Here is a 230,686-nt window from a genome sequence, read left to right on the forward strand (position 1 = left end):
AGCATATCAAGGCGCATTTGCCAAAGAGCTTTGTCATCGCTGGTAACGTTGGTACTCCAGAAGCAGTAAGAGAATTAGAAAATGCGGGTGCGGACGCAACGAAGGTTGGAATTGGACCAGGTAAGGTTTGTATCACAAAAATCAAAACTGGTTTCGGAACTGGCGGCTGGCAACTAGCAGCACTTCGTTGGTGTGCAAAAGCTGCAACAAAGCCTGTCATTGCAGATGGGGGTATTCGTACTCACGGTGATATAGCAAAATCAGTCCGCTTCGGTGCGAAAATGGTTATGATCGGTTCCCTCTTCGCTGGACATGAAGAATCACCAGGTGAAACAAAAGAAATGGACGGGAAGTTAGTGAAAGAATACTTCGGTTCAGCTTCCGAATTCCAAAAAGGCGAAAAGAAGAATGTTGAAGGTAAGAAAATCTACGTGGAGCACAAAGGCTCACTAAAAGATACACTGAAAGAAATGGAACAAGACCTGCAGTCTGCTATTTCTTACTCAGGCGGAAACAAACTAGATTCCATCCGCCACGTCGACTACGTAGTCGTCAAAAACTCAATCTTCAACGGCGATCGCATTTATTAAGAGCAAGGGGACGGTTCTCCTGGTCCCTATTTTAGGCTATTGAACTAGGTATATATTTGTAAAAGGGAACCTCCAGTCTTGTTCTGGGGGTTCCCTTTTAGTTCCATAAATACCTAATGAGAGCCAATAGAACCGTCCCTCTGGTTCCCTACTTCATCGATAAAATCATATTCAAGCGGTATGTCTGTTGTCGTATAGAAAAATCCTTTATATCTAATGGTGTCGTTAGAGTTAATGATTAATTCCTTGATTGGCTCTCCTTTTTTGTTGTAAATGGTTGTGTTAAAACGATAACCCATATAGCCTACTGAGGGCTTCCCTTTTTTAAACGTAACCTCGTTTAAATTCTTAATAATTCGGTGGATTTCCTCTTCTGAAGTAATATCAAACCTAAATCCTGAATTCCCGTCGACTATATGTATTTTTGAAACATCGGAAGGATGAATATCAAATAGCTTGTGCGGCACATATGTAAAACTGTATAGTAGGACAAGAAGTAACGGTATTAATATTAAAATTGTTTTTAATTTCATTAGGTTTCCACCTTTTAGAATAGGAGTGTTTTTATTGTTTATTAAGCTTACAAAAGAACAACAGCAATTCATGATTTCCGATATACAGGAATTTTTCTCACTTGAAAGAGATGAAGAAATCAGTGAGTTTGCAGCAGAGCAGGTATTGCATTTTGTAAAAGAAAAACTGGCACCACATATCTACAATGCTGCCGTCCATGATGTAAAAGCGGTTGTGGATCAACAATTCGCTTCTCTTGACGATGAAATTTTAACGCTCGAAAGACCTATTAAAAGATAGAGTAGATTTTCATACGGTTGCTCACACTACTATACGAGGAGTGATAGCATATGAAAAAAGACAACGATAATCTCTTTGATCCAGATGATACATATGGTGTTTTCAAATCAGAGATGGAAGTTGATTCTGATGTCAACGAAGACATGAATCGTGAAAGATTGCTTGATGAGTCGGTTGAAGCGTTTATAAAATTGAAAAAAAATCTACCTAAATAGTTCGAGAGAAAGAGGAAGAATCCTTCTTAATCTAGGAATATTTTTGTTTATTAAAGGGACATGGTTGATACTCAAGGACATTTCGCACAGCATTTGTTCTAGGTTTGTATTCGAGATGACTTCTCACGGACAATTCATGTAGTTATTTAATCAGATTTTTCCACGATAGCATGTCTCAGAGACATTTCGCTAGGGATTTTAACTTGATTTGTCTTTGAGACCTAGCCTCAGAGACAATTCGCTTTCATTTGAGCTTGATTTGTCCTTGAAACGGCTTATCAGAGACCTTTTACTTAGCATTTGAACTAGATTTGTCTTCGAGACTTTGTCTCATAGACATTTCGATTTGCAACTGAGCTTGATTTGTCCTTGAAACGGCTTATCAGAGACCTTTTACTTAGCATTTGAACTAGATTTGTCTTCGAGACCTTGCCTTAGAGACATTTCGAACTGCATTTGCGCTAGTTTTGTCTTCGAGAAGACTTCTCACGGACAATTCATGTAGTTATAAAATTCAATCTGTCCACGATAGCATGTCTCAGAGACATTTCGCTCGGAATTTCAACTCGATTTGTCTTTGAGACCTAGCCTCAGAGACAATTCGTTTCGCATTTGAGCTTGATTTGTCCTTGAAACGGCTTATCAGAGACCTTTTACTTAGCATTTGAACTAAATTTGTCTCCCAGACCTTGTCTCAGAGACATTTCGCATCATCAAATCAATAAAAAAAAACAAGCCATAATGCCCCTTGATGCATTATGGCTTTTTGCTTTACCATTGTTCCGTCTTCATTTTTTGATTCGTAACATAAAACATACCCGGAATAATGACCAATGAAACAGCCAACAAGACGATCGCCATCGAATTTTTACTCATATCATTTAGCCCAATGGCAAAAACGACACCATATATGCTGGATGCTAGGATGTTTCCGATAAATCTTGAAGTCATCAACAAACCAGATGCAATTCCCGTTTGAGCGACACGAATAAATGTGTATAACAGGTTTTGCAAGCTGATATTCATCAGACCGTTACTAATTCCAAACAGCGCCAAAACCAAGGCAATCCACAGCAACGAGGAATTTTTTGTCGTCATATAAAGGAATACGACTCCTACAATTCCAATCCCCGCCCCAGCAAGTAGCGGAACTCGGTACCCCACTCTTTCTGCCCATCTTGTGGCAATTGGTGTTGTGATCATCGCAAATACGGATAACGCCAACATCATCAATCCTGTGTATTCTGAACCCAGCTCGATAACCTCCTGTAAATAGATGGGCGCAAACAAAAGGATTGAGAAGAATATCAGCGTTGCTAAGATGTACTGTGCATAAATAATAGAAATCGTAGGATTCTTTTGCAAAAAGACGACATTGATCAAAGGTTCTGCTTTCTTTTTTTCATACCTATAAAAAAGAATCGACAAACCAATAGAAAGAATCAAGAACCAACCATTAAAACCGCCTTCCAATGATAGCAAAAAGACCATCCAACTTGTGATAAAAGCACTAAATAGAATCATTCCGAGAATATCCCATTTATATGTTTTCCCTTCACTGGGCTCATCTTTCGGGATATAGAGCCATGTTAAAAGTGCAGACAGTAAAATGACCGGAAGATTGACATAGAAAATAACTGGCCAGCCTCCATATTCAATCAGTAAACCACTAATCGTTGGTCCAAACGCAGCGGAAGTAGTTGCAAATACCGCCAACGTACCAATCACCCGATTTTGATTTTGTTTAATATACAGGCGGACCATCCCTATCCCTGCTGGATAAAGTGCTGATGTGCCAAGCGCTTGAATCAGTCTCATGCTTAGAAGCATCATCATGCTTTTCGACATTGGCGCAAGGATAGATGATATCAACACGAGCAATAATCCAATGAGAAATATTCGCTTCCTTCCATAATAATCACTAAGCCTTCCAATGATTGGTAAAAAAAATTGCACTTACAATGAAGTAAGAGGCGATTAACCATGAAGTATCAGTTGATGAAAGCTCGAAATCCCGTTGTATCGATGGTAAAGCGACCGTAATCATCGTGGTGTTAAGTGGGTTTAAAATGGCTCCCAATGCAATCGCAATGATGAATAATGTTGGTTTTTTTATAGTATCAGACATGATGTACTCCCCTTTTACCTAGTTTAAATAGTGTATCATACAAACTTTTTCTCCGGTGGAAAAATACATTCCGTTAAAAATGCATGGATAATCTCCTCATCGTGGCAAAAACTACAAATAGATTAAAGAATTGGGGGATTCAGATGTTTAGTAGAGCAACGAAAATCACCACATTGTTTTGGATTGCGATTCTTGGGGTTATTTTAACAACGATGTATACAATTGTAATTATGATTCAGGGTAGTCGAACGATGAAAATGATCCGGTATATTTATAATCAAGTTAAAAAGAGTAATGAACAAGAAAATCGCGGGGAATAACCCTCGCGATTTTCGTTTATTCTTCGATTTTAAAAGCTAATCCCTTTTCTTCGAGAGCTTTTCGGAGCTCCCTTATGGCAGTTGGACCGACTCCATGTAAGGCCAACACTTCTTTTTCAGTTAGCTTCGTGTACTGCTCTATCATGACGTATCCCGCTCCATGCAAGGCACGTAATGCTGGTTTGCTTAATTTTAACTCATCTATTTCAGCCATCATATTTTCCCCTTTTGTCATTTTCTTTTTTCATGCATATACTTCATCCACTTTTTCTGTTTATGACTCATCATAAAATACCCTATCCCCGATATAGCTGTAACCCCTGCAGAAAGGTATAGGAACAATGATTGCGAAGCAAAAATGCCTGCTGCAATTCCAGAAAAACCAAATAAAGATAGCAGGAATAAATGCTTTTTATTATTTTCGTAAATCGTAAATTGAAATTCTCTACGCTGTTCAACTTCCTTAAAATTTTCTAAAGTATGAGGTAACTGTAAGAAATCCTGAATTGAATGAAACATCTTAAACACCGGGAGTGCTTGGATCCAATTTAAAACGAATGACCATTTCTGATTGCCACTTTTATGTAACCAATTCATAAATACTGGCTTAACGATATCTAAAACCTCTTCCTCAGGGATTAAATGGAGTAAAATCCCTTCAATTGCGACGAAGGAGCGACCTAAAAAGACAAATCGTGTTGGGACCTGAATGGGAAGTGCCTGAACAATGTCATTCATTTCACGTTTAAAAGCAATTAGGTCAATTTCCTTTAATTGAGATAAATCAAAAGACATCCATTCCTCTAATAGTTTCTCCATTGTTCTAAGGTCAGATTCAGGTAATAAGAATCCCAACTGCGATAAACACTCGACTGCCTTTGTATAATTCTTTGTAAGAAAACTTTCAACCAACCTTTGAAAGTTCGTAGCATCTTTTTTCGAGATTTCTCCAACCATACCGAAATCTAGTAAAATAATTTTACCTTCCTTTGATAAAAGTACATTCCCCGGATGCGGGTCTGCGTGAAACAAACCAGGTTCGAGCCATTGAGGAAGGAAGAGTTCAATTAAAATCTGGGCAAGACGTTTTCGATCCATCGATTGCACATCCTCGATTTCTGAAATCTTGATTCCGTCTACCCATTCCATCACAAGAACCTTTGATGTACTATACTCGGGATAGACCTTAGGGATGGTAACACCGTCATGATCCTTGAACCTTTCTTTAAAAATTTCAAGCGTATGTAGCTCCATTGAATAATCCAATTCGCGCTCAATCACTTGTTTTATTTCTTTAAACAGAACTTTAAAGTTGATAAAACCCTTTGGAACAGGTACAAAATGATCGGCAAACCAAATGATAATAGCCAATGTTCGAAAATCTGTCTTAAGTATTGATTGGATATGGGGTCTTTGGACTTTAACGGCTATTTTTTCTCCATTTGTTAAGATTCCCTTATATACTTCTCCAATCGACGCAGAAGCAATTGCCTCTTTTTCAATTGATTGTAAAATCCCATGAGTAGAGCTCCGCCACTCCTCTTTAAGAATTTCCTCAATATCCTCCCAATCTGACGAAGGCACTTTATCAGTAAGGTCTTGGATTTGCTTAATAAAAGGTTCAGGTAGCAAATCGGCTCTTGTGCTTAAGATTTGTCCAACCTTAATGAGTAGACCTTCCAATTCAAAAAGTGTCTTACGAAACCTTGCACCAATATCCATCCAAAGTTTATCCCATTCCTTCTGTGGCTTTTTGCGAAGCTTAAACCAAAAGATCTTAATAAATATCACAAAAGCCATTGAAAGCACTTTGGACATTCGAACAATCTTATTTCTCGTCTTCATTTAGCATTCACTCATTTCCCCAAACGTTCCTATTAGAAATACTTCAATATAAAAAGCATTTCTCCTTTAAAAAAGAAATGCTTTTAGGTGTTTTTATATTTGTAGTTTTTCGACATTGGACGGTATTTCTAACGGTAATCCTACATAGTTTTCGGCTAGACTTGTCATGGCAGCCCTTGATGAAGTTAAATATTCTAATTCTGCTAGCTGGATGCCATGTTCAAAGCTACTATGTTCAAAATCTCGATGGAGCATCGTCGTCATCCAATTTGAGAATCGTTGGGCTTTCCAAACCCGTCGCAGACAAATCTCTGAATACTGATCAAGAGTTTCGTCTTTACCCGCTTGATAGAATTCACTAATCCCCTTGGCCAAGACTTGGATATCAGCAAGTGCTAGATTTAATCCTTTCGCGCCAGTTGGCGGAACAATATGGGCAGAATCACCAGCTAAGAAAAGGCGACCATATCTCATTGTTTCACAAACAAAGCTTCTCATTGAAACAATATTTTTTTGAATAATCGGCCCATCTTTTAAACTCCATCCATCCATGTCCACTCTTGCATGAAGTTCTGCCCAAATTCGGTCATCGGACCAGTTTTTAATATCGTCTTTAGGATTTACCTGGAGATAATAGCGTTGAATCTCAGGAGACCTCGTACTAATTAAAGCAAAGCCTCGTTCATGATTGGAATAGATTAATTCTGGGTTTGCCGGCGGTGCCTCCGCTAAAATTCCTAGCCATCCAAATGGATAGACCTTTTGCTTTTCGACCTTTACACGGTCTGGTATAGCTTTTCGACTTGGACCATGAAAGCCGTCACATCCCGCAATAAAATCACATTCCATTTCCTCAAGTTCTTTTCCTGCCTCTCTACGGAACTTGATTTTCGGTGTGTCGGTTTCTAACTGATGTAAGCTCACATCACTGACGTTGAAATAAATTTGTCCACCCGCTTCTAGGCGTGCAGCTACTAAGTCTTTTATAACTTCGTGCTGGGCATACACCATAATTTTCTTTCCACCAGTAAGCTCTTTGAAATCAATGCGATGCCTTTTATCTTTAAATTGCAATTCAATTCCTTCGTGGACATGTCCTTCTCTCATCATCCGCTCTCCCACACCTGTCGTATTCAAGAGGTCAATAGTACCTTGCTCCAACACTCCAGCACGAACGGTTCCTTCAATAGCCTCACGGGAACGTGACTCAAGGATGATTGATTCGATTCCTTGCAGGTGTAGTAAATGGGAAAGCATGAGTCCTGCTGGACCTGCCCCTATGATCCCCACTTTCGTTTTCATGATCTCCCCCCTTTATTTTTGGTTCAATTGATTACTTTGCATATTCGCTTTCTTCTAAAGTAGCCATGTCAGATAATTTTCTTAAACCAAATGTAATGAGAGCATTCCAACTTCCAGATGATTGACCATCTGCTAGATAAGTGGGGTCTGCATTTTCATCAATAATGCTTAATAACATAGCAAGATGACGCCCACCAGATTCTACCCTCGCAAACCGCGCATACTTCGGAAGCATATCATAAGCTGACTGAAAATCTTTATTCATGATAAATTCAATGAATTGTTTATCCATCGCATGTTCTGTAACGGTTGGCTTATTATGTCTACCCCTTACCAAGTTATGAGAGAGGGCACCACTTGAAATAAAGACTACCTTTTTATCACTTTCCCGCAGAACCTTACCAATAACTTGCCCCCACCTATAGGTCTCTTCTATAGATGCAGCCAACGTAACTGATAAATTGATGACTGGAATATCTTCGTCTGGAACTAAGTAGCGCAATGGAACTACACTGCCATAATCCCATACATAGTAGGGATCATTTACTCCTTGAACTTGTAGACCTGCCTCTTCACCCGCTTTCACCAATTCCTTCGCCAAATCTTCATCTCCAGGATAGTGATATGGAACATCCTTAATTAAATCAGGGGCTTCAATCGCAGTTAAGATCCCTTTATGAACTGGCGTACAATCAACATAATGAAAAAAGGTTGACGGCCAGTGACAAGAAACTAATACGATGACATCTGGTTTGATCTCCTTTAGTCTCTTCCCTATTTCATTCATGGCAGAAGCCATATCCTGTTGGAACTCAGGTACTTGATCTGCATGACACATAGATGGAACATGTGGTACAAGCATGCTACATTCAATTGTCATCCCATTCCCTCCTAAAATAAGATTATTTGAATCTACCAAACTCTTTAGAAAACGCTCTCATTTAAAATGTGAATATGGGAAGCAAGAGCTACTCATCTTGCTTCCCCTTTGTGATATTTGTGATAACTCTATTTTCCAACGGGTTCTCCCGCTTTACCCCAATGTGTTTTTGGAATTTCAGTAACGAGTACTCGAATGGTTTCCTTATCCGAACCTAAAGTTTCAGAGACCGTGTTTGTTACATTACGAATTAATTCAGCGACTTTCTCCTTCGGTCTGCCTTCCATCATTTGCACGTATATAATTGGCATGAAAACCCTTCCTCTCTTAATCTGTTACAGTGAAACTAACTTCACCAAATCCATCGAATTTACCACTTACGACATCACCATGCTGCAACATTACGGCACTCGTAATCCCGCCTGATAAAATAATGTCCCCTTTGTGAATCTTTCCACCTTTAGCTGCAAGCATATTCGCAAGCATCGCGATTGAATTTGCCGGGTGACCAAGAACTGCAGCTCCTGCACCCAGTTCTTTTATTTCACCATTAATGGACAAAGTGGCGCCTACAAGGTCAAGCTCAAATTGTTCAGGCTTCTTCAACGTTGTCCCTAACACAACCCGTGAAGTAGAAGCATTATCGGCAATTACATCCGGTAAGGTAAACTGGAAGTTTTCATAACGGCTATCAATCAACTCGAGAGCCGGTAATACATATTCCGTTTTTGCTAAAACCTGTGCCCCGGTTATGCCAGGACCTTCTATATCCTCGCCAATAACAAACGCAATTTCCGCCTCAACTTTAGGATGAATTTGGTCGCTTAGGCGAGCCTTTCCTCCATTTTCAATCAACATATAATCAAACACATAGCCGTAAATCGGATCTGTAATTCCCATCTGCTTCATTTTCGCCGGGCTTGTTAAACCCATCTTAGGACCCACAATACGTTTTCCTTCATTCAGTTTCATGTTGACAATTTCTTCCTGAACAAGATATGCCTCTTCAACTGTTAAATCCGGTTTTAAATTTGCTGTAACTCTTGTTACCTCGCGTTTTTCAACTTCTGCCGAAACGAGGTATTGGGCAATTTCTTTATATTGACTCATTCGATTTCCTCCTTAAACGACAGCATGCTTTCTTGCTGCCAATTCTGCCGCTACATCCATGATCATATCTTCTTGACCACCCACAACTTGTCTTCTTCCAAGTTCGATTAAGATCTCGCGCGAGTCAATGTTGAATTTTTTCGCAGCACGCTGAGCAAAAAGCAGGAAGCTTGAATAGACACCTGCATAGCCAAGGACAAGGCTATCTCTTGTAATTTCCTGTGGTTTCTCTAAAATTGGTGCTACCAATTCTTCTGCAATATCCATCATTTTAAAAAGATCGACTCCCGTTTTTATCCCCATTTTATCGAGGACGGAAACAAGTACTTCCGTTTGTGTATTCCCAGCCCCTGCACCTAAGCAGCGAATACTACCATCAATTCTAGTAGCCCCTTCCTGAATGGCCGCAAGTGTATTGGCCATGGCTAAGGAAAGGTTATTATGGGCATGGAAACCAACATTAACCGTCAACGTATCTTTGAGAGCACGGATTCTTTCTGATACTTGATGTGGCAACAGGGCTCCAGCCGAATCAACAACATAGACGGTATCGGCACCATAGCTTTCCATTAATTTGGCTTGCTCGACTAATTTTGCAGTTGGTGCCATGTGGGACATCATAAGAAATCCAACTGTTTCAAGTCCGAGATCCTTTGCTGTGGCGATATGCTGCGGTGATACATCAGCCTCCGTGACGTGTGTTGCAATTCGAGCCATTTTCGCTCCTAACTGGGCCGCTTGCTTTAACTCTGGCATTGTTCCAATCCCTGGCAAGAGAAGGACAGCAATTTTCGCATTGTTTACAACAGATGCTGCCGCTTCTATTAACTCCAATTCGTTTGTTAGGGATAGGCCGTATTGCAAGGACGAGCCTCCCAGCCCATCACCATGGGAAACTTCGATATAAGGAACATTTGCTTCATCTAAAGCCTTTGTGATATTTGTTACTTGTTCAACGGTAAATTGATGCCTAATCGCATGACTACCATCTCGCAATGCAACTTCCGTAATTAATACATCTCTATCATTGGTCATCTCTTTTTCCCCCTCCCTTAAACAGTGACTTTCGAAATTTTATGCTGTGCCCATTCTTCGGCGACTTTCACGGCGGCTGCAGTCATAATATCTAAGTTTCCGGAATACTTCGGTAGATAATCGCCAGCTCCTTCTACTTCAATAAAGACGGTAATTCGGTTGTCATCGAAGATTGGCTCTTGCCTTAATCGATATCCCGGTACATAGGCTTGAACCTGCTTTTCCATTTCCTTGATTGAAGCTGTAATTTCTTCATGCTGAACTGATTCACCCTCGACAATAACATGAATGGTGTCTCGCATGATAATAGGAGGTTCTGCTGGATTTAAAATGATGATTGCTTTCCCTCTTCTTGCGCCGCCAATCCTTTCAATTCCGCGGGCAGTTGTTTGGGTAAATTCATCAATATTGGCTCTCGTTCCCGGTCCAGCACTCTTACTCGAAATCGTTGCGACAATTTCCGCATACTCAACCTGTTGGACGCGGTTAATCGCATGAACCATCGGAATCGTTGCTTGACCTCCACACGTTATGAGGTTAATATTCTCTGCTTCCACATGCTCCCCTAGATTTACAGAGGGTACAACAAATGGCCCTACTGCAGCTGGCGTTAAATCGAGCACCTGCTTTCCAGCGTCTTTTAATAGTTTGGCATGACGGATATGAGCTTTCGCACTGGTTGCATCAAACACAATATCAGCCAGTTCGGGTCTTTCTAAAAATCCGTTTATTCCAGTATCAATCGTTTCAAACCCGTACTCTCGAGCTTTTCTTAATCCATCTGACTCTGGTTCAATTCCAATAACGGTCGTTAATTCAAGTATGTTAGACCTACGAAGTTTTAGCATAAGATCTGTGCCAATATTTCCTGATCCAAGAATGGCAACTTTTACTTTTGACATCTATTTCTCCCCTCCCTATTTTTAAAAACGAACACTCACTTGGCCAATATGGGCAAATCGTGCAGTGAATGAATCACCTTCATGTGCTTCTATAGCCGCTGATAAGGCACCTGATAGAATAACCTCTCCTGCTCGAAGCGGTATATCAAATTCAGAAAGCTTATTCGCTAGCCATGCGACACAGTTTGCAGGATTTCCCAATGCTGCTGCACCGACACCTGTATTAACCAACTCGCCGTTCTTTGATAGAGTCATCCCGATTAACTCGAGATCAATATCTTCTACCTTGGTTGGTTTTCCGCCAAGCACATAAAACCCAGAAGATGCATTATCGGCAACCGTGTCTGCAAGCTTAATCTTCCAATCTTTCACTCTACTATCGACGATTTCTAATGCTGGAACGATATACTCTGTTGCTTGAAGTACATCAAGCGCAGTTACATTCGGTCCACGTAAATCCTTCTTTAAAATAAATGCAATTTCACCTTCCACCTTAGGCTGCAATACTTTATCAATCAAAATCTTTCCACCATTTTCGACCACCATGCTGTCCAATAAGTGACCGTAGTCCGGTTCATCTACTCCTAATAGATTCTGCATCGCTAAAGAGGTTAAACCGATTTTTTTCCCGACGATCTTCTGCCCTTCAGCTACCCTTTTTTTAATATTTTCAAGCTGAATATAATAAGCGTCCTTGACTGTTAGCTCTGAATCTACTGAAGTTGGCGCTTCAATTCCAATGCGAGTAGATTCTGCTTCAGCCAATTGCAAGGCAAATTGTTCGATTTTATTTGTCACGGTTACACATCCTTCCTTATAACTTGATTGTGATATTGGATAATTCTGAGTAAAAATCAAGACTATGCATTCCACCCGTTCTGCCGATACCACTATGCTTCATGCCACCAAATGGTGTACGAAGGTCACGCAAAAACCATGTGTTGACCCAAATAATTCCGGCTTCAATCTGGTGGGCTACACGGTGGGCACGTCGAAGATCATTTGTCCAAATGGTTGCACTTAAACCGTAATGCGTATCATTTGCCTGCATGATGACTTCTTCTTCCATATCAAATGGAGTAATCGTCACAACTGGTCCAAAGATCTCTTCACGCACACAACGAGAATTTCGATCCAACCCTGTAATAATCGTAGGCTCTAAAAAATAACCTTTGTCTAATCCCTCAGGACGTTTTCCACCTGTCACAAAATTCCCACCATCATTGCGAGCAATTTCAAGATAGCTATTCACACGATCATAATGTTCTTTACTGATTAATGCCCCGACATTGGTATCTGCATTTTCCGGTTGACCTACTTTTAATGCCTTCACTTTTTCAGAGAACTTGTTTAAGAACTCTTCGTATACTGGACGTTCTACATAAATTCTTGAACCGCAAAGACACACTTCACCTTGATTAATAAAGCTTGATTTAATCGTCGTTTCAATAACCTCATCAAGGTCGGAATCCGCGAAAATAATATTTGGATTTTTTCCACCAAGCTCGAACGATAATTTTTTCAATGAGTTAGAAGCCGCTCTCATAATCGCTGAGCCTGTTCCCGGTTCACCGATAAAGGAAATCGCATCAACATCTGGATGCTCAGAGATTGCACTTCCAGCAGAGTTGGTACCAAATCCATGAACTAAATTGACAACCCCGTCCGGAACTCCGGCTTCCTTACAAATCTCCATCAAGACTGTTGCAGTCATGGGTGTCCACTCAGCTGGTTTGATGACCGCAGTATTCCCCATTGCTAGACATGGTGCTAATTTCCAAGTTAGAAGCAGTAACGGTAGGTTCCATGGCTTAATAATCCCAACCACCCCTACCGGACGACGATGGGTATAATGTAAGGCTTTATCGTCTTGTAGATTCGCATCCGTATTTACTGAGACCATATAATCAGCAAAAAAGTGGAAGTTATATGCTGCACGTGGAATATCAACACTATTTGCTAACCAGAATGGCTTTCCAGTATCTAAAGATTCAAGGCGTGCGAGCTCCTCTTGTCTTTCAAGGATTAAATCTCCAATCCGACGAAGTATTTTCGAACGCTCCTCAACTGTTGTGTTTTTCCACTTTCCATTTAAAGCTCTTCTGGCTGCAGCTACAGCAAAGTTGACCTCTTCTTTCCCACCCTCTGCAACAGTTCCCAGTACCTCTTCGGTAGCAGGATTGATATTGGTAAATGTTTTTTGATTCTGTGATTCAACAAATTGTCCGTTAATAAAATGTAAACAATTTATTGCTTGTACTCTTGTTTCTACTTGCATGGAACAATTCCTCCCTCTATTAACAAAATTTTACGATAATTTATGACTGTATCGTACCCTCTATCGATGTCATAAACAACACTCCTGTTTCTCTATGTGGAACAACTACAAAATAAATTTCATTTTCCGAAAAAAATAGTTGTCTAACAAATCAAAATATTTTTGATTCTACCTTTTCAAGTACATACTTCTTTGCTATATTACGTACTATGAACAACGTTACAAACTAGGAGGTATAGGCAATGCATGATTTTCACACACATTTTATCCCACCTGATGTCATTACATGGCTAAAGGATCATCAACAAACAGTAAACGCAAAATGTGTAAAAAAAGATGCAAACAAGGATGAATTTTTAGTGGTGAATGAAAAATGGGGCTTTGAACTTAAACAAGCTTTCATTGACAGTCATCTTTATGTAAAAGAACAAGAGAAAGCAGGCGTCACCCATTCCATTGTTTCACCCATTCCACAGCTTTTCTTGTATGATTTTCCTGATGACATTTCATCTGATATTTCTCATGTATACAATCATTCGTTAGCACAATGGACAAAAACAGCACCCCAGAAAATTTCAGCACTCGGAACTGTCCCCCTTACGAATCCAGACAAAGCAGCACAAATTTTACACGAAGGAATGAATCTTGGGCTAAAAGGAGTCATCATTGGCCCAGGCCTACCAGGTCGAATGTTATCTGATGACTTTTTCACCCCATTTTTTGAAGAAGCAAACCGGCTCAATGCCATCGTTTTTATCCATCCACTTTTAGCGGAAGACCCACGACTCCAAAGAAGAATGATGCCAAACCTTATCGGTGTTCCGTGGGAAACGACCATTTGTGCAACTGATTTCTTATTAAGTGGACTGATTGATCGATATCCTCATGTTAAAGTTTTATTTGCCCATGGAGGTGGATTCCTTCCATATCAAATTGGGAGATTGGATAAGGGGTATGAGCAGTGGAAGCTAGTATCCACAAATCTTCAAGCCCCACCATCTGAGTACATAAAACGCTTTTGGTATGACACCGTTTTGTGGAACCAAGAAAGTCTCGAATTCCTCTGTAAAACAGTTGGACAAGACAGAATCGTGCCTGGTTCAGATTATCCCTTTGACCTTGCTGTGTGGCCACCTGTGGAAAAGTATCAACAGGGTGTAGTTTCGTTACTTGGATAAATCATAGGTAGAACTCCTTATCAAAAATAAGGAGTTTTCCTTTATTTAGACAGAAACGGTACGGTGAAAAAAATACACCACTTATATGTAAGTGATGTAGTCAGATTTTCGCTATGTTTTTTAAATTAGTAAATTCATTATGAAGCTTTCTCTTTTTTCTGCAATAAAACAGCCGCAATTACGATTACCCCTTTAAATGCTTCCCTTAAAAACGGTGGCACTCCGAAAAGATTAAGTAAGTTATTCATAACAGCAATAATTAGCATACCGTAAACAGTCCCCAGGATGAAACCTCTTCCACCCATCATATTTGTTCCCCCAACAACCGCTGCAGCGATAGCATCCATTTCCATTCCTCTACCTGCATTAGAAAAGTCCATTGATCCAATTCGTGAAACCTGGATAATTGCGGCTATCGACACCAGCAACCCCATTAGAGCGTATACACGGAGCTTCACTTTCTCTACATTAATACCAGAAAGCTTAGCAGCCCTTTCATTTGATCCGACCGCAATAATATGCCTTCCAAAGGTTGTTCTTTTTGATACATAGTAGAGAATATACGCAATGACCGCCCAATAAACAATTGGCATAATCATGTAATTTCCGATTTTAAAGCTAGCAATCTGTAAAAATTCTACTGGTACAGTAGGATTATACCCTTGCATAAAATGCTGTGTAACACTTCTAAAAATCATCATTGCTCCTAATGTAGCAATAAATGGGGGTACATTCCCCTTTGTTATACTAACTCCAATAAGTGAACCTAAAAGGTATCCTGCTAGTAATACGAATACTATCGTGATCATAATTGCAGGTACACCTGTTATTCCCATTATTCCTAGTAATCCTTTTGTACCCGTATCTAAGAGCATCATTGAAAAGGCACCTGTAACAACCAAGGTTGAACCAACTGCTAAATCAATACCGCCTGTCATAATAACAAACGTCATTCCTAAAGCAACAATAGCTGTACCTGCATTATTTCGTAAAATATTTATCCAGTTGTTAATCCATGATTGAAACCATTCCCCAAAAGAATTATAATCAAAACCTAAAACCAAGGTTTGCAAAATAATCATAATAATTAATGCAATTGCGATACTGAATAGTGGATCATTTGACCATTTATATTTAAACCAATAAAAGAAGTTTTTTTTATTTTTTATCCTTGTTTGCTCTATACTTGGCTTCATATTAGCTTACCTCTCCCTCACTTAAGTCCCCACCCGTAGCAAGACTCATGATGGAATGCTCATTCATAGCTTCTCCAGCGACTTCTCCTTGAATGGTTCCATGGTACATGACGATTGCTCGGTCACAGACACGAATGATTTCCTGTGCTTCACTGGAAAGAACAACAACAGCTATGTTTTCTTCAGCAAGTTTCAAGATAATGTCATAGATATCTTCTTTTGCACCTACGTCAACACCTTGGGTAGGATTGTCCAAGATAAGAAGTTTTGGGTTAGCCGCCAACCATTTTGCTAGGACGACCTTTTGTTGGTTGCCTCCAGATAGACTCGTGATGCCATCTGTAAGTTCCCCCATTTTTAATCGTAATGCTTTCCTCTGCTCTTCAAAAATCGCCTGATGCATTTTCGTATTGATTGTACCCCGTTTTGAAAATGTAGGCCACGTAACAATTGATGCATTTTCTAAAATGTTCATATCCTTGATAATCGCATTTTCTTTACGATTTCTTGGCAGGTACGCAATTCCTTCCTTTATTGCTTTAGTCGTACTCGGGATTTTAACCTCTTTCCCATTTAAGATAATTTTTCCAAATGAGATCGGATAAGCTCCAAATATAGATTGAAAAAGTTCACTTCGACCATCTCCAAGTAGCCCTGTAAAACCTACTATTTCACCTGCTCGGATTGTAAAACTAATATCTCTAAAAATATGACCTGAAGTTAACCCTTCTACATGCAGAATCTCATCTCCAAGATTCTTCTCCCTAGATAAAGGTTCTGTTCTCACTTCATGTCCTACCATATATCGCGCTAAATCATTTGTCGTTACTTCAGTTACATTTCCTTCGGACACCAATTTCCCATCACGCAGCACGAGGTAACGATTACAAATTTCCATCACTTCATTTAATTTATGGGAGATAAAAATAATACCGACATTATGCTCCTTAAGTGTTCTCATCATCGCAAATACTCGCTCAATTTCCTGGTCAGATAAGGAAGTGGTCGGTTCGTCCATAATAATAATAGATGCCTTTGTCATCATAGCCCGACATATTTCAATGATTTGTTTATAGGAAGCATCAAGGTCACGCACCAATTTATTCGGATCTAGTTTAACGTTCATTTTATTAAACATTTCTTTCGTTTCTTGATACATTTTTTCTAAATCCAGGCTACCTCTTTTTGTTTTCAGCTCACGACCAAGGAACATATTTTCATAGATTGGTAAGTCATTGATTAAGTTCAGTTCCTGATGAATGAAGGCAATTCCTGCTTCCTGAGATTCTGCTGGTTTAGCAAATTCCACTTGGTTCCCATCAATATGGATTGAACCAGAATCCATTTGCAAGACTCCACCCAATATGTTCATTAGTGTGGACTTACCAGCCCCATTTTCTCCAAGCAATGCGCAGATTTCACCGCCTTTTAAGGCTAAGGATACATCCTTAAGTACATCATTGCTTCCAAAGGATTTTCGAATATGTTTCATCTCAATTATCATGTCATCACTTCCAAACCTTTAAAATCATTACAACACTCAAAAAGCGAGTAAAAGAGATAGGCTATAGCAGCATTGCCATAGCCCTCATGTTTAGCGAGCTCTATTTTTTAATAAGGTGAACCCTCGTCAAGGAATTCTTCATAATTCTCTCTATCAACAACGGTTGTAGGAATAATGGTTTCCATTTCAACATTTTCACCCTTTAAAACCTTAAGTGCCACATCAACAGCATCCTTAACCATAGCTGGACTGTATAGTGCAGATTGAATCCAGATATCTTCATTCTCTGGCATCATTTTAAAATATTCCTGCATTCCACCGCCACCAGTTACGACTTTTATATCCGTTCTTCCCGCTTCATTGATTGCTTGTAATACACCAATAGAGGTTTCATCATCCAAAGAGTAGACAGCATCAATTTTATCAAGGCTTGTTAAAATATCCGCAAAATCTTTCAAACCATCTTCCCTTGTAAACTGAGTTGCATAAGTATGAAGCTTAATATCTGGAGCGATTTCTTCAATTGTTTCAACAAATCCCTTCTTACGTAGCTCTGAAACTGAGCCTGAGGATGGAACCTCTAGAATAACAACATTCCCTTCTTTCCCGATTTTTTCAACAATGTAATTTGCACCCTGAACGCCCATATCCTCGTTGTCTCCTGCTACACGATAAACACCTTCAGCATCAATGACAATATCAAAGTTAACAATTTTGATTCCTTCATCTAAGGCACGTTGAATAGGTACTTCCATCCCCTCCCATTGTGGGAAAGCTACAATCGCTTCTGCACCCCAGGTCATTAAATCATCTAATTGAGAAGTCATTTCAGCTGCATTGCTACTTGTTTGAATTTGGTACTCAATTTCACCGGAAAGTTCTTTAGCACGAGCTTCCGCATGATAAGCAACCGCAGCAACCCATCCATGTGTTACCGCTGGAGCTAAAATACCAACCTTGTACTTTTTACCTGAACCTTCCCCAGAATCCCCAGTTGTCGTGTCACCTGTTTTTTCTGAATCGCTACACGCACTCAGTACAGGAATTAGAAGTAAAACCAGCAACGATAATAAACGTAATGCTTTTTTCATAAAAAATAACCCCCTCGTTTTTTAACTAGCAATCTATTAAAAAATAGAAATTGAAACCAAATAATTATTAATTTTCTACTAGTAAATATAAGCGTTTTCATATAGGAGTTAACAACATGTTGTAGTTTTTTTGAGGATTCTTGTTGTATGTAGGGTATTAGTACGCAATTGAAACTTGTTTACCTGTTTCTAAGGACTCTTCAATAGCATTTAGAAGTTTTAACGTATAAAGCACATCATGTAAAGGAACCATAAGATTTTCTTGGTCCTTTTCGACACAATTCACAAAATACGATAGTTCATTTTGAAAGGCATCCCTTTTTTCAATGGGAAGAGCTGCTCTTTCCTCGTGGTTATAATAAATTAATTGATTTGTATCTTCCTCTATATTTTCAATATTTTCACCAGCAATCAAATTAAATTCTAGTGTCCCTTGGATCGCTTGTGCTCGTAATGACATTGTGAAAGGATATCCTTTTGGCATTCGCTGGGATGCCTCAACATAAGCTTTACTTTTATTGGTAAAGGCAAGGGTGGTCATGACATGATCCCACGCACCATACTTATTCTTATTTCCTACTGCATACACTGACTCAACCTCGCCCGATAGATAATAGACGAAATCAATATCATGTATATGAAGGTCGAAAAGGGCTCCGCCACTTTTTTCAGGATACAAAAACCAATCACTCCATTTAGGTACCTGACCTAATCTCTTCGCATGAATAATTTGAATATCTTTTAATTTGTCAGTTTCAGATAAAGATTTAATTGCCTTATATGCTGGCCAAAATCGAAGTACATGACAGACAAATAGCTTGACACCATTCTTATTTACTTCATTCATAATTCGATTGGCTGATTCTATTGTCAGGGTTAATGGTTTTTCACAAATGATGTGTTTTCCTGCTCTAGCAGCCTTTATAATATATTCTTCATGCAAAAATGTAGGAACGCACAGATCAATAATATCAATTTCTTTATTACGTAATAATTCATCGTAATCAGAAACAAATGACACGTTATAGTTTTGAATAATATCCTTGTCCTTACCTTCATTTCGTGAACAAATGACAGTTACTCTACAATTTTTAAGTTGTTGGTATGCCTCTAAATGCGTTTTTCCTATGAACCCCAAACCAACAAGCCCAATATTACTCATCTTCTACCCTCTTATCCTATTAATCTTGAAAGATATTCATTGGATTTTCTCACAGAATCGTCTACTTCCTTAAGATTTGCTGGATCTGAAGATGTAAATTCGATTTCTTCACTTAAAGGACCTCTATAGCTTGCATTAGAAAGCGCTTTAAATACTTTTAAAAAATCAACATCTCCAATTGCTGGAAAGTTCTATTCATTATATGCACCCAACCTATCCTTTAAATGGATGATTTCCACTGTTAATTGCAAGCTGTTGCAACATGTCAACCCTCCTGACAAACTTGTAATTGATTACAATTAACCTGTACAAGCCTAATATTGCCACCAATCGGAAAGTAATAACTATAAATGTAATCCGTTACATTTATAGTATAAGATAAACAATATTCAGTCAATTGTTTTTAGGTATAAATTATCATTTTTACCAAAATTGGCATGCTCCTTAATTCTCACACATTTTAAGTGTATGAAACTTGAGAGCCTAATATTTTTTCAACTACTCTAAGTGAAGCAATTGCTTGTTCACCTGTAACAGCAGGTTTGACGTCTTGAATGATTGAATCGATGAATGCATCAATCACTCCTGTATTTGTTTGGTTATCATTCGTCTGTATTGCCCCTAATTCATACTTCTTAATTGAGCCATCCTTCTTTTCAACCAGTAGCGGGACTTCAGGATCATGATAGATTTTCAAGATTCCTTTTTGACAGTAGATGATCGTCGAATTATCTTCTGAACCGTAATACGTCCACGAAAACGAGGCCGTTCCTAGACGCCCTTTCCTCGTCTTTAATGCACATACAACATTATCGCAAACCTCAATTGGCAATCGATCATCATCAACTTTATCCAATGTACCAAAGAAAGAATGAACTTCTTCAATTTCGTCGTCTAAGAGGTAATGGATTAAATCTATTTTATGAATTCCTAAATCACCTGCAACACCTGAGTGTGAACGTTCTTTTTTAAAAAACCAAGTGGAGTTTGATTTATTCACACCCCAACTTTCTGGTCCTTGATGACCAAAGGCTGTTTTGAAGGTTAAAACCTCACCTAATTCTTTATTGGCTAAAATTTCTTTTGCTTTTTGGTGAGCTTTAGTAAATCGTTGGTTATGATCAACCATTAATTTCTTTCCAGATTTACGTTCTGCTTCAAGAATTTCCTCCGCATGCTTTACACTAATGGCTAATGGTTTTTCACATAAAACATGCTTTCCACTTAACAATGCTTTAGATGTGTTAATATGGTGGGCATCATTGGATGAACAATCACTTATCGCTATGATTGAGGGGTCATTTAATAATTCTTCTACTGTTTCTACAGCCCGCCCACCAAATTCCTTTGCTAAACTCTCAGCTCTTTCTAGATTTCGGTCATAAAAGATGATTTCTTCAACATGTGGATTTGCCTTATACTCAGGAGCGTGCCTATGTCGTGTTATCGAACCACAACCGATAATGCCTACTTTTATACCCACGTATAAAAACCTCCCTAGTCATTTAATTTTAAGGTGAGGCAGGATATCCTAGCCCATCGTTGATTCACGAATAATGAGTTCATGGTCTAAAACAACACTCTCAACTTTCTCCCCCTGAATGCTATTAATCAGCATTTCTGCTGCAATGCAGCCCATTTTATACATTGGCTGTGAAATCGTTGTTAATGTTGGATTTGTCATGTTTGCAAAGCTAATATTATCAAAACCAATGATTGCAACATCATTTGGCACGTGTAAGCCAAATCCATTAATTCCTTTTAGAGCGCCTATAGCCAAAGTGTCAGATACTGCAAAGACAGCAGTTGGCTTTTCCTCCGATTGAAACAAAATCCTCATTGCTTGAACGCCATTTTGAAATTCTAGTTCTTTTGAGTGGTAAATCCATTCATCTCGGATTGGAATGTTAAACTCCCTTAATGCTTTTTCATACCCATTCCGACGTTGTCGAGCATACAAGAACTTTTCGTCAGAATTAATGAGCGAAATTTTTTCATGACCTAATTTGATCAGATGCTTTACAGCATGATAGGCTGCCAATTCATTATCAATGGTAACGTAAGGGACACTTCCTCCTTCATCGTACTCACTACAAAGAATTACGGAGTAATTTTCTGCTAATTCATTAAGCTTATGCATATTAACTGTTGGATCCATTGAAATAACTCCATCAGCCAATTTGTTCCTAACCATATTAAAATAAATATTTTCGCGTTGTGGATTTGAGTCTGTTTCACAAAGAAGTATATTATAGCTATTGGCAATTGCGGTATTTTGAATCCCATTTATGATTTCGGTGTAAAATGGATTTGATATACTCGGAAGTAACACTAATAACTGGCGACTTTCAGAGTTTCGAAGATTTCTTCCCAACATACTAGGTTCATAATTAAGATCTTTAATTGCATTTTCAACTTTAAGTCTTGTTTTTGGACTAACAGACGTAGCATTATTAAGGACCCTTGAAACCGTTGCAACGGATACACCTGCTTTTTGAGCTACCTGTTGAATATTCGCCATTGTTGGTCCCCTCTTTCAATTCTATGATAAAGATTTGTAATCGATTACAATTACAATTGTAAGTTTTCTGAATATTTATGTCAAGGTGTAACTACGAACCTATAATTCAACAATTTTGAATATTGTTTTTATATATTTTTTGCTATAATATAATGTAACGGATTACAAAAAAACCATTTTGGGGAGGACACTTTATGAAGTTAGGGGTTTTTACAGTTTTATTCTCTGAAAAAAGTCTTGACGATATGCTGGATCATTTGGCTGCAAAAGGAATTGAAGCAATAGAATTAGGTACTGGTGGTTATCCGGGTGATGCCCACTGTAAGGTTGATCAATTATTAGATAATGAACAAAAACAAAAGGATTTTATGGAGAAAATCTCTAAAAGAGGATTATCAATCAGCGCCTTAAGTTGTCACAGCAACCCTCTTCCCCCTCAAAAACACATCGCTTCAGAAGCAGATTCTGTATTTTTAAAAACGGTTAAATTAGCAAATCAGCTTGGTGTCCCTGTTGTAAATACATTTTCTGGCTGTCCGGGTGACCATGAAAACGCAAAATATCCGAACTGGCCTGTTTCTCCATGGCCTAATGAATACCAAGAAATAGTAAAATGGCAATGGGAAGAAAAAATCATCCCTTATTGGAAGGAAAAAGCAGCCTTCGCTCAAAAGCATAATGTAAAGATTGGTCTCGAATTACATGGCGGATTTTCCGTACATACACCTGCTACCCTATTACGTTTACGAGAAGCTTGTGGTCAAGCAATTGGGCAAATCTTGACCCAAGCCATATGTGGTGGCAAGGAATTGACCCTGTTGAATCTATTAAAATACTTGGACGTGAAAATGCAATCCACCATTTCCATGCAAAGGATACAATCATTGATCAACCGAACACGAATCGAAATGGACTCACAGATATGACTCCTTATAACGATATGCGAAATCGATCATGGTATTTCCGTACAGTTGGATTTGGTCATGATTCTAAAGTTTGGGCTGATATCATTAGTCCCCTTCGTCTTTATGGCTATGATTATGTCGTGAGCATTGAACATGAAGACGGATTAATGTCCATTGATGAAGGATTTACAAAAGCTATTCAAACGCTTAAACCCATAATGGTGAAGGAATCTATTGGTGAGATGTGGTGGACGTAAGTATTGTAAAGGGAGAAGCTAATGGATGCTTCTCCCTTGTTGTTATTCTTGAACCGGCACTGGTAACCCTGCTTTCACAAGCGCTTTACTTCCCATAAGGAAGAAGGACAGTGCAACCATGAAGATTCCCGTGCCGATGAGGAGCCATTCGATTTCTACGATATCCGCAATAGGTCCGAAAATTAACATTCCGAGAGGCATCATCGAGGTGGAAATCATACTGAATACCCCAAAAACCCTTCCTAGAAAGTTTTCCTCAATTTTTTCCTGCAATAATACGGTTGCTGGTGTATTAAAGAGTGGCATCGCTATACCGCAAATCAGCATAACACCTAAATACAACCAGAAAACCGGTACTATTCCTAGGCCAATTGTTGTTAGACCAAATATGACACTCGCCAATGTCATCGTATGAATTCTATTTTTGAAGCCGCCCCAAGTGGCAATCACTCCTCCACCGACCATCATCCCGATTGAAAAGGCAATTTCAATGGCCGTTAACCGCCACACATCGTCCCCGAAACTTCGCGTAACCTGAAGTGGTGTAAGGAATGCTGCGGGTGCCATAGCCACAAAAAAGATCGCAAAGAAAAGGAAAAATGGCTTCAAAAATTCACTTTGTTTAATATAGTTTAATCCAAGCTTAAAATCTTCAAGATAGCCGACATGTTGCTGTTCGTTCGCTTTCGCATGGGAAGGGATTTTGAGAAAGACAAGCAATGTCGTAATCGCAATCGCCGCCGTAATGACATCAATAAAAAATATAATTTCTAAAGAAGCTACTGTTAGCAAAGCTGCACTGACCATAGGTGCAATGAGCATAATCACAGCTTGAATACTTCCATTTGCTCCATTTGTTTTCGTTAATTTATCCTGTGGAACAATTTGAGGTAAAATCGCGCCAACCGCTGGTGTTTGGATTCCTGTACCTAGTCCCCGAATCGCTGATATAACAAAAAGGAGCCAAATGGAGTCATATCCCATTAAGAACAAGATGGCTAATATCAATGTAGAAACTGCAATCATTCCGTCTGCCAGAATGATTAACACTTTACGATTAAATCGGTCAGCCCAAACGCCTGCAAAAGGCGATAGGAAAAACGTCGGTAAAAATCCACAGATAATCGAGATGGTCATCATAATCCCTGACTGTGTGGTGAGGGTGATATACCACATGATCGCATATTGAACTAATGCCGATCCAAACAGTGAAATCGTTTGGCTTCCTAGAAAAAGAATAATATTCTTTTTCCAATGGACAAAATCTCGTTCATTTGTTTTATTCATACATTCTCTCCCATCACAAATTAAGGAACTCCAAACATGAGTTCCCTTTATCAAGAATAACTATATCCTATTTTAATGCCATTTTCCATATAAATTTTACTTTATGTATTTCATTGGAATTGGAAACATATTTAATAATAATATAATCCAAATAATAGATAAGCCCCACGCAATCAGGGGTTGTTTCTGATGAAGTCTAAGCATTGGAAACATAACGAGATTAAAAAGAAGTGACCATTGGATCGTCCAACCATGGTGGTGTTTGATGAGGTGCAAATATTTCACATTGATGTATTCCACTATTACGTATATAGACACCCACAAGCCAATCCAGAGTACTTTATTCCATCTTTTTTCAGGAAAGTGTCCGAGATAGATAAGAACTGTTGCAGGATAGCTAATAAACATAATTAATAAAGTAATAATTGTATGATTGCTGAGGATGTCTTTTGCAAACATCGTTTCCTGATACGTCCAAATCGAGTAATCATGGTATAATAAGTTTTTTAAAAGATCCCCTACAAAAAAGAACAAAATAGTTGGATAATATTCTCGCCACTTTCTCCAATCGCCCCATTTAATCGCGGCCAAAAGGAATAAGGCATTATAGATTAGGTGCATTGGATACACTCCTGAACAAGTAGTACTTTTATAATACCCAGATATTTACAATAAAATAAGACGAATCTTATATTTGATTCGTCTTTTTGTGTGGAAATGTAGCATTTGTTACAAGCAATGTGCTCCATTTTAGTCTTTATTCTATTTTAATAACGGGATATCTTGTAATCTTTGGACACCTTTTTTGAGGGTCTCTTCATTTTGAACAAGACCAATTCGTACATAGCCCTCTCCATTCGGACCAAAGGCATTTCCTGGAGTAACCACAATTCCCGCTTCATCAATTAAACGGTACGTAAATTCAGTGGATGTAAAGCCCTTTGGAATCTTTGCCCAGATAAACATCGATGCTTTTGGAGATTCCACTTGCCAGCCCACATCAGCTAGCCCATTCACTAATAAATCACGTCGTTTTTTATACGTTTCACGCAAGTTTTCACTGAAGTTCGAGGTGTCCCTTAATGCTGCAATTGCAGCTTTTTGTATGGGCAAAAACACACCATAGTCGAGATTTGATTTGAGTCGGTTTATGGCAGCAATGATATCAGGATTACCCACCATATATCCAATCCGACACCCTGCCATATTAAAGCTTTTTGAAAGAGAGTTGAATTCAACCCCAACTTCCTTTGCACCTTCTACTGATAAAAAGCTAATCGGTTTCTCCTCAAAGTACAACTCTGAATAGGCAAAATCATGAAGGACCAGAATCTGATGTTTTTTTGCAAACTGGATGACTTTTTCGAAAAAGCTTTGAGTTGCAAGTGCTGGCACAGGGTTACCAGGGAAGTTTAGTATCATTATTTTTGCCTTTTGACAAATATCCTCGGGAATGGCATCCAAATCGGGTAAAAACTGATTTTCCTCTTTTAATGGCATGCCATATGGTTTAGCGCCGGCTAATGCAATACCAGCTGCATATGCCGTATAGCCTGGGTCTGGAACAAGAACCAAGTCCCCTGGGTTGGCAAATGCCATTGGAAAGTGAACAAGTCCATCCTGAGAGCCCATAACCATTAATACTTCACTTTCCTTATTAACAGGAACATCATATCTTCTTATGTAATAATTAGAAATGGCATCATGCAATTCATCTATTCCAGTTAATGAATACCCATATAATGAAGGGTTTTGAACATGAGTAGCCAATGCTTCAATGACATAAGGAGGTGGCGGCAAATCCGGACTGCCCACGCTTAAGTCAATAATATCTTGGCCCTCACGCATTTTATTCTTTTTATAGTTTGCTAGTTCGGTAAAAACAGATTCCCCAAACTCGTTCATTTTCTGTGATAGTGTGATTTTCAATGCTGTCACCTCATTTGTTAGAATTACTACTATTATAACAAGATTATGAAAGTTTAGGTGAAACCTTCACCGATGAAAGCATCATCTCGTAAACTTCTTCCATTTGCAGATTCTGATAATCTTTTAATCTATCTTCTTTCAACCATTCACTTGCTAACGCCACTGCCGTTGGGTAGTCGTCCTTCATTTTTTCAATCACAGCTACTCCCTTTTCATAACCCATTTTTAGATCAAAATAGACATTTAATAAAATCGATAGATCCTCTAAAAATGGAATCGGTCCCTCTACTTGAATTTGTTTCCGACTCAAATATGGGGTTGTCCCCAGTAAATTTGTACTTCCTCCGTATTTATCCTTGGCAGCATAAGCGAGATTTTTAATCCCACTCATGTATAAAGCACCAAAGCAAAGTGGGCATGGTTCCATTGTTGTATAGAGCGTATAATGATTAACCTTGGTATGGACACGATTATCAAGTTTTAGCAATGCATTGATTTCAGCATGGGCAAGCTCATTATGAAAAACCACGGAATCTGACAACTCACTAAATACAGCACTTTTCCCTCTTGCAACAATTTCACCATCGGCATTTACAACAACCGCACCGATTGGGCGTGCTCCCTCCTGAAACGACCTCCAAGCCTCTTGGAAGCATTGGCGCCAGATATCATGTTTCGAACTTGCAAATTCCATATTTTAAACCTCTTTTCTAAAACTCTTATGATTATACTAATTGTAAAGTAATGGGAATAATTTTAGCAATAAAAATTCAAATAGAGACTGCCATATTGATAATTGATATAATCATTACAACATCACTCATGAAAAGAGGACTTCATTTGCAAGGAACGAATAAGAATACAGAAAAATTATGGACGAAATATTATTTTCTAACGTTTGTTTATGCTATGTCTACACAAATTGCCAATAATATGTTAATGACGGGTCTCCCCTTATATGCAATCCATCTAGGTGGCGATAATTCGATTTCAGGTATGCTGTTTGGCTTCTTCATGTTTGTAGCAATCATTTTCAGACCTCTTTTCGGCAAAATAATAGATGAAAAGAGTCGTAGAATGGTGCTAATTATTGGGGCTGTGGTAACTGCATTTATCACTCTTTCATACGTTGTTGCATTTTCAATTAGTCTTCTGTTGGTTATGAGAAGTCTACATGGAATAGGATTCAGTGCAACCACTAATGCATCCGGGACCGTTATTTCGGATATTGTGCCAAAACGTAGGTTGGCAGAAGGTGTTGGTTACTTTGGGTTATCCAATACACTCGCAACGGCAGTGGGACCAGCTTTAACGATCTATCTTATTCAACAGTTTAATTATCAAGTTCTTTTCATCGTTGCCGGTTTGATTGGCTTGATTTCGATCCTTTGTAGTCTATTTATTACATATGAAAAAGGAAAAACAAACGTTGAACGCAAATCATCAACTCGAAAAAGAAAAATATCAGAACTACTTTATGAAAAAACAGCTCTCCCAACAGCTTTAGTAACTGCTTTTGTATATGTTGGAATGGGTGTAGCGTTAACTTTTATTCCAACCTTCGCTCTATCTTTAGGTATCGAAGACATCGGTTTTTATTATACGGTGTATTCAATTGCCCTATTATTGACGAGAATTATTGGAGGAAAATTGGCTGATAAATATGGAAGTTCATTGGTCATTATCCCTGGATTAGTTATTATGACAATCTCATTTGTGGTTTTAGCCTATGCCCATTCCCTAAGTGAATTCATCATTTCAGGCATCCTTTACGGATTAGGATTAGGTTTTGTAGAGCCAGCGTTAAATGCTGTGATGATTAAGCTTTGCCCACCTAATCGAAGAGGCGCAGGGAACTCAACTTTTTTCACTGCCAAAGATTCGGGTAGTGGAATCGGAGCGATATGCTTAGGATTTATTTCCCTTCATGCTGGCTTCAAAGCGGTCTTTTTATATAGCGCATTAAGTATCATCTTCGCATTTTTTGCATATGTATTCATTCTGCGAAGGCAAATCATATATGTGAAAACAGCAGAAAGCTCTAATATACAGGAAGCATCAGTATAGAATCAAAGATGTATAGAAGTGCCAGGCACCCCATAGGTTCCTGGCACTTTGCATGTTTTTTGAAATAGAAGGAAAAAATGAAGAGGTAATTGGCAATATGTAAATCAACTAACTTGAGATAGATGGAGTAGGTTATGCAACATAAAAAATTCCTTATTTTATTCATTTCCTTTTCTATATTTATTATAGCTGGGTGTCAAAACCAACAAGAAACACGAATTAAAAATGGAGAAATCATGATTCAACCAAAAGATGAGATAATAAATTTAGCCGGATACTGGAATTTTTATCCTCATCGTTTGTTAAGTCCTAGTGATTTAGAATCTCAAAAATATACTCCCAAACAATCTATGAAAGTTCCAGGATATTGGGGTACTCATAAAGGGTACGGAACCTATCAATTGGATATTCACTTTCCTATAAATTCGCTTGGGCAAACAAAGGCCATCTATGTACCTCAAGTTTTCAGCGCTTATACACTATGGATTAATAATCATCTAGTTATAGAAAACGGAAAGGTTGCAAGTACAAAAGACCAAATGGTACCAAAAGGAGTTCCAAAAGTAATCTTTTTCAATGTTGCTCAGGAAAATACTCATGTTCTATTACAAGTATCCAATTTTCATTTTCGTGATACTGGAATTATGGGACCCGTTTATTTAGGAAATCCTTCTGTAATTGAACATAAATCGAAACGTGATACATTTATTGAATGGTTTAGTATTGGTGCTTTTTTTATTATCAGTTTTAATCATCTAAATATATTTTTTAACCGAAGAAAAGACCGTGTACCTCTCTATTTTGGACTATTTTGTCTCGTTTATGGTTTTAGAATCTTATTAGTTGGACAAACATCCATTTTGTACTTTTTTCCTGATTTAAGCTGGAATGTTGTGCTTAAATTAAATTTCCTTACTATTTTTTGTAGTGTACTCCTCTTTATAAAGTATTTTTCGTTAAAATTTCCTGCTGGGCAAAAGAAAACCCCAGTTCAAATTGTGATGATTCTTTCCTTATTTTCTACTGTAATCGTTCTTGTTACTGAATCAGATATTTTTACAAACTTAGTTTATATTCTCTATGTTTTATTACTTATCACGTTCTCTTACATACTGTACCTAATCATGAAAGGCATCAAATTAAAGCAGGTTGGCGCATATGTGATTGGTCTATCACTTTTAATATTGATTGGTACAGTGGTCAATGATCTTATGTATGACGCCCAAATGATTAATACCACTATTTTGTCACCGCTTGGAATTGTTGCCTTTATTGGGGCCCAATCCATTATCATAACTAAAAGATATGCTGAGTCGTTTTCTGAGAATGAAATGCTATCAAGTGAACTTGAAGCCACCCAAAAGGAAATTTTATTTACACTTGGGGAAATAACAGAAAATCGTTCTAAAGAAACCGGTAACCATGTTAGACGGGTAGCCGAATTTTCTAAATTATTGGCATTAAAATATGGCTTGTCCAAAGAAGAGGCAGAACTACTAAAAAGTGCTTCTCCCCTACACGATGTTGGGAAAATTGGTATTCCAGATTCAATCCTTAACAAACCTGAAAAATTAACGAAAGAAGAATACGAAATAATGAAAACTCATACCACCATTGGGTATCAAATGTTAAAACATTCGAACCGAAGGATCTTGGAGGCTGCAGCGATAATCGCTTTGACCCATCACGAAAAATATGATGGTAGCGGTTATCCAGAAGGCTTGAAAGGTGAAGGAATCCCTTTATACGGAAGAATCACCGCTATTTCAGATGTATTTGATGCCTTAAGCACCGATCGTGTTTATAAAAAGGCATGGGAGATGGATAAGATAATGGAATACTTCAAGGACCAAAAAGGGAAACATTTTGATCCTCAACTAGTCGACCTCTTTTTGGAGAATATAAATGAATTTGTTTTGATTAAGGAGTCTTTTAATGATAATTAAACAGTTGTTTTACGTAACTGGCTTTGCCCAGATAAGATGAACAGTATGTAACATGTAATGCTCTGATTTAACGATGGATAGTGGAGATTCTTCCACAAGCTTCAGAATGTCGCGATTCATATGGCACCCTACCCTTTTCATATAAAAAGAGTTTGTTTTATGTTGAAGCCAGGCAACGAATGAGTTTGTGCTGATCCCGTGTTCATAGAGAAGAATCTTCCCATCCTCCTTACACCAGGAAGCCATTTGCGTAAGTACCTTATCAGGATGAGGGTATGAGCAAAGAGACAATGATGAAATCACCGTGTCATAGTTTTTTTCAGGCAGAGCGATTTCTTCCACATTTCCAAGTCGAAAATCAACCTGACGCCCTTGTTCCGCTGCCACGATTCTTGCTTGGTCAAGCATTTTAGGACTAAAGTCGACCGCAGTGATTCTCGATAATGTTGGATAAAACTGAAAATTCATTCCCGCTCCAACCGATAATTCCAAGATATTTCCTGTGGCGGACTGTAGAAGCTTACTTCTTAGTCGAAAATCCATATTTTTTTGTTTGGCTCGTTTATAATACTTACCCGCTTGCTTATTAAAAATCTCAACTTGACGTTCGATGTTCATTTTAAACACCTCCATTTGTAGATATTAATGAATCACACTCTTTATGATTACAATAATTGTAAAGGTTGTTAAATATGTAAATCAATGGGCAAAAGAAAAAGAGCCCTGTTTAGGAGCTCTTCTACTCTATTTTTCTACTACACCAAGATATTCCTCTAATGTAAGTCCATGTTCTGTCATATATTTCGCATGTTCCACACCTACATAGCGAAGATGCCATGGCTCGTACATATAGCCTGTGATATCTTCTTTACCTTGTTGAAAGCGAATGATAAATCCAAATTCAGCCGCGTGCTCGGCAACCCATTTACCTTCCACGGTTTCTCCAAACTCTTGTACAAGCTGGTTATCAACACTATCACTTGTCACATCCATCGCAAGACCGGTTTGGTGTTCACTTTGCCCTGGTTTTGCACTAAATGTACTTGCTTCTTCTTCTCCATTTGCACGTACATAAGATTCATAGAGCATGCTCTGTGTACCATAAGAGCGGTAGCCAGATTGTGCATGTAGTGTAATTCCATCATTACTTGCCCTGGCAAATAATTGCTCAAGAGCATCAGCAGCCTCTTTTACCATATGTTTACGTTCCGATACGGACGTGGAAAATGCTACATTAGGAACCGCAAGATTTTGTGGTACATATGTTTCATCCAAAACCCCAACCTCTTTATTTACTAACAATAAAAATGGATCATTTGGATCAATGACTGGCTTCGCATCTTCAGGAGCCACTTCTGTCTGTTCACCTGCCGTTTGGGTTTCAGGTGCGTCTACTTTTTCCGGCAATGCTTCCCCCTTGCTCTCTTTGCTTAAAGCCACTTTTCCAATCACGACTTCCTTAATCGAAGTATAGCTTTCTTGTAAAATATCAGAAAAAGCTTCCCTCGTAAAAAATAGAGAGGACGCCACCAATACAAGTACCAACCCGATGATTACTTTCTTCAATGTTATTCCTCTTCCCTAATCGATATCTTTTATCTCTACCTATCATTCTACTATATTTTACAAGAATCGACACAGGGAATTAGTTGTAAGTTTTTAGCATGAAGAAAGTACTAAGTGACCAATTAGCCATGGTCCACGGGGGTGCCACAGGGACGGTCCTTGTGGTTCCATGTTACCTTATCATCTAAAAACCGATCTGTTTTTGACACTACCTATCTCGGTTTTTATCAAATATCCACTTTCATATACTCATTTTAACTGTTATTCTTAATCTATCAGTTACCTTATTTGTTTTTTCTCAACTTAAAAAGGGTGGGATGTGTATGAGGAAAATGATACTTCTACTCCTATTGATTTCCCTAGTTCTTGTGGTAGGAGCTACGATTATCGGTGTTAAGAATAAGGATAGAGATATCCTCCTATATCACGGAAATGTGTACTCAAATGCAACCGACCTGGAATGGTTTCAAAAGAAAAAGAACGGTTTCCAAAAAGGAGAGAAAATGGGTGAATCAAATAAAGCGTTACTCTTCATGTGGAATTTTTCAGCAACAAAATTACCAAAAGGAATAGCTGTGTTTTCTACAAATGATACGGGAGTATTTATAGCGGAAACGAAAGATGGAGATCTCCTCTATTATATACGGCAGCTTAAGGAATGAATCATTTACTCATCATACCGAATTCATCATCTCTGAAAAATCTCTAACTAGGTTACCTAATATGCAAAACAAGCCACTCACTATTGCGAGTGGCTTGTTTATATGATTTATCCTTATAAAAACACCCATCCCCCATTAAATTTCTCCATCACCCACTCGTTATGCATAATTTGGTAACACAATCAAATCCTAACAGGAGTGGAACTTATTTGGTGGTGGTGGAATGCATTTCTCGCGTACTCAGTTAATTTTTGTTCTCATCCTTTTTATTGGGATCTCTAATCATGTGCTCATCATGCCCCATTTGCTTACAGCAGGAAAACGTGATGCATGGGTATCTGTATTGTTTGCCTATGCAATCCTCCTGTTATGGGGATTCATCCTTTATTTAATCATGAAAAAAAATCAACAGCGACTCTGTCTTTATGACTGGATCACAACACGAGCAGGAGTCTTGGTTTCTCGCGTAGTCATCGCCATCCTTGTGATCTATGTTTTCTTGATTAGTGCGATTTCATTTTATGATTTGATTCAATCCGTCAATATTTATTTTTTACCGCATACACCAACCTTTGTTGTGATGCTTCCTTTTCTTTTGATTTGTATTTGGTCAGCTTATAGTGGCTTAAAATCGATCGTCTATGTGTCCACGATATTATTGCCGATTGTTTGGGTGCTTGGAATTTTTGTAGCTACGTTTACTTTTAACGAAAAAGATTATTCCTATTTATTTCCTGTTCTTATCGAAGGTTATCAACCCGTTGTAAAAGGGGCCATTATCGTTCTTGGAGGAAGCGCAGATTTCCTTGTCTTGTTACTTCTTCAGCATCACGTAAAAAAATCGTTTACGTTTTTTAACCTTTTCATAATGATTACGATTTTAGCTGGTCTAATCCTAGGTCCAACAACGGGTTCCTTGGCATCATTTGGTCCAGCGGTTTCCTCTGATATGAGGTTTCCAGCTTTTGAACAATGGAGACTTATTACGTTGGGAAATTATATTTCCCATGTTGACTTTTTGGCGGTGTTTCAATTATTAAGTGGCGAACTTATCAGGGTTTCATTAGGTCTTTACTTATTGGCAGATATGGTTAAATGCCATACCACGCCTTCTAAAAAAAAGAAGATGTACATGGTCACCTCCATTCTCTTTGCTTTATTGACGTTCCTTCCATTAAGTGACATGTGGGTACAAACACTGATTGGAAGATACTTTTATCCAGCTGCATTTATAAGTGCTGTGATAATTTCGTTGGCTTTATTGATTATTTGCTACTTGCCAATGAAGAAAGGAACCCGAAGCCTATGAACATGAAAGAATTCGATCATTTATTAGCAAATGAAAACTTGACTTGCGGTGAAGTCAAACATTTTTTTCGTCATTATGCCGATATTAAATTTATACCGATTGAAAACGATGAGTTTCTTCAAGCTTTTTATTGCAAAGGAATGCTTGATTCATCACAGTTAAACGAGTATTTTAACCGAATCGTCCTAAGCATTGGGCAAGAGGAACCACGCAAGTATTCCCAAGAGCTCCCACCTGTCCAGCATATAAAAAGCATGCAAGAAATGGTGAATCTTGTGTTTTCTGGTTCACTGATTATTTTTAGAGAAGGAACCACTTTCTTTCATGTGTTCGATATTAGCAAAGTGCCAAAACGAAACCCTCAAGAATCAACGACTGAGGTTTCGATTAAGGGACCGAAGGATAGTTTTACCGAAGAAATAAATGTAAACATCTCTTTAATTCGAAAAAGAATGAAGTCAGATCAGCTTTATTCTGAGAATTTCAGCTTAGGAACGCTTAGTAAAACAGAGGTTTCACTGCTTTATTTACATGATAAAGCCAATATGGACATTATTGCGGAAGTTAGGAAGCGGCTCACTACCTTTCAAGGCGAAAGTGTAGTAAGCAGTGGTCAATTAGAACAATGGCTTTCAGATCGTACATTTTCCTTGTTTCCCTTATTTGATTATGTGACACGCCCTGATTATGTTATAGAATGCATGTTGCGCGGAAGATTTATAGTAATCGTCAATGGATCACCCTCTGTGTTAATTGGACCTATTAATGTTTTTGAACTCATTAAATCGCCGGAGGATGTTCATTTCCCTTACTATTTCGTTCTGTTTGGACGGTTTATTCGAATTGTCGGTTTGTTGATAGCCATTTTTCTACCGGGATTTTGGGTTTCACTAGCTTCTGTCAATATTGACCAGTTGCCCTTCGCATTATTAGCCACTGTTGCTGTCTCACGTGAAGGTTTGCCATTACCTGTTGGACTAGAAGCTATCTTCATACTCGGTTTGTTTGAATTGTTAAGAGAAGCTGGAATTCGAATGCCAACGATTCTTGGGCAAACGGTATCCATTGTCGGAGGTATCATTATAGGTGATGCAGCGATTCGGGCAGGTCTTGCATCACCAACGATGATTGTTGTCATTGCCTTAACAGCTGTCGCAAGCTACACACTTGTGAATCAATCATTGGTTGGGACAGTTAGTATACTTAGAGTTTATACGTTATTAATATCGATTTTTTTAGGAGTATATGGGCTTTTTGTTGGGTTCTTTAGTGTTCTAATTTATCTATCTAAATTGGAGTCCTTTGAAGTGGCTTATCTTGAACCAGTTTCTTCATTAACATTTAAAGAATATCTAGCAGCCTTGTTTGTGAATCCCTTTAAACGAAAAAAATTTGGAATATCATTTATTCAGAAGCGGAGAAAGTAGGATGAAGCGAAAAATAACCTGTTCAATTACTTTTTTTCTATGTCTTGTCCTTGTTACTGCTTGCAACAATGACATCGCTGAAATCGAAAATCAAAACTTTGCAACTGCCATCGGCGTCGATTATCAAGATGGGAACTATTTGCTTTCGATTCAAATGATTGGATTAACGTCTGTTGCCAAAAGTGAAGGTGGTGAAAAAGGTCCACCTGAAGTGTATGTTTCCCAAACGAGTGGAAAAACCTTTATCGATGCGTTTTTTAAAGCCTATCATACCTCGCAGGAACGGATTCTATGGGCACATGTCACCGCAATTGTCTTGAGCGAAAGTGCATTAGAAAAAGGATTGGATAGTATATTTGATGGCTTGACACGATACTATGAATTCCGTCCAACTCCATGGATATTCGGGACAAAGAGCTCCATACTTGATGTTTTATCTACAACTGGATTTTTTAATCAACATTCATTAAATACGATTCTTCATAGTCCAAAAAGTTCATACGAACAAAGCTCGACTATCAAGCCTGTCAAATTAAATCAATTTGTACGTGAATTTTTTGACCCAGGTCGAACTACGTATATCCCTTCGCTTTCAATTGATGATACTCAGTGGAAGAAAAATAAAAAAAATGAGGGGAAACTAGCAATTGATGGTGCATTTTTTCTAGGTAATCAAAAATACAAAGGCTATTTTCCATATGAGAAAATAAAAGGCTTGCGCTGGCTGACACCAGAAACAGTACGCGCATCCCTACTAGTACCGAACGAAACAAAACCTGAATTTATAACGGTCCTTGATCATGAAATGGTAAAAATTCATCCCGAAAAACAAGACGGAAGGTTCCGTTTTACCATCCTCTTCATGGCAGATGGACAAGTAAGTAATCGCATAACGAACAATACGCTCAATGTCAATGCGATGGAGACGTTTGTTAAAAAGGGGGTCATTTCAGAGATACGACAATTATATCAATTGGGCCGAGAGCATGATGTTGATTTCTTGAACTTAGAGCATCAGCTATACAGAAAGCACCCTGCTGAATGGAAAAAGCTAAAAAGCAAGGATGCCTTACTTCAAGATGACAGCATAAAGTCGATAGAAGCGCATATCACATTCGAACATTCAGGGTCATTCAAAAATCGGAAAATCGAGATTAAAGAATGATTATCAAGAAAAAACACCTGACGCAACTCGTCAGGTGTTTTTGAAATTACGATATAGAAGCATCTTTGAATATGTTTTCATTTACATTTAACCCAGAGAAAGGTATTGTATGATCTTTGTATTGAAATACTAATAAAAAAAATCCCTTAAATCGGGAGTGAAACCATTGAAAAAAGATAAAAAGAGTACAAGTATACATATTTTCCTTCTTTTCATCGTCATTTCTGTATTGGTTTGGTCGGGAATAAAACCTGACACATATAGAGATTGGGCTTTAGAAGTATTTCCGGCAGTTCTTGGTCTAGTTATTCTACTATCTACATACAAAAAATTTGGTTTTACAACTTTAGCCTATGTGATTATTGCCATTCTTTGCATTCTTACCTTTGTTGGCGGTCATTATACATATGCGAAAGTGCCTCTTTTTAATTGGATCAAAGAGGAATTCCATTTAAACAGGAATCACTATGATCGGTTTGGACATTTCCTAAAAGGGCTGTTAGCAATTGTCATTAGAGAAATCATTATAAGAAAAACCGAGTTGAAGAAAGGATTTTGGGTAAATACTTTTGTTTTAAGTGCGGTCTTAGCGATTGCAGCCCTATATGAAATTATTGAGTGGCTGGTTTCTAAAATAGCACATGGAGGAAAGGCGGCAAAAGACTTTTTAGGTACTCAAGGTGATATATGGGATACCCAATGGGACATGTCTTTAAGCTTTATAGGAGCAATTCTTGCATTACTTATTTTCAGCAAATATCATAGTCGTTTAATTACTAAATTATCAAGATATCCAAAAGACACCTGACTCAGCTTGTCAGGTGTCTTTGTAATTACGATATACTTTTCTCTTCTCATCTTATTTGTATGGATTTTGAATCGAAGAATAGCTTGTTTAGGAAAGGCTTATGGCTAGCCATTAGAGATCGAAATCCAGCAAGTACCGTTCACCAAAATCAAGCTTTATAGTTAAAACAAAAGATTAAAATCAATTGCTATTCTCTACATGTTCGCCTGTTTATTACTCACAACAAATCTACACTTTGGATAATTACCGCAACCCATAAAAGCACCGTACTTACCTTTTCGCACAACAAGGTCCGCACCACATTTAGGGCACATATCAGCATTAATTTTATATTGATAAAAACGTTGTGAATCTTTGATATTCTTTACATGCTGCTTTTTCTGTTCGCCATCGGCTTTTAAAGTCTTTTCTAGCCTTGCCGCAATCTGTCGGACTTGTCCAGTAGTTAATAAAACTTTTTTATGAGCATGAATCGTACTTACAAGACGAGATGAATACACAACGCTTGTATTCGGCCCGCTGATTTCTATTTTTTTTAAAATAGCACGATTACTAAAAGAAACGATAGATTGATAGAGTTCTTCATTCTCGGTCCCTAAGTACTCCTGTAGGGCTTTTATGTGCGCGTAGTTTTGCCATATTGGATTATAAAGCTTTTCTTTGCGCTTATAGATTACTTGTGTCCAATATTTACTCTTGGAATCACCGTAAATCCACCCCTTATAATTCTTTGTTTCAATTACAAAAATTCCATAAGGAGACACGACAACATGGTCAATTTGAGATGCTTTTCTATTTTTTAGTGGTACTAAAACATCGTTAAAAACCTGATATTTTTCTTTATCAAGCTTGTTTAAATAAAGACGAACGGATACTTCTCCTAGGAATCCTTTAATTTTAGGTAATCCAAAACTAACCAGAATGGCAAATAAAATTAAACTTATTAGTAGTTCCATCTCTTATCCCCCTTTGTACCATTTAACACTAAGCTAACTTCAATATTTTTCTAGATTATACCACAAAAAATTACATTTTTTGTTAATGAATATTACTAAAAAAAAGAGCCGTATGACTCTTCTTTCTTTTGAGCTAACTATTACCCAGCTTCTATTATTCCAATTATTTGTTTAAACACACTCGAAGGTTTTTTAATTAATTCTTCATACTCAATTACATTATTAGCATGATTATGAATGATGTTCATTTGTTACTTTCTCTATAAGATTTGCCAATTTAAATTAATATTTTGTTCTCAATAGCCACTTGTCCTAACTCCTTTAATTTATAAACATTCTAATTTCAGTTAAAATTTTGCCCGAATTTAAATTTCACAACACATTCTTATTCGCCCTACCCACCATATACGAAGGCATTTCCTCCCTCAGCCTCCACACAAAGCTCATTGGTTTGTTTCCTTCATGATTTACATAGTCGGCTGTTCCGAGAAATACAAATGGTGCTGTGTGGCCATGTTCTTGTTTGTATTCCCTGACAAAGAGCGCGATTTGATAATTGTTTTCTCTATGATGAATATAGCGTTGTGCCGTTGGGCTGTGTTTGGCTACTTTACTTTGTGTTTGCCAGTGAAATAACTTTTCGTTAATCGCATAGTCTTCATACAATGTGGACGGCGAGAAATCCTTTTCTGACTTATTTAATGTGATGAAGAAAATGTCTAAATTTTTATCTTGGAAGTACTTTACCCCTTCCCGGAATGCTGGTGTTTTATCTTCATTATAATATTCGAGTGCAGCCATTACTTGTGCTGTCGAATAGCTGCAATGTACACGTAATGGCGTAATAAATGAGAAGTCATTCTCAATCTCCAATGTTTCGATTGAGTTGAATTGATACTGTAAGATCTCACGTATTTCTTCACGGAAATCGTGATTCGATAATATTTTTGCAACCCCATCCTCAATTGACAATAATCCTTCTTTTTCTGGATATGCTTTGTAGAAGGAATAATAAAACATGTTAAGCATGATGCGTTCTTCTTCATTTCGAACAATACCCTCTTCAATATAATGAAGTAGGAATTTTAACAATGTACTTGAATTCAAGAAAAATAAATTCTGTAAACGGCTTGTTACGAAGTTCTCATGCTCCCAATGGAAATCATCCTTCAGTCCCGCTTCTACCATCATTCTTGTAAAACTGCGATTTCGGTTTCTTCCATAAAAATCATAAATCGACATTTGATGATGCTTTAAAAAATTACTTAAGGTTAGACGTTCATTTGTGTCTTGCTCAAAAAACTTCATCTTAGCAACTAGATTCCCACGTGTATGGCTGCTTGATTTAATATTTCTTAGAATGTATTCCTTAGCTTGTTTTTCAAGCTGAATGAAACTTCCTTTTGGAACATTCAAAAAGCCGTTTTCAACATAATAAGATACGGAATGCTTTGTTTTTCCGATTAATGATCGGAACTTTTCTTCAAAGTTATAATTTTTATGGGCTTGTCCTACAAAATCAAGGACAGTTAGGCATTCCTTTCCATCAGCAAGTCTCAACCCACGCCCCAATTGCTGAAGGAAAACCGTTAAGGATTCTGTTGGACGTAAGAACAAAATCGTGTTGACCTCAGGAATATCGATTCCTTCATTATATAAATCCACAACAAAGATAAATTTAATTTCTCCATCTACTAGCTGATCCTGAGCATCTCTTCTTACCTTCGAATCAACATTTCCATATAATGCGACTGATGGTATGCTAGCTTTGTTGAAAAACTCAGCCATGTATTTTGCATGTTCAATCGACACACAGAAACCAAGCCCTTTTACCTCATCGACGTCGGTAACATATTTATAAAGGCTTTTGACAATTTGATTGCTGCGAATCTTATTTGAAGTGTAAACATTCTCTAGTTCCTTTATTTCGTATCCTTTACGACTCCACTTTAGCTTTGAAAGATCAACAGTATCTGTCACACAAAAATATTGAAACGGACTTAGAAGCTTTCGATTAATCGCCTCGGTTAATCTCATTTCTGCTGAAATTGTATCCTCAAAATACGGTAGAATATCTTTTCCGTCCATTCTTTCCGGGGTTGCCGTTAATCCCAGTAAGATTTTCGGTTGATAATGATTTAATAGCTTTTGATAGGACTCCGCAGCCGCATGGTGAAATTCGTCAACAATAATAAAGTCATAATAATCATAAGTGGTATGCTTATAAAGCTCCCTACTGTTAAAGCTTTGGATACTGACAAATAGATGGTCCAATGAGCTTGGTTGGTTATTTCCAACTAAAAGGTCCCCGAAATTCGGATCCTTTAAAATTACTCGAAATGTATCTAAGCTTTGTTTTAAAATCTCTTCACGATGAGCAACAAATAATAGCTTCGCGGAGTGTTTATTTTTAGCTTTGAAACGCTTATAGTCAAATGCTGAAATGACTGTCTTTCCTACACCCGTTGCTGCAACAAGTAGGTTTCGATATCGACCGAAAACTTCCCTCTCAACCTGTAATTTTTCAAGAATTTCCTTCTGATACAAGTAGGGTTGGATATCAAAAAGAATGGGTTGATTACTTTGGTTTTGCATTTTCGATTTTGATAATGCTACTTTAAGTCGGTCTTGGTCCTCCTGTTTATCTTTATTGAACAGCACGAACTCATGATCGTTCCAATAGCTTTCAAATGTCGCCTCAAACTTTTTTACAATATCAAAAGAATCCTTTTCCGTTACCTTGATATTCCATTCCAAGCCTGAGGTAAGCGCAGGGTTCGAAATATTTGAGGATCCAATATAAGCTGTGCTAAAACCAGTCTCCCTTTTAAACAAATATGCTTTGGCATGCAGCCTAGTTCGATCAACATCATAGGAAATTTTCACTTCTGTATTTGGTAGTTGACTTAGCTCATAGATGGCCTTATAATCGCTCGCTTCCATGTATGAAGTCGTTATAACACGAAGCTTCTTACCTTCCTGCTCTGTGAATTCCTTTAATTCATTGATTAAGATTCGTAAGCCACTCCATTTTATAAAAGAAACAAGCATTTCAATTGAATCTGCAGTCAGGATCTCCTTTTTCAATTCACCAAGCATATTTGGCTCATAGTTTGACCCAGTAAATAGTGAACTTTGAGAAATAGGGGTTACTGGCCGAATGACCTCCCCTTTACGAATACTGCGAATTGAATTCATTTTGGTATAAATGGAAGTTAGGACTTCCCCTTCTTCTTCGATTTTAAGACTTTTAAATTCTTCTTCGTCTAGACTTTCACTTAAAACAGTGATGATTTCATTACAAGTCCGTATTTGATCGAGTAGAGCCTGTCTATCATCATTTTGGTTATCCCTTACAAATTTGAGAGCTCTTCTAGTAACGGTTGATATGTATGATGAAAGTAACTTTCTTGCCTCTTCTGTATCTATGGGCTCCTTGCCAATGTCGTATTTTTCAATATCAAGACTAGCAAGATCCTTTTTTAATTTTTGCGAAATAATTTCTTCGTAAATCCCCTGCTTAAGCATGGTGTCACCTCTACATAATTTTATCCTTTAGTAAATAGTTTCCATTACCCTGTCGAAAAATCCTTCTTTTCACCTAAGAAAGTAATATTGTGGTAGTGATATGAAATAAAAAAACTAGTTCAGTAAGCGAACTAGTTTTTTAATATTACTTTATTGATTCATTTATACCTTCACTCATATCATAATCAAAACAAAGTTGGTATAATTCAATAATTTCTTCTTCAGAAGGGATTCTTGGATTGTTCGAAGGGCTCCCACTTGCAAGAGCATCTTTCGCCATTTTTCCTACTACTTTGTCTAATTCATGTTTTTTGATTCCCCACTCCTTCATATTAGGGATATTCAAATTTAGACAAAGTTTCTTTATTTCTTGTACTACATAATTAGCTATTTCCTCATCTGTATAATTGCTTAGCTCTGGTTTAATAAACCGTCCGATAGCAGCTAACCTATTAATGCAAGCTGATTTACTATATTCCAAAATGGCCGGTAGCAGCATGGCATTTGAAACTCCATGCGGGACATGAAATATGGCTCCTATCGGTCTAGACATCCCATGAACCAAACAAACAGATGCATTAGAAAATGCAATACCTGCCTTTAAGGCGCCTAATGACATTTTTTCTCTTGCGCCTATATTATTCCCATTCTTATATACTTCTTCAATATTTTCGTATATTAATTTTATTGCGGATAAAGCAAGGGTGTCTGTAAATGGATGTGAACGTCTTGAAATGTATGCTTCAATGGCGTGCGTTAGGGCATCCACCCCAGTTGCTGAAGTGATATGTGTAGGAGAAGAAAGTGTGAGTGTAGGATCAACAATTGCGACTTCTGGTAAAAACATCGCTTGTTTAATCATCATTTTTACATCATTACGTGTATTTGTTATGACTGTAACATCCGTTGCTTCTGAGCCAGTACCTGCAGTGGTGGGAATGGCAATTAGAGGAATCGCCTTTTTATCAGCCATTTTTTTGTTGCCCATAAAGTCACTGATTTCTCCACCATTCGTAGCCAATACCGCAACCGCTTTTCCAGTGTCAATACAACTCCCTCCACCTATTGCAATAATGATGTTACATTTATTTTGTTTACATATCTCAAGGGCTTCATCTACAAATAGATCAGTCGGTTCGGAATCAATTCCTAAATAGGTTGAACAAAGAATCCCTTCTTCATTTAACATCATTTTGCAGTGATCAACATAACCCAGATCCTCCATAACCTTGTCACTGATGATAAGAGCTCTAGTACCTAGCTTCCTTGATTCAACTCCTAATTGTTTAAAAGAATCATACCCATAAAAAATAGCTTTAGGCATATAGACACTTGATATTGAATTCATGCTTTCCCTCCCTGGTTTGTTTACTTAAAATGGGTAGCGTCCATTTTTCCTTTCACGTTTCACCTATTAATCATTTTATTCAACAACAATTATTAAAAGACTCCTAGTTTTGGTTTTGAGACATCTCTGTGATTACGTATTTTACACCGTCATGGTCATTCCCACTTTCTTTACATGCAACATATGGCATATGTTTCACTTCGACAATTTTTATGTTTGGTAGTTAATTTCCATATTCGCATAAAAAATCCTTCTTATACAATCATTTCGCTGGAAGCTTGTCATATTCCTACTGAACTAAAAATAAACTGTACCAAACGAATAGTTTTATGGAAGGGGGAGTACAATGTCAGATAATAGTTTTTCAGCACCTTGGCATCAGGAAGGAACTAGTATATCAAGGGCTGATGGAGATTCACTGGACCGATTACTTGATTTTAACGAAAAGCATAATCGAAAAAAATCCATGCATCGATTTTTCTTATATACGTTAATTGGATATGCCTTCTACACCATTATTAAGTATTTCGTATACACCCCATTTGCGTTTGGAAATACTGCATTTTTCGATATGCTGTTTTCTAATAAAAATATAGCTAGGGACGTATTTTTTGGGGCAGTGTTATACTTCACTTCAAAATTCACCTTTGATTTAAAAGAAAAAGCGAAAGATGAATATCACTCCCTACGAAATGAAATTGTTGATTTATCTAATAAAGAATGGGTAAAAAAATATGATGATCAAACAAATAAAGAAATCTATGAATATGTGAAAAAACATGATATAAAAATAAATCATAAAACAAAATAGATGATAAGAAAGGCTGCCTTCCCCACGCTTTAGCACATTGGGGAGGCAGCCTTTTGTGGTTTATACACACACCTCATTTTATCCTCTTTGATTTGGGAAGCATTTTCCTACCAGGAGAAACGTCCCGGTTGTATCGTTATTCATTGGAAATATGAGTTTCGACCTAAGTTTATCTAAGGACAAGTTCTCTTATCAGAATTTTCTAAATGATATAAACTTTATCGTGTACTATGAATCTAGTAAGAGGAGGCATTTTATGAAAAAACTAGTTATATCATTTGGACTTACCACAACTCTCGCATTTGGGGCCATTGCAACACCTGCAGTATTCGCAAAACCAATCGAAGTGACACAATCTCAGAAGGAGAAGTTCTTTGATCACAAGGTGATTAATCAACTTAATGTGAACAATATTTATAACAATATTGCTCACCTTTCAGAAACACCACGTGTCGCAGGGACGGAAGCAGAACACAACGCTGTTCAATACATAAAAGAACAATTCGAATCCTACGGATATGAAACTGAAATTCAACCGTTTACTTTCTATGGCTATACACCTCCAAGTTCAATCGAACTTTCGGTAAATGGCTATGATGGTTCCCTCCACCCAAGTTCCTTCACATACACAGTCAACGGGGATGTATCAGGAGAACTTGTCTATGCAGGATTAGGAACAGTTGCAGAACTTCAAAACACTGACCTTACTGGAAAAATTGCTCTTATTAAGCGTGGCGAGATCTCGTTTGCAGAGAAAGTGTTGAATGCTGCTGAAAAAGGAGCTTTAGGCGTCATTATTTTCAACAATACTTCAGGGGCTTTAAATGGGACTCTTGGAGAAGCGAATGATAAGTATGTGCCAGCTGTTGCTTTAACAAAAGCAGAAGGTGATGCCCTTTATGAGGCAATGGTAAGTGGAGAGGTTCTTCATACCTCCCTTCAGGTTGAAGGTGCAAGAGCAGGTGAAAGCATTTCTCACAATGTAATAGCAACAAAGAAGCCAACAAATAAGAAAAAAGATACAAATGATGTAATTGTTGTTGGGGCGCACCATGATTCCGTGGCGGGTGCACCTGGAGCAAATGACGATGCATCGGGCACAGCTATGACACTTGAGTTAGCCCGTGTATTTAAAGATATTCCTACAGATACAGAAATTCGTTTCATCACGTTTGGTGCCGAGGAACTTGGGCTAATTGGTTCTGCACATTATGTAGCAAGCTTACCAGAAGACGACCTCAACCGTATTATTGCAAATTTTAATTTAGATATGGTAGGAAGTCGTGATGCAGGTAATTTAACAATGGCAACACTTGATGGTCAACCAAATCTAGTTACTGAGCTTGCCCAAGCATCAAGTACAAGACTGAATGGGGAGCCTACTCCATTTTATGCGGGTGGTAGAAGTGACCATGTTCCATTTGCAGAAGCTGGAATCCCAGCTGCCTTATTCATTCATAGTCCATCTGAGCCTTGGTATCATACACCAGAAGACTCACTAGACAAAATTAGTAAAGAAAAACTCCAAGATGTTGCTGAAATCGTAGGTTCTGCCATCTATGATCAAGCTCGTTTTGACAATATGGGACCAAAACCTAAAAAAGGACCTAAAGTAAAAGCAGACCCTGAGTTATATCATGAGCAACCTTTAAAATAAGATAACTCCATAAACAACGAGCAGGGTCATTTGCCCTGCTTGTTAGGAAACAATTAACCATCCTCCTCATACCTTTAGTAGTAAAAAGGAAGGTAAAACATGTTAAACAGAGTGTCAGAACGCTTTTCGAGTTTGATTCAGCGGTATTTGCCTGATGCATTCGCTATTTCTGTGTTGATGACTTTCTTTGCGTTCCCTTGGCCTTTTTTACGACTCCTGCTAATTAGTGAATGATATTTCAGCATCTCTGTTGTTACGCCATTTTTTTAAATTGAATGAAGTCTCTATCCCCTAATAATGAATGGCGGATAACGTTTCATAACCCCAGGACGTGTAAACGCGCACTTTCATAAGTAGGATATTCTCCCTCTCCCCCTCAACTTGCATGTAGGGAGTCCATAGTTCAATTAATTCGTGCACCTTATATTTTATGGTCGTAATAAGGTCTCTTATCTCAAAAAGGTGCCTGCCCCACACTTGATTCATACAAGGGGACTGTTCTTGTGGTTCCAAGGACCGGAAGAACCATCCCTTTGGTTATTTTTCTGCATCTTTAGCTTGTTGTAAGTACTTTTTATCTTTCATAAATATGGTCCAGAAATAGATGAATCCAGGAAATAGAATGGCGAATCCAATAATATATGTTGTAAAAACAGCTCGGAAAGAATTTGGATCGGTAAAAGCTGATTCAATCGTAATATCCGGATAGATGATATATGGCAAGTGTGCTTTACCATAAACGTAACTAGCAACCAAATATTGAATGGTTATCGCTATTACAGATATTCTTGGCATCCCTCGTACTCCTTTTTCGAAAAAAGATGGAAGAAATAACCCTAATCCTCCTATTAAAAATAATCCTACTGATAAAAATAGTAAAGGTAGGTCCTCAATCATCCGAGTATATAACCAGGGTGCCTCATCTTTTAACGTGAACATAATAAAGAAGGCCATGACTAAGGATAAAGGTCCTAATATTTGTCCATCTCTTAGGTACACTTTATATGCATCCATTTCCTTTGATACCTTCGAATAATCAGCTAATAATAAGGAGGATAAGAACAATGTACTGGTAATCGCAAATCCTATAAAAGCATATTCATTGGGGCTTGTAAAAAGGGTTTGCAAGTTTAAATTAGCCGTACCATTCTCATAATCAATGTAATGTCCATGAGTAATAGGTAGGACGCTAATTAATATACCGGGTATTATAATACCAGTAATCCCTGAGATATAAGTTAAGGGTTTTCGGTACTCCGTAGCAATATTCGAAAATACCAAAAAAGCACTCCTAAGTGCCAATAAGAGTAAAATCATACTTCCTGGTAGTAGAAGAATTGTTCCTAACGTATAGGTTGCATTTGGGAAAAGGCTATATATAGCTACTACTAAAGCAACGATAAATGTGTTTGTTACTTCCCAAGTAGGGGATAAATAACGATTTGCAATATTAGTAGCACTTACATTGTCTCGATTTAAATAAATCATCGACCAAAACCCTGCTCCAAAATCCATTGTTGCCATGACAGCATAGATAAACACAAATCCCCACAGAACAGTAATAGCAATAAGAGCATCAGCCATGTTGACTTCCTCCTAAGAATTTGAACCGAATAAAGGAATACCTTTTTTTTCAGCTCTATTGAAATCATCAAACACTGTATTCTTTTTAAAATAATACAAAAGAACGGTAACAACCGATATCCCTAAAATTAGGTAGACACTAAAGAATAAAATGGATAAAACACCTAAGTTCGTTGCAGTAGTTGCAGCATCAGCTGTTTTTAATACGTGATAAATAACCCATGGTTGACGGCCTGTACAAGCGAAAATCCAGCCGCTTTCTATTGCAACAATTGCTAGTGGACCTGAAAGAACCATGATCCAAAGATAGATTTTTGGAAATCGCTTTTTCTTTAATGGTTTTTTCCATAACAGTCCAAATAAAGAAATAAGAATGAGTAGAGAACCAATTCCAACCATGACATTAAAAAGAGTGTGTATAAATAATGGGGGCCATAGCTCTTCAGGAAAATCATTTAATCCGACAACGACTGTATCAAAGCTATTCCCAGCTAGAAAGCTTAAAGCCCAAGGTATTTCTACGGCCCACTTCACTTCTTCTGTTTCCCTATCAGTAAAACCACCAATTGCTAAAGGAGCATGTGATTGAGTTTCAAACAAACCTTCAGCAGCAGCAAGTTTTTCAGGTTGATATCTATGTAAATATTGAGCTGATTCATGCCCATTAATAGCCGTTAGAAAAGAAAAAATACCGCCAATGACAAGACTGATCATTAAAGCTTTTTGATGGAATAAATAAAGTCTTGATCCATATTTATTTCTTAACATTTTGTATGCAGAGACAGAACCAACTACAAATGCACCGACGACATAGGCTGATAATGCAACATGTAAAGCAGTGACAAAAAAGCTTGGATTAAAAAAGGCAGCCCATGGATCAATATCTACAAATTGTCCGTTTTCATAGCGAAAGCCTGCTGGGGTTCCTTGAAAAGCATGAACATTTGTAATTAATACTGCAGATGCAAGTGCACCTAAAGCCACTAAAGTTAAACTGACAATCCTCATCCATGGGGCTATTCTTTCCGCAGCATACACATAAATTGACATAAAAAGAGCTTCAACAAAGAATGCGTAAATTTCAATTTGAAAAGGAAGTGGCATAACACGTCCAACAACTTCCATGAAACCTGGCCATAATAAGGACAGCTGCACACCTGCTATGGTGCCTGTCGGAATACCAACTCCAAGTAGAACCGCAAAAGCTTTGGTCCAACGCTTTGCCATCACAACATATTCATAGTTCTTCGTTTTCTGATATATTAGCTCCGCAGTAAGAATCATAAAAGGTAACCCAACACCAATTGTTGCAAATATGATATGAAAAGCCATTGTTGTACCGAATAAGGATCGTGCTATTAATAACTCATCCATATACCTTTACATCCCTTCCCAATTTTTCCATCCAATGTATTTTCTTCTTGAACGAGGAAAAATATGTAAGGAACAATTTTAAATTCCATGCATTAATAACAATTTGAAACATTTAACGGATAGCGGGTTATCTCCATTTTAATCAGACATATAAAAATCCTTACCATCATACCTTTTGTAGTAAAAGGAGGGGAAAACATGTTAAACAGAGTGTCGGAACGCTTTTCGCGTGTGATTCAGCGGTATTTGCCAGATGCATTTGTTATTGCTGTGTTGATGACGTTGTTTGTATTTGTCTTGGCTTTTTTTACGGCGCCTGCTGATCCGATGAATTTGTTTCAGTCGTATGGGGATGGATTTTGGACTTATTTAGCTTTTACGATGCAGATGGTGCTCTTGCTTATGACAGGGATGGTTCTTGCTTCGGTTCCATTCGTCCGAAGAGGCTTAGAGGCAATTTCAGCTAAAGCCAATACGGCAACAAAGGCCTATTTATTTACGTTTTTGATTTCTGCTGCCGCGTATTACATTAACTGGGGACTTGCGGTGGTTGTTGGTGCTATCGTCGCTCGTGAGGTCGGAAAAAGAAATAAGAATGCCCACTTCCCACTGTTGGTCGCATGTGCATACGCACCTACAGTACTTTATACTGCAGGACTTTCCAGTTCCATCCTTCTAACAATCGCTACAGAAAATCACTTTCTAGCTGATGTAATGGGTGTTATCCCAACCTCTGAAACGATCTTCCACCCGGGTACGATTATCATTTTCTTTACACTACTTATTACCATTCCTATTTTTATTCTACTCATGGCGCCGAAAAAGAATATCATCCCATATACGGCAAAACCAGAACAGCCACAGGTAGAGATGGTATCCAATGATGAAAAGAATTCGCCTGCCATACGGTTAGAAAACACACCTGTTTTGGGAATTTTAATTGGTTTAGTTGGAATCATTTATGTATTGCTTCAGTTCTCAAAAAGTGTGGATTTAAACTTGAACCTTATTAATATTCTATTCTTATCACTGGGCTTGATTTTCCATCGTTCACTTGGACAATACGGAAAGGCTTTTAAAGAAGCAGCGGGCTCCATCTCCCCTATTATTCTACAATTTCCATTCTATGCGGGAATTATTGCACTACTAGGTAGCTCTGGGCTTGCAGATGCGATTATTACCGGTATGACATCGATTTCGAACGCCGATTCATTCGGTGTGTTCACATACTGGACCGCCGGACTTGTCAACATCCTAGCACCATCTGGCGGTGGCCAATGGGCACTTCAGGGACCACTTCAAGTTCCTGCCGGGATTGAGCTTGGTGCCGACCCAGCGGTTGTTGCCATGGCTGTCGGCTGGGGAGATGCATGGACGAATCTCATCCAACCGTTCTGGGCGTTACCGATCTTAAGTATTGTAGGACTTCATATCCGTCACATTATGGGGTATTGTATTCTACTAAGTGTGTGGATTGGAATTGTGACATCGATTTTGATTTATTTTGTGTATTAGAATAAAACAAGAAGCTACGGTGGATTATCGTAGCTTCTTTAAAGTTATTTCTTGAAAAATCCAAAATGTTCCACATAGAGCAACAACTAGCTTTTCTTATTTTATTCAGTTGATATACTTAATTCAAAGCAAGTTGTAAGCGTTATCATTATTTTCAGGAGAGGGGTTATAACATGCAGCAATTTAAAGAAGTGACAAATCGTTTGATCAATGCCGAAACAAGTAGAAGCTATATTAACGGCGAGTGGGTAGATGGAAATAGTGACGAAACCTATAATATCCTTAATCCTTTCGATCGTTCCGTTATTACAAGTGTCAAGTTGGCAACGAAAGACCAGGTAGAAGAGGCATTTGAAATAGCCAGCAACGCTCAAAAAGAATGGGCTAAGTCCACTGTTAACCAACGAAGAGAAGTGCTTCAAAAGGCTGCAGATTTTCTTAAGAATAATCGTGAAGAAATCGTAGAAATCCTTAATCTCGAAACAGGTGGAAGTATTCTAAAAAGCAATATTGAACATCACCTTGCGTTGGAAATACTAGAAGAATCGATTAAGTATGCGGATGAAATTTACAAGGTAAAAGAAATCCCAGGTTCAACAGAAAAGATGAACCATATCTATCGGTTACCGTTAGGGGTTATTTCTTCTATTTCCCCTTTTAATTTTCCTTTGAATCTTTCATTAAGGTCGATTGTACCTGCTATTGCACTTGGAAACAGTGTCGTACACAAACCGGATATTCAGGTTGGTCTTTCAGGTGGTTCCATCATTGCCAAAGCATTTGTATATGCTGGTCTTCCGAAGGGTGTATTAAATGTGTTGTTGACGGATATTAATGAAATCGGGGATGCCATGCTAACAAACAAGCACTCAAAGCTTATTAGTTTTACTGGATCTTCTGCAGTAGGTCGTCATATTGGAGGAATTGCTGGACAGCACTTAAAGCGAGTTGCCCTTGAATTGGGTGGAAACAGTCCGTTTGTGGTTCTTTCTGATGCAGATGTTGACCAAGCAGTTCATGCTGCCATCTTCGGAAAGTTTATACATCAAGGTCAAATTTGTATGATTATCAACCGAATGATTGTCCATAAGGATGTCTATGACGAATTTGTTGAAAAGTTTGTAGAAAGAGCCAAGGCTGTTCCTTATGGGGATCAACGTGATCCGAAGACGATTATTGGCCCACTCATTAATGAACGACAGCTTGAAAAGGCGGTTGCATTTATAGAAGATGCCAAAAAGGATGGAGCTACATTAGCTTTAGAGGGGCAGCGAATCGGCAATGTCTTAACACCATATGTGTTTGTAGATGTGGATCGTTCTAGCAAACTAGCACAAACTGAATTATTCGCCCCAATAGCCACCATTATTAAGGCCGAAAGCGATGAAGAGGCCATTGAAATCGCAAATGATACCGAATACGGACTTAGCTCAGCAATCTTCACCAGTGACCTTGTTCGTGGAGAAGAATTAGCCTTGAAAATTGACAGTGGCATGACGCATCTGAATGACCAAACAGTTAACGATGCACCAAACATCCCATTCGGCGGAAATAAAGCAAGTGGTTTAGGTAGATTCGGAAATCCTTGGATGGTCGATGAATTTACCGTCACAAAATGGGTTTCAGTTCAAACAACGGACCGGAAATACCCCTTTTAAGGTAAACATACAGGCGCACCCTTTATGAAGGATGCGCCTCGTTTTATTCACCTAAATTTTTAATTTGATCAATTGTATTGGTTAGGTTCTGTAACGTTTGAAATACTTCACTATTTTCAAAAAGAGTTGGATCAATTTGTCCATTCTCGATATTTTCTAAAAACAGAGCAACACCTTCTTCTGCTTGTTGGTTATAATCTACGATTTGTTGATGAAGGTCTGCAGCTATTCTAGTGGCTGGAATGCTACCATATCAGCTTGCATTTCAGTTAGCATTGTCTCTAGTTCGGTTCAATCCTGTTCATCAGTAACGGCCTGTTCAGCTAGGGCTGGAGCCTCATTAATAAAGATACTCACCACATTGACATAATCTGTCGCCTCATTCACATAGGTTACTGTATTATTAACATCCTCTAGGACGAAACAAGCCCCAAGAAAAAGTAACCCGAGTAGAGAAAACACTATAAAACCCTTCTTCAAATAATCCCATCCGTATTGTGGCATACCTTTTATACGATTAAAACGTGAATGGTTTCACATATCGGAAATATGGTACCCTTTTCCAAAATATTAAGATTTGTTTCATTGAGTACCTTCTTTCTTATTAAACGAAAATAGATTATACTGGACTAACCACCATTTTTATAAAAGGAGGTCATTCCTATGACCGAGAATAATCAACCAGAAGCACCGAAAAAGAAAATCAGCCTGCAAGAAGCAATGAAGCAGCAGCTTGCAAATAAAAAGAATCAGTCCTCTACTGGTAAAGGAAAAATGAATGCCGACCTTTCAACAAAAAAGATGAAAAGCCAGCAAACGAAAAAACCAAGCAATACTCGCAGAAAAATGGGTGTTTAATAAGCAATCTGATGCCCGTACTCATACTTTACAACATAAAAAGGAAAAAGAACCCATTTGTATGAATAGGTTCTTTTTTTGTATACAACTGGATTTGTCCGTTTTTTCACACTGATCACAACTCTTGAAGCTCATTAATGGTTACGAACGAATATCCCTCTTCAACTAACACTTGGATGACACCTTCAATTTCCGCTACCACTTTTTCAATATCATCGTACATTGGATGAAGCAAAATAATGGATCCCGGTGTAACGTTTTCCTTTACATACCTTGTTTTTTCCTCAGGAGTTGTGAAATAGCTATCAGGCTCAAGATTCCATGTGATAGTATCTATATTCTGTTTATGAAGGTAATAAGGTAAACCGACGAGCTTCTTGCAATTTGGTGGGCGAAAGTCGATCTCACCCTCATATCCTGCCTCACGGATAAGTTGATTGGTTTTTTTGATTTCTTCTTTTATATAGGAAGGTGATTTGAACACCATTCTGTTATGAGAATACGTGTGATTTCCAGCCTGGTGCCCTGCTTCCACAACTTTCTTTGCTTCTTCCGGAAATTTCTCAATATCTTGACCAATTAAAAAGAACGTCGCCTTCACATTATACTTCTCCAATACCGGTAGGATTTCATTCACATTTTCAGATGGACCATCATCGAATGTGAGGGCAACCACCTTTCGATCTGTTTCAACTTACTGTGTAAGCCCCCCAAATAACTGGAACGACCTTGAATTCATTAGCCTATATGTTCCAAATAACATCAGAAACAAAACCAAAATGACGAGACCACGAACCACAATTTTTCTTTTCATATATAACTTCCTTTTGGACCGCAGGGACGGTTCTTGTTGTTCCCAATGGAACCACACGAACCGTTCCTCTGGCCCCCCTTTTCATTTTTATTAACTTCCATTATATTAAAATTAGATACATATAGAAAACCAGTTTTTGGAATGGGGAGATTTTACTTGTTTAAGAGGTTCATTAAATCTTTTTTTGAAAAGGGCAATGTGATTCAACTTGAATTAGAGGATTGGTATAAATGGTATAAAGAACCTGTGAAGTTACATCATGCAGTTGTTGAATACCTAACAGAGGAAGGGAAAGAAGTAGAGACCCTATCCATTGTGAACCATGTAACGAGCAACAAGGTCTCAGAACTACTGATTGATGGGGTGAAATATGAACTGACCATTTCAATGGAATCTAGAATGGCACCTGCGCAAACAGTGAAATTATGGAAAATGGATTAAGCTAATAGGACCATGGGGTTTGGTTTCTAAAATCAAAAAAGAGGTATACCGAAATCGGTACACCTCTTGGTTGTTAATGGTTATTATTACGCTTTTCTAACGTTAGATGCTTGAGGACCACGTTGTCCTTGTTCTACATCAAATGTTACACTTTGACCTTCGTCTAAAGATTTGAAACCTTCGCCTTGGATTGCTGAGAAGTGTACGAATACGTCGTCTCCACCTTCACGCTCGATGAATCCAAAACCTTTTTCTGCATTAAACCATTTAACTTTACCTTGTTCCATATTAATTTGCCTCCTAGTGTGTCGATCCACACATGTGTTACTATCAGTGTTCAAATACCTTAGACGAAAAACAAAAATACATTCTTAATCTGAAAAAGAACAAAGATAATTCTTCTTAAGAATAACAGATATGATTGTAAATAGCAAATAATAATTTTGGATTTCTGTGACGGTTCTTTTGGCTCCAAATTTTAAGGAGCCACAGGAACGTCCCTCTGGCCCCTTTTATCCTTAGTAAATTCTAAACGTAGTTGATGCGGTGCTGCTTGAATATCCGCTTTTTGATGCGGTTGCATCCAGGCGATACGTTCCCGTTGCAGTTGAATAAGTTGTTCCAATTGACCACGTGGCAACACCTGATGAGTTTGTTGTTCCGGAAGATGTTACAGTTGTTCCATTTGGACGTGTGATTTTGAAGTTAACTGTTGCATTTGCAACTGCTGCCCCATTGGAATCTTTTACCGTGCTTGTGACATAGACTGTTTCTCCACGATAATAGTAGCTGTAATTCGTTGACACTGTTGTGACTGTTTCCGTTGAGGTTGGTGGTGGTGGAGTTGTTCCACCGCCTCCAGATGCGGCAACAACTGCTGCATGAGCGTCGACTATTCCATAGCCATATTGCGTAAAGCTTCCAGTTGCTTGGGCTGTATCACGTAAAATTTGTCTGGCTTGTGAGACTGAAATATTCGGATTGGCAGCTCGTATTAAGCCCGCTACGCCGGCAACATGTGGCGTCGCCATCGATGTTCCTGATAAAGTGGCATATCGACTATTTGGATAGGTGCTATAGATACTTGAGCCAGGTGCCATTAGCTCTAGACCAGATCCATAGTTTGAAAAGCTTGAGCGTGTTCCGCTTGAAGTTACAGATCCAACCGCAATTACACTACTATATGCTGCTGGATAAGAAATACTCGATGCACCATCATTACCAGAGGCTGCTACCACAATTGTTCCTTGGGCAGTGGCAGTTTGTACTGCCTCATCCATACTTTGGTTATACCCACCGCCACCTAAAGACATATTAATAACATCTGCATCAATATCAGCAGCATATAAAATTCCCTGTGTGATTCCGTATAAAGAACCAGAGCCATCATCACCCAAAACCTTCACAGGGATAAGAGTTGCATTTTGCATAACTCCTGAAACCGAGCCATAGCTCGCAATCGTTCCTGCCACATGGGTGCCATGACCTTGAACATCCATCGTCGTTCCACCTACAAAACTTCTGCCTAAGCTAGTATTAACAAAGTTTGCTAGACTAGGGTGATTATGGTCAATCCCTGTATCCAATACAGCAACTTTAATCGCACTAGATCCATTTGTGATTGTCCAAGCCTGTGGCGCCTTTATCATGTCGTAATGCCATTTTTGATTTTGGTGAACAGCTTGAATTGTCGCTGTTCCTTCAATGGCCATCATCTTATAGTTTTCTGAAATATATCTAACCTTGAAACCAAGATTCATTAGCTCTTTGCGCAATTCATTTTTCGCAAGAGTGCTAGATTTGAAATTGTCTGGAGAGTATTTTACTAAGTAGACCAAGCCCATTTTGTCGACGACTTTTTTGTTAAAATTTTTACTAAGAAGTGGTTTGACTGAAGTATCTTCTACGTGGAGAGTGTCAATGATTGAAAATCCTTTCGCCTTTAGCACGTCTTCCTGTCCTTTTAAACTATCTGCACTTTGAATCGTAAGATCAGCATTACCCTTTTGTTTCGGTTCAACCGAAACGATGAGTTCACCTTCAACAAAATCTAGGTTCCCTTTCCCAACATTGTCTGGTTGATTGGCAAAGGATACCCCTGCAAACATCGATAGCATGAGTAAAAGAACAATCGAAAAACTAACTAATTTCTTCATTCACATACCTCCATTTTTTAGTTTTGGTCAAACAATGAATAGGGTATTTGTAAATAGCACGCTCCCTTCTATGTATCATATCTACAGTTAAAAAGTAAAAAAGACATCTTTAGCTTTTTTACTTTGACTGCCGTGAATTATGTAATAATGGGAAAGTTTTGATTTTAGGAGATTAGTTGAATTTCGTGGATAGAAAAGTGTATTGGACTCTGCCCTCCATTACACTACAATTTTTCAATCGCAGACGTCAATATGTTTTGTAATATTCAGTTATTTGTTACCACAAAGTTATTCTCACTACAATTCTATACAAGCCGAAATATCTAAAAAAGGTAGTATAATAGTCTTTCATATGGATTCAACGCTGTTAAGCGTTAAAAGAGACCACGGGAGCGGTTCTCGTGGTCCCTATGGCTCTAATACCCAGAATCCTCTGATGTAAGGTTATCCAGCATGGTATAATCGTATTGCTGTAATGGCTTTTCTGCTGGACCTTCTAGGACTTCACCCGTATAGGAGAATCGAGAACCATGGCACGGGCAATCCCATGATTTTTCACCATTGTTCCAATGGACTTCACAGCCTACATGGGTACATGTTGTGTCAACAATGTAGAGTTTTCCGTTCTCGTCTTTATAGGCTCCCTTTCGATGGCCTTCGATTGAAATGACCGCACCTTCCCCATTCGGAATATCCTTCACATTTTTTTGCGGCATTTCCATCTTCCCTTGGATTAAATGCTTGACGACTTTCGCATTGGTAACAAAGAAATTTTTCAGAGAAGGATGTGCATAGAAACGAGCCGGTGAATACAAATCACGATACGGGTTATTTCTTTTAAGGATGATATCTCTAAATAATAGAGCAGCTGCTGTACTATTTGTCATGCCCCATTTGCGAAACCCTGTTGCAACCAAAATATTAGGTTCACCCGTTGTGATTTCTCCGATATACGGGATTTTGTCCAATGTTTGAAGATCTTGCGCCGACCAGCGGTATTGAATATCTTCTAAGTCAAATACCTGTTCACCAAACGAACCTAATGCATGGTAATCTTCCATTGTGTCATTTCTTTCGCCAGTCTGATGGTTACCCCCAGCAATTAAAATATAATCTTCCTCATTTTTTGAAGCAGAACGAAGAGAACGTGAAGGTTTATCAACACTAAGATACATGCCACCTGGATAATGTTCCTTTGCTTTCACAGCTACTATGTATGAACGTGTTGCTTTCATTCTTGCAGAATAGAGACCCGCACCCTCATAGAAAGGGAAATGAGAACAAGCCAGAACGAAACCAGCTTTAACCCGCTTGTTATTGCGAGTAAGTACTACTGGCTTTTCTCCTGTTTCGACATTCACGGCAACTGTATGTTCAAAAATGAGTCCACCTTTTTCTTTAATGATGTTAACAAGATGCGCTAAATATTTGACCGGATGAAACTGCGCTTGATTTTTCATGATTAGTGCGTTTTTCACTTCAATTTTAAAAGGTACACTCCCTACAAGTTCACCATCAATTCCGATCTTTTCATAGGCTTGTGCTTCTTTTTCAAGCTTTTGTGCATATTCGTCGGTTGTCGAGTAGATGATGGCATCTTGCTTGCTAAAATCACAATCAATTTGATTCTCGTTTACTGTTTTTTCGATGAATTGAATGGCGTCCGTGTTTGCTTCGTAATAAAGCCTTGCAGTACTTTTCCCGAAATTCGAGATGAATTCATCATAGATGAGATCATGCTGGGCAGTTACCTTTGCAGTCGTGTGTCCAGTGGTACCATTGAGTATTTGGTCTGCCTCCAATACGGCAACTTTCAATCCCTCATTTACTAAAACATAAGCAGAAGTTAGTCCGGCAATCCCCCCACCCACAATCACTACATCGACTTCAAGATCCTCCTCAAGCGAAGGAAAAGTTGGAATGTCAACATCGACCCTCCATAATGGCTCAGGTGTTTCAGGAAGCTTCTTTTCATTTGCCACAATAAACCCTCATTTCCTAAAAAAGTAATTTTGCCATTAGGTTTTCCAGTAATTTGGGTATCATACATGGGTGTGAAGGAATGAGGTACTTATAAAAAAGAGAACATTTAAAAATGGTCTGTGGAATGATGGATTATTCTAACTCATTCAGCTTTCGTTCAGGTCTCCATCAGGCTTATGAAAACACTTTCTGACTCATCTGTGCTCCGTTCGGGTCTTCATTCGGCTTATGAAAGCACTTCCTGACTCATCTATGCTCCGTTCGGGTCTTCATCTAGCTTATAAAAACACTTCCTGACCCATCTATGCTCCGTTCGGGTCTTCATTCGGCTTATGAAAGCACTTCCTGACTCATCTCTCCTCCGTTCGGGTCTTCATCCGACTTATCAAGAACTTTCCTAGTTCAACAAGCCACCGTTCGGAACCAATCACCCGTCCCTTATACAAAGAACGACAACCAGAATGCTATTCAAGAAGAATGGTAAAACTATCTTGAATCGAAAAGGAGGTTTCCATATGGCTTCGAGCTTTTATCCGAAAGAAAATGTAAAACACTTTACAAAAATTAAGGACCTTGCACCAGAACAATTAAAAGCGATGAATGCATTTGATGAGGCAGTTATGAAAGAAGGAGCCTTATCTAAGAAAGAAAAGGAAATTATTGCGGTTGCCATTGCACATGTTACGGAGTGTCCTTATTGTATTGATGCGCATACAAAAGGTGCGAAAAAAGCCGGTGCATCCTTAGAGGAGTTAACAGAGGCCGTCTTCGTTGTAGCTGCGATTGAAGCTGGTGGAGCTGTAACCCATAGTACACATGTACATAACGCAAAAAGTCAAGATGCTCCCGATACTCTCTACGCTCGATCAAATTTAAAACATCTTGGTCAATTAGGAAAGTTTGCCCCAGATGGCTTCAAAGCGTATGGTACATTTAGTGCTACAGCCACAAAAGAAGGAAGATTAAGTAGGAGGTTTAAAGAAATTATTGGCGTTGCCGTTGCACACGCAACTCAATGTCCATACTGCATTGATGTTCATTCAAAGAATGCAGAAAAGCTAGGGGCAACGAGTGAGGAGCTTGCGGAGGCAATTCTGGTCACTGCAGCACTTCGGGCAGGCGGTGCTTATGCACACCTAGCCAATCTAATCCAAAGCTATGAAGAATAAGTTAACCTACCCCAGCATACACTGGGGCTTTTTTTATAAAAAAATCACCCGCCCAAGGACAGGTAATCAGGTTCAAGACGTGACTTCTTTATGTTTCACAACTAGTGATGTTAGAAGAGGAACCACAATTATGACGACAATCATAGCGACGACCGCAACGATTGAGTAAAGAACGGGCAACCCAAACAGATTGATTGTTTTAAAATCATCAAAGAATGGCTCGACATTCATAAAGTAGAGGAAGGAAAATTGGAAAATATCCTCTACCCATCCAGGTAATTTAGCTAACTCGACTAGAAAGTATGGTATCGCAAAAATTGCCCCATTGATGATAAGAGAAATCAACGCATTTTTACATAAAGCCGATACAAGCACAATCATGATGGCAAAACTACATGCCCCAAGTAAATGGAAACTTAGTTGAAGAAGATGGAATTCTAGCATCGTAAAGCTATAAGGTGAGAAGTAGTATTTAAAGTAATACTGAAGTGACGTCTCCCAACCACCATTTCCATATTGAATAAGATTCCACGCGAGATTGAAGATCTCCCATCCAATGACAACCACAATTGTGTAGATTAAGGCGGCACCTAGTTTTGACCATAAAAGCGCCCTTCTCCCATTTCTTGAGCTAAGAATGTAGTTATCAACCCCAGAGCTATATTCCTGTGTGTAAATGGTAGAAAGCCCAACTAGCAGCATACCTCCTGTTATCATTAACGAAAAAATACTTGCATAGTCAATGATTTGTTTCGGTCCTTTGTTATAAGCAAAATAGGTTGTATCAATTTCTTTTAGCATGGCTACTTCAAGATTGGTATTATATTTACTTTCCTTAGAAAGCTCTTTTATTTTTTGCATCGCATTGCGTTCTACCTGTTTACCCCATGCGATGTTTTCGTATATTCCACTCTTGGTCCATTCCTCATCAGACAACATCGCGAATTCATCCATATCTTCCATTTTTTTATTGAAAGCATCATTTTCCTTTGCTGCAAGCTCTACCTTTTCCTCCGTAAGCGTCCCTTCCCAGGGTTTATACAATTCTTTCTCTTGATGAGCACCAGGATAATACGTAAAGCCCGTCGAGAATACGATCAATAGCAAGAACGCAATAGAAACCATTTTTTGCTTAAAAATTTTATATAACTCAAATTTCAACAACTCCATTTATGCCACCTCCTCATCAAAGTAGTAGAGATATAAATCCTCTAAATTGGGATGTTCATGTGTAGCACTTAGATGAGGTTTGACATCACTCAAAATCCGAAGCTGAAAGCTGTCCCCAATACGTGCAATATTGCCCACCTTGTAAACCGATTGGAATCTCGTGATTTCAGATTCATTTTTTACAGTAACCGACCATACCTTGTTTTCGATTCCTCTTAATAAATCTTGAGGTGTTTGCTTTTGAACCAGTTTCCCTGCTTTTAAAATAAGCACTTCCTTCGCAATGAACTCAATATCTGACACAATATGTGTGGACAACAAGACAATTCGATTTGTTGAGATTTGCGATAAAAGGTTTCGGAACCGGATTCTCTCTTTGGGGTCAAGACCTGCTGTCGGCTCATCCACGATTAAAATTTTCGGTTCATTCAGTAAAGCCTGTGCGATGCCAACACGGCGCTTCATCCCACCTGAAAACTTTCCTACTTTTTTCTTCGCTTGATTTGCTAGCCCAACCAACTCTAATGTCTCCGCAACCTTACTCTTTCCCTCTTCTTTCGTTAGCCCTTTCAGGGTCGCAATATAAAGTAGAAATTTTTCAGCCGTAAAATTTTTATACAGACCAACATGCTGTGGCAAGTACCCGATCACATCTCGATATCGGTAGTCCATTACAGCAATGTCCTCACCATCTAGTAAAACTCTTCCGGAGCTTGGTTTCATCACACTCGCGAGAATGCGCATCAATGTCGTCTTCCCTGAACCATTCGCACCTAAAATCCCGTACACACCGGTTGTAAATTCTAAATTTATAGAGTCCAACGCCTTTTTATCATCAAAGACTTTAGACACATTTTCAATCGTTAAATTCATATGAAATTCCCCTTTTATAAATAGACATCATTTTAACAACGATAAAAATCACTGCCACAACCGTTACCAAGAAATAAGCCAATGCCGAGATGGTTTCGATTCGTTCAATGACATCTTGATGCGTGAGCGCTAAGGCCGCTACAGTCCAAAGAACAAGTCCACCGCTAAACGTTTTTGCACTGCGGTACTTCGAGGAAACTACTAACATAATGGCTGCAATGATGGTTAATGGCGTTGTCCAATAAAGAATTAACTTTCCAAGCATAAGCTCGGGTAATAGGATTGCGAAGCTTATCGTTAAAAGAACATTTAATGTGACATTAAAAACGCCTACAATCAGCATCCTTGAAAAAATAATTTCCTGCAGGCTAAATTTGAATGACAACTCTAATTCCACCATTTCGGTATTACTACTTTTAAACACCTCTATAACCCCGACAATTGTTGGAAGTGGTGCAACATACAACATGATAAGATAGGGATCTATATTGTAAATAAAGACTGATAATACACCGAATACTAAAAATAAAAGATTTAAAGCCCAAAACAATGCTGAAAAATAAAAGACTTCCCTTGTTGAATGCATGATGACATTTGATACACTAGCCACAAGAGTTTCCCATTTACTTTCTTTCATAGGGACATAAGGTCTCATGGCATCAATGGTCACCATAAGTTCAGATTCACTTGGGAATTCCACATCAAATTCATCAAGTGACATCCCTAGCTCCTGTTCCAACTCAAAGATTTCATCATCGAATTTATCATTTTGTCTGTTGTTTTCCATATCCTTCACCTCTTTCTAACGCTGTTGCAATTTTTCCGAGACCTTGCTTCAGCCTTGATTTGACAGTCGACACATTTGCATTTGTGATATCTGCGATCTCCTGTATTTTCATGTCATGATAGTATTTCAGAATCACAGCCTCTCGCTGTATATCTGGTAGACTATTAATCGCTGCCTTCACCTGCTCCCTTGTTTCTTTTCGTTCAAATATGTAAGGAATATTACTGTGTTCACTCTTGATTGTTTCTTGAAGCTCTGTTTGCTTAGATGTTTGTTTGTAGTCGGCACTTCTCCAGTAATCCTGACAATGATTCACGGCGATTGTATAGAGCCAACTTTTAAAACTTCCTTTATTTGAATACGACTTGATCCGCTGCATCATTTTTATAAAAATTTCCTGTGTCAAATCATAGGCCATTTCCTTGTTTCCTACTTTTCGATAAACAAACGCATAGATGGGTTTGTAGTACTTCCTAGTTAGTACCTCCATCGCCGCTTGGCTACCTTGCAAGATTTCCTCAATCAGTTCCTGATCCTCGGGCATTTTTATCACCTCAATAACTAAGACGAAAAGATTTTTAAAAGGATTTAAATTTTTTAAAAGTTTTCTGCTTAAATTATCCTTTTAGAATGGGGAGGTTGCAATGGATACATGCAAAATAGCACCTCTCCAATTGGAAAGGTGCCAAAACTTATCAAGCTTTTATAGAAAATAGTCCGTTACAAAATACGCAACTAGACATAGAAGGGATCCTGTTAAAAAGGGACTGATTGTTAGTTTTGCTTTTTCATGTCTTGGTTTGTAGCTTCCTAGAAATGAATTAAAAACGGCAACCTCTGAGTTTTTTGTGAAAATATCGCCTGAGGAACCCATTAGGAATGCCACTAGGATAAAGAAACAAGAGCCGAAAAACATGGTAGTTAACATGTTTGCATCGAAGTAAAGGGATATCCCAAACAGGACTGCTACCTCTATGGCAGTAATCATAAGCGCATATGTCATGTATCGTACCATTTTTTCAACCTCCTTTCTCAAACTGCTGATACCAATACGTACGAATGAGCGTGAGAAAAGTTTCGGAATACTTAGTATTATCCTATTCCGCATTTTTATCATTTAGTCCTGAAGTGAAAAAGGCCTGACCTATGTCTACATTTTTTCACCTCTATGGCAATAGGTACATTTACCACGACGACGATAATAGTAGGAAATAGAAGCAAGTCCTAGAGCTACTCCCCAAGGTATCCATGTCAACATCGGTCCAATTGCCCCTCCTAGTTGACTTAACAGGATTCCTCCAGCTGGGACGAATTGTAACTTTAGCGCAAAAAAGCCCAAGGTAAAAATAAAACCAGCTGATGTCAAAGCAATCGCCATAATAGATGCCGGAATAACAGCCATTAGAACCGGTACACTCTTGCCCCCAATAAAAGGAACCCATCGTGGAAATACTTCTCCCCACTTTTGAATTAATCCTAATGTTAAAAATCCTCCTCCAAAACATAACCCTGCAAAGACCCATTCTGTTAAAGTAGCCATTGGGTTCATTTTTACCATTTCTTCTAAAAATTGATCAGCCACACCAAGAGGAATTCCTAATGCCCAGGCAATTCTTGATACTGCATATGGCAATGGAGCAAGTGCAGCTATGATTGTAATCCACTTCGCCCACCGAATTAAAACAAACGGCTGACTACTTTCTTTCCTTCCGCAGTGCATGCAAGCATTTCGTACCTTTCGTTGATATGAAACAGCTGCAAAAATCCACAATAATGCACCAATTATGCAAATAATTTGATTCAACACCTCCCAGTTAAATGGAAACATAAACAAAAATGTATAAGCAATAGACGCAATCAATCTGAAATCAGGTATAAAAAGGAGCAAGAAAACAGCAAATGCCCAAGAAAAAATAATGATAAACCATTTTGGGATTAATTTTCCCCATGGACGAATCATAGCTAAACTAACAATTAATCCGAGAATACAAAGAACAAAAAAAACCAAACTGCCTGCTTGAATTGGTAAATAAGTAAATAAGGCTGAAAAGACTCCAATTTCTGGTTCCTGATGAAAGGGATAGCCTTCCCCTCCTAGTAACCAGTAAAATTGCATCATTCCATAAAGAACTGACCAAAAACACGCTGCATAACCTATCCAGGAATACCATTTAATCATGAGTTTCCCCCGATTATTATCTACCTTTTGAGTACTAATCTCCATATGAACACTATCCTTTCTATTTGTTACTCATAAAAAGGATAAACTGCAAAGCTGTTCATTAAGGTGACTTCAAGTTTAAGAATTGTTTAAGATTTCATACTCAAATAATGGCTGATTCCCTCAGTAGAAGTGGAAATCTCCCACTCTAGGTTCATTTCCTTAACCATGAGTGAAACGATTGATAATCCAATTCCAGCCCCTTTATCTTCAGATTCATTTTCTAAACCGGCACCCTTGTCCTTAATAACAATAACAGTTGACCCATTCTGTTCCACGAGTTTAATTCCAATATAACGCCCTGTTCGTGCATGTCGAATGACATTTTGTAGTAAGTTATCCAAAATACTTTTAAACCAAATGGGGTCTACCTTCCATATCAGCGATTTTTCAGGTAAATCAATATCTATTTCAAAACTTAACTGTTCGAATATAGGATACCATTCCGCTATCACTTTCCTAACTTCATCTAATATATCCGTATCACGCATATCGATTGGATGTTTACCAGCTGAAAGCAGATTATAGGAAAGAAGATTGTTGATCATTTTGTCCATATCATCTAGTTTGTTTTCAACAATTTGGAGTGATTCTATTTCTACAGATGATCCTTGGAACTTCTTTACGGAATATACGTGCTGTCTCATGACTGTTAAAGGTGTTCGTAAGTCATGAGATATATTTGCAATCAGCTGTTTTCTAAGATTCTCTTCTTCTTTTTCCCTCTCTCGGCTACTCTTCAACTGATTAATCATCTTGTTAAAAGCGCCTTCCAACCTCCCAATCTCGTCAACCTTTCTAATCCTGACTTTATCAGGAATACCTTCATCGCCCGTTTTTGACATCGCCATTTGAAGCTTAACAAGCCGTTTGCGTATATTAAAAAAGAAAAACCAAGAAATTAATAGAAAAGCTCCACTAATGGAAATAAAAAAAATCATGAATGGGAAGTCTTCGTATAGAGAAATACTGCCAAGATTTGTATCAGTGATCGGAACTTGAAAAACCATAACCCCTTGCCTAGGATCATTTCCAATTAACGCCGTAATGGTATATATTTTTTGAGGGTCCTTGTTCTGTAAAAAAGTATCCACATGAAATTTACTTTCCTCCATAAATACAAGGGAATCGATAAATGTCCAATTTGCAGGAATTACGGAAGACTGATTTCCGATAAATCTAGAATCGCCTCTTCCATTTATCCAGAAAATCTCAGCCTTTGGATATTTCTTTTTTATAGACTGAAGACGGTGATGAATGACCTCCTCTTTATGTCCATCTAATTCAGCTGCCTCTTGTTTCCATATTTCTTCAATTTCTTCTGGATTGTACAATTCTTTATCGAACAGGATCGGAGAATAATAAATGGCTGGAATAAGTGGAATAAGAACTAAAGCAAATAAAATAAGAATCAAATACCTTGTCATTAAAGATTGAAGGATATTCATGATCTCATCCTATATCCAATCCCCCGGATTGTTTCGATAATTTGCGGATTGCTTGCATCCAACTCAATTTTTTCCCGCAAGTGGCGGATGTGGACCATTAATGTCTTATCCCCTTCAATATATGGATCACCCCACACCGCTTCGTAGATTTGTTTTTTCGTCAATATATGATTCATGTGGTCTAGTAAATACATAAATATATGAAATTGTTTCCCCGTCAAAACGATGTCTGCATTCGTATTTATATTCAAAATACGGTTTGCCTTCTGATCTATTTGCAAGTGCATGACCTGAATAATTTCGGGTGAAACGACTCCTAATCTCCTTACTAATACTTGAATACGTGCAGCTAGCTCATCAGGATGGTACGGCTTTGTCATATAATCATCCGCGAAAGTGAGTCCATGTAACTTATCTTCCATTGAAGTTCTTGCCGACAACATCATGACTGGCGTATTCGGATACTTTTGCTTCAGACGCTGACCGATTGTATACCCATCTAAACCAGGCAGCATAATATCCAAAATTACGAGATCTACCCGCTCCATATGCTTCATTGCCTCTTGACCAGATGTTATCCAAATAACTTCATATCCACATTCTGTTAAAAATTTGCTTACCCATGAGCCAATATCTTGATCATCTTCTATATGCAAAATCGTTAACTTCATAAACTAGGTTCCTCCCCTCATTGATTAAAAAGGAAAATTCCACCTAATTTTACCATGCAACCCTCGTGAGTTATCAAACTATTTTCAATCAATCGACATTTAAAAACTAATTTTATCAACGAAGTCAAAAACGATAGATGATACAAAGAATACGGTTAAAAGAAGAACCATGATTAAAAAAAGGATAGTTCCTCGTCTAAAAGAGGATTGTCGAACCCCAGAAGCTTGTGCATAATGAGCAGCAGTTAAGCCAGCCATCATACCCAAAAAGCAAAAGAATGGTTCGTAGAGTAATAGGTCCCATAAAGCGAGGTCACGAACGTCTACTTCAACAAACCCGGAAAATTCCACTGTAATGAAACCTGCTAACAAAAGCGCTTTTGTCATTATTCCACTTACTCCATGCGCAATTAAAAAGGCAGAGCCTAATAGAGTTGGAGTCAACAAAAGAAGTGGTTGAATTTTTCTGTCTCCGATCAACGGTACCTTTGTCGGAACAATCCTGCTCCAAGGCTTTATCAGTGCAATCAAAGCAAATCCACAAAACATGATGGTGATACCCGCCATGTAACTTCCCATGTAAAATACTGCTGGATCATTTATTTTCCCAGGCATACCAATTGTCCCGCCTGCAGCATGATAAAACCGAACAAAAACCGCATATAGTAAAGCACTTAAACAGCCAATGTATGCTGGCCATACAGAAGATTTTGTAAAGTCTTCAAAACGTTCAAAGAAACCCATTCTAGTAGGTATTGATAATTTACTGGTGTTTGATTCTTGCATAATTGGTTATCCCACCGTTTCCGATATATTTTATTAGGCTTTCACTTTTTTATTAAGGCTGTTTTCGTAAACTTTGTTGCTTTCGAATGCTCTTCAAAAGGCTATATTAAAGCTAATTGTTTTTGTTTTCACAGGGTGATTGAAGCGTATGGCACGAGATCCTTGAAAATGCACGCATTTTCTTCGTGCGGTGTAGTTACAAGGAAGCCTATTCAATGTCCTGCGGGAAAAGCGTGGCCAGGTGAGACCCCGCAGGAGGCATTAATGTTCGAAGCCTAAGGGCGCCACGTCCTGTGGCAACGGCTTCGTGACCTACATCGTGTAGGCCTGAGGAGGCTCACGGACCGCCCGCGGAAAGCGAGTGCCAGAAGCGAAAATCACCAACCAATGTACAACACTCCTAACTATAATAAGCAAATAGCAACAATCTTTTAGAAGTGAACCCTTTATTAAAGCCAAATAACCTCACATTCATTTTAGCGTTCAAAAGTTAAATGAATGTGAGGTCATGTTTAAGTTCTGTTTAAATTTTTCAAGATATACGATAATTAAACTAAGCCCATAAAAGGTTCTTTCTCCACTTGTCCCCTTCTAACATATATTTTACTCTTGTATGCTTCCGCTCTTCATCTGCTTGCCAAAACTCGATTTCTATTGGATTTACTCTATACAAAGTCCAATAAGGATATATGATATTTGGATGTTGTTGTATCTTTCTCATTTCATTATTGATTGCTTTTTCTACCTCATTTTGAGCATTCAGTATTGAACTTTGTTTTCCAAGTAAAGCAATTGCTCGTGCTCGAGTACCTCGCTTTAAAAAATCTTTGGCACTTAGTTCTTGATTCATTTCAACGACTTTGCCACGTATTCTAACTTGTCTTCCTATCAACGACCAATAAAAAGTTAAAGCCACATTGGGATTAATCCTTATTTGTTTACCCTTTTGACTTTGAGAGCTCGATGCAAAATACCAGCCATGCTGATCCACATCTTTCACAATAAGAACGCGTGCATCTGGAGAACCATTATTGTCTGTTGTAGATAGTATCATGGCATGAGGTTCGTGTTCCCCATTCTCTACAGCTTCTTTAAACCATTCAAAGAATAGTTCATGTGGATAGTCAGGTGTATCATTTACCTTAAATGAAGGAAAAGGTCCGGTCAGGGTTCTACTCTGTTTAATCACTTTTCGAATGTCTTCCAAATAAAATCCTCCAATCATCAAAGATATTCCCCAAAAGATACATTATTTACATAAAAGAGACTCAGAATAATCTTATTCATCTTTTCGTCTCTTAGTCCGGACAAAAACAAAGCATGACTTCCTTCCAAATAATAGAATTTCAATATAATGAAAGCGTTTTAGTGAAAAAGAGAAAATAAATGATATAATGGGATGGATGATTTGTATCCATCTTTTTAAAAATTATAGATGACATGCATATGGACAAGGGAGAGAACGTCATGGGTCAATATCGTATTGAAAAAGATTTTCTTGGAGAAAAAGAGGTTCCGGTTGATGCCTATTATGGTGTTCAAACCATTCGGGCTGTTGAGAATTTCCCGCTAACTGGATACCGGATTCATGAGGAATTAATTATCGCATTAGCTATGGTTAAGAAAGCTGCAGCATTGGCAAACATGGATGTGCAGCATTTATATGAAGGTCTAGGCAATCCAATCGTACAAGCCGCTGATGAAATTATAAATGGAAAACTGCATGACCAATTTATCGTAGATCCAATCCAAGGTGGTGCAGGTACATCGATTAATATGAATGCAAATGAAGTCATTGCTAATCGTGCACTTGAGATACTTGGACATGAAAAAGGAAAATATTACGAATTAAGCCCGAACAGCCATGTAAATATGTCCCAATCTACAAATGATGCTTTTCCAACAGCACTTCATATTGCCACACTCAATTTAGTTGAGAAATTGGTTAAAACCATGGAACAGATGAAAGATGTTTTTCAGGAAAAAGCAACGGAATTTGACCATATTATTAAAATGGGCAGAACCCATCTCCAGGATGCCGTGCCAATTCGTCTTGGACAAGAGTTCGCTGCATATGCTCGCGTTGTCGAACGTGATATAAAACGTATTCAGCAATCTCGCCAGCATTTGTATGAGGTGAACATGGGGGCAACTGCTGTTGGAACGGGGCTAAATGCTTCACCTCGTTATATTGAAAATGTCGTCAAACATTTAGCTGAAATTAGTGGGCTTCCTTTAGTTGGTGCTGAACATCTAGTCGATGCCACTCAAAATATTGATGCATATGCGGAAGTTTCAGCAGCATTAAAAATAAGTATGATGAATATGTCTAAAATTGCCAATGATTTGCGGTTAATGGCATCAGGCCCTCGTGCTGGACTTGGGGAAATCATCCTACCAGCAAGACAACCGGGTTCTTCCATCATGCCAGGAAAAGTAAACCCTGTTATGCCTGAAATGATTAACCAAGTCGCATTCCAAGTAATTGGAAATGATCATACCATCTGCTTAGCTTCAGAGGCTGGTCAATTAGAGTTAAACGTGATGGAGCCAGTATTAGCATTTAATTTAATTCAATCACTAAGCATTATGAAAAATGCCTTCCATGTATTTACTGAATACTGTCTAACAGGTATCAAAGCAAATGAGGACCGTATGAAGGAATACGTAGAAAAAAGCGTTGGTATTATTACCGCTGTAAATCCACACATTGGCTATGAAGTCGCAGCTCGTATCGCAAGAGAAGCGATAATAAATGGTAAACAAGTACGTGAACTTTGCTTGCAGTACGATGTGTTAACCGAAGAGGAATTAGATCTTATTTTGAACCCTTATGAAATGACAGAACCCGGAATTTCGGGAGCGTCATTGCTTGAGAGAAACTAAATAAGACAGTCGCAGTTGAAAACTCATAAATAGTATAAATAAAGAAGGTATCATCTCTCACTTAAGTTGAGAAAATGATACCTTCTTTATTGTTTTATCTAGATGAAGAGGAAAGCTGAGGGCATTCACGCACGGAATCCTCTTCATAGCATTGATGAAGGGGATAACTGCGAAGATGCTCGCTCGGAATCTTCTTCATAACCATGCTGAAGAAGATAACTGACGGGATGGTCGATCGAAATCCTCTTCATAGTCCAAATGAAGAGGATAAAAAACAAGAACCAACTTGAAAATCCCCTTGATCTTTTTAGCTATTTGGGTCTCTTACTAGTTTTTCGCGTCAATTCCGACCAAGTTTGCGTCCTCGCCCACGGGGTAGAATACTTCTCCTACTTATATATATAACAGAAAAAAACCGCTTCCCCTTTAATTCTCAGGAAACGGGTTCCACTATCTAAATCGCCTTCACCATACCGCCGTCAACCAAATAGGCTTGACCAGTCAAATAGGTATTAGCATCAGATACTAAATATGTAACAAAGTTAGCGAATTCTTCAGGCGTGCCATAGCGTTTTAACGGAATGGTTTCTTTGAACATTTGCTCAATTTCTTCAATCGGCTTTCCGAGTTTCTCGGCATTTACTTGGTCCAAATGTGCCACTCGATCTGTCGCAATCCGTCCAGGCGCGACCGTATTAATTAAGATATTATATGGAGCTAATTCGTCGGCTAATGTCTTTGCTAAACCGACAATACCTAGACGAAACGTATTAGAAAGTATCAATCCAGGAAGAGGCATCTTGATGGATGAAGATGCAATATTGATGATTTTCCCACCATTGTTTTGCATATAGGGTAGTGCTCCACGAATCATTCGAATATAGCTTAACAGATTTAATTCAAATGCGTCCTGCCATGCTTCATCATCTAATTGTTCAAACGTTCCTGCAGGAGGTCCTCCTGCATTGTTAATAAGAATATCGATTGTACCGAACGTATCTACAGTATGTTTTATTAATGCTTCGATATCTTCTTTATTAACGATATCTGTTTGAAGATAAGAGACTCTCCCCTTGTTGAATGCTGAAAGCTCTGAATGGACAGTTTTTAATTTATCATCGCTGCGGCTTGCAAGCATGACATTCGTGCCTTCTTTTACAAGCTGTGTTGCGATTGCTTTTCCAAGTCCTTGACTTGATGCCACTACAATGGCTGTTTTTCCATCTAAATTCAAATCCATATGTATGTCACTCCTTTAGCTTGGTCTATTCTTCCATTTTAGCTCACTTTTTTCGTTTTGTGTTGATCACTGGAAAATTCTGCTCTATTATTGATAAATTGGTACCTAACTTGTGATAATTGTTCCTTATCTTTAGCCAATTCTTCCCTAACTCAAAACCATTGCTCCAAAGCTAAAAAAAAGGCCAGCCCCATCTAATAAGAGCTGACCCTACTTAACTATTTTGACACGGAAACCCCGACTTGCCTTTCAACCCGCGGTTTTCGTTCAAATAATTCCGTCCCTAATAAAACACCGATGACAATTAAAATAAATCCAACTAGCTGGATCCATTTGAAGGCTTCATTTAAAAACAGTACCGAACCAACTAATGAAAAGAATGGTGAGAGGTTTAAGAAAATAGCCGTCTCACCCGCACCGAGCTGCGAAATGGCAAAGTTGTAGCATAGGTTTCCGATTCCAGTTGAGATAATCGCTGATGCAATGAAAACCCACCACACATAAGTTGGAGCTGCTCCAATCTGTTGGATGGATTGACCCTCTAACGCGAAACTTAACATCACCAAAAACCCTGCCCCCATTAATAGCGCATAACAAGTAATCGTTTTAGGGTTTAATGTATAGGATGCTTTCCGGATGAAAATGAAGCTTAGCGCCTGCGCAATGACAGAGAGAAACACAAATAAATCGCCGCTTGAAAGCTCCGTAAAAGAGCCCCCACCAAGGACCAGTATAAAGTAAATGCCAATCATACCAAAGAGTACACCGCATATCTTTAAAAATGTCATCTTCGCCTTTAAGAAAAGTACCGCTAAAATATTGGTGACAAGCGGTATTAAGGCTAGAATGGATGCGCCGTTTGTAGCACTTGTATTGACCAACCCAACGGAGAGTAAGGCTTGGTGACCTAGAATTCCCGTTACTGCACTTAGAGCGACATAGCCGAACTCATGTAGATTCATTTTCTGGAGATCCTTTTTTACATATAAAAAGACAAAAATGACGAGACCAGCTGCAAGAATTCGTAATCCAGTAATGGTGAACGGAGGAAAGTTTTGGACCAATATTTTAATCGCAACAATATTTAGCCCCCATGCCATCATCACAAACAACAAAATGCCATATAAATAATGTTTCTGCACACACACCCATCCAATCTGAAGTCCATACTTAATGCAATCTATTATACGTCATTTCTATTGAAAAAAGGCTCGAAAAAAATAAAATGTCCGAAAGGAGCATAAGTTGGGCTCCTACCGGACAAGTCCTTTTTTCAATAAATTCATTTCTGTCATAAAATTTTTCATAGCCACATTTCGTGGTAAGTCATGGGCAAATGTATGGATTAAATTGCGTAACAAGACGGATGTAATGATTTGCATCGCATGGAATAACTCTACCTCGTCTGAAACATTCATTTTACTGATATCAATTCGTGAGCATAGCATTTTAAAATTTTCGTTTACTTCATGTTCACTAATCATTCGATCAAACGTACGCTCAATTTTATGGGTCATATTGAGCATTGCATTTTTTAAAAATGTCAGGTTTTCATCTTCATGTAAGAACAACTCAAAAAAGTCGATAAAGGTTTGAAACAAGTCACCCTCATGCTTTTCGAGCATGGCAAGAAACGCTGCCTTCTTCTCTTTCGCAAACTCACCCAATAAAAAGAAAAAAGCATCCTCCTTGTCTTCAAAATATTGATAAAAACTGCCACGTGAGATTCCAGCTGATTTGATAATATTTGAGATCGAAGCGTCAAACAAAGGGGCACTGGAGAATTCCTTTTTAGCCGCGTCAATTAACGTTTGTTTTTTATCCTTAGGTAAATTAAAAAATGTAAGTTTTGGCACTTCCACCTCTCCCTTTTTGATGTTATTTGACTAACGATAGAAAGTCATATGGAAGAAGGATTCGTTCATCATTTTTATAAAGCTCTTCCGCTTTTGCTGATTCTTTTAGCTTGTTCATTTCTTGCTGAAGCTGTTCCATTTTTTTATCTAATTGAGATGCAGTGATAGCTGCTTCTTTTAATTCATCCTTCATATGCTGAGGAATTTCTTTATTGTATTTGTAATAAATTTTATGTTCTAAGCTTGCCCAAAAATCCATTGCAATCGTTCGAATTTGAATTTCTACGAAAACATGATCCTCACGGTCGGACATAAAGATTGGGATTTGAACAATTAAATGCAAGCTTTGATACCCGTTTGGTTTTGGATGTTTAATATAATCCTTACATTCAATTAACGTTACATCCTTTTGTTGTTTCAGCATTTCACTGATTTTATAAATATCTGAGATGTACGAGCATGTGATGCGAATTCCTGCAATATCACGGATGTTTTCTTTAATCGACTCGATTGTATAGTCATACCCTTTGCGGTCGATTTTACTTAAAATACTTTCCGGCGACTTTAGTCGCGATGAAACGTGTTCAATTGGGTTGTAATCATGGATGTATTTAAATTCCTGTTTCAAAATATTGATTTTCGTCATTATTTCTTCAATGGCAAACTTATACGACATCATAAAGCGTAGTAGTTCGACCTTCATATCTTTTAGCTGTTCCATTCTAATACCTACAGACATCATTCGTCTCCTTAATGAGAGGTTATTGGTTTCTTTATGATTGACGCTTTGACACCTAGTTTTTGCAGCCTTTTAACAAGCTTTCGTAATTTCAGTTTGTTTAGTTCATTTTTCGATTCATTTTTTAACATGGCATCGTCACCTCACTATTTAAATTTTAAATGACACGGTGTCATAAATCAATCAAAAATGACACATTGTCACATTATGTTCACATAAAAAAGCCTTCCCCATTTCTTGAGAAAGGCCATAGGACTACAGTGCTGTCCTTGTTTTTTCAACGACAGTATTTTTCTCCTTTAATTCAGGGTGTGCATCTCGAACTACACTTGGTCTTGCGAGGACTAACACTACTCCAATTAATACGACCGCTGAAGTAATGAGAATATATTGACCTGGCATTACGTCATACAAATAACCGAAAATAATCATCCCTAGCGGCATCAACGCAACAGCCATTGATTCGAGAATAGAGAACACTCGACCTTTGAAATCATCATCAATCATTTTTTGCATCATCACTTGGATTGGTGTATTGACAACAATAATCGTAGCTCCGAATGTAAACATGGCGATAAAATAGTACGTAAAAATGGACCAATAGGATAGCGAAATCATTAACGGAATTGCCATTGCGCCCATAATGACCCCTAATCCAATAATTCCGCGCTTAGATACAAGGAACGGGAACTTCACTTCTTTTCGAATTGAGAAGTAAATCGAAAAGAGTAGCATTCCAACTGCAAATGCCCCTTGCGTGAAGCCGAAATGCTGAGAAGCTAACTTCAATTTTTCAATTAAAATGAAGGAGTAACCGACCTCAAATGCACCAAATAAGAAGTTAATAATTAATGAGATCCAAATCATCGTCATCAGAACCTGTTTTGTCTTTAAATAGCCGATTCCTGCTTTCATACTTTGCCACATAGTTTCTTTTTGATCTTGCTCTTCCTTCGCCTTTCGTTTTGAGAATAGGTTGAAGTTCATTGTTGATTCAAGAAGAACAGCAAGAACAGAAGCGGCAATATACATTTCTAAAAATACTTCCATTGAGACAGTCCCATATAATAGACCGCCAACTGCAGGACTGCCGATGGCTGCAAATGACATTGAAATCTGATTAAGCGACATCGCTCTTTGGATGCGGTCTTCATCAACCAATCCTGTAACTGATGATGTAAAGGTTACACCTGTAAATGAAGTGGCGATGGATAACACAACCGTTGTCGTATAAATCGCTATCAGTGATAAACCATAGGTCAAACTCACAATAAGTAGCCCAACTATCGCTAACGTCGTCACGAGTTGTGAGATGATCACGATTTTTTTCCGAGAATATTTGTCTGCCGCATAACCAGCAAGCGGTGCCACAAGTGCCCTCGGCAATAAATTACAAATGAGATTCGTTGCAAAGCTTGTTGCAGAACCTGTCAATTGAAGTATATAAAAACTTATTGCGAATGCGTAAACTTGTGCGCCGAATGAGGAAATAATTTTACTAATCGTGAATGTAAATAAATGATACGTTGCCCTTTTAAGCTTTTGTTGTTCATTCATGCAAATTCCTCCATTAATGGAAAAGTTTAATTTAATTAAACAAATCATATCACCATTATACTTTCTTTTCAACAAAAAGTTTAATATAATTAAACAAAATATAAAAATAGGGAGAGTGCCTATTTCACATGCTTGGTGAACGCATCCGTAAATTACGCAAACAAAAGAAATTAACACTAGAAGAGCTTGCTGGAACAAAACTGACAAAGGGCATGCTGAGCCTTATTGAAAATAACAAAGCTAATCCTTCAATGGAGAGCTTAAACTATATTGCAGAGCGACTTGAAATTGACTTATCGCAGCTTTTAAATGAGGATAATTTAGATGAATTAAGAAAAGTGATAGATGAGGCCGAAAAACTATATATGCTTGATTACGAAGAACACCCTGAAAAATATAAGAAATTGTTAACTCTAATTGAGCCTTATGTTTCCCAATTGAACCAGGGGTACGAAGCTGCTAGATTGCTGGAACTATATGGATACAGTTGCTATTTCGAAAAGAAAGGTGACGAGAAACAACCACTCGAACAAGCAGCGAATCTATATGATCAAATGAATATCACAACAAAAAGAGTGAGTATTGCATCGTTTCGCTGCCTCGCTTATTTTATTAACCATGATTATGAACAAGCACTAGAAACGATCTTGCAGGAACGACAAGAAATAGAAAGAAATCATGCATATATCGATCCCATGTCAAGATTAGACCTTGATTATAATGAAGCCAGTTTCTATTTTGCTGTTGGCAATACCGAAGCCGCCAAGCAAGTTATGGAAGATGCCATTTCCTTCTCACAAAAAAATAAAATATTTTATCGTATTGATGATTTATATCGGCTTGCAGCTGCAGATTCGCTGATGTCGGAGAAATGGGAGCAATATGATTATTACCTAACCAAATTGAATCAATATGCCGATTTTTCAGATGACCAAATGGCAAAAGTCACTGCAAAGCTTTTTCAAATTGAATCTCTAAATGCGGTGAAGCACGATTATCAAGGAGCGCTAACAATGGTTGATCAGTTTTTAGATGACCCAGAATTTAACCAACAGCGATTAAGGGAATGGTTTTATCTCGAAAAAGGAAAAGCATTACATGGACTAAAGCGTTATGAAGAATCCATTCACTTTTTTGATATAGTGGTCGTCCCATCCTATCATCACCATCCTTTTGACTTGTCCCAATTCTATTTAAAAGAAACCTATACGGCACAATGTCTAGTTGAACTTGGAAAAATAGATGAGGCATTATTAGCAGCAAAAAAAGCAGTTGAATTATTCGATCATCTGCCTGATTCTCCTTTTAAAGAATTTAGTAAGGAAACCTTTCATAAGATTTGCTCACTGAAAGGTGAAACTCATGATTGATGCTCATATTCATCTAGAACAATATGATGTAAAAGTTCTTCCAGTACAACTAGAAAAATGGCAGGAAGCTGGAGTTAAAGGGGTCATTGCTGTTTCCAATGATCTCCCCTCCTCTTATCGGACGCTTGAATTACGAGATACATTTCCGAACTTTGTCCATGCTGCTGTTGGATTTCATCCTGAACAGCCCCTACCAGTTGAACATGATTTTTTAGAGTGGACAAGATTAGTACAAGCTGAAAGGAAAAAAATTGTGGCAATCGGTGAAATTGGGCTACCTCATTACAATCTTGAAATGCTTCCCTCTTCACTTGAGCACTATTGTGATTTTTTATCTCAATGCCTTGAAATTGCTGTACAACATCAACTACCTGTTGCTCTGCATGCCGTCCATGATAAAGCAGAAATGGTATTTGACCTGTTGCAGAAAAAACAAGTTCCAACTGCACATTTCCATTGGCTAAAGGCCTCTGAGAATGTGGTGAAAAAAATTGTTGATGCTGGCTATTATATTTCAGTTACACCTGAAGTTTGCTACCGGACCCGGGATCAAAAGCTTGCAAAACAGGTTCCACTTTCACAGCTTTTAATTGAAACCGATGGTCCGTGGCCATATGAAGGTGAGTTTAAAAATCAAGCCACTACCCCATTATTTTTAGGAAAAATAAGTAGTCAACTTGCCACTTTGTATGAAATGTATGATCATAAATTACAGGAACAACTCGTGTTAAATACACATCGTTGTTACCAGGAAACAAAAAGTACTTTAACATGAACCTAAATTTTTGATATCATACTTAAAGTAAAAGCAAAAAGCATTAAATGAAACAGGTGAAAAAATTGGAATATCAAGTGTTACTTTATTACAAATACATTGAAATCGATGACCCGCAAGCTTTTAGGGATGCACATTTTGAATTTTGTACTGAACTTGGATTAAAAGGTAGAATCCTTGTTGCAACTGAAGGCATCAATGGTACGGTTTCGGGTACTGTGGAGCAAACAGAAACATACATGGAGTTCATGCGAAGCGATTCCCGTTTTTCAGACATGATCTTCAAAATCGAGAAAAGTGAAGGAAATGCTTTTAAAAAGTTAAAAGTAAAGGTGAAGCCAGAGATCGTCAATTTGAGTCTTGAAGACGACTTAAATCCAAATCAAATCACTGGCAAGCATCTACCTCCAAAGGAATTTCTTGAAACGATGCAACAAGAGGATGTTATTATTCTTGATGCGCGTAATACGTATGAATACGATCTTGGCCATTTTAGAGGCGCGATTCGCCCCGACATCGAAACCTTCCGCGAACTGCCAAAATGGGTCGAGGAAAACTTAAGTGAGTACAAGGATAAGAAAATCTTAACCTATTGTACTGGCGGCATTCGTTGTGAAAAATTTTCAGGCTTTCTTGTAAAGGAAGGTTTCAAAGATGTTTCGCAACTTGAAGGTGGCATCATCACCTACGGATATGACCCAGAGGCTAAAGGTGCTATGTGGGACGGGAAATGCTACGTTTTTGACGAGCGAATTTCAGTACCAGTCAACCGAACTGGTGAGGAAACGATCGTTGGCAAATGCTATCACTGTGGAAAACCGGAAGAACGTTACGTAAAATGCGGAAACCCTGAGTGCAACAAGCATCTTCTTCTTTGCGAGGACTGTGAGCATGAGCATTACAGAGCCTGCAGCCAAGAATGCAAAGACCACCCACACAACCGTTATGTAAAAGAACATCAATTGGTGTAAATGCAGACTGTTGACAAACGCTCGCATACTGGCTTGCCTCTCTCGTCCGCTCATGAAGGCAACTCCTATTCGCGTCTTCGATCAGCTGCGCGCCTTGTCTGACAAGCGTTTTCAAGACAGTCTGGGGAAAGAAATTTATTTAAATATCTGTACAAAGTCAATACTGGCTTTGTCTACACACTGAAAACTGCTCAAATTAAAACTGAGCAGTTTTTTTCGAGCTTGTTTTTCTAAGAAAATCTCCGCCTTTTCTCACTTTCCGATCGTTTGTATCTCCTCGGAAGTAAAAAGTATTTTCCCTTGTTCTTTTTCTAGGGCCACTTTGTACATCGCATTTGCCACTGTTTTTCCTTCAACAGCTCGATATTTCCGAAGGGGACCCACAAATAGAAACTTTAATCCCTTCATCAATACCGCAGCCAATTCTTCTCCAAGGCGAAAATCGTCCCTATCTCCAAGTAGAAGCGATGGACGAAAGATAGATAGCTTTTCGAAGCCTAGTTTTTGAACTTTTTCCTCAAGTTCTCCTTTCATCCTTGGGTAAAATATTTTAGAATGAATGTCCGCGTTCATGGCACTGACCACTAAATAATGCTTCGCACCACTCTCCTTCGCAATTCGCCCTATCTCAACAGGGTAATTGACATCTATTCTATACATAGCTTCTTGTGTCTTTGCCTTTCTAATGGTTGTTCCTAAACAGACAAACACATCTTCACCCGCAAAATACTGCTTATATTCGTCAAGTCGATCAAACTCAACAACAACCTCTATTAATTTCGAATGATGTATCTCAAGGGGTCTTCGAACTAAGGCATACACCTCTTTATATTCAGATGCCTGCAGCAAAAGCCGAAGTAGTTCATTTCCGATTAACCCTGTCGCCCCTGCGATTAATGCCGTTTTCCCTTCCACTTTGCCAACTCCCTTTCACGAAAACGATTCTCTCACAAGTATAACCACTATTAGAAAATATGCATGTTTGATTATCTATTGAATTGCATTTTGTAAAAAAAGATTGTTTACTAGCGTATGAAAAATGGGCAATAAGCACTATTTCCATTGATCATTTTTCTGTTTTTCGCCAAAAATTTTGCTTATATTAACCAAAAAAGTTAAATCTATATTATAATCATCTTATAATGTCGAACTATTTTATATTTTATAAAACTTTAATACTATTTTGGAAGGTGAGTTATGGAAATTACAAAGCACATTTTGGTTAACCTTTCATTATTAATTATTCTTTCATTTATAGGTTTAATATGGTTTGAACGAAAAAGAAACCTTACCCTTTCAAAATGGGAAGCTTACATCGGATTAGTTGTGCTTATCTTGGTTTGCTTTATATTTTCTTATCGACCAACCCCTACACACTATTTTGACCTTCGACTGATTCCTGTTTTAATAGGAGGTCTTTATCTTGGGATTGGTCCGGTCTTATGCTTAACAGTCATTGTTTTAAGAGGAATCTACGGCATAAACTTTGGGTTTTATGCGACGATTACCCTTTACCTACCATCCGCTATTATTTTGTGGAAATTATATCCTTGGTTTTGGAAACAGCATTCAATGAAACGTGTATGGGTATCGGTACTTGTGACATTTATTTTATCTTTCTTAACGGCTTCTTCACTACTAATTTCAAAACCAAATATCAATTTTTACGATGCTTGGTTTGCTTATTTAGTTATACCAGCGATTGGATTAGGCATTATGTCTTATTTAACTGAATATTTCCGAAACAATATCCTTATGCGGCAGACGATCCTAAAATCTGAAAAACTGCATGCCGTCGAACAATTGGGTGCTGCGATTTCCCATGAAATTAGAAATCCTTTAACGGCTGCAATGGGATTTGTACAGCTATTAATGTCAAATAGCCTCCCCCGCCACAAACAAAAGGAGTACCTATTAATTATTAAAGATGAATTAAGATCCGCTGAAAGGGTTATTCAAGATTATTTGACATTCTCAAAGCCTGCATTAGATACGGTGGAAACTCTTCAAATTAAACGGGAATTGCAACAGGTCATTTCGATTTTAAGGCCCACTGCAAATCAGCACTCCGTGGAAGTGATTACGAATTTCGCCTTGGTAGGCACGATTCAAGGAGATCGTCAAAAGTTCCACCAATGCTTTATCAATGTGATGAAAAACGCCATCGAGGCAATGCCCGGTGGAGGACAACTATACATAGAAACCCGTTATGATCGGCAAAATGTAAGCATTATCATCCGAGATACCGGAATCGGGATGACAAAGGAACAAATTGACCGGCTTGGTGAGCCCTATTATTCTACTAAAGGATCAAAAGGAACAGGTCTAGGCATGATGGTTGTCTACGGAATAGTAAAAGCCATGAAAGGGACACTTCGTGTTACTAGCACTGTTGGAGAAGGAACTGAATTTACCTTCCAATTCCCTTCTGCCCTTACCTTAACTGAGCCCCATGAGTAAGATTGGGGCTATTTCAATCCTCCTTTCCATAACATTTTCTTATCTCATTATATAATCTTTTAATAATATCCTTATGTAAAATTTTCCTATAAAATGAAGGTATCAAGCGAATGGAGGAAACAGAATGGACATAAAAAGCGACGTAAAAAAACAATTTGGTAGAAGCGCTGCATCTTATGTAACAAGTGAAGGACATCGTAAAGGTGGAGATTTACAAACATTAGTATCAATGGCAGATGCCAAAGGCACGGAACTGGCTCTGGATATTGCTACTGGTGGTGGACATACTGCAAATGCTCTCGCCCCTCTCGTAGGGAAGGTTACAGCGTTTGATTTAACACCCGAAATGTTAGCGGCTGCGGAAAAATTCATTAACGGAAATGGTCATCTAAATGTTGAATTTGTTGAAGGGGATGCTGAAAATCTACCATTCTCCGATGAAACATTTGATATCGTATCTTGCCGAATTGCACCTCACCATTTTCCTAACATTACTAGTTTCGTAAGTGAAGTATCACGAGTATTAAAAACAGGTGGTCAGTTCTTGTTAGATGATAATGTTGCTCCTGAAAACGATGAATTTGATAAGTTTTATAATACGGTAGAAAAAAAGCGTGACTACAGCCATTTCCGTGCTTGGAAAAAGAGTGAATGGCTCCAAATGTTAGAAAATGAAGGCTTTGAAATCCAAGAACTCTATCGTTTTGAAAAGACTTTTGAATTTGAGAGTTGGTGTAACCGTATGCATTTGTCAGATCTAGAGAAAGCAGAATTAACCGATTACATGCAAAACGCCTCTAGTAAAATTAAACAAAAGTTTCGGATACAAATTGAGAATCATAAAATCATTTCCTTCCAAGGAGAAGCCGTTGTTTTAAAAGGAACAAAACTATAGGATTAACGTGGAGGAATTCCTCCACTTTATTCTTCATGAGGAGGCGTTCGTTTTGTTGATGAATCAAGTGACCAATCTGTTAAAAATTGAACACCCCATTATTCAAGCTCCAATGGCAGGTGGCATTACAACTTCGGAATTAGTGGCTGCTGTTTCAAATGCCGGAGGCTTAGGTATGATTGGAGCAGGATATATGACGCCAGCTCAAATCCGCGAACAAATTCGTGAAATCAAACAATTAACTTCCAAGCCTTTCGGAATTAATTTATTTGTTCCGAACGAATTTAACGCTAAAGAAGAAGAGGTCAAATCAACTAATCAATTACTCAACCCGATTCGAGAAAAATTAAATTTACCTCCAAAAGATCATGTTGAACTTCCTTCTTTTCACGATGCACATGAAAAATATGTTGAACAAATCAAAATTGTCATTGAGGAAAAGGTACCTATTTGTTCCTTTACGTTTGGGCTTCCTTCCAAAAGTGTGGTCGCGGAATTAAAACAACATAATATTGTGTTAATCGGGACAGCAACAACTGTTAAAGAAGCAATTGAAGTTGAAAAATCAGGAATGGACATTGTGGTTGCTCAAGGTAGTGAAGCTGGCGGACATCGTGGGAGCTTTATGAATGAGGAGCAGGAAAACCTAGTCGGCCTAATGTCCCTTATCCCACAGGTTGCTGACAATGTGCATATTCCCGTTATTGCCGCTGGGGGAATAATGGATGGAAGAGGTTTAATGGCTTCCATTTGCTTAGGTGCAAAGGCTGTTCAAATGGGAACTGCATTTTTGACTTGTATTGAAAGTGGAGCACATCAAGTACATAAAGAGGCGATCCTTCACTCTTTCGAAGACGAAACAGTAGTGACCCGTTCATTCTCGGGGAAGCCGGCACGTGGACTCATGAACCCCTTTATTTTAAACATGCGAGACTACGAAAAAGATCTGCCTGAGTTCCCGGTTCAAAATTCACTTACACAGGATATTCGAAAAGCTTCAAGTTCACAAAATAACAAGGATTACATGTCCCTTTGGTCTGGACAAAGTCCACGGTTATCCAAAAATCAAAATGTTAAAACGTTAATAGAATCCATCATTTCCGATGTAAAAAGTAAAATAGTGAAGCAGTGAATTTTACTTAAAATCCACTGCTTCTATTTTTTATTTCTTTAAGGCATAGCAATGATTAAGCGGACCACTTCCCTTTCCAAGGTCAAGTCCCGCTTCTAAAGCTCCCGTAATATACAGTTTTGCTTCTTGAATACTTGATTTTATATCCAAGCCATCTGCTAAATTACAAGCAATTGCTGAGGATAGCGTACACCCTGTACCATGGGAATTTGGGTTATCGATACGACCTCCTGGGAACCATGTGAGTTCCCCATCGCTATATAAGAGATCATCTGCTGTATCCTCAAGATGACCCCCTTTGATCAAAATCGCACCCTTATACATGTTAGATAATTTTTGAGCCGCCACTTGCATGTCTTCCTTCGAGTGAATCTCCATGCCACAAAACGCTTCAGCCTCATGTATATTAGGGGTAATGATCGTAGCAAGTGGAATCAATCTCGTAATGAGGGCATCCATCGCAGACTCACTCAATAGTCTACTACCACTTGTAGAAATCATGACAGGGTCCACGACAATATTCGAAGGTTGATATTCTTCTAGCTTTTCCACGATTTTATCGATAATTTCAGGTGAGGATACCATCCCTATTTTTACACTATCCGGAAAAATATCAGTCATAATGCAATCTAACTGCTGCCCCACAAATTCTGGAGTCGAATCAAGCACCCCGTATACCCCCGTTGTATTTTGAGCAGTTAGAGCCGTGATTGCACTCATTGCATACATTTTATGAGCGGTGATTGTTTTAATATCGGCTTGAATCCCTGCTCCCCCACTACAGTCAGAGCCAGCAATCGTCAATACCTTTTTCATGTCAATCTCTCCCTATCATCTCAGTTGAAAGTTTTCGTAATTCTTTTGTTGCTGCGGTGATATCAGACTGTGCAAAGAGTGCGGATACAACAGCAACGCCATCTACCCCACTTCCACTCAATTCCAAGATATTGGTTTTAGTAATACCGCCGATTGCAACGATCGGAATCGAAACACTTTGGCAAATTTCTTGGACAGTTTCAAAAGTCATCGGTTTTGCATCCGACTTTGTACCCGTTGGAAATACAGAGCCAATACCTAGGTAATCCGCACCCGCTTTTTCAGCGGCAATGGCTTGTTCTACATTTTGAGCAGAAACTCCAAGAATTTTATCTGGTCCAATCAAGTCCCGAACTTTTTCAACCGGCATATCCTCTTGTCCAACATGCACCCCATCGGCATCACACGCTAGCGCAACCTCAACATTATCGTTAATAACAAATGGAACTTGATAGAAAGCCGTTAGCTTTTTAAGTTCATTTGCTTCCTGTAAAAATTCATCATACCCGAGATTTTTTTCTCTAAGCTGAAGAAAGGTAATTCCACCCACTAGTGCAGCTTCTACCTGCTCGACTAATGTCTGATTGCATGTCCAAGCACGGTCTGTTACTGCATATAAAAGCATTGCATCTTTATCGATTTTCAATGTTCATCCCACCTTGGAGTAATGTAAAGTCTAGCTTGCTCATCCAATCAATCAAGTACGTTCTAAATGATGAGGTTCCACCGTTTAATTCTTCTACTTTTTGGTAAGCTAGTTCTCCGCAAAACCCAAAAGCACTTACCGCAGCGGCCGTGCTTTTTAAAATTTCCTGAGGATTCGCCCCACAATAAGCAGCTACAACTGATGTAAGCATACAACCTGTTCCTGTGATTTTTGACATCATTGGATGTCCATTTCTAATTACATAGGCTTCATCCTTATTCGCCACGATATCAATCGCACCCGTAATTGCGATAACAGCACGTGTTTGCTCACTTACCATTTTTGCAAACTGGACCATTTCATCAAGATTTCCTTCATTGATGACATCTTCAGCGGCGGCATCCACACCTTTAGTATTGCCACTGCCAGCATGAACGGTTTTTATTTCAGAAAGATTCCCTCTGATTACGGAGAACTGAACCTCATCCAATAGGCGATAAACTGTACTAGTTCGTAGACTTGATGCCCCCGCCCCAACAGGGTCTAAAATAACCGGGTTCCCAATTTTATTTGCAGCTTTTCCTGCTAAAATCATGGATTCAATCGTACGCTCGTTCAATGTTCCAATATTGATGACAAGTGCGTTACATATGCTTGTAATATCTGCCACTTCCTTTGGATCATCCGCCATAATTGGTGAACCCCCACAAGCAAGGACAATATTTGCAACGTCATTTACCGTCACATAGTTTGTAATATTATGTACAAGTGGCGTTTTTTCCCTAACATTAGCTAAAATCTGTTCAAACATCCTTCATCCTCCTATCCAAAATAAAAATGCGGTATACCTAAAATAGATATACCGCATGAACGCACTTTCTTTCATTAATTCCCTACGTTGGCATTATCCAAATCAGGTTAAAGCGGATGTTCAAAAAGTCACCAAATGATAAGCAGCGAATCTCTGCGTCACTCGGCCTCTCCAGTCCTCACGTATTAACTACATACGCTCCGGTCCTCGAGTCGCGAGTTCCTTGATCTTCTCGCTTCTGATTTGTTACCTTTTTGAACACTCACTTAAAGGGTCTAAGCTACATTTCGCTTACTCTCAGCCCACATGTGTGAGCTCCCCTACTCATATTTAATTGTCTTTATTATACCATACGAAAAAAATCTGTCATTATTTTAAAATGGGTCATTGCTTTCGGAACAACAATAGTGTACGATACATAGTATAAATTAAATACTGTATGACATATAGTATTAAAAAATGAGGTGGGTGAATGAGTAACTTATTAAACTCATTAATGACAGAGCTCAGAAGAGGCACATTGACTCTAGCGGTATTAAGTCAATTACAAACCCCTCAATATGGATATTCACTTGTTCAATTATTAGAGGGATCCGGAATTGCCATTGACCAAAGTACCTTATATCCCTTGCTACGCCGCCTCGAAAAACAAGAATTGGTGACGAGCAGCTGGGATACAACTGAAAGCAGACCCCGTAAGTACTATGTATTAAGTGAATACGGGCTCGAGATCTTTTTACAGCTAAAAAAGGAATGGATTCAAAATTCAAAAGAGCTATACAGCCTTTTAGAGGGAGAGGAAGATTATGAATCTGATTGATATCTACATTCAGGAGGTTACGAGACGACTTCCTGAAAAAATGCGGGACGATATCGCACTTGAACTACGGTCGACCATTGAGGATATGTTGCCTGATGATTACAACGAAGAAGATGTCAAAACCGTGCTCGAGAAATTAGGAAGCCCCGCAAAATTGGCTAATAATTATCGCGACCGGCCCATGCACCTTATTGGTCCACGTTATTTTGACGTGTACGTCAACTTACTAAAAATGATTGTACCGATTGCAGCTGTAGTTGCTCTCATCACCGTGATTGCCGAATTTTTTATCGGGTATCAAGGAGAAGATGCCATAATCAATGTGGTTTTGGACTTAATTGGTTTGGGAATTTGGAAAATGATTGACGTTTCGATGCAAACATTCTTTTGGTTTACACTGGTGTTCGCCATTATTGAAAGAGTGGATAAAGGTAAAGATGATCAGCCACTAACCAATAGCCTACAAAAATGGACTCCAGATGATTTGAAAAATATTACCTATATTCCTAAGAAAAAGGCAATCTCTAAATTTGAAGTTTTTGGTACTTTATTGTGGACAGCTATTTGGGCAACCGTATATTTTTATGCTAATCAACTTTTAGGTATCTATGAAAGCGGGAATGATGGTCTCGAATTTGTGACCCCTGCATTAAATCAAGAAGTGTTGCTTGGATTTTGGCCGATTGTTCTAGCTATGATTGGTTTGGAAATCGGATTGACCCTATATAAATTTATTAATGGACAATGGACGAAAAGATTGGCCATATACCATACGGTCCTTCAAGTATTTTCAACCATTGTATTCATCGTAATCTTCTTAAATCCCAATATCTTAAACCAAGACTTTATCTCGTACATGACGAACCTATTTGACACCCAAGAGCACCAATTCACAACATGGTTCATCGCAACCGTACTCATCTCATTCATCGTATCAGCAGCCATCAACATCTTTGACGGAATTCGCAAAGCCAACATCCGCTAGGAGTCACGGGAGCCACAGGGGCGGTTCTCCTGGCTCCTCGTTTTATTTACAAACTACCCTTGGCTCTTGTGGGATTAGTTGTCCTAATCTTTTTTCTGGATGCATATAGATGAGTAGTAGACTTTGAAAAAGGAGTTTGGTAGCATTGAATAAATTTTTGGCTGCAATTGGTATTGTTTTTATCATATTTGTGACCGGTGTAATTGAAGCAGATGATGTTTTCGAATACAAAAATGCCATTTCTGTTTCTGGTCTGTCTTCTGATGAAGAAGTAACCGTAAATTCGAATGAGGACGTAGTCGATGGATTAATTCCTGAATTAGAAATGCAGTTCTTTGATACGGAAACAATGAACGGGAATAAAGTTGAAATCTACCGGGAGTATGAGGTTTATCGTAATGAAGCAAACGAAGTCATTAAAAAGGTGCCAACTGATAATTATGAGTATTTGGAGTACTGGAGATAGGAGTTTAGCCGAGCTAAACTCCTTTTTCTGCACAACTTTCTACAAATCTGCTAAAAATACGCTGTGAAATCTGATCCCCTCTGACCGCCAAGCCTTCCGGATGCCACTGAACACCTAAAACAAATGAATGACCAGTGCTTTCAATTGCCTCGATTATTCCATCCGATGCGACTCCGGAGACATCAAGAGGATATGGAACATGGCGGACTGATTGATGGTGATCCGTGTTTACCTTAAACTCGGTAGTCCCGGCAATCGATGCTAGTAAACTACCTTCCTTCGCTTTTACAAAATGGGCAAGATGATACCTCGGTGCTTTTTGAGAATGCTGAATCAATTGGGTCTCAAGCTGCGAATAAATATCCTGATACATATCTCCACCAAGGGCGATATTCAAGATTTGAATCCCTCGACAAATCGCAAGGATTGGCTTATCCGCGGCAAGCATTTCTTTAATAATGACCGGTTCCAACTCATCCCGTCCAGGCGAAATCGTCCCAAGCTTTGGATGCGGTTCCTCCCCGAAAAGAAACGGATCAATATCTCCCCCACCTGTTAAAAGCAATCCATCTAATTTAGTAACAAGCTGTGAAACATCCTCGTCAATCCCGATTGGCAAAATAACCGGAATGCCACCTGCTTGAATGACGGCTTGAATATAATCATTTGACAGAGTATGTTTAGAATCCAACTCAACATGAGATGTCACACCAATAATTGGTTTATTCATCTGGACTCCTCCTCATTTTCCACGTTTTTTGCGGTCTCGAATTTGCGGATTTGCTTCGACTCTTTATAGTATCTCATCCATATATTCAGCTAATGAATAAAGTGTGTTTTCATTACGACCTATAGTCGTTTTTGCCGTAACTAAAGATTGTAAAATAGCTTCCTCTGTCGCATCAGCCGTTGCTAAAAACGCTTGATCCAAGTCATCTTCATGCACTGCTTCAATTTTCTGTAATCTGCCATTGTTCTCATGATTGACTTTATTTGCAGTTGAAAAACCAATGAAAACATCCCCACTTCCGTTTCCAATAAATGAACCAGTTCTGCTTAGTCCCACCGAAGCTCGCTTGATGATACGTTTTAATTGGCGTGATGTCACAGGTAAATCGGTTGCGATTATTATCATGATCGAGCCTTTGTCGCCTTCTGGACTTTTTACGGGAAGCTTGGATTTGATTAAGGGGCCGACATGGATTCCATTTAATCGAAATTGATCAATTTCCCCAAAGTTTGAGAGCACCAGTATACCTAAAGTATAGGTCCCGTGCGGGTATGTAAGAATCCGTGATGACGACCCAATGCCCCCTTTTAATCCAAAACATTTCATACCCATACCTGCGCCAATGCTGCCTTCTTCAAAATGGGTATCGGCGGTTTCGATAGCTTCTCTAACATGTTCTACAGTGATGGACTGTTTACGAATATTATTTAAAAACATATCATTACATTCACCGATCACAGGATTAACAGTTCCGGTGGTGTCACCAATTTCTTTATTTTTCGCTAAGCTATAGCCGATGAGATGATTAGCAGCCACCCCCACACTCAATGTATTTGTCAGCAAAATCGGTGTTTCAATTGTCCCTAGCTCATCGATTTGAAGAGTGCCCATCGTCTTACCGAACCCATTCATAGCATATGAAGCAGCAACCACTTTATTGTTAAAAATATTTTGTTCATGAGGAATGATGGCAGTAACTCCGGTTTGGATGTCCCCGTTTGAAATCGTAGAGTGACCGACTTTGACACCTTGTACATCTGTGATTTTATTAAATGGTCCCGTTGGTAAGGTGCCGATTTGAATCCCATAATCTCGTAATCTTTTTTGCATGTTTGATAAGCCCTTTCTGATTTGGTGTTTGTTATAAGTATAGGCTAGATAAATGGGGTTGAGTATAAGGTGGGAGAATATTTGTTAATTTAAAGAAAAGATTTTTGTATTGGGGTGTTGCAAAACTTTGTTTAAAACACTTTCTGAATCAGCACCTCCTAGTTTTATCCAACCACAGCTGTGTTTCCTATCTTTTCTGGTTCACAATTTCCTAATTTCATCCAAATTCTTACATCTTTTCTTGCTTTACCGGTTTGCCATCTCCTAGTTTTATCCAATCGATGGTGTATTTCCCGCCTTTGTTGGTCTACAATCTCCTAACTTTATCCAACCACGGCCATGTTTCCTACCTTTGTGAGTTCACAATCTCCTAATTTCATCCAAATTCTTACATCTTTTCCTGCTTTACCGGTTTAACATCTCCTAGTTTTATCCAATCGATGGTGTATTTCCCGCCTTTGCTGGTCTACAATCTCCTAAATTTATCCAACCATAACCATGTTTCCTACCTTTGTGAGTTCACAATCTCCTGATTTCATCCAAATACAAATTCTTTAATTGCATATCCTGGTTCGACATCACTATTAATATCAAAACACAAACAAACACCCCTCCCCAATCCAATAAGTTGAAATCTTCTGTAAAGGTCAATTAAAATAAAACTATCATACTTACAAATGAGGAGGGACAACTAATTATGAAAGCGTTTGTACATTATAAAGTTCCTGGAATGGATGGAACATCCTATTCAGATATTGAGGAAGTAGAACCAAAAGCCGGAGAAGTGAAGGTCAAACTAAAAAGTGCAGGCCTCAATCACCGGGATTTATTTGTTTTACATAGACATAAAGAAACTGAGCCACCTTTAGTAATTGGATCAGATGGAGCTGGGGTTGTTGAGAAAGTCGGTCCTGGTGTCGGGGGCGTTAAGGTTGGGGATGAAGTCATTATCAATCCTTCATTAGGCTGGAAAGAAAAAAGTGACGCACCTCCTTATGGTCATGAGATCCTTGGATTACCTGACCACGGAACATTCGCTGAAAAAATTACAATTTCTGCAGAAAATGTCAGTCCAAAGCCTGCACATTTATCGTGGGATGAAGCTGGCGTACTTGCACTTGCAGCCATGACTGCTTATCGTGCATTATTCACTCGAGCACAAATAACAGAAACCGATACCGTGCTTTTACCAGGAATCGGCAGTGGCGCGGTTACGTTCCTCTTACTTTTTGCAAAGGCTGTAGGGGCACGGGTCATTGTTACCTCACGCTCAGAAGTCAAGCTTAAGCGAGCACTCGAATTAGGCGCGGATGTTGCGATTGACAGTAATAGTGACTGGAATGAAGCACTCAATGGTGAAAAAGTGGATATTGTAGTTGAAACAGTTGGAGCAGCGACCTTCCATAAATCCCTTGGACAACTCCGAAAAGGTGGAAAAATGGTCACATTTGGGGCTTCTGCTGGTGATACGGTGGACTTCAATCTTCGTGAATTTTTCTATGGCCAGTATACGTTACTTGGCTCCACGATGGCGAGTACAGAAGAGTTCCATGAAATGCTTCAATTTGTGAATGAACATAAAATTAAACCAGTCCTCGATAAAGTGTTCCCTCTCGAAGATGCGGCCAAAGCATTGCAACGGATTGAAGAGGCAGAACAGTTCGGAAAAATTGCGATTAAAATTGAAGAGTAACGAAAACTGCACCCCATTTTTAGAGGGTGCAGTTTTTTCATGAAAAATAGGTCGCCAGTTTTTGTTTCATTTGTTCTTTATTCTCGGCAAATTGGCGATGACGGTGCCCGTTCCCTCCTGATGTATGTGGGAAACCATATAGCACGGAATCGGGTGATACATAGCCACTTTCCACAAGATAGTTCAACACGGCGGTCACATTCACCCCTAAGGGAATGATAAGTGGATTTTGAAGACTCTTTATTTCTTCTACAAAACATTCCACCACATACTTCTTTAATACATCTGTTCTTAACATTTTCGGCGTTGAACCACTGTAATTTTTCCCTTTATAAAAAACAGGATATGTAATCACAGAACTTGTTTGCACGAGATGACTTGCCGCCCGAAACAGCTCACTTGTTGATGCAATTTCTAAATAGGAATGTAAGCCAAGCTCGTCCAACATTTGAATTAAATTCTTCCTCATTGGTCCTTCAAAGCTTGAGTTTTTCTTGACCTGATGAAGTAGCTGTTCATCTGATAGACCTTTATTGTTCGGATCGAGAATTGTTGAATACGAGCGTTTCATCTGATGCATGCCTGGAGTGATACCGACAATTATAACCTTCGCGGCTTCATTCACGTATTCAAACGGAGCATAATAGATTTCTAGGTTTTTCTTCTCGTCCTTGTCCAATAAAAATGTCTCAATTTTTAAGTCCTCTTCTTTATAGTCCGCTGGCAATGACAAGATTTTGTTTTTGTATGTTTCAAATTTTGAATAAGGTGCGATTGTCACAGAATTCCCTCCTTTAAGATGTAAAAGGTATACCGAAATTGGTATACCTTAAGCTACTACATCCCGCTCATTTTTAAATTTTTCGTATCGCTTTTCATCCATTATAGTTTTTAACATGTGAACGACATTCCAAACATCCTCAAAAGAATTATAGAGAGGAACAGGGGCAAGTCGAATCATATTTGGAGCACGAAAATCAGGAATGATCCCATTTTCTTTTAAAGCCTTGCAAATTCGTGCTGCTTCTGTATGCTCTAGACCGACATGACCTCCCCTAACAGATTCCTCACGAGGAGAGCCGATCGCAAATCCCATACCAACAAGTTCTGTATCAATTAACTCCATTAAAAAATTCGTCAATAAAAGAGACTTCGTTCGGATATGTTTAATCCCTGCTTCAGCAAACATGTCAAGTGAACCAAGAAGAGGAGCCAAACTTAGCACATGTGGTGTCCCGATTTGAAACGCACCGGCACTGTCCGCAGGGGTAAACGTATGCTCCATATCAAATTGCTTTTCTTTCTTTGACCCAAACCAACCCGCTAGGCCCGGTCGTACTCCAAAATGCTTGCGATTCACATACAACCCAGCAACAGCCCCAGGTCCTCCGTTAAGATGCTTGTAATTGCACCAAAACGCAAAGTCCACATCCCATTCGGAAAAAGAATGAGGGATTGCACCGACTGAATGGCAGCCATCAAACCCGATTAAAATTCCGCGTTGATGTGCTTCAGTCGTTAAGCGCTCCATATCTAAGATTTGACCACTGCGATACAAGATCGATGGTAAAACTACTAAGGCAACTTCGTCCGTCATTGCATCAATGATATCCTCTTCGGACAAATAACGACCGTCACGGCTTTTTACACGAACTAATTGTTCTTCTGGATTAAATCCGTGAATCCGAACCTGGCTTTGCAAGGCATAAATATCGGAAGGAAAATTCAATTCATCCGCTACAATCTTTGTTCGTTTCCCTTTTGGCTGATAAAAAGTAGAAACTAATTGATGTAGATTAACGGTCGTTGAGCCGGTGACAATTACTTCCTCAGGTGAAGCACCAACAAGTGGAGCCAGTAGTTCACTTGCTTTTTCTGACATATAAAACCACGGCTGGCTACCTTGTGTCCAGCCATCGATCCCATTTTGCTTCCAGTCTTCCAATGAATCTAGCAATGATTGTTCCGCCCGCTTCGATAATAGACCGAGCGAGTTCCCGTCCATATAGATGGTATTTGCTTGTAGGTAAAATTCTTCTCGAAACTTGGCGAGCGGATCTTCCCTATCTAGTTTCCTAGCTTGCTCTAAAAACATGGATTTCCTCCTTAAAAGAAATCGTAAATGTAGGCATCGCGGTTCGGAATCATTTTTTCAAAAGCTTCTATATCCTGTTCAGCTCCCTCAATCATTCCAGCCGCAAATAATTCAGTTGGACGCTTGTGACCAAAAAACGCCGCTGATAATGCATTGATAGACAACTTTAGTGAACCTTCTGTTTCATTCACAACACGAACCTCACCCTCTATTACAAGGAATGTTTTTTCATTCCAAGTTGCAAATGGGTCAGAAATCTGAAGCCTCAATGTCTCGTTTCCAGCAAATTTATATTCTTTTAAAAATGACTCAACATCGACAATGCGAACCATAAAATATGGTAAAACCTCTCGTTTCACTGTTTTTTGTTTCTTCAACGAAAAAAACAATGGTTCTTTTTCGTTCGTAATCATTTCTAGTTCAGAAATCATGGAGTCATGTTGACATATAAAATTCCACAAGCCACGACGTGCTTCATAATTGATAGTAACAAACTCCTCAACAGTCATCTTGTTGTCCTTGGATTCATAAAGGATATACCCAATTGGCTGTTCAGAAGCATCATAGTAAATCGCAATATGCAAGTCGTCAACCACACTCTTCCACCATTCATCCTCACGAACTAGCATTCCAGAAAACTGTGACGCATATTGATCATATATCCTCTTAAGTTCATCTAAATTCACATTTTCAAAGAGATACCGCTTCACCGAACCCTCTACAGGCTCAAGCATAACTAAATCAGATCGCTGGAAAACCGTTTTTAAGCGATTACTGAAAAGCTCCCACCCATATTTTCGATAAAAAGAAACATCAAATGGATGCAGCATCGACACGGTAAACCCCTGTTTGTTCATTGTCTCAAGCGCATATGTAAGCAATTCCTTCACATAGCCTTTTCTGCGGTATTCCGGATATGTCGCTACACCTGCTATTCCGCCCATTTTAAAAGATTGTTCACCTACATATGTTGCAAGTGGAATGAGATGAAACTTTGCAGCTAACATACTATTTTCATAGATTCCATATATTTGATGCTTTTTCAGATTCTTGAAGATGGTCTTTTGCTGCTCTTCAGAGACTTTATACTGAAAGGCGTACTCCGATAAACGAACGGAATCCATAAATCGATCTTCTGTCATTCTCTCGATTGCCATAATTCTACAACTCCAATAAATGTAATTATTCAAACGAATACTTATATTTACTCACAACTAACATCTGTTAGGCTAAAAATATGTTTTGTTTCAGAAACGACTGTTCCACCGTTATCCATACATGCTTCTGCTATTTTCATGTTTATTTTGTGGTTATCCCTGATTTCTAGTATCCTCAAAACCCCAAAAGTTACTATTAGAAGACTGCTAATAATGGCAATGAGGAGATTTCTCCTACTTTTACTCATTCCATCACCCCTTCTTAAGGGTAACACAATTACCACATTTTTCAATTTCCAATAAAAAGTTTTACGCAGTTTTTGTAAAAAGTTTTTTATGGATTTTTCATTTCATCCGATGTATGATAGTAACATTAACAATGGGGAGATGGTAAAAATGAGGAAGCAATTAATCTTTGCCATCATTATGTTTGTAGCCATTATGTCTTTTTCAGCTACAATTGCACACTCCCATGCGTTTAAATCATCAGACATTCAAGAGAATACGGTAACGATTAGTGGAGTTTCGTATGATAATCTTACTTTTAATGATGATGGTAAACTAAAGATTTCTTGGGTGCTTTTTTCGATCACATCCATATTACTCGTCCTCCAAGGGATGTTAAAGAATATCGATGTGAACCAATCCATTCGAAAACTCACATGGATGACGCCCATTTTTTATCAATCGAATTATGTGGTGAAGCCTCTTTGATTTTTTAAATTTTAAAAATCAAGGAGGAAAAAAATATGTGGTTTCGATTTATTATGATTGGATTATGTTCGTTAACGGTGACAAGCCTATTCATTTTCCAAGGAATTGAAATAACCCAGGCATTTAAAGACTTTTTCACAAATAAATAATGAAGAAAAACGAATGTAGAGCTAGGTTCTACATTCGTTTTTTATTTTTATTCCTGTGCCATTTTTACGGTAGTGCGATACAAAAGTTCAGTTCCAAGTGCAATATCCTCAAAAGATGAAAATTCCTTTGGATTATGGCTGATTCCATCCTTACATCGAACAAAAATCATCCCGTAATCACACTCATAGGACATCGCTAGTGAATCGTGAAAAGGACCACTCATGAGCTCCATTGGTTCCAATCCGATATTCTGCATCTCATTACGCATGATTTCTTTAATCCACTCCGCGCAATAACGAGGTTCGCTATTCGTATCCTCGGTAATCTTACAAAGTAGTTGATGTTCCTCTGTAATTTCTTTAATCTTTTCACGTAATTGGGCTTCAAGGCGATGACGTCTATTAATGTCAATATCTCTCAAATCCACCGTAAAGCTCACTTTTTCCGGAATGATGTTTCGTGAATCTGGGAAAACTCGCAAGCTTCCAACAGTACCAACAGTTGGGGCACCAGGTTCTTGACTTGCGATTTCATTTAGAGCAACGATGATTTTAGCTGCACCAACGAGTGCATCCTTCCTCATTGGCATTGGAACAGATCCAGCATGCCCTGCAAAACCCTCTAACTCAACGGTTAACCACAGTGGACCTGAAATTCCACTTACAATTCCAATCGGTTTATCCATACTTTCTAAAACGGGTCCTTGCTCAATATGCATTTCAAGGAATGACCCAATGCTTCCTTTTGGATATTCTGATTCTTTAAATTTTGATGGATCACATCCAAACTCGATAAGAGCCTCTCTTCTGGTTACACCATCTTTATCCTTCCGTTCTAACTCCCCTTCTTCAAGGTTTCCTAGGATACCCCTGACTCCAAATAACCCTTTATTAAAACGGCATCCTTCCTCATCAGAAAAGGCAATGACCTCCATGGGTTGGTTTGGAACAATCTGGTTCTCTTTCATCGTTTGAATAACCTCAATGGCACCTAAAACACCTATCGCTCCGTCAAACCTTCCACCATAGGGTTGGGAATCAATATGAGACCCTAGCATTAAAATGGGTTCGTCTGGATTTTTTCCTTCCAATCTACCAATTAAATTTCCAAAATGATCGATTCTAGCACTTAACCCCGCTTCCTCCATCCAACCTTTCACCGTTTCGACGGCTTGACGGTCTTCCTTAGAAAGTGTGAGGCGGCACACTCCAGTTTCACCAATTTTCCCTATTTTCGATAACGCTGTGATTCTTTCTTCAAGCCGTTCCTTATTAATGGTTAGTGTTTGGACATTCATAGCATCAGCCTCCTATTTTTAAATAGTTACATACGGTAGATTATGTGCTTTGGCCACTCCTTCGTAAACGATCTTTCCTGCAATCACATTTAGACCCTTTTGTAAGGATCTATTTTCTGCGAAAGCACGCTCATAGCCTTTATTCGCAATCTGTAGGATATAAGGAACTGTTACATTCGTGAGTGCCATTGTGGACGTTCTTGGGACAGCACCAGGCATATTTCCAACTGCGTAATGAACGACTCCATGTTTCGTATATGTAGGATTTGCATGTGTTGTCACATGTGTCGCTGTTTCGAATATTCCGCCCTGATCAATGGCAACATCCACAATGACTGAGCCTTCCTCCATTAACCGAACCATTTCAGTAGTCACTAGCTTTGGTGCTTTAGCACCTGGAATCAATACTGCGCCAATCACAAGGTCTGATTCAGCCACCGCTTGGCCAATCGTATAAGGATTAGACATGAGAGTCGTAATCGAATTTCCAAAAATATCATCTAATTCTCGTAATCTTGTTGGACTTACATCCAAAATCGAAACTTGTGCACCAAGTCCTACTGCTATTTTTGCAGCGTTCATTCCAACTACCCCACCACCGATGATGGTTACTTTTCCTCGACTTACTCCAGGAACGCCACCAAGAAGAACTCCTTTACCGTCTTTTGTTTTTTCAAGAAAGGAAGCACCGATTTGTGTAGCCATTCGACCCGCTACCTCACTCATAGGGGTAAGTAAAGGAAGACTTCGATCCTCTAATTGAACGGTTTCATAGGCAATGGCCACAACATTTTTTTGCATCAAGGCTTGTGTCAGTTCTCGATCAGCAGCCAGATGCAAATACGTAAATAAGATGAGTCCGTCATAAAAGTATGGATATTCCTCTTGAATCGGTTCTTTTACCTTTATCACCATATCGCAAGCCCATGCGTCAGCAGCCGATTGGACAATGGTTGCTCCAGCTTCCATATAGAGCTCATCGAAGAATCCAGAGTTCTTGCCCGCACCTGTTTCAATAAAAACCGCGTGATTATGTTGAACCAGTTGTGAGACACCCGCAGGAGTCAGGGCTACACGATTTTCATTATTCTTAATTTCCTTAGGTACTCCAATCCTCATCCCCATCCGCCTTTCTCATTCCATTTTCTTCGAACAAACACACCCGTAATCTATGAGAATGTCAAATAGATTACGAGTGTTGGTTACATTTCTTTTTACAAGTCCATTATTTCTTCTACCAAAGTTCGTTGGACAAATTCTAAGTCTTCCTCAGAAATCGCAAGTGGAGGAGCGAGGGTTAGCACATTGTTATACCCTGCCACTGTGGCCCCATTTTTCCCGATAATAAGACCCTTTTGCAGACAGCCCGCGATTACTTTATTCACTTGATTAGCATCAAGAGGTTCTTTCGTTTGTTTGTCCTTGACTAATTCAAGCCCAATCAATAACCCCTTCCCTCTTACGTCACCCACATATGGATGGTCCGCTAAAGCTGCCGAAAGACCATCTTTTAATCGAATCCCAAGATCTTGTGATCGCTCAAAGAGTTTTTCATTTTCCATAATTTCTAGATTTTTAAGGGCTAAGGCACAAGCCGCTGGGTTTCCACCGAATGTATTCACATGGCGGAAATAATCATATTCTTCTGAGCCTTTAAATGCTTCATAAATTTCCTTTTTGACGGCCGTTGCAGATAATGGCAGATACGCACTTGTAATGCCCTTTGCCATTGTAATAATATCTGGTTTCACCCCGTAATTCATATAACCAAATGCTTTACCGGTACGACCGAACCCACATATGACCTCATCCACAATTAAAAGTGCACCATGTTTTTCGCATACTTCCTTTACCCCCGCCATGTACTGGTCAGGTGGAACAATGACACCTCCACCTGTAATGATTGGTTCCATAATCACCCCTGCGATCGTTTCACTTAGTTCCCACGTCATCATACGATCAATATCTTTTACTGACTGTAAGTCCGATGCTTTTGCATCTGCTTTTTCTTCTGAACGATATAAATCAGGTGGTGCTACATGGAGAAAACCTGGTGCGAGTGGTTCATATTTATATTTACGCTGCGCTTGACCAGTTGCCGCAAGCGACCCCATTGAATTACCATGGTAGGCTCGATAACGTGAGATAAATTTGTAACGGGAGTGCTCCCCTTTTTGTTGATGATATTGCCTTACTAATTTAAAAGCCGTTTCATTTGCTTCCGAACCACTATTGGAAAAGAAGATGACATACTCGTCTCCAAGCATTTCATTTAACTTTTCAGCAAGTTTTATCGCAGGTTCATGGCTATGTGTTAGTGGATAATAGGCCATTTCTTTTAGCTGTTCATGAGCAGCATCCGCAAGCTCTTTTCTTCCATACCCCACATTCACACACCAAAGCCCTGACATTCCATCGAGATACCGCTTCCCGTTATGATCTGTTAACCATGACCCTTCTGCTTTCTGTATCACAAGAGTTGAATTCGGATTATATGGCCTCATCGAATGCCATACATAATCCTTATCCTTTGTTAACAGGTCTTCCCCGTGTGTAACCTTTGTCATACCGCCTTCCCTCCTTAATTTTTAATAGTCAAAACGGGACGTTATCATCTTTTTACGCGTATAGAAATTCACTCCATCCTTTCCATTTACATGGAGGTCACCGTAGAAGGAATCCTTCCAACCCGAGAATGGGAAAAACGCCATTGTTGCTGGTACACCAACATTGATACCAAGCATTCCTGCTTCTGCCTCTTCTCTAAACTGTCTGACTGCCCTTGCATCCTTTGTATAGATGGTGGCGCCATTTCCAAAACGTGACTTTCGAATATAGTCAAGACCTTCATCTAAATCCTTAGCACGTAACAGACTTAGAACAGGTGCAAAGATTTCCTCCTTAGCAATCGTCATATCTGGAGTCACATGGTCAAAAATAGTAGGTCCCAAAAAGTTTCCTTCTGGCATCTCATCCATTTCTTTTCTTCCATCCCTTATGAGTTCCGCACCTTCCTCAAGCCCTTTTTCCACGTAGCCCAGAACTTTATTCAAGTGTGACTCGCGAATAACGGGAGTTAGTAACACCTCATCATCCATTCCATTCCCTATTGTTAGCTGATCTGCAGCATCCTTTAACGCTGAAACAAATTTTTCACCGTCTCCCACAACTACAACTGCACTGCAAGCCATACAACGTTGTCCTGCACTACCAAATGTGGAACTGATAATATTGGCTACCGCTTTTTCCATATCTGCATCTGGCATGACAATATGGTGGTTTTTCGCACCTGATAAGGCTTGAACTCGTTTGCCTTGCGCAGCTGCACGCTCATACACATATTTGGCAACAGGCTGTGAGCCAACAAATGATACGGCACTTACATTCGGATGATCTAGCAAACCATTTACAACATCATGTGCCCCATGAACAACGTTTAACACTCCATTTGGTGCCCCCGCTTCCGTAAATAAGCGTGCAAGCTCATTCGCAAGCATAGGTGTCCGTTCAGATGGCTTTAATACAAACGTATTTCCACATGCAATGGCTAATGGGAACATCCACATTGGAACCATCATTGGGAAATTAAACGGGGTAATTCCGCCAACTACTCCCAATGGGTAACGGAACATTTCAGAGTCAATATCCTCTGCAATGTTGGATAATGTCTCACCCATCATTAACGTAGGAGTACCTGCTGCAAATTCCACACACTCAATTCCTCGTAACACTTCACCATGTGCTTCCTTATAGGCTTTACCGTTTTCTTGAACAACCAGTCTTGCCAGCCTTTCATGGTTCTCAGTAAGTAAATAGTGATATTTGTATAAGATCCTTGCCCGCTTGGGAACCGGGGTATTTTTCCAGGTTTTGAATGCTTCTCTAGCAGCTTTTACAGCAAGATCTACATCTTCCTTTGAAGAAAGCGGCACACGTACTAATGTTTCTTTTGTTGCAGGATTCGGCACCTCAAGAGTCTCTGTTCCAAGAGCATCTACCCATTCCCCATTTATATAGTTTTTTAGTACATCTGTTTCACGTTTAACTACAGTCATATTTTGCATTTCCTCCTTTTGTAATCGTACGATTCCTAACCCTTACCCTATAGGTTCATTATCCTTTAATTTGAAAGTGCTTTCATTAGACATTCTGTAAAATAACTGCTTGTAATTTTTCCACATTATGAATGATACCTTTGCACTAAAAAACCCACTCACACAGTGGGCTAAAGAACTTCCTTCTTCTCTTTTAACTGCTTGGATGAGACTAAAAACTCGTACGATAAAATCATAAACTCAATAGCAAGTCGTTTTTCATGACTCATAAAGTCTGAGCCTAGTAGTTTTTCTAGCTTTTGAATACGGTGATATAGTGTCTGCCTCACAATAAATAAGCGCTTTGCTGTTTCTTGTTTAGAGCCGTTACATGATAAATAGGTTTTAAGTGTTTCCATTAGCTTTCCATTATATTTTTTATCATATGCGATGACTGGTTCTAAATATTCCAGAACCACCTCCTGTAAATCAATATGTCTGTGAAGCAATGAAATAAGTCGAAAAATATGTAAATCATCATAAAAATAGCTCTGCGCTGGAACAGACATCCGGTTTTGAATTCGAATTGTTTCAAAAGCCGTTTGATAGCTTTTATGCACATCTGTTAACTCTTCTACAAATTTTCCAATACCAAGTACCGGGTGAAGCTTTGCTTTTACACGATGTATGTCAGAGCTTAAAAGCCTTTGGATACCCTCTTGAACTCTTGCTTTCCATGTCGTAGTTGTTCGCTCATTGAGCATAATTAAAACGATGTTGTTTCTTTTTTCAGCCACAAAAAGTGTAAAGCCCCGCTGTTCAAAAATAGCCCGGCTAAACATTTTGAAATAGGTTAAATCACTTGTTGTATACTCGCCAATTGCATCCAATTTACAAATACAAACAACGGCTCCTTTTGGTTTACTTGTTGAATTCAATGCTAAATATTCATTGATTGACTCTTGGCTTTGTTCACCTTCTAACCAATCGTTAATCCATTCAGTTGCTTCTACTCTTTGCTTTTCCTCGACATAGAGGTTACGAAGAAAAAGCTGAGCAAGGGCTGTTGCTGTTCGATCTAAAATGAGGTGATCAAATTCGGTTAATTCTCTGTCCTCAGTGATGATCACCAATTCGGCATAGCGTTCCCCTAATAAATGGATGGTGCTTTTCGCCACACAGGTAGAATCTTCAGACTGAGATCTTATACATTCTAATAGGTTCATACGTTTTTGTTCGGTAGCTTCTGGAATAAATAGAGATTCATTGTTATTAAAGAGGATGATTACTTGAACATGGAGGTAGCTTCTAATAAATTTTAGAATGTCAACATAATGATCGATTGTTAATAATCTTTTATTTAATGCTTGTGAGTAACTTTCAAGGTTGGAAATCACTTGGTATTGGCGGTTAATAAGGAGTCCATGGATGTCTTGGGTAATTTCAACAAATGGGACTTCTTGTAAAAAAAGGATAATTGGAAAATGGGACTTATTTGCAATATCAATAATTTCTGGTGGGATCGATGAGGTATATGTTCCTATTTCAATACAGATTCCTGCTGCCTGTGAATCAATTAACTGTTCAATGACTGAGATGAATTTTTCCTTATTATCCCTCCAAGCAACTCCTGTTGATAGAATTAATTCATTTCCATTTAAAAGATTCCTGATATTTGTTACTTCAACAACGTGGACCCATTTTACTTGTCGCCCGAGTCCTTCTTTACCAGCAATCACTTTACTGTTTTCAAAATGCCTTCGACTTAAAATATCTTCAACGGTAATAGATGATTTCAATCTACAGCTCCCCTATACTGAATTTTCAGACTACCTATAGTATATACGATATTGGGGATGAAAAGGGGGTTTTTCCAATATTTTTTACCCGCTAAAAAAGCCAGTCTCTGTTAATTACAGGCACCGGCTTTGACATGTTAATCTCGATACAGTCTCTTAAGCACTTTCCTGTTGTTGCTTGATAAGCATCACCGCAAAATATTTACGCCCTTCTGGAGTAATAATGTGTAAAGTCTCTTTTTGACCGTTATTCTCAAAATCTACGAATGCCCCACTAAGGTTTTCGATAACACTCGTCATTTTATATCCTTTTTGAAGTAAAAAATCTATTTTATCTCTCTCTTGTAAAAAGATTTGGTATTCTGACATGTATGGACACTCCTTTGTATCATACCTGTTTTTTTATTGTGCAGTTGTTTTCTGATCTAACTCAACCTCATACATATTGACTTCTTCACCGGTTACGCCTCCAGGCAGAGCCCAATTTAATAGAACCCCTAAAATAGCTGCCAAAGCCATCCCATGAATTTCAAAGTTTGCTGTAAACTTCATGATAGCTCCACCAATCCCAACCACTAAAATGACGGATGAAATGATTAGGTTACGTTTATCGTCTAAATCTACTTTACTATCAACAAGCATCCGTAATCCAGAAGCAGCAATGATCCCAAATAATAATAGGGAAATTCCACCCATTACTGCCGTTGGAATCGAACTAATGAGTGCCGTAATTTTTCCGATAAACCCAAACAATATCGCAAACACAGCTGCACCGCCGATAACAAAAACGCTGAATACTCTTGTAATCGCTAATACACCAATATTTTCTCCGTACGTTGTATTCGGAGGACCACCCATCAAGGCTGCAAGCATGGTAGCAAGACCGTCTCCCATAATTGAGCGATGTAAACCAGGTCTCTGGATCAAATCTTTACTAACAACTTTACTTAATACCATTTGATGACCGATATGTTCAGATAATGTAACAATCGAAACGGGTACCATTAACGCAATAATACTTAATGTCACTGTGGGGGAATAATGGACAAAAGGAAAAAGAAAATCTGGCATTTCAAAAATTTTAGCAGCCTTAACACCTGATAGATCTACCAATCCAACGATGGCAGCAAAAATATAACCGCCAACAATCCCAATCAAAACGGGAATTAAATTTAAAAAACCTCTTAGGAAGATGGAGCTTAAAATTACAATAAGCAGTGTAACTAATGCAACCGAAAAGTGAAGTAGACTATATTCACCATTAACGTCATTCATTGCCATACCAACTGCAGTTGGTGCAAGACTAAGACCGATTACAATGATAACGGGTCCTACCACAACTGGTGGAAGTAATCTAACTAGCCATTTATGGCCTGTTGCTTTAATAATGAGAGCAACAATCCCGTATACAAGACCTGCTAAAAAACTACCAATCATTGCGGCACCTGGACCATCCGCTGCGGTTGCAGCTATGATTGGCGCGATAAATGCAAATGAGGAACCAACATAGGCAGGAACTTGCCCCTTTGTAATAATGAGAAAAGTCAACGTTCCGATTCCACTTGAAATAAGGGCTACACCTGGGGATAACCCAACAAGATACGGAACTAAGATTGTTGCTCCGAACATCGCAAACAAGTGCTGAATGCTTAATACTAAAAACTTCCCTGGAGGCGGTGTCTCATTTATCCCTAAAACAACTTTTTTTGAATCTACACTGCTCATTCCTATTCCCCCTTTACTTTCGTTATCTTTCTATAATTACTTAACCAAATTCTGTGTTTACGTCTCTTTTGAGAAAACTAAATCTTTGAATCTACCGTCGTTTCTGATACAATTACAACTTTCTCATTTTCTGAGATATCCCAGTCACGCCCAACTGTGATCCCTAAATATTTTTCATCATCAGGATCAACAATTTCTGCCTGGGTAAACTTTTTGAAATACCAATATTTTGCGAGTACATAATAAATAACCGCTCCCACACCAAATCCGACAAAGAACGAATATGCGGAGAAGAAATAAGATGCAGTACCTCCAATGATCCAAGCAATCATACCTGCCCAATTGACTCCATTTGAATATCTAAACTGTCCCTCACTCTCATATAGCTCTGGAACGTTAACCCGTCTCTTTCTAAGGATGTAATAATCAGTAAATAAAATTCCTACAATAGCTGATAGAATTCCCCCAATAATAAGCAGTGCTGGAATGATGACTCCAAATAATTTCCAAGGTTGTATGATAACCCCTATGATTCCCGCCGTAATAACCCCTGCCCAAAATGGATATTTTGGTCCTCCCACATTTGAAAAGATAGTTGCAGCAGGTATTACATTAGCTGCTGTATTTGTTGACCATTGAGCAAGAACAATCATTAATAAAAGGATAACTAATACAATTCCACTAGCTGCTTCTTGTAGGGCAACAACAGGATCATAATTTAAGACTGCAACGTACGCGACCGCACCAATGATAATCATTAATAAATTGACAAGTGGCATAACGACAACATTGCCCGCAATTTGGGCTTTGTTTCGTTTAAACCAGTTTCTTTCATACCGTGGAGCTTTAAAGAATCTGGATAACGATGGCATATCAGCAGCAAGTGTTGCCCAAAATCCCATGTTTGCCATAACAACCACCATAAATGCAGTTATTGCAGCAGTTCCATTAACTGGGCTTTCAACCCACGTCCAAATATCTCGACCTTGGTCAGCCGCTTTTCCAGATAGGGAAATAAACATCCAAAACGAGATAAGTAAAATGATAGGGGCAGCTAAATCTGCAAATCTCTCAATTGCTTTCATTCCAAGAGCTGTGTTAACTAACTGAAAGGCTGCAAACAATAAAAAACAGATAAACCAGTTATCAAATCCCACGAGAGTTTTTAAAATTGCATTCATGGCGGTTGCACCAAAATAGGTATTAATTCCAAACCAACAAGAGGCTGTTACACCACGCACTACTGATGGTATATGAGTTCCGATTGTACCGAAAGGAGCTCTCATATAGACAGGAAATGATAGCCCATGCTCTACCCCGATATCACCGATAAACGTCATAAAAATACCTATTAACACTGAGCCTATGATGGTAGCAACAATCACCCATCCAAGAGGTAAATGTCTAACCCCGTCTCCCCCGATCGCAAAAGCCGCTAGTAAAATTGCCATACCAACCCAAATCAAGGAGAAACCAAAGGCACTTATCTTTCTAGCCCCATGGCCTATAGGAAACAAGTCTGGAGATTTCAGATAACTACTGCTTTTTTTCATTACAACACCCTTTCTAAGTTTTATTTTGAATATTCTGAATTACAGAACCAGAACTCACCTCATTTCCTTTTCTTAAATGAAGGAAGGAGCATCAACTCCCCCCTTTCACTAACATTACACTGTGGCTGTTTTATCCTTTGCCATTTCTAAATTTTCACCGTATTTTGCACGTTTTATGAATTGACCTGCACCTAGTTTTCCAACAAATTGTTTATCACGAACAACAAATTCCCCTCTAGACATAACAGATACGGGTTCTCCGGTAAATTTCATTCCTTCAAAGGCACTGTAATCGACTGCCATATGGTGTGTTTCAGCAGATATGGTACGCTCGATATTTGGATCAAAAATCACAATATCGGCATCCGCTCCAACCGCGATCGTACCCTTTTTTGGATACAGTCCAAATAATTTCGCAACTCTAGTAGATGTTAAGTCTACAAACTGATTTAAGGTAATTCTTCCTTTTTTGGCACCTTCTGAGAATAGAACCGTTAAGCGCTCTTCAATCATTGGTCCCCCATTAGGAATTTTCGAGAAATCACCTAAACCAAGCTCCTTTTGACCTTTAAAATCAAACGAACATTGATCTGAACCAAATGTCTGAAGCTGACCTGTTCTTAGCGCATTCCATAGTACATCTTGATTCCATTTTTCACGTAATGGTGGTGACCAGACATATTTAGCCCCTTCAAAATTTGGTTTTTCCAGATACGATTGATCAAGAACTAAATATTGTGGACATGTTTCCCCCCACACATCAAAGCCTTTCTCTCTTGCTTCAGAAATGGCTTTTACAGCGTCTGCACATGATACATGGACAACATAAAGCTGAGAATTCGCTAGTCCTGCGAAGGTTGCAGCTCTTTCTGTTGCCTCTCCTTCGATCTCTTGAGGTCTTGTTAATGCATGATAAATTGGATCTGTCTTTCCTTCACTGAGAGCCTTTTTCACAAGGTAGTCGATGACATCACCATTTTCAGCGTGAACCATGACGAGAGCACCTAATTCTTTAGCTGCCACTAATGTTTTAAATAAGGTTTCATCATCCGCCTGTAGGACATTTTTATAGGCCATAAATACTTTAAAAGATGTGATCCCTTCATTTTCAATCACGGATGGAAGTTCATTTAAAACCGCATCATTTACTTCTCCAATTGAAAGGTGAAAGCCATAGTCAATAACTGCTTTTCCCTTTGACTTCCCGTGCCATGTATTAATTGCGTCTTTTAAAGGCTCTCCTTTATTGGATAAGCAAAAATCTATAACCGTCGTTGTTCCTCCAAAGGCAGCGGCAATTGTTCCGGTTTCAAAATCATCTTTTGTTACAGTACCTCCGAAAGGCATTTCTAGATGGGTATGAGGATCGATTCCACCTGGAAATACATAGCACCCATTTGCATCAATTACTTCTGCACCTTCAGTCGAAAGATTCAACCCGATTTGGCTGATTACGCCATTCTCCACAAGAATTTCTGCTTGATACGTATCTGTTGCTGTTACAATGGTTCCATTTTTAATAATCTTCTTCATCATAACCCTCCCCTAGAAATTACTTTACAGAGTCTACTTTACAACTTACCGCACCAATAGCAGCCTGGCGCTCATTCCATGTCATTGGAGGTAACCCACTTGGGACTTCAACCATTTCAATCGCTCCATCAACCGGACATACGATTGAACATAGGTTACAGCCAACACAGTCTTCCTCTCTAACTTTTAGGATGTTGTATCCATTTCCATCCTTAAGCATATCGATACATTGATGCGACGTATCTTCACAAGCAATATGACATTTATTACAATTTATACAAATATCGTTATTGATACGGGCAACTATTTTATAGTTAAGATCAAGGTCACCCCAATCGGAATACTTTGGAACTGTCTTTCCAACAATATCCATAACCGAAGCAATTCCTTTTTGATCGAGATAATTATCCAACCCATCAATCATGTCTTCCACAATTCTAAAGCCATGATGCATTGCTGCCGTACACACCTGAACTCCAGAGGCACCCATTAGCATATATTCGACCGCATCCTGCCAGGTTGAAATTCCACCAATTCCAGAAATCGGGATATTGATATGTGGACTTCTAGCACATTCAGCGACCATATTAAGGGCAATCGGCTTTACAGCAGGACCACAATATCCCCCATGTGCACCCTTACCTCCAACATGTGGAATTGTGTTCCACGTTTCTAAATCAACTCCTGCTAAACTATTAATCGTGTTAATCATACTAATCGCATCAGCACCACCACGAGTAGCAGCCTCTGCAGTAGCCGTGATATCTGTAATATTTGGCGTTAGCTTAACAATGACGGGTGTTTGCGCTACCTCTTTTACCCAATAGGTTTGTTGCTCTACAAGTGAAGGTACCTGCCCAGATGCCGACCCCATTCCTCTTTCAGCCATGCCATGCGGACAGCCAAAGTTGAGTTCTAAACCATCTACACCCACTTCTTCCACTCTTTTTACAATTTCGTGCCACTTTTCTTGTTTTGGTTCAACCATCAATGAAGCAATGATCGTATGATTCGGAAATAGCTTCTTTGTTTCTTTGATCTCTTTTAAGTTAACCTCAATAGGACGATCTGAAATTAACTCAATATTGTTAAAGCCCGCCACTCGTTGCCCATTGAAGCTTACTGCTCCAAATCGTGAGGTAACATTCAAAATCGGGTCACCTAATGTCTTCCACACCGCTCCGCCCCATCCAGCATCAAATGCACGTTGGACTTGATAACCGGAATTTGTTGGAGGAGCAGATGCTAACCAAAACGGATTAGGGGATTCGATCCCTGCTAGATTAATTCGTAAATCTGCCATCGATAAACCTCCTTTTGCCTTATCAATTATTACGCTATTTCAGAAACTGCACCAAACATTACATTATGAATTGCATATGCCGCATCCTTTCCTTGCTGTGCAGCAGAAACAACCATTGCTTCTCCTTGGCCCTTACCAAAAATCGCATCCCCACATGCAAATACCTTATTATTAGATGTTTGGAGGGTCTCTTGATTGATTTTCACAACTCCTCCATCATGTTTAAGATCAAATTGTTCAATAAGTTCTGTATATCTTGTTTGCCCAATTGCCTTAATAACCACATCAACCTCTAGAATGAACTCAGACCCCTCAACTGGTATAGGACGTCTTCTGCCATCTTCTCCTGGCTCACCGAGCTCCATTTTGATGCACTCAATTGCTTTAACGCGTCCTTGTTCATCCCCGATGATTCTTTTAGGCGCTGTTAACCATCGAAATTCAACACCGTCTTGTTTGGCAAATTCATATTCAAAATCATAGGCCGTCATTTCTTCAATCGTTCTTCTATAAAGTATTTTTACGTTTTCTGCCCCTAACCTGACTGAGCATGTCGCACCATCAATCGCTGTATTCCCAGCACCTACAACGACAACCCTACTGCCTAGAAATCGATCTGTAATTGGCTTTGTTTTAGTTTCTTTTACAAACTCAATCGCATCATATACCCCTTCTAATTCTTCACCATCAATGCCAAGGGAAGGGACCTTTGACATTCCAATTGCTAGAATGACAGCATCGAAGTTTTCAAGGATCTCATCTACAGAAATATCCTCACCAACTCTAGTATTTGTGCGTATTTTCACATCTAAGCTTTCTACTTGCTTAACCTCCCAGTATGAAATTTCCTGTGGAAGCCTAAAGGAAACGATACCATATGTGTTCAAACCGCCAGCCTTCTCTTCAGCTTCAAAAATGGTAACATCATAACCAAGCAATCCAAGTTCTCTGGCAGCTGAAAGTCCTGCAGGACCACCCCCGACAATGGCAACTGTTTTCCCATTTTTCTTACCTGGTTCAAATAGTACCTGTTCATTTCGGATTGCCCAATCTGTTGCATATCTTTGTAAATCGCCAATCATGATTGGTTTGGTGGAATGATTTAAGACACAAGCCCCCTCACAAAGTTCCTCTGTAGGGCAAACACGGGCACAGCTTGCACCGATAGGGTTAGATGTCATAATTGTTTTTGCTGATCCTTTTAGGTTTCCAGAAGCGATTTTTTTAATAAAGGTAGGAATGTCTATTCCAGTAGGACATGCAGTTATACAGGGGGCATCATAGCAATAAAGGCAGCGATTGGATTCTTCAATAGCTTCACGGTTCGTTAGTGCAGGGTTCACTTCATTAAAATTCATTTTTAAATCCTGATACGAAATTCTTGCGTTTGAATGACTCATAGATTTACCTCCTTTTTATAGTGAAAATTGCAAATGACAGAGGCACTTTTTTGCAATTTTAAAAAGCTTACCAGCAGTAAGCGTTTTCATAATTTTCTGCCATTCATGATGAAAAATGAAATATTGTCCTAAAAATATGAACTTTGTGTCTATTTTACTTTCTTCTAGGTATGATTGCATTATACAGAGTGTTAAAAGATATAAGCTGTTTTCCACTCATAATGTAAAAAAAGAGCGATAGTTTTGAATCACACTGATAGTGATTTTCAAAACTACGCTCTTTTTTTAGTTTCCAATTTCTATTTCGAGGAACTACTTTACAATCGCTTCCTTATAGATCAACTTATTTACTGTTAAACTATACGTATCAAAAAATTCACTCTTAAACGATTCCCACTCACCAAGGGAATCATAATATTTTGCCATTGTATTTTTCGTTCCAACCTTTTTTCCTCTAACTGTAAATTCTTTTGATGGGTAGTAATGAACCTCTCCATTTTTTTTCAGTTTTAATGGAATGATTACAGAAAAATCAATGCCCATCTTTTTGTCGCGTACCACCATCTTCTTGGTAACATTATTCTCCGTTCTTTTGATTACCTGTGTTAAACATAGAGCTCGCTCATTTTCAAAAGCAAATCGGTTAGAACCCTTACTTTTTACATTAATCATTTATCCGACCTCCTCAGGTAGTAACTACTCTAATCATAACACAATAAAAATATAAAGCGAATTCATGAGGGAAAAGCCCAGCTTGACAAAATGAAAAAAGGATGAAATCCAGTTGATTTCATCCTTTGAATAAATAGTCCGTTACTTTAGATTTTAGTTTTTACCATTACCATTACCATTACCGTTACCGTTACCGTTGCCGTTGCCATTGTTTCCATGGCCGTTGCTGTTTCCTTTGTTCCCTTGGCCATTGCCATTGTTTTTACCTGCATTTTGATTTTGGTGATTTTGCTTTTGTTCTTTAGCCTTTTGTTGTTTCTCAGCTTTTTTCTCTTGTGCTTGTTGTTGCTTCTCTTGTGCTTGTTGTTGCTTCTCTTGTGCTTTTTGCTGAGCTTGTTCACGCTTTTCATTTATTTTTTCTTGTTTCTTTTCAACTACAGGAGCAGAAGCGGCTACTACAGGTTGAACCTCTGTTTCAACTGTTTCTGTTTCTTCTACTTCTGGTTCTGTTGCTACTTCTTCAACTACGACTTCTTGCTCAACAACTGGTTCTTCAGTTGTTTCTTCAATCGCTTTTTCTTCTTGTTTAGCTGCAAATTTTGCTGCTTTTTTCTCTAGTTTTGCAAGTTTCTTATCTAATTTTGCAAATGATTTTTGAATATTTTTCATTAATGCTTGTTGAGCAGTTGGATTTTTAACCTTTGCTAAAGCCGCAGTTAATGCATCAATGTTATTTGCAAGCTTTACTTCTACTTCTGTTTCCTCAGAATCCTCAACTACAGTTTCTTCTTCTACATCAGCTTCTGCCACTACTTCTTCAGCAGCAGATGTTTCTTCTTCAACTGCATCTTCTTCTGTTACTTCTGTTTCTTCAGTTGCAGGCTCTTTAGACTCTGTTAAACTTTCAGTTGCTGCTTCCTGAGTTTCGATTGCTTTTTGAAGAAGTTCTTCAGCCTCTTCTGTTTTACCTTCAGCAAATAAAGCATTTGCTTCAGCGATACGTTCAGCCGCGAATTCAGCTAATAGTTTTGCTTCCTTATAATCATCAACAGTTACTGCAAGTCGTACCTTTTCGATCATAAGTTTTACAAAATAAAAGAAATCTCCAGGTACTAAAGAAGGTGCTTTTTCAGCTTGAACTTCCTCTTCAGTTACCTCTTTTTCATCATCTTCTGTTGCCACATCTTCAGAAGTTTCTTCCTCAATTACTTCTTCGCCTTCAACTACTTCTTCGGTTGCTTCTTCACCGTCGGCTACTTCTTCAGTTGCCTCTTCGCTTACGTTTTCTTCGACTACTTCATCCTCAGCTACGACATCTTCAGCCGTACCGTAATTAACCGGAATTTCTTCGACAACTGTTTCTTGTGTTCCGTCTTCGTTAGCAAATGCAGCAGGTGTTGCTAATGAAAGAATAAGTGCTGATGCTACTGTACCGCTAATGATAGACTTCTTGAACTTGCGCTTTGTCATATATTAGTTCCCCCTAATTTGAATTACGATAAAAGCATTCGACGAAAGCTGACAAGTATATGTCCGTCTTTTACTAGAAAAATAATTTATGATTCGTAAGTCTAATGAAATGCAAAAAAACTGCCAAAAAACCTAGTGCTAATGGCACTAGGTCGTAGTTGTTTTATCATTAATTCGTTGGGGCTTTTGTTATTTTTTCAGCGATAAGTTCTTCGATTAATCTTGTAGCTTCTTCCACATTCTTCACATGTAAGACTGTGCTTCGTTCTTCAGGTATTTGTTCAGCCGTATAGTGGTATCTCGGATCATAGTAGTATTCCAATAATAACTTCACAGCTGAATTATAATCTCCGGTTTCAAGATCTTTTTCAATCTGTGCTGCAATTGGAGTATGAATTCTTCGTTTAATCCGTTGGAAGGCGGACATACATTCATTTGGAAATTCCCATGGCCGATAATCTTCTAAAATGTTTAAAACCCGCTCCTCCATCGGTAGGTCAACAAAAATATGGTACCCTTGTTCTTTAATGTTCAGTAAAAAGTCAGGTAAGGTTGCTCTACCGACTCGCTTGCTTTCAGCCTCCAATAGGACATATGGAGAATTTTTTAGTTCAAGTGCACGCTCCACAAACATTAGGTCAAACACTTTTTGATTATGTGGCTTTTTTCCAATCATCCCAAACACGGATCCGCGGTGATTAGCCATCCCTTCTAAATCCATGACCGGATAGCCCTTTTCCTGAAGCTCTGTTAAAATTTTTGTTTTTCCCGAACCTGTATTTCCATTTATCACTAAAGCCTTAGGCTTAAAATCGTTCTCAAGCTCTTCTAGGTTTTCAACAACCCACGTGCGAAACCCACGAATTCCACCAATCAGTCGTTTTGCTTTGATTCCCATTAAATCAATGAGTGTTGCGGATGTCTTACTTCGCATTCCTCCGCGCCAGCAATAAACAACCTTCTCTTCCTCAGGGAGTTTTGCAAACTCTTTGATAAAGGTCGGAAGCTTGGCAGATACGATTTCAAGTCCTTTTTCCTTTGCTGCATCAGGACTTACTTGTTTATAGATCGTTCCAATTTCAGCCCGTTCTTCATCTGTAAATATCGGAATATTTACACTGCCAGGGATATTGGATTCAGCAAATTCAGAAGGTGAGCGCACATCAACAATGGCAAGTGGCTTTTCCTTCTGCAACTTCCGTAATTCATCAACTGATATATCTTGAAACATCGATTTTCTTCCCTTCAAACAAATCTATCTACACTATGTCCACATTTTACACTCTCTATTATAAAACAGAAAAACTTCATCCGCTTTAAAAATGCAATTACAACAATTTTTAGAAATGATAGAATTGGTATAATACGTTGGAACGGAGGATTGTCGTGCTTATACCATCACTTGCAAAAAAGATTATTAACGAAGTACGTAGATTAATTGATGAAGATATTATTGTTGTAGATGTTTCTGGAACCATTATCGCAAGTACGGACACGAGCCGAATTGGCAACTTTCATGAAGGTGCACTTCTGGCTAGTCGAGACGAAAAGAAAATGATCATAACAAAAGAGATGGAAAATCACCTGAAAGGTGTAAAGGCTGGTATCAATTTACCTATTTTGTTTAAACAAAAAGTTGTTGGAGTCATTGGTATTACTGGAAATCCTGATCAAGTTTCTGCATATGGAGAGCTTTTGAAAAAAATGACTGAGTTGCTCATTCAAGAGAGCTACTATGCTGAACAATTCGAAATGGAATCCCGTGCACTTGAAACCTTTGTCTTTGATTGGGTTCAAGGTAAAGAAGAATCAGGAGAATTTATCAAACGTGCGGAGCATCTAAATATTGATATCGAAAGGAAACGTCAGGTTGTTTTTGCGTCTATTAAAAGTGACACTGAAGTTCCAATCAGACCTATATCAAATCGACTCCAGCAAAGCAGCTTTTTAAACGAAAATGAGATCTTTGTCAGATGGGGAAATGAACAGTTTCTTCTCCTGTTAACGGACCGGTCAAAAGAACAAATCCAAAAAACTCTTCAAAAGCTAAAAAAGGAAATAGAAAGCTCCTTCTCTGTTAAGCTATCGTTTGGAATTGGTAGTGAGGACTACCTATTAAGACAATCTTTCGATGAAGCTGATCGAGCGCTTCAGATTGCGAAACGGACGAACTCAATCCAATTCGACGATGATTTAAAATTGGAGATGCTCATACATGAAACGAGTGGGTTGGTACAAATCGAATATGTGAAGCGTACAATCGCTAAACTTCTGGGTGATTATGATTTGCTCCTAACCCTTCTTGAATATACTAGGCAAAACCAATCTATCAAAGATACTGCTGAGGCCCTTCATATTCACGTGAATACTCTTTCATACCGTTTTAATAAAATCGAAGAGAAAACCGGTTTGCACCCAAGAAATTTTGTGGATTTAACGACCCTTTATCTTGGTATTCTTTTATTGGATAGATCCATAAAAGTAGTCGAATAATCACAGTAATGTTTGTAGGTTTCTACATAGCGGATTCTTCCGCTTTTTTTTATGCTTATTATAAGTAGATGATTTGGAGGCGATACCATGATTGATGCACAAGCAAAACAACACTTTTTAAAAATTGTCGGTGCGGAAAACTATGATGATTCCAGTACAGGGCGACTCGTGTACTCCTATGATGCAACCCCACAGTTTCAGTCAATGCCAGATGCGGTGATTTCTCCACGAAATAAAGATGAAATTGCGAGTGTCGTCAAGGTTTGCAATGAATTTAAAATTCCAATTGTCCCCCGTGGTTCCGGGACAAACCTTTGTGCAGGTACCTGTCCAACCGAAGGTGGAGTTGTCCTCCTTTTTAAACATTTAAATAAAATTTTGGAAATTGATGAGGAAAATTTAACCATTACGGTCCAACCTGGCGTGATCACTCAAGAGGTCACAAATGCTGTAGAAGCAAAGGGTTTGTTTTATCCACCTGACCCTGGTTCGATGAAAATATCCACAATCGGTGGCAATATCAACGAAAATTCGGGTGGATTGCGTGGGCTTAAATATGGGGTAACACGTGATTATGTGATGGGGCTTGAAGTTGTTTTAGCGAATGGTGAAATCATCAAAACCGGTGGAAAACTCGCAAAGGATGTAGCTGGATATGACCTAACGCGTCTTTTTGTCGGTTCGGAAGGTACACTTGGCATTATTACCGAAGCTACGCTTAAGCTCATCCCCATGCCTGAAACGAAAGAAACGATTCTAGCCCTTTATCAGGATTTGGAGGCAGCCGCCAAAACCGTTTCAAAGATTATTGCGAGTAAAATTATTCCGATTACACTTGAGTTCTTAGACCAGCCTACCCTTGAAGCAGTCGAGGCATTCGCACAAATCGGTCTTCCAACTGATGCCAAAGCCATTCTGCTGATTGAGCAGGATGGTCCTGCAGAAATTGTAAAACGGGATATTGAGAGAATCATAGAGATTTGCAAGGAAGAAAACGCCGTTTCCGTGAAATCTGCACAATCTGAAGAAGAAGCAGATGCACTAAGGACAGCAAGACGCGCAGCTCTTTCCGCGCTTGCACGGTTAAAACCAACCACGATTCTAGAAGATGCAACTGTTCCTCGTTCTGAAATTGCCAAGATGGTAAAGGCGATTGAAGAAATTGCTAAAAAATATCAACTCCGAATTTGTACCTTTGGTCACGCAGGTGATGGTAACCTCCATCCCACTTGCTTAACAGATGTTAGGGATCGTGAAGAAATTGAACGAGTCGAAAAAGCATTTGAAGAAATTTTTGAAGCAGCAATTAAACTCGGTGGCACCATCACAGGTGAACATGGAGTTGGCGTGATGAAAGCTCCATATCTAGAGATGAAATTAGGGGCTGCGGGGATCGCTGCGATGCAAGCCATTAAAACAGGACTTGATCCTAATAACATAATGAATCCTGGTAAAATGTTTGCAAAAGATTCAAGAAAACGTGTGGTGGTTTCAAGATGACGACAATACACGAACAACAAAAAATAAAAGAAGAATTCCAATCTCGGATGGATCAGAACGAATTATTGAATTGCATGCGCTGTGGGTTCTGTCTGCCAACCTGCCCAACCTATATCGAATCGGGCTATCAGGAATCTCACTCCCCTCGCGGAAGAATTGCATTAATGAAGGCTGTTGTCGATGGTCTCATTGAGCCCGATGAGGACTTCGAAAAATCATTAAATATGTGTTTAGGCTGTCGCGCCTGTGAACCGGTTTGTCCGTCTGGCGTCAATTATGGACATCTTTTAGAGGAAGCAAGGGATATCGTTCATCAACATAAAAAGCATTCGTTACCGGTTAAGACTGTGAGAAAAACCGTTTTTCAAGGTCTGTTTCCTCATCAAAATCGCATGCGAACCTTAACTGGATTACTGGGTGTCTATCAGCGTTCTGGCATGCAAAAAGTCGTACAAAAAAGTGGGCTAATGAAGTTTTTACCTGATAGCTTAGCGACGATGGAACGCGTTCTACCAGAGGTGCCTACTTTGAAAGAACTCAAGAACCGACCATACCACCTTGAGCCAATTGGTGTTCAAAAGAAAAAGGTCTCCTTTTTCACAGGTTGCTTGATGGATACGATGTTTATGAAAACGAATGATGCCACAATGAAGTTGCTTCAATTGGCTGGCTGTGAGATTGTCATTCCAAAATCTCAAGCATGCTGTGGGGCGTTACATGGACATAGCGGAGAAAAGAATAAAGCTAAAGAGCTAGCAAAACAAAATATTATCGCGTTTGAGGAAATCGAGGCGGATTATATTATTACAAATGCTGGTGGCTGTGGTGCCTTTTTAATTGATTATGGTCATCTTCTAAAAGATGCGCCAAAGTGGGTAGAACGGGCGAAAGCTTTTTCAAAAAAGCTTAAGGATATCTCGTCTGTTTTAGTAGAATTAGAGTTTCATAAACAAGAGCTTTCCCTCCCTGCTCAGGTCATTACCTACCAAGATTCATGCCATTTACGAAATGTGATGAAAACTGCTTCTGAGCCAAGAAAGCTACTTCAAGCCATTAACGGCGCCACTTATATGGAATTGAAAAATGCGGATAGCTGCTGTGGCTCAGCTGGAATCTATAACATCGTGGAGTCTGAAATGTCGATGAAAATATTAGATTCAAAAATGAAAAACGTAAAAGAGACACAGGCGAAAACCATTGTCACAGCGAATCCAGGCTGTTTATTGCAAATGAAACTTGGCATTGAACGGGAAGGGTTATCCGATAAAATGCGTGCCGTTCATATTGTGGATTTATTGCTTGAAGCAATTGAAGATTAAAAACAAGAATCGTCTCAGACTGTTGACAAACGCTCGCATACTTCGTTGCTTGCCTGACAAGCGTTTTCAAGACAGTCTGGGGAGAGTAATTTACATCTAGATATCCTGTAAAAAAACGTGTAGACAAAGTCAGTACTGACTTTGTCTACACTCTGAATCGTCTTTGTTTACAAGGCGATTCTTGTTTTTTTACAATCCTAATTATTTTGAGTGGTATGAGTCCTAAAAAGCATCTCTGAAACAGTAACAAATTCATATCCTTCTTTCTCCAGTTTAGTAAGGATACGATCTAATGCTCGAATCGTTTGCGTGCGGTTTCCTCCTGAATCATGAAAGAGGATAATGTTTCCTGGCTTTATACCCGAAATAACCCGCTTTGTTATCGTGTTAACCCCTGGATTTTTCCAATCCTTCGTATCTTGATGCCATGACCACAAAACTACATGATACCCATTTTCAGCAGCCGTATTAATAATAACATCATTATAACTTCCACCAACTGGCCGAAAAAGAGTAGGGCTAAACCCGGTTATTTCCTTAAGAGCATCAGAAGTTTGAGTTATTTCATTCTCAAGTTTTTGCGAATCCCTTAAGATATTTAAATGATTAAAGGTGTGATTGGCAATTTCATGACCCTCTAAGACTTCACGGCGAATAATCTCAGGGTAAGTATTTGCATGTTTTCCGACAACAAAAAAAGTAGCCTTTGCTTTGTGCTTTGATAACACATCTAAAATTTCAGGCGTGTAGACGGGGTTTGGACCATCATCAAATGTGATCGCCACCATCTTTTCATTCGTCTTTACTTCCCACGTAATTTTCCCCGTTTTTTCATAATCAAAGCGTTCTTTTGCCATTGCAGGAATTTGATTGAGAGACAAAAAAAGGACAATCAATAAGATGTACCTTCCCACAAAAGTTCCTCCTTTTATCATTTGGCTTACTAGCTAGTTTATGGATTTTTTTCATATTTTATTTAAACGTGAACCTGAATAAGAAAATGACGAGAACTATTTCTCGTCATTAGATAGTTGTATTTTATTTTAGTAAATACTTTTCTATATAATATTTCGTGACGGACAAATACTCGCGACTATATGCTTTTAGCAATGTAATCTGCGGTGTTTTTGCTGGTAAGCCCTCCACTGTTAAACCGGCGTCTTTCGCAATTTGAACGGAACGATAAAGGTGATAATCATTCGTTACAATAATCCCAAGCTTTGCATCCTCAGGGATAAATTGTTTAGAGAACTTGATGTTTTCATATGTACTTGTCGACCGGTCTTCCAGGAAAATTCTTGATTCAGGAATCCCCTTGTCCACTAGTTCACGTCTCATTGCCTCAGCTTCTGTAATATCCTCTCCTGGACCTTGGCCACCTGAAGCAATCAAAATCGTATTCTCGTTCTCTTTCGCATACTCTGCTGCTGCATCGATACGATATTGCAATGCGAGTGATGGAGTTTCACTGTTCACCTTTGCACCAAGAATAATTAAATAGTCAGCATTTTTGGACGGCTCTGTATCCACATACTGAGTCATTTTATAATGAATTGTCCCGAAAAATATAAAAACTATCATGAGTAAAATCCCAATTGTAAGTAGCATTATTTTCCTCTTTTTCAAATAGTTTCAACCCCTTTAGGGTTATTCTATCATTATATCAAATGGTCAAAAAAGGAAAACTTTCAGAACGTCACTTTCTGTTTCAATGAGCTAAATAAATCATGCCCTTTGAGGGGCACGATTTTTAGTTAAGCAAATTTTGATTTTCCAAATCCTCGTAATAGGGGTGAATACTGTCCATTTCGGTTTTAGCCCGTTCTAGGACGTCGTTCGCATTCATTTTTGAACTAAATCCTAGCTCACGTGTGGCGTTTTCCGTAGACCACGGTTTATCTTTATTATCTGATACGCCATAATATGTACCAAATTTGATGGTGGATTGGATCGCTACATCAAATAAATGGATCACATCCTGATGACTTAATAATGTTTTTTGGGTCCGTGGTATCGTTTGTAAATCCTTTCCTTCATCCCGTCTAACACTGCCAATTCGCAAGTTAATGACAGATAGATTGTTTTCTTCCTCATAGGCTAAAATATGCCCGAGGTTTTCTGAAGCTAATTTAAGTGTGCCGTACAAACTCTTTGAGTATGGATAATCATCAACTGTGATTTCACGTCCGAGTATAGAATTTCCATCCTTCTCATAAAAATCGGTCACATGATTGCTGCTTGCATAGACCACTTTTGGGATACCAAGATCAATCGCTGCTTTTAAAATGTAGAATGATGCTAGAAAATGAATTTCGGTCTTTTTATGAAATTGGGAAAGATCTTTAAAATCATTCTTCGTCTTCACATTAAGAAGGTTAACAAGTGCGTCACAATCAGGTGGAATTTTACTTGTCAGATCTTCAAAATTAGTTGCATCCACCTCGATGTGTTTCGGGTGATTGTCCACCTTTTTATCAAGAATGAAGATTTCATATTTGTTGTTTAGTCCTTCTTCAAGGATGGATCCTATTAGCCCAGTCCCACCGATGATGGCAATCTTCTTTTTCAATGTCGTGCTCCCCTTTTTAACGAGTCTCATTGTTTAAAGTTCGTCATTTTTAGGAAAACATACATCAATCTCATGAGGTTTGCAGGTATGAAGGACGTTTCGGCTGCGGTTTCAATGCGTTGGTGTCTTCATTGGGTTTATGAAGACATTTTCGCACACACACTCCCTTCGTTCGGGTCTTCATCGGGATTATAAAAACCTTTTTGATTGCGACTTTTCTCCTTTCAGGTCTTCATCTACCTTATGATGACATTTCCGAACACGACTTCTCTTCGTTCGTGTTTTCATCCACCTTATGATGACCTTGTCGAATCCGACTTCCCCTCGTTTTGGTCTTCATCCACCTTATGAAGACCCATACAGTGACAGCACCTTTAAATTCCGGTCTTCATTTGGGGTAAATTCCCAAAAACTCAACACACCACTCCTACACACCTACAATGATGTTCGGTGTAACAAAGTAAAGCTGCTTGTCCGCCACTTTTTCGCCTGTGATTCGTTCCCAAATTTGCTGGTACAGGTCAATTTGATTTTGATAGTATTTCGCAAGGACTGGTAGCTTCGCTATGTCCTTTGGACGGTCTGTTTTATAATCGACGATTTTCCAAGTACCATTCAGCTTATAGGCAAGGTCAATAATGCCACTAGCATAAACAGTCTCAGCATTGTCCCCTTTTTCAACTAACTCGTACAATGGATCTTGAGCATCGATTTTCATCATAAACGGAACTTCTGTTAATACATGATCAGCAATCTGAAGCTCTGCCCAAATCATCGATTGTTTAAAATGAGCTACTGCTTCAGCAACTTCATCTCTTCTTCCTAACGAAATTTCATGCTTTTGTAAAGTCGAGACAATTAATTCTTCAGCTTCTTCTCCTTTGGCAATCTTCTCAAACACCTCATGGATCGCGGTTCCCCACGTCTGTCCCCCACCTTCCTCACGCTCGATCTCAAGCGTGAAGATATCCTGCTTGTCTTCAGTTGGACTATATGTTGAAAAAGATGGTTGCTTTCGATCATCAATCCAATCAAGTAAACCCTGTGTGTCTTCTACGAATTCTTGGCGTGTAATGATGCGCCTTTGAATCTCTTTTTCCTCATGAGTTGGCTCTAGCTTTTCAATCTCCTCAAGTCCAGATATACCATCAAGAAGAAGATTCCACGGATTTTTATCGTTTTTTGCTTCGAATGAACTGATGATCATGGCTTTCTCTGCTCTTGTTGCCGCTACATAAAGAATGCGTATTTCCTCGGCAAGTAAATAAGCTTCCTCAGCATCGAGATAAGACTCCCAGTAGAGAGGCTGTGCAACAGGTTTTCTCGCGAAGCCTTGCTTTCTTTCGAACATAAAATATCCCGTCGATGACTGCTCTTCGCGTCTGATATGGGACCATATTTTATTACGGGCTTCTGGCTTTTTCCCCGGATGGGCCAAGAACACAATCGGTGCTTCCAAGCCTTTTGCTTTATGGACATTCATAATTCGTACTGCGTTTTCATCTTCCTCCAGATTAATAACCTTTGTTTTTTCTTCAATTTGCTGTTTAACATAATCAACCGCTTGACTGAAGGTTGTTGCTTCGTCTTCTTCTTTCACACGAAGTGCTTCAAGAATTTGCAAGAGATTCGTCGCTTCCCTTTTTCCATAGCCTTTTATAAGGAACAATGGGTACAGCCCAATATCTTCCATTATTTTTTTTATGGTCACAACTGGTGAATGTGACGTCTTCCACTTTACATATTGTTTGAGCTTAGAAAGTGCTCCTTCAATATGCTGTTTTGTGTCGGAATTTAAATGATCGGGCGACGGTGCAAAGATGGAAAAGACTCCGCCTGCTTGTCCCCATTGGAATAGCTCTTCATCACTAATGCCAAACCAAATACTTCGTAATGCTGCAACCAAAGCAATCTGATCGTTTGGATCCACAAGTGCTTCAAGTAGACAAATAAGATCCTGAAATTCAAGAATGGTGCCAATTTCCATTTCACCACTTACGCTCACTGGAATTCCCGCTTCCTCAAGTTTTGACGCATACACATCGATTCCGTCTTTTTGCCTTGTTAAAATCATAAATTCTCGTGGCTCGTGACCCTCTTTTATTAATTTTTGAACGTAGGCCGTGATACTGTTTGCATCTTCTTCAACCGTAATTGCTTTATTCTTCGCAATTTCATCAGCTAAAACCAGCCTTTTAATCCCTGAAAAATCAGTTTTGCTTCCTTCCTTATAGGAAAAAAGCGGACGATAGGCAGCCTGGTGAACTGTCTCTTCTTCTGGCAAATGCTCCTGAAATACTTCATTCAGTAAGCTCGTGACATTATCTACCGTTCTGAAATTCATAATAAGTTGAAGAACTTCTCCGCCATGGGCTTCAATCAGTTCCTTCACTAAATTGTAAATATCAATATCTGCTCGGCGGAACCGATAAATCGCTTGCTTCGGATCCCCCACAACAAAAAGCGAGCCCGGACGCGGTTTGCACTTGGTCCAATTCTGTTCCGTGACATCCTCACCCGTTAAATAAAACATGATTTCTGCTTGGATTGGATCGGTATCCTGAAACTCATCGACAAGTAGCCTTTTGTATTTTCCTTGAAAATACGATCGTACTTCTGCATTGTCCCTTAAAAGAGCTGCGGTTCTCATTAACAGATCCTGAAAATTCATTAACGAGCGTTCCTGCTTTATTATTTCATACTCTGCGAATGCCTCTTGAAATAATTCAATCACAAATGGATGGCAATATTCACTCCAACTTACAAGTAAAGGCTGAATATGTTCCTCGAAAAAATCGGTAATTCTCGCGTGGTATTCCTTGGCATCCTCTTTTGATGTCCATTTGTATTGCGTAACCTTCAATTTTTTATCAAACAACTGAAAAATTTTGATTTTTAACGCATCTGTTTTGTCATCGTATTTAACATGACGAAGCGCATCATCAATCGCTTCCTGGAGACTGTCAGGACCTTTTGGGATTTCCTTCGGAATGCAGCGGCTTGCTTCTTTTAATAACGTGATGAAACGACGAAACACGTCATCAAGATTTGGCTTTTCAATGACTTCACTTGCCCACTCAACATCAGGGTAGTTCTTCATTTGACAAAAGCGCTCCATTAAATCCTTTTCACGAAGCCCTAAATCCTTCATAATTCTGGATTTCCGGGGATGATCCTGTTCAAGCTTGTGTGTGTAAACTAACCATGCCGCCTTCGCAATTTTGTCATCCTCTGTATCCTCAAGTTCAGAAAAATGAACACCAATCCCTGCTTCTACTGGTCGCTCGCGCAATAAACGTGCACAAAAAGAATGGACCGTTCCAATAAACGATTGTTCAATGTTTTGTAAGGCGTCCTCAAGCAAAAATTTCACATCAAGGTCTGTTTCCACTTTACTTTTTTTCTCGAGAACCGTTAGGAAGCGTGTTTTCAGTTCATCCGCCGCTTTTTTTGTAAAGGTAATTGCGACAATCTCGTCCATTTTTGCTGTCCCTGTATAAATCAGGTTCACCATTCGGTCAACTAGGCTCGTTGTTTTTCCTGAACCAGCCCCAGCTTCTACAAGGAAATTTTGATTCAGAACGGTTGAAATTTTATCCCTTGCCTCTTGATCGACAATCACCTTAGTCATAAGCGCGCACCCCCTTAAAACTTTTTAGTCCCTCTGCCGTCTCATCCTGTTGCTTCTGTTTTAATCCATCTTTGTCATAGGTGGACCGTCTACAAATCTTTTTAAACTCACAGAACGTACATTCATTCTCATCATCTGTCATGGTAAAATGTCCATGCTCCACAATCGAAAGGAGCTTATCCAAAATATCTTTTCCGTTTGTTCGTGTCGTTTCCTCTTGCTCCCTCACAAAACGTTTTCCCGCTCCTTTTCGAGTTGGAAAAAGATAGGAACTCATTTTTACTGCACCATCCTCCATCCCCATATGGGCTTCGATTGCGAGAGTATAGAGGAGATGCTGTAGCTGTCTCCCACCTTTGAAGAATTCCTTCGTGTGATAGCCCCAGCTGCTTCCCGTTTTATAATCAATAATATGGTAGGAGCCACCAGGAAGCCTGTCGACCCGGTCGATGATTCCCCTGACATGAACCGTTCCTGAAGGAAGCTCAATCACAGCCGGTGCGTCTTTGCCAAACGAATATTCAAAATACAAAGGTTCGCCCTGCTCACTATTTTCCTCTTCAATTTTTAAAAAGGTCTCACATGATTCGATGATTTCTTCTGACTCTAGTCTCTCCGTTCGTGGATTAGGTGGCGGAACAATTTTTTTAACATCATTCAGCCTTTCGTTTGCAATCTTAGTTAAAAGGACAACATGCTTTGAGTAGGAAGGTTTTTCGTGACGTTCTTTCATTTCTTGATAAAATTTCTCAAATATTTCATGCAGCAAGGTTCCCCTCGTTTTAGCATCTAACCATTTTGTCGGGTCATATGTAATGTCTTCAATTACGTTTAACCGCAACACATTTTCTAAAAAGTAGGCATATGGGCATTTCGCGATTTTTTCAAGTTTTCCGGCTGAAATAGTGATTTCCTGATTTTTGCGTGGATCAAAACTGGTTGTATCACTCTCAATTTTACCTTCGTACACGGTAAAAGCTGGATCCCGCCTCATTTTTTCAGCATGAAGCCCTCTCGTAATATTCGAAAAATCGGCTAAAAGTGGTTCATTAAGCTGGATGGTTTGAGAGTTTGTGATTTTCTCATACCACCAGTCTTCGATTTCAAGTGGATGGTTTCGGTTTATAACCGGAACATTCTCTTGAAGAGTCTTAAAATCTGCTGAAAAATCTCCTGTTTGAATTCGATAGCATTGTAAAAATAAATACGCAGGTGATATATTTTGATTTTCATTTATATCGAATCTACAGAAACTAATGGTTATTTCATTCTTTGCTGCGGAAGCAAACAACTGCAACATGGAATAAAGGTCGTTTTTAGGTCTTTCATTTTCCATTGGCAAAAGTCGTCCTAGTTTTTCTCTTTCAGTATCAAGTAGAAGTGGGTCCTCCCCTGCTTTTCCTGGAAACCGTTTGTTGTCCATACCAACAATAAACAAATGCTCACGATCCAAATAAAGCCCGTTTTGATACGAAGTGAAATGTAGAAATCCAGGCTTAGGACGCGAATGGCCAATCCGAATGGTGAGGAAATCCTCCTCGAATTTTTGGTGGGCATTTGCTATCGATTCATTGGCATATGGTAGCAAATCCTCAATTCTCTTCAGCAATGCTTCTTTCGCCGCTTGGTCAAATGCTGAAGAAACCTTGCAATAGTTCTGCAGAAAATAGTTGATTGTTTTTAGCAAGTTCCGATAAATGATTGTTCCATTGTTTTCGTCAGTTTCCATATGCTTAAACGTGGTCGCAAACCATTTTAAAATCCACTCATAATCTCGGATTCGGTTCTCTGACCCAGGCGATTCTTTCAGTTTAGCTTGGATTTGAGTAAGATAGCGTTCTTTTCCCCAGCCAATGTCGGCACCACGAAGTAGAGTCGCCCATGTTCTTTTTGAAGGTGCATTATCCCCTAAGTCGAGCACGTTTTCCTGAAGAAGCTTTAAAAAAGCCTGCACACTATAATAATCCTTCTTCCAAGCTAAGATTCCAGCCACCATTTTACCTGGTCTCGTAAACCCTATCGGTATCCCCTCCCCAAAGGTGACTGGCACTTGTAAACGCTCAGCTACGTGATACATAGCAGTTACATATTGAGTGCTCGATGTATAAAAAATGGCTGCCTCATCAAAGCGAATGCCTTTTTCTTTGATTCGATAGATGACCTCTTTTAGCTCCATTTCCTCCGTTTTAGCTGAAAAAAGGGAAAGGGTCGGAACGGTTGTTGGTGAATTCTCCACATCAAATAAATAGCTTAATGGCGTTTCGTCTCCAAACACGACTTTTGATAATGGTGAACTTTCAGGTATAGCAGCACCGCGGACTGCTTCCATTGGTAAATAAAAATAGGTTGGTGGAAGGAGCGCTTCTAAAAATTCAACCTGTTCATAAGTTAACTTTAGGTTACTTTGAAGAAGGAAGATCTGATTTCGAGAATCATATTTTCCTAGTGCATTCCGATAAAGATTTGCCTCATCCACCCGTTTATGTTTATGAAGAAGTTGTTCGTATGCCTCTAAAATAAGTTTCAAATCGTCTCCTTTTTTGGGTGAAACAAATGGTTCACTTGAAAGGTTGCTACTTTTATATCCTGCAAGACGAAGCTGGTTTATGGTTTGATACATGCTTTTGCTTAAGGTAGGTGTGATTTCGAGCTCATGAAAATAATTGAGGTTATGCTTAAGTTCAGTTAACAGGTTGTACACCAAATGAACCCCGAGTGCGTCGCTCAAGAGTTGATTTTGTTGGTATGAAGTTGAATCAAGTGCAAGGTCCTTGATTGTTTTGATTTTTATATTAAGGGCATGATTGTTTCGTTGAGTAAACTGTCTTAAAATTTGCTCTCCAATCATATAAGAATCAACAAGTAAGATTTTTTCGTTTAAAAAATGCTGTTTGCATATGGTTTCGAGGTGTGTAATGAGAACTTCCACTGGTTTCACTCTCCTATTAGGTGAAATTTGGGTGTATTGCCACGTCTTTTTTGTTTTTTATCGGCGTTATTTTTGATCTATCGATTTTATTTCGATTCTATCGACGATAATTCATTTCTAGCGACGTTAGCCCGCATTCTATCGATTTTAGGCATTTTCTCCAAAATAAAAGGACGTCCAAATATACATCTAGACATCCTTGTTGTTTTATCCTAGTATTTCTCTTATCTTTTTAATAGTATTCCCATTTATTGGTTCGCTAAACTTCCCATTTATACGAACAGCCGATCCGAAATGGTATTCGGTTGCCTGAAGTTTTTGGTGAATCTCCACAATGTTATTATGAGACAGTCCAGATCCAGGCATAATGACTGGTGATGGTTTTTCACGAGAGAGCGCCAACATTGCCTTGAGATTTTCTACACCATCTATTGCCTTTGGAGCACCTCCAGAGGTTAACACTGTTTGAATCGAATCACTGTATTTTTGCAGGGTTTTATAGGCTTCAATAATATCCTTCGCTTCATCAATCGCACGGTGGAAGGTAATCTTCATTCCATCCGCTACATTAATCACTTTTTTAAGAAAAGCTTCATCTATTTCTCCATTTTCAGTTAAAGAACCAAACACAATTCCAGTCGCGCCAAGTTCCTTACACACTTTAACATCCTCTAAAATTACCCGCTTGTCATCTTCTGAATATGTAAATGAATAGCCGTGAGGACGGACCATGACATGGACGGGAATTGAGACAGCCTGAACAACATCCTTGATGATGCCATAAGAAGGTGTCAAACCTCCTTCCGTCATTGCGGTAACTAACTCTAAACGATTTGCCCCATGTTCTTCAGCTAACTTTGCATCCTCTGCATGTTGAACAATAATTTCTATTAACATTAATGTCTACCTACTTTCATTGGACCACGGGGACGGTTCTTGTGGTCCCTAACAGGTAACCACAAGAACCGTCCCTCTGGTAACTATTTGATCATCTTGTAAATATAATAACCCATTGGTCCAAAAATAGACAGGAGTAGCCCAATCATATACCACATACCTAGCCCTTCATTACCTTGTGCGACATTGACCATTTCCCACGTGCCAATCGCAAAAAAGAGAGTTAGCAAAAAATTCATCGTAATGAGCATTTTTCGAGAGATTCTATACAGTTTTTCCGCATTTTCTGGTGTTACCTTTACCGGATAATTATGAATATGTGGAAACTTACTTAGAATAAACATCATTTTAAATAAAAAAGTTGCGATAATAGGAAGAATGAGCACACTCCATTTTCCTCCCCACCTATCAGGCTCCCCCATGATATTAAAATGAGTCGGGATTCGGTCTGGAATCTCACTCCAATTCAAGATGACAAACCCATACATGCCAAGTAAAAATAGTATCGAGAGCAACTCTATTATTTTTTCAAATAAAGTTTTCGGCAGCTTTAATTCTTGTTTTTCAGACATAATAAAGCACTCCTTCCTCATACCTGTTTATACGAGTAAGGAGTGGCAAGGGTTTCATTTTATGAAAGAAATTTTAGCAATTTGTCCAATGTCGTTTTCTCAAAGTCTTTAACGGCAGTTAAATAGGGCAAGGTCATTTCTTCAGTCAGATTACCCCAACTAAGAACTAGAGGGATTGACCCTGTAATCGTACCGTCTTCTAAAATAATCGTACCTAGATAGTCTAATAGTTGTTCGCGATCAATAATGGCTTCACCAGTGCCATCATTTTTTAATTCAATATCCCCTGAGATCGAAGTCCCTTGAATGTGAAACATAACCTCATTTGGAACCGGAGAACCTACCCCATTGTATGTAAGTTTAAGAATGTCTGGAGGCGTCTCTTTCATTTCACTATAATTTACATACTGTAGTTGAGCGGACCATGTATTGATCGTTTCTGGTGTCTCTACTGGCTGAAACACCACCATTTCATACCACTGCAACTCTTCCTTATTACACCCCGCAAGCAACATCATGATGAGAACGAACAATAAAATCCTTAACAGTTTCAACTTCTCATCCCCCTTATTAAAACTTGGGGACCACGGGGACGGTTCCTGTGGTCCCTCCTTTTCATTTTAGGAACCAAGAGAACCGTCCCTTTGGCGCCCTAGCGCCATTGGCAACCTGGCCCCACTGGCAACCTCTGATCCTTTATTTCTTTCCGAATTGCATTCTCATTCCTGCTATTTTTGTCAGGATAAAGTAGGCAATGATACTGAATCCAAGTCCTCCTAGGTGATAGGATAGGAGGTTTGGCGGTTCATCGTACCTATTGGACTGGCCAAATACCATTCCACCAAATAGATAGAAACAGATGAACACACCTACTTTTAGGTATGGAAGCAGATTTTCATATGCCAAGATTTTACCGTTGTTTTCACTTTTTATTCGAGTTGATAATCGCTTAATCAAGTATAAAGAGAGAATCGTTACAAGAATCGGAATGATAATGACTGACAACTCACTTAAAAATGTAGCCTGTTTCCAAACAAAGATTTCATTTATCCCATGTTCAAAGTCCAATAAGAGTAATGGGAATGAGAGATTTTCAGCATAGACATCAAACCCTTGGATTCCGTATTTTTCTTTTATAAAGTAGTCACCTGTGATGGCTCTGTAGTGAGTAGAAATTCCTTGCATCACTAAGTTATATAGTCCGTATGGCAAGAATAGAAAGATATAACTAAAGATAAATTGCGATACAAAGCTTGCTCCAATTAAGCCAATAAACAGACTAAACGTAAAGACCCCAATAAGAGTGGCAAGAGCAATCAAAAAATAATACCCAAGTGCAGCTAATGGAAGATATTCATTCAACACAGAATTACCAAGCACAAACATTGAGATTATCACACTTACGGCCACTGCTAGTGTCAGATGAAATAGGCCAAAAATCCACTTTGAGAAAAAGATATCACTTCTCTTGTAAGGCAATGCTAGTGTGAAGTCCAAGCTTTGATTTGTCCGTTCTAATCCAATTAAAGCTGTAGCCAACAGTATGGTCGCAAGAACTTGAAATAAACCTACTTCCAAGAAATTTCCAAAATACAAGGTGTAGGGATCTGAATTTCCCCATTCATCCCAGTTTAAAAGTGAATTTTCTTCGATTTTTAAAAAATCATTCAGTTTATATGGAAAGTAAAGACAAACCAACCAAAGTCCCCATACCACAAACTTTGATTGCTTATAATTCCTTAGCCAAAGTGCTTTATTAAACAAACTCATCCCCTCCTAATGCAGACACAAACATGTCTTCAAGTGACATAGGTAATTCTTCTAATAGTAATGGTTGCTCCGCTTTTAATCGTGATACCACTTCTTCTGTGTTTCTTTTTATTAAAAGGGTGTGGACCCGACCAATTTGAGATAGGACTACTATGTTTGAAATTTGCTTTAGTTCTTCAGGAATCCCGTTTTCTTTGAAAACCACCTGAACCTTTTTATAATGCAGTCTTGATTCCTCCATTGTGACGATTGATTCGACCTCGCCATCCTTTAACATGATGATGGTATCCGCGATTTTCTCGAGTTCATCTAAATGATGACTAGAAATCAAAAGAGAGATCTTTGATTCTGACACTTCCTCTAATAAAAACTGGAGAATTTTCCTTTTTACAATTGCATCTAGCCCGTTAGTTGGTTCATCCAATATAATCAGCTTTGCTCTCGTTGAAATAGCCAAAATGATAAATAACAAAGCCTTCATCCCACGTGAAAAATTCCGAATTTTACTCTTTTCTGGAAGGTTAAAGCGTTGTAAAAGCTGATAAAAATAGGGTTTATCGAAATTCACATAAATCGCTTCATATAGCGTCACAAGCTCTTTGATACTGTAGCCATTAAATGTTGCATTCGAATCTGGAACAAACACCATATCCCCTTTCACCTCAGGGTTTGTCACGATGTTTTTCCCTTGAAACACAACCTCCCCTTGATCCGCATCTAAAATGCCAACGAGGCTTCTTAAAAGTGTTGTTTTTCCGACTCCATTTCGTCCGACCAAGCCAACAATTGATCCTTCGCCAATCGAAAAAGAAATATCGTGTAAGACTTTTTCTCCCTCAATGCTTTTTGAAAGATTTTGTACATTAAGCATTGCTATCCTTCCCCCCTAACTCCTCTACATACTTTTCGATCCACTCAACAAATGTTTCTTTATTTATCCCGAGATAAGAAGCTTCTACGAGTAAATGCTTTAATGTTTGTTTGATTTCCTCCACTTTTTCATCATCCACCTTCTTTGGAAGCTGTCCGGAAACAAATGTACCCTTTCCCCTTCTTGTTTCGATAATTCCCTGTCGTTCAAGCTCTTGATAGGCTTTGCTGACGGTGTTTGGATTAACAAGTAAGATTGAAGAAAGCTCGCGAACACTTAATAATTTTTCATCAGGCTGAAGGACTCCTTTTAAAATGAGTTCCTTGACTTGGTTTACAATTTGTTCCCAAATCGGTGTATTACTCCGTTCATCTAACTGAAAATACAAGCAAAACACCCCTTTCAGTAGTTCTATGTCAACCGTGCTTTGTGTGTATTATATCATATAGTACACTTAATACATTAAATCACATACATCATCATGTCAATATACGTTCGCCTATTTTTATAAAATTTGTATTTCGCTCACCGAATCTGTTCTGTTACACTAGAAAGGTGTCACTTACATTCGTGCTATGTATAGCACCACAAAAGGAGAATACATATGTCTAAATTCGAAAAAATGCTTGAAAAATATGCTGATTTAGCTGTTCGCGTTGGTGTTAATGTTCAAAAAGGACAGAATCTTCTTATAAATGCACCTATCTCAGCGGCAGAATATGTAAGGAAAGTTGTAAAAAAAGCCTATGAGGCAGGAGCAAGAAATGTATACATTGAGTGGAATGATGACGAAATTACACGCACACGTTTTGACCTGGCACCAGATGAAGCATTCCTTGACTATCCAATGTGGAAGGCAAAGGGAATGGAAGATCTTGCGGAAAACGGAGCAGCCTTTTTATCAATCATTTCCTCCAATCCAGACTTATTAAAAGGCGTCAATCCTGAGCGCATAGCCAATGCTAATAAAACGGCAGGTAAGGCACTTGAAAAATATCGAAATTACTCTCAGGCTGATAAAATCAGCTGGTCTGTCATCGCTGTCCCTTCTGAAAGCTGGGCTGAAAAAGTTTTCCCGGATCTGTCAGCCGAGGAGCAAGTCGAAAAATTATGGGATGCCATTTTCCAAGCAACTCGTGTTGATGTTGACGATCCTGTTCAAGCATGGAAGGAACATAACGCAACCTTACATGCTAAGGTTGAATACTTAAACAAGAAAAAATATAAAAAATTACATTATAAAGCACTTGGAACTGACTTAGTCGTTGAATTACCTGAAGACCATGTATGGATTGGCGGCGGTGGCGAAAACGAACAAAACATTGAGTTTGTTGCGAATATGCCAACTGAAGAGGTGTTTACAGTTCCCAAAAAAGATGGTGTAAATGGATATGTCAGCAGCACTAAGCCACTTAATTACGGTGGAAGCCTAATCGATCAATTTACTTTAACCTTTGAAAATGGACGAATCATTGATGTGAAGGCTGTAACAGGTGAAGATACCTTAAAACGTCTTATCGAAACAGATGAAGGTAGCCACTATTTAGGTGAGGTTGCACTTGTTCCACATAGCTCACCTATTTCACAATCAAAAATTCTTTTCTACAACACGCTTTTTGATGAAAATGCGTCTAATCACTTTGCGATTGGTAATGCCTATGCGTTCTGTATTGAAGGTGGAAAAAAGATGTCACGTGATGAGCTTGTGAAGAAAGGTGCAAACTCAAGTATCACACATGTCGACTTCATGGTAGGCTCAGGTGAAATGGACATCGACGGCATCACTGCCGATGGCAAAATTGAACCTGTTTTCCGCAACGGAAACTGGGCTTTTTAACAAAGATGCACCATCAGGGATTAGCTCCCGATGGTGCTTTTTTTATTCCATCAACCCTATCCACATGCAATTACAACCAAAAATTTTTATCATTGATACTATTGATATTCTGTTGGTATTGTGTAAATATAGATGACAAGACAGGTGTAATTCCATGCCCGTATACACATGATTTTTTTAACGAAATATGCCTAAGTTTGTGAAATTATTATCAAACTTTATTAGGTAAGGAGGCAAACTATGAATCTATTAAAATTACGAAAAATGCTACAGGTATTTTTACTTGAGGATATTGGTGAACAAGATGTCACTAGTCAATCGATTTTTCCGCTTGAGCAAACCAGTCAAGGAGTGTTCATTGCGAAAGAAAATGGAATTATTTCCGGATTGTCCATTATTAAAGAAGCTTATCATTTGTTAGATCCTTCTATTAAAGTCGAACAACGTTTTTCTGACGGTGATCGAGTTTCAGTTGGTGATACCATTGCAACTGTTAGCGGCCCCACTGCTCACCTGCTTACTGGTGAAAGAGTCATTTTAAATCTCTTGCAAAGAATGAGTGGAATCGCAACGGTCACAAACAGATGTGTGGAGGCTTTAAACGATCCTACCATTCATATTTGTGACACTAGAAAAACCATTCCAGGACTTCGGATGCTGGATAAATATGCAGTCGTATCCGGCGGTGGCAAAAACCATCGATTTGGCCTCTATGATGGTGTCATGATTAAGGATAACCATATTGCTTATTGTGGGTCCATTACAAAAGCGGTTCAAGCCGTACGCGAAAAAATCGGTCACATGGTAAAAATTGAGGTTGAAACGGAAAACGCAGAAGAAGTTTTAGAAGCGGTAAATGCCGGTGCGAATGTCATCATGTTTGATAATCGTAGCCCGGAAGAGGTAAAGGAATTTACACAGTTAGTACCAAAAGACATTATCACCGAAGCCTCTGGAGGAATTACCTTAGATAACTTAGCAACCTACTCCGGAACAGGTGTCCAGTTTATTTCATTAGGATTTTTAACACATTCGGTTAAAGCCCTAGATATTAGCTTACAGGTAAAAGAAGGAAACAAGAAATCCCTCTGATTTAAAAAGTTGAGTGTAGATTCATAATCAATAAGATCACCCATTGGGGGTAAACATAATGTCTCACAGAAATTGGACTTTATCTTTCATTTTAATAGTAAGTAGTTTACTACTGGCAGGTTGCATGAATAAGGTCGGCGCGGTTGCTGTCAATACTTCAGACGATATTCGAACGACCATCATCGGTGGACGAACAGGTGGTGCATGGTCTGTTTTTACAGAAGGAATCGCTGAATCGATTCGTCGAGAAAATAAAGGATCGCTGATTACGGTAGAACCAGGCGGAATTGTAGAGAATCCTGCGAGTGTCGGAACAAACACTGTCCCATACGGAATTTCATACGCTATGACAGCATACGCGGCATTCAGTGGAACAGAACCCTATAAAAAAGCCTATCCAGATATACGGGCAATCAGTGTTGTCATCCCTGCTAACTATTATCAGCTGATTGCGCGAGGTGATGTGAAATTTGATTCATTAGATGAGGTCATTGAAAAGAAAGCTCCGATACGACTTGCTGTTGACCAGAGAGGTTCTGCTGGTGAAATCATTACTAGAGCAATACTACAAGAATACGGGGTAACTTATCAAGACATTGATTCGTGGGGTGGTTCTGTGGATCATTTAAGTGGGTCAACGACATTTGAATTGATGTCAGACAATCGAATCGATATGACAGGAGATGCCGTGTCTGTTCCTTCTAGTGATATTTTAGAGGCTTCCACAACGAATGATTTGAAATTTATATCAATGGATCAAAATATCCTACAAGCTGTGGCTGAAAAATTAGGAATGGAACAAGGTACGATTACGAGAGGTAGCTATCATTTCTTAGATCAAGATATGAGTACCGTATATACCCCAGCGATTTTGATTGTTCATAAAGATGTACCGGAAGAAGAAGTGTATCGTGTCACAAAAGCAATCTACGAGAACTTTGAATACTTAAGTACCGTTCATAAAGAGTTTAAAAATCTTTCAGAAGAAAACTTTAGTAAGGTTGGGAACGTCCCGCTTCATCCAGGTGCGGAAAAATTTTTAAAAGAAAAAGGACTCATTCACGAATTCTAGAAGGGAGCTCCCAACATGATGGGCTTTAAAAATATCATAACAATAGCCTTCACGGAAGGTGAAAAGCGTCACTTAACTGGACCACATTTTAAGTTATTTATAGGTTTCGCATCGATTCTATCATTGTTCCAAGTTTGGTCCGTTATTTGGGGAAAATTAGATCCTATTCAGTTGTTGGCGACGCATTTATCTCTCATTCTGTTATTAACTTTTACGTTTTATAGTTTTTCAAAAAAGAATGAAACAAGTGCTTCACCAACAGTTCTAGACTATATCTGCTCATTTTTAGCAATTGGTGCGGGAATCTATTTTAACATCCATGCAGAACGAATATCGGAACGAATCCCGATTGTCGACCCATTGTCTTCTATGGATATTCTAGTTGGTTTCCTATTTGTCGTGTTAAGTATTGAAGCAGCACGCCGGACGATTGGAATGCCGATTGTCATCATTGTATTCATTGGAATCGGTTATGCTCTATGGGGTCATCATTTAGGAGGACTTATCTGGCATCGGGAGTTTTCATTCTCAGAGGTTGTTGAAGATTTAACTTATAGTTTTAATGGATTATGGGGTTCACCGATTGCAGTGGCAGCGTCTTTTGTATACATGTTCTTACTGTTTGGATCCTTTTTACAAAAAGCAGGTGCTGGTGAGTTTTTCTTTCAGTTATCAACCGCTTTGGCAGGAAGGTCACGGGGCGGTGCTGCGAAGGTTGCTGTTTTAACAAGTGCGTTTTTTGGAATGATTTCTGGAAGCCCGACAGCTAATGTTGTAACGACAGGCTCCTTTACCATCCCCGTCAGCAAACGCTCTGGTTACAAACCTTCATTTGCGGCAGCAGTTGAAGCTGCAGCATCGACAGGAGGTAGCATCCTTCCACCAATTATGGGATCCTCTGCCTTCTTAATGGCAGCAATCACACAGATTCCTTATATTTCAATCGTCATTGCGGCGATTATTCCGGGAATTTTATACTATCTCTCCTTACTTGCCATGGTTCATTTTGAAGCTGTGCGATTAGATTTACCAAAGGCAAAAAAAGAGGATATCCCTAAAGTTTCGGATGTTTTAAAAGCAGGCTGGTATTACTTTATTCCACTCGTTGTCTTACTCGTTTTTCTTTTAAATGGGTATAGCGCATCAAGAACTGGTTTTTATGGGGTATTAGCCATTGTGATTGTGAGTTGGTTTCGTAAAAAAACGCGGATGGGTATTAAGCAAATTTTCGAAGCAATGGTGGATGGTGCTAAATCCTCTATCCCTGTCACAACGGCATGTGCAGCAGCAGGTTTAGTGATATCAGGTATCATGTCAACTGGCCTCGGGGGGAAGTTAACGAGTGTCGTACTTGGCTTAACGGAAGGTATGCTTATTCCAACTTTACTATTAACTATGGTTATTTGTATTATTTTAGGAATTGGAATGCCAGTTGCGGCTGCGTATATTTTAACAGCCATGTTAGCTGCACCCGCATTAATGGAGTTAGGTGTATCCTTAATGTCAGCACATTTATTTATCGTTTATTTCTCAATTTTTTCTGCGATTACACCACCTGTTGCTGTCGCAGCCTATGCTGCAGCAGGAATTGCCGATAGTAACCCTAATCAAGTGGGACTAGAAGCCGTTCGACTTGGAATTGTCGGTTTCATCGTGCCATTTATGTTCGTGCTAGAACCTGCATTATTGCTTGAAGGTTCTCCGCTTGAAGTCATAATTGCATTCTTTACTGCCGTAGTCGGCGTTGTTTCACTAAGTGCTGGAATCATCGGCAGATTTCAAACTAAAGCAAACGTACTAGACCGAATTCTCTTAATCATAAGTGGGCTATTGCTCATCTATCCACATATTCTATTCAGTGGTATAGGTATTTTCATATTCGCATTCGTTTTTATACTTCAGAAGAAGCGTCAGATCCCTTTCACCCCTATTCAAAAAGGGGCATAAACAATAGAGAAAAGTTCAGTGTTGTCAAGCACTGAACTTTTTTTTGAATTATAGTTCTCTTTTCAGTTTCATTAATTCCAGTAGTTTTTTATCTAGCTCATCGTATTTTGAATCATCCTTTGATAACAATGACAATTGTCCGATTATCGCACTAATCTCATTTTCGATAAGCAGCTTTTCTTCTGCCTTGTTTTGTGTAGTGACGGGTCCGATCTGGTCTTTGCGCTGATATTCCTTCAGCCCCATTTCGACTCTTTTAATAACACCATTATCAAAAACAAGAAGTTTGTCACACATTTTTTCAAGAAAATAATAATCATGGGAAACGGTCAGAATCGTTCCCTCAAATGTTTGCAGCATATTTTCAAGAGACTCGCGGCTTGCAAGATCAAGGTGGTTGGTCGGTTCATCTAAAATTAATAGATCGACCTCATCCAATAACAATTTAACGAGTTTCACCCTTGTTCGTTCACCCAAGCTTAAGGACGATATGGGCTGATTGATTTTATCTGCTTGAAATCCAATGTTTGCAAAAATAGTCCTTGCCTCACTAATTCTATCCTTTACGGTGAGCCCAAGGTATTCAAGAATTGTCTTCGTTTCATCCAAGTCCGTTACATCCTGAGACAAATAGCCGATTTTTAAGGAATGACTTTTCCAAAGCTCCCCTGTTGATAGTGTTGAATCTCCCATAATGACACGAAGCAATGTTGTCTTTCCACAGCCATTTTCACCAAGAATACCTATTCGTTCTCCAAACTTTACATAAAAATGGCTTTCTTGAAACAATAGCCTCTCGCCAAATCTCATTCCTCCATTGTTCAATTCAACAATCCGTTTCCCCCGCTTTTTACTCTGTTTAAAATGAAATTGGAGTTCCTCTTTTTCCTTTGGCTTTTCAACTTTGTTTTTTTCGAGTTCTCTTTCAAGACGATTCTTTTTTGACTTTATCTGTTTATCCATTTTCTTTGCCTTCACTCGATAAAATTCTTTAAAGCCCTCCTGCTTCGTCGATTGGCGATGCGCTTTGTCTGACCAGTTTTGCAAATTGCTTAGCTGGTTTTCAATTTTCTCTTTTTGTTTTTGTTGAATGTCATAGCGATGAAGCTGACTTTGGTATTGCCTTTCCTTTTCTTTATAAAAATCGGTATAATTTCCTTCGTAAATGATTGAATCTCCATCCTCAATCTCAATAATTTGACTTACTGTTTGATCAAGGAAATAGCGGTCATGCGAAATTACAATAATGGCGCCCGGAAAGGCCTTCATTTCCTCAATCAGCCACTCTACTCCTTTAAAATCAAGATGGTTAGTCGGTTCATCAAGCAATAAAAGATCCGTTTGGGATGCCCAAACCTTTGCCAGTGATAGCTTTGTCTTCTCGCCCCCACTTAAGTGGGCTCCGCGATGATGATCCCATGTTTGGACTTTCGTTAACCCAAGCTGGCTAGTTTGCTTCAACATATCTTTTGACATTGTTGCTTCCTCTAGGTCACCAAGCGCAATATCAGCAGCCTGCTTTACATAACCAATTAAAATCGGTCCAGACGGCATTTCGACATTCCCTTTATCCATCTCTATTTTTCCCGTTAAGATGTTTGCCAATGTTGTCTTCCCGGCTCCGTTATTCCCGACAATCCCGATTCGAGCTCCCCTTTGGACGTCAAATTCAATATGATTTAAAATGATCTTATCTCCATAGCTTTTGTGGACCCCACTTATTTTTAAAATCGTCATAAAAAAACCTCCCTAGTAAGTACCTAGAGAGGACACATTTTTCCCAATACAAATAAACGTACAAATGTATGGTACACAAATGGACATGGAAATGGGCATAGTAATCCTATTCTCTAGATACTCGATATTTAAAAAATCGGTACGAAAATAAGATTAGTTGTCCATTGCCCCTTACCATTCCTTTCGAATTTTGTTAGTTCTAGTATATGTTCATTGAAAAAATCTGTCAAATTCGACTTTTCTTCCATGTCAGAGATAATTCGTTATAATAGGAGTAATCATATAAAAGAATGAGGAGTTTTTATGGAAAAAGTTGAGGTTTTTATTTTATCTGGATTTTTAGGAAGTGGGAAAACCACTTTATTGCAAAATATTCTGAACGAAGAAAAAGAATTAGGCCGAAAAGTAGCAGTTGTAATGAATGAGTTAGGCCAGGTTTCAATCGATTCAAATGCCGTTTCAGAAAATACACCTCTGAAAGAATTATTAAATGGCTGTGTTTGCTGTACAATTCAAGGTCAGCTTGAAGTTCATCTCCAAGGACTTCTACAGGACTACGATCTTGATGCAATTTATATTGAAACAACGGGGGTTGCCCACCCAATTGAAGTGTTGGATGCCTGTATGTCTCCACTATTTGCAGATCAATTATTTGTCCAATCGATAGTGTCCCTAATCGATGTGAATCGTTGGAAGGAAAGAAACTCATTAAGTGCTCAGTTGCAAATGCTCTTACGTGAACAAGTTTATCACGCAGATGTATTGTTACTAAATAAAATCGATCAGTTGTCAGAGATGGAACAAGGACAAATGATCTTTGAAATTCAGTCAATTAACCGTGATGCAAAATGCTTATTGACGAAGTATGCTTCCGTGAAGCTTGATGATTTACGAACGATAAAAAAGACTGAGCGAAAACCACACGAACGTGCCCATGTCCATCTTGATTTAAAGCTAAAAACATATGTACATACATTTTCAAATCCACTTGACCTTGATTTGTTCGAGGATTGGCTAAGAAAAATGCCTGATACGATTTACCGGATTAAGGGTTATTTAAAGTTTACCCATTCGAATCATACTTATTTGTTCCAATACTCCTATGGAACACCCATTTACTTAAAAGAGCTAATGAACTATAAGCCGACGTTGGTATTTATTGGTGAAAAATTGGATCCACAATGGATGAAGGCTGAAATGGAGAAACTTGAGGAAGAAAGTATGAAGGTTGAATAATCATTTTTGGCGGAAGTGGTCGTAATTCCCAAGCATCATTTCCGCATTACGTGACACCTTAAAAATGAGTAATCGTTTGGTTACTCAAAAAAACTTAGTCGGGAGTGATGTATCATGGCAAGAAACAAACTATTGGTTCCAGGTGCTGAAAATGCTCTAGATCAAATGAAAGAAGAAATCGCCAATGAGTTTGGAGTTCAGCTTGGTGCAGATACGACCGCACGTGCTAACGGCTCCGTTGGGGGCGAAATGACGAAACGCCTCGTTGCCATGGCACAGCAACAGCTTAAAAATGGTTCACAACAATAACCATCTTTTTTTAGGGGCCCTTGTATGAGGGCCTCTATTTGTGAAGCAACGAAAAACTAAAAAAACCGCCACTTTCCTTAGAAGTGAACGGTTTTTTCAACATATATGTTCTCAGGCGTCATCATCACAGTTGGATTTTCCTTTGCCTCGATTGTCCTTACTCCAAATAAAATCATTCCCACAACCAAAAGTGCAAACAACAATACAATGATACAATTTTTTACTAATGCCATCTTTCCCACCCTATCCATTTTTAAAGCATACCTAATTTGCTTTTTCCAACAAAACCATTCTATTCACGACTTTCGTTTTTATTCCCAAATATTAAAAAATGATTAAAACATCCTCACTACCCACACCTTCCCCTCAGGTGGGACATATAGTGTAGTAAAGGAGGGAAATCACTTGGATAAATATGTTTTCTTATTTGTTGCATGTATTTTAGCTGGCTTTGCTCTTATTAAAGTAACTGCTTACGATACCGTTTTAGGAAGTTTACATTCAGTATTTATTTTAGTAGGTGTCCTTACAATCATTGTCTTTTCTTTCGTCCTTATATTTAAGGGGATTTTAGCTTTATTAGGTAAATGATAAGCCTCTTTATGGCTTATCTTTTTGATTTTAGGGGTTTGTACCTTTCATAATATTTTAAGAAGCTATATGCTAGTACTACCAAAGGTATGGAAGGTGGTACATGGTATATGACTTCAATCTTTTTAGGACCCATCGAGATTAACCGGAATGAGGGAACCATTATTGCCGGGAACTCATTTAATGTTTCTCCCACCTCAACTGGAAAAACATATGCAGGTGCTGGTTCATTAAATACGGGTGTTAATATTACCATTCATAGTGGTAAAAGTACATCCAATACGTATGATTCTGATGGCAGAGATTCATCCATTTCAGAGGCAGAATAAAATACCGTCTCCCATGAGGAAGACGGCTTTTTTACATATTACGCATACATAGCTTCTATTTGTTTTTGAAGCTCCGTATTTTCAAGATATTCATCATAAGTCATTTGCTTATCAACAAGACCATTTGGTGTGATTTCAATAATGCGGTTTGCAATTGTTTGAACAAACTGATGGTCATGTGATGTAAATAAAATCGAACCTTTAAACGCGATTAAGCCATTGTTTAAAGCGGTAATGGACTCAAGGTCTAAGTGGTTTGTTGGATCATCAAGCAATAATACGTTTGAGCCACTTAACATCATTTTTGAAAGCATACAGCGTACTTTTTCTCCTCCTGAAAGAACGCTAGGCTTTTTCAAGACCTCTTCTCCAGAGAAAAGCATTCTTCCTAAGAATCCACGTAGGAAGCTTTCACTTTGATCATTTGGCGAGAACTGACGAAGCCAGTCCACTAATGTTGGCTCATTCCCCTCGAAATATTTCGAGTTGTCCTTAGGGAAATAGGCTTGAGACGTTGTAACACCCCATTTGAAGGTACCACTATCTGCTTCCATTTCACCCATCAAAATCTTAAATAATGTTGTGATTGCTATTTCGCTTTTACCTACAAACGCAAGCTTGTCGCCTTTATTCATAATAAAGCTCACATTATCAAGCACCTTCACACCATCAATTGTCTTTGTAAGACCTTCTACACGTAATAAGTCATTACCGATTTCACGCTCTGGGGTAAATCCGACGAACGGATATCGACGCGAAGATGGTTTAATATCATCCAGTGAAATTTTATCTAAAAGCTTTTTACGAGAAGTTGCTTGTTTTGATTTAGATGCATTTGCACTAAAGCGCGCAATAAAGGCTTGAAGTTCTTTAATTTTCTCTTCTTTTTTACGATTTGCATCCTGTGCCATTCTTGAAGCAAGTTGGCTAGATTCATACCAGAAGTCATAGTTCCCAACATAGATTTGAATTTTTCCATAATCAAGGTCAGCCATGTGGGTACATACCTTATTTAAGAAATGACGGTCATGGGAAACGACAATTACGGTATTTTCAAAGTTAATTAAAAATTCTTCAAGCCACTGGATCGCTTTTAAATCCAAGTTATTCGTAGGCTCGTCGAGTAAAAGGACATCTGGTTTGCCAAATAAGGCTTGCGCTAATAACACTTTTACTTTCTCAGAACCGGTTAATTCTGCCATTTTCTTCGCATGTAGCTCCTCTGGAATTCCTAGTCCTTTTAAAAGGATTGCAGCTTCAGATTCTGCTTCCCACCCATTCAATTCCGCAAATTCGCCTTCAAGTTCAGCTGCTCTCATGCCGTCTTCATCAGAGAAATCTGGCTTCATATAAATGGCATCCTTCTCCTGCATCACTTCAAAAAGACGAGCATGTCCCATGATTACAACTTTAAGGACCTCATGTTCTTCATATTCAAAGTGGTTTTGTTTTAAAATCGCTAAGCGTTCTCCTGGTGTCATGTGAACATCACCAGTTTGTGGCTCAATTTCACCAGAAAGGATTTTCAAAAAGGTTGATTTTCCGGCACCATTTGCCCCAATCAAACCATAACAATTTCCCGGTGTAAACTTTATATTAACATCTTCAAAAAGCTTGCGATCACCATAACGCAAACTGACATTTGTAACTGTAATCATATATAATAAATCCTCCATTTCATATCACTGCTACTGATTATACCATTTTAATAGACACAACTCTAGTTCTAGCAGTTTAAGGACTTAGATTAACATAAAAATGACTCTTTTCACAGATGTCCTGCAAAAAGAGTCGCCTAGAATACATCGCGTTTTTCTTTTGTTTCTTGTTTTAAATCAAATGACATCATTCTTCTTATTGCTCTCCTGTTCTTGATTTGTTTCCACTGGCAATTCCGTTTGTCTTTCAGCACGTCTCACGAATTCAACTCTTTGCATGATCCTTTCTCCCCCGTAACCTGCCAAAATTGAGAGGAACACTACTCGAAAAATCGAATCTGTGTCACTCGATGCTACGACTAAAACTGCCGCAACGGTTCCGATAATCATTTCTTCTAAGAAGCCGAGGTAGATGAAGCGTTTTGTCACACGAGGTTTTTCGATTTTCCCCTGTTTTTTAGCATGTCCCAACAACCCCATAGAGCCACCAATAAAGATTGCTAGCAAGAGATGTAACAACATGTCATCACCCCCTAAAGTCCAGATTTAGTAATGCTTGACCTTAGGCAAAAATGGAAGCTTCCTTATTCACATTATATGCCAAATGTTGATAAGAAAGCTTGGGTATATTTTCCGAAAATTTAAAATATATTCATACTACCAATGCACTATTTCTTATTGTAAAATTGCTTCGGGATTCGAAAGAACTACATATTCCTACCTATCTACATCACCCATCGTCATTACTTGAATAAATTCAGTAATGAATTTTTTATAATCAAAGCGTAAGGCAATTCGGTCTAATGTTTCAGGTGGCTCCTTATCTGGGTTCGCTCGAAAATCTGCGACGCTTACACCCTTTAAAATTCCGAACAATTCAACATTTACCCTACGATGTGCATATTGTACAATTGATGGATTGACAATTGCACTTAAAGCAACAACGTCATGCAATGGCGTCCCTTTAATTCCAGGTACGCTTTTTTTATAAAATTCATAATAATAATCGAAAATGGGTCGTATTAAACCGCGGTATGGATTACGAGTTCCATAGCGGACAATCGTATCAACAATATCGGCAGTCAAGAGAGCTTGGATTGTAATATTAAGCGGATGAATCGCAAGGTTTTTTGCACGCTCACAAACAAGGTTTGAGGCAATCGGATCTCCGTAAAAATTCGCCTCGGCTTCGGCAGTGACATTACCAGGAACAAAAAAAGCACCGCCCATTACATAAATTCCTTTTACTTTATTCATAACCTCACCGCCTAGAAGAAAAGCAATTGCAAGAGAGGTTGATCGCCCTACATCGACGATATAGAGTTCGTTTTCATATTTTTGAATGATTTTAAATATCTCATCAAAATTTAATAACTCTCCAGTTTTTAATGTATCAGGTGGACGAATGGGGCCAAGCCCTTTTTCTCCATGAATTTCAGGATAATAAGGGGTGAATTCTCCGGATAGAGGCCCCTTCGCCCCTGCAATGATCGGGATATCTCTTTTACCTGCAAGGGATAATAAATAGGCCACATTTTGAACAGCTTGTTCTTGTTCAATATTTCCATAGCCCGGTACGATACCGACAAACTCAATATCTGGATGGAGCAATCCGTACATAATTGCAAGTGAATCATCAATTCCCGGGTCTCCGAAAAATAATACCTTAGCTGCCATCGTTATTGCTCCCTTCATATTTTTGTATAATACTCACTATATGAAGGGCATACGAAAAAAACACCTATTTCTTTGTTGACGAAATAGGTGCTTTAACCTTTAATTATTTTGCAAATCGGTGGTTACCGATAATAGTTGTTACTTCTCTTGCCATCATGAATGGATGTGAAGACTTGTCTGGATTGAAGAAAAATAAGGATCCTTTTCCTTGTCCACGAAATGTTATAGCTTCATCTACAGCACGTTTTGATTCTTCATCAGCTGGCTGATTGACTGAACCATCTGCCACTGGGCTAAATGCATATGAACCACCAGGAGCTTTTTCGTAAATAACTTCTTTAATAGAATTTGGGAATTCTGATGAATCCACACGGTTTAATACAACAGTTGCCACTGCAACCTTACCTGCATATGGTTCACCCTTTGCTTCCGCATGGACAAGTCGTGCAAGTAATTCCTTCTCTTCATTCGTCACTGCTTCTGGAATTTTAAGCTCTTCTCCTGGGTAAATCATATCACTTGTTCGATTGTTCATTTCCTTAAGATCTAGTACAGACACTCCATACTTCATGCCAAGATTCCAAAATGTATCACCTGATTTAACAGTATGAGTTGCTGCCGATGCACTCACACTTGTTGCTAATATAGAGAATGTTAATGCAGTTGCAAATCCAATCTTCTTAAGGTTTTTCATATTTTATTCCTCCTAGTAATCGTCGCTTTTGTCTCTACTAGAAGGGTAACAGCTGTAATATTTCGATTCATTGTCCAATACTTGGTAGATTGTGAGAGCCATTGCTACACGTAGTCTAAAAAAATACATGGAAAAATAATCCTTAGGTAAATTTCCGCCTAAATATTGGACGTGACGGAAAAATACGGATTGAACTTTACAAACATCTCAGCTGTTTTACGGCTATTTCATAATCATTTTTATCCACTTTAACCCGTGCTTTGTGTTTGGATAACGGAATGGTAAATCAAATCGTGTTGTTTGCTTCATGATACCTTTTTCATGAGAAAATACATCGAAGCTCCCCTTGCCATGATAAGCCCCTATTCCACTTTCACCAACACCACCAAACGGTAAATGTGGGGAAGTAAAATGATAAACCGTGTCATTCACACAGCCACCTCCAAAGGAAATCGACTCAAGGACTTTGTTTTGAACACGTTCAACCTCTGAAAAAACATACAAGGCAAGTGGTTTTGGGCGCTGATTAATTTCATCGATGATTTTTAAAATGTCTTCATACTCTATTACAGGTAAAATCGGCCCAAAAATTTCATCTTCCATGATTGGGTCCTCCCATGTAATGTTAGTCAGGACCGTTGGAGCAATCAGTAGCTTTTCAGCATTTGATTCTCCTCCATGATAAATCGTTCCACTATTGTATATAAATGTTTTAAGGCGCTGAAAATGCCGGTCACTGACAATCTTAGTAAACTGGCTCTCCTCACTTAATGCATTTTCATACAAATCTTGGATGGCCTCTTTCAATAAATTCAAAAATTCTTCCTTCACCTCATGATGAACATACAAATAATCTGGCGCAACACAGGTTTGCCCCGCATTTGTAAACTTCCCCCATGCAATCCGCTTTGCCGCATACTGAAGATTGGCATCCTTATGGACGATACATGGACTTTTTCCGCCAAGTTCAAGGGTTATAGGTGTTAGGTGCTTGGCTGCTGCCTCCATAATCACCTTTCCAACAGCAACACTTCCTGTAAAAAAGATATAATCCGTATTTTCATTCAAAAGGGCTGTACTTGTTTCAACTCCACCTTCTACGATTGCGATGTAATCCTCTTGGAAATGTTCACGAATCAGTTTTGTCAGTAACTCAGACGTCTTAGGTGTTAACTCTGAAGGCTTTAAAATTGCACAATTCCCAGCTGCAATTGCTCCAATCAAGGGTGCGAATGCCAATTGGAATGGATAATTCCAAGGTGAAATAATCAGGACCACCCCATATGGTTCAGGATATATATAATTTTTACTGCCAAAGCCCGTTAAGCTTGTTTTTACCTTTCTCGGCTTTGCCCAGTTTTCAATATGTTTTAACGTATAGCGAAGTTCCTCCAAGACAAACCCAATTTCCGTCGTGTAGGACTCAAAATCCGATTTATTTAAATCTGTATGTAAGGCAGCCATGATTTCTTTTTCATGTGTCTTAATTAAACTTCGTAGCGTTTTAAGAGTATCAATCCGAAATGCAACTTCCTTTGTTTTACCTGTCGAAAAGAATTCCCGCTGCTTTTTAATTAGCGTCCCATAGCTTTCCACTACTGTTTCCCCCATTTCATCGAGACTCTACATTATAAATAGTACAAGACTATGCAATTCTCCTCTATTTTTTACAAAAAACAAAGATAATACTTCAATCAGCATATAAAAAAGGTAAGCCCAGCGTTTAGGCTTACCTTTTGATTGCAATTATTAAATGACTGTCATTTTCTCTTTTACACGGATATGACCTGATTTTTCAACTTTTGTTTCTAAATACTTTTTGTTGTATTCAGAGATATCCCCCCATAGTGGGATATGTGTATCAGATAAAAGTCCATATTCTTGTAATGCAGCTAATTTTTTCGGATTGTTTGTAATTAACGTAACTGGTTTCGCACGTAAATCTGAGAGTACACGAATCGCATCCTCATAATTACGGGTATCATCTTTAAAGCCTAATGCAAGATTGGCTTCCACGGTATCAAGCCCTTCTTGCTGAAGGATGTATGCAAGTGATTTTGAAAATAGCCCAATCCCTCTTCCTTCATGATTGGCTAAATAAAAGAGTGCACCACAACCATTTGAAACGATCATTCTCATTGATTCACGCAATTGGAACCCACAATCACAGCGTTTGCTTCCGAAAATATCACCAGTATGACATATACTGTGCATTCGAATAAGAGCATCGTTTTCAGTATCAAAATCACCGTATACAAGTACCGATGATTGTTGCATAGCTGCAAGGTTCGTTTTAGAAAGTGTATCCAGCACTTCCTCCGTGCTCATTTCATCCTCAACTTTTAACCATGTATACCATTTAAATGTCACAACATTATCATCTAACTGAACAGGTAATGTGACGGGTCCAACTAAACAGATATCCTGTTCGCCTGGTTTTTGTATCATTTTCATTTTATTTAAAAGAAGGTTCTTTACCTCATTTGAAACCATATTCATTCTCCCTTTCTTACAACGGCAACTAGTTTAAGTTCTCTATTCTTTGTCCTGAAAGTATAGTATTTTTATAAAAGGGAGGTCAAGTAATATACACTTCAATTATCTTTTATAATTTTTCAGCATGAAAACCTAACTTTTTTAAGAGGACCATCATTTCTTCTTTTTCAGAATCAGTCAGACCCCCGACAATTTCTTCAATAGCCTCCTGATGCTTTGGAAAAATCGTATCCATGAATTGTTTACCTTCCTCCGTAATGGACGCCCATGTAACACGTCGGTCCTTTGGACAAGGTTTTCTGAGAAGGAAATTCTTTTTTTCTAATTTATCGACAACATAGGTTATACTTCCACTCGATAATAAGACCTTTTTACCAATATGCTGAATTGGCTGGTCCCCTTTATGATAAAGAAGCTCTAACACGGCAAATTCTGTTAAGTTTAGTCCGTATCCTTTTACATCCTCTTCAACTCGCTCATTCACAGATCGGAATGCTCTAGATAGAATGACAAAAAATTTTAAGGAGAGGTTAGGAACATTGATTGCTTCATTCGCTTCCATACTTTCCACCCTTTTCATTATCTTGAATTCAAGATAATTTTACTAAATTATGATGTACTTTGTCAACCTTTGGTCTGTGACTTTTGTCACATTAACTTCTCGCGACTTCCGTATATCGATACAGCACATCCCCACCATGTTGGGCAATTCCGCGAAAATGCTTAAAATCTTCCCTCTTGACCAATGTCTTTCGAAACTCTAAAAATTGATCATTCTTCACCAAATATTCACTCAGTTCTCCATCTCGCAGCTTATTTAAAATTTCATTTACAAATTGTTCATTCATCGTAAACACCTCTAGCTTAAATGACTGTTACAAAAAGCTGGATGAAAAGGACCGCGTCGACAAAAGCGCCACTTCCTTATGTCTTGTCGACACTAGCACGTCCTGTGCGTCGAAGTTTCAAGGCGGTGCAGCTTTGAGTACCGGAGCGAGGCAACTGCTTGAGTTAACATCCTTGCAGCCTTGCGCTGAGGAATTGACATCCCAGATTAAACTAGTAGACGCAAGCACATTCCCCAGGTATTCATCATGTTCTCAGTGCAACGTTCGCAGAAATTCGATGTGTCATTTTCATCGGACTTTTTTAACTTCCTTTTAAATTATAGTAGTTCATAGAAAGAGAAACAAGGCTAATACCCATTTATCCTGTGATTCTACACACATTACGCCAATAGGCATATGATGTGGGGAAAGTGTCTAGTAGGCATTTATGATGAAATAGGTAAAAGTTAACTTACCAAAGTAGCTGACTTTTTTATCTGGATCATACTGTAGAGAGGTGGATTCTATGAAAAATTATCAAAAAGAAATGTTTATGAATCCGAATATGTACGGGGCACAGCCTGGTATACAACAAAGTATCATGGTTCCTCATGGACCACATGGACCTGGATGTACCTGCGGTCAACAGCTTTCACCAATGAGTGGATCTGGAATGATGGGCGATTTTGATCCACAGGATCCTGATGTTGGGCCTATGATGGGTGGATTCGCTCCTCAAGGACCTGGTGCTGGATCTATGATGGGTGGATTCAATCCTCAGGCTCCCGGTGTTGGACCTATGATGGGTGGTTTCGGACCTCAAGGACCTGGCGCTGGACCTATGATGGGTGGGTTTGCTCCTCAAGGACCTGGTGCTGGACCTATGATGGGTGGATTCGGACCTCAAACTCCTGGTGCTGGACCTATGATGGGTGGGTTCGCTCCTCAAGGATCCGGTATACCCGGCATGATGGCTCCTCAAGGTTATGGAATGCAACCAACGAGAGTGGCACCACATGGGCCTCATGGACCTGGTTGTACTTGCGGGCAATAGCGCTTTGCCTATCATGATGTGCAAGGTAAATAAGTGAAAACGGTGTCTCTTTTTAGGGACACCGTTTTGATTAAGCCATTAACCATTTCTGAAATTTTTCAAACTGCTCGCTTGCGTCCTTCAGTCCAAGTTCATATAAATTGGTTAATTTCACAGGATTTTTTTCAACTCGTCCCACCTCAAGTGGTTCTGTTGGACTAATCACAAAAATCCTTCCCGCTTTTTCTTCTTGATCTAAATATGCAAGTGTATCATTATAACGCTTATAGCGTGTTTCCATGGCTTTTACTAGATTAGGATATTGCTTAAATGCGCGTTTTACAACCCAGGTCATATTTGATTTCTTTTTCATATATCCACGATTTCGAGTTAAAATGACCACATTTTTTGAATTTCCATCCTGCTGTGCTTTTATCAATGGAATCGGATCCGTAATTCCACCATCCAATAATTTTCTCCCTTTGAATTCGATGATTGGCGCAACAAAAGGCAATGAGCTAGAAGCCCGAATTACCTTGAGCATGTCATGTCCATACTCCTCTTTTTTAAAATACATGGGTTCCCCTGTTTCACAATCGGTTGTTCCCACCACGAATTCTTCCTTTGATTGATAAAAAGTATCATAGTCATATGGGACATGTTTATTTGGGATCTCATCAAAAATAAAATCCATCCCAAATAATTGCTTATGCTTTACAAAGTTACGGAATGATAGATAGTTTGGGTGATTGACATAATCAATATTAACCGTGCGATTTCTTCCCATTTGCCTAGAAAGGTAAGACGCTGCCATACACGCCCCTGCCGATACACCAACAACATATGGGAAATATAAATCCTGTTCCATAAAATATTCAAGGATGCCCGCTGTGTATACACCACGCATTCCCCCACCTTCTAAAACCAATCCTACATCTTTCACTATTATTCTCTCCCTCTAACAAAGGCTTATTTACTAACTATAAAAAAATAATGAAGGGTTGTCACATTATTTACAAATTTTTATCATAAAATATCTATGAAAACGCTTTACATAAGAACAAAAGTAAGGCAAAATATAAAAAAATGGTTTTTTTGTAAATAAAAGCACTTTATGAACTATATTGAAGATTCATAGAATGCAATGGAGGGCGACATAATGAAAATTGCAGAAATTGGGGATATCATTGAGTTCAAAGAGGGCCTAAAAGGCATCGTCGAAAAGGTAAATGAAAATTCAGTTATCGTAGACTTAACATATATGGACAATTATAGAGATTTAGAATTAGAGAGTCGTACAGTAGTTAATCACAAAAACTATAAGATTGTCACAACAATCTAATGAAAAAAGGAGCTGATTAATAATCAGCTCCTTTTTTGTATTTATGCCCCTAATGATTTATTTTTAACAAACTTAGGTTGGAGTGAAGTTAGAAATCTAGATTTTGAGAATGAGTAGATTAATAGTGCTGTCCAGATAAAAATAAAGGTTACTAAATGAACCTTTGTAAAGTGTTCATGATATAAAAACACTCCTAATAAAAGGCTAATAGTGGGCGAAATATATTGAAGAATCCCCACAACAGATAGTGGGATTCTGTTTGCTCCAGCAGCAAACCAAAGTAACGGTAATGCTGTAACCACGCCTGCCCCCATTAGCAATAATTGCACGTCAAAGGTGGCTCCTGAAAAAGAATCGACTCCACCCTTATTGAGTACCGCTAAATAAATGAGTGCAATTGGTGCAACCACCAATGTTTCCATCGCTAAACCTACCAATGAATCAAGCTTGGCAAGTTTCTTTGTTAACCCATAAAACCCAAAGCTTAATGCAAGTGTGATCGCAACCCAAGGAAAACTTCCATATTGAATGGTTAAAATAAGAACTCCCATACCGGCTAATCCAAATGAAATCCCCTGCCAAAACAGGATTCGTTCCTTAAGAACTATGATTCCTAGCAGTACGCTTACCAATGGGTTGATGTAATACCCAAGGCTAGCATCAATAATATGATCCGTATTCACCGCCCAAATGTAAGTAGCCCAATTGATTGTAATGAGGATGGCTGACCCCACAATCCCAATTAGTTTCAATTTGTTTTTAACGATCTCTTTAAGGCTTGTTATAAACCGTTTCCCTTTTTTTGAAACAAGGATAACTAAAAGCACAAAAACAAGGGACCAAATAATTCGATGTGCAAGTATTTCGAATGCTGGAACGTAATCGATTAACTTCCAATAAAGAGGCAGTACCCCCCATGCAATATAGGCAATCGTGGTGTATAGGATACCTAATTTATATTCCCTCATGTCATCTTGTTCCATAATGAACCTTCTTTCCAATTCAAGTTATACCATTCGTTAATTATATTTCGGTTCCCGATATTTCTCAATGAAAATGAATTGGAAATTTTAGATTAATGGATGGGAGTGCTTCACATTCCAGTTTTAGGAGACCGAGGGTACTCAAGGCTCTCTGGACGTACTCTACATTCCAGTTTTTAGGATGTTGATGGCACTCCAGGCACTTTTAAATCTTCACTTTTGGATAAATTTGGGGATGCCACTTACATAAACCCCACTTATCAAAACACTTATGGATATAACTGGAAATATCCAACGCACAAACCCATTTAATACCGCCACCTCTAGATCCCCCAGAAATCCCCCCTCACACAAAAAACACACCCCAAAACAGAGGTGTGTGCCTAGTCTTACTATTCTTTTGTATCCTTCCCTGCTTCTTCAGCCAGTTGTTCAAATGATTTTACTTTCCCATGCGGATTTTGGGATTGTTTTCGAACTGTCCATTGGCGCTCTTGTTGGCGTTTAGATTGTGTCATCTCGAACATCTCCTTCTTTCAGATCATCATCATTAGGATGAGTCGCCACCAGATATTTATTCTAAAAAATTCTCACTCATGATAAAATGAACAGCGACACATCTTAACAAAAGAGGCAAACGCAAATGCACAAAAACTTTTTTCTATTATTTATACTTGTACATATTTTACTCGCCATTAGTTTTCTTTCGGACCTTCCATTTTGGATCATGTTTACGATATCATTTTTCCTTTTATCTATTGCAGCCATCCGATACGGAAAATTCGATACCAAAACCATTTCAATTACAAATTTAGCGTTCGCTATACTTTCCGGGCTTCTCATGTACGGACTCTTTTTTACCGGCAAAATAAGCTCTGAACTCCTATTCCCAAATGTACTAACGGATGTTTCTGCTTTGTATATGAAAGTTCAGCCTCAGCTAACTTGGCATTATATGGTGCTGTTTCTCATCATCATTCCAGGTGAGGAGTTATTTTGGAGAGGCTTTATTCAGAAGAAAGTTGAGGATCATTTCGAAAATAAGCTACTCGTGATCGTCATTTCCTCCCTTTTATATATGTCAGCAAATTTGTATACCTTTAACCCACTTTTCTTGCTAGCTACATTTGCAGGTGGAGTGGTTTGGGGTACCTTATATATGTGGAATCGGAATATCCTTTTAACAATCCTTTCTCACCTTGTGTTCAACTTATTTTTTCTCGTGCTTTTCCCCATCTTTTAAAAGCGAAAAGGAAATCGAAGAACGTTATGAGCCCATTCTCCGATTTCCTAATTCATGTATTTCCCGCTATTCTTCATTTAACCCAACATAACTTTTTCTACATTGTTGGATGGTTTCACATTGTCGGGTATCCCCGCTGCATACGGATTATCTTTTGTGGATAAGTAAAACTCCTGTTTTGCTTGTTCAAGTACAAGATCCTTATTTAATAATAAATCATACGCAGATAATGCCATTGTTTGAGCAGCCAAGTGCATCCCCTTAAAACCGATTGACGATCCAAAAGAAGCAGTTGCCTGCCAGGAATGTACTTGTACTCCAACCGGGGCACAAGTTGTCATGATTTGCCCAACAGGTGTAATCCAACTAACATCGCCAACATCGGTAGAACCAGCGACAGATTTTCCCTTTGTTTGTTTATCATTTTGATAGGTGACCGCTAGAATTTCATTGTTTTCCTGTTGTGCCATTTTTACGATGGCAGCATCTATCGTCTTCACTAATTCCTGAGCAAATTCCTCTTCTTCTGCAGTAAACACTAAAGGGTCAGCCAATTTCATATTTTCATACATAAGGTCATTTAAAGCTTCATTTGGCAGAGTGTTATAAGGAAATGCTTCAATCTCCGAATATACCTCTGTTTCTGTCATGAGAGCTGCCCCTTTAGCAATATTTTGAACTCTTCTAAGTACGTCTTCCACCTGTTCCTTTGTAGCAGCCCGTAAATAATACCAAACACTCGCATGCTCTGGGACAATATTTGGTGCAAGTCCCCCATTTGTAATGACATAATGGATTCTTGTACCGTCGACAACGTGCTCTCGTAAATAGTTAGTGCCGACATTCATCAATTCAACTGCATCTAGTGCACTTCTCCCAGCATGTGGCGATGAAGCGGCATGTGCTGGAATTCCTTTAAAATGAAACTTAATGGACACCATAGCTTGCATGCTCCTATTTACTACCATATTTGATGTCCATGGATGCCATGTTAAAGCGCAATCCAAATCATCAAAGACGCCTTCCTTCGCCATATACGTTTTACCAGATAAAACTTCTTCTGCAGGACAACCATAGTAACGAATCGTACCAGCTAGTTTAAATTCCTCCATTGCGTTTTTTAACGCTACCACAGCTTCTACTCCTGCGGTTCCAAGTAAATTATGGCCACAGCCATGACCTGGTCCGTCCACTTCTACTTGTTCTTGAACTGGTTTGACGGCTTGAGAAAGTCCGGGTAATGCATCATATTCACCAAGTATCCCAATTATTGGTTTTCCTGAACCATATTCAGCTACAAAAGCTGTAGACATTCCACCAATAGATGCTTGAATTCGAAATCCTTCTTCTTTTAATTTTGAAATCTGTAAGTTACAAGCATAGCTTTCTTCGTAAGCAACTTGCGGATGTTCCCATATCTTTTTCGCCATTTCTGTAAATTCGGACTGGTCATTTCTTAACCATTGCACTATTTTTTGTTTACTCATCCGTTACATCCATTTACTAATGGATTCTCACTCCTTCCAAATCTACTAAGTCAATCTCATAACCTTAATTATTTTTCTCTTGTTTTTTGATCTTCTCTAAAAGTAAACAAACTACAACTGTTCCGAGTATGCAGACAAATGTCTGGAACGCACGAGGAACAGGACCTAAATTAACAAATAAACCAAATGCAATCCCAATTACACCAAATAGTGGCTTCTTGATTGCAAATTGGGCAATAACCCCTCCAAAAATAGCAGGAAGAACAAAATTCAAGCTATTTATAATGGACTCTGGCAATATGGAGAGAATGACTGAGCCACTTAAGATAGCTAAAATAAGAATAATCGCGTTCATGATGGATGCCGTCGAAATGGCCAATGCAGCCGTAATTTCGCCCTTTTTCGTTCCAGGTTCCGCGTTAACGACACGTTGAGCAACCGATGCACACGGAAGACACATATTACCAATGTTACCTGTAAGAAAGGCAATATATGTACCAGATACACCTAACACAGGGTAATAGCTAATAGGTTCTAGTACCCAAACAAACATAATGATGGCTGCATAGGCTGTAAAACCAGAAATAATCGTGGACCAACCAGGATGATATCCAAGAACAAATGAGAGATATGAAGGCACAAGTAATGTTAACGCTATGACGGACCAGATTGTGAGGCGCCCCCAAAAATGAGATTTTAATTGGAAGGTGTCAAAATCCATTGCTGGTGCTTGCATACCTGGCACAGCTTGATTTATAGATAGATTTTCCTCTCTATTTACTTGCATTTAGTTCTCCTCCCTTTCTTTTTAAGAAATGACATAACCCGCTATCATCCCGACTATAATAACCAATCCTAATGACCATTCTTTTAACCACCTCAATTGAGATTTATCTCCTATCCATATAATGAGGGGCATCGTAATAAACGCCACAATAAATACAATGAAATGACTTAAACCTTTTACCATTTCTCCTCCACCAAGATAACTAAAAGCCCCTATCATTGCAGCAACAGAAACGGTGCTTAACATCGTTACATTTTTTGGATTGGCTTCTGCTTTTTTCTGTATTTTTCCTAATGACTTTGTAAATAGAGCAACGAATAACAACCATCCCATTCCCCCAAGACACATGACCCATACAGCATTCGTAAAGGCTTGTAACGTATAATCAGGAGATCCCAAATCAACGCCAGCTGCCTTTGAGCCAATACTTGCACCCACTGTTTCGATTGCAGCATTTCCAATGATTGAGATTCTCATTAATGTTGTAGGGCTTCCTATTAGTGAAATCATAGAAATAGCAACAACAATGATGGCTAAAGATGGTCCTAATGAACTAATCGCACCGGCCCTTATCGCTGACTTTACCTCTGTTGATGTCATACCAACGGATTGACTTGTTTTTGATGCTAGTCGAATAAAAATGATTCCTTGAAAGATGACGATCCCAACTACCAGTGAAGCAAAGATCCAAAGTGGTAAGCTATTTGCGGTTTTTAATACTTTTTCCAAATCAAACATCCTCCTTTTCAGATTTTCTCCAAGTGTAAAATAGTTTTCTTACATTTTTTATTGAACTCCTCCTTTTAAAAGTAAGCGCATTCAAAATAATTAAGGTTGAAAATTCTATATTTTCTAATTTTTATAGTAATTTATTGAACCAGCTATTACAATGTATTATATTACATATATAATTCAAAAAAAACAGAACTTTCTATATATATACTTTTGGAGGTTAGGATGATAACAAATCAACTGCTCTCCTTTTTAGAAAAAGGGTTTGAGAAATCTTCTTATGAAATTTGGGTTCAAAAACCACATGATACTTCCTTTCAACTCTTACACAAAAAAGGAAAGTTAAAAAATGAAAATATTAACGTTTTAAAATTAAATTTCGATGACACATACACGACCTTTACGGATGAGGAGAATTTGTATATCTCATTTTCTTACGTGAATAGGCATCAAGTACTCCTTCGCTCCAACTGTATAACTTCTCCCTTTGATAAAAGAGATTTGGATTATTTATCTATTTGCTTTGAGCTATTGGACGCTAAAAGCCAGATTCAAGCAAAAGATGCGGAACTGGATATTTTGATTGAGGGAATCCGCTCTGTCTCTTCATCACTTGTTCTTGATGATTTACTAGAGAAAATTGTAAAAAACGCATTGTCAGTAATACCTGTAGCAAATGCAGGGTATCTCCAACTTTATGATCCTAATGAAAAGGTCATTATTACGAAAACAAGTGTTGGATTTGAACCAATCATTGGAAAACTGAGGATGAATGTAGGGGAATCTATAACTGGAATGGTTTTTAAGGAAGGGAAACCATTAATCTATCATTCGACAGACCAGATTTATAAAAAAATGGGCGATCACTCCATTTCCCCTGAAAACTTGCAGATTATCAACTCATCTTCAAAAGGAAAAGTGATTCAAGCCATCGTTAGTGTACCAATTTCGATTGGGGACCAGCGGATTGGTGTGATGACCATACACCAATTTGATAAGATAGGGAAATTTACTGAGGGTGATGTACGACTTTTACAAGGTTTTGCTTCACAGGTAGCAATTGCTATCCAGAATGCACGCCTTTATACAGAAGTGAACGAAAAATTACAAGAGCTTTCAAAAAGAAATGAAGTACACAATACCCTTATTAAATTCTCTCTCCAAAATAAAGGTTTAAAGACCATCGTAAAAGAAATAGGCAAAATGATAAATGGTAAAGTTTCCTTTTATGATTATTTGGAAAATGATTGGTATCATAACCAGGTCCATCAAAAAAGTGATTTTAGCGTAGATGAAATCTCTAGAATTTTTAAAAAGAGAAGACATGCTGTTTTCGTCGAAATCCGAAAACCTATAGAAGAAAAATATTATTTATACCCTATCATCAATGGCACCATTTTTCTTGGTTGTTTTATTTTACCCTACTCTACTACTTTGTCGATTATTGATCGGATTGTTATTGAGCAAGGTGGAGCCATTCTTGCCCTTGAGCTTGTAAAAAAACATACATTAGAAGAAATTTATTATAAGAAGACACATGAATTTTTTAATGAGGTTATTAAGAGTAGAGAACCCGAGGCTCTTATTGCAAAGAGAAAGGAATTCAATTTAATTCCATCCCACTCCTTTTTTGTTGGAGTCATCGAACTTGTAAACTATAAGGATTTATATAAGCTTGGTGCAGATATTCATAGTATCATCTCATTAATTAAAAAGAATATTCTTCACGTGAGGCTCATTTATGGGTTTCATAATAAAATCATTTTACTCGTTTCATTAGCTGACAGTTCGTTAGTTGATGATTTGATAAAAAGACTGAAAACCATTATTCAGAACTGGACGAATAATAACGACTCATTCGTATGCGTAGGTATCGGTTCAACTAAAAAGGGAGCTTATCACATAGGGAAGAGTTATGAAGAAGCAAAGAAATCCGTAGCATATCTAGTGAATAAAAAGGAAACAGGTATCATTACCTATGAAAGTATTGGGGTTAATCGGTTATTTATTAATCAGGATACGAATGAAATAGAGGAATTCATAAATGGCTTTTTTCAACCCTTAAATACTGCAAGGTCAAAGAAAAATGACTTAGAACTGACATTGCTAACCTATATCAAATTAAATAAATCGATAAACGAAACAGCTAAAAGTCTCCACATTCATATCAATACGTTATATCAACGCCTAAAAAAAATCGAGGAAATTCTTCATTTAAGTTTTAATGATCCAAAAGACTTTCTGAAAATCCAGTTAGCCTGTCACTTAAAAGAATCATTTGCTTACTCTGATGAGGTTCATTAATGAAAAGTAAAATAAAGAGGTTACCTTAAACCTCTTTATTTTTTCGGTAGGTGTTTCATTGGCCTTGCCAATAGAACTAATAAAATCAAACTCATATACCCAAACAATGGATATAAAAAAGAGATTAATGCGCCGTAGCCTAACTGGCTTAGACAATAGGCGATGGACAAAATACCGAATACAATTAGGATTGACGGGAGTTTGATGACATTTTTCAATTGACGCTCAAGCCCAAATAAATTCCCAATCACTGAAGTAAAGATTTCTCCATAAATCACAAGGATGTACAGCCAGGAGAAAGCAGCCATGAAGTTTTTCATCACCTCAGCCATTGGAATTTCAAAGGTATGTATATTTGGGAGTGACGACAAGGATATATGACTTGTTAATAAAATCAGACATAATGCACCTCCACCTAGCAATCCACCCCATCTTAATGTATTTTCATGTTTAATTTCTTTTGCAAGTGGAACCAAAACTGGCATCGCCATGGTTAGATTAAATGCAGCATATAAAAATGGCGAAATCATCCATTTATAACTTGGTGACTCTAACTCAGGTTTGCTAAATAAACTTGTTACATCCGTAGAAATGACTTCTACTGCTAAAACAACACTGAAGAAAATCATAATTGGTACCACAAACATGTTCACACCAAATAACCCTTTGACCCCATATATCAAAACAAATATGGAAAGCGCACTCGTCACAAAAATTCCAAGTTGAAAGGACAAACCTAATTGTTCGTAAAAGACTGCACCTGCTCCCGAAAGCATGACCGAAGTAACCCCTATCAGTACAAGAAGCATCAATCCGTTCACAAAAAATCCTGTTTTTCTTCCAAACAAATATTCATTAAATTCTTTATACGAAACAGCTTGAATTCGGTTTGCGATGATCATGATTCGAGTTCCTAACCATATAAATAAGAAACCACTTATTCCAATTCCGAATAAACCGTATAGACCATATTGGGTAAAAAATTCTACAATTTCCCGACCTGTTGCAAATCCTGCTCCTACGATTGTTCCAACATAAACAGCACCAATTTGAAATGCTGCCCCCCAATTCCCTCGCACAAATAGCCACCTCATTAATTATCTGTATTAATTCATGTATATGTACAAGTTCTTAAATTAAGACGAGCTATTCCTTCGTTGTCCGTGGCAAAAATTTCTAGTGCTTTTTACTTGAAAGTCAAAGATAGTCAAAGTATAATGTAGACATAAGGTCAAAGATGGTCAAACATCACGAACGACCTATTTTTGGGCCCATATGATATGGGTCACAAAGACGTTGCCACAGGATGTGGCGGCTTTAGTTTTTGGTCTTTAATTGGTCAAAGATAGTCAAAATTCAAGGAGGTAGTTGTTTATGATTTGTCAAGCATGTAATAAAAATGAAGCTACTATTCAGTTACACGTACAAGTGAACAATGACAAGCGACAAATTCAACTTTGCAGTGAGTGTTATGCGAAAGAGAAGAACAACATGAAAATACCTTCAGGAATGTACGGTTTCCCTAATTTTACATTTGATGATCTATTTAAAGGTAATGCCTTCGGTCAACAAATGGGAATGAATCAACAACAAACACAACCTAAACACGGAGGAAATGGCGGAGGTCTACTCGACCATTTTGGTCGAAACCTAACTCAAATGGCAAAGGCTGGACTTATTGATCCAGTAATAGGCCGTGACGAGGAAATCCAACGTGTCATTGAAATCTTAAACCGCCGTAATAAAAACAACCCTGTTCTAATTGGGGAACCAGGGGTAGGTAAAACTGCAATTGCAGAAGGATTAGCCCTACAAATTTCTGAAGGAAAAGCGCCAAGTAAGCTTTCAAATAAACAGGTTTATTTACTAGATGTCGCATCACTCGTTGCCAACACTGGTATTCGTGGTCAATTCGAAGAAAGAATGAAGCAACTCATTGCTGAGCTTCAAAAACGTAAAAATATTATCTTATTTATTGATGAAATTCACCTTTTAGTAGGTGCAGGATCTGCTGAAGGTTCAATGGATGCTGGTAATATTTTAAAACCAGCACTTGCACGTGGCGAGCTTCAAGTTGTCGGTGCCACAACATTAAAAGAATACCGACAAATTGAAAAAGATGCTGCACTAGAACGTCGTTTCCAACCTGTAACAGTGGATGAACCTACAGTTGACGAAGCGATTCAGATTCTTGAAGGTATTAAAGGAAAATATGAAGACTTCCATGGTGTAAGGTATACAGAAGAAGCGATTCGTGCCTGTGTAACATTATCACATCGTTACATTCAAGACCGCTTCTTACCAGATAAAGCAATTGACTTGCTTGATGAAGCTGGTTCAAAAATGAATTTAGCATCTGGAGCCACAAATCCAAAGGATATCGAAGCAGAGCTTGCAAAGATCGCAGCTGAAAAAGAAAAAGCTGCTGGGGAAGAAAACTACGAATTAGCAGCAAAACTAAGACATCAAGAAATTCTGCTAGAAAAACAATTAAATAATCCGGAAAATAAAGAAGAGTATGTGGTTGATGTAACGAATATCCAACAAATTGTCGAGAAGAAAACGGGTATCCCTGTTGGTAAGCTTCAAGAAAATGAACAACAAAAAATGAAACATCTTGCTGATAACCTTGCGAAAAAAGTAATCGGTCAAGAAGAAGCCGTTACAAAGGTTGCAAAAGCCGTTCGTCGTAGCCGTGCTGGCTTGAAGGCTAAAAATCGACCAATCGGTTCCTTCCTGTTTGTCGGGCCTACAGGTGTAGGTAAAACTGAATTAACAAAAACACTTGCTGAAGAACTATTTGGTTCGAAGGATGCCATGATCCGACTCGACATGAGTGAGTACATGGAGAAACACTCTGTCTCTAAAATCATCGGTTCACCTCCTGGATATGTCGGCCATGAGGAAGCAGGACAGCTTACTGAAAAAGTTCGTCGCAACCCTTATAGCATCATCCTTTTAGATGAAATTGAAAAGGCACATCCAGATGTTCAGCATATGTTCCTTCAAATTTTGGAGGATGGTCGTTTAACAGATAGCCAAGGACGCACTGTAAGCTTCAAAGATACTGTAATTATCATGACAAGTAACGCAGGAAGTGGCGGACCTAAGAAAATCACGGTTGGCTTTGAAAAAGCTGATACAGATGTTTATAAGGAAACATCTATCCTTGATTCACTCGGTTCCTTCTTCAAGCCAGAATTCTTGAACAGATTTGATGCCATCATTGAATTCAAACAGCTTGAAAAAGAACACTTACTACAAATTGTTGACCTTATGTTACATGAGCTTGAAGCAACTCTTGAAGAACAAGATGTAACCATCACGGTTGACGATGCTGCAAAACAAAAATTAGCTGAGCTAGGATACCACCCAGCATTTGGTGCACGTCCATTACGTCGTGTCATCCAAGAACAGCTTGAAGACCAAATCACTGATGTACTTTTAGAAAATGAAAACCAAACAAGCTTGAACGTAACAGTCGAAGAAAATAAAATTGTAGTAAAATAATCCACCCATAAAAAATGCAGAGCCACGTTTGAGCTCTGCATTTTTTTATATTGATTTTGTCTCCAATTCATTCACCTTTATCGGTGACTTACGATTTGAAAACATACTATGCAATACCATTCCACCCGCAATCATCAATAATCCAACAAAAGAATACATAGTGGGAAGAGGTGCACTTAATAATAGAACCTCACCAAAGATCACAAAAATAATCTGGGCTGACTGGGTGGCTTCAACCGCAGCAAGCTTACTTTGATCGTGCTTGACAAGCTCAGTTGCAAAAAAGAATAGCACGGTTGCGATAATCCCAGAGGAAATCCCTACGATAAATGATTGAAATACCTGGTCTTTACTTGGAAGCCCAGCAGTCGCAACACCAAAACCAGCAATAATGATCCAAAATGGAGTCGATGCAAGCGTCATTCCAAGGACACGTTGAAAGGTGTCAAAATCATTTTTACAATGCTCCATCATTTTTCGATTACCTAATGGATATGCAAAAGCAGCCACTACTACGGGAAGAATTCCGATTAGGAGCATTTCTTTTCTAATTCCTCCATCTGCTTCCTGAAGCTGAATCAAGACAATTCCAATAAAAATAAAACTAGAAAAAATAAGTCCTTTGACCGGGATATGTTCACGGACTTTTTGTATCCCCTTGTCCGTTTCCACTGTTTTATAGAAAAAAGGAACAACAAGGAGACCAGCGATAATGACAAATTGCCATGTTCCTGCAACCAACCAACCTGGACCAGAAGCAGCCGCAAAAGTAAGCGGTGCATAAAACAACCCAAATCCAACTGTACTCCACAGTATCCATTTGACTGGATTCTTTTTTAACTCATAAAGAAGTTCCTTCAGATTACCTCTAAGAAGAACGATCCCAATTAAAAAGGGTATCATAAAAAAATACCGCAATGAAGAACTCCACAGCCAGCTTCCACCTGAAAGCTCCATTGAACGGTTTAGAATAAACGTTACCGCAAAAAATAGTGACGAGATGATTCCAATTAGAATAGCTTTCAAAATCCATACTCCCCCCTAGACCTTAAAACAATAAACATCTTCATCAACAAAACCTTTGATGATTTCTCCTGTTTTCGTAAATCCCGCTTTCGTATATACATGGATAGCTGCTTGGTTTGTAGGAATAACTGATAAGTAAATCTCATCACAATAGGGCAGTGTATGAATCATTTCAGAAATAATTTCCTTCACAGCGGCGGTTCCATACCCTTTTCCTTGATATTTATAATCAATCATAATCCTGCAAAGTTCAAAACGATTTCGTTCATTTTCAAGACCAAACATGGTGAATCCAATTAACTGTGTTCCATCATATATGGCTTTCGTTACCCAATCTGGCTGTACTTTTGCTTGTGCTAATGAAAAGACATTCGAGGCAACCCATTTTTCGAATAAAGCAAACTCTTTATCTTCTGATTTCAACCGAATGACATCGAGCAAATTTTCCATCGTGACATCGCGTAGAATGATTTTTTTCATTTACCTCCCCCATTTTACAATTGGTTTGGTACCACGACTAGTAAAAATATTCTAATAATTCATTTTACCATAAAGACTTGCTCTGCTTTTACTTTAAATCCTGCGTTTTCTAATAATTCACGTAAAATTTTATTCGATACCGACACATTCGCTGCAGTTCTTGCTACATTAAGATTCGTTTGACCAAATACCCTTTGTAAAAGCTCCCTCACAATGTCTTCTTTTTTATCCTGCGAAGGCTCGGTCTCACATTGCAATAGAATAATGGATTGAAGCTTTCCCTCCTCATTAAATAACCTTTTAAAAATGGCATATCCAATAACCGTATCGTTCTCATCCAGTGCTAGCAGTGATTCTCCGTCACGTGCATTATTCCACTGCGTTTGCCACGGAACCATCGCCTTATAAAAGGGAACTTGTGAAGCGTCAATTGGAATTCCTTTTTTAAAGGTAAATTGGTTGTTTTCGGATAGAAATGCATCGCCCGATAATTCACCTGTATGCTGTAAATGAATTAATCCATCGACAATGTTATAGCCGACTTTTTCATATAATGTGATGGCTTTATCATTTCCCTTAACTGCTTCTAGCGTGGAAACTTCAACACCTTCAGTTTCATAGAGTGCTAGTGTTGCTTCCATTAGCTTCTTGCCAACACCCTTCCCTCGGTATTCAGGATCAACACCTGTTCCACCATTCCACGAAACTTTTTTACCGTTAATAAAGCGAATCCCGTTTAAAATAAGTCCTACAGGTCGCTCCCCGTCATAGGCAATAACCGAAAGCGTTGGAGAAAGCCCTTCCAAAATCATCCGTCTTGTAAAAAGATCAACCGTTGTTGTCATATCAAAATAGTAACCTTCAAATCCTTTATTCCATGCTACTACTGCATCCTCAAGTGTACATTCAGATAGTCTTTTTATAGTAATCATTGTTTATCCCCTCTTCTTTAAGAAGTCATTTAGTCGATTTATTTAATCATATTTTAAGAATGCCTACAAGTAAATTTTGGAAAATTTCTAAGAATTATTTAAAGACATTCATACTATCTATAGACCTTTTAAGGATTTTCCCAATAACCACCACATAAACTGAGTTTTGAGATGTCTTATTCAAGATTTTCACAAAAACCTATTCATATACACACTTTATCATAGGACTTTTTCAAATATTATCCAGAGGGCATCACTTAAACTATTTTTATATCATCCCTTTTTCAAGATTTTTACAAACCCCCTACAAATACACACTTTATAACATGACTTTTTCAAATATTATCCAGAAGGCATCACTTAAACTATTTTTATATCATCCCTTTTTCAAGATTTTTACAAACCCCCTACAAATACACACTTTATAACATGACTTTTTCAAATATTATCCATAAGTCATTACATACCCCGTAAAGCAGATCCGTTCCATCACCAAAAATCTCCTGTCATCTACCCTACTTCCGCTTCATATACATTATTGAGGTGGAAAACATGTCCATAGTACCAAGATTTTTTTTATTAATGTCTTTTTTGATATTGTTTTTTAATGGTTCGTCATTGGGATTTATCTTGTTCGAAGTGAGATTTGACTCTTTATTTGGGTATGGCTTTTTTATCTTTACGAGTTTAGTAGGGGTTGTATTTGCATCCATTGCAGAGGAGCCAGGTACAACGAAGAGGTTTTATTGTAGATACTGCTTATACGGAAACTGGCTTGTCACTCTTTTTCCACTTTATTTTCATTGGGTTGCGGACTCTGTTTTCCCAATTCTAATTGAAACTTTCCTTTAACCAAAAAAGTGCCACAAATGTGACACTTTTTCGTTGTTATGCATCTTGATCCGTTAAAATATATGGACCATCCTGTGTGATTGCAATTGTATGTTCATATTGCGCAGAGAGACTTCCATCAATCGTACGCGCTGTCCAGCCGTTCTTATCCATAGTGGTCTGATATCTACCGACATTCACCATTGGTTCAATTGTGAATACCATTCCTTCTTTTAAACGTAATCCTTTATTCGGAAGTCCATAGTGTAAAACCTGTGGTTCCTCATGCATCGTTGGTCCAATTCCATGTCCGATAAAATCACGAACAACTGAGAATCCTTCGCCTTCTGTATAAGACTGGATGGCATGACCGATGTCTCCGAGGCGGTTGCCGATTACCGCTTGTTCAATTCCCTTATACATCGCTGTTTTTGTTACATCGAGAAGCTTTTCAGCTTTTGGTGAAATGTCACCAACACCATATGACCAAGCAGAGTCAGCAAGTGCCCCGCCAAGGTTCACGACCATATCAATAGTCACGATGTCTCCACTTTTTAATGGAGTTTTTCTAGGGAAGCCGTGGCAAATTTCATCGTTAATCGAAGCACATGTTGCATATTTATAGCCCTTATAGCCTTTTTGTTCAGGCGTAGCACCATTCTTTTTAATAAAATCCTCTGCAAAGCTGTCAATCTCTATACTTGTAACTCCAGGTTGAATCAGTTTGCGAATTTCCTTATGGCATGCTGCCAAAATTTGTCCCGCTTCGCGCATTAATTCAATTTCTCGTTTTGTCTTTAAATGAATCATGAAAACACCCTCAATTTCAGTTTGATGTTTTTATTATATCCTTTCTCAGACATTTTTGCATAAACTAGAGTTTATTTGCAAAATTTCCACAAAAAAGACTGTGGAAACCCCACAGTCCACACGTTTTATAGTTGTTTGTCGTCGACACTATTTAGCCATGCTTCAATTTCACCTACAACAGATTGTACTGTTCCTTCTTCAAATGGAGAAAGGAGATTTGCAACCTTCACTAGCTCAGTAAAAGGCTTGCTTCCACCTTGTTTACAAAGGTGTACATAATCTGCCCATGCTTCCTCATGGTTTTCTCTTGATTTTTTCCAGAATTGGAATGCACAAATTTGTGCAAGTGTATAGTCAATATAATAAAATGCAGTTGTGTAAATATGGCTTTGACGCTGCCAGAATCCACCTGCTTCTAGATACTCATTGCCATCATAATCACGGAATGGCAGGTATTTCTTCTCAATCTCTCTCCATGCATTGTTGCGTTCAGCAGGCGTTGCTTCTGGATTTTCATAAACAAAGTGTTGGAATTCATCCACTGCAACACCATATGGTAAGAATAATAAGGCCTCACTTAAATGAGAAAACTTATATTTATCTGTATCTTCCTTAAAGAATAATTCCATCCATGGCCATGTAAAGAATTCCATACTCATCGAATGAATTTCAGCAGCCTCATAGGTTGGCCAATTGTATTCAGGCACCTCGTAATGTCTGCTTGAGTATACTTGGAATGCATGCCCAGCCTCATGTGTTAATACATCGATATCCCCTGAAGTTCCATTAAAGTTTGAGAAAATAAATGGCGCCTGGTAATCACTGATGTATGTGCAGTAGCCTCCACCAGCTTTTCCTTTTTTCGCAACTAGATCCATTAAATTTGTATCAATCATATAATTGAAGAATTCGTTTGTTTCTTCTGATAGTTCTTCATACATTTTCTTCCCATTTTCGATGATCCAATCAGGGTCACCCTTTGGTACAGCATTACCTGATTTAAAACTGAATGATTCATCATAGTATTTTAAGCTGTCCACACCAATTCGTTCTGCCTGGCGTTCACGAAGCTTCACCGCCAATGGAACAATATGATCCTTCACTTGGTTTCTGAAGTTTGCAACCATTTCTGCATTGTAATCGGTTCTTGATAGTCTAACATATGCAAGTTCAACGAAATTTTTATACCCAAGTTTATGTGCAATTCTTGTACGAACTTTTACCAGCTGATCATAAATATCATCAAATTTTTCTTGATGATCCTTAAAAAATGCAAAACGAACCTCATTTGCTTTTTTACGCATATCACGATCTATTGATTCCGTAAACGGTTGTAACTGTGCTAATGTGCGCTCTTCGCCTTCGAACATAATTTTTGCTGAAGCAACAAGCTTCGTATATTCGGATGAAAGCTTATTTTCCAATTGGAGATCTTCAACTACTTCTGGTGAGAACGTTTTTAATTGTGTGTCTGCAAAATCAAAAAGCTGCTTGCCCCATTTGTTTTCTAACTCAGTACGAAATTTTGAATTCACAAGAGCATCGTAGTACTTAGTGGTTAAGCCTTGTACCAATGGTTGAATTTCATCAAGATAATCTTGTTCTTCTTTATAAAATTCATCATTCGTATCAATTGTATGTCTGATATAGCAAATGTTAAAAGCTGTATCAACAGTACGTTGGATGGCAATGATTTCTTTCATTGCTTCATCTTGTGCCTCAGGTGTTGCCGCATTTTTAAATTTTTCCAGCGCAACATTAAATGATTGTTCCACATCGTCCATGTTTGGACGGGCATACTTAAAATCGTTAAAATTCATAGTAAGGTTCCCCTTTTCAATAATAGATTAGAAAATATGTATACTCTTTCATTGTAAACCACTCCTACATAATTTTTCCACTACGAAACCTTCGAGAGAATTTGATAAGTTTCGCTAAAATTTTTACGTTGTTTGTCGATAATAAGAATAGTAGAATTATAGACTCAAAAGTTATTTAGAAGTTCCGCTTCTTAGACCAGATTTTTGTGTTGATCCACACGGATTTGCGTCTTTAACCACTATACCCATAACAACGTATGAAAGCATAGGTGATACAATTTGGATAAATCGTCATTAATAGGAGTCATTCTTGGTTTAATAGCAGTATTTGTAGGTATGGTTTTAAAAGGTGTTCCACTTTCAGCTTTAATAAATCCTGCTGCGTTCTTGATCATTATTTTAGGAACCATTGCGGCTGTTACAATTGCCTTTCCAACTAGTGAATTAAAGAGAATACCTCAGCTATTCGGGGTCCTATTCAAAGAAAAGAAGATGTTAAGTGTTGAAGAACTGATTCCAATGTTCTCTAACTGGGCTACCGTTGCCCGTAAAGAAGGACTTTTAGCACTCGAGGTAAAAGTCGCTGAAGTTGAAGATCCATTTTTGAAAAACGGACTAAGCATGGCAGTTGATGGACAAAGTGCTGAATTTATTCGCGATGTCATGACAGAAGAAATAGAGGCAATCGAAGAACGACATGCTTCTGGTGCATCGATTTTCTCTCAAGCAGGGACATATGCACCAACACTTGGGGTATTGGGAGCCGTTGTAGGTTTGATTGCTGCATTGGGACATATGGACGATACAGATGCACTTGGAGAAGCGATTGCAGCTGCGTTCGTCGCGACAATGCTAGGGATTTTCACTGGATATGTGCTATGGCATCCATTCGCAAATAAACTAAAACAAAAATCAAAGCAAGAAATTAAAATTAAAGAAGTCATGATTGAAGGCGTATTATCTGTTCTTGAAGGCCAATCACCACGAGCAATCGAACAAAAGCTTTCAATGTATCTTTCAAATAAAGATCGCGGGAATGTTTTGACTGAAGGTGAAATGATAGATGGCTAGAAAAAGGCGAAAAGCAAAACACGAGGAGCATATGGATGAATCATGGTTGGTGCCTTATGCGGATATATTGACATTATTGCTCGCGCTGTTCATTGTACTGTTTGCTGCAAGTAATGTGGATGTCCAGAAATTCCAAAAACTCGCAAGCTCCTTTAACAATGTCTTTAAGGGCGGTACTTCTTTTTTAGAATATGAGAGTCCCGTACCCGTTGAAATTGATAATGCTGAGATTGTAAATGAAAAAGAAAAAGAAAAACAAGAACAAGAAGAACTAAAGGAATTACAAAAAAAGATCAATAGCTATATCACGGAAAACGGGTTAGATTTAAGTCTTAAAACCCGCTTAGCTGATGAAGGTTTGCTCGTTACGATTCAGGATGGTGCATTCTTCAATCCCGGTAGCGCTGATGTGAGACCAGAGGATCTTAATTTAGCTCGTGAGATATCGGAGCTGTTGGTAATGAACCCACCGCGTAATATCATTGTAAGTGGGCATACCGATACGGTTCCAATGAATAATCATGAATTTAAAAGTAACTGGCATTTAAGTGTCATGCGTGCGGTTAATTTTATGAGTTTATTATTAGAAAATAAAAAGCTCGACCCTAGACTTTTTAGTGCTCGTGGTCTTGGTGAATATGAGCCTGTTGCGACCAACGAAACACCTGAAGGAAGAAAACTTAATCGACGAGTTGAAGTACTGATCCAGCCAAATCTCGATCAGCAAAACTAATGGCGTCAAAAGCAGACATACGAATGCCCACGGAATTTTCATCCCGTGGGCATTTTATTACCAAATTACTTTCCAATTTTCATCAACTGTAGCTTCAATTGTCCCTCTTTCAAGAATATAATTTGCAATCAACTCCGACATATCGAGTGGGATGTCCTTAATAATGGGTTTATCCTTAAACATCGTATAATCCCCCCCACCACCTGCACGGTAGTTGTTCATGACAACATCATACTCTCCATCTGGTTGAATGGGTTCATCTTTAAACGTTAACTTGACGACACGCTCTCCAATTGGCTTAGAAATATCGAAAATATAACGAATCCCTTCCCACATATCATAATTGTAATGCTGTGGTTTAGGGGTTGTGAACGAAGGATTTACGGTGATTTCACCATTTTTAAGCATAAAATAGCTTGCACTTCTTTCTAAGGCTTCCTTTATTTCCCTACCACTGATTCGAACGACCGTTAATGTGTTTGGATAAATATAATTGGACACAACGTCTCTCATTGTTATCTTTGATGGAAATCCTTTTGTCACATTATTAAAAAGAGCGGTATTTGAAATTGACACATTGGCAACATCCATCTGTACTTTATTAATAAATTCAACGAGAGCATTGTCCTTAAGGCGTGCCTTAAGTGGATCATCAATTGTCATATTACCGATTACTTGACCAATTGGTTGATCCAACCATTGTTGTGTCTCCGTTTCAAATTCGTTAACTAACTGAAGGGAGCTTTCGTCTGCTTCTATATCCTTTACTGAGATGAGTTCAGGGTTTGAATCGGAAATCGTCCACCTGTCTTCATTTTTAGTAAGTGAGAGTGTAACTTTCCCAATTGCTTGACCATTAAAGCTTGGCTGCAGGATTGGCACACCGTTTACCTTACCGGCGAGAGAGCGGTGTTGGTGACCGGTTAATAAAAGGTCGATCCCCTCAATTTCCTGACAAATCCGATACCCTTGGTTTTCACCCGTCAGTCTTTCAGTTGGTTCACCGGTATCAAGATCAGCCTCAAATCCTCCATGATAGGAAACGATCATGAGATCTGGATTTTCTTCATTGCGAATGTACTCCACCCATTTTTTCGTGGATTCAAACGCATCTTCAAATGTTAACCCTTTGATATGTTCAGGATTTTCCCAGTTTGGGATATAGTGAGTGGTCACACCAAGTATCGCGGCCTTTATACCATCCACGAGTTCAACGATGATATAGGGCTTGCCAATAAAAGGCTCCCCTCTTTCATCTAAAATATTTGCGGACAGCCATGGAAAAGTAGATTCGCTTATCGCTTGCTGCAACACCTTCATTCCATAATTGAACTCATGATTTCCAATTACTGCTGCATCGTAGTTTAAATCATTTAATAATGTAATCATTGGATTTTGTTTATGACTATTTGATCGTACATAATGATAAGTTAAAGGGGTTCCTTGAATTAAATCTCCATTGTCGATAACGATTGTGTTCTTATTCCGTCTTCTCTCTTGTTTAATGACAGTTGCGATTTTAGCGAGACCAAGCCCAGCAGCTTTATTACTTCCATAATTAATCGGAAAAATATTGCCATGCACATCACTCGTTTCAAGGATTGTAATTGTAATAGATTTCATCTTTGTTACCTCGTTTTGTTATAGGGTCCATTTTTAGTATACACAAATTTACCAATTTTGCGTGAAAGAAATGATCACTTTTACATAAAACAGCACTTCCTCATACAAGAAGTGCTGTTAGTCAACATTTAAACTATTTTACTACGAATTTTTCCACTGATTGCATCAATGATTGTTACCACAATTATAATGATGATTAACATCATACCAACCTGCTCCCAGTTACGTTGCATGGATGCAATAAGTAATGGGGCACCAATTCCCCCCGCACCTACAATACCAAGAATTGTTGACGCACGTACATCGACTTCAAAACGATACATCGCGTAGTTTGAAAACTGTGGAATAATTTGCGGAATAACTCCAAACCAAATCACTTGAATTCGGTTTGCACCATTTGCTTTTAGTGCTTCAAGTACTTTCATATCTATGGATTCAACTACTTCGGAATACAGCTTTCCTAGCATCCCAATGGAATGGATCCCAACTGCTAAAACACCTGCATAAGGGCCAATACCCACAGCTGCAACGAAAATAATGGCAAGCATAATTTCTGGGAATGCACGAATTCCATTTAAAATCCATTTTCCAATGGTTGAGACCTTTGAAATATTTCTCGCAGCTAAAAATCCGAATGGAATAGCTAAAACAGCTGCAATAAGTGTGCCTGCATATGCAATCAGAATCGATTCTAACATGTAATAGGCATATTCAGGAATCTTCGCATGAATCTCTGGCATAAAGAACGGATCCCAGAAAAGTCTCTTAAAAATGGTCATCGGGCTTAAGACTGAACCCCGATAGGTTAAATCCGTCATCGTAAATGCTATATAATATAAATAGATTAAGACTAGTGAAATAACGACAATCTTCCATCTGCCTTTTTTTGCTGGCGGTTTTAAAAATTGCGCTCCTTTTTGCATTACATCAATCGCTCCCTTACTCGGTTACTGATGAAGTCAATAATCGTAACCGCTATAAAAGTCATGATGACAATTGTAGATACATTGTCAAAATTAAACATCGCTAATTGTTTTTTAAGGATTAAACCAATACCACCAGCACCTACAAATCCTAGAACAACAGACGCACGAACGTTAATTTCTAATACATATAATGAATATGATGTAAAATGTGGCATAATTTGCGGTAATACACCGTACCAGATGACTTGAACAATATTACCACCCGTTGCCCGAATCGCCTCTAATGGATTCGGATCAATTGCTTCAATGGTTTCACTGATCAATTTTGCAAGAATACCCACTGAAAAAATAAAAAGTGCTAACACACCGGCTAATGCTCCGATCCCCACTATTGCTACTAAAATAACAGCCAAAATCAACTCAGGAATCGTACGTAAGATATTTAAAAAGAAACGAAAAGCTTTATAAAAAGCTTTATTTTTATTAATATTTGCCGCAGCCAAAAAGCTAATTGGCAATGCTACAATGGCTGATAAAGTTGTACTTAAAAAGGCCATATTCCATGTTTCAATTAAACTTGTTAGCACAGTATCCGCATAACCTAGATTAGGCGGAAATAAATCCTTTACGATAAAATCGATAACGATTGGCATCCCTTTAATAATTTCATCTGGATAGGCCTCCGTAAAGATAGCTGAACCAATATATAAAACAATGATTACCGTTAAAATGCTTCCAATAGTTGCTTTTGCCCGCATTGTAACAACAGGAATTTTTTTATTCAAGGAGTCTACTTGTTTACTCATTCTTCAACACTCCCGCGCATATCTCCATCCTTAATTGGACGACCATATATTTGCTCAAATGTTTTTTCATTCACGGTAGATGCAGGACCATCAAACACAATTTCACCAGCCCTCATCCCGATGATGCGATCCGCATATTCCATGGCCATATCAATAAAGTGAAGATTAACAATGGTCGTAATCCCTAGTTCTTGATTAATTCTTTTTAAGTCTCTCATTACGACATGTGATGTAGGAGGGTCAAGACTTGCTACAGGCTCGTCGGCTAAAATAACATTGGGCTTTTGCGTTAGAGCTCGTGCAATACTTACACGTTGCTGTTGTCCCCCACTCAGTTGGTCAGCACGTGTATATGCTTTTTCTTCAATACCTACACGCTTCAAGTTAGTTAATGCCAACTCTTTATCTTCTTGAGAAAAAAGACCTAATAGACTTTTAATAGTGCCAATATGACCAAGTCTGCCTGTCAATACATTCCGAAGAACAGACATACGATTTACAAGATTATAGTTTTGGAAGATCATCCCAATATTTGTACGTAGTTTTTTAAGTTCTCTTTCCTTAAATTTCAAGGTGTTCTTGCCATCTATAATTAACTCTCCCTCAGTAGGTTTAACCAATTGGTTAATACTTCTGATAAAAGTGGATTTTCCAGCGCCAGATAAACCAACCACAACCACAAACTCACCAGGATTAATGGTAACATTAATATTTTTTAACCCCTGGTGTCCGTTTGGATAAGTTAATGAAACATTTTTAAATTCAATCATTGTCTTGCTCCTTTACGTTCATTAAAAATCTAATAGCTTTCACCTGTATGATGTTCATTACCATTTTGGACAAAACTTCAAATTAAAAATTTTCTTAAAAAAAGAGAGAAGATGTCTCCTCTCTCTTTATACTTTTTATTAGGTAATAAGAATAAATTCTTTTATTACTCTCCTAATTGGTCTTTAAATTTCTCGTAAACTTCACGAACAACATCAAATTCTTGATCAGATGCTTCCGCAATTCCGTCCCAAGTGTAAACTTCATTCATAACTTTTAACACTTCAGGCTTATCGTTAATTGACATAAATGCTTCTTTAATTTTAGCTTTCATGTCTTCTGGAAGATTGCTACGAACAGAAACACCGTCATTAGGAATTGCATCTGTGTAACCAATAATTTTTAGTTTTTCTTTTACATCTGGAATATCTTTCTCCAAGTTGTCACGAACATCTGTGAAAGTTGTTGCAAAATCTGCAGAACCATCTAATACCGCAAGAGCAGCATTATCATGACCACCTACAGCAACTTGCTTATAGAAAGTATCAAGATTTCCAACACCCATTTCCATTAATTGAGATGCTGGGAATAGGAATCCAGAAGTTGAAAGTGGGTCTCCATAAGCCCAAGTTAAGCCTTCAGTAGCAACAACATCGTCTAAAGAAGTTAACTTAGAATCTGCAGCAGCAACGTATTGTGCTTTATATGTATCTGAACCGTGACGAATCGCTTTTACTAATACGTCTACATTCGCACGTTCCTTAGCCTGTACATAACCAAATGGGTTTGTGAAGCCAATGTCTACTTTACCAGTTCTCATACCTTCAACAAGACCAACGAAGTCGATCATAACTTCTGCTTTAACAGGTACTCCAAGCTGTTCAGTTAAGTATTCTTCTAGTGGTTTAACATTGTCTGCAATTGTATCAGCTTCTTGAGAAGGAATGAATCCCATTGTTAATTCAGTAACTTCTTCAGTCTTTCCTTCGTCTTTGCCTTTTGCATTGTCATCCCCGGCGTTGTCTTTATCATCGGAGCCACATGCTGCAATAACAAAAACCATACCAATTGCCATAAGTAATGCTAATAACTTTTTCATTTTCTCTCCTCCTAAACATGATGTAAAAGTAAAACCTCATTCATTATATATTAAAATATTACGGATTTCGACATATATTTTGAATTTTTTACAATTTATTAACATTCATATTACAAGAATCCTAGTATTTATCTATTTTCATGGTTTATTGTTTCAAAAATCTCATATAACACATTATTATTCGAAAATATTGTTATTTGGGGTGAAAATACAGAAAATGACTGGTTATCTAATGTCTTCATGACACCACCTACTTCTTGTAAAATGACCATTCCACCAGCAATATCCCATGGTGACAAACGAAAATCAAAGTAGGTTTCCAATCTTCCACAAGCAACATAGACGATTTCAAGTGCAGCTGAGCCAAGATATCTTGTTCCTCTTGCTTTTTGAATCATTTCAGTAAAAATCGTATGATCCACCCTATCATTTGGGACTAACCAATACTGGCAAATACTAATATTGGCTTCTTCTAATCCTTTGTCTTCCAATTTTGATAACGGCTGTTCATTAAGATAAGCCCCTTGCCCTGCTACTGCATGAAACATCTCATCTGCGATTGGGTCATACACGATGCCAATCCGTGGCATGCCCTTTTCATAAATTCCAATTGAAATAGCGAAATTTCTTTTTTGATGAACGAAATTCGTTGTTCCATCGATTGGATCAACAATCCAGACAATTTCATTTTCAGGATTGAAATCCTGATTTGTCGCTAGCCCCTCTTCACCTAGAAAGAAATGGCTCGGAAAGCTCGTCTTAATATGGTCAATAAAAAACTGTTCAATTTCTTTATCCTTATTCGTGACTAAATCAGCAGCAGACGTTTTATACTCTACATTTATACTTTCCTGCGTAGCTTTTCGAAGAATTTCACCGGCTTCATATGTCCATTCTTTAGCAATTTGAGATACGTTATTCCAATTCACATTTATTTCCTCCTTTTCTTCGTATTAACCCTATACAATAACTTCGAATTGGTCAATATTTTTCACCATACAAAAAACCCACTTAAAAGTGGGTTTCAGACTGTTGACAAACGCTCGCATACTTCGTTGCTTGCCTCTCTCGTCCGCTCATGAAGGCAACTTCTATTCGCGTCTTCGATCGGCTGCGCGCCTTGTCTGACAAGCGTTTTCAAGACAGTCTGGGGAGAGTAATTTACATCTAGATATCCTGTAAAAAAACGTGTAGACAAAGTCAGTACTGACTTTGTCTACACTCTGAAACCCACTTAAAATTGGGTTTCAGAGATTTATTACACGGTTAATATAGCTTCAATTCTCTTAATCTCTTCAAATCCAAGGACAAGATCTGACGCCTTCGCATTTGCTTCGATTTGCTCTGGATTAGTTGCGCCAACAAGAGTACTAGCAATATTATGCTGTCTTAAAATCCAGGCTAGTGCTAATTCAGGCAAGGTAACGCCTAATTCATTTGAAAATTCCTCTAAACGGTCTAGCTTCGTTGATACAATTCCATTAATAATGTTTTTCACCCATGTATTCACTTGGGAATTTGCCCCCCTACTACCTGAAGGAACGGCACCGTCTCGATACTTGCCCGTTAATACACCTTGGGCAAGCGGAGAATACACGACCTGTGAAATTCCATTCTTTTCGCAAACGGGGATAATCTCGTCCTCGATATCACGATGGAGCATATTGTATTGAGGTTGGTTAACAATAATGCGATCTAATAAATACTTATCTGCAATCGCAATCGCTTCTTGTATTTGAGCAGCACTCCACTCACTTACACCAACATACAGAATTTTTCCCTGCCGAATCAAATCGTCAATTGCACGCAACGTTTCATCGAGTGGGGTATCCTCGTCATAGCGATGACAATAAAACACATCCACGTAATCTAAGTCCATACGTTTTAAGCTTGCATGTACTTGCTCTATGATATGTTTTCTCGACAACCCTCTGTCGTTTGGTCCATCTCCCATCGCACCATATGCCTTTGTGGTTATACAATAGGATTCTCGTCGGTATTCTTTTAACGCGCTCGCTAAAATTCGTTCCGCTTCTCCTCGCTCATACACATTTGCGGAATCAAAAAAATTTATACCAAGTTCATATGCTTTATGAACAGTTTTCGCTGCCATTTTTTCATCTACTGTCTTACCAAAAGTTAACCAGCTTCCTAGACTGATTTCACTCACCTTAAGCCCCGAACGACCTAGCCTTCTATATTTCATGCCATGCCTCCTCCTTACTTCACGAATACTGTCTTAATATTAAATTTATCAGAAATTTCAAACGAGGTAAAGCGATACTCGAAAAATAAAAAGGGAGGATTTTTTCCTAGTTTTCCCTAGATTATTTTTGAATTTTAACTTTACAAAAATGAAAAAAAGGTTTTTCATAGAGAAAAGGATTAAATTGACCTTCAATAGGTAAGTCAACAAAGGGGAAATATATAACATGCTTGCAGCGAAAACACAGGCTACTCGTCCAGAAGCAGATGCAAACAAAACGCTTTATGGAATTTTAGTTATCATCGGATTTTGTCATATGCTGAATGACTCCATACAGGCCATTATCCCGGCAATGTTTCCAATTTTAGAACGTTCCATGGGGTTATCATTTACACAGCTTGGATTAATCTCCTTCGCGCTACAAATGACTGCTTCAGTTGCCCAACCTGTTGTTGGGTGGTATACAGATAAGAAACCAATGCCATATGCTTTACCAATCGGCTTAACCTCCACCTTTTTTGGAGTAATTGGATTGGCATTTGCCCCAAACTTTTTAACTATCATTCTGTCCGTTCTTTTTATTGGGGTTGGATCCGCCGTGTTCCATCCTGAAGGCTCCCGCGTTGCCTACATGGCAGCTGGTAACAGACGTGGATTGGCGCAATCCATTTATCAGGTTGGCGGAAACTCAGGCCAGGCTCTTGCTCCTGTCATTACGGCATTAATTCTTGTACCGCTAGGACAATTTGGCGCAATTTGGTTTTCATTAGTTGCAGCACTTGCAGTTGGTTTACTAGTGTATATCGCAGGCTGGTATGCTCGAACTCTGAAAACAGTGGAGATTCAACAGAAAATAAAAAAAGCTGTTTCAGCCGTACCACGAAACATGAAAGCTATTAAACTAGCATTAGTTATACTAGTTCTATTTGTTTTTGCACGTACTTGGTACATGTCAAGTATCACGAACTTTTACTCATTTTATGTCATTGAAAAATATGGATATACGATTTCACAAGCGCAGATCTATATTTTCCTATTCTTAGCAACTGGCGCACTTGGTACATTCTTTGGGGGGCCACTTGCTGATAAGTTTGGAAAACGAAATGTCATTATCGCATCCTTATTGGGAACCGCACCGTTAGCCCTAGTCTTGCCATTTGTCGGACCGTATGTTGCGATAGTGCTCGTAACCGTGATTGGATTTATCCTATTATCAAGTTTTTCAGTTACCGTCGTATACGCACAAGAACTGATGCCTGGAAAAATCGGCATGGTGTCAGGGTTAATCGTCGGTCTCGCCTTCGGAATGGGGGCTATCGGGGGAGTCGCAATTGGTTCGATTATTGATGCGATTGGATTGACACCAACCATCATTATGATGGGCTTCCTTCCATTGCTTGGGCTCATGGCCTTCTTATTGCCAACCGACCAAAAATTAAATGAATGGAATAATCATGCTTAATTTATGAAGGACGCTCACACGGCGTCCTTTTTTGTTCGGATTTGAAGTATATGATTTGGCCCTGTTGTACAATTTTGACAAAAAAATAAACAACCCACATAACTGAATTGTTTGAAATTGACCATTTATGATTTGTAGCTGACTTTTTGAAGTGCGAAAAATAACATGGCTTTTTTTAAAAACTGACGAAAAAGTGAATGGTTTCGTTCTGCTGCTTCTGCTCGTTGATAGATATTTATAAGTTCATCAAGTTCTTGACTACATTCGATTGTTTCATTACTTGTAAACCCCGTACTATTAGCAATAGTGATCATTTCTTCTCTTTTTCTATTAATTTCGTCTAATAGTATCTGTTTGTAATCTACACCTCTGGTTTCCAAAGTTTCCACTCCTTTTATTCACACGTTAGGAGACCCTAACGCCGCATACAACTATCGTATGCCAACCAATACTACCTTTGGTCCATGCTCCTTAGTTGTTACTCTATGAATTATTACAAAATCTACTAATTATGTAAATAGATTCGCAAAAATAGACATTTTTTTCTTTGAAAAATTTACAAAATTGTGTACGACATCGCTTACACTTCACTTTTCGCATATTTTCGACGTTAAGGACTTTACAAATATCGACAGGGTTTTTAATAGAAAAGACCTATAAGTATTACACTTATAGGTCTCAGACTGTTGACAAACGCTCCCATACTGCGTTGCTTGCCTCTCTCGTCCGCTCATGAAGGCAACTTCTATTCTTGTCTTCGATCGGCTGCGCGCCTTGTCTGACAAGCGTTTTCAAGACAGTCTGGGGAAGTAAATTATATCTAGGTATCCTGAAAAAAATCGTGTAGACAAAGTCAATACTGACTTTGTCTACACATTGCTTTATTTTATTCGATCGATATGTGTAACGCGAAACTCCTTCGCTTCTAGCTTTCGTTTAATCTGCTGAATTTTTTCTTCTCCAAGAGAACCAGGTAGATTTAAAATAATGCGTCGAAGATATTTTTCACCATTATCTAGCGTGAGCATGCCATCTATATTTATATCACTGATGAGCGATACAAGTTCTTTAATTGCACCTTTATGTTCAATCGTAGCGATGGTTAACGTATATCCACCCGTTTTCATGCCAAAAGAGTCCTCAAGAACATCCATAACATTCGCATGTGTGATGATTCCCTGAAATTCCTTTTCCGAATTCAAAACTGCAATAAATGGCAGACGACGAATTGTTAAAAACGTCTTGAAGAAGGAATCTTCCTCGTTAACGAATGCATCCTTGCTTTCAACAAGTATAGATATATTTGCATTCGCATCTCCATTTTTTTCATATAAATACTCTAAGATATCTACTTTATAAATTAACCCTTCGAAAACAGTACCATCTTTTGATAATACAGGGACCGAGCGAAATCCTGTATCATTTAATAATTGAAGGGCTTGTTGAACCGTAAATTTGTCTTCACAATACTTCACATCTGGTTTCTGGACAAAATTATAGCGAATTTTCATCTTTTCCACTCCTCATTCATATAGAAGAATTCCTTCATTACCTTTATTATATGCATATAAAAGCTCGTAATCTAATGAACAAAAATGTAACATATTTATCCATTTGTGTAAAGAATATTCTTACTATTTCAATTCAAAAAAAACTTTATGGAAAAGCTCCATAAAGTTCTTTCTTTCTTACTTAGTTTTGCGCAAATTCTGGGTCTTTGAATGGATGTGCCACCCAACCAGCTGGATCAATAAATAAACGTACGGCAACCACTTCACGATCATCCATAAGAGTGAAGAAGTGCGGAGTCTCAACAGGCACAGAAATCACATCACCTGCTTCTAGTTCTACATCAAAGTAACCAGTGTCTCCACTTCCTTTAATAATAAAAATTCCATGACCAGCTACAATTGCCCGAACTTCATCCTCTGTGTGAACATGGACTTGTTCAAATTTCTTTAATAGTTCATCAAGATTTGGAGTTGCATCAGATAAAGCAATGACGTCCCATTTTTGATAGCCATTACGCTCTGCAAGAGATTTGATTTCTTCTTCATAAATGGATAGGATTTGCTCTTTTTGCTCGTCGTTAATTTTGCAGTTTCCTCTTAATTCTCCTGGTAGTTTACTAGTATCCCAGTGCTCATAAAGGACTCCTTGTTCTTGTAAAAACGCTGCAACTTTTTCTTGACCTTCTATTCTTTCACCTGTATTACGTAATTTAATATTTGCCATTTTCTACACCTCTTTCATATTATTTGTTCTATTTAAACCCTTATTTGCAAGGGGTTTAATGCTAATAGTTTCAAATGATAGCTAAAAAGGAATTCGTATGCCTCAAGATGTTTTTTTGCATCGAAAGCATTTTTAGCCCAAACTGTGATACCGTGATTTCGAATCAGGACAGCACCAAAGTCATCGTTAACATGCTCACTAAAATTTCGAGAAAGTGTTGGGATATCCGCATCATTTTTAATAATCGGTATGCGTATTTCCGCATCTTCCTCCCATAATCCAAGCGCCTTAATAATTTCCTGACCCTTAAAAACAACCTCACCCTTATCAGCATATAGCTCAGAAATGACATTGTTATCAACTGTATGGACATGAAGGCTGCAGCCTGCATTTGTTCTGTTATAGATTTCCACATGTAATAGTGTTTCTGCAGAGGGCTTTAAATGAGTAGGGGTAACAGGGAAACCCGACCCATCCACTAATAAAAAATCCTCATCAGTTCTCTTTTTCTTGTCCTTACCACTTGCTGTTACAAGGAAGGTGATAGGATGATCAGAGACCTTGATTGCTAGGTTTCCACTGGTCCCCATGAACCAATCGCGATTTGCGAGTTCATCCTTGATATCCGCAAGCTCTGTCCATTGCTTAATCCTAAGCATTGGTCACAACCTCCTTTTTCAAAATCTCCATCACATCAAAAAAGGAATGAAAGGATGAATGTTCAATCCCCAATTCTTCACATTTTTCAATTAAGAAATCTCTTGCAATGACCTTATCCGCTAGCTTTGCCGCCTGAAGATCGGTGATGGAATCGCCAATAACGATTTTATAATCATCTTGATTTGTGAGCTTTCGAATCAAGCTTGGCTTACAGCAGCCACACTCATTTGTGCACTCAACATCACACGTATATGGCCATAAGATTTTAATTCTATCATTCGAAAAATCAGATTGATTACAATAAATTTGCTCCTTAGCAATGAGACCCTCTAGCAATGGCTCAACAAAAAAGTCAATCCCACCACTTACAATGTAAAGCTGAATTCCTTGTTCTTTCGTGTATGCAACAAACTCTTTGAATCCATCACGAATTTCCGCATGGTTTAGAATGTAATTCGTTATCTCTCCCCTCCAGGCTGAGGGTAACAGAGAGAACATTTTACTCACACCCTCTTGTATCGGGATTTCCTGCGAGAGGACTTGATCCTTAATTTCCTCCCAACCAGCTGGAGCAAATTTTTTCATAATGGCTATTATGTTATCGGTATTTGTGATTGTGCCATCAAAATCACAGAAAATAATAGGTTTGTTCATCGCTGTACCTCTTTATATCCCCATAAATCAATTGCCTGTTTTAGCTCTGAATGATTTTGAGCGAATTCAACAAGCGTCTTTCCAGTCAAGACTGCATCGACTGCAGCATGAAATGCTTTGCCACCACCAATTGCACCGTTCGGATGCCCATGAACACCACCACCAGCATTAATTACACTGTGTTTCCCAAAATCATTGATAAGCAGTGGCACCAATCCTGGATGTATGCCGGCAGATGGTACCGGAAATGAAGGCTTAAATAATTCATCCGTTTTCGTTAATTCAGCTGCAATCGCCAATGTTTGTTCTCTTTCAAGAGCAACACTACCATATGGTGAAGGGAACAAGACAAGGTCAGCACCTGCATATCGTAGTAGTTTTCCAAGCAATAGTTGGTTTGAAAATCCGTAAAATTCAGACGGCGTGAGTGTACCACTAACAGCTGGATGAGCCATAATCGGAACTGAAACTTCTGGGTCCTCTGCTATGCCCTGAAGAACATCAAGTCCATATGCAAATACATTAAACAATAACAGGTCAGCACCAAGCTCTACAGCTTTTCTTGCTTTTTCTTTTAATTCAAAGGTTCTACCAGTTAAGTTCACGGCATAAAGGGCACGGTGACCGGTTTCAGCGTAAACCACCTCAAGCACTTTTTTACCTTCTGTGATTCGGTCTTCAAATGGAGTTAAAGGATTCTCAAAGAGTATTTCATCATCCTTAATGAGATGGACTCCACCAAGTGCCTGCTCACGAAGTTGTTCCTTGAGATACTCCATGTCTCTTCCAATTACTCCTTTAAAAATGCTCATCACCAGAGGTCTATCAAATACTCCAAGTTTTTCGCGGATGCCGTTTAATCCAAACTTTGGACCAGGAAAGGTAGCCTTCAATTCAGTTGAAAACTCCAAATCTAGCAACTTAACTTCCCCATCAAGTGATAGCTTCCCAAAGGTAGTGGTTAAAATCGCTGGTAAATCAGCACTAAAATTTGCACTTGGGTATGCAATTTTGATGATTCCTTTTTTCACTTGTTTTCCAAGATAATGACTTGCTCGATCGTCCACATCAAATTGTTCAACACTTATTACTTTTCCTTTATGTTTTTTAAGTTGTTCCTGTTCAAGTTTTGGCAAAGTCGTCCAAGAACCGACCGTTAAACCTAGTGCGATGCCTTCCGCTTTTTCCTCTAAGTTGTTACTCGTATCATGTACCAAATATGTAGCAATCACTTCACTCATGTTTAACCCTCATTTCAAACATACTAAAAATAAAAAACCTCTTCATAAGAAGAGGTTAGCAAACTAACATCTTCTTATCTCTCAGCGTAACGCTGCAAGAATTAGCACCGTGCTTACCTTTTCGTAAGTCGGTTGCCGGGCTTCATTGGGCTAGTCCCTCCGCCTGCTCTTAATAAGAAAATTGATTTTATATAGCATGTTGAGCCTCGTTTAAAAACGACCTCAACCTTTATTAAACTTAATTTAATTAGGATTATGACAGGAATTATTTTTCTTGTCAAACGTTTTTTATTATTTAAACAAATCCAACTTTTTAATTCGGTTTGCGGCTTCAACTAGTCGATCTTCGTCTGTTAAAAGACCAACCCGAACATAGCGGTCACCATATTCACCGAATCCAATTCCTGGTGCCACTGCAACATGAGCTTTTTCAAGTAAGAGATCAGCAAAGCTAACAGATGTGTATCCTTCAGGTACGGGTAGCCATGCGAAGAAAGAACCTTCAGGTGCTTTTACATCCCACCCAATGTCCTGAAGTGCACCGATGAAGGCGTTTCGTCTTGATTCGTACTTATCCACTAGTTCTTTTACACAGTCCTGTGACTCGGTTAGTGCTGTTGCTGCCGCTGCTTGAATTGGACTGAACAAACTAACATACATATGGTCTTGAATGAGATTTAGAGCTTCGATAACGCTTGGGTTTCCAACCGCAAAACCAACTCTCCATCCGGCCATGTTATATGTCTTTGAAAGTGTGTAAATTTCAATCCCGATATCCTTGGCCCCGTCTATTTCTAAGAAACTGATTGGTCTTTTCCCTTCAAATCCAATTGCACCATATGCAAAATCATGCACGACACAAATATCATGTTCTTTTGCAAAAGAAATGGTTTCTTCAAAAAATTCCTTTGTCGCTACAGCTCCGGTTGGGTTATTAGGATAATTTAAAAACATAACTTTTGCTTTTTCAAGCGTTTCTGATTCAAGTTCTGAGTAGTCAGGTAAAAAGGCATTTTCCGCTTTCAGTGGCATATATGCCATTTCGGCTCGAGCAAGTTCAACTCCTGACCAATAATCGGGATACCCAGGATCCGGAACTAACGCAATATCACCTGGATTTAATAGGCATTGTGGAATCTCAACTAATCCTGCCTTCCCTCCAAAAAGAATCGCAACCTCTGTATCTGGATCAAGTTCAACTCCGTATTCACGTTGATAAAATTCTGTTGCTGCCTTCTTTAAGAAAGAATGTCCACGAAACGGAGAATATTTATGAAATTTCGGTTGTTCAGCGCCCCTTTTTAATGCCTCAACGATGTGTTTTGGGGTTGGCTGATCTGGATTTCCCTGACCTAAATTGATGACATCGTGCCCCTGGGCAACAACGTTATTCACCTTTGCAACAAGTGAAGCAAAAAACTGCTTCGGTAAATTTTGCAGGATTTCAGATTGTTCGAAATTTTTCATGTATACACCTTCTTCAAAATACTTGAAATACTAGTCTAATATCATATATTGTTAGAGTTAACTTGTAAAGTATCATTTCACAGGAGGTTCCCAATGAATCTAAAAATTGCATGTATTCAGTATGATATTCAATTTGGAAAACCGCAAGAAAATTTTGATCTTATCTCTGAAGAGATCGAAAAAACAATGAACCAGGATAAACCCGATATTATCGTCCTCCCAGAGCTTTGGACAACTGGGTATGACTTAACAAGATTAAATGAAATTGCAGATGATAACGGGAATGAAACAAATGCTTTTATAAAAAATTTAGCAAAACAATATTCAGTTAATATTATAGCAGGCTCGATTGCCAAAAAGACTGAACATGGCGTTACAAACACAATGTTTGTCTTTAATCGTGACGGAGAAATAATCGGTGAATATAGTAAGCTCCATCTCTTCCAACTCATGGATGAGCATTTGTATTTACAAGCTGGCGAAGCAAAAGGTGATTTCACGATTGAGAACATACCCGCTGCAGGCGTTATTTGCTATGATATACGCTTCCCTGAATGGATACGCGCACATACAACAAGTGGCGCTGAAATTCTATTCGTGGTAGCGGAGTGGCCACTTCCTCGGCTTGAGCATTGGCGTACTTTACTCCTAAGCCGAGCAATTGAAAATCAATGCTATGTCGTTGCTTGTAATTGTGTTGGTAGTAACCCTGATAACGTATTTGGCGGTCATTCGATGATTATCGATCCTTGGGGAACAATTATTGCCGAAGCAGGCACGGAAAGCACAACATTAATTGGGGAAATTGACCTTAGCAAGGTGCAAGAAGTTAGAAAGCAAATTCCGATTTTCCAGGATCGTCGACCGGATTTATATAAATAAAAATATATTGACAATTATGTGTATTCGTTGTTATGATTCTCATCAGTATTAATAAAAAATTCAAATATCGTTATACTTGATCTCTTATCAAGAGCAGGCAGAGGGACTTGGCCCTATGAAGCCCAGCAACCGACCGTAATTCCATTGCAAAATGGGGCGCTAACTTTATAGCGCAGGGAAAAACCCACAAGGCACGGTGCTAATTCCAACAGGAAACATTTGATTTCCTGGCAGATAAGAGGTTTGATGCTGTGTCTTCAAGCCTCTTTCAATGTGAAAGAGGCTTTTCTGTTCGAAAAGCCTCCCAGACTGTTGAAAAACGCTCGCATACGTCGTTGCTTGCCTCAATCGTCCGCTCATGAAGGCAACTTCTATTCGCGTCTTCTCTCGGCTGCGCGCCTAGTCTGACAAGCGTTTTCAAGTCAGTCTGTAAAAATAATATTAAAAAATATTACTGGAGGTATATAAAATGGCAATTTCACATCAATCCATTTATGAACGATTAACAGAAAGTACAGCGGTGGCATTAGCCACACGTCTTCGCTTGTTTGAAGAAGGAACAGTACTGCAATGCAAAGAAATCGGAGATGGAAATCTAAATCTAGTTTTCCATATTACCCCTATAGATAGCGATAATGGAATCATTATCAAGCAAGCTTTACCATATGCAAAGGTCGTTGGAGAGAGTTGGCCATTATCCCTTAAACGTGCAACCATCGAAGCAAATGCATTATTAACGGCTGCTGACTATGCACCAGCACTTGTGCCAAAGGTTTATTATACGGATGAGCAACTAGCCATTACAGTAATGGAAGACCTTTCCCGTTTACAAATAGCAAGAGCTGGCCTAATTGAGGGTAAAAACTTCCCTCTTTTATCAGAGCACATCGGAACATATTTAGCGAAAACCCTATTCTATTCATCAGATTTTGGACTAGAGCCACTTAAGAAAAAAGTGCTAGTGCAAAAATTCATTAACCCTGACCTGTGTAAAATTACGGAGGATCTTGTATTCACCGATCCATTTTTTGATATCGATACGAATAGCTTTGAAGAAGAGCTACGAATTGATGTTGAGCAAATTTGGGTAGACCAATCACTTAAGCTTGAGGTTGCAAAGTTAAAGCAAAAGTTCTTAACACAAGCAGATGCTTTATTACATGGGGATTTACACACGGGAAGTATTTTCGCAAGCGAGACAGAGACAAAAGTAATTGATCCGGAATTTGCTTATTTTGGACCACTCGGCTTTGACCTTGGGCAATTCATTGCCAATCTTTTAGTAAATGCCATTTCGCGGAATTCCGAAAACCGTGAGCCGCTCTATCAGCATATTGAAAAAACATGGGATGTGTTTTTGGCAACCTTTACACATGCTTGGAAAAAGGATGCTGTGGAACAATACCGTGATACTGATGGCTATTTGGAATATGTTCTTGAGCAAGCATTTGAAGATGCAATCGGATTTGCAGGCTGTGAGTTAATTCGCAGAACAATCGGGCTAGCCCATGTTGCCGATTTGGATGGAATTGAAAACTTCGAGGAGAGAATCTCAGCGAAACAGCATGCCCTTCGTTTAGGAAAAGCGTTAATCCGTGACCGTAAGTCTATTAAGGAACTGCGAATTCTACGAAACTATGTAGACAAAACAGCTAAGGAGTGACATCATGACGAACATAAAAACTGTTCCACAATCGGTTCAGTGGAATGAAACTTCTATCAAACTATTAGATCAAACAAAACTCCCGTTAGAAACTGTATTTATCGACCTAGTTACAATTGAGGATGTATGGGAAAGTATCGTTTCTTTAAAAGTACGTGGGGCTCCGGCAATTGGAATTACGGCTGCCTTTGGCTTAGCTTTATCTGCAAAGAGCTATGAAGAAACGAATTTGGAAGAATTTAAGGAAAAACTCCTTAAAGATAAAGAATATTTAGCGAGCTCACGCCCAACTGCTGTTAACTTAATTTGGGCATTAAATCGCTTGGTTACTAGTATTCAAGATTCAACATCCGTAAATGAAGCAAAAACTACACTCATCCCTGAGGCCATACGTATTCAAGCAGAAGATGAAGCGGTTTGTCGCCAAATCGGTGAGCATGCTCTTGGGCTCTTCCAGGATGGTTTTAAAGTATTAACAATTTGTAATGCAGGTTCTATTGCAACTGCTCGCTACGGCACTGCACTTGCGCCCTTCCATTTAGCAGCACAACAGGGCAAAAATCTTAAAGTCTATGCTTCAGAGACACGACCTGTTTTACAAGGGGCTCGGTTAACCACATGGGAATTGCTACAATCAGGTGTTGATGTAACATTGATTACAGACAATATGGCCGCTCATACGATAATGGAAAAAGGAATCAATGCTATCATCGTGGGAGCTGACCGGATAACAGCAAATGGAGATACCGCTAATAAAATTGGCACTTTTAATTTAGCGATATTAGCCAAAACATTTGGTATTCCATTCTATGTTGCTGCACCTCTATCCACGTTTGATGTGTCCCTAGAAAGTGGTGAAGAAATTCCGATTGAGGAACGAAATCCGGAGGAAGTTACACATTTACATGGAGTTCGCATAGCTCCAGAAGGTGTTCAAGTGTATAATCCAGCGTTTGACGTCACCCCAAATGAACTTATTACAGCCATTATTACGGAAAAAGGGATCCTACAAGGTGATCTTGAGGCCGAGATTAAACATTTGTTTGAATAATAAAGAGTTTATAAGGAAATCCAGTGTGCGGCACACTGGATTTTTTCAGATTACGCGAGCTATCTATTTTAATTTGAGTCTATCGACTTTATTTTGATTCTATCGATTTTAATTGAATTCTATCGACTTTACTTCAGTTCTATCGTTTTTAGCAAAAATCCAAAAACTTGCCCCGATCAAAACACACCTTCTAATTCCAACAACTTTTCTTTTAAATCGGTTCTTGTGCCAGTATATCCTGTTAGTGATTTGTCCTTTCCAATTACCCGGTGACATGGAACAACAATGGGGATTGGATTTTTCCGATTGGCCTGCCCGACTGCACGTACGGCCTTCGGATTATCAATCGCATTTGCAATGTCCGCGTAACAACGAGTTTCACCGTAAGGAATTTGCAAAAGTTCATTCCACACCTTTTGTTGGAAAGCTGTCCCGCTAAACTTAATTGGAAAACTAAATGTTTTGCGTTCACCTTTAAAATATTCATCTAGTTGTTTTTTAATTTCTACAAGCACCTCGTCATTAGGTGCATAAGTAGCATCATATTTTTTCCTAACTTGTTCCCAGTCGTCATCAGATAATGAGATATCAAGCAATTCTGTTTCGCCTGCGAGGATATAGATTGTTCCGAAAATATCCGTTTGCATGTCACTATATTTATACATTAAGCAACGCTCCCTTCTCTTTCATTTATTTTACAAAACCTTATCACATTTTTGTAAAAAGGAAAACCAGTACTCTTCTATGAGCACTGGCTATTTGTTCTACAGCTTGAACTTACTAATCAATGTGTTTAGTCTGCTTGCTAAATCTGACAGTAGTTCAGAGTGATCAGAGATCGTTTCCATAGAACTATTTGTTTGCTGAACAGAGGCAGAGGTTTGCTCAATTCCTGCTGCAGATTGTTCGGAAACTGCTGCAATGTTATCAATTGATAAATTGATCTCGACCGTACTTCCTGCGATTATATCGAGGTTTTCGGAAATGCTCCGGATGCGTTCAACCATGACGGTAACTGCATCGTGGATATCCTCGAATGTTTGACCTGTTACTTGAATTTGATTAGCCCCTTCATCCACCTGACTATATCCATCTAGTAAGACGCGGGCAACAGAATTCGATTCTTTTTGAATGCTGTTAACAATATCAGTGATGTCTTTAACTGAATGAGATACTTGCTCTGCAAGCTTTCGAACTTCATCAGCTACAACAGCAAACCCTCTCCCATGTTCCCCCGCACGAGCAGCTTCAATTGCCGCATTAAGAGCTAAAAGATTGGTTTGATCCGCAATATCACGAATGACCTTGACAAGAGTAGAGATTTGCTTTGTTTGTTCATCGAGTCCTTTTACCTTCTCCACAGAGAACTCCATGATGCTGTTAATTTTGTTCATTTGCTCTGTTGAAGCGTTCATGAATTCATGACCCTTTTTCGTCATTTCTAAAACATGTTGTGATGACTCATTAATTTGACTTCCATTTTGGTTAGCTGTCTGGATTTTCCCAGCATATTCCTCCATCATTTTTGCTAATTGCGTTGACGAATGCGCTTGTTCCTCAGCCCCTGTTGACAGTTCTTGGACAGTTGAGGCAATTTGCTGACTCGCCGCCTTCACTTCGCTTGATGAAATCATCAATTCTGAACTCTTTGAAGCCACTTGGTCAGAGACAGTTGTTATCTCACGTATCATGGAACGAAGGCTCGAATTCATAATATTTAACGATTTGCTCAACAATCCGATTTCATCCTGTCCTTTAATTTCTATCTCTTCGACCTTTAGGTTCCCATCGGCAACACGATTTGAAATGATCACCAAATTTTTTAGCTGTTTACCAATATTACGGCCAATCATAACTAGGCTCAAAATGGCGATAATAGTTGATGCCACAATTGAAACCAGTAATACAACAATAGTTCCGGAAACATTTGAATTTGCTGCTGTTATCGAACGATCACTCTTCACTTTTATATTAGCCCGTAGCTGATCCAATTGTCGGACAGTATCCTTAATAATTTGCTCTGCTTCTTGGCTAGATTCAATTGAACTTAGCTTATTCGCTGAAACAACAGCCGGGAAAACTTTATCGTCAAACAAAGTAGTGAGCTTTTGTTTATTTTCACCCACTTTGTTATAGAGCTGAAGCTCAATTGTTGTCAGAGACGGTTTTAGTTCCTTTGATAATTCGTCATATTGTTTACTTAAATCTTGAAAGGACGTCACATGTTTGCCATTGCTGTCTTGTATGTAAATACTAATCTCACTTCCTAGTTGATTGAAAACGCTCGCTATCTCAGTAATGAGAATTGATTGTTCTCCGCTTTTCTTCACTTCTTTCATTTCATTGCTAATATTAAAAAGTTGAATAAAAATGATGAAGGCTGATAAACAAAATAATAGAATCGTAAAGGTAAACGCAACACCAAATTTATAGCCTATCTTTAAGTTGTGCCACCAAGCAGTTAGTTTAATTGATGACTTTTTACGCACTACTTTTTCCCTTTTTTTTCTTTTTGACCCCTTCAATCTTCTGCCCCCTTTGGTAAACTCTCTCTCTATTTTTGATGTGTTGATAAATAAAATCGCTTTCACTATTTCTTATTATAGTAGAAATTGTCACACTTTGGAATAAATTCTGTTAATTTGTCGATAAAAAGCTTCCGGTATTTGGTTCGGCTATCCTCCTGTGGTAAAATATATTAGTTATTGACTTTATTCAACTGAAGTTTAAAAACTCAGTTAAATAAAGAAAAGCCTCCGGCGGATGCCTCAGATTTTCAAAGAAAATTTTCGAGCACGCTCGAGAAAATCTGAGCGCAGATATTCCAAGGCGTATTTGATAAATGATTAAGGAGCAAGAGAATGAACATTGTTGTAAGTACATTAAATGCAAAGTATATCCATACAAGTCTGTCGATTCGGTATTTAAAGGCATATGCCGCGCCTGAATTTGATGTAACAATGGCTGAATACACCATTAAAGATCCAGCCATGAACATCGTTACTGATTTGTATCGAAAAAAACCAGAAGTAATTGGCTTCAGCTGTTACATTTGGAATATCGAGGAAACGATTAAAGTTATTAAAATGCTCAAAAAAATAAATCCGGAGCTAATCATCATTCTAGGTGGTCCAGAGGTGACCTATGATGTGCATGAATGGTTAGAACGCATTCCAGAGGTTGATTTCATTGTCATAGGTGAGGGTGAAGAAACGTTTAAGGATCTACTTACGGCTATACGTGATGGTGAAAGCACAGATGAGATAAGTGGTGTTGCTTTCCGTACAGAGGAACGATTAAAGATCAATCCACAGCGAAATAAACTAAACTTAAAAGAATTACCAACACCTTTTCGATTTGAAGAGGATCTTCCTCATTTGTCAAAACGCGTAACATATATTGAGACAAGCCGCGGTTGTCCATTTAATTGTCAGTTTTGCCTATCATCCATCGAGGTTGGTGTCCGCTATTTTGATCGTGAAAAAGTCAAGGACGATATTCGCTTTTTAATGGACCATGGAGCAAAGACTATCAAATTCGTTGACCGAACCTTCAATATTAGTAGAAGCTATGCGATGGAGATGTTCCAATTTTTAATTGATGAACACCGACCAGGAACGGTCTTCCAGTTTGAAATAACGGCAGACATCATGCGCCCTGAAGTCATTGACTTTCTAAATAAAAATGCTCCTGCAGGATTATTCCGGTTTGAAATCGGTGTCCAATCAACGAATGACTTGACGAACGAATTAGTGAAACGGAAGCAAAACTTCTCTAAGCTACAGCGTACTGTCATGATGGTTAAAGAAGGTGGAAAAATTGATCAGCATCTAGACTTAATTGCCGGTCTTCCTGAGGAGGATTACCACTCCTTCCGAAAAACCTTTAACGATGTATTTGAGATGCGACCTGAGGAGCTACAGCTTGGCTTTTTAAAAATGCTTCGTGGAACTGGAGTACGAATTCGTGCAGCAGAGCATGATTATAAATATATGGATCATTCACCATATGAGATTCTTGGAAACAATGTCTTGAGCTTTGATGATATTACACGAATAAAACAGGTTGAAGACGTGCTTGAGAAGTATTGGAATGACCATCGTATGAATGAAACCGTGGAATATTTGGTAACCCATAGCTTTGAAACGCCATTTGATTTCTTCCAAGACTTTGGGACCTATTGGGACGAACGTGGATGGTCACGAATTGGCCACCAATTGGAGGATTTATTTAAACGTCTCTACGAGTTTCTTCAAGAAACAAACCAGGAACAGCTTCCAGTGATTGAAGCGATCATGAAATATGATTATTTACGAAATCAGAAGTACAAACCACGTAAACCGTGGTGGGAGGACCTTGTTAACAAACAAGATCGAGCGACCTTCTATCAGGAGATTGTGGAGAATCCAGATGCTTTAGGTGAGGAATTTAGACAATTACAGCTTCAGGAAAAAGATTTGTACAAGCATACTGTTGTTGAAAAAATCCCATTTGACCTTGAAACTTATAAACAAACAGGTGCAGTTACACTTCAGGATACGTATTTGCTTGTTTATTTTGACCCAATTGAAAAACAAGCTAAAGTCTTTTCTCGAAAAATTTCGTAAAGAAAGAGTCAGCGCAGCTGACTCTCAGAGTGTAGACAAAGTCATTATTGACTTTGTCTACACGATTTATTACAGGATATCTAGATGTAAATTACTCCCCCAGACTGTCTTGAAAACGCTTGTCAGACAAGGCGCGCAGCCGATCGAAGACGCGAATAGAAGTTGCCTTCATGAGCGGACGAGAGAGGCAAGCAACGAAGTATGCGAGCGTTTGTCAACAGTCTGAAAGAGTCAGCGCAGCTGACTCTTTTTGTTATTCACCCGTACTATTACCTTTTTTCGAATTACGGTTTGCGCCCTTCATTGGATTTTCATAATCTGCTTCTGCAGAAAACTCAGTGTCAGGCATGCTTTCTTTTGGTGTAAAATTGCTTTTTCTTGCAGCATCAAATTTTACTTTCCGTTTCATGTGTTACCCCCCCTTTAATCCATAGTTTTCACCATGAATACGTCCTCCATAAATGGTAAAATTCACCTCAACAGAGCTTCAGTTACTGAATTGCTTCGGGACAATCCAGGTTTTTGCGTCTTAAATGAGATATTTAAGTCGAGGATCGACCAAAAATTTGCATAAGTCCACCACTTTATAAATTGTCTTACCTTGGCTAACACTAACGTAAAACCAAAGTGTGAGGTGTATATAAATGACCAAAGAGAAAAAGCAATCGGAAGAAATCGAATCACCTATTATGGACGAAACAATGCCCCATCAAATCTCAGCCCCATCCTTTAAAGAGACCGGAATTAAAATGCAAGAGCCATTTGTCAATGAACATGGAGTCGTGATTGGGGACAGTCTTTATAATTCACCAAATTCTCCACTTAATAATTGGAGTGATGAAACAGACCCAGAGATCATGGCTGGTGACGAATGGGTCCATCCGACCAATGACATCGGCTGGAACACAACTGAAAACCGAGAGCTATTGGAAAGCAAGAAACAACCCAAAGGGGTCCCCTTCATGCATCCATCCAAGGATACAAGCTACGGCAATGATTGAAAAAGAGCACCATCATAGGTGCTCTTTTATTATCCAATTATCAGTCTTTCTTTCGGGTAGTGATAATTAGCATCCTTGCCTTTCTTTCCAATAATAAAGATAAAGTTCAGGATTCCTACCCTTCCGATAAACATGAGAAACATAATAAGAAACTTTCCAAAGTTACTTAGGTCAGGGGTGATCCCCATCGATAATCCACATGTACCAAATGCAGATGCAACCTCGAAGAAAATTTGAGTAAACGTAAAGTTCTCCGTAATGGTTAATATGAAAATCGAGAGAAAGCATGTGAAAAAAGCAAAAATCGTCACAATCAGTGATTTTTTTATATCTACTTCATGGATCTCACGTTTAAAGATTTTAATTGATTTATTCCCTCTTGCGAAATTGAATAAAAATAATATATTAATCGCAAATGTCGTTGTTCGGATTCCCCCACCAACAGAGCTAGGTGAAGCTCCAATAAACATCATTGCACCTAAGAACAGTAATGTTGGCTCTGAAAACTGGTTGACATCCATCGTTGCAAGCCCTGCACTTCTGGTTGTAACAGATTGGAATAAGGAATAAAAAAAGGTTTCATGCCAGGCCATTCCTTTAAAGAAATGATTGTATTCGATAAGAAAAATCATTAACGTCCCAAAGACAACTAGTGACAGAAACGTAACAGTTGTCAACTTCGCAAATAATGAAAAACGGTATCTTCCCTTTCTATGAAGGAGAAAATCTTTTATTTCAACTAATACCGGAAAGCCAATGGCTCCTAAAATAATTAAGATAATCGTTATAAATTGAATGAAATAATCATTAGCATACGGTACTAATGAACTTCCTGTTATGTCAAACCCAGCATTTGTGGTCGCACTAACAGCTGCAAAAATACCATTGATAAAAGCTTCCTGCCACGTATCAAAAAATTGCATAAAATAAAGACCTAAAATTAAACTGCCGAAGAACTCAATCCCAACCATAATGATAATAATTTGTTTAAGCAGGTTTACCAAACCTGAAAGCTGTGATTGGTTCTGGTCAACCATGATTAAACGTCTTTCTCGTAGACCAATCTTGCGGCGAAATAATAACCAGATGAACGTTCCCATTGTCATAATTCCAATTCCGCCCACCTGCAACACAAATATTAAAATAAAAATTCCTGCTACGGTGTATGTATCTTTAATTGATATAACACTTAACCCAGTTACACTTACTGCACTTGCAGCTGTAAATAACGTATCAATGAAGGAAACATGAACACCCTCTTTAATCGCGAAGGGAAGGCTTAGTAAAATAACCGAAATCGTAACGGCTAACAGATAGAACGCAAAAATTAATTGAGCTGGTGTTAGCTCATTAATGTACAAATTAATTTTTTTCCACATTTCTTTCACCCTAACATCTTTGTCAAATCTATCCCTCTATATTAATGAATTCATTGTCATTTTGAAAGACTTTTTTCGGTTATTACCAAATTTTTCGATGTCTAGCTCCAGCGCCTAGCCCCTCAAGGTCATAAACAAATCCGTCAAGAAGGATTAAACTGCATCCTTCCCGCCTGCTTTTCTTATGCTTGTCGAACTTGCACAGGACAAGGAAAGCTTCGAGAGCATAATCATCGCACGAAGAAAATGCATAGCATTTTCGAGGATGTGCTGACGTCTACGGTTTGCCACAGGACGTGGCAGTATTTAGTAGACGTTCAACCCAAGGTGCTTGCGCTTTTAATTTTAGTATGCATTTCCAGTATTGAAATTAATAATCTCCTTATACTAAAAATACAACGAGTTAAACGTTGTTCTATAATTGAAAAGGAGTGAGAGTCATGGCTAGAAGCAGTAACAAATTGCTTGTTCCTGGAATCGAACAGGCTTTAGATCAAATAAAGTTTGAAATTGCCCAAGAATTTGGTGTTAAGCTTGGTTCAGATACAGTGTCTCGTGCAAATGGTTCAGTAGGTGGCGAAATTACAAAACGCCTAGTGGCACAAGCACAGTCCCAATTAAAAGGCGAATAAAAACTTCATAAGATGGAAAAAAGCCGAGGTTACCCCTCGGCTTTAATCATCGTTTCCTTTATGGTTGTTGCCATTATTGTGGTTCCCATTATTGCCATTGTTGTTTCCGTTATTTCCGCGTTTGTTATTTTCTTTCTCTTGTTTCTTTTCTTCTTTTCTCTGCTCTCGTTCTTCTTGTTTACGCTGTTTCTCTTCCCACTTTTGATCCATTTTTTCAAACTTTTTCTCTTTTATATGTTCTGGCATATTGGAGTTTTCTATATTGTTTTTGACTTTATCTCTTATCTGTTCTTTTTTCTCTTTAAGCTCATCTTGCACTTCTTCCGCCCTTTGTTTCTGAGTGTTCTTAAACTCGTTTAGATGTTTTTGTTGCTGGGCATCTTCCTGCTGGTTATTTGTATTTTTATCTGTCTCTGCAGGCTTAGTCTTCATTTCTTCGACTGGTTTAGGAACTTTGTTTTCTTTAATTAGCAGTTTACCTGTAGACATACCCTTTTCTTTAGCAGCATTTCTTGTTTCAACCGTACTTGTTAAAGAGGTAACTGCAATTTGCTCTTTTTCATACTCTGCTTTAATTTCTTCAATTCCTTGCTGGAGCTCTTGGTCCACCTTTTGGTTATGTGTGTCTGCAACAACCGTTGTAATTAAAACTTGCTTTCCATCGTTAAGATAGCCATTATCTTTACTATGTTGAATGATTTTTTCCGTAATGGAATCGAGAGTGCTATTCTTCCAATCTGGAATGGATTCCATTAGTTCTTTTGCCTCGTCGTTTAAAGCTTCTAGACTTACGACTTGAAGGTTTTCATCTAATCCCACTTCAAAGCTTGGATTGATATCAATGGACATGTAAGCATACACCTCATCATTCGATGAAAAAGGTATAAATAAAGATAATAATAAAATTGCAACTAAAGAACTTGCAAGTGCGTAACGCCATTTCTTCACCTGAAAGAAACGACGATTTGAAGTATGGCTTACTCGTTCATTGATTGGAAAAAAAGTCATTTCCTCACCAATTTCATAGCTTTCCTTCATATGTTTGGCTTTTACGAATTCACCGTCAGGGGTTAGCATCGTAATATATTCATCGTTCACATCCATAACGATCCCCTTTTTCAACTTTCGAGCACCCCTTTTAGATAATCTTTTAAATAGACATAGTCGCCAGATAAAATGATGGCCATTGCAATAATGTACTTCCGATTTCTCTCAATCGTTTTCCGACTGACGCTTACTTTCGATTCTAGCTGCTTAATCGGAAGCTGTTTCTTCTCAAACAACCCACGTCTTAACTCTTCATTTTCAACAACGGCCTTTGATACCATAATCGCGTTCAGTCTAGCATCTGCATGTTTTGGTGAGATTTCAAGCAACTCGTGAAATGACAAGCCAAATTCCTGCAATACATGATGAAAATGGAGAATCTCTTCTTTTCTTTGTTCCTGCTCCACTTTCCTTTGGTAATCATCGACAGAAAGATGAGCCTCAATTTTCGATTGTGCCCCTTCCTCATCTGTTTCACCATTCGAGATAAAATTAATATTCCTTACTCGTGCTTCTTTACGGATGTAGTCAATTACTCGTCTTTTAATGAGCAGTTCACTAAAGGATAAAAAGGAGCTACCCTTTTCACTAGAGTATTTCTCAATGGCTTCATTAAACGCAATTAGTCCGATACTGAATTCATCATCCGATTCACTTATATATCGTTTACAAACGGCAGACACATTTTTTGCAATAAAGGGTTTATAGTCTTCTATTAGTTTATTTTGTAAGTTTGGATTTCCATTTTGAATCTCAATAACGGTTTCTTCCAGAGTGCTTTTTCGCTTTCCAATTTTAAATAATAGACTCAGCACTGGTTTCACCTCAATTTCTCTGTACTATCTGTTAATAGTAGCAAGAGATGAAAGCGAGATTCAATAACAATTTTTCACATATTGAGGCTTATACAAAAAATATTACAAAAGTACCAATACCAAAGACTACACTTTATTCGAAAGGTGACATGCTTTGTAACATATATTTCTTTTCCGTTACATTCCAAGTTTCGTTTGTAATGTTTGACTCATTTACAGATTACGTCATCGGTTTTCTTTTTGAGGGGGTAAATATTATTTTTATTCATTATTTTTTCTTAAATATCCTCAGGTTTATATTACCATCATTGCCGCGCCAGTTTAAGGAAACAATACTTACAAAAAGGAGAGTAGGAAAACTTATGCATACAATGTGGAAAGGCTCCATCAGTTTTGGACTAGTAAATATACCGATAAAGCTTTTTTCAGCAACTGAAGACAAAGACGTAAAACTCCGAAATCTTCATAAAGAATGCAATACCCCCATTCAATATGAAAAAACTTGTCCAAATTGTGAAAAAGACATTGGGAATGACGATATCGTAAAAGGTTATGAATATGTAAAAGGGAAATTTGTTATTTTGAATGATGAGGAACTAAAAGAACTTAAGGATGAGCATGAGGATAAAAGTGTTGAAATCATTGATTTTGTTAAGCTCGAGGAAATAGATCCGATCTATTTTAGCCGCTCTTATTTCATGGGGCCGGGGGAAAATGGTAGTAAAGCATACGCACTACTTCGTGAGGCTTTACAAACATCAGGGAAGATTGGAATTGCTGAAATTACGATACGTTCAAAGCAGCAAATGGCGATTATCCGTGTCTATAAAAACAGCCTTGTGATGGAGACGATCCATTATCCGGATGAAGTTCGCAATGTCGCTGAAGTTCCTGGCGTCCCTGAAAACGTGGAAATTAATGAAAAGGAGCTCGATACGGCCATTATGCTGATTGATCAGTTAACAACTGAATTCAATCCAGAAAAATATAAAGATGAGTACCGCACTGCTCTTATGGAGCTTATCGAATCGAAAATTAATAATAATGAAGGAACGACTTCTAAGGAAGCCCCTCGTACAAATGTTGTAGACCTTATGAGTGCCTTACAAGCCAGTATTGAACGGACAAAATCAAAAGAAACAGCTTCATCCAAAAAAGCCGCTGCGCCAAAAGGAAATGCAAAACCGAAAGCAAAGCAAGAGGCACCTACAGGTACTGATAAGAGCACTACTGTAAAACCAAAAACGAGAACAACCCGTAAAAAAGTTGGTACATGATAGGGGCTCCTTTCTAAAGGGGTAGCAATAAAGGAGTGAAACGATGCTAAAGCCAATGCTTCCAACTCTTATTTTTGAAGCCCCTACTGGACCAAACTGGGTATACGAAATTAAGTATGATGGATTCCGGGCAATGCTGCATTGGGACAAAGATCGTATCCAGTTGATCAGTAGGAACGGAAACCTTCTTAATGAACAGTTTCCTGAGATCATTAAACAATGTAAAGGACTTTCAGATGTAATGAAATCGTACCTACCACTTGTTTTCGATGGGGAGCTTTGCATATTAGAATCATCTTTTAAAGCAAGCTTCGAGCTTATTCAGCAACGTGGTCGATTGAAGAGTGAAGCTAAAATTGCTCAAGCATCTGCATCCAAACCCGCTCAATATTTGGTTTTTGATTTATTGGTGCTAGGCAACGAAAACCTCATGGAAAGAAAATTCCAAGACCGAAAAACGACATTATATAATCTCTTTGCTGATGTTAAACTGCCTAGTGTTGTTGATCCAACTAATCGAGAACTCATCCAATTAGTTACATATGAACAAGATTTTCATTCAATCTGGGCAGTAGCAACTCAAGCTAATGCAGAAGGGATTATTGCAAAAAAGATTGATAGTACATGGGATGAAGGCAAGCGTACAACAAACTGGTACAAAATAAAAAATTGGCAGGTTGGCGTCTTTTTTATTCTGGGCTACGACAAAAAGAATGCCTTTTTCCATGTTGGTGTAATGAAAAAGAATGAAATATATGAGATTGGCTTGTTTTCACATGGTCTATCACCAGATGAAAGACAGGCTCTACTTGGGGTCATTCAAGCGAATGCAATTGAGCAAACTACTGGCTTTATTAAAGTAGAACCTGGCATTTGCGTCGAGCTTTTTTATTTGGAATTGTATAAAGAGCAACTACGCCAGCCTAGCTTTTCAAAATTCCGGTTTGATGTAGAGTGGCAGGACTGTACATGGGAAAAACTTGTCCGAAAAACACCGCTTCTACCTGAAGAGATCGAAATCACCCATCCTGAAAAACCACTCTGGAAAGATAAATCTATCACAAAACTTGAGTACATCCACTATTTAGTGGAGGTTTCTCCATATATGCTACCATTTTTAAAGGAGCGTTTATTAACAGTCATTCGTTATCCACACGGAATGTATGGTGAAAAGTTTTACCAAAAAAATTGTCCTGATTATGCACCCGATTTCATCCAAACCTCGTTGTCCGAAGGGATTGAATATATTGTTTGTAATGATTTAAAAACTCTCACATGGTTAGGGAATCAATTGAGTTTCGAATTTCATATCCCGTTTCAAACCATTTATTCAAAAGGACCATCGGAGATTGTTTTTGATTTGGATCCTCCTTCTCGTGATGCTTTTCCATTGGCAAAAAAGGCTGCGACAATTTTAAAAGAAGTTTTTGATGGTCTTAAATTGATTTCATTTGTAAAAACATCTGGTAATAAGGGATTACAGATCTATATTCCACTTCCAGAAAACCGGTTTACGTATGATGATACAAGACAATTTACAGAGTTTGTCGCAAACTATTTGACAACGATGGAACCCGATTTTTTTACAACGGAGAGACTTAAAAAGAACCGCGGCAACCGGCTATATGTCGATTATGTGCAACATGCTGAGGGAAAAACAATTGTCGCTCCCTATTCAGTTCGCGGGAATGATGGGGCGTATGTTGCGACTCCACTTTATTGGGAAGAGATAACAGATGATTTGTCCATTGAAGATTTTCCATTGGAGTCGATTATTGAGCGAATCAATGAAAAAGGCTGCCCCTTTACACATTATTTTGATGCCAAAGATGAACAGCCATTTGAACCTGTGTTGGAGTTTTTGCGGCAGAAGTAAGTTGGACGCTCGGCTGCCGGGTCAGAGTGGATTTTTTTAGAAATCGGTTTGGATGAAGGGCATTTGGTAATTGTTTTTTGGTTTATTTGCTCTTCATCCAGCTAACGAAAAGGGGTTGGCGATTGGTTCTGGATTGGATTTCTCTTCATCCGACCTATGAGGAGAATTTGTCGGTTAGTTCTGGATTGATTTCCTTTTCATCCGGCTTATGAAGAGGATTTGGCTTTCGGTTCCTGCTTGGTTTCCTCTTCATCCGGCTTATGAAGAGGATTTGGCGATTGGTTCTGGATTGGTTTCCTTTTCAACTGAATTTTTTGATTTAGCATTTTCCAAAACCATCCAAAAGTCTATTAATATCTTGGACTTATGCCATAGCCTTTTCCAACAATATCCATAACCCCACTCATATCTACTGCTTATGCCATAGCCTTTTCCAACAACATCCATAACCCCACCTATATCTACCACTTATGCTATGCCTTTTTCCGACAATATCCATAACCCCACTTATATCTACCGCTTATGCTATGCCTTTTTCCAAATATATCCATAAGTCCACTCTTATCACCATCTTATGTTACTGCATTTTCCAACAATACCCAAAAGCCCTCTCATATCTCCATTTTAAGCTATACCTTTTTCTTAAATCTCATATCCCCCTAATCCCCTTCAACCCTCCTCCTCGTTTCTTTATCAAACAAACTATACACGATTGGAATTACAAATAATGTCAACAGTGTACTACTTAATAAGCCCCCGATAACGGTAATTCCCATTGGTTGGTTGATTTCGGAGCCTTCCCCTATGCCAAATGCAAGAGGGATCAAACCTAAGATTGTCGTTGAGGCTGTCATCATCACGGGGCGTGTACGATCTTTTACCGCCACCACAATAGCCTCGTATGATCTCATACCTTCTTCTTTTTTCTTATTAATATAATCCACTATCACAATCGCATTGTTGACGACAATACCCGCTAGGACAATAATTCCGATAATCGCTGTAATTCCGATCGGAGTGTTTGTGAAAAAGAGACCAGTTGCAACCCCGATCACCATTAACGGAACTGTAAACATAATCACAAATGGATACTTAAATGACTCAAATTGTGCAGCCATGACGAAGTAAATCAATGTTAAGGCTAGCACAAATGCCATCAGCATTTGATCCAGCGAGGACTCCAACAGCTCTTTATCACCACTGTAGACAAGATCCGTTTCATCTGATAGCCCTAGCCCCGCGACCTCTTCATCAATTTTTTTCGAAATCGCTCCTAGATTGGTTGTCGACACATATTTCACTGTAAATTGTACGGCATGCTGTTGGTCAATTCTACGAACCGTTAATGGTCCTTCGCCAATTTCAATATCAGCCACCTCATCTAAAGGAACAAATGTATTTGCTTGTGTTTTTAAAAGAAGATTTCGAAGGCCATCAATATGATTGGTAAACTCTCGGTTATAGCCGACATTGACAGGATAAATCGTATTTTCTTGATCGATTACCTGTAAAGCTCGTGTACCTCTTGTCACATCATTGACCGTTGATGCAATTTGTACAGGCGCAAGCCCCTCTTCAAACGCTTTTTCTTTATCAATCGTAATTTGAAGCTCATCAATTGTTTTCGAAACATCTGTTGAAACTTCTGAAACATCCTTTAACATTACAAGTGCACCCGAAATTTTATCTACTGCTTCATTGAGCCGTCCCTTATCTGTATCCTTTACATGGAACTGCAAAGTGTTCGGTGTTGAACCTGAAGAAGATTGTAGATTGAATTTAACAACTGCCTCTGGATGTATCTCGCTTACTGAAGACTCGATTTTCTGCTTCGTATCATCGACAAATTCGAAGGTTGATCGCTTTCGTTCCTCAAACCCAACCATTTTCACATAAATTTCCGCTTCGTTGGTATTCCCTCCTCCTCGAAAGCTTTTTTCTTGAGTTGAGCCAATTAAGCTAACATAGACATCAACTTCTGGCTCCTCTTCTAATTGCTTTTCAATCACTGTGACTGCTTTTTGCGTTTCCTTTAGTGGTGTACCATTTTCAAGCTTCATTTTTATTGTAAAAAAGCCCTCATCGCTTTTCGGAATGAATTCCGTTCCAACCGTAAAAAGCCCAAATAAACTTACCCCAAACATAAATAGAGTTATCAACAGTACAATGATGCGATGCCTCAATGACCAACTTGTTGCATTCTCTAAAAAACGCATCCCCCTTGATGTCTGACGTCTTTTTTCAAGGTTCTCCTTTGGTCTTTTTAAAAATCTACTCGCTAGCATCGGCACCACAGTTAACGCGACAATGAGGGATGCAAATAAACTAAATGCAATGGTAACTGCAAATTCCGTAAACAGCTCTCCAATTAAACCAGTTATAAAGACCACAGGTAAAAAAACGGCAACCGTTGTTAAGGTTGAGGCAATAATTGCCGTTCCAATTTCTTTTGTTCCCTCTGCAGCAGCCTGCTTTGGCTGCTTCCCCATTGATAAATGGCGGTAAATGTTTTCGATTACGACGATTGAATTATCGACGAGCATTCCAATCCCAAGGGCAAGTCCACCTAATGTGAGAATATTTAATGAGAAATCTGAAAAATACATGAGCACAAAGGTAACGATGACCGAATAAGGAATCGCAATACCGATGATGAGTGGACTCTTTACATTTCTTAGGAAGAAAAAGAGCACAATCATTGCAAATAATCCGCCTAGCAACAGGGTGCTGGTGATGTTGCCAATGGCTACTTTGACGTAGTCCCCTTGGTCAAACAGGATATCAGCTTGGACATTTTTATACTTTTTCTGAGCAAGCTTTTTTTCTAATTCCGCTTGAAAACCTTGCGAAACTTTCGCTGTATTGGCATCTGATTCCTGAAGAACACTTACGAGCATGGCTGGCTCCATGTTCGCTCGTGTAATGGTATTCTGTGATTCAGGGACAATCTTAATTTCGGCTAAATCCGCTAATACCACTTTTTCACCTAAGATTGGATCAAATGTAATCGCAAGTTCCTCTAAATCGTCTACAGAATTCAAACTACTAATAACTCTTGTAGTAAGTTCCTTGCCTTCTGATTCAATCGTATTTCCTGGAAGTGAAACTGCATTGGCCCGAAGGATGTTAACAATATCGGTTTGTGTGAGAGCATACTCTTCTAATTTTTCTTGATCTAATTCCACTTTTATTTCTTCTGACACAACACCAGACAGATTTACATTTGCGACACCTTCGACTTTATTGAGCTCAGTTACCAACCCTTCGGCAAGCTCTTGTAGGCCTTTTTCATCCCCTTCCATACTCAAGGACAATTGGATGACTGGAAACTGTGACGGGTCAAATTTTAAAAATCGAGGGGACTCCGCGTCATCTGTAATTTGTGTTTGATTGATGCGGCTTAAAATTTCGTTTTCAATATCATCAATCGATGTTGTCCATGAAAACTGTAATAAAATGAAGGATGCACCTTCTTGGGATGTCGAGGACATTGTTTTTAAGCCCGGCAATGTAGACAGGCTTTGTTCAAGTGGTTTGGTGACCTTTTCAGAAACTTCATTTGGACTTGCTCCAAAATAGTTCGCTACAACCACACCAACAGGAGGATTGATATCCGGGATTAATTTTAATGGAATATTCATTAAGGAAACGATTCCTAAAATAATCACTAAAAACATAGAAACCAATGTAAAAGTTGGTCGTTTTATCGAAAACTTGCTGATTTGCATCGATCCGTTCCTCTTTTCTAGAAATGTACAACACAATTGCCATTATGCCCAATTCATAAAAAAACTGTACACCCAAAACGAGTGTACAGTTTCTTATTTCTGAAGGTTATTCCTTTAAGTCTTCGATTGAGTCAATATCCATGTAAGCTGGTACGACTAATCCAATTTTTGTGCCTTCTAGGTTTGAACCGAGGTCTTCAAATTTGCCATCATATTTTTCTACATAGTCCGCATGTGTAACTGGTAACCAACCAGAGACATGTGCATCAACTGAGCCATCCGCAACACCAGTCCACATTGGACCAGCTTCTACTTGACTCATTTTTACCTTATAACCTAAATCTTTTAAAACTGTAGCAACAACATTTGTACTTGCGATTTCACTATCCCACGCTACATAAGCTAATTTTACCTCTTCACCATTACCTTCTTGTACGCCCTCAGTCCACTCTGCAACTTTATCAGAATTCTCTTCGATCCATTTTGCAGCTGCTTCTTCAGGTTTAGTACCTTCATTAATATCTACCATTACATTCCCCATATCATCTGCAGTCCAATTAAATTGTTCTAACAATTTATGAACCCCTGGTAGATCATCTTTTAGCCCTAGTCGTGCAATACTATGAATATTTTCTTCCCCGCCATAAACACCTTTTGGATCTTCAAGATACTTTAGATCAAATGCAGAGAATTTCCAGTGTGGAGTCCAACCTGTGATGATAATTGGTTCTTCTTTGTCATAAGCCTTCTTTAGTGCTGCAGTCATTGCTGCACCAGAACCTTCTACTAGTGTCCATTCCTCAAGGCCATATTCCTCAATTGCTGAACCTGTTGCTTTCATTATTCCTGCACCTGGGTCAATCCCAATAATCTTATAATCTACACTTTCCCCAACTGAATCTGGTGTTGAGCCCGCTTTATCAGAACCTCCACCACATGCGGCAAGCCCTATTGTTAATCCAATTGCTAATGATGCTTTTACTACTTTTTTAAACATTAAGCTGTTCCCCCTTGTTTCTTTTTTCCTATATTTTGAGTAATCCGGTCTAGTATGATTGCAACAATAACAATTGCTAGACCAGCTTCAAAACCAGTTCCTGTTTGTAGTTGGGTTACTGCCCGGTATACATCTGCTCCTAGTCCTGGTGCACCTACCATTGAGGCAATAACGACCATAGATAAAGCAAGCATAATACTTTGGTTAATACCAGCCATAATTGTTGGCTTGGCAAGTGGTATTTGCACTTTTAGTAACCTTTGTTTTGTTGTTGAACCGAAGGCTTCAGTTGCTTCAATTAAATCCTTTGGTACCTGAGTGATTCCTAGAATCGTTAATCGAATCGTAGGTGGCATCGCGAAAATAACAGAAGCTACAACCCCTGGTACAACACCTATATTGAAGAAAAAGATTGCCGGTAATAGATACACAAAGGCTGGCATTGTTTGCATAAAGTCCAGTATCGGTATGACAATATTGCCCACTGTTTTACTTTGTGATGCCCATATTCCTAATGGGATTCCGACAATAACGGATATTCCAACAGAGGTTAAAACAAGGGCAATTGTTTGAAGCATATTGTCCCAATATCCTAAATTATCAATGAGGAGTAATCCTACTAAAGTAAATAGAGCAATTTTCCAATTACAAACTTTCCAAGCTACTACACCTATAATAAGTGCCAATAAAATGGAAGGGACAAATCCTAATCCTCCAACAATTCCTTCGACAAATCCTTCAAGTCCCGCTGCAATTCCTTCAAATAAAAATTCAAAGTTTGATACTAACCAATCGATAAAAACGTCAATCCAATTAGCTATTGGCAGCTTTGGTAATAAACCTTCCATCATAATACCTCCCTTTCATCACTTGGAGGGAGTTGTTCAGCCCCAAAGTCATTTATATATGTGTTGTTTCCTGCAAGTGCACCAATGACCGCACCTCGAATGACAATTCCCTTGAGACGATTTTGATCATCAACCACCGCTACTGGAATCGTCGCTTGTGATACATCATCAAATAAATCAACAAGCAATGTACTAGTTTCAACGGTTTTAAGATTTTTCTCCATGACATCTGCCAATGTTAAATTTTGCTCAACTGCTTTCGATGCTTCTACTGCACTTACAGCGCCCAAAAGTCTATTCTGCTTGTCAACGACATAAACAGTTGATAAACCGTTATCCTTCATAATTTTAAGAGCAAGTCTTGCACCTTTATCAACCTGAACGGTTTCGGCACGTTTGACGATATGTCCAGCTGTTAGCACCTTCGACAAATCGACATCCTCGACAAATCTTTCTACATATTCATTAGATGGATTCATAAGTATTTCTTCAGGGGTTCCGATTTGGACGATATTGCCGTCCCTCATTAAGGCAATACGGTCACCGATTCGTAATGCTTCGTCAAGGTCATGCGTAATAAAGACGATTGTTTTTTCCATTGATCCTTGTAATTCAATCAATTCATCTTGCATGTCCTTACGAATCAAGGGATCAAGGGCGCTGAATGCTTCGTCCATTAATAAAATATCCGGGTCATTAGCGAGGGCTCTTGCAAGTCCTACACGTTGTTGCATCCCACCACTGAGCTGGTCAGGATATTGATGTTCATAGCCTTCTAGGCCAACTAGTTTAAGAGCTTCCATTGCTTTTTGTGAGCGTTCTTGTTTAGGTACGCCTTGGATTTCTAGGCCATATTCCGTGTTTTGGAGAACCGTTTTATGTGGGAATAATGCGAAGCGCTGAAAAACCATACTCATTTTTTTCCGACGAACTTCACGGATTTCTTCTTTATTCATGGAGACGACATCTTTTCCATCGATAAAAACATGGCCTGATGTTGGTTCTATTAATCTATTTAAAAGACGAACCAATGTCGATTTTCCACTACCTGATAAACCCATAATGACAAAAATTTCACCGGGATAAACCTCAAAGCTGGCTTGATTCACACCCACTGTTGAGCCTGTACTTTTTAAGATTTCTTGCTTGGTTTTTCCTTCTTTTAATAGTTGGATTGCTTTTTTAGATAAGCGTCCAAATATTTTTGTTACATTAGTAACTTTTATTTTTACTTGTTTTTCACTTTCCATTCTGTCACCTCAATTTTTCTTGATGATATAACACGAACAATTATTTGATATTCTTACAAAGCCAATAAAATACCGTTGTAGAAAGCAATTAGTAACTATGACCTATTAATTGTAGTAATAATATCCAAATTTCACAAAAGGGATATAACGGGATATTCAGTCGTAAAGTTTGTAAAGTTAAAACTGTACGTACTTTACATTCTTCATTCTTAAAATTCCTCCAATATCCTCCATAATCCTTTTAGCAGCTCCCCTTTACATTCCATCTCCGAATATGTAGGCTATATATATTAAAAGACTTTGTTGTAGGATGTGAATCTATTTGCAAGGCGAAGACAAACTAGAAAAAGCTCGAGAACGTGTAATTGATGCGATCGCTCAAAATATGAATTTATATGGGGTAACTCCTTCTGTTGGCCGACTCTGGGGTCTCATGTATTTTCAAGATGAGCCGATGACACTCGATGACATGAAACAAGAGTTAGGCATGAGCAAAACCAGTATGAGTACCTCTGTTCGGAACTTAGTGGAATTAAAAATGGTCGATAAGGTGTGGAAAAAAGGAATACGAAAAGATCTATATGAGGTTGAGGAAGATTGGTATCAAACCTTTATTGATTTTTTTACGATAAAGTGGAGAAGTGGTGTATCCATGAATGTCAGCGCCATCCAAAAATCATTATCCGACCTTAAAGAGCTTATAAAGGACGAGCAAGTTAGCAATGAAATTAAAGCAGAAGCTGAAAGTGATATTGTAAAGTTAAACAAAGCATTAGAATACTATTTCTGGCTTAACCGGCTAGTAGACAGCTTTGAATCACATGAAATCTTTACATTTGTTCCAAAAAAGTAACGTTTATGAACGTTGCTTTTTTCATTTTAAAAATAGATTACGATTCACTTATTTACTTCATCAATTTGTCCGACCTACATACCCTACAATATGGGGGTGAAAAAATGCCATTATGGGGCTGGCTGTTAGTCTTTTTTGGAGGGTTACTCCTCGTAGGTTTTGTAGCTGACCGAATTTCAAAAAAGAATCGTTCTACCGACTCCCGCAAAATACAAAAACAAGTCGATGAAGTCAAGAACAACCATTCCAATTATCATCACTTTTTATAAATGAAGAAAGCAGCCCGAAATTAAAAACGGGCTGCTTTTTCATTATGCCTGTACTTCCTGCGATTCTGGGTAGTCATTGTCCACCAATGCAGCATCTTCTGTTAATTGATAACCTGCAATTGTTACGAGACCAAGCATGAATAACAGCATTAATTTTTTCATTTTCCCATCTCCTTTTTTAACGCTTAATTTTTATTGATATAGGTGACTATGTTTTTTCAAAGACGAGATTGCCTTTGAAAAAAAATAGCTTGCTAACTTATATTTATGATTTTCTTGATAGATTTTCCCTAGTTTCTCTGCATAATAAGCTATGTAGAGATGATGTTCGATGCCTTCAAAATACGACAATGCATCTTTTTCAATAAACTTTACTAGATTTTCAGAATTCTGTAGTAAATAATCATAATAAATAAAATGAATGTTGAATTCAGTTAAATCTTGATGCTTCTCCACAATTGAAAATCCTTCGTGAAGCCATTTTTTGCAATTATCATAATCCTCGATTTTATGGTATTCTTCGATTAAACCATGGATCGAGCGTAGCCTGCCAGCAACCATTTGCTCTTCTTTGTGCTCGAGGCTTTTTCTATATTGTTCGATAGCCAAAGTAGATTTTCCAAGTTTCGAATAAAGGACAGCTTGGTTATGGTAAATCAATCCTAATAAAGATGGATCATTTATTCCTTCAGCTACCTTTGTTGCTAATAAATAGTTTTCTTCGGCCATTTCAAATTCATTTATTTTTTCATAGCTGATACCCAGTAAAATTTGACATTCAGCACTTCTTTTTAAATCATAAAGAGACTGATAGATGGCTAGTGCCTTCTGGATATACACGATACTTAAGGCTAATTTTCCCAATCGATTATGATTTAGCCCTTTATAATAATACAGATCAGCTGTTTCCCAGCTTTCAAAATGTACACTGCTTGTTAAAATTTCTTCGGCTACCTTAAAATGCTCCATAGCAATAGAAAACTGGCTTTTAAAATAATAAAATTGACCCACAATTTTTTCATAAAAATAGTTCATACGGATATCAAATATATCTTTATATAATTCAATCTTCTTAATTTGCGCTTCGGCTTTGTCTAATTGTTTGATAAAAATAAAATATCGTAACTCAAAGAGGACAAAGAAAATGGCAACCCTTGAATCATTTGTATTCTTACTTTCATAGGATTCATAAAAAGCAATCACTGGTTCCCTTTTTCGTGCAACCATTAGGTGGTACCAATCATGAAGCTCCCTTAATTGCTCATATTCTTCACTTTCTATCAGCTTGATTCCTAATCGTTCACATAATAATTCAAGAACCTCAATACTTGCCGAGGTTTGGTTGTTTTCAATTTTTGAAAGATAAGAAATTGAGATAATCTCGTGTGCCAGCTCTTCTTGTGTCATATTTTTTTGAATTCGAAAGAAACGTATTCTGCTTCCTATCTCCATATTTCATACCCTCTCATTGGCTTAACTGCATATATACTGTTTCTAGAAAAATGGGAAAAATCCTCTTTTTAACATTAGGTAAAAAGACTTATTTTTAGGGTATGCGTCACAAAAACGTTTCCACAGGAAGTGACGTTAACAGTCTTGGATCATCAATCCTTTAAAAATACCTATGCTCCACATTTCCTATATATGTAATATCACGACGAAATAAACAATTAGTACTATATGTAAAAACGGTCCCACAGTTCGGGACCGTCTTCTTATTTTTTCTTTACTTTTGCAAGTTCTGTAGAACCAGCAGTTGCCTGCCCGCTTTCGATCTTTTCAAACGTTTCAACCACATCAAAATTAGTAATGACCATTGGTGTAATGGTGCTTGCTGCTTTTTCTTTTACTAAATCAAGGTCAAAGGTTACCAATTCAGTTCCAACCTCGACTTTGTCTCCTTCTTTTACATGAGTGGTGAATCCTTCCCCCTTCATGTTCACTGTCTCAAGACCAATATGTATGAGAAGTTCTAAACCAATTTCTGTTTTAATTCCAATTGCGTGTTTTGTTGGGAAAACTTGTATAATTTCTCCTTTAACAGGTGAAACGATTTTTCCTTCAGACGGCTCAATGGCAAGTCCATCTCCCATCATTTTTTGAGAAAATACTGGGTCTGGTACCTCTTCTAAAGCCAGAATTCTACCAGTCGCTGGGGCAATTAGCATTTCCTCATTTTTTTTATCTTTACTACCAAATAATTTCTTAAACATAATAAACCTCCAAAATTAAAGATATGTTTAGTTGTATCATACCCAGAACAAGAAAAAAAGAATTATGAATCGAATAAATTACTTTTACATTTTTCCGAAATATTGTTCAATATCTCTGTATTAAGATGAAGGATTATTAGTGATTATGTCGAATTTAATGATGTAGTATTCGGAAGGTTTTAGACAAGGGGGTATCACAAAAATTGCTTGATCACATTGGACATGTTCTCTATCATGTACTCATCGTCATTTTTCCTATTCTTCTATATTATTTACTGGTCATTCAGGACAATAACTCTACACCAAAGCACTATTCGAATAAATTACTTGGAATGATTGTTATTATCCTTCTGTTGACAATGTCATTTCCGGTAACCTATGCAAATGGTTTTTCGTATGATTTCAGAGTCATCCCTATATTCGTCGCATTTCTCTATATTGGATTTTTCCAAGGAATATCTGTTATTTTGATGATGCTAGTTTATTCACAAGTGTTGGGAAATTCTAACCTTTTCATTACGTTAATGAATTACGCAGTCATTACCGTCATTTTTTATTTTCTATTAAAAAAATATCATTCTCTTCTATTAAATAAGAAACTAATGCTCCTTTCAACCATTTACTGTTTTATAGTTATAACGAGAACAATCACCCTAGTAAAAAAGAACCTGACTGAACAAATCTTAGAGATGTCCATTTTTTCAATTGTTACCTTGATTACACTCTTATTGGTCGTTCTACTAATTGAAAACTTAAACCATCAAATACAATTACAAAGGGAACTAAGACGTTCTGAAAAAATGAATGTGATCAGCCAACTCGCAGCCTCTGTTGCCCATGAAGTTCGGAATCCTTTAACAACAGTAAATGGATTTTTACAATTAATCATTCGTGATGACAATATTACTGAAAAACAGCGAAATTATATTGATATTACCCTTTCTGAATTAAATCGTGCTCAATCGATTATTAATGATTATTTATCCCTTGCTAAGCCTAATAATAGTAGTACACAACTAATAAACATCAGCGAAGAACTCGCAAAAACCGTCGAGCTAATGACGTCCTATACAAATATCCAAAATATTGAAGTCGAAACCTCTATTGAAAAACTTTTGTTTATCAATGGAAATAAGGATGAGATTAAGCAGGTTCTTATAAATATCATAAAAAACGCAATTGAAGCGATTGGGAATGATGGATCGCTAATGATTGAAGCCTTTTCAAAAGATAATGATATCACGGTAAAAATAACGGATAATGGTCCGGGTATGACGAAAGAACAACTGTCAAAAATCGGAACACCCTTTTATTCAACAAAAGACAAAGGAACGGGTGTTGGACTAACAATTTGTTTCCAAATCATAGAACAATTAAAAGGCTCAATTGAAGTGGAAAGTGCTGTTGGCCAAGGCACAACCTTTATAATAAAGCTACCAACATACCAACCACCGTCTCCAATAGAAATTAAAAATGAGGTGTGATAATAATTGTGTGGACGATTTACTCTATTTGCAGAGTTCGATGACATTCTCAATCGGTTTGATATTGAAACCACAATTGAACAAGACTTATATATCCCTAGTTATAATATAGCCCCATCTCATTCTGTCCTATCTGTAATTAATGATGGCAGGCGTAATCGCCTTGGTTATTTGCGTTGGGGCTTTGTTCCATCATGGGCAAAGGATGATAAGATTGGTTATAAAATGATTAATGCCCGTGCAGAAACATTGGCCGAAAAACCAAGTTTTCGTCACGCTTTCAAACATAGACGTTGCCTTGTTATTGCAGACAGCTTTTACGAATGGAAAAAAGGTGCTGACAAATCGAAAACACCAATGAGAATCAAATTATCATCGGACGAGCTTTTTGCTATGGCGGGAATCTGGGAGCGGTGGAACTCACCAGATGGAAATGCATTGTATTCTTGCTCAATCATTACGACAACTCCAAATGAACTAATGAAGGATATTCATGACCGAATGCCTGCCATTTTGCGAAAGGAAGATGAAAAGCTGTGGCTTAATCCTTCTTTGGACGATGTTTCAAAAATCTCAGATTTACTCAAACCATTGGCTGCAGAAGAAATGGAAGCTTATGAGGTGTCATCATTAGTGAACTCACCTCGTAATAACTCACCAAATGTAATACAAAAAATATGTTAAAGGACAACGACTGTGATCCAAGATGGATTCAGTCGTTTTTTGTTTACACGATAAGCGGGATAAACCATCTTTAATTGGAGAAAAATATAATGATTTACCAAAAAGGGATTGGAGTATATTTTATGAAGTTTGCCCATTTATCAATCGAACTGATTACTGGCTTTTTCTTACTATTTTTTATCGTCAAAATTGTTGGCAGAAAAATCATCAACCGCCTTACACCATTTACGTACATTGCAGGGATTGTCTTCGGAGAAATATTAGGAAATGCACTTTACGAAGATAAGATTAACACCTTTTATATCGTTTTCTCCATGTGCCTTTGGGGATTGTTATTATTCACTGTTGAGTTTCTTGGTCAAAAATTATTATTTTTCCGTGGAATCTTTGAAGGAAAACCAATTGCCCTTATAAAAAACGGAGCCGTTGATAAAGAAGCCTTAAAAAAGGCCAGGTTGAATATTAACCAATTACAAAGCCTTCTTCGCGAACGCGAAACCTTTTCCGTTCGTGAGGTAGCGTTTTGTTTTCTCGAGACAAATGGTAAAATTAGTATTTTAAAGAAAGCAAAATATCAAAAAACGACAGTAGAAGATTTTAATTTACCAGAAAAACCCATTTGCGTTCCTGTAACCCTCATTCGAGATGGAAAAGTGTTATGGGACGAAATTCAAGATTTAGGATTTAATGAAGCATGGTTAAGAGACCAGCTTCAATCACAGAACGTTACTGATTACAAAGATGTCTTTATAGCAGAATGGCACGAAGTTGACGGGATTTTTGTGCAAACCTATTAACCTTTAGGGGTGATTATACGTGGATTTTCCTATAATACATACGAATTTTTGGGATGCAGTCTTTGCAGTGCCTTTCGTGATGATTGTTACACAAATCACAAAAAAACTTTTAAAAATACCGAAAAAATATGTGCCAACACTTGCTGTTGTAATAGGATTACTGGTCTCTGTTTTTTATAGCCATCGACACGACCTAGCAGCAGGCCTGTTCATGGGTTGGTTTTATGGTTCTGCTGCGATCGGCTCCTATTCTTCCTTAAAAACCACTATATTAGCATATCGAAAAACGAGCGAATAAATTGTAAAGATTTATCATAATCAGAGTCGATAAATAATTAAAATATATGTTAAAATAAAGCCTATATCCAAACTACACTTGGACTATAGGCTTTTTATGTAAATTCTTTTGGATTCGAGTGAACGAAAGTATTTTTTAATATAATAATTTCCATCTCCTTAAAATTTATTAACAATTTACAATTTTCATGTTAAACTTACAAATATTATTCTTACAATATCATTTTAAACAACTATGAAAAAGGGGGAAAAAAGATGAAAGAAGTATTTCAAAAATGGAATCAAATTAGCCTTGTAAAACGGATACTTGCTGGTATCATAGTTGGTATTCTTTTGGCTTTGTTAGTTCCTAAGGGAGCAAGTTGGGTTACTATCTTCGGTTCTTTATTTGTTGGTGCATTAAAAGCAATCGCACCGGTATTGGTCTTATTCTTAGTTATTGACGCTATCTCTAAACATAAAAGTGGAACCCAAACAAATATTAAATCAATAATTGGACTTTATGCGATAGGAACTTTCGTAGCAGGGCTTGTAGCGGTTGTGGCAAGCTTTCTCTTCCCTGTTAAATTGACACTCGTTACAGGTGCAGAAGACCTTGCTCCTCCAAGTGGAATCCTAGAGGTTCTTCAGACATTACTATTTAATGTGGTGGACAACCCCGTTAACGCACTAATGAATGCAAACTACATTGGAATACTCGCTTGGGCAATTCTTTTAGGTATTGCATTAAAAAATGCAAACGATACAACAAAGACTCTATTATCCAATGTGTCTGATGCCATCACAAAAGTAGTAAAATGGATAATTAGTCTAGCTCCAATCGGAATCATGGGATTAGTGTTCGATGCATTAGTAACAAATGGACTTACAGCATTGATGGAATATGGTAAACTCCTTGCCCTATTACTCGGCTGTATGTTCTTTATCGCACTAATTGTGAATCCATTGATTGTATATTTCTATATTCGCAAAAATCCATACCCACTTGTTTTTCAATGTTTAAGAGAAAGCGGAATGACTGCATTCTTTACACGTAGTTCAGCTGCGAATATCCCAGTGAACATGAACTTATGTGAAAAGCTTGGGTTAAATAAGGATACTTATTCTGTTTCGATCCCATTAGGCGGTACTGTTAACATGGCAGGTGCGGCAGTAACCATTTCTGTCTTAACACTTGCAGCCGTTCACACACTTGGTATTGAAGTTGATTTTGCGACAGCTCTTATTCTTAGTATACTAGCGGCGATTTCTGCTGCAGGGGCGTCAGGTGTTGCGGGTGGATCCCTGTTGCTTATTCCCTTAGCATCAAATTTATTCGGTATTCCAAACGATGTTGCCATGCAAGTCGTTGGTGTTGGTTTCATTATTGGAGTCCTTCAAGACTCTTGTGAAACCGCCCTTAACTCATCATCTGATGTCCTTTTCACAGCAACAGCTGAATATGCGAAAAAGCGAAAAGAAATGAAAGAGGCTGTGAGTAAGTCAGCTTAAATACACTGATTGAATGTTTGTTACCACTCATTAATTTGGGTGGTTTTTTTGAAAAAAAATCGGTTACCAAATATAGGTAACCGACTCCAATACATATTATTAAATGAACCCAGGATATCCAAATCCATACCCATAAGGATATCCAAATCCTCCATATCCTCCATATCCTCCATATCCCCAAGGGCCAAGTAAGGAACCAGCTGCTAATCCTCCTAATCCCCCTAATAACGCGCCACCTAAAAATGGGGCACCAAATCCCCAACCAAATGGTCTTCCAAATCCAAAGCCAAACGGTCTACCAAATCCCAAGCCAAATGGTCTTCCGAAAATTCTACTATCATTTGAATCAATCATTGGAACTCGTGGACTTCCTACAAAATACTGATCATATACATTCATACTAAGTTATCCCTCCTCATATTTTCACTTACAACATATTCCGCGAATGTAATAATTCTTGGGCATTTATCTAAAATGGGCTGTTAACTAATAAGCTTTTTTTGTACAAATGAAGGAGTTTCAGGGCCATCATCTCTTTGCATGCACTACAAAAATCAAAAATCATATTGAACAAATGATACTAATGAATTTCTTACATGAAATTGAGGGTCTTGGTTAATTTCGTTAAGCTTTTGTAAAAATTCAATTGAATTTGGAACATAAGGACCTTTATTAAACATTATACAATCTGCTCTTAAACCTGCATGTACATCTGTTAATTCAGGGATTGATGGGATATTCTTTTTATTCATATTTTCTAAGACTCCTGTGGCCCAAATAACAGGAATATGGGCTGCATGACAGATTTCTAGAATTCCTTCTTGCGCACTTAAAAACTGTTTCAATCCAATTTCGATTACTAAATCCCCTCTTGCAATCATGACTCCAAACAAACCGTAATTTAATCCTTCCATAATTATTTTGGATAATGATAATATGGCATTTTTTGTTTCTATTTTTGCAATAATTCCTTTTTTATCTTCAGTCAACATTTCTAACTGGTGCTTTACAATTTGAATATCTTTTGGGTGATTAATATAGGAAATTCCAACTAAATCAATGTCTTTATACATGGATTTCAAAATCTTCAAATCTGATTCAGAAACCGTTGGTACGTTTAAGTGGACAAGGGAGTCAGGAAAATTTATGCCATTTTCCGGATATATTGTCTCTTCTTTTTTTCTTGTTAAGAGAATTTTAGTCTCGATATACTCCTCTGTATTCGATAAAACCTTCGCAACTATTTTTCCATCATCGATATACACTCTGTCACCGATTCGCACATTTCGTAAAGCTTTAGGTAATGTAACTCCAACCGATGCTGGCACATTATCCGTTTTAGGAATTCCAATATATTTATCATTCTTATAAATTCGCAACATATCATTTTTCTTTATTTTTATAAAACTATCTGTCATTCCTTTTTTATTTTTACTAGGTACAATTTGCCCAATTCGAATTTTAGGTCCTGGAAGGTCAATAAAAATTTTACATGTTGAATTATTTCTAACACCTCTTGCATGATACGTTTCTTCTGCCATTTTTAATGATTGAATCATCTTTTTCCAAACCGTCAAATCATCATGCGCACAGTTTATTCTTGCTATTGTCATGCCGGCTTGCAGCAAATCGTTAAAAACTTCAGGGGTATTAAGCATTTTCCGGTCAAGGGTAACCATAATATGTTTTTGATTGATTGTTTTTCCAAACAAGTGATCTTTACGCTCTTCTTTTAATGAATTCGCAATGTGTACGTCAATATATTCGTGTTTCAAATAAGGGGTAGAAACTTCCTTAGAAAGGTGATGGATGATTTTATTTAAGGTATCCATGATATGGGGACTACAATTTGCAAGTGACAAGAATCCTTTTTCACGTAAAATATTGTTTAAATTGGGATGAGCCATTCTATGCAAAGTAAAAAAGGCCCGTAAATTCATTTTACTTAGAGTTGTGGGATCATTGAAATTGTATTCGGTGTGCTTGAAAATGTTTGTTTGAGCATCTTCCCTAAGTTTTATTAGATATTCTTTTAGTTCCACTTGATCCATTGTCACCACATTCCTTTCAAAGTTTCAGAAAAAACATGTTTGATATAGGGAATTTCTATATGTAAATAGATTCTATTCAAAGGGCTATACCAAAACTTTGGATTACTTTTTTTACATTATTCATTTATATTCAAACTTGTTAATATGTTGAAAAGATAAAAAAGCTCCACCTTCCTTAAGAACAAGGAAGGTGGAGCTTTTAAATGATGATTCCGATTGGGTTCGAACCAACGACCTCTACCCTGTCAAGGTGGAGAATTGAATCTGATTATAACAGTTTTGGTTTGAAAAAGTTGATTTTATAGGTTTTAGTTTTGCTATTTTATTATTCTTACAGATGTAATTTGGGGCAGTATGTTTGAATTTGCCCCCACTCTGCCCCCAACTTGCCCCCAGATATTGTCGATCATTTTCCTTAAAAATGGTTACTAAATTATTTCTTTTCTAGTTAATTTAAAAACACATTTCTATTATCCCACTCGAGGTATTCCTTTTTTGGTGGTTGATGTTTTGGAACATTTATTCTTTGATTTTGGTATTTAGCTAATTCTACTTCTAAATTTGGATCATTTTTCACTTTTTCAGAAACTTTTACTCGATAATCCGGAGTAATCGTAATATAACCTTTATCAAAAGCGTTATCTAATAAAACTGATAAGCAAATACAGAAATAATATTAAGGGTGCTTCCTAAACCCTATTATGCCGACCCCTGCTATTAATAAGGCAAGAGAATTTCCAAAATGTATTGAAGTGAAAAATGGTTCTTACAATACAGGATTTATACAATTTATAGAGACCATACAACATACCTAAACATAACAAGATCCACGCTACCCTTGAAGAATAACTCCAAGGTCTTAATTGAGGTTTTGCAAAGAACTGTATAGTTACTATTAACAACGTAAAAAACACACTTGCAATAAATAATGCTCGTGCAATCGCCGAATTTGAACGTGATTTGATTAACGAACGAACATCTGAAGGACGAGAAAGAGCAAAAGCACAAAGGAAACATATGGGGCTTGTCGGAAAAGCTGAAAAGGACGTTAAAAAAGCTATAAAACTTTACCAGGAACGCGAGTCAAATGGATTAAGTGTTAATGATATTGTAAAAATGACAAGTGTACCTAGCTCAACGATTATGCTAAATTAAAAGAAATGGGAAAAAAAATAAGCGACACAATATCTGTGCCGCTTTTCTTATGTTTATGTGGTTGTTCTTGATAGCCCTTTACATTAATTACAAAACTCACAAATTATTAAATATATTATTAAATATCATACAAAATAACGCTAAGTCTTTAAACATTTTAATCATCCTGATTTAAGATTGCCCAATCAGCTAGATCATTATATGCAATAATTTTCTCATTATCTGAAAGTGTGTCATTATCAGCTATTTTATTAGCTTTTCTTATTACCTCGTCGAAATGCTCATTACTCCTGTCTATCTTAGCTATTCAAACTTCCTTTTAACCAAACGCGTGGACGATATGGACCGACAGGGATTTGGATAAGGCTTGTTTTTCCTATCGAATTGACTCCGTAAAGTTCATCACTTTGGTTCGAGTCGAATCCTAATAGTGGGTGTCCCCCCAACTCTAGGGCACATGCTGTCAAGAGCAGCCTTTGCACGAGTATACCTGCTTCCATCTGTTGAATTCTGTATCCTCTATAGCCTAGTTCCTTTTTATAGTGGTCCTTGTCTCCAACAACATGCAGACAGAGTGGAACTTGAAACAGATTTACAATAGGCATTGTTAAACAATTTTGCATATACTCCCGGAAATCCCCCATAGATATTCTCCGAAGTGCATGTGCACCTTTGTCATAGGCGTAAGCACCATCTTTAACACCTTCCACGTTATAAAAAGTGCCATACAAGTTTAAACCAATATCATGATTCCCCGGGGTTATGTCAAGGTCATTTTGATATAAAAATGAAAAAGTCTCATTTAACAAAGTGGATACTGTTGTTTGACTGACTTTCCCTATCATAAAATCAATATCGGGAGAATGCCTTTCTCTACAGACGGATGCTAAATCGTATGACATTGCCTCCGTAAATGGCAGTAAGATTAACTCTGTACCAAATGCATTGTTAAGAGGATCCTGTTTTTTTATGTTTACAAATGAATGTGTTGCTTCCAACATTGAGGCTTCATTGATCTCTTTCAGCACTGGGTAATCAATGACTCTCTTTGAACGGTTATATGTTACATGCTTGATCAACGGAACTTCCCTTGACAATTCCGTTGCAGAAATATTTTTTTCTATTTTAAATTGGTCCACATTATAAATAGATAATGGGATCACAGCATATACACTTTCATCCTGTTCAGATAGCCCAAGCAAATGATTGATCGAACGATCTAGAAATTGGTAACAGACCCTTGTTGAGAACCCCATCCTATCCGCCACTTCCAACGATTGCCCAATTAGCACACCTGCATCTAACCCTTGTAACCTGTAAGAGAAATTATTGTATTTAAAAAAATTTTTCCAAAAAACCGTCGATACAAAAACAGTACCAAAACAATCTGAAAGATTATAACGATTTCCAAGACTTCTAGATAGATAGGAATCGTAGTTGCCTTCTCGTATCAGTAAAAGGCGATGGTGTGCAACATCGTAATGGTAAACTCCCTCTGGTGCATCCTCCAACTTTAAGTACACATATAATTCATTGGGATACAACGCTCCACCAGAGGGAACAAATCTGCGAAACAACTGGGCGTAGCTTACAGTAGGTTTTTCCTCGGTGCCCTCAATGAAAGCAACTTGAGAGTATCGAGTAAGACCATATACATACCATAAGTAATGACCAAACTCCTCTAGGCTTGGTATTGAATTAACTTCTCTCCCTTTGAGGGTTAACGGTACATCTGCGGTAAGTGGAATCTCTGGTAAGCCACGGTACAGTTTATAGGGAAGTGGTGCATCTTCCCAATCCGGTTGCGAATCCGACGAAAGAAGTTTATCAGTGTCAAAATGCAGATTGTATAGGAATGTATCTAGTTCCAACCTGAAACCCTCCTACTCTAGCAGTTATGGAAAAGGATGGGGATATGGATTCAACTGCTCATATGTTAACGGTTGCTTTTTAAACCCGAGTTTCACAGGTACGTTGAGTACCCGGTCAAGACCTCTTGTACGTGTAAGGTGATGTCCAAATGTCATTGGCAGCATTCCAGGAATCAATACCTTTACACAAAATAAGCTGTTCCTTTTGGTTATAGGGGATGTTTGGTCAACCACAATGACTTCAAGGTCTAACCTTCGGAACCTATTTAGAAGATCCTCAACATCATCCTTCAAATCAGCATTCACCATCGGACACTTAAATTCCTCATCAAATGTACGTAAAGGACGATTTTCATCCAATAAAAAACTTAAATTCTCCTCTGCTTCTTTCAGCCCGTATAGCATGCCATGGTCCTCCATGGTACGTACAGCAAACGGATTCTGTAACATTTCTTCATATTTCTGTCGATTTTTGGTTAGGACTTCGTCATTCCTAATCATCATTCCTGCAAGCTCGTAAATCGCACTTTTTACTGCCTTTACAGGATCAGGATTAGCTCCTGCTGCACAAATGAGGTTTGCACCCTCGGATCTTCTGTTTTTTGCCACTGCCCAAACGCACGGAATCTCATTTTCCATTGTTGCATTGTAAAAAAGCAGGTCATACCCAGCGACTTCACGAATCCGGCTAACCATCAACTGCAATTCCTTATCGTTCGCAGAACTAAGGTCAAGGCGGGGAAGTGGGAGTTGTGCATACCAGGTTAATAAGAATGAGTCTCGCTCAACGACCTCCATAATGGCATGGAAAATGGCCTCCTCTAAACTCCCTCCTAATGCACAGCCGTTGGAAGTCTCATAAACAAATCCTTCTCCATATCCCAAACTGTAATAGGCCAGCAACTCCGGAACCAGAATAGGGCGTTCTTGTAAAAATGAATATCCCCAGACCCAATTCATTGGTTGATCAGGATGAAATGGTTTAAATGGAAATTTTGGCTTTGCATACTGTTCCTCCTCATGCAAACCTACCTTTGCAGGATTTAATGCTTTATCCGCCAAATTGTGATAGCTATCACAAACTACCTTCCTTTTGCCTCGAGGTTCGATTCCGCAATATCTCTCCAAACCCTCTAAAATAGCAGTTAGCTCACTCATTTCATAGGAATTAGATCTACCCGCTACTCCCTCGTCCCCAACAAACAACGGCATGTTCACTAAAACGTCAGCGAACGGCAGCCTGATATCCTGCATTTTCCCATTCATGATACCAGTACGATAATCCAGATAATCTTTAACCAGCACGTTTTTTAATTCATCCATCGAACGGCTTCGGTAACCAGCAGGATTCAATTTAGGGGTAGGTTCTAACTTAATGTTAGCCAATTCAGATGTGTCTTTAGGTATTAGACTGCACATAGCGCACAACGAATCTGGTAAGAAAAAGTGGCTGGAGATCGTTAACCTTTTTAGATTTGTAATGATCACCCGTTCTCCTAGGCAGCTTTGTTCTCCTTGAAGAATCTTCATCACTTCGTTGCCAATCAAGATCGCCATTTGCGATAGTCCGGTTCGTGATACCCATGCATCACGAAGTAAATCTTCTCTTGCTGCCATTTTCATCCGAAGCCCCAACATTTCTTGGCGATCAGGACCAGCTAACATAAGTCGTATGTCGGCACATTGAGAACATCCCGGTACATCAGGTCGAACAAATGGACCAATGATTCCCTCACCAAACGAAACGAAACCTCGAAGCCATGGAATACCTAAGGCCCTTAACCTCTCTTCGGCTTGTTGATGAACGTGTGGTTTCCAGGTATCGTGCAGAACAAGAACTAATTCAGTATTTTCGGGAACCACTTCAAGAATGCTTTGGCGCCTAACAATATAGTTTGGGGACAATTGATCATAGACATATTCCGCTAATAGACCCTCACCATCTATAAGTATATAAGCAGCCATTAGGATCCCCCCTCATTAACCTGAACACCAAACACCCCTGCCAGCTCTTGCTTTAAAAAAGGCTCAAAGGCAAAATCATAGATTACTAGCCGCATGCGGTTCCGTTTTAATATATCAATAGACGATTGTAATAGCTCCCGAGACGTAATATCATCACAAGATGGGATATCCAGTTTGCTTTCGTTTTTTTCTAGAAAAACCTCTGACTCCATCTCTTGCTTTACTGTAGAATCCACTTGGTTTTGAGCTTCCAAAAGCGCTTGTTCCAATGCATTACGTAATGCCAATGTTGTATTTAAACCTACACTTTTGTACAAACGGCCATTCGACCTTACCCATGCCACAGGAAAGCCTAGTACATCCTCTTTGAAACCAATTGTTGGAGTACCATTTAAGGTAGTAAGGGCATTAAAATAAAATCTGCATCTCTTATCTTCTATGGCTCCCAACTTAATACCATAAACCGTACTCTGCTGATCGACCTTTCTCTTTTTCAATTCTTCACCTAAACATACTTGAAGGCCTCTACAAACAGACTCTGCGATTGTTTCTCCAGCACCGATCCCTATAAATTCCTCAGGTATGTTCGCACCTACCTTATTCTTCTGATGCTTGTATCTCACATCGTGCCTATTTATCATTTGTGAAACATACATTTCAATGCCCGTCAGCCCGGCCTCTTTTTTTGCTTCCTCATGTGTTAGTCCCGCACAGAAAACTTCAGGAAGTAGCTCTGCAGGTCCCTCAGAAAAGGGGTTAACGGCTTGAACATAGCACTGTGCAAGAGGAAGCTGGGGTAAATTTCGTTCCTCCCAGGTATGGAAAATTCCTATTTCTTCTGACGTTAATCGACTGAAATACTCTAAGAGGTCACTCGATTGTTCATTTCGGTCTGTTTCCTGTTCAAGGCGTAAATCAAAATCTTCCACCTGTCTTAGGGTATCACGTGTAGACGTACCCAATGGATGTGGGATGAAGTAAAGCCAGTCTCCTTCGAGGGTTTCAAGATCAAGCATGTAAATTTGATGACTCTCATTGGAATCTTCAATCCCTGTAACCCTTTTGAAAAATTCGAATACTGAAACATTTGCCAGTATCGATCCCGCTGTTGAAGAGAAGGATTGAGGCGGTTGATCTTTTTTTAGTGCTGAGTGATGGATTCTGCGCCATGCGGACTCCCAGCATACATCTGTATCCGTTTGATCAAATGGACCTGATAGCCCCACCTGGTCTAAATAGATGGATGGCATAAATGCCTTCTTTTCTTGTTTGCAAACCAGATTAACATCCCTTAGTTCATTTATATTGCCATCCTGGGAGACGTATAGAATACAATCATAGGGCTGAATGGCTTCTCTCCAGAAACTGATCCCCGCGTCTTTATGGAAGGGTACATTCTTTATCTCGACTTCAGAATCGGTCTTACGGGCCTTTTGCACCAGTTCATTTAGCCTCTGCCAATTGGTAGGAATGGAATCTGTGTCCATAACATTTATTTTGGGCAGACCTGATTCGATTAACGCAGAAACCAATGAAACCATAAAGGGCCCAGAGCCAACAGCCAGAACTTTCGCCTGACGATATTCTTGAAAATGGTACGCACCAGATTCCATAAAATTCTCTAAAAATTCGATTTGTGTAGCATACTTTTCAAGAACGCTTCGATTTAATTGATGAGGAGCCTCTTTGCTTAGATCCCGTACAAAACCGTTGGTGAACAACATTTCTCCTATTTCGTACACCCTGTCCCGATAAGGGGCTGTTAATCCCTCTGTTAATTCTCCCAATGTAAATTCTCCATTGAACGAGGGAATTAATTTTTCAATCCACTGATAGATTGTATTACCTTCCATTCGGAATGTGCTTATGTTGTTTCTAAAATACACACCGCCATGTGGATCTGGAAGAAAAAATGTATCCCTTTTGACCTTAAGACGCGAGGACGAGTCTAGTTTTGTCATATAGCCCCTCCTTATTCATAATCACATAAATATGCATTCTTAGTTTATGTACGATTCTTTGTCCGATATGATAACCAGTAAAGAAGAAGTGCCCCTGCGACAAATTACGCAAGGGCATTTTTGATTTATAAAATTATTTTTTTTCTTTAGGAAATTACCCGGCTCCAAACTGCTCAAACGCCAAAAGAATTAAATAAAACCGAAACAGCCGCCAAAACCGAGGCCAAAGCCGAAACAGCTGAAACCAAAGCAGCCACCACAGCCTCCACAACGGAAGCCGAAACAGCCACCGCATCGGAAGCCACAACCTCCACAACGGAACCCGCCGCATCGGAAGCCACAGCCTCCACAACGCCTGCTCATCGTATGCAGGTCTTGGCTTTGAAGATCCATAGGAACTAACTGACCAACTTGGTAAGGGTCGATTGCCAACCCTTGTAGCTCATTTTGTAACATTTTTTTCTTTCCTCCCCATTGAATATAATTATTTTGGTTAAACATGAAGAGAGAGTGGAAAAGTCAATGCCAGTTTTGTGTAAACGAAATCACTAGTTACGATGTGTACTCTCTTACAACAAATTATGTTTTCTTATAGGTCTCTGTTACTAATCATTGAGCCTATTTCTTTTTCCTCCAAATTTTATCTATTGTTTTTTTCCATGGAATGGTTATGCTTCTTTCTGCCGGTGGATGAAAGACCGAAACAAAATAAAACTTCAGTAGAAACATACAACATGAAAACAGCAAAAACGAATAGTAATTGTTACTTTTTTAAAGAAACTTTCTACAATTCGTATGGCATATTGCTGTAAGAGCATTGGTCCTAAAATCTGGCTTGGGACTTCTTTTATAACTTCAATAACAATCTTTGTCCCTTTAGCAATATTGCAACCTTTACATAATACCAAGCATTGTCATCGACATTTGCTGTATTAGGCTTAGAGTCATTCTGTTTGGTTGTGTTCTTGAAACGTCGGTCACCCAAAAAATCTTGATAGACAAATTTTAACGACACAAAAAACCACTCCCTAATTTTTATAGGAAGTGGTTTTTGATATTGATATAGGTTTATTCAATGACTACTTCTCAGAATGAAGTAAAAATTGAGCGAAAAATAGTAATAACTATTTCTCAAATGTATGGCTTAAAAGCCTTACATCATGCCGCCCATAAGGTGAGAGTGTGTAATATCTTACACACTTTGTGCGACAAGTGCGGTATATCAAGGTTGTTCTAAATTCTTCCTGTAACATCTTTAACTTGATTTTACCGTTTTTCACTGGATAGCGTTAGCAAAATGTTAGCAAAATCAAGCGGATAGTTGTTACGGTTGTTCACACATTCTACATGTGACGAATGCATGAGAATTATCTCTGTCTTCCCAATGAAGAGTTATAACTCCGCCAGACAACGAATGTTGACAGTTTCACATGTATACATTATTTCACTCCTCACATCTTTTTCTATACTTAGGCAGACGCCTTTGTATAAGCGTTTACCCATGTTTGATGTCCTTCTAACGAACTTTCGTTCATTTATTTTGTCTCAAAGTTCGAGGGGCTTACTCACCCACCATACCGTCACCATCACGATCATCCATATATTGGTACAACCAATGATCAGAGGTAATTGGCATACCTAAGGACGTTCATGTGAAAGTTATTTCTGAAAGATTAGGTCACAGTAATATTAAAATCACATTGGATACTTACTCTCATGTCCTACCGACGATGCAGGCAGAGGCTGTTCGAAAACTGAACGAGATTATAAATTAATTTTTCTTGTGACCAGAATGTGACCAAGCTGAAATTAAGAAACCAGTTTTATCCAATTTATATAAAAATAAAAAAGCTACAAACGTTGATACATCAACGATTATAGCTTAATTTTTGTGATGATTCCGATTGGGCTCGAACCAACGACCTCTACCCTGTCAAGGTAGCGCTCTCCCAGCTGAGCTACGGAATCAATGTATTAGAATAATATATAATATACATGTGTATTTAAGGTTTGTCAATTAGAATCTATTAATTCATAATTTAACACCTAAGAATTTTTAACAAGGTTAACAACGTAATTAATACGTTTTCATTGACATAATGTCATTTTAACTGTATATATATAGTATTGAGGCAAATTATAACTTAATATTCGCTGAATTCCCATTTTTAGGGAAACGGGGGAACCAAAACGTGCAAAAATAAATGCACTCGGGGTGAATCCTTTATTAGTAAAGGTAGGAAAATACTCTTCATCCGAATCCGACAGCTAACCTCGTAAGCATTTGGAGAGAGCATTGTTGCGCAAATCAACTTTCAGGCCACGAGCCATACTCTCGTGGTCTTTTGTGTCTCCAAAAATATGCTTTTCATCGTAATTCACAATTCCCTTTTGCTTTCAACTCACATTTAACTACATCTTTGAGGAGGTTTTTTATGTCATTAACTAAAAAGATTTTATTAGGTTTAGGTTTAGGTGCGGTTGTTGGACTTATTTTAAATGTAACATCACCGACCGCTTTTGATTTTGCAAATACCTATGTCTTTGTCCCACTAGGTAAGATCTTCTTGAATTTAATTAAAATGCTTGTTGTTCCTATTGTCTTAGTATCTATTACTCTAGGAGTTACAGGACTTGGTGATCCTAAGAAGCTTGGGAGAATTGGAGCAAAAACGATTACTTACTTTTTAGCAACAACTACAATTGCCATTACAATCGCAATAGCTCTTGCCTCAATTTTCAAGCCAGGTGCTGGTGGAGGATTTAATACGGAAGGGGCAACCTACGATGGCGCAACTGAAGCTCCTCCTGTTATGGAAACGTTAATAAATATTATTCCAACGAATCCTTTTACAGCAATGAATGATGGAAATATGCTTCAAATCATTGCTTTTGCTATTTTTATAGGATTTGCTTTAACAGTTTTGGGTGAAAAAACAAAGGGAATTATAAATTTGTTTGAACAGGCAAATGAAATCTTGATGTATCTTGTTAATCTTGTTATGAAGACGGCTCCATATGGAACGTTTGGATTAATTGCAACTGCAATTGGAGGCCAAGGATATGCTGCGATTAAAGCAATGCTCGCGTATTTCTTAATCGTACTTGCTGCCTTACTCATCCATGCTGTTGTCACATATGGTGGCACAATTGCGTTAATTGCAAAACGAAATCCAATCGAGTTTTTTAAAGGATTCGCACCTGCCATGACAGTTGCATTTAGTACATCAAGTAGTAATGCAACACTTCCAGTTTCAATGGAGACTGCACAAAAAAATCTGAAGGTTCCCGAACCTATTAGTAGTTTTGTTCAACCATTAGGTGCAACAATTAATATGGATGGAACGGCCATCATGCAAGGTGTTGCAACTATTTTCATAGCACAGGTCTATGGATTTGACCTTTCATTTTCTCAAATTTTAGTGGTAATCTTAACCGCTGTTCTTGCGAGTATTGGTACAGCTGGTGTTCCTGGCGTTGGTTTAATCATGCTGGCGATGGTACTAACTGCGGTTGGTTTACCACCAGAAGGTATTGGATTAATTATCGGTATTGACCGCTTACTTGATATGACACGTACCGCTATCAATATCACAGGTGATGCGGCATGTGCGGTTTATGTAGCAGAATCTGAAAAGAAACACATGGATGAAGCAACTGCTTAATCCAGTATGAAGCGACAGGGATTTTCCCTGTCGCTTTCCTTTTTAAAACGGTATAATAAAAGAGTAAATTGTTGATTTGGAGGATTTAAAATCATGGTTAATAAGGGCACAGTTAGGGAAATGACTATACATAGTAAGATTTTAAATGAAGAACTTGAGCTGATTATTTATTTACCAGCATCCTACTCTCCCCTTTATAAATACAATATTCTTATCGCCCAAGATGGACGTGATTATTTTAATCTTGGCAGGATTGCACGGGTTGCTGATAAGTTGTTAGAAACAGGCGAAATTAGCAATACCATCATTATTGGGGTTCCTTATAAAAGCGTTGCAGACCGACGTAGGAAGTACCATCCAGATGGTGAGCAGCATCATTTATATAAGCGTTTTTTAGGAGAGGAACTGGTGCCATTTCTTGATCAAGAGTTCCCAACATATCAAATGGGGCAAGGACGCGCACTGATTGGGGATTCACTGGCTGCGACTATATCACTTTTAACAGCACTCGAATATCCTCATACTTTTGGTAAAGTGATGTTGCAATCACCTCTTGTAAATGAACACGTCATTCAGAAGATTAAAAATTTTGAAGAACCACACCTCCTTGATTTATATCATGTGATAGGAACTGGGGAAACCGAAGTGAAAACAACAAGGGGGGATATTGAAGATTTTTTAACCCCAAATCGTGAATTGCACGACCTCATTGTAAAAAAAGGATTCCCCTATTTTTATGAGGAATTCAATGGCAACCACACTTGGAAGTATTGGCAGCCTGATTTGCCAAGAGCCCTTTCAAAAATATTAAAATAACCTAATTGGTATTCTATCATTTTCAGATATTTGATATAATTGTGTTATTATTTTCCGTATTTCTACATTAGGTACTTCTCGTTTTGATTTATTAATCCATAAGGAGGGCAATAAAAATGAAATATGGCATTGTTATCTTCCCGTCCAAAAAACTTCAAGACAAGGTTAATTCATATCGTAAACGATATGATCCACACTACGCATTAATTCCACCACATCTTACGGTTAAAAATGCATTTGAAGCATCCGATGAAGAAATCCAGGATATTACAAGGGAATTAGAAACGGTTTCGAAACAGGTTGAACCATTTACATTAAAGGTTCTAAAGGTTAGTTCCTTTTCCCCTGTAAATAATGTCATTTACTTGAAAGTAGATCCGAATGAAGAATTACAAAAACTACACAACGCCCTTCACTCTGGTTATTTTGCAGGAGAACCCGAGTATGCGTTTGTTCCCCATATTACAATTGGGCAAAAGCTATCGAGTGATGAGCATTCAGATGTGTATGGTCAATTACGCATGCTAAAAATGGAACACGAGGAGCAAATTGACCGCATCCATCTTCTTTATCAGCTAGAGAACGGTTCATGGACCGTTTATGAAACATTTCGTTTAGGAAAGGAAAATTAAACACAGCATGGAAGTACGAATCGTAACAAACAACAAAGAACAAGACGATGCCTATACAATCCGTAAAGTGGTCTTCGTTGATGAACAAAATGTACCTCTTGAAGAAGAAATTGATCAATTTGAAGATGAGGCTACACATATTGTCCTTTATGATCATAATGAACCTGTTGGAGCTGGGCGTTTCCGTGAGCTAGACGGATACGGTAAAGTAGAACGTATTTGCGTCCTTGCTTCACACCGTAAAAAAGGGGCAGGGAATTTGATTATGCAAAAGATGGAGGACATTGCGAAAGAGCAAGGCATTTCGAAATTAAAGCTCAATGCTCAAACACACGCGGAAAACTTCTATAAGAAATTAGGATATGAAACGGTATCAGATATTTTCATGGATGCTGGTATACCTCATGTCACGATGATTAAAGAATTATAAGTTTAGACAGGATGTCACCTATGAGGCATCCTTTTTTTGGATGATTACATTGGTAAGTGATGGCGTATTAATTCAAGAGAATTTAAAGGAAAGTGGTCAGAAAGTTGGTTGCATTCGGAATTGAAAAGCCAAGGTGTATCTACGTATAAAGATTTACTTTACGCAGAATGGAGAGAAGAGGAAGGCTTGTACGTTCAAGAATTCTAGCCTTCCTTTATATAGACTCGTTAAAAAGTAATCCTTTGCCGGTATATTGTGCACGGATGTTTTCAATATATTGGCTTTGTTTTTTCGTCAATGTTTTTCGGTCAACTTGGTGTAGATCATATGAACGCTCATTTACGTTCAAGACAAGCGGATTTACTTGATGAAGTTTCATTTGATTTGTTTTATAGGTTGTGGTACGGTGCACATATTGAGTATATTGTTCATTGTTGATGGGTAATATATAGCCCATTTTTTTGCCCTCCTCCCTTTTTTATTACATATGTATGGTCTTGATGTTCTATTATAAAATTCGAGTCTAGACTTGTATTTGTAGGGGTATATATAGAAAAGGTCTGACCATTTCGCCAGACCCCTTTCCTTATTTTTTGTTAATCATTTTTG

At 38.4% G+C, this 230,686-nt stretch carries 213 protein-coding genes, 1 tRNA gene, 4 pseudogenes and 3 riboswitches (2 of these 221 only partly in view); of the genes and pseudogenes, 72 read left to right on the forward strand and 146 right to left on the reverse strand.

Annotated features, from left to right (window positions below):
* Positions 1–590 carry the 3' portion of a GMP reductase gene (gene guaC / locus RGU12_RS04215; RefSeq protein WP_309534938.1) on the forward strand. Its footprint begins 394 nt before the window's first position, so the window shows 590 of its 984 coding nt (coding positions 395–984); its start codon lies off the left edge, out of view; its stop codon occupies positions 588–590.
* Between the two features lie 113 nt (positions 591–703).
* On the opposite strand, the gene RGU12_RS04220 is transcribed toward guaC, so the two are convergent.
* Positions 704–1,123: a hypothetical protein gene (locus tag RGU12_RS04220; protein WP_309534939.1), complete on the reverse strand. Its 420-nt coding sequence runs from the start codon at positions 1,121–1,123 to the stop codon at positions 704–706.
* A 34-nt stretch (positions 1,124–1,157) separates the two neighbouring features.
* On the opposite strand from RGU12_RS04220, the gene RGU12_RS04225 reads away from it, so the two are divergent.
* Positions 1,158–1,403, forward strand: a complete 246-nt coding sequence (locus tag RGU12_RS04225; protein WP_116350871.1) for a DUF2164 domain-containing protein — start codon at positions 1,158–1,160, stop codon at positions 1,401–1,403.
* A gap of 50 nt (positions 1,404–1,453) precedes the next feature.
* Positions 1,454–1,618, forward strand: a complete 165-nt coding sequence (locus tag RGU12_RS04230) for a hypothetical protein (RefSeq protein ID WP_309534940.1) — start codon at positions 1,454–1,456, stop codon at positions 1,616–1,618.
* A gap of 771 nt (positions 1,619–2,389) precedes the next feature.
* Here the strand turns inward: RGU12_RS04230 and RGU12_RS04235 are convergent.
* Together RGU12_RS04235 and RGU12_RS04240 are read right to left on the reverse strand one after the other, a co-directional pair.
* Positions 2,390–3,574 (reverse strand): MFS transporter, encoded by a 1,185-nt coding sequence (locus RGU12_RS04235; protein WP_309534941.1) that lies wholly within the window; start codon positions 3,572–3,574, stop codon positions 2,390–2,392.
* Positions 3,540–3,746 (reverse strand): hypothetical protein, encoded by a 207-nt coding sequence (locus tag RGU12_RS04240; protein WP_309534942.1) that lies wholly within the window; start codon positions 3,744–3,746, stop codon positions 3,540–3,542. The genes RGU12_RS04235 and RGU12_RS04240 overlap by 35 nt, the downstream gene beginning before the upstream one ends.
* Positions 3,747–3,889: 143 nt before the next feature.
* On the opposite strand from RGU12_RS04240, the gene RGU12_RS04245 reads away from it, so the two are divergent.
* Positions 3,890–4,066, forward strand: a complete 177-nt coding sequence (locus RGU12_RS04245; RefSeq protein WP_309534943.1) for a hypothetical protein — start codon at positions 3,890–3,892, stop codon at positions 4,064–4,066.
* Between the two features lie 16 nt (positions 4,067–4,082).
* Here RGU12_RS04245 and RGU12_RS04250 read toward each other — a convergent pair whose 3' ends face one another.
* The 10 genes from RGU12_RS04250 to RGU12_RS04295 form a co-directional block, all read right to left on the reverse strand.
* Positions 4,083–4,301 (reverse strand): DNA-directed RNA polymerase subunit alpha C-terminal domain-containing protein, encoded by a 219-nt coding sequence (locus tag RGU12_RS04250; protein ID WP_309534944.1) that lies wholly within the window; start codon positions 4,299–4,301, stop codon positions 4,083–4,085.
* Complete coding sequence (locus tag RGU12_RS04255) at positions 4,298–5,911, reverse strand: ABC1 kinase family protein (protein WP_309534945.1); 1,614 nt, start codon at positions 5,909–5,911, stop codon at positions 4,298–4,300. Before RGU12_RS04255 ends, RGU12_RS04250 begins: the two co-directional genes overlap by 4 nt.
* A 93-nt stretch (positions 5,912–6,004) precedes the next feature.
* Positions 6,005–7,213 (reverse strand): 4-hydroxybenzoate 3-monooxygenase, encoded by a 1,209-nt coding sequence (gene pobA, locus RGU12_RS04260; protein ID WP_309534946.1) that lies wholly within the window; start codon positions 7,211–7,213, stop codon positions 6,005–6,007.
* Positions 7,214–7,244: 31 nt separating this feature from the next.
* Positions 7,245–8,093, reverse strand: coding sequence for a DODA-type extradiol aromatic ring-opening family dioxygenase (locus tag RGU12_RS04265; RefSeq protein WP_309534947.1), 849 nt, complete (start codon positions 8,091–8,093; stop codon positions 7,245–7,247).
* 128 nt (positions 8,094–8,221) lie between these two features.
* Positions 8,222–8,404: a 4-oxalocrotonate tautomerase gene (locus RGU12_RS04270; RefSeq protein WP_309534948.1), complete on the reverse strand. Its 183-nt coding sequence runs from the start codon at positions 8,402–8,404 to the stop codon at positions 8,222–8,224.
* A gap of 16 nt (positions 8,405–8,420) precedes the next feature.
* A complete protein-coding gene (locus RGU12_RS04275) occupies positions 8,421–9,203 on the reverse strand; it encodes a 2-keto-4-pentenoate hydratase (protein WP_309534949.1) in 783 nt (260 codons plus the stop codon).
* A gap of 12 nt (positions 9,204–9,215) precedes the next feature.
* A complete protein-coding gene (gene dmpG, locus RGU12_RS04280; protein ID WP_309534950.1) occupies positions 9,216–10,238 on the reverse strand; it encodes a 4-hydroxy-2-oxovalerate aldolase in 1,023 nt (340 codons plus the stop codon).
* A gap of 17 nt (positions 10,239–10,255) precedes the next feature.
* Entirely contained in the window at positions 10,256–11,140 is an 885-nt protein-coding gene (locus RGU12_RS04285; protein WP_309534951.1) for an acetaldehyde dehydrogenase (acetylating), read from the reverse strand.
* A gap of 21 nt (positions 11,141–11,161) precedes the next feature.
* Positions 11,162–11,938 (reverse strand): 2-keto-4-pentenoate hydratase, encoded by a 777-nt coding sequence (locus RGU12_RS04290; RefSeq protein WP_309534952.1) that lies wholly within the window; start codon positions 11,936–11,938, stop codon positions 11,162–11,164.
* Positions 11,939–11,954: 16 nt separating this feature from the next.
* Entirely contained in the window at positions 11,955–13,418 is a 1,464-nt protein-coding gene (locus RGU12_RS04295) for an aldehyde dehydrogenase (protein ID WP_309534953.1), read from the reverse strand.
* A 242-nt stretch (positions 13,419–13,660) separates the two neighbouring features.
* On the opposite strand from RGU12_RS04295, the gene RGU12_RS04300 reads away from it, so the two are divergent.
* Complete coding sequence (locus RGU12_RS04300) at positions 13,661–14,596, forward strand: amidohydrolase family protein (RefSeq protein WP_309534954.1); 936 nt, start codon at positions 13,661–13,663, stop codon at positions 14,594–14,596.
* Positions 14,597–14,733: 137 nt separating this feature from the next.
* Here the strand turns inward: RGU12_RS04300 and RGU12_RS04305 are convergent, their stop codons facing one another.
* From RGU12_RS04305 to RGU12_RS04330, 6 genes are all read right to left on the reverse strand, one after another.
* A complete protein-coding gene (locus RGU12_RS04305; RefSeq protein ID WP_309534955.1) occupies positions 14,734–15,792 on the reverse strand; it encodes an ABC transporter permease in 1,059 nt (352 codons plus the stop codon).
* Between the two features lies 1 nt (position 15,793).
* On the reverse strand, positions 15,794–17,296 hold the full coding sequence (locus tag RGU12_RS04310; protein WP_309534956.1) for a sugar ABC transporter ATP-binding protein: 1,503 nt from the start codon (positions 17,294–17,296) through the stop codon (positions 15,794–15,796).
* A 107-nt stretch (positions 17,297–17,403) separates the two neighbouring features.
* Entirely contained in the window at positions 17,404–18,387 is a 984-nt protein-coding gene (locus RGU12_RS04315) for an ABC transporter substrate-binding protein (protein ID WP_309534957.1), read from the reverse strand.
* 157 nt (positions 18,388–18,544) lie between these two features.
* Entirely contained in the window at positions 18,545–19,549 is a 1,005-nt protein-coding gene (locus RGU12_RS04320; protein WP_309534958.1) for a Gfo/Idh/MocA family protein, read from the reverse strand.
* 460 nt (positions 19,550–20,009) lie between these two features.
* Complete coding sequence (locus RGU12_RS04325) at positions 20,010–21,032, reverse strand: Gfo/Idh/MocA family protein (RefSeq protein WP_309534959.1); 1,023 nt, start codon at positions 21,030–21,032, stop codon at positions 20,010–20,012.
* 48 nt (positions 21,033–21,080) lie between these two features.
* Positions 21,081–22,070, reverse strand: a complete 990-nt coding sequence (locus RGU12_RS04330; protein ID WP_309534960.1) for a LacI family DNA-binding transcriptional regulator — start codon at positions 22,068–22,070, stop codon at positions 21,081–21,083.
* A 194-nt stretch (positions 22,071–22,264) separates the two neighbouring features.
* On the opposite strand from RGU12_RS04330, the pseudogene RGU12_RS04335 reads away from it, so the two are divergent.
* Positions 22,265–23,232: pseudogene (locus tag RGU12_RS04335) on the forward strand (sugar phosphate isomerase/epimerase family protein).
* A 42-nt stretch (positions 23,233–23,274) separates the two neighbouring features.
* Here the strand turns inward: RGU12_RS04335 and RGU12_RS04340 are convergent.
* From RGU12_RS04340 to RGU12_RS04355, 4 genes are all read right to left on the reverse strand, one after another.
* On the reverse strand, positions 23,275–24,519 hold the full coding sequence (locus RGU12_RS04340; protein WP_309534961.1) for an MFS transporter: 1,245 nt from the start codon (positions 24,517–24,519) through the stop codon (positions 23,275–23,277).
* Between the two features lie 96 nt (positions 24,520–24,615).
* Entirely contained in the window at positions 24,616–25,140 is a 525-nt protein-coding gene (locus RGU12_RS04345) for a CBO0543 family protein (protein ID WP_309534962.1), read from the reverse strand.
* Positions 25,141–25,281: 141 nt separating this feature from the next.
* Positions 25,282–26,448, reverse strand: a complete 1,167-nt coding sequence (locus RGU12_RS04350) for an LL-diaminopimelate aminotransferase (protein ID WP_309534963.1) — start codon at positions 26,446–26,448, stop codon at positions 25,282–25,284.
* A gap of 43 nt (positions 26,449–26,491) precedes the next feature.
* A complete protein-coding gene (locus tag RGU12_RS04355) occupies positions 26,492–27,142 on the reverse strand; it encodes a nucleoside deaminase (RefSeq protein WP_309534964.1) in 651 nt (216 codons plus the stop codon).
* 95 nt (positions 27,143–27,237) lie between these two features.
* On the opposite strand from RGU12_RS04355, the gene RGU12_RS04360 reads away from it, so the two are divergent.
* Both RGU12_RS04360 and RGU12_RS04365 read left to right on the forward strand, forming a co-directional pair.
* Positions 27,238–28,515 carry an MFS transporter gene (locus tag RGU12_RS04360; RefSeq protein WP_309534965.1) on the forward strand — a complete coding sequence of 426 codons (1,278 nt, stop codon included), beginning with the start codon at positions 27,238–27,240 and terminating at the stop codon, positions 28,513–28,515.
* Between the two features lie 134 nt (positions 28,516–28,649).
* The gene (locus RGU12_RS04365; protein WP_309534966.1) at positions 28,650–30,461 is read left to right on the forward strand and encodes an HD domain-containing phosphohydrolase; all 1,812 of its coding nucleotides are present in this window, start codon (positions 28,650–28,652) and stop codon (positions 30,459–30,461) included.
* A 9-nt stretch (positions 30,462–30,470) separates the two neighbouring features.
* Here RGU12_RS04365 and RGU12_RS04370 read toward each other — a convergent pair whose 3' ends face one another.
* Positions 30,471–31,079 carry a class I SAM-dependent methyltransferase gene (locus tag RGU12_RS04370; RefSeq protein ID WP_309534967.1) on the reverse strand — a complete coding sequence of 203 codons (609 nt, stop codon included), beginning with the start codon at positions 31,077–31,079 and terminating at the stop codon, positions 30,471–30,473.
* A gap of 126 nt (positions 31,080–31,205) precedes the next feature.
* A complete protein-coding gene (locus tag RGU12_RS04375; protein ID WP_309534968.1) occupies positions 31,206–32,027 on the reverse strand; it encodes a M15 family metallopeptidase in 822 nt (273 codons plus the stop codon).
* A gap of 323 nt (positions 32,028–32,350) precedes the next feature.
* Here RGU12_RS04375 and RGU12_RS04380 point away from each other — a divergent pair, with 323 nt between their 5' ends.
* The 5 genes from RGU12_RS04380 to RGU12_RS04400 all read left to right on the forward strand — a co-directional run bounded on the left by RGU12_RS04380 (position 32,351) and on the right by RGU12_RS04400 (position 37,398).
* Positions 32,351–32,689: a hypothetical protein gene (locus RGU12_RS04380; RefSeq protein WP_309534969.1), complete on the forward strand. Its 339-nt coding sequence runs from the start codon at positions 32,351–32,353 to the stop codon at positions 32,687–32,689.
* Positions 32,690–32,912: 223 nt separating this feature from the next.
* Complete coding sequence (locus tag RGU12_RS04385) at positions 32,913–33,998, forward strand: GerAB/ArcD/ProY family transporter (RefSeq protein WP_309534970.1); 1,086 nt, start codon at positions 32,913–32,915, stop codon at positions 33,996–33,998.
* Positions 33,995–35,425 (forward strand): spore germination protein, encoded by a 1,431-nt coding sequence (locus tag RGU12_RS04390; RefSeq protein WP_309534971.1) that lies wholly within the window; start codon positions 33,995–33,997, stop codon positions 35,423–35,425. The genes RGU12_RS04385 and RGU12_RS04390 overlap by 4 nt, the downstream gene beginning before the upstream one ends.
* 1 nt (position 35,426) lies before the next feature.
* Positions 35,427–36,590: a Ger(x)C family spore germination protein gene (locus tag RGU12_RS04395; protein ID WP_309534972.1), complete on the forward strand. Its 1,164-nt coding sequence runs from the start codon at positions 35,427–35,429 to the stop codon at positions 36,588–36,590.
* A gap of 157 nt (positions 36,591–36,747) precedes the next feature.
* Positions 36,748–37,398, forward strand: coding sequence for a DUF2238 domain-containing protein (locus RGU12_RS04400; protein ID WP_396232301.1), 651 nt, complete (start codon positions 36,748–36,750; stop codon positions 37,396–37,398).
* 194 nt (positions 37,399–37,592) lie between these two features.
* Here RGU12_RS04400 and RGU12_RS04405 read toward each other — a convergent pair whose 3' ends face one another.
* The 3 genes from RGU12_RS04405 to RGU12_RS04415 form a co-directional block, all read right to left on the reverse strand.
* On the reverse strand, positions 37,593–38,354 hold the full coding sequence (locus tag RGU12_RS04405; protein ID WP_309534974.1) for an NERD domain-containing protein: 762 nt from the start codon (positions 38,352–38,354) through the stop codon (positions 37,593–37,595).
* 372 nt (positions 38,355–38,726) lie between these two features.
* Positions 38,727–41,882, reverse strand: coding sequence for a DEAD/DEAH box helicase (locus tag RGU12_RS04410; protein WP_309534975.1), 3,156 nt, complete (start codon positions 41,880–41,882; stop codon positions 38,727–38,729).
* 145 nt (positions 41,883–42,027) lie between these two features.
* Positions 42,028–43,230, reverse strand: coding sequence for an iron-containing alcohol dehydrogenase (locus tag RGU12_RS04415; protein ID WP_309534976.1), 1,203 nt, complete (start codon positions 43,228–43,230; stop codon positions 42,028–42,030).
* Positions 43,231–43,576: 346 nt separating this feature from the next.
* On the opposite strand from RGU12_RS04415, the gene RGU12_RS04420 reads away from it, so the two are divergent.
* Together RGU12_RS04420 and RGU12_RS04425 are read left to right on the forward strand one after the other, a co-directional pair.
* Positions 43,577–44,041: a DUF2663 family protein gene (locus RGU12_RS04420; protein ID WP_309534977.1), complete on the forward strand. Its 465-nt coding sequence runs from the start codon at positions 43,577–43,579 to the stop codon at positions 44,039–44,041.
* A 256-nt stretch (positions 44,042–44,297) separates the two neighbouring features.
* Entirely contained in the window at positions 44,298–45,698 is a 1,401-nt protein-coding gene (locus RGU12_RS04425) for a DUF4910 domain-containing protein (RefSeq protein ID WP_309534978.1), read from the forward strand.
* A 537-nt stretch (positions 45,699–46,235) separates the two neighbouring features.
* Here RGU12_RS04425 and RGU12_RS04430 read toward each other — a convergent pair.
* Together RGU12_RS04430 and RGU12_RS04435 are read right to left on the reverse strand one after the other, a co-directional pair.
* Entirely contained in the window at positions 46,236–47,282 is a 1,047-nt protein-coding gene (locus RGU12_RS04430; RefSeq protein WP_309534979.1) for a cytochrome d ubiquinol oxidase subunit II, read from the reverse strand.
* Between the two features lie 12 nt (positions 47,283–47,294).
* On the reverse strand, positions 47,295–48,656 hold the full coding sequence (locus tag RGU12_RS04435) for a cytochrome ubiquinol oxidase subunit I (protein WP_309534980.1): 1,362 nt from the start codon (positions 48,654–48,656) through the stop codon (positions 47,295–47,297).
* A gap of 198 nt (positions 48,657–48,854) precedes the next feature.
* Between RGU12_RS04435 and RGU12_RS04440 the strand changes: the two genes are divergently transcribed.
* Together RGU12_RS04440 and RGU12_RS04445 are read left to right on the forward strand one after the other, a co-directional pair.
* The gene (locus RGU12_RS04440; RefSeq protein WP_309534981.1) at positions 48,855–50,171 is read left to right on the forward strand and encodes a short-chain fatty acid transporter; all 1,317 of its coding nucleotides are present in this window, start codon (positions 48,855–48,857) and stop codon (positions 50,169–50,171) included.
* Between the two features lie 206 nt (positions 50,172–50,377).
* Positions 50,378–51,829 carry an aldehyde dehydrogenase family protein gene (locus RGU12_RS04445; RefSeq protein ID WP_309536269.1) on the forward strand — a complete coding sequence of 484 codons (1,452 nt, stop codon included), beginning with the start codon at positions 50,378–50,380 and terminating at the stop codon, positions 51,827–51,829.
* A 43-nt stretch (positions 51,830–51,872) separates the two neighbouring features.
* Here the strand turns inward: RGU12_RS04445 and RGU12_RS04450 are convergent, their stop codons facing one another.
* Both RGU12_RS04450 and RGU12_RS04455 read right to left on the reverse strand, forming a co-directional pair.
* Complete coding sequence (locus RGU12_RS04450; protein WP_309536270.1) at positions 51,873–52,073, reverse strand: DUF6376 family protein; 201 nt, start codon at positions 52,071–52,073, stop codon at positions 51,873–51,875.
* Positions 52,074–52,120: 47 nt separating this feature from the next.
* Entirely contained in the window at positions 52,121–52,291 is a 171-nt protein-coding gene (locus tag RGU12_RS04455; RefSeq protein WP_309534982.1) for a DUF6376 family protein, read from the reverse strand.
* 201 nt (positions 52,292–52,492) lie between these two features.
* Between RGU12_RS04455 and RGU12_RS04460 the strand changes: the two genes are divergently transcribed.
* A complete protein-coding gene (locus tag RGU12_RS04460) occupies positions 52,493–52,687 on the forward strand; it encodes a hypothetical protein (protein WP_136381767.1) in 195 nt (64 codons plus the stop codon).
* Positions 52,688–52,802: 115 nt separating this feature from the next.
* Here the strand turns inward: RGU12_RS04460 and RGU12_RS04465 are convergent.
* Positions 52,803–53,501 (reverse strand): annotated as a pseudogene (locus RGU12_RS04465) (polysaccharide deacetylase family protein).
* A gap of 156 nt (positions 53,502–53,657) precedes the next feature.
* Between RGU12_RS04465 and RGU12_RS04470 the strand changes: the two are divergent.
* Positions 53,658–53,942 (forward strand): hypothetical protein, encoded by a 285-nt coding sequence (locus RGU12_RS04470; RefSeq protein WP_309534983.1) that lies wholly within the window; start codon positions 53,658–53,660, stop codon positions 53,940–53,942.
* A gap of 86 nt (positions 53,943–54,028) precedes the next feature.
* On the opposite strand, the gene RGU12_RS04475 is transcribed toward RGU12_RS04470, so the two are convergent.
* The 3 genes from RGU12_RS04475 to RGU12_RS04485 form a co-directional block, all read right to left on the reverse strand.
* On the reverse strand, positions 54,029–54,229 hold the full coding sequence (locus RGU12_RS04475) for a cold-shock protein (RefSeq protein WP_077617474.1): 201 nt from the start codon (positions 54,227–54,229) through the stop codon (positions 54,029–54,031).
* A 231-nt stretch (positions 54,230–54,460) separates the two neighbouring features.
* Positions 54,461–56,098: a S8 family peptidase gene (locus RGU12_RS04480; RefSeq protein ID WP_309534984.1), complete on the reverse strand. Its 1,638-nt coding sequence runs from the start codon at positions 56,096–56,098 to the stop codon at positions 54,461–54,463.
* Positions 56,099–56,514: 416 nt separating this feature from the next.
* Positions 56,515–58,080 carry an FAD-dependent oxidoreductase gene (locus RGU12_RS04485; RefSeq protein WP_309534985.1) on the reverse strand — a complete coding sequence of 522 codons (1,566 nt, stop codon included), beginning with the start codon at positions 58,078–58,080 and terminating at the stop codon, positions 56,515–56,517.
* A gap of 516 nt (positions 58,081–58,596) precedes the next feature.
* On the opposite strand from RGU12_RS04485, the gene RGU12_RS04490 reads away from it, so the two are divergent.
* Positions 58,597–59,250, forward strand: coding sequence for a carboxymuconolactone decarboxylase family protein (locus tag RGU12_RS04490; RefSeq protein WP_309534986.1), 654 nt, complete (start codon positions 58,597–58,599; stop codon positions 59,248–59,250).
* A gap of 72 nt (positions 59,251–59,322) precedes the next feature.
* On the opposite strand, the gene RGU12_RS04495 is transcribed toward RGU12_RS04490, so the two are convergent.
* From RGU12_RS04495 to RGU12_RS04540, 10 genes are all read right to left on the reverse strand, one after another.
* Positions 59,323–60,420: a hypothetical protein gene (locus RGU12_RS04495; RefSeq protein ID WP_309534987.1), complete on the reverse strand. Its 1,098-nt coding sequence runs from the start codon at positions 60,418–60,420 to the stop codon at positions 59,323–59,325.
* Positions 60,421–61,293, reverse strand: coding sequence for an ABC transporter ATP-binding protein (locus RGU12_RS04500; RefSeq protein WP_309534988.1), 873 nt, complete (start codon positions 61,291–61,293; stop codon positions 60,421–60,423).
* The gene (locus RGU12_RS04505; RefSeq protein WP_309534989.1) at positions 61,277–62,080 is read right to left on the reverse strand and encodes a hypothetical protein; all 804 of its coding nucleotides are present in this window, start codon (positions 62,078–62,080) and stop codon (positions 61,277–61,279) included. The genes RGU12_RS04500 and RGU12_RS04505 overlap by 17 nt, the downstream gene beginning before the upstream one ends.
* A complete protein-coding gene (locus RGU12_RS04510; protein ID WP_309534990.1) occupies positions 62,058–62,624 on the reverse strand; it encodes an RNA polymerase sigma factor in 567 nt (188 codons plus the stop codon). The genes RGU12_RS04505 and RGU12_RS04510 overlap by 23 nt, the downstream gene beginning before the upstream one ends.
* 159 nt (positions 62,625–62,783) lie before the next feature.
* Positions 62,784–63,095, reverse strand: a complete 312-nt coding sequence (locus RGU12_RS04515) for a hypothetical protein (protein WP_309534991.1) — start codon at positions 63,093–63,095, stop codon at positions 62,784–62,786.
* 135 nt (positions 63,096–63,230) lie between these two features.
* Positions 63,231–64,259 (reverse strand): hypothetical protein, encoded by a 1,029-nt coding sequence (locus RGU12_RS04520; protein WP_309534992.1) that lies wholly within the window; start codon positions 64,257–64,259, stop codon positions 63,231–63,233.
* A gap of 131 nt (positions 64,260–64,390) precedes the next feature.
* Positions 64,391–65,749, reverse strand: coding sequence for a sensor histidine kinase (locus RGU12_RS04525; RefSeq protein ID WP_309534993.1), 1,359 nt, complete (start codon positions 65,747–65,749; stop codon positions 64,391–64,393).
* On the reverse strand, positions 65,746–66,420 hold the full coding sequence (locus RGU12_RS04530) for a response regulator transcription factor (protein ID WP_309534994.1): 675 nt from the start codon (positions 66,418–66,420) through the stop codon (positions 65,746–65,748). The genes RGU12_RS04525 and RGU12_RS04530 overlap by 4 nt, the downstream gene beginning before the upstream one ends.
* A 99-nt stretch (positions 66,421–66,519) precedes the next feature.
* Complete coding sequence (locus RGU12_RS04535) at positions 66,520–67,206, reverse strand: DUF3995 domain-containing protein (protein ID WP_309534995.1); 687 nt, start codon at positions 67,204–67,206, stop codon at positions 66,520–66,522.
* Positions 67,207–67,759: 553 nt separating this feature from the next.
* Entirely contained in the window at positions 67,760–68,413 is a 654-nt protein-coding gene (locus RGU12_RS04540) for a pyridoxine/pyridoxamine 5'-phosphate oxidase (RefSeq protein WP_309534996.1), read from the reverse strand.
* A 260-nt stretch (positions 68,414–68,673) separates the two neighbouring features.
* On the opposite strand from RGU12_RS04540, the gene aspA reads away from it, so the two are divergent.
* Positions 68,674–70,092 carry an aspartate ammonia-lyase gene (gene aspA / locus RGU12_RS04545; RefSeq protein WP_309534997.1) on the forward strand — a complete coding sequence of 473 codons (1,419 nt, stop codon included), beginning with the start codon at positions 68,674–68,676 and terminating at the stop codon, positions 70,090–70,092.
* A gap of 454 nt (positions 70,093–70,546) precedes the next feature.
* Here the strand turns inward: aspA and RGU12_RS04550 are convergent, their stop codons facing one another.
* The 5 genes from RGU12_RS04550 to RGU12_RS04570 form a co-directional block, all read right to left on the reverse strand.
* Complete coding sequence (locus RGU12_RS04550) at positions 70,547–71,332, reverse strand: SDR family oxidoreductase (RefSeq protein WP_309534998.1); 786 nt, start codon at positions 71,330–71,332, stop codon at positions 70,547–70,549.
* 218 nt (positions 71,333–71,550) lie between these two features.
* Positions 71,551–72,474: a DMT family transporter gene (locus tag RGU12_RS04555; protein WP_309534999.1), complete on the reverse strand. Its 924-nt coding sequence runs from the start codon at positions 72,472–72,474 to the stop codon at positions 71,551–71,553.
* Positions 72,475–72,585: 111 nt separating this feature from the next.
* Positions 72,586–73,188, reverse strand: a complete 603-nt coding sequence (locus RGU12_RS04560; protein WP_309535000.1) for a TetR/AcrR family transcriptional regulator — start codon at positions 73,186–73,188, stop codon at positions 72,586–72,588.
* A gap of 22 nt (positions 73,189–73,210) precedes the next feature.
* The gene (locus tag RGU12_RS04565; protein ID WP_309535001.1) at positions 73,211–73,927 is read right to left on the reverse strand and encodes a GTP pyrophosphokinase; all 717 of its coding nucleotides are present in this window, start codon (positions 73,925–73,927) and stop codon (positions 73,211–73,213) included.
* A 255-nt stretch (positions 73,928–74,182) separates the two neighbouring features.
* Positions 74,183–75,484 (reverse strand): MFS transporter, encoded by a 1,302-nt coding sequence (locus RGU12_RS04570; protein WP_309535002.1) that lies wholly within the window; start codon positions 75,482–75,484, stop codon positions 74,183–74,185.
* Between the two features lie 128 nt (positions 75,485–75,612).
* Between RGU12_RS04570 and RGU12_RS04575 the strand changes: the two genes are divergently transcribed.
* The 3 genes from RGU12_RS04575 to trhO are packed head-to-tail and all read left to right on the forward strand — an operon-like array spanning position 75,613 to position 78,600.
* Positions 75,613–76,854 (forward strand): helix-turn-helix domain-containing protein, encoded by a 1,242-nt coding sequence (locus RGU12_RS04575; protein WP_309535003.1) that lies wholly within the window; start codon positions 75,613–75,615, stop codon positions 76,852–76,854.
* Positions 76,847–77,629 carry a TatD family hydrolase gene (locus RGU12_RS04580; RefSeq protein WP_309535004.1) on the forward strand — a complete coding sequence of 261 codons (783 nt, stop codon included), beginning with the start codon at positions 76,847–76,849 and terminating at the stop codon, positions 77,627–77,629. Before RGU12_RS04575 ends, RGU12_RS04580 begins: the two co-directional genes overlap by 8 nt.
* Positions 77,630–77,676: 47 nt before the next feature.
* On the forward strand, positions 77,677–78,600 hold the full coding sequence (gene trhO, locus RGU12_RS04585; protein ID WP_309535005.1) for an oxygen-dependent tRNA uridine(34) hydroxylase TrhO: 924 nt from the start codon (positions 77,677–77,679) through the stop codon (positions 78,598–78,600).
* A 252-nt stretch (positions 78,601–78,852) separates the two neighbouring features.
* On the opposite strand, the gene RGU12_RS04590 is transcribed toward trhO, so the two are convergent.
* Positions 78,853–79,515, reverse strand: a complete 663-nt coding sequence (locus tag RGU12_RS04590; protein ID WP_309535006.1) for an oxidoreductase — start codon at positions 79,513–79,515, stop codon at positions 78,853–78,855.
* A gap of 282 nt (positions 79,516–79,797) precedes the next feature.
* On the opposite strand from RGU12_RS04590, the gene RGU12_RS04595 reads away from it, so the two are divergent.
* The 3 genes from RGU12_RS04595 (at position 79,798) to RGU12_RS04605 (ending at position 83,087) form a co-directional block, all read left to right on the forward strand.
* Positions 79,798–81,060 carry an ATP-binding protein gene (locus tag RGU12_RS04595; protein WP_309535007.1) on the forward strand — a complete coding sequence of 421 codons (1,263 nt, stop codon included), beginning with the start codon at positions 79,798–79,800 and terminating at the stop codon, positions 81,058–81,060.
* Between the two features lie 124 nt (positions 81,061–81,184).
* Complete coding sequence (locus tag RGU12_RS04600) at positions 81,185–81,955, forward strand: class I SAM-dependent methyltransferase (protein WP_309535008.1); 771 nt, start codon at positions 81,185–81,187, stop codon at positions 81,953–81,955.
* Between the two features lie 52 nt (positions 81,956–82,007).
* A complete protein-coding gene (locus RGU12_RS04605; RefSeq protein ID WP_309535009.1) occupies positions 82,008–83,087 on the forward strand; it encodes an NAD(P)H-dependent flavin oxidoreductase in 1,080 nt (359 codons plus the stop codon).
* A gap of 30 nt (positions 83,088–83,117) precedes the next feature.
* Here the strand turns inward: RGU12_RS04605 and thiD are convergent, their stop codons facing one another.
* The 3 genes from thiD to thiM are packed head-to-tail and all read right to left on the reverse strand — an operon-like array spanning position 83,118 to position 85,360.
* Positions 83,118–83,903 (reverse strand): bifunctional hydroxymethylpyrimidine kinase/phosphomethylpyrimidine kinase, encoded by a 786-nt coding sequence (thiD, locus tag RGU12_RS04610; RefSeq protein ID WP_309535010.1) that lies wholly within the window; start codon positions 83,901–83,903, stop codon positions 83,118–83,120.
* A 1-nt stretch (position 83,904) separates the two neighbouring features.
* Complete coding sequence (thiE, locus tag RGU12_RS04615; protein ID WP_309535011.1) at positions 83,905–84,549, reverse strand: thiamine phosphate synthase; 645 nt, start codon at positions 84,547–84,549, stop codon at positions 83,905–83,907.
* Positions 84,536–85,360 carry a hydroxyethylthiazole kinase gene (thiM, locus tag RGU12_RS04620; protein WP_309535012.1) on the reverse strand — a complete coding sequence of 275 codons (825 nt, stop codon included), beginning with the start codon at positions 85,358–85,360 and terminating at the stop codon, positions 84,536–84,538. The genes thiE and thiM overlap by 14 nt, the downstream gene beginning before the upstream one ends.
* A 472-nt stretch (positions 85,361–85,832) precedes the next feature.
* Here thiM and RGU12_RS04625 point away from each other — a divergent pair, with 472 nt between their 5' ends.
* The 3 genes from RGU12_RS04625 to RGU12_RS04635 all read left to right on the forward strand — a co-directional run bounded on the left by RGU12_RS04625 (position 85,833) and on the right by RGU12_RS04635 (position 87,631).
* Complete coding sequence (locus RGU12_RS04625) at positions 85,833–86,180, forward strand: PadR family transcriptional regulator (protein WP_309535013.1); 348 nt, start codon at positions 85,833–85,835, stop codon at positions 86,178–86,180.
* Positions 86,167–87,165 (forward strand): HAAS signaling domain-containing protein, encoded by a 999-nt coding sequence (locus RGU12_RS04630; RefSeq protein WP_309535014.1) that lies wholly within the window; start codon positions 86,167–86,169, stop codon positions 87,163–87,165. Before RGU12_RS04625 ends, RGU12_RS04630 begins: the two co-directional genes overlap by 14 nt.
* Before the next feature lie 145 nt (positions 87,166–87,310).
* A complete protein-coding gene (locus RGU12_RS04635) occupies positions 87,311–87,631 on the forward strand; it encodes a hypothetical protein (protein WP_309535015.1) in 321 nt (106 codons plus the stop codon).
* Between the two features lie 13 nt (positions 87,632–87,644).
* Here the strand turns inward: RGU12_RS04635 and RGU12_RS04640 are convergent, their stop codons facing one another.
* Together RGU12_RS04640 and RGU12_RS04645 are read right to left on the reverse strand one after the other, a co-directional pair.
* Positions 87,645–88,361, reverse strand: a complete 717-nt coding sequence (locus RGU12_RS04640) for a gamma-glutamyl-gamma-aminobutyrate hydrolase family protein (RefSeq protein ID WP_309535016.1) — start codon at positions 88,359–88,361, stop codon at positions 87,645–87,647.
* Positions 88,362–88,424: 63 nt separating this feature from the next.
* Positions 88,425–89,471 (reverse strand): DmpA family aminopeptidase, encoded by a 1,047-nt coding sequence (locus RGU12_RS04645; RefSeq protein WP_309535017.1) that lies wholly within the window; start codon positions 89,469–89,471, stop codon positions 88,425–88,427.
* Positions 89,472–90,168: 697 nt separating this feature from the next.
* On the opposite strand from RGU12_RS04645, the gene RGU12_RS04650 reads away from it, so the two are divergent.
* Positions 90,169–91,164 (forward strand): zinc-binding dehydrogenase, encoded by a 996-nt coding sequence (locus RGU12_RS04650; RefSeq protein ID WP_309535018.1) that lies wholly within the window; start codon positions 90,169–90,171, stop codon positions 91,162–91,164.
* Positions 91,165–91,201: 37 nt separating this feature from the next.
* On the opposite strand, the gene RGU12_RS04655 is transcribed toward RGU12_RS04650, so the two are convergent.
* Genes RGU12_RS04655 through RGU12_RS04670 form a run of 4 tightly spaced genes read right to left on the reverse strand, consistent with a single transcriptional unit; the run spans position 91,202 to position 94,664 of the window.
* Positions 91,202–91,945 carry a hypothetical protein gene (locus tag RGU12_RS04655; protein ID WP_309535019.1) on the reverse strand — a complete coding sequence of 248 codons (744 nt, stop codon included), beginning with the start codon at positions 91,943–91,945 and terminating at the stop codon, positions 91,202–91,204.
* Positions 91,946–91,993: 48 nt separating this feature from the next.
* Positions 91,994–93,259, reverse strand: coding sequence for a kynureninase (gene kynU, locus RGU12_RS04660; protein WP_309535020.1), 1,266 nt, complete (start codon positions 93,257–93,259; stop codon positions 91,994–91,996).
* A gap of 11 nt (positions 93,260–93,270) precedes the next feature.
* Positions 93,271–94,416 (reverse strand): GNAT family N-acetyltransferase, encoded by a 1,146-nt coding sequence (locus RGU12_RS04665; protein ID WP_309535021.1) that lies wholly within the window; start codon positions 94,414–94,416, stop codon positions 93,271–93,273.
* A 47-nt stretch (positions 94,417–94,463) separates the two neighbouring features.
* Positions 94,464–94,664 (reverse strand): hypothetical protein, encoded by a 201-nt coding sequence (locus RGU12_RS04670; protein ID WP_309535022.1) that lies wholly within the window; start codon positions 94,662–94,664, stop codon positions 94,464–94,466.
* A gap of 148 nt (positions 94,665–94,812) precedes the next feature.
* Here RGU12_RS04670 and RGU12_RS04675 point away from each other — a divergent pair, with 148 nt between their 5' ends.
* Positions 94,813–95,130 carry a hypothetical protein gene (locus RGU12_RS04675; RefSeq protein WP_309535023.1) on the forward strand — a complete coding sequence of 106 codons (318 nt, stop codon included), beginning with the start codon at positions 94,813–94,815 and terminating at the stop codon, positions 95,128–95,130.
* 196 nt (positions 95,131–95,326) lie between these two features.
* On the opposite strand, the gene RGU12_RS04680 is transcribed toward RGU12_RS04675, so the two are convergent.
* The 14 genes from RGU12_RS04680 to mnmH form a co-directional block, all read right to left on the reverse strand.
* Positions 95,327–96,577: a M20 family metallo-hydrolase gene (locus RGU12_RS04680; protein WP_309535024.1), complete on the reverse strand. Its 1,251-nt coding sequence runs from the start codon at positions 96,575–96,577 to the stop codon at positions 95,327–95,329.
* 18 nt (positions 96,578–96,595) lie between these two features.
* Positions 96,596–97,696 (reverse strand): alanine dehydrogenase, encoded by a 1,101-nt coding sequence (ald, locus tag RGU12_RS04685; protein WP_309535025.1) that lies wholly within the window; start codon positions 97,694–97,696, stop codon positions 96,596–96,598.
* 95 nt (positions 97,697–97,791) lie between these two features.
* Positions 97,792–99,144: an aspartate aminotransferase family protein gene (locus RGU12_RS04690; RefSeq protein ID WP_309535026.1), complete on the reverse strand. Its 1,353-nt coding sequence runs from the start codon at positions 99,142–99,144 to the stop codon at positions 97,792–97,794.
* A gap of 21 nt (positions 99,145–99,165) precedes the next feature.
* The gene (locus RGU12_RS04695) at positions 99,166–100,632 is read right to left on the reverse strand and encodes a CoA-acylating methylmalonate-semialdehyde dehydrogenase (protein WP_309535027.1); all 1,467 of its coding nucleotides are present in this window, start codon (positions 100,630–100,632) and stop codon (positions 99,166–99,168) included.
* Between the two features lie 170 nt (positions 100,633–100,802).
* On the reverse strand, positions 100,803–102,410 hold the full coding sequence (locus RGU12_RS04700) for a PucR family transcriptional regulator (RefSeq protein WP_309535028.1): 1,608 nt from the start codon (positions 102,408–102,410) through the stop codon (positions 100,803–100,805).
* A 156-nt stretch (positions 102,411–102,566) separates the two neighbouring features.
* Entirely contained in the window at positions 102,567–102,779 is a 213-nt protein-coding gene (locus RGU12_RS04705) for a hypothetical protein (RefSeq protein WP_309535029.1), read from the reverse strand.
* Positions 102,780–102,812: 33 nt separating this feature from the next.
* Entirely contained in the window at positions 102,813–104,135 is a 1,323-nt protein-coding gene (locus tag RGU12_RS04710; RefSeq protein ID WP_309535030.1) for a solute carrier family 23 protein, read from the reverse strand.
* Between the two features lie 77 nt (positions 104,136–104,212).
* Complete coding sequence (locus RGU12_RS04715) at positions 104,213–105,688, reverse strand: NCS1 family transporter (protein ID WP_309535031.1); 1,476 nt, start codon at positions 105,686–105,688, stop codon at positions 104,213–104,215.
* Positions 105,689–105,802: 114 nt separating this feature from the next.
* Positions 105,803–107,221, reverse strand: coding sequence for a dihydropyrimidinase (gene hydA / locus RGU12_RS04720; protein WP_309535032.1), 1,419 nt, complete (start codon positions 107,219–107,221; stop codon positions 105,803–105,805).
* Between the two features lie 19 nt (positions 107,222–107,240).
* Entirely contained in the window at positions 107,241–108,524 is a 1,284-nt protein-coding gene (gene preA, locus RGU12_RS04725; protein WP_309535033.1) for an NAD-dependent dihydropyrimidine dehydrogenase subunit PreA, read from the reverse strand.
* A 29-nt stretch (positions 108,525–108,553) separates the two neighbouring features.
* Positions 108,554–109,924, reverse strand: a complete 1,371-nt coding sequence (locus RGU12_RS04730) for an NAD(P)-dependent oxidoreductase (RefSeq protein WP_309535034.1) — start codon at positions 109,922–109,924, stop codon at positions 108,554–108,556.
* A 312-nt stretch (positions 109,925–110,236) separates the two neighbouring features.
* Positions 110,237–110,596 carry a hypothetical protein gene (locus RGU12_RS04735; protein WP_116350969.1) on the reverse strand — a complete coding sequence of 120 codons (360 nt, stop codon included), beginning with the start codon at positions 110,594–110,596 and terminating at the stop codon, positions 110,237–110,239.
* Between the two features lie 153 nt (positions 110,597–110,749).
* Positions 110,750–112,066, reverse strand: coding sequence for a DUF5667 domain-containing protein (locus tag RGU12_RS04740; RefSeq protein ID WP_309535035.1), 1,317 nt, complete (start codon positions 112,064–112,066; stop codon positions 110,750–110,752).
* Positions 112,067–112,235: 169 nt separating this feature from the next.
* A complete protein-coding gene (gene mnmH, locus RGU12_RS04745; RefSeq protein ID WP_309535036.1) occupies positions 112,236–113,297 on the reverse strand; it encodes a tRNA 2-selenouridine(34) synthase MnmH in 1,062 nt (353 codons plus the stop codon).
* Positions 113,298–113,452: 155 nt separating this feature from the next.
* Here mnmH and RGU12_RS04750 point away from each other — a divergent pair, with 155 nt between their 5' ends.
* The 3 genes from RGU12_RS04750 to RGU12_RS04760 all read left to right on the forward strand — a co-directional run bounded on the left by RGU12_RS04750 (position 113,453) and on the right by RGU12_RS04760 (position 117,378).
* Complete coding sequence (locus tag RGU12_RS04750) at positions 113,453–114,559, forward strand: CdaR family transcriptional regulator (RefSeq protein WP_309535037.1); 1,107 nt, start codon at positions 113,453–113,455, stop codon at positions 114,557–114,559.
* Between the two features lie 87 nt (positions 114,560–114,646).
* Positions 114,647–116,059, forward strand: coding sequence for a glycolate oxidase subunit GlcD (gene glcD, locus RGU12_RS04755; protein ID WP_309535038.1), 1,413 nt, complete (start codon positions 114,647–114,649; stop codon positions 116,057–116,059).
* Positions 116,056–117,378, forward strand: coding sequence for a (Fe-S)-binding protein (locus tag RGU12_RS04760; RefSeq protein ID WP_309535039.1), 1,323 nt, complete (start codon positions 116,056–116,058; stop codon positions 117,376–117,378). Before glcD ends, RGU12_RS04760 begins: the two co-directional genes overlap by 4 nt.
* A 197-nt stretch (positions 117,379–117,575) precedes the next feature.
* Here RGU12_RS04760 and RGU12_RS04765 read toward each other — a convergent pair whose 3' ends face one another.
* From RGU12_RS04765 to RGU12_RS04815, 11 genes are all read right to left on the reverse strand, one after another.
* Complete coding sequence (locus RGU12_RS04765; RefSeq protein WP_396232302.1) at positions 117,576–118,313, reverse strand: polysaccharide deacetylase family protein; 738 nt, start codon at positions 118,311–118,313, stop codon at positions 117,576–117,578.
* Between the two features lie 103 nt (positions 118,314–118,416).
* Positions 118,417–119,004: a YdcF family protein gene (locus RGU12_RS04770; RefSeq protein WP_309535041.1), complete on the reverse strand. Its 588-nt coding sequence runs from the start codon at positions 119,002–119,004 to the stop codon at positions 118,417–118,419.
* Positions 119,005–119,128: 124 nt separating this feature from the next.
* Positions 119,129–119,947, reverse strand: a complete 819-nt coding sequence (locus RGU12_RS04775; RefSeq protein ID WP_309535042.1) for an NAD-dependent epimerase/dehydratase family protein — start codon at positions 119,945–119,947, stop codon at positions 119,129–119,131.
* 427 nt (positions 119,948–120,374) lie between these two features.
* On the reverse strand, positions 120,375–123,578 hold the full coding sequence (locus RGU12_RS04780; RefSeq protein ID WP_309535043.1) for a UvrD-helicase domain-containing protein: 3,204 nt from the start codon (positions 123,576–123,578) through the stop codon (positions 120,375–120,377).
* Positions 123,571–126,507 (reverse strand): PD-(D/E)XK nuclease family protein, encoded by a 2,937-nt coding sequence (locus tag RGU12_RS04785; protein ID WP_309535044.1) that lies wholly within the window; start codon positions 126,505–126,507, stop codon positions 123,571–123,573. Before RGU12_RS04785 ends, RGU12_RS04780 begins: the two co-directional genes overlap by 8 nt.
* A gap of 207 nt (positions 126,508–126,714) precedes the next feature.
* On the reverse strand, positions 126,715–127,404 hold the full coding sequence (locus RGU12_RS04790) for a copper homeostasis protein CutC (RefSeq protein WP_309535045.1): 690 nt from the start codon (positions 127,402–127,404) through the stop codon (positions 126,715–126,717).
* An 83-nt stretch (positions 127,405–127,487) separates the two neighbouring features.
* Entirely contained in the window at positions 127,488–127,976 is a 489-nt protein-coding gene (locus RGU12_RS04795) for a DUF1648 domain-containing protein (protein WP_309535046.1), read from the reverse strand.
* A 59-nt stretch (positions 127,977–128,035) separates the two neighbouring features.
* Positions 128,036–128,530, reverse strand: coding sequence for a hypothetical protein (locus RGU12_RS04800; RefSeq protein ID WP_309535047.1), 495 nt, complete (start codon positions 128,528–128,530; stop codon positions 128,036–128,038).
* Between the two features lie 142 nt (positions 128,531–128,672).
* Positions 128,673–129,740 (reverse strand): ABC transporter permease subunit, encoded by a 1,068-nt coding sequence (locus RGU12_RS04805; protein ID WP_309535048.1) that lies wholly within the window; start codon positions 129,738–129,740, stop codon positions 128,673–128,675.
* Positions 129,733–130,617 (reverse strand): ABC transporter ATP-binding protein, encoded by an 885-nt coding sequence (locus tag RGU12_RS04810; protein ID WP_309535049.1) that lies wholly within the window; start codon positions 130,615–130,617, stop codon positions 129,733–129,735. Before RGU12_RS04810 ends, RGU12_RS04805 begins: the two co-directional genes overlap by 8 nt.
* Complete coding sequence (locus RGU12_RS04815; RefSeq protein ID WP_309535050.1) at positions 130,610–131,005, reverse strand: GntR family transcriptional regulator; 396 nt, start codon at positions 131,003–131,005, stop codon at positions 130,610–130,612. The genes RGU12_RS04810 and RGU12_RS04815 overlap by 8 nt, the downstream gene beginning before the upstream one ends.
* 216 nt (positions 131,006–131,221) lie before the next feature.
* Here RGU12_RS04815 and RGU12_RS04820 point away from each other — a divergent pair, with 216 nt between their 5' ends.
* The 4 genes from RGU12_RS04820 to RGU12_RS04835 all read left to right on the forward strand — a co-directional run bounded on the left by RGU12_RS04820 (position 131,222) and on the right by RGU12_RS04835 (position 136,565).
* On the forward strand, positions 131,222–132,454 hold the full coding sequence (locus RGU12_RS04820) for an aminopeptidase (protein ID WP_309535051.1): 1,233 nt from the start codon (positions 131,222–131,224) through the stop codon (positions 132,452–132,454).
* A gap of 240 nt (positions 132,455–132,694) precedes the next feature.
* Positions 132,695–133,546, forward strand: a complete 852-nt coding sequence (gene nadC / locus RGU12_RS04825; protein ID WP_309535052.1) for a carboxylating nicotinate-nucleotide diphosphorylase — start codon at positions 132,695–132,697, stop codon at positions 133,544–133,546.
* Positions 133,547–133,604: 58 nt separating this feature from the next.
* Positions 133,605–134,618 carry a TAXI family TRAP transporter solute-binding subunit gene (locus RGU12_RS04830; RefSeq protein WP_309535053.1) on the forward strand — a complete coding sequence of 338 codons (1,014 nt, stop codon included), beginning with the start codon at positions 133,605–133,607 and terminating at the stop codon, positions 134,616–134,618.
* A gap of 15 nt (positions 134,619–134,633) precedes the next feature.
* Positions 134,634–136,565, forward strand: a complete 1,932-nt coding sequence (locus RGU12_RS04835) for a TRAP transporter permease (protein WP_309535054.1) — start codon at positions 134,634–134,636, stop codon at positions 136,563–136,565.
* Between the two features lie 48 nt (positions 136,566–136,613).
* Here RGU12_RS04835 and abc-f read toward each other — a convergent pair whose 3' ends face one another.
* On the reverse strand, positions 136,614–138,302 hold the full coding sequence (gene abc-f / locus RGU12_RS04840) for a ribosomal protection-like ABC-F family protein (protein ID WP_309535055.1): 1,689 nt from the start codon (positions 138,300–138,302) through the stop codon (positions 136,614–136,616).
* Between the two features lie 303 nt (positions 138,303–138,605).
* Here abc-f and RGU12_RS04845 point away from each other — a divergent pair, with 303 nt between their 5' ends.
* Together RGU12_RS04845 and RGU12_RS04850 are read left to right on the forward strand one after the other, a co-directional pair.
* On the forward strand, positions 138,606–139,538 hold the full coding sequence (locus tag RGU12_RS04845; RefSeq protein ID WP_309535056.1) for a CobW family GTP-binding protein: 933 nt from the start codon (positions 138,606–138,608) through the stop codon (positions 139,536–139,538).
* 114 nt (positions 139,539–139,652) lie between these two features.
* Positions 139,653–139,847, forward strand: a complete 195-nt coding sequence (locus RGU12_RS04850; protein ID WP_057996587.1) for an alpha/beta-type small acid-soluble spore protein — start codon at positions 139,653–139,655, stop codon at positions 139,845–139,847.
* 77 nt (positions 139,848–139,924) lie between these two features.
* On the opposite strand, the gene RGU12_RS04855 is transcribed toward RGU12_RS04850, so the two are convergent.
* Positions 139,925–140,080, reverse strand: a complete 156-nt coding sequence (locus RGU12_RS04855; protein ID WP_309535057.1) for a hypothetical protein — start codon at positions 140,078–140,080, stop codon at positions 139,925–139,927.
* Positions 140,081–140,252: 172 nt separating this feature from the next.
* On the opposite strand from RGU12_RS04855, the gene RGU12_RS04860 reads away from it, so the two are divergent.
* Complete coding sequence (locus RGU12_RS04860; protein ID WP_116350992.1) at positions 140,253–140,438, forward strand: hypothetical protein; 186 nt, start codon at positions 140,253–140,255, stop codon at positions 140,436–140,438.
* 110 nt (positions 140,439–140,548) lie between these two features.
* On the forward strand, positions 140,549–140,767 hold the full coding sequence (locus tag RGU12_RS04865) for a spore germination protein (protein WP_309535058.1): 219 nt from the start codon (positions 140,549–140,551) through the stop codon (positions 140,765–140,767).
* A 38-nt stretch (positions 140,768–140,805) separates the two neighbouring features.
* On the opposite strand, the gene RGU12_RS04870 is transcribed toward RGU12_RS04865, so the two are convergent.
* The 8 genes from RGU12_RS04870 to ykzS form a co-directional block, all read right to left on the reverse strand.
* Complete coding sequence (locus RGU12_RS04870; RefSeq protein WP_116350994.1) at positions 140,806–142,425, reverse strand: ABC-F family ATP-binding cassette domain-containing protein; 1,620 nt, start codon at positions 142,423–142,425, stop codon at positions 140,806–140,808.
* Positions 142,426–142,602: 177 nt separating this feature from the next.
* A complete protein-coding gene (locus tag RGU12_RS04875; protein WP_309535059.1) occupies positions 142,603–142,947 on the reverse strand; it encodes a DUF4257 domain-containing protein in 345 nt (114 codons plus the stop codon).
* A gap of 195 nt (positions 142,948–143,142) precedes the next feature.
* Complete coding sequence (locus tag RGU12_RS04880) at positions 143,143–144,102, reverse strand: nucleoside hydrolase (RefSeq protein ID WP_309535060.1); 960 nt, start codon at positions 144,100–144,102, stop codon at positions 143,143–143,145.
* A gap of 103 nt (positions 144,103–144,205) precedes the next feature.
* The gene (locus tag RGU12_RS04885; RefSeq protein WP_309535061.1) at positions 144,206–144,796 is read right to left on the reverse strand and encodes a cell wall hydrolase; all 591 of its coding nucleotides are present in this window, start codon (positions 144,794–144,796) and stop codon (positions 144,206–144,208) included.
* A 222-nt stretch (positions 144,797–145,018) separates the two neighbouring features.
* Positions 145,019–146,392 (reverse strand): aldehyde dehydrogenase, encoded by a 1,374-nt coding sequence (locus tag RGU12_RS04890; protein ID WP_309535062.1) that lies wholly within the window; start codon positions 146,390–146,392, stop codon positions 145,019–145,021.
* Between the two features lie 153 nt (positions 146,393–146,545).
* The gene (locus RGU12_RS04895) at positions 146,546–147,289 is read right to left on the reverse strand and encodes a GTP cyclohydrolase II (RefSeq protein ID WP_309535063.1); all 744 of its coding nucleotides are present in this window, start codon (positions 147,287–147,289) and stop codon (positions 146,546–146,548) included.
* A gap of 112 nt (positions 147,290–147,401) precedes the next feature.
* The gene (locus RGU12_RS04900; protein WP_309535064.1) at positions 147,402–147,854 is read right to left on the reverse strand and encodes a MarR family winged helix-turn-helix transcriptional regulator; all 453 of its coding nucleotides are present in this window, start codon (positions 147,852–147,854) and stop codon (positions 147,402–147,404) included.
* A gap of 91 nt (positions 147,855–147,945) precedes the next feature.
* Positions 147,946–148,140 (reverse strand): protein YkzS, encoded by a 195-nt coding sequence (gene ykzS / locus RGU12_RS04905; protein WP_116351001.1) that lies wholly within the window; start codon positions 148,138–148,140, stop codon positions 147,946–147,948.
* Positions 148,141–148,645: 505 nt separating this feature from the next.
* Here ykzS and RGU12_RS04910 point away from each other — a divergent pair.
* Positions 148,646–149,173, forward strand: coding sequence for a hypothetical protein (locus RGU12_RS04910; RefSeq protein WP_309535065.1), 528 nt, complete (start codon positions 148,646–148,648; stop codon positions 149,171–149,173).
* Between the two features lie 70 nt (positions 149,174–149,243).
* Here the strand turns inward: RGU12_RS04910 and RGU12_RS04915 are convergent, their stop codons facing one another.
* Entirely contained in the window at positions 149,244–150,098 is an 855-nt protein-coding gene (locus tag RGU12_RS04915) for a patatin-like phospholipase family protein (RefSeq protein WP_309536271.1), read from the reverse strand.
* Positions 150,099–150,311: 213 nt separating this feature from the next.
* Here RGU12_RS04915 and RGU12_RS04920 point away from each other — a divergent pair, with 213 nt between their 5' ends.
* Positions 150,312–150,494 (forward strand): YkvS family protein, encoded by a 183-nt coding sequence (locus RGU12_RS04920; protein WP_116351004.1) that lies wholly within the window; start codon positions 150,312–150,314, stop codon positions 150,492–150,494.
* Between the two features lie 41 nt (positions 150,495–150,535).
* Here RGU12_RS04920 and rarD read toward each other — a convergent pair whose 3' ends face one another.
* Entirely contained in the window at positions 150,536–151,477 is a 942-nt protein-coding gene (gene rarD, locus RGU12_RS04925; RefSeq protein ID WP_309535066.1) for an EamA family transporter RarD, read from the reverse strand.
* 392 nt (positions 151,478–151,869) lie between these two features.
* Positions 151,870–151,995, reverse strand: coding sequence for a DUF6254 family protein (locus RGU12_RS04930; protein ID WP_010283238.1), 126 nt, complete (start codon positions 151,993–151,995; stop codon positions 151,870–151,872).
* A 125-nt stretch (positions 151,996–152,120) separates the two neighbouring features.
* On the opposite strand from RGU12_RS04930, the gene RGU12_RS04935 reads away from it, so the two are divergent.
* Positions 152,121–152,720, forward strand: a complete 600-nt coding sequence (locus tag RGU12_RS04935; RefSeq protein WP_309535067.1) for a CPBP family intramembrane glutamic endopeptidase — start codon at positions 152,121–152,123, stop codon at positions 152,718–152,720.
* A 77-nt stretch (positions 152,721–152,797) separates the two neighbouring features.
* Here RGU12_RS04935 and RGU12_RS04940 read toward each other — a convergent pair whose 3' ends face one another.
* From RGU12_RS04940 to RGU12_RS04950, 3 genes are all read right to left on the reverse strand, one after another.
* The gene (locus RGU12_RS04940; protein ID WP_309535068.1) at positions 152,798–154,207 is read right to left on the reverse strand and encodes an amidohydrolase; all 1,410 of its coding nucleotides are present in this window, start codon (positions 154,205–154,207) and stop codon (positions 152,798–152,800) included.
* Between the two features lie 64 nt (positions 154,208–154,271).
* Positions 154,272–154,994, reverse strand: coding sequence for a small-conductance mechanosensitive channel (locus RGU12_RS04945; RefSeq protein WP_309535069.1), 723 nt, complete (start codon positions 154,992–154,994; stop codon positions 154,272–154,274).
* A gap of 21 nt (positions 154,995–155,015) precedes the next feature.
* Entirely contained in the window at positions 155,016–155,732 is a 717-nt protein-coding gene (locus RGU12_RS04950; protein ID WP_309535070.1) for a DUF5058 family protein, read from the reverse strand.
* A gap of 219 nt (positions 155,733–155,951) precedes the next feature.
* Here RGU12_RS04950 and RGU12_RS04955 point away from each other — a divergent pair, with 219 nt between their 5' ends.
* Positions 155,952–158,030 carry a helix-turn-helix domain-containing protein gene (locus RGU12_RS04955; RefSeq protein WP_309535071.1) on the forward strand — a complete coding sequence of 693 codons (2,079 nt, stop codon included), beginning with the start codon at positions 155,952–155,954 and terminating at the stop codon, positions 158,028–158,030.
* 35 nt (positions 158,031–158,065) lie between these two features.
* Here RGU12_RS04955 and RGU12_RS04960 read toward each other — a convergent pair whose 3' ends face one another.
* Positions 158,066–159,109 carry a YkvI family membrane protein gene (locus RGU12_RS04960; protein ID WP_309535072.1) on the reverse strand — a complete coding sequence of 348 codons (1,044 nt, stop codon included), beginning with the start codon at positions 159,107–159,109 and terminating at the stop codon, positions 158,066–158,068.
* A 295-nt stretch (positions 159,110–159,404) separates the two neighbouring features.
* Between RGU12_RS04960 and RGU12_RS04965 the strand changes: the two genes are divergently transcribed.
* A complete protein-coding gene (locus RGU12_RS04965; protein WP_309535073.1) occupies positions 159,405–161,540 on the forward strand; it encodes an ATP-dependent Clp protease ATP-binding subunit in 2,136 nt (711 codons plus the stop codon).
* A 45-nt stretch (positions 161,541–161,585) separates the two neighbouring features.
* On the opposite strand, the gene RGU12_RS04970 is transcribed toward RGU12_RS04965, so the two are convergent.
* The 5 genes from RGU12_RS04970 to RGU12_RS04990 form a co-directional block, all read right to left on the reverse strand.
* Entirely contained in the window at positions 161,586–162,566 is a 981-nt protein-coding gene (locus RGU12_RS04970; RefSeq protein ID WP_309535074.1) for a DMT family transporter, read from the reverse strand.
* Positions 162,567–162,581: 15 nt separating this feature from the next.
* Positions 162,582–163,046 carry a GNAT family N-acetyltransferase gene (locus RGU12_RS04975; protein ID WP_309535075.1) on the reverse strand — a complete coding sequence of 155 codons (465 nt, stop codon included), beginning with the start codon at positions 163,044–163,046 and terminating at the stop codon, positions 162,582–162,584.
* Between the two features lie 59 nt (positions 163,047–163,105).
* Positions 163,106–163,978, reverse strand: coding sequence for a GNAT family N-acetyltransferase (locus RGU12_RS04980; RefSeq protein ID WP_309535076.1), 873 nt, complete (start codon positions 163,976–163,978; stop codon positions 163,106–163,108).
* Between the two features lie 888 nt (positions 163,979–164,866).
* Complete coding sequence (gene map, locus RGU12_RS04985; protein WP_309535077.1) at positions 164,867–165,619, reverse strand: type I methionyl aminopeptidase; 753 nt, start codon at positions 165,617–165,619, stop codon at positions 164,867–164,869.
* Between the two features lie 125 nt (positions 165,620–165,744).
* Positions 165,745–167,439 (reverse strand): M3 family oligoendopeptidase, encoded by a 1,695-nt coding sequence (locus RGU12_RS04990; RefSeq protein WP_309535078.1) that lies wholly within the window; start codon positions 167,437–167,439, stop codon positions 165,745–165,747.
* 279 nt (positions 167,440–167,718) lie between these two features.
* On the opposite strand from RGU12_RS04990, the gene motA reads away from it, so the two are divergent.
* Together motA and motB are read left to right on the forward strand one after the other, a co-directional pair.
* Positions 167,719–168,510, forward strand: a complete 792-nt coding sequence (gene motA, locus RGU12_RS04995) for a flagellar motor stator protein MotA (RefSeq protein ID WP_309535079.1) — start codon at positions 167,719–167,721, stop codon at positions 168,508–168,510.
* Positions 168,503–169,243 (forward strand): flagellar motor protein MotB, encoded by a 741-nt coding sequence (gene motB, locus RGU12_RS05000; protein ID WP_309535080.1) that lies wholly within the window; start codon positions 168,503–168,505, stop codon positions 169,241–169,243. Before motA ends, motB begins: the two co-directional genes overlap by 8 nt.
* Positions 169,244–169,300: 57 nt before the next feature.
* Here motB and RGU12_RS05005 read toward each other — a convergent pair whose 3' ends face one another.
* The 7 genes from RGU12_RS05005 to RGU12_RS05035 form a co-directional block, all read right to left on the reverse strand.
* Positions 169,301–170,866 carry a bifunctional metallophosphatase/5'-nucleotidase gene (locus tag RGU12_RS05005; protein ID WP_309535081.1) on the reverse strand — a complete coding sequence of 522 codons (1,566 nt, stop codon included), beginning with the start codon at positions 170,864–170,866 and terminating at the stop codon, positions 169,301–169,303.
* 128 nt (positions 170,867–170,994) lie between these two features.
* Positions 170,995–171,789 (reverse strand): phosphonate ABC transporter, permease protein PhnE, encoded by a 795-nt coding sequence (gene phnE, locus RGU12_RS05010; RefSeq protein ID WP_309535082.1) that lies wholly within the window; start codon positions 171,787–171,789, stop codon positions 170,995–170,997.
* Positions 171,789–172,598 (reverse strand): phosphonate ABC transporter, permease protein PhnE, encoded by an 810-nt coding sequence (gene phnE / locus RGU12_RS05015; RefSeq protein WP_309535083.1) that lies wholly within the window; start codon positions 172,596–172,598, stop codon positions 171,789–171,791. Before phnE (RGU12_RS05015) ends, phnE (RGU12_RS05010) begins: the two co-directional genes overlap by 1 nt.
* The gene (phnC, locus tag RGU12_RS05020; protein WP_309535084.1) at positions 172,595–173,368 is read right to left on the reverse strand and encodes a phosphonate ABC transporter ATP-binding protein; all 774 of its coding nucleotides are present in this window, start codon (positions 173,366–173,368) and stop codon (positions 172,595–172,597) included. The genes phnE (RGU12_RS05015) and phnC overlap by 4 nt, the downstream gene beginning before the upstream one ends.
* A gap of 164 nt (positions 173,369–173,532) precedes the next feature.
* Entirely contained in the window at positions 173,533–174,465 is a 933-nt protein-coding gene (locus RGU12_RS05025) for a phosphate/phosphite/phosphonate ABC transporter substrate-binding protein (protein ID WP_309535085.1), read from the reverse strand.
* A gap of 128 nt (positions 174,466–174,593) precedes the next feature.
* Entirely contained in the window at positions 174,594–175,394 is an 801-nt protein-coding gene (locus tag RGU12_RS05030; protein ID WP_309535086.1) for an inositol monophosphatase family protein, read from the reverse strand.
* A 329-nt stretch (positions 175,395–175,723) separates the two neighbouring features.
* Positions 175,724–176,671 carry an aldo/keto reductase family protein gene (locus RGU12_RS05035; protein ID WP_309535087.1) on the reverse strand — a complete coding sequence of 316 codons (948 nt, stop codon included), beginning with the start codon at positions 176,669–176,671 and terminating at the stop codon, positions 175,724–175,726.
* A gap of 226 nt (positions 176,672–176,897) precedes the next feature.
* Here RGU12_RS05035 and RGU12_RS05040 point away from each other — a divergent pair, with 226 nt between their 5' ends.
* Positions 176,898–178,133, forward strand: a complete 1,236-nt coding sequence (locus tag RGU12_RS05040; protein ID WP_309535088.1) for an MFS transporter — start codon at positions 176,898–176,900, stop codon at positions 178,131–178,133.
* Between the two features lie 125 nt (positions 178,134–178,258).
* On the opposite strand, the gene RGU12_RS05045 is transcribed toward RGU12_RS05040, so the two are convergent.
* The 7 genes from RGU12_RS05045 to RGU12_RS05075 form a co-directional block, all read right to left on the reverse strand.
* A complete protein-coding gene (locus RGU12_RS05045) occupies positions 178,259–178,513 on the reverse strand; it encodes an aspartyl-phosphate phosphatase Spo0E family protein (RefSeq protein ID WP_309535089.1) in 255 nt (84 codons plus the stop codon).
* A 501-nt stretch (positions 178,514–179,014) separates the two neighbouring features.
* On the reverse strand, positions 179,015–179,644 hold the full coding sequence (gene cbpA / locus RGU12_RS05050; protein ID WP_309535090.1) for a cyclic di-AMP binding protein CbpA: 630 nt from the start codon (positions 179,642–179,644) through the stop codon (positions 179,015–179,017).
* Positions 179,645–179,825: 181 nt separating this feature from the next.
* On the reverse strand, positions 179,826–180,368 hold the full coding sequence (gene mtnD / locus RGU12_RS05055; protein WP_309535091.1) for an acireductone dioxygenase: 543 nt from the start codon (positions 180,366–180,368) through the stop codon (positions 179,826–179,828).
* Between the two features lie 32 nt (positions 180,369–180,400).
* Positions 180,401–181,027: a methylthioribulose 1-phosphate dehydratase gene (locus RGU12_RS05060; protein WP_309535092.1), complete on the reverse strand. Its 627-nt coding sequence runs from the start codon at positions 181,025–181,027 to the stop codon at positions 180,401–180,403.
* Positions 181,020–181,682, reverse strand: coding sequence for a 2-hydroxy-3-keto-5-methylthiopentenyl-1-phosphate phosphatase (locus RGU12_RS05065; protein WP_309535093.1), 663 nt, complete (start codon positions 181,680–181,682; stop codon positions 181,020–181,022). Before RGU12_RS05065 ends, RGU12_RS05060 begins: the two co-directional genes overlap by 8 nt.
* Positions 181,679–182,923, reverse strand: a complete 1,245-nt coding sequence (gene mtnW / locus RGU12_RS05070) for a 2,3-diketo-5-methylthiopentyl-1-phosphate enolase (RefSeq protein WP_309535094.1) — start codon at positions 182,921–182,923, stop codon at positions 181,679–181,681. The genes RGU12_RS05065 and mtnW overlap by 4 nt, the downstream gene beginning before the upstream one ends.
* A 71-nt stretch (positions 182,924–182,994) precedes the next feature.
* Positions 182,995–183,102: riboswitch (SAM riboswitch) on the reverse strand.
* 112 nt (positions 183,103–183,214) lie between these two features.
* Positions 183,215–184,390 (reverse strand): pyridoxal phosphate-dependent aminotransferase, encoded by a 1,176-nt coding sequence (locus RGU12_RS05075; protein WP_309535095.1) that lies wholly within the window; start codon positions 184,388–184,390, stop codon positions 183,215–183,217.
* A 93-nt stretch (positions 184,391–184,483) separates the two neighbouring features.
* Here RGU12_RS05075 and RGU12_RS05080 point away from each other — a divergent pair, with 93 nt between their 5' ends.
* The 3 genes from RGU12_RS05080 to mtnA all read left to right on the forward strand — a co-directional run bounded on the left by RGU12_RS05080 (position 184,484) and on the right by mtnA (position 187,986).
* Positions 184,484–185,272, forward strand: coding sequence for a carbon-nitrogen family hydrolase (locus RGU12_RS05080; RefSeq protein ID WP_309535096.1), 789 nt, complete (start codon positions 184,484–184,486; stop codon positions 185,270–185,272).
* 81 nt (positions 185,273–185,353) lie between these two features.
* Positions 185,354–185,513, forward strand: a riboswitch (SAM riboswitch).
* Positions 185,514–185,741: 228 nt separating this feature from the next.
* The gene (gene mtnK, locus RGU12_RS05085; RefSeq protein ID WP_309535097.1) at positions 185,742–186,935 is read left to right on the forward strand and encodes an S-methyl-5-thioribose kinase; all 1,194 of its coding nucleotides are present in this window, start codon (positions 185,742–185,744) and stop codon (positions 186,933–186,935) included.
* Positions 186,936–186,939: 4 nt separating this feature from the next.
* Positions 186,940–187,986 (forward strand): S-methyl-5-thioribose-1-phosphate isomerase, encoded by a 1,047-nt coding sequence (gene mtnA / locus RGU12_RS05090; RefSeq protein WP_309535098.1) that lies wholly within the window; start codon positions 186,940–186,942, stop codon positions 187,984–187,986.
* A gap of 176 nt (positions 187,987–188,162) precedes the next feature.
* On the opposite strand, the gene RGU12_RS05095 is transcribed toward mtnA, so the two are convergent.
* Together RGU12_RS05095 and RGU12_RS05100 are read right to left on the reverse strand one after the other, a co-directional pair.
* Positions 188,163–188,651 (reverse strand): methylated-DNA--[protein]-cysteine S-methyltransferase, encoded by a 489-nt coding sequence (locus tag RGU12_RS05095; RefSeq protein WP_309535099.1) that lies wholly within the window; start codon positions 188,649–188,651, stop codon positions 188,163–188,165.
* Positions 188,652–188,750: 99 nt separating this feature from the next.
* Positions 188,751–190,511, reverse strand: coding sequence for a methyl-accepting chemotaxis protein (locus RGU12_RS05100; RefSeq protein WP_309535100.1), 1,761 nt, complete (start codon positions 190,509–190,511; stop codon positions 188,751–188,753).
* A 336-nt stretch (positions 190,512–190,847) separates the two neighbouring features.
* Between RGU12_RS05100 and RGU12_RS05105 the strand changes: the two genes are divergently transcribed.
* Positions 190,848–192,593 carry a B12-binding domain-containing radical SAM protein gene (locus RGU12_RS05105; RefSeq protein WP_309535101.1) on the forward strand — a complete coding sequence of 582 codons (1,746 nt, stop codon included), beginning with the start codon at positions 190,848–190,850 and terminating at the stop codon, positions 192,591–192,593.
* Between the two features lie 253 nt (positions 192,594–192,846).
* Here RGU12_RS05105 and ykzP read toward each other — a convergent pair whose 3' ends face one another.
* Entirely contained in the window at positions 192,847–193,002 is a 156-nt protein-coding gene (gene ykzP, locus RGU12_RS05110; RefSeq protein WP_099354306.1) for a protein YkzP, read from the reverse strand.
* A 235-nt stretch (positions 193,003–193,237) separates the two neighbouring features.
* Between ykzP and RGU12_RS05115 the strand changes: the two genes are divergently transcribed.
* Complete coding sequence (locus RGU12_RS05115; RefSeq protein ID WP_309535102.1) at positions 193,238–193,594, forward strand: DUF3905 domain-containing protein; 357 nt, start codon at positions 193,238–193,240, stop codon at positions 193,592–193,594.
* A gap of 29 nt (positions 193,595–193,623) precedes the next feature.
* Here RGU12_RS05115 and RGU12_RS05120 read toward each other — a convergent pair whose 3' ends face one another.
* Entirely contained in the window at positions 193,624–194,973 is a 1,350-nt protein-coding gene (locus RGU12_RS05120) for a TrkH family potassium uptake protein (protein ID WP_309535103.1), read from the reverse strand.
* 440 nt (positions 194,974–195,413) lie between these two features.
* On the opposite strand from RGU12_RS05120, the gene RGU12_RS05125 reads away from it, so the two are divergent.
* Complete coding sequence (locus RGU12_RS05125; protein WP_116351043.1) at positions 195,414–195,605, forward strand: alpha/beta-type small acid-soluble spore protein; 192 nt, start codon at positions 195,414–195,416, stop codon at positions 195,603–195,605.
* A gap of 42 nt (positions 195,606–195,647) precedes the next feature.
* Here RGU12_RS05125 and RGU12_RS05130 read toward each other — a convergent pair whose 3' ends face one another.
* Together RGU12_RS05130 and sigI are read right to left on the reverse strand one after the other, a co-directional pair.
* The gene (locus RGU12_RS05130) at positions 195,648–196,727 is read right to left on the reverse strand and encodes an anti-sigma factor domain-containing protein (protein WP_309535104.1); all 1,080 of its coding nucleotides are present in this window, start codon (positions 196,725–196,727) and stop codon (positions 195,648–195,650) included.
* Entirely contained in the window at positions 196,724–197,476 is a 753-nt protein-coding gene (gene sigI, locus RGU12_RS05135; RefSeq protein ID WP_309535105.1) for an RNA polymerase sigma factor SigI, read from the reverse strand. The genes RGU12_RS05130 and sigI overlap by 4 nt, the downstream gene beginning before the upstream one ends.
* A gap of 353 nt (positions 197,477–197,829) precedes the next feature.
* On the opposite strand from sigI, the gene ku reads away from it, so the two are divergent.
* Both ku and RGU12_RS05145 read left to right on the forward strand, forming a co-directional pair.
* Entirely contained in the window at positions 197,830–198,744 is a 915-nt protein-coding gene (gene ku / locus RGU12_RS05140; protein ID WP_309535106.1) for a non-homologous end joining protein Ku, read from the forward strand.
* A 43-nt stretch (positions 198,745–198,787) separates the two neighbouring features.
* Positions 198,788–200,620, forward strand: a complete 1,833-nt coding sequence (locus RGU12_RS05145; protein WP_309535107.1) for a DNA ligase D — start codon at positions 198,788–198,790, stop codon at positions 200,618–200,620.
* Between the two features lie 258 nt (positions 200,621–200,878).
* Here RGU12_RS05145 and RGU12_RS05150 read toward each other — a convergent pair whose 3' ends face one another.
* From RGU12_RS05150 to proV, 5 genes are all read right to left on the reverse strand, one after another.
* Positions 200,879–201,067 (reverse strand): hypothetical protein, encoded by a 189-nt coding sequence (locus RGU12_RS05150; RefSeq protein WP_309535108.1) that lies wholly within the window; start codon positions 201,065–201,067, stop codon positions 200,879–200,881.
* Between the two features lie 212 nt (positions 201,068–201,279).
* Positions 201,280–204,348 (reverse strand): efflux RND transporter permease subunit, encoded by a 3,069-nt coding sequence (locus RGU12_RS05155; RefSeq protein WP_309535109.1) that lies wholly within the window; start codon positions 204,346–204,348, stop codon positions 201,280–201,282.
* Positions 204,349–204,454: 106 nt separating this feature from the next.
* Positions 204,455–205,345, reverse strand: coding sequence for a glycine betaine ABC transporter substrate-binding protein (locus RGU12_RS05160; protein ID WP_309535110.1), 891 nt, complete (start codon positions 205,343–205,345; stop codon positions 204,455–204,457).
* Positions 205,345–206,193 carry an ABC transporter permease gene (locus tag RGU12_RS05165; RefSeq protein WP_309535111.1) on the reverse strand — a complete coding sequence of 283 codons (849 nt, stop codon included), beginning with the start codon at positions 206,191–206,193 and terminating at the stop codon, positions 205,345–205,347. Before RGU12_RS05165 ends, RGU12_RS05160 begins: the two co-directional genes overlap by 1 nt.
* On the reverse strand, positions 206,193–207,443 hold the full coding sequence (proV, locus tag RGU12_RS05170) for a glycine betaine/L-proline ABC transporter ATP-binding protein ProV (protein ID WP_309535112.1): 1,251 nt from the start codon (positions 207,441–207,443) through the stop codon (positions 206,193–206,195). The genes RGU12_RS05165 and proV overlap by 1 nt, the downstream gene beginning before the upstream one ends.
* A gap of 322 nt (positions 207,444–207,765) precedes the next feature.
* Between proV and cudC the strand changes: the two genes are divergently transcribed.
* Both cudC and RGU12_RS05180 read left to right on the forward strand, forming a co-directional pair.
* Positions 207,766–208,296, forward strand: coding sequence for a choline uptake/conversion transcriptional regulator CudC (gene cudC / locus RGU12_RS05175; RefSeq protein WP_309535113.1), 531 nt, complete (start codon positions 207,766–207,768; stop codon positions 208,294–208,296).
* A 104-nt stretch (positions 208,297–208,400) separates the two neighbouring features.
* Positions 208,401–208,565, forward strand: coding sequence for a hypothetical protein (locus RGU12_RS05180; RefSeq protein ID WP_154670425.1), 165 nt, complete (start codon positions 208,401–208,403; stop codon positions 208,563–208,565).
* A gap of 192 nt (positions 208,566–208,757) precedes the next feature.
* On the opposite strand, the gene RGU12_RS05185 is transcribed toward RGU12_RS05180, so the two are convergent.
* Positions 208,758–210,017, reverse strand: coding sequence for a helix-turn-helix domain-containing protein (locus RGU12_RS05185; protein WP_309535114.1), 1,260 nt, complete (start codon positions 210,015–210,017; stop codon positions 208,758–208,760).
* A 263-nt stretch (positions 210,018–210,280) separates the two neighbouring features.
* Positions 210,281–210,778, reverse strand: a complete 498-nt coding sequence (locus RGU12_RS05190) for a PTS sugar transporter subunit IIA (protein ID WP_309535115.1) — start codon at positions 210,776–210,778, stop codon at positions 210,281–210,283.
* A 203-nt stretch (positions 210,779–210,981) separates the two neighbouring features.
* On the opposite strand from RGU12_RS05190, the gene RGU12_RS05195 reads away from it, so the two are divergent.
* The 5 genes from RGU12_RS05195 (at position 210,982) to sstT (ending at position 215,531) form a co-directional block, all read left to right on the forward strand.
* Positions 210,982–212,262: an ATP-binding protein gene (locus tag RGU12_RS05195; protein WP_309535116.1), complete on the forward strand. Its 1,281-nt coding sequence runs from the start codon at positions 210,982–210,984 to the stop codon at positions 212,260–212,262.
* A 6-nt stretch (positions 212,263–212,268) separates the two neighbouring features.
* Positions 212,269–212,946: an SOS response-associated peptidase gene (locus tag RGU12_RS05200; protein WP_309535117.1), complete on the forward strand. Its 678-nt coding sequence runs from the start codon at positions 212,269–212,271 to the stop codon at positions 212,944–212,946.
* Between the two features lie 122 nt (positions 212,947–213,068).
* Complete coding sequence (locus tag RGU12_RS05205; RefSeq protein ID WP_309536272.1) at positions 213,069–213,743, forward strand: DUF421 domain-containing protein; 675 nt, start codon at positions 213,069–213,071, stop codon at positions 213,741–213,743.
* Between the two features lie 19 nt (positions 213,744–213,762).
* The gene (locus RGU12_RS05210) at positions 213,763–214,041 is read left to right on the forward strand and encodes a hypothetical protein (protein WP_309535118.1); all 279 of its coding nucleotides are present in this window, start codon (positions 213,763–213,765) and stop codon (positions 214,039–214,041) included.
* Between the two features lie 254 nt (positions 214,042–214,295).
* Positions 214,296–215,531, forward strand: coding sequence for a serine/threonine transporter SstT (sstT, locus tag RGU12_RS05215; RefSeq protein ID WP_309535119.1), 1,236 nt, complete (start codon positions 214,296–214,298; stop codon positions 215,529–215,531).
* A gap of 99 nt (positions 215,532–215,630) precedes the next feature.
* Here the strand turns inward: sstT and ymaG are convergent, their stop codons facing one another.
* Together ymaG and RGU12_RS05225 are read right to left on the reverse strand one after the other, a co-directional pair.
* Entirely contained in the window at positions 215,631–215,885 is a 255-nt protein-coding gene (gene ymaG / locus RGU12_RS05220) for an inner spore coat protein YmaG (RefSeq protein ID WP_309536273.1), read from the reverse strand.
* 200 nt (positions 215,886–216,085) lie between these two features.
* The gene (locus RGU12_RS05225; protein WP_309535120.1) at positions 216,086–217,582 is read right to left on the reverse strand and encodes a pyruvate kinase; all 1,497 of its coding nucleotides are present in this window, start codon (positions 217,580–217,582) and stop codon (positions 216,086–216,088) included.
* 960 nt (positions 217,583–218,542) lie between these two features.
* Here RGU12_RS05225 and RGU12_RS05230 point away from each other — a divergent pair.
* Positions 218,543–218,737 (forward strand): hypothetical protein, encoded by a 195-nt coding sequence (locus RGU12_RS05230; RefSeq protein ID WP_483867245.1) that lies wholly within the window; start codon positions 218,543–218,545, stop codon positions 218,735–218,737.
* A 299-nt stretch (positions 218,738–219,036) separates the two neighbouring features.
* Here the strand turns inward: RGU12_RS05230 and RGU12_RS05235 are convergent, their stop codons facing one another.
* The 6 genes and pseudogenes from RGU12_RS05235 to RGU12_RS23820 form a co-directional block, all read right to left on the reverse strand.
* Positions 219,037–220,608: a SagB family peptide dehydrogenase gene (locus RGU12_RS05235; protein ID WP_309535121.1), complete on the reverse strand. Its 1,572-nt coding sequence runs from the start codon at positions 220,606–220,608 to the stop codon at positions 219,037–219,039.
* 24 nt (positions 220,609–220,632) lie between these two features.
* Positions 220,633–222,573 (reverse strand): TOMM precursor leader peptide-binding protein, encoded by a 1,941-nt coding sequence (locus RGU12_RS05240; protein WP_309535122.1) that lies wholly within the window; start codon positions 222,571–222,573, stop codon positions 220,633–220,635.
* Positions 222,573–224,534, reverse strand: coding sequence for a putative thiazole-containing bacteriocin maturation protein (locus tag RGU12_RS05245; RefSeq protein ID WP_309535123.1), 1,962 nt, complete (start codon positions 224,532–224,534; stop codon positions 222,573–222,575). Before RGU12_RS05245 ends, RGU12_RS05240 begins: the two co-directional genes overlap by 1 nt.
* A 189-nt stretch (positions 224,535–224,723) precedes the next feature.
* Positions 224,724–225,035, reverse strand: coding sequence for a heterocycloanthracin/sonorensin family bacteriocin (locus tag RGU12_RS23755; protein WP_396232304.1), 312 nt, complete (start codon positions 225,033–225,035; stop codon positions 224,724–224,726).
* A gap of 346 nt (positions 225,036–225,381) precedes the next feature.
* The gene (locus RGU12_RS05250; protein ID WP_309535124.1) at positions 225,382–225,549 is read right to left on the reverse strand and encodes a hypothetical protein; all 168 of its coding nucleotides are present in this window, start codon (positions 225,547–225,549) and stop codon (positions 225,382–225,384) included.
* 546 nt (positions 225,550–226,095) lie between these two features.
* A pseudogene (locus tag RGU12_RS23820) lies at positions 226,096–226,170 on the reverse strand (DNA/RNA non-specific endonuclease); the annotation flags it as partial.
* On the opposite strand from RGU12_RS23820, the pseudogene RGU12_RS05255 reads away from it, so the two are divergent.
* A pseudogene (locus RGU12_RS05255) lies at positions 226,169–226,309 on the forward strand (site-specific integrase); the annotation flags it as partial. The pseudogenes RGU12_RS23820 and RGU12_RS05255 sit on opposite strands and share 2 nt — an antisense overlap.
* A 120-nt stretch (positions 226,310–226,429) precedes the next feature.
* On the opposite strand, the gene RGU12_RS05260 reads toward RGU12_RS05255, so the two are convergent.
* A tRNA-Val gene (locus tag RGU12_RS05260) sits at positions 226,430–226,502 on the reverse strand.
* A 174-nt stretch (positions 226,503–226,676) separates the two neighbouring features.
* Positions 226,677–226,833: riboswitch (cyclic di-AMP (ydaO/yuaA leader) on the forward strand.
* Positions 226,834–226,969: 136 nt separating this feature from the next.
* On the opposite strand from RGU12_RS05260, the gene RGU12_RS05265 reads away from it, so the two are divergent.
* The 4 genes from RGU12_RS05265 (at position 226,970) to RGU12_RS05280 (ending at position 230,077) form a co-directional block, all read left to right on the forward strand.
* Positions 226,970–228,199 (forward strand): dicarboxylate/amino acid:cation symporter, encoded by a 1,230-nt coding sequence (locus RGU12_RS05265; protein ID WP_309535125.1) that lies wholly within the window; start codon positions 226,970–226,972, stop codon positions 228,197–228,199.
* Between the two features lie 93 nt (positions 228,200–228,292).
* Entirely contained in the window at positions 228,293–229,015 is a 723-nt protein-coding gene (locus tag RGU12_RS05270) for an alpha/beta hydrolase (RefSeq protein WP_309535126.1), read from the forward strand.
* Between the two features lie 116 nt (positions 229,016–229,131).
* Positions 229,132–229,647, forward strand: a complete 516-nt coding sequence (locus tag RGU12_RS05275) for a YjcG family protein (RefSeq protein ID WP_309535127.1) — start codon at positions 229,132–229,134, stop codon at positions 229,645–229,647.
* A gap of 7 nt (positions 229,648–229,654) precedes the next feature.
* Positions 229,655–230,077 (forward strand): GNAT family N-acetyltransferase, encoded by a 423-nt coding sequence (locus tag RGU12_RS05280; RefSeq protein ID WP_309535128.1) that lies wholly within the window; start codon positions 229,655–229,657, stop codon positions 230,075–230,077.
* A gap of 214 nt (positions 230,078–230,291) precedes the next feature.
* On the opposite strand, the gene RGU12_RS05285 is transcribed toward RGU12_RS05280, so the two are convergent.
* Both RGU12_RS05285 and spoVIF read right to left on the reverse strand, forming a co-directional pair.
* Positions 230,292–230,534, reverse strand: a complete 243-nt coding sequence (locus RGU12_RS05285) for a hypothetical protein (RefSeq protein ID WP_309535129.1) — start codon at positions 230,532–230,534, stop codon at positions 230,292–230,294.
* A gap of 129 nt (positions 230,535–230,663) precedes the next feature.
* A protein-coding gene (gene spoVIF, locus RGU12_RS05290; RefSeq protein ID WP_116351067.1) for a sporulation-specific transcription regulator SpoVIF crosses the window boundary here: on the reverse strand, positions 230,664–230,686 show its final stretch. The gene runs 232 nt beyond the window's last position; the window shows 23 of its 255 coding nt (coding positions 233–255); its start codon lies beyond the right edge, outside the window — the gene reads right to left on this strand; it ends in the stop codon at positions 230,664–230,666.

It is taken from the genome of Ferdinandcohnia sp. QZ13 (assembly GCF_031324165.1).
Lineage (GTDB): Bacteria > Bacillota > Bacilli > Bacillales > Bacillaceae_L > Ferdinandcohnia.

Excerpts from the sequence above, each read along its gene's own strand:
- RGU12_RS04220 (WP_309534939.1), bottom strand. The coding sequence starts at position 1,123 with ATGAAATTAAAAACAATTTTAATATTAATACCGTTACTTCTTGTCCTA.
- RGU12_RS04230 (WP_309534940.1), top strand. The coding sequence starts at position 1,454 with ATGAAAAAAGACAACGATAATCTCTTTGATCCAGATGATACATATGGT.
- RGU12_RS04240 (WP_309534942.1), bottom strand. The coding sequence starts at position 3,746 with ATGTCTGATACTATAAAAAAACCAACATTATTCATCATTGCGATTGCA.
- RGU12_RS04245 (WP_309534943.1), top strand. The coding sequence starts at position 3,890 with ATGTTTAGTAGAGCAACGAAAATCACCACATTGTTTTGGATTGCGATT.
- RGU12_RS04250 (WP_309534944.1), bottom strand. The coding sequence starts at position 4,301 with ATGACAAAAGGGGAAAATATGATGGCTGAAATAGATGAGTTAAAATTA.
- RGU12_RS04255 (WP_309534945.1), bottom strand. The coding sequence starts at position 5,911 with ATGAAGACGAGAAATAAGATTGTTCGAATGTCCAAAGTGCTTTCAATG.
- pobA (WP_309534946.1), bottom strand. The coding sequence starts at position 7,213 with ATGAAAACGAAAGTGGGGATCATAGGGGCAGGTCCAGCAGGACTCATG.
- RGU12_RS04265 (WP_309534947.1), bottom strand. The coding sequence starts at position 8,093 with ATGACAATTGAATGTAGCATGCTTGTACCACATGTTCCATCTATGTGT.
- RGU12_RS04270 (WP_309534948.1), bottom strand. The coding sequence starts at position 8,404 with ATGCCAATTATATACGTGCAAATGATGGAAGGCAGACCGAAGGAGAAA.
- RGU12_RS04275 (WP_309534949.1), bottom strand. The coding sequence starts at position 9,203 with ATGAGTCAATATAAAGAAATTGCCCAATACCTCGTTTCGGCAGAAGTT.
- dmpG (WP_309534950.1), bottom strand. The coding sequence starts at position 10,238 with ATGACCAATGATAGAGATGTATTAATTACGGAAGTTGCATTGCGAGAT.
- RGU12_RS04285 (WP_309534951.1), bottom strand. The coding sequence starts at position 11,140 with ATGTCAAAAGTAAAAGTTGCCATTCTTGGATCAGGAAATATTGGCACA.
- RGU12_RS04295 (WP_309534953.1), bottom strand. The coding sequence starts at position 13,418 with ATGCAAGTAGAAACAAGAGTACAAGCAATAAATTGTTTACATTTTATT.
- RGU12_RS04300 (WP_309534954.1), top strand. The coding sequence starts at position 13,661 with ATGCATGATTTTCACACACATTTTATCCCACCTGATGTCATTACATGG.
- RGU12_RS04305 (WP_309534955.1), bottom strand. The coding sequence starts at position 15,792 with ATGAAGCCAAGTATAGAGCAAACAAGGATAAAAAATAAAAAAAACTTC.
- RGU12_RS04310 (WP_309534956.1), bottom strand. The coding sequence starts at position 17,296 with ATGATAATTGAGATGAAACATATTCGAAAATCCTTTGGAAGCAATGAT.
- RGU12_RS04315 (WP_309534957.1), bottom strand. The coding sequence starts at position 18,387 with ATGAAAAAAGCATTACGTTTATTATCGTTGCTGGTTTTACTTCTAATT.
- RGU12_RS04320 (WP_309534958.1), bottom strand. The coding sequence starts at position 19,549 with ATGAGTAATATTGGGCTTGTTGGTTTGGGGTTCATAGGAAAAACGCAT.
- RGU12_RS04330 (WP_309534960.1), bottom strand. The coding sequence starts at position 22,070 with ATGGCGAATATTCAACAGGTAGCTCAAAAAGCAGGTGTATCCGTTGCA.
- RGU12_RS04340 (WP_309534961.1), bottom strand. The coding sequence starts at position 24,519 with ATGAATAAAACAAATGAACGAGATTTTGTCCATTGGAAAAAGAATATT.
- RGU12_RS04345 (WP_309534962.1), bottom strand. The coding sequence starts at position 25,140 with ATGCACCTAATCTATAATGCCTTATTCCTTTTGGCCGCGATTAAATGG.
- RGU12_RS04355 (WP_309534964.1), bottom strand. The coding sequence starts at position 27,142 with ATGGAATTTGCAAGTTCGAAACATGATATCTGGCGCCAATGCTTCCAA.
- RGU12_RS04365 (WP_309534966.1), top strand. The coding sequence starts at position 28,650 with ATGCAACATAAAAAATTCCTTATTTTATTCATTTCCTTTTCTATATTT.
- RGU12_RS04370 (WP_309534967.1), bottom strand. The coding sequence starts at position 31,079 with ATGAACATCGAACGTCAAGTTGAGATTTTTAATAAGCAAGCGGGTAAG.
- RGU12_RS04380 (WP_309534969.1), top strand. The coding sequence starts at position 32,351 with ATGAGGAAAATGATACTTCTACTCCTATTGATTTCCCTAGTTCTTGTG.
- RGU12_RS04385 (WP_309534970.1), top strand. The coding sequence starts at position 32,913 with ATGCATTTCTCGCGTACTCAGTTAATTTTTGTTCTCATCCTTTTTATT.
- RGU12_RS04390 (WP_309534971.1), top strand. The coding sequence starts at position 33,995 with ATGAACATGAAAGAATTCGATCATTTATTAGCAAATGAAAACTTGACT.
- RGU12_RS04395 (WP_309534972.1), top strand. The coding sequence starts at position 35,427 with ATGAAGCGAAAAATAACCTGTTCAATTACTTTTTTTCTATGTCTTGTC.
- RGU12_RS04405 (WP_309534974.1), bottom strand. The coding sequence starts at position 38,354 with ATGGAACTACTAATAAGTTTAATTTTATTTGCCATTCTGGTTAGTTTT.
- RGU12_RS04410 (WP_309534975.1), bottom strand. The coding sequence starts at position 41,882 with ATGCTTAAGCAGGGGATTTACGAAGAAATTATTTCGCAAAAATTAAAA.
- RGU12_RS04415 (WP_309534976.1), bottom strand. The coding sequence starts at position 43,230 with ATGAATTCAATATCAAGTGTCTATATGCCTAAAGCTATTTTTTATGGG.
- RGU12_RS04420 (WP_309534977.1), top strand. The coding sequence starts at position 43,577 with ATGTCAGATAATAGTTTTTCAGCACCTTGGCATCAGGAAGGAACTAGT.
- RGU12_RS04425 (WP_309534978.1), top strand. The coding sequence starts at position 44,298 with ATGAAAAAACTAGTTATATCATTTGGACTTACCACAACTCTCGCATTT.
- RGU12_RS04430 (WP_309534979.1), bottom strand. The coding sequence starts at position 47,282 with ATGGCTGATGCTCTTATTGCTATTACTGTTCTGTGGGGATTTGTGTTT.
- RGU12_RS04435 (WP_309534980.1), bottom strand. The coding sequence starts at position 48,656 with ATGGATGAGTTATTAATAGCACGATCCTTATTCGGTACAACAATGGCT.
- RGU12_RS04440 (WP_309534981.1), top strand. The coding sequence starts at position 48,855 with ATGTTAAACAGAGTGTCGGAACGCTTTTCGCGTGTGATTCAGCGGTAT.
- RGU12_RS04460 (WP_136381767.1), top strand. The coding sequence starts at position 52,493 with ATGACCGAGAATAATCAACCAGAAGCACCGAAAAAGAAAATCAGCCTG.
- RGU12_RS04475 (WP_077617474.1), bottom strand. The coding sequence starts at position 54,229 with ATGGAACAAGGTAAAGTTAAATGGTTTAATGCAGAAAAAGGTTTTGGA.
- RGU12_RS04480 (WP_309534984.1), bottom strand. The coding sequence starts at position 56,098 with ATGAAGAAATTAGTTAGTTTTTCGATTGTTCTTTTACTCATGCTATCG.
- RGU12_RS04490 (WP_309534986.1), top strand. The coding sequence starts at position 58,597 with ATGGCTTCGAGCTTTTATCCGAAAGAAAATGTAAAACACTTTACAAAA.
- RGU12_RS04495 (WP_309534987.1), bottom strand. The coding sequence starts at position 60,420 with ATGGAGTTGTTGAAATTTGAGTTATATAAAATTTTTAAGCAAAAAATG.
- RGU12_RS04500 (WP_309534988.1), bottom strand. The coding sequence starts at position 61,293 with ATGAATTTAACGATTGAAAATGTGTCTAAAGTCTTTGATGATAAAAAG.
- RGU12_RS04505 (WP_309534989.1), bottom strand. The coding sequence starts at position 62,080 with ATGGAAAACAACAGACAAAATGATAAATTCGATGATGAAATCTTTGAG.
- RGU12_RS04510 (WP_309534990.1), bottom strand. The coding sequence starts at position 62,624 with ATGCCCGAGGATCAGGAACTGATTGAGGAAATCTTGCAAGGTAGCCAA.
- RGU12_RS04515 (WP_309534991.1), bottom strand. The coding sequence starts at position 63,095 with ATGGTACGATACATGACATATGCGCTTATGATTACTGCCATAGAGGTA.
- RGU12_RS04520 (WP_309534992.1), bottom strand. The coding sequence starts at position 64,259 with ATGATTAAATGGTATTCCTGGATAGGTTATGCAGCGTGTTTTTGGTCA.
- RGU12_RS04525 (WP_309534993.1), bottom strand. The coding sequence starts at position 65,749 with ATGAATATCCTTCAATCTTTAATGACAAGGTATTTGATTCTTATTTTA.
- RGU12_RS04530 (WP_309534994.1), bottom strand. The coding sequence starts at position 66,420 with ATGAAGTTAACGATTTTGCATATAGAAGATGATCAAGATATTGGCTCA.
- RGU12_RS04535 (WP_309534995.1), bottom strand. The coding sequence starts at position 67,206 with ATGCAAGAATCAAACACCAGTAAATTATCAATACCTACTAGAATGGGT.
- aspA (WP_309534997.1), top strand. The coding sequence starts at position 68,674 with ATGGGTCAATATCGTATTGAAAAAGATTTTCTTGGAGAAAAAGAGGTT.
- RGU12_RS04550 (WP_309534998.1), bottom strand. The coding sequence starts at position 71,332 with ATGGATTTGAATTTAGATGGAAAAACAGCCATTGTAGTGGCATCAAGT.
- RGU12_RS04565 (WP_309535001.1), bottom strand. The coding sequence starts at position 73,927 with ATGTCTGTAGGTATTAGAATGGAACAGCTAAAAGATATGAAGGTCGAA.
- RGU12_RS04570 (WP_309535002.1), bottom strand. The coding sequence starts at position 75,484 with ATGAATGAACAACAAAAGCTTAAAAGGGCAACGTATCATTTATTTACA.
- RGU12_RS04575 (WP_309535003.1), top strand. The coding sequence starts at position 75,613 with ATGCTTGGTGAACGCATCCGTAAATTACGCAAACAAAAGAAATTAACA.
- RGU12_RS04580 (WP_309535004.1), top strand. The coding sequence starts at position 76,847 with ATGATTGATGCTCATATTCATCTAGAACAATATGATGTAAAAGTTCTT.
- trhO (WP_309535005.1), top strand. The coding sequence starts at position 77,677 with ATGAAACAGGTGAAAAAATTGGAATATCAAGTGTTACTTTATTACAAA.
- RGU12_RS04595 (WP_309535007.1), top strand. The coding sequence starts at position 79,798 with ATGGAAATTACAAAGCACATTTTGGTTAACCTTTCATTATTAATTATT.
- RGU12_RS04600 (WP_309535008.1), top strand. The coding sequence starts at position 81,185 with ATGGACATAAAAAGCGACGTAAAAAAACAATTTGGTAGAAGCGCTGCA.
- thiD (WP_309535010.1), bottom strand. The coding sequence starts at position 83,903 with ATGAAAAAGGTATTGACGATTGCTGGCTCTGACTGTAGTGGGGGAGCA.
- thiM (WP_309535012.1), bottom strand. The coding sequence starts at position 85,360 with ATGTTTGAACAGATTTTAGCTAATGTTAGGGAAAAAACGCCACTTGTA.
- RGU12_RS04625 (WP_309535013.1), top strand. The coding sequence starts at position 85,833 with ATGAGTAACTTATTAAACTCATTAATGACAGAGCTCAGAAGAGGCACA.
- RGU12_RS04630 (WP_309535014.1), top strand. The coding sequence starts at position 86,167 with ATGAATCTGATTGATATCTACATTCAGGAGGTTACGAGACGACTTCCT.
- RGU12_RS04640 (WP_309535016.1), bottom strand. The coding sequence starts at position 88,361 with ATGAATAAACCAATTATTGGTGTGACATCTCATGTTGAGTTGGATTCT.
- RGU12_RS04645 (WP_309535017.1), bottom strand. The coding sequence starts at position 89,471 with ATGCAAAAAAGATTACGAGATTATGGGATTCAAATCGGCACCTTACCA.
- RGU12_RS04650 (WP_309535018.1), top strand. The coding sequence starts at position 90,169 with ATGAAAGCGTTTGTACATTATAAAGTTCCTGGAATGGATGGAACATCC.
- kynU (WP_309535020.1), bottom strand. The coding sequence starts at position 93,259 with ATGTTTTTAGAGCAAGCTAGGAAACTAGATAGGGAAGATCCGCTCGCC.
- RGU12_RS04665 (WP_309535021.1), bottom strand. The coding sequence starts at position 94,416 with ATGGCAATCGAGAGAATGACAGAAGATCGATTTATGGATTCCGTTCGT.
- RGU12_RS04670 (WP_309535022.1), bottom strand. The coding sequence starts at position 94,664 with ATGAGTAAAAGTAGGAGAAATCTCCTCATTGCCATTATTAGCAGTCTT.
- RGU12_RS04675 (WP_309535023.1), top strand. The coding sequence starts at position 94,813 with ATGAGGAAGCAATTAATCTTTGCCATCATTATGTTTGTAGCCATTATG.
- RGU12_RS04680 (WP_309535024.1), bottom strand. The coding sequence starts at position 96,577 with ATGAATGTCCAAACACTAACCATTAATAAGGAACGGCTTGAAGAAAGA.
- ald (WP_309535025.1), bottom strand. The coding sequence starts at position 97,696 with ATGAGGATTGGAGTACCTAAGGAAATTAAGAATAATGAAAATCGTGTA.
- RGU12_RS04690 (WP_309535026.1), bottom strand. The coding sequence starts at position 99,144 with ATGACAAAGGTTACACACGGGGAAGACCTGTTAACAAAGGATAAGGAT.
- RGU12_RS04695 (WP_309535027.1), bottom strand. The coding sequence starts at position 100,632 with ATGACTGTAGTTAAACGTGAAACAGATGTACTAAAAAACTATATAAAT.
- RGU12_RS04705 (WP_309535029.1), bottom strand. The coding sequence starts at position 102,779 with ATGTCAGAATACCAAATCTTTTTACAAGAGAGAGATAAAATAGATTTT.
- RGU12_RS04710 (WP_309535030.1), bottom strand. The coding sequence starts at position 104,135 with ATGAGCAGTGTAGATTCAAAAAAAGTTGTTTTAGGGATAAATGAGACA.
- RGU12_RS04715 (WP_309535031.1), bottom strand. The coding sequence starts at position 105,688 with ATGAAAAAAAGCAGTAGTTATCTGAAATCTCCAGACTTGTTTCCTATA.
- hydA (WP_309535032.1), bottom strand. The coding sequence starts at position 107,221 with ATGAAGAAGATTATTAAAAATGGAACCATTGTAACAGCAACAGATACG.
- preA (WP_309535033.1), bottom strand. The coding sequence starts at position 108,524 with ATGGCAGATTTACGAATTAATCTAGCAGGGATCGAATCCCCTAATCCG.
- RGU12_RS04730 (WP_309535034.1), bottom strand. The coding sequence starts at position 109,924 with ATGAGTCATTCAAACGCAAGAATTTCGTATCAGGATTTAAAAATGAAT.
- RGU12_RS04735 (WP_116350969.1), bottom strand. The coding sequence starts at position 110,596 with ATGATTAATGTAAAAAGTAAGGGTTCTAACCGATTTGCTTTTGAAAAT.
- RGU12_RS04740 (WP_309535035.1), bottom strand. The coding sequence starts at position 112,066 with ATGACAAAGCGCAAGTTCAAGAAGTCTATCATTAGCGGTACAGTAGCA.
- mnmH (WP_309535036.1), bottom strand. The coding sequence starts at position 113,297 with ATGTTTCAAGATATATCAGTTGATGAATTACGGAAGTTGCAGAAGGAA.
- glcD (WP_309535038.1), top strand. The coding sequence starts at position 114,647 with ATGATTGATGCACAAGCAAAACAACACTTTTTAAAAATTGTCGGTGCG.
- RGU12_RS04760 (WP_309535039.1), top strand. The coding sequence starts at position 116,056 with ATGACGACAATACACGAACAACAAAAAATAAAAGAAGAATTCCAATCT.
- RGU12_RS04765 (WP_396232302.1), bottom strand. The coding sequence starts at position 118,313 with ATGATAAAAGGAGGAACTTTTGTGGGAAGGTACATCTTATTGATTGTC.
- RGU12_RS04780 (WP_309535043.1), bottom strand. The coding sequence starts at position 123,578 with ATGACTAAGGTGATTGTCGATCAAGAGGCAAGGGATAAAATTTCAACC.
- RGU12_RS04790 (WP_309535045.1), bottom strand. The coding sequence starts at position 127,404 with ATGTTAATAGAAATTATTGTTCAACATGCAGAGGATGCAAAGTTAGCT.
- RGU12_RS04795 (WP_309535046.1), bottom strand. The coding sequence starts at position 127,976 with ATGTCTGAAAAACAAGAATTAAAGCTGCCGAAAACTTTATTTGAAAAA.
- RGU12_RS04810 (WP_309535049.1), bottom strand. The coding sequence starts at position 130,617 with ATGCTTAATGTACAAAATCTTTCAAAAAGCATTGAGGGAGAAAAAGTC.
- RGU12_RS04820 (WP_309535051.1), top strand. The coding sequence starts at position 131,222 with ATGTCTAAATTCGAAAAAATGCTTGAAAAATATGCTGATTTAGCTGTT.
- nadC (WP_309535052.1), top strand. The coding sequence starts at position 132,695 with ATGAATCTATTAAAATTACGAAAAATGCTACAGGTATTTTTACTTGAG.
- RGU12_RS04830 (WP_309535053.1), top strand. The coding sequence starts at position 133,605 with ATGTCTCACAGAAATTGGACTTTATCTTTCATTTTAATAGTAAGTAGT.
- RGU12_RS04835 (WP_309535054.1), top strand. The coding sequence starts at position 134,634 with ATGATGGGCTTTAAAAATATCATAACAATAGCCTTCACGGAAGGTGAA.
- abc-f (WP_309535055.1), bottom strand. The coding sequence starts at position 138,302 with ATGACGATTTTAAAAATAAGTGGGGTCCACAAAAGCTATGGAGATAAG.
- RGU12_RS04845 (WP_309535056.1), top strand. The coding sequence starts at position 138,606 with ATGGAAAAAGTTGAGGTTTTTATTTTATCTGGATTTTTAGGAAGTGGG.
- RGU12_RS04850 (WP_057996587.1), top strand. The coding sequence starts at position 139,653 with ATGGCAAGAAACAAACTATTGGTTCCAGGTGCTGAAAATGCTCTAGAT.
- RGU12_RS04855 (WP_309535057.1), bottom strand. The coding sequence starts at position 140,080 with ATGGCATTAGTAAAAAATTGTATCATTGTATTGTTGTTTGCACTTTTG.
- RGU12_RS04865 (WP_309535058.1), top strand. The coding sequence starts at position 140,549 with ATGACTTCAATCTTTTTAGGACCCATCGAGATTAACCGGAATGAGGGA.
- RGU12_RS04870 (WP_116350994.1), bottom strand. The coding sequence starts at position 142,425 with ATGATTACAGTTACAAATGTCAGTTTGCGTTATGGTGATCGCAAGCTT.
- RGU12_RS04875 (WP_309535059.1), bottom strand. The coding sequence starts at position 142,947 with ATGTTGTTACATCTCTTGCTAGCAATCTTTATTGGTGGCTCTATGGGG.
- RGU12_RS04880 (WP_309535060.1), bottom strand. The coding sequence starts at position 144,102 with ATGGCAGCTAAGGTATTATTTTTCGGAGACCCGGGAATTGATGATTCA.
- RGU12_RS04885 (WP_309535061.1), bottom strand. The coding sequence starts at position 144,796 with ATGAAAAACCTTAAGAAGATTGGATTTGCAACTGCATTAACATTCTCT.
- RGU12_RS04895 (WP_309535063.1), bottom strand. The coding sequence starts at position 147,289 with ATGGTTTCAAATGAGGTAAAGAACCTTCTTTTAAATAAAATGAAAATG.
- RGU12_RS04900 (WP_309535064.1), bottom strand. The coding sequence starts at position 147,854 with ATGGAAGCGAATGAAGCAATCAATGTTCCTAACCTCTCCTTAAAATTT.
- ykzS (WP_116351001.1), bottom strand. The coding sequence starts at position 148,140 with ATGAATGAACAATTTGTAAATGAAATTTTAAATAAGCTGCGAGATGGA.
- RGU12_RS04910 (WP_309535065.1), top strand. The coding sequence starts at position 148,646 with ATGAAAAATTATCAAAAAGAAATGTTTATGAATCCGAATATGTACGGG.
- RGU12_RS04920 (WP_116351004.1), top strand. The coding sequence starts at position 150,312 with ATGAAAATTGCAGAAATTGGGGATATCATTGAGTTCAAAGAGGGCCTA.
- rarD (WP_309535066.1), bottom strand. The coding sequence starts at position 151,477 with ATGGAACAAGATGACATGAGGGAATATAAATTAGGTATCCTATACACC.
- RGU12_RS04930 (WP_010283238.1), bottom strand. The coding sequence starts at position 151,995 with ATGACACAATCTAAACGCCAACAAGAGCGCCAATGGACAGTTCGAAAA.
- RGU12_RS04935 (WP_309535067.1), top strand. The coding sequence starts at position 152,121 with ATGCACAAAAACTTTTTTCTATTATTTATACTTGTACATATTTTACTC.
- RGU12_RS04940 (WP_309535068.1), bottom strand. The coding sequence starts at position 154,207 with ATGAGTAAACAAAAAATAGTGCAATGGTTAAGAAATGACCAGTCCGAA.
- RGU12_RS04945 (WP_309535069.1), bottom strand. The coding sequence starts at position 154,994 with ATGCAAGTAAATAGAGAGGAAAATCTATCTATAAATCAAGCTGTGCCA.
- RGU12_RS04950 (WP_309535070.1), bottom strand. The coding sequence starts at position 155,732 with ATGTTTGATTTGGAAAAAGTATTAAAAACCGCAAATAGCTTACCACTT.
- RGU12_RS04955 (WP_309535071.1), top strand. The coding sequence starts at position 155,952 with ATGATAACAAATCAACTGCTCTCCTTTTTAGAAAAAGGGTTTGAGAAA.
- RGU12_RS04965 (WP_309535073.1), top strand. The coding sequence starts at position 159,405 with ATGATTTGTCAAGCATGTAATAAAAATGAAGCTACTATTCAGTTACAC.
- RGU12_RS04975 (WP_309535075.1), bottom strand. The coding sequence starts at position 163,046 with ATGAAAAAAATCATTCTACGCGATGTCACGATGGAAAATTTGCTCGAT.
- RGU12_RS04980 (WP_309535076.1), bottom strand. The coding sequence starts at position 163,978 with ATGATTACTATAAAAAGACTATCTGAATGTACACTTGAGGATGCAGTA.
- map (WP_309535077.1), bottom strand. The coding sequence starts at position 165,619 with ATGATTCATTTAAAGACAAAACGAGAAATTGAATTAATGCGCGAAGCG.
- RGU12_RS04990 (WP_309535078.1), bottom strand. The coding sequence starts at position 167,439 with ATGAATTTTAACGATTTTAAGTATGCCCGTCCAAACATGGACGATGTG.
- motB (WP_309535080.1), top strand. The coding sequence starts at position 168,503 with ATGGCTAGAAAAAGGCGAAAAGCAAAACACGAGGAGCATATGGATGAA.
- RGU12_RS05005 (WP_309535081.1), bottom strand. The coding sequence starts at position 170,866 with ATGAAATCTATTACAATTACAATCCTTGAAACGAGTGATGTGCATGGC.
- phnE (WP_309535082.1), bottom strand. The coding sequence starts at position 171,789 with ATGCAAAAAGGAGCGCAATTTTTAAAACCGCCAGCAAAAAAAGGCAGA.
- phnE (WP_309535083.1), bottom strand. The coding sequence starts at position 172,598 with ATGAGTAAACAAGTAGACTCCTTGAATAAAAAAATTCCTGTTGTTACA.
- phnC (WP_309535084.1), bottom strand. The coding sequence starts at position 173,368 with ATGATTGAATTTAAAAATGTTTCATTAACTTATCCAAACGGACACCAG.
- RGU12_RS05025 (WP_309535085.1), bottom strand. The coding sequence starts at position 174,465 with ATGAAAAAGTTATTAGCATTACTTATGGCAATTGGTATGGTTTTTGTT.
- RGU12_RS05035 (WP_309535087.1), bottom strand. The coding sequence starts at position 176,671 with ATGAAATATAGAAGGCTAGGTCGTTCGGGGCTTAAGGTGAGTGAAATC.
- RGU12_RS05040 (WP_309535088.1), top strand. The coding sequence starts at position 176,898 with ATGCTTGCAGCGAAAACACAGGCTACTCGTCCAGAAGCAGATGCAAAC.
- cbpA (WP_309535090.1), bottom strand. The coding sequence starts at position 179,644 with ATGAAAATTCGCTATAATTTTGTCCAGAAACCAGATGTGAAGTATTGT.
- mtnD (WP_309535091.1), bottom strand. The coding sequence starts at position 180,368 with ATGGCAAATATTAAATTACGTAATACAGGTGAAAGAATAGAAGGTCAA.
- RGU12_RS05060 (WP_309535092.1), bottom strand. The coding sequence starts at position 181,027 with ATGCTTAGGATTAAGCAATGGACAGAGCTTGCGGATATCAAGGATGAA.
- RGU12_RS05065 (WP_309535093.1), bottom strand. The coding sequence starts at position 181,682 with ATGAACAAACCTATTATTTTCTGTGATTTTGATGGCACAATCACAAAT.
- mtnW (WP_309535094.1), bottom strand. The coding sequence starts at position 182,923 with ATGAGTGAAGTGATTGCTACATATTTGGTACATGATACGAGTAACAAC.
- RGU12_RS05075 (WP_309535095.1), bottom strand. The coding sequence starts at position 184,390 with ATGAAAAATTTCGAACAATCTGAAATCCTGCAAAATTTACCGAAGCAG.
- RGU12_RS05080 (WP_309535096.1), top strand. The coding sequence starts at position 184,484 with ATGAATCTAAAAATTGCATGTATTCAGTATGATATTCAATTTGGAAAA.
- mtnK (WP_309535097.1), top strand. The coding sequence starts at position 185,742 with ATGGCAATTTCACATCAATCCATTTATGAACGATTAACAGAAAGTACA.
- mtnA (WP_309535098.1), top strand. The coding sequence starts at position 186,940 with ATGACGAACATAAAAACTGTTCCACAATCGGTTCAGTGGAATGAAACT.
- RGU12_RS05095 (WP_309535099.1), bottom strand. The coding sequence starts at position 188,651 with ATGTATAAATATAGTGACATGCAAACGGATATTTTCGGAACAATCTAT.
- RGU12_RS05105 (WP_309535101.1), top strand. The coding sequence starts at position 190,848 with ATGAACATTGTTGTAAGTACATTAAATGCAAAGTATATCCATACAAGT.
- ykzP (WP_099354306.1), bottom strand. The coding sequence starts at position 193,002 with ATGAAACGGAAAGTAAAATTTGATGCTGCAAGAAAAAGCAATTTTACA.
- RGU12_RS05115 (WP_309535102.1), top strand. The coding sequence starts at position 193,238 with ATGACCAAAGAGAAAAAGCAATCGGAAGAAATCGAATCACCTATTATG.
- RGU12_RS05120 (WP_309535103.1), bottom strand. The coding sequence starts at position 194,973 with ATGTGGAAAAAAATTAATTTGTACATTAATGAGCTAACACCAGCTCAA.
- RGU12_RS05125 (WP_116351043.1), top strand. The coding sequence starts at position 195,414 with ATGGCTAGAAGCAGTAACAAATTGCTTGTTCCTGGAATCGAACAGGCT.
- ku (WP_309535106.1), top strand. The coding sequence starts at position 197,830 with ATGCATACAATGTGGAAAGGCTCCATCAGTTTTGGACTAGTAAATATA.
- RGU12_RS05145 (WP_309535107.1), top strand. The coding sequence starts at position 198,788 with ATGCTAAAGCCAATGCTTCCAACTCTTATTTTTGAAGCCCCTACTGGA.
- RGU12_RS05150 (WP_309535108.1), bottom strand. The coding sequence starts at position 201,067 with ATGGATGTTGTTGGAAAAGGCTATGGCATAAGCAGTAGATATGAGTGG.
- RGU12_RS05155 (WP_309535109.1), bottom strand. The coding sequence starts at position 204,348 with ATGCAAATCAGCAAGTTTTCGATAAAACGACCAACTTTTACATTGGTT.
- RGU12_RS05160 (WP_309535110.1), bottom strand. The coding sequence starts at position 205,345 with ATGTTTAAAAAAGTAGTAAAAGCATCATTAGCAATTGGATTAACAATA.
- RGU12_RS05165 (WP_309535111.1), bottom strand. The coding sequence starts at position 206,193 with ATGGAAGGTTTATTACCAAAGCTGCCAATAGCTAATTGGATTGACGTT.
- proV (WP_309535112.1), bottom strand. The coding sequence starts at position 207,443 with ATGGAAAGTGAAAAACAAGTAAAAATAAAAGTTACTAATGTAACAAAA.
- RGU12_RS05180 (WP_154670425.1), top strand. The coding sequence starts at position 208,401 with ATGCCATTATGGGGCTGGCTGTTAGTCTTTTTTGGAGGGTTACTCCTC.
- RGU12_RS05185 (WP_309535114.1), bottom strand. The coding sequence starts at position 210,017 with ATGGAGATAGGAAGCAGAATACGTTTCTTTCGAATTCAAAAAAATATG.
- RGU12_RS05190 (WP_309535115.1), bottom strand. The coding sequence starts at position 210,778 with ATGTTTAAGAAATTATTTGGTAGTAAAGATAAAAAAAATGAGGAAATG.
- RGU12_RS05205 (WP_309536272.1), top strand. The coding sequence starts at position 213,069 with ATGAAGTTTGCCCATTTATCAATCGAACTGATTACTGGCTTTTTCTTA.
- sstT (WP_309535119.1), top strand. The coding sequence starts at position 214,296 with ATGAAAGAAGTATTTCAAAAATGGAATCAAATTAGCCTTGTAAAACGG.
- ymaG (WP_309536273.1), bottom strand. The coding sequence starts at position 215,885 with ATGATTGATTCAAATGATAGTAGAATTTTCGGAAGACCATTTGGCTTG.
- RGU12_RS05225 (WP_309535120.1), bottom strand. The coding sequence starts at position 217,582 with ATGGATCAAGTGGAACTAAAAGAATATCTAATAAAACTTAGGGAAGAT.
- RGU12_RS05240 (WP_309535122.1), bottom strand. The coding sequence starts at position 222,573 with ATGGCTGCTTATATACTTATAGATGGTGAGGGTCTATTAGCGGAATAT.
- RGU12_RS05245 (WP_309535123.1), bottom strand. The coding sequence starts at position 224,534 with ATGACAAAACTAGACTCGTCCTCGCGTCTTAAGGTCAAAAGGGATACA.
- RGU12_RS23755 (WP_396232304.1), bottom strand. The coding sequence starts at position 225,035 with ATGTTTAACCAAAATAATTATATTCAATGGGGAGGAAAGAAAAAAATG.
- RGU12_RS05265 (WP_309535125.1), top strand. The coding sequence starts at position 226,970 with ATGTCATTAACTAAAAAGATTTTATTAGGTTTAGGTTTAGGTGCGGTT.
- RGU12_RS05270 (WP_309535126.1), top strand. The coding sequence starts at position 228,293 with ATGGTTAATAAGGGCACAGTTAGGGAAATGACTATACATAGTAAGATT.
- RGU12_RS05275 (WP_309535127.1), top strand. The coding sequence starts at position 229,132 with ATGAAATATGGCATTGTTATCTTCCCGTCCAAAAAACTTCAAGACAAG.
- RGU12_RS05280 (WP_309535128.1), top strand. The coding sequence starts at position 229,655 with ATGGAAGTACGAATCGTAACAAACAACAAAGAACAAGACGATGCCTAT.
- RGU12_RS05285 (WP_309535129.1), bottom strand. The coding sequence starts at position 230,534 with ATGGGCTATATATTACCCATCAACAATGAACAATATACTCAATATGTG.